General features: G+C 71.9%; 214 protein-coding genes, 2 tRNA genes, 1 pseudogene and 1 riboswitch (2 of these 218 running past the window's edge). Of the genes and pseudogenes, 120 read left to right on the forward strand and 97 right to left on the reverse strand.

The features are described 5' to 3' along the window. A protein-coding gene (locus AB5J73_RS00480; RefSeq protein ID WP_370966935.1) for a VanW family protein crosses the window boundary here: on the forward strand, window positions 1-1,006 show its 3' portion. The gene continues 776 nt to the left of window position 1, outside the view; the window shows 1,006 of its 1,782 coding nt (coding positions 777-1,782); its start codon lies beyond the left edge, outside the window; its stop codon occupies window positions 1,004-1,006. Between the two features lie 51 nt (window positions 1,007-1,057). Next, window positions 1,058-2,257, forward strand: coding sequence for an MFS transporter (locus tag AB5J73_RS00485; RefSeq protein WP_370966937.1), 1,200 nt, complete (start codon window positions 1,058-1,060; stop codon window positions 2,255-2,257). Between the two features lie 30 nt (window positions 2,258-2,287). Here the strand turns inward: AB5J73_RS00485 and AB5J73_RS00490 are convergent, their stop codons facing one another. Further along, on the reverse strand, window positions 2,288-2,545 hold the full coding sequence (locus tag AB5J73_RS00490; RefSeq protein WP_370966939.1) for a hypothetical protein: 258 nt from the start codon (window positions 2,543-2,545) through the stop codon (window positions 2,288-2,290). Between the two features lie 209 nt (window positions 2,546-2,754). Here AB5J73_RS00490 and AB5J73_RS00495 point away from each other — a divergent pair, with 209 nt between their 5' ends. Beyond that, window positions 2,755-4,029 carry a diguanylate cyclase gene (locus tag AB5J73_RS00495; RefSeq protein WP_370966941.1) on the forward strand — a complete coding sequence of 425 codons (1,275 nt, stop codon included), beginning with the start codon at window positions 2,755-2,757 and terminating at the stop codon, window positions 4,027-4,029. Between the two features lie 7 nt (window positions 4,030-4,036). Here AB5J73_RS00495 and AB5J73_RS00500 read toward each other — a convergent pair whose 3' ends face one another. Beyond that, entirely contained in the window at window positions 4,037-5,389 is a 1,353-nt protein-coding gene (locus tag AB5J73_RS00500; RefSeq protein WP_370966943.1) for a TrpB-like pyridoxal phosphate-dependent enzyme, read from the reverse strand. A gap of 65 nt (window positions 5,390-5,454) precedes the next feature. Between AB5J73_RS00500 and AB5J73_RS00505 the strand changes: the two genes are divergently transcribed. The 3 genes from AB5J73_RS00505 (at window position 5,455) to AB5J73_RS00515 (ending at window position 7,502) form a co-directional block, all read left to right on the forward strand. Further along, entirely contained in the window at window positions 5,455-6,312 is an 858-nt protein-coding gene (locus AB5J73_RS00505) for an arginase family protein (RefSeq protein ID WP_370966945.1), read from the forward strand. After that, window positions 6,309-6,971 (forward strand): dienelactone hydrolase family protein, encoded by a 663-nt coding sequence (locus AB5J73_RS00510; RefSeq protein WP_370966947.1) that lies wholly within the window; start codon window positions 6,309-6,311, stop codon window positions 6,969-6,971. The genes AB5J73_RS00505 and AB5J73_RS00510 overlap by 4 nt, the downstream gene beginning before the upstream one ends. Window positions 6,972-7,040: 69 nt before the next feature. Then, complete coding sequence (locus AB5J73_RS00515) at window positions 7,041-7,502, forward strand: phage tail protein (RefSeq protein ID WP_370966949.1); 462 nt, start codon at window positions 7,041-7,043, stop codon at window positions 7,500-7,502. 6 nt (window positions 7,503-7,508) lie between these two features. Here the strand turns inward: AB5J73_RS00515 and AB5J73_RS00520 are convergent, their stop codons facing one another. The 4 genes from AB5J73_RS00520 to AB5J73_RS00535 form a co-directional block, all read right to left on the reverse strand. Beyond that, window positions 7,509-8,036: a hypothetical protein gene (locus AB5J73_RS00520; RefSeq protein ID WP_370966951.1), complete on the reverse strand. Its 528-nt coding sequence runs from the start codon at window positions 8,034-8,036 to the stop codon at window positions 7,509-7,511. Between the two features lie 137 nt (window positions 8,037-8,173). Next, the gene (gene infA / locus AB5J73_RS00525; protein WP_086862560.1) at window positions 8,174-8,395 is read right to left on the reverse strand and encodes a translation initiation factor IF-1; all 222 of its coding nucleotides are present in this window, start codon (window positions 8,393-8,395) and stop codon (window positions 8,174-8,176) included. Next, complete coding sequence (locus AB5J73_RS00530; RefSeq protein WP_370966954.1) at window positions 8,395-9,132, reverse strand: N-acetyltransferase family protein; 738 nt, start codon at window positions 9,130-9,132, stop codon at window positions 8,395-8,397. Before AB5J73_RS00530 ends, infA begins: the two co-directional genes overlap by 1 nt. Window positions 9,133-9,313: 181 nt before the next feature. Beyond that, complete coding sequence (locus AB5J73_RS00535) at window positions 9,314-10,708, reverse strand: hypothetical protein (protein WP_370966956.1); 1,395 nt, start codon at window positions 10,706-10,708, stop codon at window positions 9,314-9,316. Between the two features lie 122 nt (window positions 10,709-10,830). On the opposite strand from AB5J73_RS00535, the gene AB5J73_RS00540 reads away from it, so the two are divergent. The 5 genes and pseudogenes from AB5J73_RS00540 (at window position 10,831) to AB5J73_RS00560 (ending at window position 13,718) form a co-directional block, all read left to right on the forward strand. Continuing rightward, window positions 10,831-11,457 (forward strand): glyoxalase, encoded by a 627-nt coding sequence (locus tag AB5J73_RS00540; RefSeq protein WP_370966958.1) that lies wholly within the window; start codon window positions 10,831-10,833, stop codon window positions 11,455-11,457. A gap of 128 nt (window positions 11,458-11,585) precedes the next feature. Next, window positions 11,586-12,311, forward strand: coding sequence for a class I SAM-dependent methyltransferase (locus tag AB5J73_RS00545; RefSeq protein ID WP_370966960.1), 726 nt, complete (start codon window positions 11,586-11,588; stop codon window positions 12,309-12,311). Window positions 12,312-12,352: 41 nt separating this feature from the next. Next, window positions 12,353-12,601, forward strand: a pseudogene (locus tag AB5J73_RS00550) (hypothetical protein); the annotation flags it as partial. Further along, on the forward strand, window positions 12,597-12,884 hold the full coding sequence (locus AB5J73_RS00555; RefSeq protein WP_370966962.1) for a hypothetical protein: 288 nt from the start codon (window positions 12,597-12,599) through the stop codon (window positions 12,882-12,884). The pseudogene AB5J73_RS00550 and the gene AB5J73_RS00555, both read left to right, overlap by 5 nt. Window positions 12,885-12,923: 39 nt before the next feature. Continuing rightward, window positions 12,924-13,718: an Fpg/Nei family DNA glycosylase gene (locus AB5J73_RS00560; protein ID WP_370966964.1), complete on the forward strand. Its 795-nt coding sequence runs from the start codon at window positions 12,924-12,926 to the stop codon at window positions 13,716-13,718. Here AB5J73_RS00560 and AB5J73_RS00565 read toward each other — a convergent pair. Further along, window positions 13,715-14,197, reverse strand: a complete 483-nt coding sequence (locus AB5J73_RS00565; protein WP_370966966.1) for a DinB family protein — start codon at window positions 14,195-14,197, stop codon at window positions 13,715-13,717. The genes AB5J73_RS00560 and AB5J73_RS00565 overlap by 4 nt on opposite strands. An 85-nt stretch (window positions 14,198-14,282) precedes the next feature. Here AB5J73_RS00565 and AB5J73_RS00570 point away from each other — a divergent pair, with 85 nt between their 5' ends. Next, complete coding sequence (locus AB5J73_RS00570) at window positions 14,283-15,077, forward strand: PIG-L family deacetylase (protein ID WP_370966968.1); 795 nt, start codon at window positions 14,283-14,285, stop codon at window positions 15,075-15,077. Between the two features lie 7 nt (window positions 15,078-15,084). Here the strand turns inward: AB5J73_RS00570 and AB5J73_RS00575 are convergent, their stop codons facing one another. Then, window positions 15,085-15,483: a RidA family protein gene (locus tag AB5J73_RS00575; protein ID WP_370966970.1), complete on the reverse strand. Its 399-nt coding sequence runs from the start codon at window positions 15,481-15,483 to the stop codon at window positions 15,085-15,087. A 46-nt stretch (window positions 15,484-15,529) separates the two neighbouring features. Between AB5J73_RS00575 and mtnA the strand changes: the two genes are divergently transcribed. From mtnA to AB5J73_RS00590, 3 genes are all read left to right on the forward strand, one after another. Further along, window positions 15,530-16,495, forward strand: coding sequence for an S-methyl-5-thioribose-1-phosphate isomerase (gene mtnA, locus AB5J73_RS00580; RefSeq protein WP_370966972.1), 966 nt, complete (start codon window positions 15,530-15,532; stop codon window positions 16,493-16,495). A 63-nt stretch (window positions 16,496-16,558) separates the two neighbouring features. After that, window positions 16,559-17,167: a TetR/AcrR family transcriptional regulator gene (locus AB5J73_RS00585; RefSeq protein WP_370966974.1), complete on the forward strand. Its 609-nt coding sequence runs from the start codon at window positions 16,559-16,561 to the stop codon at window positions 17,165-17,167. A gap of 75 nt (window positions 17,168-17,242) precedes the next feature. Next, on the forward strand, window positions 17,243-18,004 hold the full coding sequence (locus AB5J73_RS00590) for an alpha/beta fold hydrolase (protein ID WP_370966976.1): 762 nt from the start codon (window positions 17,243-17,245) through the stop codon (window positions 18,002-18,004). Window positions 18,005-18,035: 31 nt separating this feature from the next. On the opposite strand, the gene AB5J73_RS00595 is transcribed toward AB5J73_RS00590, so the two are convergent. Together AB5J73_RS00595 and AB5J73_RS00600 are read right to left on the reverse strand one after the other, a co-directional pair. Next, the gene (locus AB5J73_RS00595) at window positions 18,036-18,251 is read right to left on the reverse strand and encodes a ferredoxin (protein ID WP_370966978.1); all 216 of its coding nucleotides are present in this window, start codon (window positions 18,249-18,251) and stop codon (window positions 18,036-18,038) included. A gap of 2 nt (window positions 18,252-18,253) precedes the next feature. Continuing rightward, the gene (locus tag AB5J73_RS00600; RefSeq protein WP_370966980.1) at window positions 18,254-19,444 is read right to left on the reverse strand and encodes a cytochrome P450; all 1,191 of its coding nucleotides are present in this window, start codon (window positions 19,442-19,444) and stop codon (window positions 18,254-18,256) included. A 175-nt stretch (window positions 19,445-19,619) separates the two neighbouring features. Between AB5J73_RS00600 and AB5J73_RS00605 the strand changes: the two genes are divergently transcribed. The 5 genes from AB5J73_RS00605 to AB5J73_RS00625 are packed head-to-tail and all read left to right on the forward strand — an operon-like array spanning window position 19,620 to window position 23,081. After that, window positions 19,620-20,129, forward strand: a complete 510-nt coding sequence (locus AB5J73_RS00605) for a PadR family transcriptional regulator (protein ID WP_370966982.1) — start codon at window positions 19,620-19,622, stop codon at window positions 20,127-20,129. Beyond that, window positions 20,126-21,340: a cytochrome P450 gene (locus AB5J73_RS00610; protein ID WP_370966985.1), complete on the forward strand. Its 1,215-nt coding sequence runs from the start codon at window positions 20,126-20,128 to the stop codon at window positions 21,338-21,340. Before AB5J73_RS00605 ends, AB5J73_RS00610 begins: the two co-directional genes overlap by 4 nt. A 5-nt stretch (window positions 21,341-21,345) precedes the next feature. Next, the gene (locus AB5J73_RS00615) at window positions 21,346-21,543 is read left to right on the forward strand and encodes a ferredoxin (protein ID WP_370966987.1); all 198 of its coding nucleotides are present in this window, start codon (window positions 21,346-21,348) and stop codon (window positions 21,541-21,543) included. A gap of 41 nt (window positions 21,544-21,584) precedes the next feature. After that, complete coding sequence (locus AB5J73_RS00620; RefSeq protein WP_370966989.1) at window positions 21,585-22,148, forward strand: TetR family transcriptional regulator; 564 nt, start codon at window positions 21,585-21,587, stop codon at window positions 22,146-22,148. 30 nt (window positions 22,149-22,178) lie between these two features. Next, window positions 22,179-23,081, forward strand: coding sequence for a phosphotransferase family protein (locus AB5J73_RS00625; protein WP_370966991.1), 903 nt, complete (start codon window positions 22,179-22,181; stop codon window positions 23,079-23,081). On the opposite strand, the gene AB5J73_RS00630 is transcribed toward AB5J73_RS00625, so the two are convergent. Then, window positions 23,058-25,793, reverse strand: coding sequence for an FAD-binding and (Fe-S)-binding domain-containing protein (locus tag AB5J73_RS00630; protein WP_370966993.1), 2,736 nt, complete (start codon window positions 25,791-25,793; stop codon window positions 23,058-23,060). The two genes, AB5J73_RS00625 and AB5J73_RS00630, sit on opposite strands and share 24 nt — an antisense overlap. Before the next feature lie 84 nt (window positions 25,794-25,877). On the opposite strand from AB5J73_RS00630, the gene AB5J73_RS00635 reads away from it, so the two are divergent. The 8 genes from AB5J73_RS00635 (at window position 25,878) to AB5J73_RS00670 (ending at window position 33,442) form a co-directional block, all read left to right on the forward strand. Beyond that, window positions 25,878-27,017, forward strand: a complete 1,140-nt coding sequence (locus AB5J73_RS00635) for a GAF domain-containing protein (protein WP_370966995.1) — start codon at window positions 25,878-25,880, stop codon at window positions 27,015-27,017. Beyond that, a complete protein-coding gene (locus AB5J73_RS00640; RefSeq protein ID WP_370966997.1) occupies window positions 27,014-27,637 on the forward strand; it encodes a response regulator in 624 nt (207 codons plus the stop codon). The genes AB5J73_RS00635 and AB5J73_RS00640 overlap by 4 nt, the downstream gene beginning before the upstream one ends. Before the next feature lie 13 nt (window positions 27,638-27,650). Next, complete coding sequence (locus tag AB5J73_RS00645; RefSeq protein ID WP_370966999.1) at window positions 27,651-28,466, forward strand: PHP domain-containing protein; 816 nt, start codon at window positions 27,651-27,653, stop codon at window positions 28,464-28,466. A gap of 118 nt (window positions 28,467-28,584) precedes the next feature. Further along, window positions 28,585-29,394, forward strand: a complete 810-nt coding sequence (locus AB5J73_RS00650) for an ABC transporter ATP-binding protein (RefSeq protein ID WP_370967001.1) — start codon at window positions 28,585-28,587, stop codon at window positions 29,392-29,394. Beyond that, window positions 29,391-30,164 (forward strand): ABC transporter ATP-binding protein, encoded by a 774-nt coding sequence (locus AB5J73_RS00655; RefSeq protein WP_370967003.1) that lies wholly within the window; start codon window positions 29,391-29,393, stop codon window positions 30,162-30,164. The genes AB5J73_RS00650 and AB5J73_RS00655 overlap by 4 nt, the downstream gene beginning before the upstream one ends. Beyond that, the gene (locus AB5J73_RS00660; RefSeq protein ID WP_370967005.1) at window positions 30,161-31,039 is read left to right on the forward strand and encodes a branched-chain amino acid ABC transporter permease; all 879 of its coding nucleotides are present in this window, start codon (window positions 30,161-30,163) and stop codon (window positions 31,037-31,039) included. The genes AB5J73_RS00655 and AB5J73_RS00660 overlap by 4 nt, the downstream gene beginning before the upstream one ends. A 7-nt stretch (window positions 31,040-31,046) precedes the next feature. Next, window positions 31,047-32,195 carry a branched-chain amino acid ABC transporter permease gene (locus tag AB5J73_RS00665; RefSeq protein ID WP_370972838.1) on the forward strand — a complete coding sequence of 383 codons (1,149 nt, stop codon included), beginning with the start codon at window positions 31,047-31,049 and terminating at the stop codon, window positions 32,193-32,195. Then, window positions 32,192-33,442, forward strand: a complete 1,251-nt coding sequence (locus tag AB5J73_RS00670; RefSeq protein ID WP_370967007.1) for an ABC transporter substrate-binding protein — start codon at window positions 32,192-32,194, stop codon at window positions 33,440-33,442. Before AB5J73_RS00665 ends, AB5J73_RS00670 begins: the two co-directional genes overlap by 4 nt. Here the strand turns inward: AB5J73_RS00670 and AB5J73_RS00675 are convergent. Next, entirely contained in the window at window positions 33,411-34,442 is a 1,032-nt protein-coding gene (locus AB5J73_RS00675) for a Glu/Leu/Phe/Val dehydrogenase dimerization domain-containing protein (protein ID WP_370967009.1), read from the reverse strand. The genes AB5J73_RS00670 and AB5J73_RS00675 overlap by 32 nt on opposite strands. Before the next feature lie 77 nt (window positions 34,443-34,519). Between AB5J73_RS00675 and AB5J73_RS00680 the strand changes: the two genes are divergently transcribed. The 3 genes from AB5J73_RS00680 to AB5J73_RS00690 all read left to right on the forward strand — a co-directional run bounded on the left by AB5J73_RS00680 (window position 34,520) and on the right by AB5J73_RS00690 (window position 35,981). Further along, a complete protein-coding gene (locus tag AB5J73_RS00680; RefSeq protein ID WP_370967011.1) occupies window positions 34,520-34,978 on the forward strand; it encodes an Lrp/AsnC family transcriptional regulator in 459 nt (152 codons plus the stop codon). Window positions 34,979-35,116: 138 nt separating this feature from the next. Further along, window positions 35,117-35,374 (forward strand): hypothetical protein, encoded by a 258-nt coding sequence (locus tag AB5J73_RS00685; RefSeq protein ID WP_370967013.1) that lies wholly within the window; start codon window positions 35,117-35,119, stop codon window positions 35,372-35,374. Between the two features lie 40 nt (window positions 35,375-35,414). Continuing rightward, on the forward strand, window positions 35,415-35,981 hold the full coding sequence (locus AB5J73_RS00690; protein WP_370967015.1) for a GNAT family N-acetyltransferase: 567 nt from the start codon (window positions 35,415-35,417) through the stop codon (window positions 35,979-35,981). 46 nt (window positions 35,982-36,027) lie between these two features. On the opposite strand, the gene AB5J73_RS00695 is transcribed toward AB5J73_RS00690, so the two are convergent. Beyond that, a complete protein-coding gene (locus tag AB5J73_RS00695; RefSeq protein WP_370967017.1) occupies window positions 36,028-38,739 on the reverse strand; it encodes a GH92 family glycosyl hydrolase in 2,712 nt (903 codons plus the stop codon). Between the two features lie 507 nt (window positions 38,740-39,246). Beyond that, window positions 39,247-39,879, reverse strand: coding sequence for a YigZ family protein (locus tag AB5J73_RS00700; RefSeq protein WP_370967019.1), 633 nt, complete (start codon window positions 39,877-39,879; stop codon window positions 39,247-39,249). Window positions 39,880-40,412: 533 nt separating this feature from the next. Here AB5J73_RS00700 and gltB point away from each other — a divergent pair. Then, a complete protein-coding gene (gene gltB / locus AB5J73_RS00705; protein ID WP_370967021.1) occupies window positions 40,413-44,984 on the forward strand; it encodes a glutamate synthase large subunit in 4,572 nt (1,523 codons plus the stop codon). Continuing rightward, the gene (locus AB5J73_RS00710) at window positions 44,977-46,425 is read left to right on the forward strand and encodes a glutamate synthase subunit beta (RefSeq protein ID WP_370967023.1); all 1,449 of its coding nucleotides are present in this window, start codon (window positions 44,977-44,979) and stop codon (window positions 46,423-46,425) included. Before gltB ends, AB5J73_RS00710 begins: the two co-directional genes overlap by 8 nt. A gap of 57 nt (window positions 46,426-46,482) precedes the next feature. Here the strand turns inward: AB5J73_RS00710 and AB5J73_RS00715 are convergent, their stop codons facing one another. Further along, on the reverse strand, window positions 46,483-47,358 hold the full coding sequence (locus tag AB5J73_RS00715; RefSeq protein ID WP_370967025.1) for an SDR family oxidoreductase: 876 nt from the start codon (window positions 47,356-47,358) through the stop codon (window positions 46,483-46,485). 84 nt (window positions 47,359-47,442) lie between these two features. On the opposite strand from AB5J73_RS00715, the gene AB5J73_RS00720 reads away from it, so the two are divergent. Further along, a complete protein-coding gene (locus tag AB5J73_RS00720) occupies window positions 47,443-48,015 on the forward strand; it encodes a TetR/AcrR family transcriptional regulator (protein ID WP_370967027.1) in 573 nt (190 codons plus the stop codon). An 18-nt stretch (window positions 48,016-48,033) separates the two neighbouring features. Here the strand turns inward: AB5J73_RS00720 and AB5J73_RS00725 are convergent, their stop codons facing one another. Then, window positions 48,034-49,020: an ArsR/SmtB family transcription factor gene (locus tag AB5J73_RS00725; RefSeq protein ID WP_370967029.1), complete on the reverse strand. Its 987-nt coding sequence runs from the start codon at window positions 49,018-49,020 to the stop codon at window positions 48,034-48,036. Between the two features lie 259 nt (window positions 49,021-49,279). On the opposite strand from AB5J73_RS00725, the gene AB5J73_RS00730 reads away from it, so the two are divergent. Together AB5J73_RS00730 and AB5J73_RS00735 are read left to right on the forward strand one after the other, a co-directional pair. Continuing rightward, window positions 49,280-49,912, forward strand: a complete 633-nt coding sequence (locus tag AB5J73_RS00730) for an RICIN domain-containing protein (protein WP_370967032.1) — start codon at window positions 49,280-49,282, stop codon at window positions 49,910-49,912. Between the two features lie 99 nt (window positions 49,913-50,011). After that, a complete protein-coding gene (locus AB5J73_RS00735; protein WP_370972840.1) occupies window positions 50,012-50,797 on the forward strand; it encodes a DeoR/GlpR family DNA-binding transcription regulator in 786 nt (261 codons plus the stop codon). On the opposite strand, the gene AB5J73_RS00740 is transcribed toward AB5J73_RS00735, so the two are convergent. Continuing rightward, complete coding sequence (locus tag AB5J73_RS00740; RefSeq protein WP_370972842.1) at window positions 50,794-51,690, reverse strand: ROK family protein; 897 nt, start codon at window positions 51,688-51,690, stop codon at window positions 50,794-50,796. The two genes, AB5J73_RS00735 and AB5J73_RS00740, sit on opposite strands and share 4 nt — an antisense overlap. 195 nt (window positions 51,691-51,885) lie before the next feature. On the opposite strand from AB5J73_RS00740, the gene AB5J73_RS00745 reads away from it, so the two are divergent. After that, window positions 51,886-52,095 carry a CbtB-domain containing protein gene (locus tag AB5J73_RS00745; RefSeq protein WP_286002977.1) on the forward strand — a complete coding sequence of 70 codons (210 nt, stop codon included), beginning with the start codon at window positions 51,886-51,888 and terminating at the stop codon, window positions 52,093-52,095. Window positions 52,096-52,114: 19 nt separating this feature from the next. Further along, window positions 52,115-52,870 (forward strand): CbtA family protein, encoded by a 756-nt coding sequence (locus tag AB5J73_RS00750; protein WP_370967034.1) that lies wholly within the window; start codon window positions 52,115-52,117, stop codon window positions 52,868-52,870. Window positions 52,871-52,874: 4 nt separating this feature from the next. Here AB5J73_RS00750 and AB5J73_RS00755 read toward each other — a convergent pair whose 3' ends face one another. Next, entirely contained in the window at window positions 52,875-54,356 is a 1,482-nt protein-coding gene (locus AB5J73_RS00755) for a cobyric acid synthase (RefSeq protein WP_370967036.1), read from the reverse strand. Next, complete coding sequence (locus AB5J73_RS00760; RefSeq protein WP_370967038.1) at window positions 54,353-55,276, reverse strand: cobalamin biosynthesis protein; 924 nt, start codon at window positions 55,274-55,276, stop codon at window positions 54,353-54,355. The genes AB5J73_RS00755 and AB5J73_RS00760 overlap by 4 nt, the downstream gene beginning before the upstream one ends. Window positions 55,277-55,312: 36 nt before the next feature. Between AB5J73_RS00760 and AB5J73_RS00765 the strand changes: the two genes are divergently transcribed. From AB5J73_RS00765 to AB5J73_RS00780, 4 genes are all read left to right on the forward strand, one after another. Next, window positions 55,313-55,915, forward strand: a complete 603-nt coding sequence (locus AB5J73_RS00765; protein WP_370967040.1) for a bifunctional adenosylcobinamide kinase/adenosylcobinamide-phosphate guanylyltransferase — start codon at window positions 55,313-55,315, stop codon at window positions 55,913-55,915. Window positions 55,916-55,927: 12 nt separating this feature from the next. Beyond that, the gene (cobT, locus tag AB5J73_RS00770) at window positions 55,928-56,941 is read left to right on the forward strand and encodes a nicotinate-nucleotide--dimethylbenzimidazole phosphoribosyltransferase (RefSeq protein ID WP_370967042.1); all 1,014 of its coding nucleotides are present in this window, start codon (window positions 55,928-55,930) and stop codon (window positions 56,939-56,941) included. A 315-nt stretch (window positions 56,942-57,256) separates the two neighbouring features. Beyond that, a complete protein-coding gene (locus tag AB5J73_RS00775; RefSeq protein ID WP_370967044.1) occupies window positions 57,257-57,991 on the forward strand; it encodes an adenosylcobinamide-GDP ribazoletransferase in 735 nt (244 codons plus the stop codon). A gap of 32 nt (window positions 57,992-58,023) precedes the next feature. After that, window positions 58,024-58,713 carry a helix-turn-helix transcriptional regulator gene (locus tag AB5J73_RS00780; protein ID WP_370967046.1) on the forward strand — a complete coding sequence of 230 codons (690 nt, stop codon included), beginning with the start codon at window positions 58,024-58,026 and terminating at the stop codon, window positions 58,711-58,713. Here the strand turns inward: AB5J73_RS00780 and AB5J73_RS00785 are convergent. From AB5J73_RS00785 to AB5J73_RS00805, 5 genes are all read right to left on the reverse strand, one after another. Continuing rightward, a complete protein-coding gene (locus AB5J73_RS00785; RefSeq protein ID WP_370967048.1) occupies window positions 58,697-59,053 on the reverse strand; it encodes a VOC family protein in 357 nt (118 codons plus the stop codon). The two genes, AB5J73_RS00780 and AB5J73_RS00785, sit on opposite strands and share 17 nt — an antisense overlap. A gap of 81 nt (window positions 59,054-59,134) precedes the next feature. Beyond that, window positions 59,135-60,151: an Rv2231c family pyridoxal phosphate-dependent protein CobC gene (gene cobC, locus AB5J73_RS00790; RefSeq protein WP_370967050.1), complete on the reverse strand. Its 1,017-nt coding sequence runs from the start codon at window positions 60,149-60,151 to the stop codon at window positions 59,135-59,137. Continuing rightward, the gene (locus AB5J73_RS00795) at window positions 60,144-61,475 is read right to left on the reverse strand and encodes a cobyrinate a,c-diamide synthase (RefSeq protein ID WP_370967052.1); all 1,332 of its coding nucleotides are present in this window, start codon (window positions 61,473-61,475) and stop codon (window positions 60,144-60,146) included. The genes cobC and AB5J73_RS00795 overlap by 8 nt, the downstream gene beginning before the upstream one ends. After that, the gene (cobO, locus tag AB5J73_RS00800) at window positions 61,469-62,083 is read right to left on the reverse strand and encodes a cob(I)yrinic acid a,c-diamide adenosyltransferase (RefSeq protein ID WP_370967054.1); all 615 of its coding nucleotides are present in this window, start codon (window positions 62,081-62,083) and stop codon (window positions 61,469-61,471) included. The genes AB5J73_RS00795 and cobO overlap by 7 nt, the downstream gene beginning before the upstream one ends. Next, window positions 62,083-64,038, reverse strand: a complete 1,956-nt coding sequence (locus AB5J73_RS00805) for a putative cobaltochelatase (RefSeq protein ID WP_370967056.1) — start codon at window positions 64,036-64,038, stop codon at window positions 62,083-62,085. The genes cobO and AB5J73_RS00805 overlap by 1 nt, the downstream gene beginning before the upstream one ends. A gap of 92 nt (window positions 64,039-64,130) precedes the next feature. On the opposite strand from AB5J73_RS00805, the gene cbiE reads away from it, so the two are divergent. The 7 genes from cbiE to AB5J73_RS00840 all read left to right on the forward strand — a co-directional run bounded on the left by cbiE (window position 64,131) and on the right by AB5J73_RS00840 (window position 73,379). Beyond that, window positions 64,131-65,258 carry a precorrin-6y C5,15-methyltransferase (decarboxylating) subunit CbiE gene (cbiE, locus tag AB5J73_RS00810; protein ID WP_370972844.1) on the forward strand — a complete coding sequence of 376 codons (1,128 nt, stop codon included), beginning with the start codon at window positions 64,131-64,133 and terminating at the stop codon, window positions 65,256-65,258. Between the two features lie 118 nt (window positions 65,259-65,376). Further along, entirely contained in the window at window positions 65,377-66,138 is a 762-nt protein-coding gene (gene cobM / locus AB5J73_RS00815) for a precorrin-4 C(11)-methyltransferase (protein ID WP_370967058.1), read from the forward strand. Further along, the gene (locus AB5J73_RS00820) at window positions 66,135-67,151 is read left to right on the forward strand and encodes a Gfo/Idh/MocA family protein (protein WP_370967060.1); all 1,017 of its coding nucleotides are present in this window, start codon (window positions 66,135-66,137) and stop codon (window positions 67,149-67,151) included. Before cobM ends, AB5J73_RS00820 begins: the two co-directional genes overlap by 4 nt. After that, window positions 67,148-67,867 carry a cobalt-precorrin-6A reductase gene (locus tag AB5J73_RS00825; RefSeq protein ID WP_370967062.1) on the forward strand — a complete coding sequence of 240 codons (720 nt, stop codon included), beginning with the start codon at window positions 67,148-67,150 and terminating at the stop codon, window positions 67,865-67,867. The genes AB5J73_RS00820 and AB5J73_RS00825 overlap by 4 nt, the downstream gene beginning before the upstream one ends. Continuing rightward, a complete protein-coding gene (gene bluB, locus AB5J73_RS00830; protein WP_370967064.1) occupies window positions 67,864-68,523 on the forward strand; it encodes a 5,6-dimethylbenzimidazole synthase in 660 nt (219 codons plus the stop codon). Before AB5J73_RS00825 ends, bluB begins: the two co-directional genes overlap by 4 nt. 18 nt (window positions 68,524-68,541) lie before the next feature. Continuing rightward, window positions 68,542-71,631: an arabinosyltransferase domain-containing protein gene (locus AB5J73_RS00835; RefSeq protein WP_370967066.1), complete on the forward strand. Its 3,090-nt coding sequence runs from the start codon at window positions 68,542-68,544 to the stop codon at window positions 71,629-71,631. Window positions 71,632-71,669: 38 nt separating this feature from the next. Beyond that, entirely contained in the window at window positions 71,670-73,379 is a 1,710-nt protein-coding gene (locus AB5J73_RS00840) for an ATP-dependent endonuclease (protein WP_370967068.1), read from the forward strand. Here the strand turns inward: AB5J73_RS00840 and AB5J73_RS00845 are convergent. The 4 genes from AB5J73_RS00845 to AB5J73_RS00860 are packed head-to-tail and all read right to left on the reverse strand — an operon-like array spanning window position 73,373 to window position 76,875. Beyond that, the gene (locus AB5J73_RS00845) at window positions 73,373-74,863 is read right to left on the reverse strand and encodes a precorrin-2 C(20)-methyltransferase (protein ID WP_370967070.1); all 1,491 of its coding nucleotides are present in this window, start codon (window positions 74,861-74,863) and stop codon (window positions 73,373-73,375) included. The genes AB5J73_RS00840 and AB5J73_RS00845 overlap by 7 nt on opposite strands. Beyond that, complete coding sequence (locus tag AB5J73_RS00850; RefSeq protein ID WP_290058391.1) at window positions 74,860-75,483, reverse strand: precorrin-8X methylmutase; 624 nt, start codon at window positions 75,481-75,483, stop codon at window positions 74,860-74,862. Before AB5J73_RS00850 ends, AB5J73_RS00845 begins: the two co-directional genes overlap by 4 nt. Then, window positions 75,480-76,556, reverse strand: coding sequence for a precorrin-3B synthase (locus AB5J73_RS00855; RefSeq protein ID WP_370967072.1), 1,077 nt, complete (start codon window positions 76,554-76,556; stop codon window positions 75,480-75,482). The genes AB5J73_RS00850 and AB5J73_RS00855 overlap by 4 nt, the downstream gene beginning before the upstream one ends. Before the next feature lie 4 nt (window positions 76,557-76,560). Then, window positions 76,561-76,875, reverse strand: coding sequence for a DUF6191 domain-containing protein (locus tag AB5J73_RS00860; protein ID WP_370967074.1), 315 nt, complete (start codon window positions 76,873-76,875; stop codon window positions 76,561-76,563). Between the two features lie 324 nt (window positions 76,876-77,199). Between AB5J73_RS00860 and AB5J73_RS00865 the strand changes: the two genes are divergently transcribed. From AB5J73_RS00865 to AB5J73_RS00875, 3 genes are read left to right on the forward strand one after another with little or no spacing between them, the layout of a single operon-like run. Next, a complete protein-coding gene (locus AB5J73_RS00865; protein ID WP_370967076.1) occupies window positions 77,200-78,126 on the forward strand; it encodes an ABC transporter ATP-binding protein in 927 nt (308 codons plus the stop codon). Continuing rightward, window positions 78,123-78,974 (forward strand): ABC transporter permease, encoded by an 852-nt coding sequence (locus tag AB5J73_RS00870; RefSeq protein ID WP_370967078.1) that lies wholly within the window; start codon window positions 78,123-78,125, stop codon window positions 78,972-78,974. The genes AB5J73_RS00865 and AB5J73_RS00870 overlap by 4 nt, the downstream gene beginning before the upstream one ends. Window positions 78,975-78,976: 2 nt before the next feature. After that, window positions 78,977-79,210 carry a helix-turn-helix transcriptional regulator gene (locus tag AB5J73_RS00875; RefSeq protein WP_043784651.1) on the forward strand — a complete coding sequence of 78 codons (234 nt, stop codon included), beginning with the start codon at window positions 78,977-78,979 and terminating at the stop codon, window positions 79,208-79,210. A gap of 4 nt (window positions 79,211-79,214) precedes the next feature. Here AB5J73_RS00875 and AB5J73_RS00880 read toward each other — a convergent pair whose 3' ends face one another. Continuing rightward, the gene (locus AB5J73_RS00880) at window positions 79,215-79,697 is read right to left on the reverse strand and encodes a MauE/DoxX family redox-associated membrane protein (RefSeq protein WP_370967080.1); all 483 of its coding nucleotides are present in this window, start codon (window positions 79,695-79,697) and stop codon (window positions 79,215-79,217) included. A gap of 140 nt (window positions 79,698-79,837) precedes the next feature. Between AB5J73_RS00880 and AB5J73_RS00885 the strand changes: the two genes are divergently transcribed. From AB5J73_RS00885 to AB5J73_RS00900, 4 genes are all read left to right on the forward strand, one after another. Beyond that, complete coding sequence (locus AB5J73_RS00885) at window positions 79,838-80,515, forward strand: hypothetical protein (protein ID WP_370967082.1); 678 nt, start codon at window positions 79,838-79,840, stop codon at window positions 80,513-80,515. Then, window positions 80,512-81,027 (forward strand): hypothetical protein, encoded by a 516-nt coding sequence (locus AB5J73_RS00890; protein ID WP_370967084.1) that lies wholly within the window; start codon window positions 80,512-80,514, stop codon window positions 81,025-81,027. Before AB5J73_RS00885 ends, AB5J73_RS00890 begins: the two co-directional genes overlap by 4 nt. Beyond that, complete coding sequence (locus AB5J73_RS00895) at window positions 80,993-81,559, forward strand: hypothetical protein (protein ID WP_370967086.1); 567 nt, start codon at window positions 80,993-80,995, stop codon at window positions 81,557-81,559. The genes AB5J73_RS00890 and AB5J73_RS00895 overlap by 35 nt, the downstream gene beginning before the upstream one ends. A gap of 191 nt (window positions 81,560-81,750) precedes the next feature. Next, the gene (locus tag AB5J73_RS00900) at window positions 81,751-82,314 is read left to right on the forward strand and encodes a hypothetical protein (RefSeq protein ID WP_370967088.1); all 564 of its coding nucleotides are present in this window, start codon (window positions 81,751-81,753) and stop codon (window positions 82,312-82,314) included. Here AB5J73_RS00900 and AB5J73_RS00905 read toward each other — a convergent pair. Together AB5J73_RS00905 and AB5J73_RS00910 are read right to left on the reverse strand one after the other, a co-directional pair. Further along, a complete protein-coding gene (locus AB5J73_RS00905; RefSeq protein ID WP_370967090.1) occupies window positions 82,283-85,561 on the reverse strand; it encodes a S8 family serine peptidase in 3,279 nt (1,092 codons plus the stop codon). The two genes, AB5J73_RS00900 and AB5J73_RS00905, sit on opposite strands and share 32 nt — an antisense overlap. Window positions 85,562-85,720: 159 nt before the next feature. Next, on the reverse strand, window positions 85,721-86,626 hold the full coding sequence (locus AB5J73_RS00910; RefSeq protein WP_370967092.1) for a hypothetical protein: 906 nt from the start codon (window positions 86,624-86,626) through the stop codon (window positions 85,721-85,723). 194 nt (window positions 86,627-86,820) lie between these two features. Between AB5J73_RS00910 and AB5J73_RS00915 the strand changes: the two genes are divergently transcribed. The 10 genes from AB5J73_RS00915 (at window position 86,821) to AB5J73_RS00960 (ending at window position 101,281) form a co-directional block, all read left to right on the forward strand. Further along, entirely contained in the window at window positions 86,821-89,091 is a 2,271-nt protein-coding gene (locus AB5J73_RS00915; RefSeq protein ID WP_370967094.1) for a HAMP domain-containing protein, read from the forward strand. A 1-nt stretch (window position 89,092) separates the two neighbouring features. Then, window positions 89,093-90,271, forward strand: a complete 1,179-nt coding sequence (gene pgsB, locus AB5J73_RS00920) for a poly-gamma-glutamate synthase PgsB (protein WP_370967096.1) — start codon at window positions 89,093-89,095, stop codon at window positions 90,269-90,271. After that, complete coding sequence (locus AB5J73_RS00925) at window positions 90,271-90,753, forward strand: poly-gamma-glutamate biosynthesis protein PgsC/CapC (protein WP_370967098.1); 483 nt, start codon at window positions 90,271-90,273, stop codon at window positions 90,751-90,753. Before pgsB ends, AB5J73_RS00925 begins: the two co-directional genes overlap by 1 nt. Before the next feature lie 7 nt (window positions 90,754-90,760). Then, on the forward strand, window positions 90,761-91,768 hold the full coding sequence (locus AB5J73_RS00930) for an NlpC/P60 family protein (RefSeq protein ID WP_370972846.1): 1,008 nt from the start codon (window positions 90,761-90,763) through the stop codon (window positions 91,766-91,768). Window positions 91,769-91,799: 31 nt separating this feature from the next. Continuing rightward, a riboswitch (cobalamin riboswitch) is annotated at window positions 91,800-91,927 on the forward strand. 29 nt (window positions 91,928-91,956) lie between these two features. Further along, complete coding sequence (gene cobN, locus AB5J73_RS00935) at window positions 91,957-95,520, forward strand: cobaltochelatase subunit CobN (protein ID WP_370967100.1); 3,564 nt, start codon at window positions 91,957-91,959, stop codon at window positions 95,518-95,520. A gap of 81 nt (window positions 95,521-95,601) precedes the next feature. Further along, window positions 95,602-96,009 (forward strand): hypothetical protein, encoded by a 408-nt coding sequence (locus AB5J73_RS00940; RefSeq protein ID WP_370967102.1) that lies wholly within the window; start codon window positions 95,602-95,604, stop codon window positions 96,007-96,009. Between the two features lie 43 nt (window positions 96,010-96,052). Then, window positions 96,053-97,906 carry an ArnT family glycosyltransferase gene (locus AB5J73_RS00945; protein WP_370967104.1) on the forward strand — a complete coding sequence of 618 codons (1,854 nt, stop codon included), beginning with the start codon at window positions 96,053-96,055 and terminating at the stop codon, window positions 97,904-97,906. 35 nt (window positions 97,907-97,941) lie between these two features. Then, window positions 97,942-98,598 carry a response regulator transcription factor gene (locus tag AB5J73_RS00950; RefSeq protein WP_370967106.1) on the forward strand — a complete coding sequence of 219 codons (657 nt, stop codon included), beginning with the start codon at window positions 97,942-97,944 and terminating at the stop codon, window positions 98,596-98,598. Next, the gene (locus AB5J73_RS00955) at window positions 98,595-99,677 is read left to right on the forward strand and encodes a sensor histidine kinase (protein ID WP_370967108.1); all 1,083 of its coding nucleotides are present in this window, start codon (window positions 98,595-98,597) and stop codon (window positions 99,675-99,677) included. Before AB5J73_RS00950 ends, AB5J73_RS00955 begins: the two co-directional genes overlap by 4 nt. A gap of 392 nt (window positions 99,678-100,069) precedes the next feature. Beyond that, complete coding sequence (locus AB5J73_RS00960) at window positions 100,070-101,281, forward strand: chitinase (RefSeq protein WP_370967110.1); 1,212 nt, start codon at window positions 100,070-100,072, stop codon at window positions 101,279-101,281. 7 nt (window positions 101,282-101,288) lie between these two features. Here the strand turns inward: AB5J73_RS00960 and AB5J73_RS00965 are convergent, their stop codons facing one another. Continuing rightward, the gene (locus tag AB5J73_RS00965; RefSeq protein WP_370967112.1) at window positions 101,289-102,380 is read right to left on the reverse strand and encodes a dihydrofolate reductase family protein; all 1,092 of its coding nucleotides are present in this window, start codon (window positions 102,378-102,380) and stop codon (window positions 101,289-101,291) included. A gap of 85 nt (window positions 102,381-102,465) precedes the next feature. Between AB5J73_RS00965 and AB5J73_RS00970 the strand changes: the two genes are divergently transcribed. Beyond that, entirely contained in the window at window positions 102,466-102,714 is a 249-nt protein-coding gene (locus AB5J73_RS00970) for a hypothetical protein (RefSeq protein ID WP_370967114.1), read from the forward strand. Here AB5J73_RS00970 and AB5J73_RS00975 read toward each other — a convergent pair. Genes AB5J73_RS00975 through AB5J73_RS00985 form a run of 3 tightly spaced genes read right to left on the reverse strand, consistent with a single transcriptional unit; the run spans window position 102,683 to window position 105,152 of the window. Beyond that, window positions 102,683-103,078, reverse strand: a complete 396-nt coding sequence (locus tag AB5J73_RS00975) for a hypothetical protein (RefSeq protein ID WP_370967116.1) — start codon at window positions 103,076-103,078, stop codon at window positions 102,683-102,685. The two genes, AB5J73_RS00970 and AB5J73_RS00975, sit on opposite strands and share 32 nt — an antisense overlap. Before the next feature lie 3 nt (window positions 103,079-103,081). Beyond that, window positions 103,082-104,314, reverse strand: coding sequence for an aldehyde dehydrogenase family protein (locus tag AB5J73_RS00980; RefSeq protein WP_370967118.1), 1,233 nt, complete (start codon window positions 104,312-104,314; stop codon window positions 103,082-103,084). 55 nt (window positions 104,315-104,369) lie between these two features. After that, window positions 104,370-105,152 carry a M50 family metallopeptidase gene (locus AB5J73_RS00985; RefSeq protein WP_370967120.1) on the reverse strand — a complete coding sequence of 261 codons (783 nt, stop codon included), beginning with the start codon at window positions 105,150-105,152 and terminating at the stop codon, window positions 104,370-104,372. 120 nt (window positions 105,153-105,272) lie between these two features. On the opposite strand from AB5J73_RS00985, the gene AB5J73_RS00990 reads away from it, so the two are divergent. Beyond that, window positions 105,273-105,785: a hypothetical protein gene (locus AB5J73_RS00990; protein WP_370967122.1), complete on the forward strand. Its 513-nt coding sequence runs from the start codon at window positions 105,273-105,275 to the stop codon at window positions 105,783-105,785. Window positions 105,786-105,809: 24 nt separating this feature from the next. On the opposite strand, the gene AB5J73_RS00995 is transcribed toward AB5J73_RS00990, so the two are convergent. Continuing rightward, the gene (locus AB5J73_RS00995) at window positions 105,810-106,712 is read right to left on the reverse strand and encodes a DNA-3-methyladenine glycosylase (protein WP_370967124.1); all 903 of its coding nucleotides are present in this window, start codon (window positions 106,710-106,712) and stop codon (window positions 105,810-105,812) included. 148 nt (window positions 106,713-106,860) lie between these two features. Here AB5J73_RS00995 and AB5J73_RS01000 point away from each other — a divergent pair, with 148 nt between their 5' ends. The 4 genes from AB5J73_RS01000 (at window position 106,861) to AB5J73_RS01015 (ending at window position 111,407) form a co-directional block, all read left to right on the forward strand. Continuing rightward, the gene (locus tag AB5J73_RS01000; RefSeq protein ID WP_370967126.1) at window positions 106,861-107,619 is read left to right on the forward strand and encodes a class I SAM-dependent methyltransferase; all 759 of its coding nucleotides are present in this window, start codon (window positions 106,861-106,863) and stop codon (window positions 107,617-107,619) included. 266 nt (window positions 107,620-107,885) lie between these two features. Then, window positions 107,886-108,941 carry an IS110 family transposase gene (locus tag AB5J73_RS01005; protein ID WP_370967128.1) on the forward strand — a complete coding sequence of 352 codons (1,056 nt, stop codon included), beginning with the start codon at window positions 107,886-107,888 and terminating at the stop codon, window positions 108,939-108,941. A 14-nt stretch (window positions 108,942-108,955) separates the two neighbouring features. Then, complete coding sequence (locus AB5J73_RS01010) at window positions 108,956-110,278, forward strand: M20 family metallopeptidase (RefSeq protein WP_370967130.1); 1,323 nt, start codon at window positions 108,956-108,958, stop codon at window positions 110,276-110,278. Window positions 110,279-110,369: 91 nt separating this feature from the next. Continuing rightward, a complete protein-coding gene (locus AB5J73_RS01015) occupies window positions 110,370-111,407 on the forward strand; it encodes a S1C family serine protease (RefSeq protein WP_370967132.1) in 1,038 nt (345 codons plus the stop codon). Between the two features lie 112 nt (window positions 111,408-111,519). On the opposite strand, the gene AB5J73_RS01020 is transcribed toward AB5J73_RS01015, so the two are convergent. Together AB5J73_RS01020 and AB5J73_RS01025 are read right to left on the reverse strand one after the other, a co-directional pair. Next, a complete protein-coding gene (locus AB5J73_RS01020) occupies window positions 111,520-111,897 on the reverse strand; it encodes a DUF3224 domain-containing protein (RefSeq protein ID WP_370967134.1) in 378 nt (125 codons plus the stop codon). Between the two features lie 66 nt (window positions 111,898-111,963). Next, window positions 111,964-113,505: a helicase HerA-like domain-containing protein gene (locus AB5J73_RS01025; RefSeq protein ID WP_370967136.1), complete on the reverse strand. Its 1,542-nt coding sequence runs from the start codon at window positions 113,503-113,505 to the stop codon at window positions 111,964-111,966. 102 nt (window positions 113,506-113,607) lie between these two features. Here AB5J73_RS01025 and orn point away from each other — a divergent pair, with 102 nt between their 5' ends. Further along, window positions 113,608-114,216, forward strand: a complete 609-nt coding sequence (orn, locus tag AB5J73_RS01030; RefSeq protein WP_370967138.1) for an oligoribonuclease — start codon at window positions 113,608-113,610, stop codon at window positions 114,214-114,216. A gap of 76 nt (window positions 114,217-114,292) precedes the next feature. Beyond that, a tRNA-His gene (locus AB5J73_RS01035) sits at window positions 114,293-114,368 on the forward strand. Here the strand turns inward: AB5J73_RS01035 and AB5J73_RS01040 are convergent. Then, window positions 114,361-115,671 carry a glycosyltransferase 87 family protein gene (locus tag AB5J73_RS01040; RefSeq protein ID WP_370967140.1) on the reverse strand — a complete coding sequence of 437 codons (1,311 nt, stop codon included), beginning with the start codon at window positions 115,669-115,671 and terminating at the stop codon, window positions 114,361-114,363. The genes AB5J73_RS01035 and AB5J73_RS01040 overlap by 8 nt on opposite strands. Before the next feature lie 215 nt (window positions 115,672-115,886). Between AB5J73_RS01040 and proP the strand changes: the two genes are divergently transcribed. Continuing rightward, window positions 115,887-117,299, forward strand: a complete 1,413-nt coding sequence (proP, locus tag AB5J73_RS01045) for a glycine betaine/L-proline transporter ProP (protein WP_370967142.1) — start codon at window positions 115,887-115,889, stop codon at window positions 117,297-117,299. Here proP and AB5J73_RS01050 read toward each other — a convergent pair. Continuing rightward, on the reverse strand, window positions 117,296-118,480 hold the full coding sequence (locus AB5J73_RS01050) for an Ig-like domain-containing protein (protein WP_370967144.1): 1,185 nt from the start codon (window positions 118,478-118,480) through the stop codon (window positions 117,296-117,298). The two genes, proP and AB5J73_RS01050, sit on opposite strands and share 4 nt — an antisense overlap. 166 nt (window positions 118,481-118,646) lie before the next feature. Here AB5J73_RS01050 and AB5J73_RS01055 point away from each other — a divergent pair. The 4 genes from AB5J73_RS01055 (at window position 118,647) to AB5J73_RS01070 (ending at window position 124,351) form a co-directional block, all read left to right on the forward strand. Further along, window positions 118,647-118,719, forward strand: a tRNA-Lys gene (locus AB5J73_RS01055). 603 nt (window positions 118,720-119,322) lie between these two features. After that, window positions 119,323-119,856 carry a sigma-70 family RNA polymerase sigma factor gene (locus AB5J73_RS01060; protein WP_370967146.1) on the forward strand — a complete coding sequence of 178 codons (534 nt, stop codon included), beginning with the start codon at window positions 119,323-119,325 and terminating at the stop codon, window positions 119,854-119,856. Between the two features lie 14 nt (window positions 119,857-119,870). After that, entirely contained in the window at window positions 119,871-121,172 is a 1,302-nt protein-coding gene (locus AB5J73_RS01065; RefSeq protein ID WP_370967148.1) for an ABC transporter substrate-binding protein, read from the forward strand. 212 nt (window positions 121,173-121,384) lie between these two features. Continuing rightward, window positions 121,385-124,351 carry a tetratricopeptide repeat protein gene (locus AB5J73_RS01070; RefSeq protein WP_370967150.1) on the forward strand — a complete coding sequence of 989 codons (2,967 nt, stop codon included), beginning with the start codon at window positions 121,385-121,387 and terminating at the stop codon, window positions 124,349-124,351. A 9-nt stretch (window positions 124,352-124,360) separates the two neighbouring features. Here AB5J73_RS01070 and AB5J73_RS01075 read toward each other — a convergent pair whose 3' ends face one another. The 10 genes from AB5J73_RS01075 to AB5J73_RS01120 all read right to left on the reverse strand — a co-directional run bounded on the left by AB5J73_RS01075 (window position 124,361) and on the right by AB5J73_RS01120 (window position 136,318). Further along, window positions 124,361-125,713 carry a PepSY-associated TM helix domain-containing protein gene (locus AB5J73_RS01075; protein ID WP_370967152.1) on the reverse strand — a complete coding sequence of 451 codons (1,353 nt, stop codon included), beginning with the start codon at window positions 125,711-125,713 and terminating at the stop codon, window positions 124,361-124,363. 29 nt (window positions 125,714-125,742) lie between these two features. Beyond that, on the reverse strand, window positions 125,743-127,551 hold the full coding sequence (locus AB5J73_RS01080) for a copper resistance protein CopC (RefSeq protein ID WP_370967154.1): 1,809 nt from the start codon (window positions 127,549-127,551) through the stop codon (window positions 125,743-125,745). After that, window positions 127,548-128,294 carry a DUF1775 domain-containing protein gene (locus tag AB5J73_RS01085; protein ID WP_370967156.1) on the reverse strand — a complete coding sequence of 249 codons (747 nt, stop codon included), beginning with the start codon at window positions 128,292-128,294 and terminating at the stop codon, window positions 127,548-127,550. The genes AB5J73_RS01080 and AB5J73_RS01085 overlap by 4 nt, the downstream gene beginning before the upstream one ends. 69 nt (window positions 128,295-128,363) lie before the next feature. Continuing rightward, window positions 128,364-130,682: a YncE family protein gene (locus AB5J73_RS01090; protein ID WP_370967158.1), complete on the reverse strand. Its 2,319-nt coding sequence runs from the start codon at window positions 130,680-130,682 to the stop codon at window positions 128,364-128,366. A gap of 199 nt (window positions 130,683-130,881) precedes the next feature. Continuing rightward, complete coding sequence (locus tag AB5J73_RS01095; RefSeq protein ID WP_370967160.1) at window positions 130,882-131,400, reverse strand: hypothetical protein; 519 nt, start codon at window positions 131,398-131,400, stop codon at window positions 130,882-130,884. 7 nt (window positions 131,401-131,407) lie between these two features. Further along, window positions 131,408-132,373 carry a 2Fe-2S iron-sulfur cluster-binding protein gene (locus tag AB5J73_RS01100; RefSeq protein WP_370967162.1) on the reverse strand — a complete coding sequence of 322 codons (966 nt, stop codon included), beginning with the start codon at window positions 132,371-132,373 and terminating at the stop codon, window positions 131,408-131,410. Window positions 132,374-132,586: 213 nt separating this feature from the next. Then, complete coding sequence (locus tag AB5J73_RS01105; RefSeq protein WP_370972847.1) at window positions 132,587-133,420, reverse strand: helix-turn-helix domain-containing protein; 834 nt, start codon at window positions 133,418-133,420, stop codon at window positions 132,587-132,589. Between the two features lie 129 nt (window positions 133,421-133,549). Continuing rightward, window positions 133,550-134,374, reverse strand: coding sequence for a hypothetical protein (locus AB5J73_RS01110; protein WP_370967164.1), 825 nt, complete (start codon window positions 134,372-134,374; stop codon window positions 133,550-133,552). 459 nt (window positions 134,375-134,833) lie between these two features. After that, window positions 134,834-135,562 (reverse strand): helix-turn-helix domain-containing protein, encoded by a 729-nt coding sequence (locus AB5J73_RS01115; RefSeq protein ID WP_370967166.1) that lies wholly within the window; start codon window positions 135,560-135,562, stop codon window positions 134,834-134,836. A 27-nt stretch (window positions 135,563-135,589) separates the two neighbouring features. After that, window positions 135,590-136,318 (reverse strand): YcnI family protein, encoded by a 729-nt coding sequence (locus AB5J73_RS01120; RefSeq protein ID WP_370967168.1) that lies wholly within the window; start codon window positions 136,316-136,318, stop codon window positions 135,590-135,592. A 480-nt stretch (window positions 136,319-136,798) separates the two neighbouring features. Between AB5J73_RS01120 and AB5J73_RS01125 the strand changes: the two genes are divergently transcribed. From AB5J73_RS01125 to AB5J73_RS01145, 5 genes are all read left to right on the forward strand, one after another. After that, a complete protein-coding gene (locus tag AB5J73_RS01125) occupies window positions 136,799-138,388 on the forward strand; it encodes a phytoene desaturase family protein (protein ID WP_370967170.1) in 1,590 nt (529 codons plus the stop codon). Window positions 138,389-138,391: 3 nt separating this feature from the next. Continuing rightward, entirely contained in the window at window positions 138,392-139,114 is a 723-nt protein-coding gene (locus AB5J73_RS01130; protein WP_370967172.1) for an SDR family NAD(P)-dependent oxidoreductase, read from the forward strand. 90 nt (window positions 139,115-139,204) lie between these two features. Continuing rightward, the gene (locus AB5J73_RS01135; protein ID WP_370967174.1) at window positions 139,205-140,275 is read left to right on the forward strand and encodes a GNAT family N-acetyltransferase; all 1,071 of its coding nucleotides are present in this window, start codon (window positions 139,205-139,207) and stop codon (window positions 140,273-140,275) included. Continuing rightward, window positions 140,272-141,480: an MFS transporter gene (locus tag AB5J73_RS01140; RefSeq protein ID WP_370967176.1), complete on the forward strand. Its 1,209-nt coding sequence runs from the start codon at window positions 140,272-140,274 to the stop codon at window positions 141,478-141,480. The genes AB5J73_RS01135 and AB5J73_RS01140 overlap by 4 nt, the downstream gene beginning before the upstream one ends. A 15-nt stretch (window positions 141,481-141,495) precedes the next feature. Further along, window positions 141,496-141,828, forward strand: a complete 333-nt coding sequence (locus tag AB5J73_RS01145) for a hypothetical protein (RefSeq protein ID WP_370967178.1) — start codon at window positions 141,496-141,498, stop codon at window positions 141,826-141,828. A 137-nt stretch (window positions 141,829-141,965) separates the two neighbouring features. Here the strand turns inward: AB5J73_RS01145 and AB5J73_RS01150 are convergent, their stop codons facing one another. The 3 genes from AB5J73_RS01150 to AB5J73_RS01160 form a co-directional block, all read right to left on the reverse strand. Next, window positions 141,966-143,261, reverse strand: a complete 1,296-nt coding sequence (locus AB5J73_RS01150; RefSeq protein WP_370967180.1) for a TfuA-like protein — start codon at window positions 143,259-143,261, stop codon at window positions 141,966-141,968. Continuing rightward, window positions 143,258-144,463, reverse strand: coding sequence for a YcaO-like family protein (locus tag AB5J73_RS01155; RefSeq protein WP_370967182.1), 1,206 nt, complete (start codon window positions 144,461-144,463; stop codon window positions 143,258-143,260). Before AB5J73_RS01155 ends, AB5J73_RS01150 begins: the two co-directional genes overlap by 4 nt. Before the next feature lie 78 nt (window positions 144,464-144,541). After that, complete coding sequence (locus tag AB5J73_RS01160; protein WP_370967184.1) at window positions 144,542-144,667, reverse strand: hypothetical protein; 126 nt, start codon at window positions 144,665-144,667, stop codon at window positions 144,542-144,544. A gap of 208 nt (window positions 144,668-144,875) precedes the next feature. Here AB5J73_RS01160 and AB5J73_RS01165 point away from each other — a divergent pair, with 208 nt between their 5' ends. Continuing rightward, window positions 144,876-146,303, forward strand: coding sequence for an NAD(P)/FAD-dependent oxidoreductase (locus AB5J73_RS01165; RefSeq protein WP_370967186.1), 1,428 nt, complete (start codon window positions 144,876-144,878; stop codon window positions 146,301-146,303). 23 nt (window positions 146,304-146,326) lie between these two features. Continuing rightward, window positions 146,327-147,553, forward strand: coding sequence for an MFS transporter (locus AB5J73_RS01170; protein ID WP_370967188.1), 1,227 nt, complete (start codon window positions 146,327-146,329; stop codon window positions 147,551-147,553). Window positions 147,554-147,610: 57 nt separating this feature from the next. On the opposite strand, the gene AB5J73_RS01175 is transcribed toward AB5J73_RS01170, so the two are convergent. After that, the gene (locus AB5J73_RS01175) at window positions 147,611-147,739 is read right to left on the reverse strand and encodes a hypothetical protein (RefSeq protein ID WP_370967190.1); all 129 of its coding nucleotides are present in this window, start codon (window positions 147,737-147,739) and stop codon (window positions 147,611-147,613) included. A gap of 179 nt (window positions 147,740-147,918) precedes the next feature. Between AB5J73_RS01175 and AB5J73_RS01180 the strand changes: the two genes are divergently transcribed. After that, window positions 147,919-149,364: an NAD(P)/FAD-dependent oxidoreductase gene (locus tag AB5J73_RS01180; protein ID WP_370967192.1), complete on the forward strand. Its 1,446-nt coding sequence runs from the start codon at window positions 147,919-147,921 to the stop codon at window positions 149,362-149,364. Window positions 149,365-149,386: 22 nt separating this feature from the next. Next, the gene (locus tag AB5J73_RS01185; protein WP_370967194.1) at window positions 149,387-150,619 is read left to right on the forward strand and encodes an MFS transporter; all 1,233 of its coding nucleotides are present in this window, start codon (window positions 149,387-149,389) and stop codon (window positions 150,617-150,619) included. Between the two features lie 69 nt (window positions 150,620-150,688). Here AB5J73_RS01185 and AB5J73_RS01190 read toward each other — a convergent pair whose 3' ends face one another. Next, entirely contained in the window at window positions 150,689-151,480 is a 792-nt protein-coding gene (locus AB5J73_RS01190; RefSeq protein WP_370967196.1) for a class I SAM-dependent methyltransferase, read from the reverse strand. 73 nt (window positions 151,481-151,553) lie between these two features. Between AB5J73_RS01190 and AB5J73_RS01195 the strand changes: the two genes are divergently transcribed. The 5 genes from AB5J73_RS01195 to AB5J73_RS01215 are packed head-to-tail and all read left to right on the forward strand — an operon-like array spanning window position 151,554 to window position 155,829. After that, window positions 151,554-151,892 carry a hypothetical protein gene (locus tag AB5J73_RS01195; RefSeq protein WP_370967198.1) on the forward strand — a complete coding sequence of 113 codons (339 nt, stop codon included), beginning with the start codon at window positions 151,554-151,556 and terminating at the stop codon, window positions 151,890-151,892. Beyond that, a complete protein-coding gene (locus AB5J73_RS01200) occupies window positions 151,889-152,464 on the forward strand; it encodes a hypothetical protein (RefSeq protein ID WP_370967200.1) in 576 nt (191 codons plus the stop codon). The genes AB5J73_RS01195 and AB5J73_RS01200 overlap by 4 nt, the downstream gene beginning before the upstream one ends. A gap of 8 nt (window positions 152,465-152,472) precedes the next feature. After that, on the forward strand, window positions 152,473-153,282 hold the full coding sequence (locus AB5J73_RS01205; protein WP_370967202.1) for an SDR family oxidoreductase: 810 nt from the start codon (window positions 152,473-152,475) through the stop codon (window positions 153,280-153,282). After that, complete coding sequence (locus tag AB5J73_RS01210) at window positions 153,275-154,729, forward strand: aspartate aminotransferase family protein (RefSeq protein WP_370967204.1); 1,455 nt, start codon at window positions 153,275-153,277, stop codon at window positions 154,727-154,729. Before AB5J73_RS01205 ends, AB5J73_RS01210 begins: the two co-directional genes overlap by 8 nt. A gap of 11 nt (window positions 154,730-154,740) precedes the next feature. Continuing rightward, window positions 154,741-155,829, forward strand: a complete 1,089-nt coding sequence (locus AB5J73_RS01215) for an alanine--glyoxylate aminotransferase family protein (RefSeq protein ID WP_370967206.1) — start codon at window positions 154,741-154,743, stop codon at window positions 155,827-155,829. A gap of 151 nt (window positions 155,830-155,980) precedes the next feature. Here AB5J73_RS01215 and AB5J73_RS01220 read toward each other — a convergent pair whose 3' ends face one another. The 13 genes from AB5J73_RS01220 to fabG are packed head-to-tail and all read right to left on the reverse strand — an operon-like array spanning window position 155,981 to window position 166,354. Then, window positions 155,981-156,697, reverse strand: coding sequence for an alpha/beta fold hydrolase (locus tag AB5J73_RS01220; RefSeq protein WP_370967208.1), 717 nt, complete (start codon window positions 156,695-156,697; stop codon window positions 155,981-155,983). Beyond that, window positions 156,694-157,665, reverse strand: a complete 972-nt coding sequence (locus AB5J73_RS01225) for a beta-ketoacyl synthase N-terminal-like domain-containing protein (RefSeq protein WP_370967210.1) — start codon at window positions 157,663-157,665, stop codon at window positions 156,694-156,696. The genes AB5J73_RS01220 and AB5J73_RS01225 overlap by 4 nt, the downstream gene beginning before the upstream one ends. Further along, complete coding sequence (locus AB5J73_RS01230; protein WP_370967212.1) at window positions 157,662-158,879, reverse strand: beta-ketoacyl synthase; 1,218 nt, start codon at window positions 158,877-158,879, stop codon at window positions 157,662-157,664. Before AB5J73_RS01230 ends, AB5J73_RS01225 begins: the two co-directional genes overlap by 4 nt. Further along, window positions 158,876-159,118 carry an acyl carrier protein gene (locus AB5J73_RS01235; RefSeq protein WP_370967214.1) on the reverse strand — a complete coding sequence of 81 codons (243 nt, stop codon included), beginning with the start codon at window positions 159,116-159,118 and terminating at the stop codon, window positions 158,876-158,878. The genes AB5J73_RS01230 and AB5J73_RS01235 overlap by 4 nt, the downstream gene beginning before the upstream one ends. A gap of 37 nt (window positions 159,119-159,155) precedes the next feature. After that, complete coding sequence (locus AB5J73_RS01240; RefSeq protein ID WP_370967216.1) at window positions 159,156-159,569, reverse strand: acyl-CoA thioesterase; 414 nt, start codon at window positions 159,567-159,569, stop codon at window positions 159,156-159,158. After that, window positions 159,563-160,750, reverse strand: coding sequence for an acyl-CoA dehydrogenase family protein (locus AB5J73_RS01245; RefSeq protein ID WP_370967218.1), 1,188 nt, complete (start codon window positions 160,748-160,750; stop codon window positions 159,563-159,565). Before AB5J73_RS01245 ends, AB5J73_RS01240 begins: the two co-directional genes overlap by 7 nt. Next, window positions 160,747-162,294: an amino acid adenylation domain-containing protein gene (locus AB5J73_RS01250; RefSeq protein WP_370967220.1), complete on the reverse strand. Its 1,548-nt coding sequence runs from the start codon at window positions 162,292-162,294 to the stop codon at window positions 160,747-160,749. The genes AB5J73_RS01245 and AB5J73_RS01250 overlap by 4 nt, the downstream gene beginning before the upstream one ends. Continuing rightward, window positions 162,291-163,097, reverse strand: coding sequence for a ketosynthase (locus AB5J73_RS01255; protein WP_370967222.1), 807 nt, complete (start codon window positions 163,095-163,097; stop codon window positions 162,291-162,293). The genes AB5J73_RS01250 and AB5J73_RS01255 overlap by 4 nt, the downstream gene beginning before the upstream one ends. Further along, window positions 163,094-164,284, reverse strand: a complete 1,191-nt coding sequence (locus tag AB5J73_RS01260) for a beta-ketoacyl synthase (protein ID WP_370967224.1) — start codon at window positions 164,282-164,284, stop codon at window positions 163,094-163,096. Before AB5J73_RS01260 ends, AB5J73_RS01255 begins: the two co-directional genes overlap by 4 nt. Window positions 164,285-164,294: 10 nt before the next feature. Then, window positions 164,295-164,510 (reverse strand): hypothetical protein, encoded by a 216-nt coding sequence (locus AB5J73_RS01265; protein ID WP_370967226.1) that lies wholly within the window; start codon window positions 164,508-164,510, stop codon window positions 164,295-164,297. Window positions 164,511-164,539: 29 nt separating this feature from the next. After that, on the reverse strand, window positions 164,540-164,827 hold the full coding sequence (locus AB5J73_RS01270; protein WP_370967228.1) for an acyl carrier protein: 288 nt from the start codon (window positions 164,825-164,827) through the stop codon (window positions 164,540-164,542). Window positions 164,828-164,857: 30 nt separating this feature from the next. Beyond that, window positions 164,858-165,640, reverse strand: a complete 783-nt coding sequence (gene fabI, locus AB5J73_RS01275; protein ID WP_370967230.1) for an enoyl-ACP reductase FabI — start codon at window positions 165,638-165,640, stop codon at window positions 164,858-164,860. A gap of 9 nt (window positions 165,641-165,649) precedes the next feature. Beyond that, on the reverse strand, window positions 165,650-166,354 hold the full coding sequence (gene fabG / locus AB5J73_RS01280; RefSeq protein WP_370967232.1) for a 3-oxoacyl-ACP reductase FabG: 705 nt from the start codon (window positions 166,352-166,354) through the stop codon (window positions 165,650-165,652). 153 nt (window positions 166,355-166,507) lie between these two features. Between fabG and AB5J73_RS01285 the strand changes: the two genes are divergently transcribed. Together AB5J73_RS01285 and AB5J73_RS01290 are read left to right on the forward strand one after the other, a co-directional pair. After that, window positions 166,508-167,020: a MaoC family dehydratase N-terminal domain-containing protein gene (locus AB5J73_RS01285; RefSeq protein WP_370967234.1), complete on the forward strand. Its 513-nt coding sequence runs from the start codon at window positions 166,508-166,510 to the stop codon at window positions 167,018-167,020. After that, window positions 167,017-167,457 carry a MaoC family dehydratase gene (locus AB5J73_RS01290; protein ID WP_370967236.1) on the forward strand — a complete coding sequence of 147 codons (441 nt, stop codon included), beginning with the start codon at window positions 167,017-167,019 and terminating at the stop codon, window positions 167,455-167,457. Before AB5J73_RS01285 ends, AB5J73_RS01290 begins: the two co-directional genes overlap by 4 nt. Here the strand turns inward: AB5J73_RS01290 and AB5J73_RS01295 are convergent. Next, window positions 167,423-167,938: a DUF6630 family protein gene (locus tag AB5J73_RS01295; RefSeq protein ID WP_370967238.1), complete on the reverse strand. Its 516-nt coding sequence runs from the start codon at window positions 167,936-167,938 to the stop codon at window positions 167,423-167,425. The two genes, AB5J73_RS01290 and AB5J73_RS01295, sit on opposite strands and share 35 nt — an antisense overlap. Window positions 167,939-168,218: 280 nt before the next feature. On the opposite strand from AB5J73_RS01295, the gene AB5J73_RS01300 reads away from it, so the two are divergent. Together AB5J73_RS01300 and AB5J73_RS01305 are read left to right on the forward strand one after the other, a co-directional pair. Next, complete coding sequence (locus tag AB5J73_RS01300) at window positions 168,219-169,274, forward strand: glycoside hydrolase family 43 protein (protein ID WP_370967240.1); 1,056 nt, start codon at window positions 168,219-168,221, stop codon at window positions 169,272-169,274. Window positions 169,275-170,021: 747 nt separating this feature from the next. Continuing rightward, on the forward strand, window positions 170,022-172,103 hold the full coding sequence (locus tag AB5J73_RS01305; RefSeq protein ID WP_370967242.1) for a hypothetical protein: 2,082 nt from the start codon (window positions 170,022-170,024) through the stop codon (window positions 172,101-172,103). A 4-nt stretch (window positions 172,104-172,107) separates the two neighbouring features. On the opposite strand, the gene AB5J73_RS01310 is transcribed toward AB5J73_RS01305, so the two are convergent. Next, window positions 172,108-173,706: a hypothetical protein gene (locus tag AB5J73_RS01310; RefSeq protein ID WP_370967244.1), complete on the reverse strand. Its 1,599-nt coding sequence runs from the start codon at window positions 173,704-173,706 to the stop codon at window positions 172,108-172,110. Between the two features lie 272 nt (window positions 173,707-173,978). On the opposite strand from AB5J73_RS01310, the gene AB5J73_RS01315 reads away from it, so the two are divergent. Together AB5J73_RS01315 and AB5J73_RS01320 are read left to right on the forward strand one after the other, a co-directional pair. Beyond that, on the forward strand, window positions 173,979-174,833 hold the full coding sequence (locus tag AB5J73_RS01315) for a helix-turn-helix domain-containing protein (RefSeq protein WP_370967246.1): 855 nt from the start codon (window positions 173,979-173,981) through the stop codon (window positions 174,831-174,833). 156 nt (window positions 174,834-174,989) lie between these two features. After that, a complete protein-coding gene (locus AB5J73_RS01320) occupies window positions 174,990-175,205 on the forward strand; it encodes a DUF397 domain-containing protein (RefSeq protein WP_370967248.1) in 216 nt (71 codons plus the stop codon). A gap of 182 nt (window positions 175,206-175,387) precedes the next feature. On the opposite strand, the gene fahA is transcribed toward AB5J73_RS01320, so the two are convergent. The 4 genes from fahA to AB5J73_RS01340 are packed head-to-tail and all read right to left on the reverse strand — an operon-like array spanning window position 175,388 to window position 178,091. Next, entirely contained in the window at window positions 175,388-176,557 is a 1,170-nt protein-coding gene (gene fahA, locus AB5J73_RS01325; protein ID WP_370967250.1) for a fumarylacetoacetase, read from the reverse strand. Beyond that, window positions 176,554-177,354: a hypothetical protein gene (locus tag AB5J73_RS01330; RefSeq protein WP_370967252.1), complete on the reverse strand. Its 801-nt coding sequence runs from the start codon at window positions 177,352-177,354 to the stop codon at window positions 176,554-176,556. The genes fahA and AB5J73_RS01330 overlap by 4 nt, the downstream gene beginning before the upstream one ends. Beyond that, window positions 177,351-177,521 carry a hypothetical protein gene (locus AB5J73_RS01335; RefSeq protein WP_370967254.1) on the reverse strand — a complete coding sequence of 57 codons (171 nt, stop codon included), beginning with the start codon at window positions 177,519-177,521 and terminating at the stop codon, window positions 177,351-177,353. Before AB5J73_RS01335 ends, AB5J73_RS01330 begins: the two co-directional genes overlap by 4 nt. A 36-nt stretch (window positions 177,522-177,557) precedes the next feature. Continuing rightward, on the reverse strand, window positions 177,558-178,091 hold the full coding sequence (locus AB5J73_RS01340) for a MarR family winged helix-turn-helix transcriptional regulator (RefSeq protein WP_370967256.1): 534 nt from the start codon (window positions 178,089-178,091) through the stop codon (window positions 177,558-177,560). 133 nt (window positions 178,092-178,224) lie between these two features. On the opposite strand from AB5J73_RS01340, the gene AB5J73_RS01345 reads away from it, so the two are divergent. From AB5J73_RS01345 to AB5J73_RS01355, 3 genes are read left to right on the forward strand one after another with little or no spacing between them, the layout of a single operon-like run. Further along, window positions 178,225-178,956, forward strand: coding sequence for an NUDIX domain-containing protein (locus AB5J73_RS01345; protein WP_370967258.1), 732 nt, complete (start codon window positions 178,225-178,227; stop codon window positions 178,954-178,956). After that, on the forward strand, window positions 178,953-180,089 hold the full coding sequence (locus AB5J73_RS01350) for a purine phosphorylase (protein WP_370967260.1): 1,137 nt from the start codon (window positions 178,953-178,955) through the stop codon (window positions 180,087-180,089). The genes AB5J73_RS01345 and AB5J73_RS01350 overlap by 4 nt, the downstream gene beginning before the upstream one ends. Further along, entirely contained in the window at window positions 180,086-182,125 is a 2,040-nt protein-coding gene (locus AB5J73_RS01355; protein ID WP_370967262.1) for a hypothetical protein, read from the forward strand. Before AB5J73_RS01350 ends, AB5J73_RS01355 begins: the two co-directional genes overlap by 4 nt. Before the next feature lie 36 nt (window positions 182,126-182,161). Here AB5J73_RS01355 and AB5J73_RS01360 read toward each other — a convergent pair whose 3' ends face one another. The 5 genes from AB5J73_RS01360 to AB5J73_RS01380 all read right to left on the reverse strand — a co-directional run bounded on the left by AB5J73_RS01360 (window position 182,162) and on the right by AB5J73_RS01380 (window position 186,996). After that, entirely contained in the window at window positions 182,162-183,703 is a 1,542-nt protein-coding gene (locus AB5J73_RS01360; RefSeq protein ID WP_370967264.1) for a hypothetical protein, read from the reverse strand. Window positions 183,704-183,951: 248 nt separating this feature from the next. Next, complete coding sequence (locus tag AB5J73_RS01365; RefSeq protein WP_370967266.1) at window positions 183,952-184,875, reverse strand: ABC transporter substrate-binding protein; 924 nt, start codon at window positions 184,873-184,875, stop codon at window positions 183,952-183,954. An 8-nt stretch (window positions 184,876-184,883) separates the two neighbouring features. Beyond that, window positions 184,884-185,651 (reverse strand): amino acid ABC transporter ATP-binding protein, encoded by a 768-nt coding sequence (locus AB5J73_RS01370; protein ID WP_370967268.1) that lies wholly within the window; start codon window positions 185,649-185,651, stop codon window positions 184,884-184,886. Then, on the reverse strand, window positions 185,648-186,514 hold the full coding sequence (locus tag AB5J73_RS01375; protein ID WP_370967271.1) for an amino acid ABC transporter permease: 867 nt from the start codon (window positions 186,512-186,514) through the stop codon (window positions 185,648-185,650). Before AB5J73_RS01375 ends, AB5J73_RS01370 begins: the two co-directional genes overlap by 4 nt. Further along, the gene (locus AB5J73_RS01380) at window positions 186,511-186,996 is read right to left on the reverse strand and encodes a GNAT family N-acetyltransferase (RefSeq protein WP_370967273.1); all 486 of its coding nucleotides are present in this window, start codon (window positions 186,994-186,996) and stop codon (window positions 186,511-186,513) included. Before AB5J73_RS01380 ends, AB5J73_RS01375 begins: the two co-directional genes overlap by 4 nt. A 142-nt stretch (window positions 186,997-187,138) precedes the next feature. Between AB5J73_RS01380 and AB5J73_RS01385 the strand changes: the two genes are divergently transcribed. Further along, window positions 187,139-188,131, forward strand: coding sequence for an LLM class flavin-dependent oxidoreductase (locus AB5J73_RS01385; protein WP_370967275.1), 993 nt, complete (start codon window positions 187,139-187,141; stop codon window positions 188,129-188,131). Further along, window positions 188,128-189,399, forward strand: coding sequence for an LLM class flavin-dependent oxidoreductase (locus AB5J73_RS01390; protein WP_370967277.1), 1,272 nt, complete (start codon window positions 188,128-188,130; stop codon window positions 189,397-189,399). Before AB5J73_RS01385 ends, AB5J73_RS01390 begins: the two co-directional genes overlap by 4 nt. Here the strand turns inward: AB5J73_RS01390 and AB5J73_RS01395 are convergent, their stop codons facing one another. Continuing rightward, window positions 189,400-190,653, reverse strand: a complete 1,254-nt coding sequence (locus tag AB5J73_RS01395) for a sulfite oxidase (RefSeq protein WP_370967279.1) — start codon at window positions 190,651-190,653, stop codon at window positions 189,400-189,402. Window positions 190,654-190,807: 154 nt separating this feature from the next. Here AB5J73_RS01395 and AB5J73_RS01400 point away from each other — a divergent pair, with 154 nt between their 5' ends. From AB5J73_RS01400 to AB5J73_RS01410, 3 genes are all read left to right on the forward strand, one after another. Then, the gene (locus AB5J73_RS01400) at window positions 190,808-191,296 is read left to right on the forward strand and encodes a beta-class carbonic anhydrase (protein ID WP_370967281.1); all 489 of its coding nucleotides are present in this window, start codon (window positions 190,808-190,810) and stop codon (window positions 191,294-191,296) included. 112 nt (window positions 191,297-191,408) lie between these two features. Beyond that, window positions 191,409-192,605, forward strand: a complete 1,197-nt coding sequence (locus AB5J73_RS01405) for an LLM class flavin-dependent oxidoreductase (RefSeq protein ID WP_370967283.1) — start codon at window positions 191,409-191,411, stop codon at window positions 192,603-192,605. A gap of 11 nt (window positions 192,606-192,616) precedes the next feature. Continuing rightward, window positions 192,617-193,948: an NtaA/DmoA family FMN-dependent monooxygenase gene (locus AB5J73_RS01410; protein WP_370967285.1), complete on the forward strand. Its 1,332-nt coding sequence runs from the start codon at window positions 192,617-192,619 to the stop codon at window positions 193,946-193,948. On the opposite strand, the gene AB5J73_RS01415 is transcribed toward AB5J73_RS01410, so the two are convergent. Beyond that, window positions 193,930-194,082, reverse strand: coding sequence for a hypothetical protein (locus tag AB5J73_RS01415; RefSeq protein ID WP_370967287.1), 153 nt, complete (start codon window positions 194,080-194,082; stop codon window positions 193,930-193,932). The two genes, AB5J73_RS01410 and AB5J73_RS01415, sit on opposite strands and share 19 nt — an antisense overlap. A 249-nt stretch (window positions 194,083-194,331) precedes the next feature. Between AB5J73_RS01415 and AB5J73_RS01420 the strand changes: the two genes are divergently transcribed. After that, entirely contained in the window at window positions 194,332-194,802 is a 471-nt protein-coding gene (locus tag AB5J73_RS01420) for a winged helix-turn-helix domain-containing protein (RefSeq protein WP_370967289.1), read from the forward strand. Here the strand turns inward: AB5J73_RS01420 and AB5J73_RS01425 are convergent. Both AB5J73_RS01425 and AB5J73_RS01430 read right to left on the reverse strand, forming a co-directional pair. Then, a complete protein-coding gene (locus AB5J73_RS01425) occupies window positions 194,789-196,600 on the reverse strand; it encodes a rhamnogalacturonan lyase (RefSeq protein WP_370967291.1) in 1,812 nt (603 codons plus the stop codon). The genes AB5J73_RS01420 and AB5J73_RS01425 overlap by 14 nt on opposite strands. A 28-nt stretch (window positions 196,601-196,628) precedes the next feature. Beyond that, window positions 196,629-198,899, reverse strand: a complete 2,271-nt coding sequence (locus tag AB5J73_RS01430; protein ID WP_370967293.1) for a cellulase family glycosylhydrolase — start codon at window positions 198,897-198,899, stop codon at window positions 196,629-196,631. Window positions 198,900-199,109: 210 nt separating this feature from the next. Here AB5J73_RS01430 and AB5J73_RS01435 point away from each other — a divergent pair, with 210 nt between their 5' ends. Genes AB5J73_RS01435 through AB5J73_RS01445 form a run of 3 tightly spaced genes read left to right on the forward strand, consistent with a single transcriptional unit; the run spans window position 199,110 to window position 205,647 of the window. Beyond that, a complete protein-coding gene (locus AB5J73_RS01435; protein WP_370967295.1) occupies window positions 199,110-201,767 on the forward strand; it encodes a hypothetical protein in 2,658 nt (885 codons plus the stop codon). After that, entirely contained in the window at window positions 201,764-202,786 is a 1,023-nt protein-coding gene (locus AB5J73_RS01440) for a GDSL-type esterase/lipase family protein (protein ID WP_370967297.1), read from the forward strand. The genes AB5J73_RS01435 and AB5J73_RS01440 overlap by 4 nt, the downstream gene beginning before the upstream one ends. After that, on the forward strand, window positions 202,783-205,647 hold the full coding sequence (locus AB5J73_RS01445; protein WP_370967299.1) for a beta-galactosidase: 2,865 nt from the start codon (window positions 202,783-202,785) through the stop codon (window positions 205,645-205,647). The genes AB5J73_RS01440 and AB5J73_RS01445 overlap by 4 nt, the downstream gene beginning before the upstream one ends. On the opposite strand, the gene AB5J73_RS01450 is transcribed toward AB5J73_RS01445, so the two are convergent. Beyond that, complete coding sequence (locus AB5J73_RS01450) at window positions 205,626-206,360, reverse strand: hypothetical protein (protein ID WP_370967301.1); 735 nt, start codon at window positions 206,358-206,360, stop codon at window positions 205,626-205,628. The two genes, AB5J73_RS01445 and AB5J73_RS01450, sit on opposite strands and share 22 nt — an antisense overlap. Before the next feature lie 285 nt (window positions 206,361-206,645). Here AB5J73_RS01450 and AB5J73_RS01455 point away from each other — a divergent pair, with 285 nt between their 5' ends. The 4 genes from AB5J73_RS01455 to AB5J73_RS01470 are packed head-to-tail and all read left to right on the forward strand — an operon-like array spanning window position 206,646 to window position 209,417. Continuing rightward, the gene (locus tag AB5J73_RS01455; protein ID WP_370967303.1) at window positions 206,646-207,014 is read left to right on the forward strand and encodes an STAS domain-containing protein; all 369 of its coding nucleotides are present in this window, start codon (window positions 206,646-206,648) and stop codon (window positions 207,012-207,014) included. Between the two features lie 50 nt (window positions 207,015-207,064). Then, window positions 207,065-207,865 (forward strand): alpha/beta fold hydrolase, encoded by an 801-nt coding sequence (locus AB5J73_RS01460; protein WP_370967305.1) that lies wholly within the window; start codon window positions 207,065-207,067, stop codon window positions 207,863-207,865. After that, window positions 207,865-209,076, forward strand: a complete 1,212-nt coding sequence (locus AB5J73_RS01465) for a PP2C family protein-serine/threonine phosphatase (protein ID WP_370967307.1) — start codon at window positions 207,865-207,867, stop codon at window positions 209,074-209,076. Before AB5J73_RS01460 ends, AB5J73_RS01465 begins: the two co-directional genes overlap by 1 nt. Continuing rightward, window positions 209,073-209,417 carry an STAS domain-containing protein gene (locus AB5J73_RS01470; RefSeq protein WP_370967309.1) on the forward strand — a complete coding sequence of 115 codons (345 nt, stop codon included), beginning with the start codon at window positions 209,073-209,075 and terminating at the stop codon, window positions 209,415-209,417. The genes AB5J73_RS01465 and AB5J73_RS01470 overlap by 4 nt, the downstream gene beginning before the upstream one ends. A 6-nt stretch (window positions 209,418-209,423) precedes the next feature. Here the strand turns inward: AB5J73_RS01470 and AB5J73_RS01475 are convergent, their stop codons facing one another. Both AB5J73_RS01475 and AB5J73_RS01480 read right to left on the reverse strand, forming a co-directional pair. Continuing rightward, entirely contained in the window at window positions 209,424-209,783 is a 360-nt protein-coding gene (locus tag AB5J73_RS01475) for a VOC family protein (RefSeq protein ID WP_370967311.1), read from the reverse strand. A gap of 77 nt (window positions 209,784-209,860) precedes the next feature. Next, window positions 209,861-210,745 (reverse strand): LysR family transcriptional regulator, encoded by an 885-nt coding sequence (locus AB5J73_RS01480; RefSeq protein ID WP_370967313.1) that lies wholly within the window; start codon window positions 210,743-210,745, stop codon window positions 209,861-209,863. 73 nt (window positions 210,746-210,818) lie between these two features. Between AB5J73_RS01480 and dapA the strand changes: the two genes are divergently transcribed. Next, on the forward strand, window positions 210,819-211,649 hold the full coding sequence (dapA, locus tag AB5J73_RS01485; protein ID WP_370967315.1) for a 4-hydroxy-tetrahydrodipicolinate synthase: 831 nt from the start codon (window positions 210,819-210,821) through the stop codon (window positions 211,647-211,649). Here the strand turns inward: dapA and AB5J73_RS01490 are convergent, their stop codons facing one another. After that, the gene (locus AB5J73_RS01490) at window positions 211,650-212,423 is read right to left on the reverse strand and encodes a class I SAM-dependent methyltransferase (protein WP_370967317.1); all 774 of its coding nucleotides are present in this window, start codon (window positions 212,421-212,423) and stop codon (window positions 211,650-211,652) included. It abuts the gene before it with no gap. A 53-nt stretch (window positions 212,424-212,476) separates the two neighbouring features. Between AB5J73_RS01490 and AB5J73_RS01495 the strand changes: the two genes are divergently transcribed. Next, complete coding sequence (locus AB5J73_RS01495; RefSeq protein ID WP_086864105.1) at window positions 212,477-212,749, forward strand: hypothetical protein; 273 nt, start codon at window positions 212,477-212,479, stop codon at window positions 212,747-212,749. A gap of 13 nt (window positions 212,750-212,762) precedes the next feature. After that, window positions 212,763-214,586, forward strand: a complete 1,824-nt coding sequence (glmS, locus tag AB5J73_RS01500; RefSeq protein WP_370967319.1) for a glutamine--fructose-6-phosphate transaminase (isomerizing) — start codon at window positions 212,763-212,765, stop codon at window positions 214,584-214,586. Window positions 214,587-214,589: 3 nt separating this feature from the next. Here the strand turns inward: glmS and AB5J73_RS01505 are convergent, their stop codons facing one another. The 8 genes from AB5J73_RS01505 to AB5J73_RS01540 form a co-directional block, all read right to left on the reverse strand. Continuing rightward, a complete protein-coding gene (locus tag AB5J73_RS01505) occupies window positions 214,590-215,987 on the reverse strand; it encodes a BNR repeat-containing protein (RefSeq protein ID WP_370967321.1) in 1,398 nt (465 codons plus the stop codon). Window positions 215,988-216,074: 87 nt separating this feature from the next. Next, window positions 216,075-217,244, reverse strand: a complete 1,170-nt coding sequence (locus AB5J73_RS01510; protein WP_370967323.1) for an NAD(P)/FAD-dependent oxidoreductase — start codon at window positions 217,242-217,244, stop codon at window positions 216,075-216,077. Beyond that, window positions 217,241-217,441, reverse strand: coding sequence for a ferredoxin (locus AB5J73_RS01515; RefSeq protein ID WP_370967325.1), 201 nt, complete (start codon window positions 217,439-217,441; stop codon window positions 217,241-217,243). The genes AB5J73_RS01510 and AB5J73_RS01515 overlap by 4 nt, the downstream gene beginning before the upstream one ends. Then, complete coding sequence (locus AB5J73_RS01520; protein ID WP_370967327.1) at window positions 217,422-218,087, reverse strand: TetR/AcrR family transcriptional regulator; 666 nt, start codon at window positions 218,085-218,087, stop codon at window positions 217,422-217,424. Before AB5J73_RS01520 ends, AB5J73_RS01515 begins: the two co-directional genes overlap by 20 nt. After that, complete coding sequence (locus AB5J73_RS01525; protein WP_370967329.1) at window positions 218,084-219,286, reverse strand: cytochrome P450; 1,203 nt, start codon at window positions 219,284-219,286, stop codon at window positions 218,084-218,086. The genes AB5J73_RS01520 and AB5J73_RS01525 overlap by 4 nt, the downstream gene beginning before the upstream one ends. A gap of 719 nt (window positions 219,287-220,005) precedes the next feature. Then, window positions 220,006-220,440: a pyridoxamine 5'-phosphate oxidase family protein gene (locus AB5J73_RS01530; RefSeq protein WP_370967331.1), complete on the reverse strand. Its 435-nt coding sequence runs from the start codon at window positions 220,438-220,440 to the stop codon at window positions 220,006-220,008. A 4-nt stretch (window positions 220,441-220,444) separates the two neighbouring features. After that, the gene (locus AB5J73_RS01535) at window positions 220,445-221,563 is read right to left on the reverse strand and encodes a cytochrome P450 (protein ID WP_370967333.1); all 1,119 of its coding nucleotides are present in this window, start codon (window positions 221,561-221,563) and stop codon (window positions 220,445-220,447) included. Further along, on the reverse strand, window positions 221,560-222,102 hold the full coding sequence (locus tag AB5J73_RS01540; RefSeq protein ID WP_370967336.1) for a TetR/AcrR family transcriptional regulator: 543 nt from the start codon (window positions 222,100-222,102) through the stop codon (window positions 221,560-221,562). The genes AB5J73_RS01535 and AB5J73_RS01540 overlap by 4 nt, the downstream gene beginning before the upstream one ends. 89 nt (window positions 222,103-222,191) lie before the next feature. Here AB5J73_RS01540 and AB5J73_RS01545 point away from each other — a divergent pair, with 89 nt between their 5' ends. Both AB5J73_RS01545 and AB5J73_RS01550 read left to right on the forward strand, forming a co-directional pair. Beyond that, the gene (locus AB5J73_RS01545; RefSeq protein WP_370972850.1) at window positions 222,192-223,211 is read left to right on the forward strand and encodes an aldo/keto reductase; all 1,020 of its coding nucleotides are present in this window, start codon (window positions 222,192-222,194) and stop codon (window positions 223,209-223,211) included. After that, entirely contained in the window at window positions 223,211-224,065 is an 855-nt protein-coding gene (locus AB5J73_RS01550) for an LLM class flavin-dependent oxidoreductase (RefSeq protein ID WP_370967338.1), read from the forward strand. Before AB5J73_RS01545 ends, AB5J73_RS01550 begins: the two co-directional genes overlap by 1 nt. Before the next feature lies 1 nt (window position 224,066). On the opposite strand, the gene AB5J73_RS01555 is transcribed toward AB5J73_RS01550, so the two are convergent. Both AB5J73_RS01555 and AB5J73_RS01560 read right to left on the reverse strand, forming a co-directional pair. After that, window positions 224,067-224,885, reverse strand: a complete 819-nt coding sequence (locus tag AB5J73_RS01555) for a carbohydrate ABC transporter permease (RefSeq protein WP_370967340.1) — start codon at window positions 224,883-224,885, stop codon at window positions 224,067-224,069. Beyond that, a protein-coding gene (locus AB5J73_RS01560) for a carbohydrate ABC transporter permease (RefSeq protein ID WP_370967342.1) crosses the window boundary here: on the reverse strand, window positions 224,882-225,448 show its 3' portion. It continues 498 nt past the right edge of the window; the window shows 567 of its 1,065 coding nt (coding positions 499-1,065); its start codon lies off the right edge, out of view; its stop codon occupies window positions 224,882-224,884. The genes AB5J73_RS01555 and AB5J73_RS01560 overlap by 4 nt, the downstream gene beginning before the upstream one ends.

Consider the following 225,448-nt stretch of genomic DNA (forward strand, 5'->3'; position numbering starts at 1 on the left):
GAAGCCGGAGGCGATCGCCGCGGCGATCACGTTCGAGCCGGCCGAGGGCGGCGGGCTGACCCCGAAGATCGACAACGCCAAGATCGTCGAAGCCGCCGGGCCGCAGCTGAAGTCCACCGAGAAGGAGGGCAAGGAGGCGACCATCGTCTTCGAGGGCGGCAAGCCCACGGTCGACCCCTCCACCGACGGCCGGACCATCGACTGGGACCCGAGCCTCAAGCCGCTGCCCGACGTCCTGAAGAAGACCGACGGCCGCGAGGTGCCGGCGATCTACAAGGACGCCCCGGCCAAGGTGACCACCGACCAGGCGAACCAGCTGGGTGTGAAGGAAGTCGTCGGCGAGTTCACCACCGGCGGCTTCGCGGCCGACTCCGGCACGAACATCCGCGTCGTCGCGCAGAAGGTGAACGGCGCGATCGTCAAGCCGGGGGAAACCTTCAGCCTCAACGGGTTCACCGGCCCGCGCGGCAAGGCGCAGGGCTACGTCGAGGCGGGCGTGATCAAGGACGGCGCCCCGGGCCGGGAGGTCGGCGGCGGCATCTCGCAGTTCGCGACGACGCTGTACAACGCGTCCTACTTCGCGGGCATGAAGGACGCCGGGCACAAGGAACACAGCTACTACATCAGCCGCTACCCCGCCGCGCGCGAGGCGACGGTGTTCCAGAACCCCAACGGGTCCAGCGTGATCGACCTCAAGTTCACCAACGACTCGCCGACCGGCATCGCGATCCAGGCGATCTGGTCGCCGTCGTCGATCACGGTGAAGCTGTGGGGCACGAAGCGCTACACCGTCGAGTCGATCCCCGGCGGCCGCTCGAACGCGAGCGACCCGCAGCCCAAGCCGGGCCCGAAGGAGAACTGCCACGCGTCCAACGGCGCGCCCGGGTTCACCACGACCGACACCCGCGTGCTCAAGGACGCCGCGACCGGCCGCGAGGTCAGCCGCTCGACCCGGACGGTCCACTACAACCCGCAGCCGAAAATCACGTGCGGCGAAGGCCAGTGACCTTCTAACGGACGTTCACGCTGGGCGTTCGTGACGGTACCCTGAGTGTCCATGGCGGCACGCGCGGTCGGGTTCCGGGACGTCCTCGGCGTGACCGAGTTCCGGGCGCTGTTCTCCGCCCAGCTGGTCTCGGTCACCGGCGACCAGCTGGCGCGCGTCGCGCTGTCGATCCTGGTGTACGACCGCACGAACTCGCCCGGCTGGGCCGCGCTGACCTACGCGCTGACGTTCCTGCCGGACCTCGTGGGCGGCCCGCTGCTGTCCGGGCTGGCCGACCGGTACCCGCCGCGGACGGTGATGGTCGCGGCGGACGTCCTGCGCGCGGCCGCGGTGGCCGTGATGGCGGTGCCCGGCCTGCCGCTGCCGTCGGTGGCGGCGCTGCTGGTCGGCGTCCAGCTGGCCAACCCGGTGTGGAACGCCGCGCGTGCGGCGCTGCTGCCGCAGGTGCTGCCGGGCGAGACCTTCGTGCCCGGCATGGGTTTGCTGATGATGCTGGTGCAGGCGGGCCAGGTCGCGGGCTTCGCGCTGGGCGGGCTGCTCGTCGCGGCCACCGGCACCGGCGGAGCGCTGCTGGCGGACGCGGCGAGCTTCGCGGTGTCGGCGCTGTTCCTGGTCACCGGCGTCCACCCGCGGCCGCCCCGCGAATCGTCCGGCGTCCGCTGGTGGCGGCACGTCCGCGCGGGCTGGACGGTGGTGACCGGCGACCGGCGGCGGCTCGCGCTGGTGGCGCTGGGGTGCGTGTCGGGGGCCTACATCGCGGGCGAGGCGATCGCCGCGCCCTACGCCGCCGAGCTCGGGGGCGGCGCGGCCGTGGTCGGCCTGCTGCTCGGGGCGTACGCGCTGGGGAACGTGCTCGGGATGGCGGCGCTGTCCCGGATCCCGCCCGCGCGGCGGGCCCGCTTGCTCGGGCCGCTGGCGGTGCTCGCGTGCGCGGCGCTGCTCGGCTGCGCGCTGCGGCCGAACCTGGAAGGCACGCTCACGCTGCTGACGCTGTCCGGGGTGGCCAGTTCGTACAACCTGATCGCGAACACGACGTTCGTCCAGTTCACCCCGGACACCCAGCGCGCGCAGGCGTTCGGCTTCGCGCTGACGGCGCTGCGGGTGTCGCAGGGACTGGGCGTGGTGCTGGCCGGGCTCGCGGCGGAACGCGCGGCCCCGCACGGAGTGGTCGCCGGCGCGGGCGCGATCGGCGTGGTGGCGGCGCTCGGCGCGGCTTCGTTGTGGCGCCGGGCGCAACCGGATCCCCGGTGACCGGCCCGGTCGCCGGTCACCGGGTGCGGATCAGGACCGCGTCCAGTCGGTCGGGCACTGCGGCAGCGGTGACGAGACGCCGGGGCGGGTCCAATCCGTCGGCAGCTCGCGGACGGTCCAGTCGGTGGGCAGTTCGCGGGCGGTCCAGTCGGTCGGCAGCTGCCGCGGGGTCCAGTCGGTCGGGATCGCGCGGGTCCAGTCGGTGGGGAGCTGCCGCGTCCAGTCGGTCGGCCGCTGCGAACGGCGGCGGGACGGGACGAGGTTGGCGGTGGGCAGGAAGTGCGACATGGACTTCTCCTGTTCGTGAGGGATCTTGCACGGTGCGTAACCGGACGGTAGCCTGACCGGCCTAGTGACACACCGCGTTCATTCGATTACAGTGACGATTTCCGCGAAGAGTTCCGTCCTGAGAAGAGGGGCGTTTCGTGGGATTGTCCGGGTCCCAAGGGCGAAAGCCCAGCTCAGAACGTCCACGATCAGGTATCCGTACGTGGGCGATGTGGAAGCTGGCCACTCCGGTGCTCGGCTACGTCCTCGTCGTCGACGCGCTGGCGCTGATCGCGGTCGTCGCGACGGCCGCGCTCGTGCCGATCACCGCCCAGTCGCTGCTCTGGTGTGGACTGATCCTCGCCGGTGAAGTCGTGCACCTCGAAGCGGCACAACGGATCGAGCGCATCCGCGAGCTGGCCGCCGACGGCCGGCCGCACATGCACCTGCAGTCGATCTGGATCTTCGCCGGGCTGCTCCTGCTGCCCCCGCCGTTGGCCACGCTCGTCATCGTCGTCAGTTACGCCCATTCCTGGGTCCGCGTTTACCAACGCCGCGGCGTGATTCACCGGAAAGTGTTTTCCGGCGCCACGGTCATCCTCGCTTGTTTCGCGGCGGGCGCCGTCCTTTCCGCGGGCACCGGGCACGTGGCGCCCTACGTCCCCTATTTGGACGGCTTCGGCGGGATGACGGCGCTGCTGGCGGCCGGCCTCGTCTACTTCGGGCTCAACTACGTGCTGGTGATCCTCGCGATCCTGATGAGCAACCCGGGCAAGCCACCGCGGCGGGCGTTCGGCAACCCGTCCGACGTGCTGATCGTGCTGGCCGCGGTCGGCGTCGGCTGCGGCATCGCGCTGGTCATGACGGTCCGGCCGTGGCTGCTGCCGGTGCTCATGGTGACGCCGGTGGCGCTGCACGTCGGGCTGCTGCTCCCGCAGTTCCAGGCCGCGGCGCGCACCGACTCCAAGACGGCGCTGCTCGCCCCGGAGTTCTGGGTCCAGCTGGCCCGCAACGAACTGGCCCGCGCGGCGGAGCTCTCCTCGACGGCGGGCGTCCTGATGATCGACATCGACCACTTCAAGGCCATCGACGACGGCAACGGCCACCTGGCGGGCGACGAGGTCCTCCGCGCGATCGCGGCGGCGATCCAGGGCTCGGTCCGCGGCGGCGACTACGTGGGCCGCTTCGGCGGCGACGAGTTCGTGGTCCTCCTCCCAGGCACGACGAGCGCGGAGATCGTGGCCATCGCCGACCGCATCCGGACGGCGATCGCGCGCATCGAGGTCGCGGTCCCGGTGGTCCGCCCGGGCAAGCCCGAGGTGATCACCGGCCTGACCGCGTCGATCGGGGCGGCGGTCTACCCGGAAACCGCCACGGACTACACGATCCTGCTGCAGGCGGCGGACGACGCGGTCTTCGAGGCCAAGGCGGCCGGTCGCGACCACGTCGTCCTGGCCACCCCGCGGGCCGAACTCACGCGCCCCGAAATCCCCGACGTGCTCTGACGTCAGTTCACGGCAGCGCGGCCAGCGACGCTTCGAGGGTGGCGGCCGACAGCTCGTTGTCCACCATGTCCCCGGCGAGGTAAGCACCGTACGCGGGCAGGTCCAGGTGCGCGTGCCCGCACAACGCCGTGAGGATGACCTTCTCCTCGCCGGTTTCCTTGCACCGCAACGCTTCCTGGATGCACGCCGCGAGCGCGTGGGTCGGCTCCGGCGCCGGGATGATCCCTTCGGACCGCGCGAACCGCACTCCCGCCGCGAAGCACTCCTGCTGGCCGACGGCGATCGCCTCGATCAGGCCGAGCTCGTAGATGTGCGAGATCAGCGGCGACATCCCGTGGTAGCGCAGGCCGCCCGCGTGGATCGGGTCCGGGATGAAGTCGTGGCCGAGCGTGTGCATCTTGAGCAGCGGCGTGAGCCCGGCCGTGTCGCCGAAGTCGTAGGTGTACTTCCCCCGCGTGAGCGACGGGCACGCGGCCGGCTCGACCGCGCGGATCACCGGGTCCATCCGGCCGGCCAGCTTCTCGCGCAGGAACGGGAAGGCGAGCCCGCCGAAGTTCGAGCCGCCGCCGGTGCAGCCGACGAGCACGTCGGGCGTGTCACCGGCCAGCTCGAACTGCTTCAGCGCCTCTTCGCCGATGATCGTCTGGTGCAGCAGCACGTGGTTGAGGACGCTGCCCAGCGCGTACCGCGTGTTCGGGTCCTGCGCGGCCTGCTCGACGGCCTCGCTGATCGCGATGCCGAGGCTGCCGGTCGAGTCCGGGTGCTCGGCGAGGATGGCCTTCCCCGACTCGGTCAGCTCGGACGGGCTGGGGTGGACGGTCGCGCCGAACGTCTCCATCATCAGCTTGCGGTAGGGCTTCTGGTCGTAGGACGCCCGGACCTGCCAGACCTCGCACTCGAGGCCGTACTGGGCGCAGGCGAACGCGAGCGCGCTCCCCCACTGGCCGGCCCCGGTCTCGGTGGTCAGCCGGGTGACGCCCTCCTGCGCGTTGTAGAACGCCTGCGGCACCGAGGTGTTCGGTTTGTGCGAGCCGACCGGGCTGACACCCTCGTACTTGTAATAGATCCGGGCCGGCGTACCGAGCGCCTTCTCCAGCCGCCGCGCGCGGAACAGCGGCGACGGGCGCCAGAGCCGGTAGACCTCCCGGACCTCCTCCGGGATGTCGACATAGCGATCCGTCGTCACTTCCTGGGCGATGAGCGCCTGCGGGAAGAGCGGCGCCAGGTCGTCCGGCCCGACCGGTTCGCGCGTGCCGGGGTGCAGCGGCGGCGGGGGCGGCTCGGGCAGATCGGGGACGACGTTGTACCACTGCGTCGGGAGATCGGCTTCGTCCAGGATGTACTTGGTGCGTTCGGCCATCGCGCCTCCTAGGTCGGTCTCCCAACTTAGGACGCGACCGGCCGCGGAGCCAGTACGGTGACCCGGTGGGGAACTTGGTCTTGCTCGACGCTCCGTCCAACCTGGGCCTGCGCCCGCCCGCCGAGGGCGCGGTGCCCGGCTGCTACAAGACGCCCGGCGTGCTGCGCGACCTGGGCATCCTGCGCCGCCTGGGCGCGTCGGACGGCGGCGTCGTGACACCCGGGCGGTACGTGGGCACCTGGCAGCCGGGCGACGGCGTCCGCAACTCGGCGGCGATCGCGTCCTACACGCGCGCGCTCGCGACCCGGATCGCGGCGGTGCGCGCCGACGGCGGCTTCCCGGTGGTGCTGGGCGGCGACTGCTCGATCTCGCTGGGCGCGATGCTGGCGCTGCGCCGGTCCGGCCGCTACGGCATCGCGTACCTGGACGGCCACGACGACTTCCGCCACCTGCCCGCGGCCGGCCACGTCGGCGCGGCGGCGGGCGAAGACCTGGCGATCATGACCGGCCGCGGCGCGGCCGACCTCGCCGACATCGACGGGCTCCGGCCCTACGTCCGCGACGAAGACGTCCTGGTGCTCGGCGTGCGATCGGCCGAGTCCGCCCAGTTGCGGGCGGCCGGCATCACCCACGTCACGTCGGAGGCGATCATGTCCGGCGCACCGGTGCCGCCTGCGGTCCCGGACCTGGACGGTTTCTGGGTCCACGTGGACATCGACGTCCTCGACCCGGCGCACGTGTCCGCAGTGGACAGTCCCGATCCCGGCGGCCTCGACCCCGACGCGCTGGTCTCGGTGCTGCGCGAGCTGCTGGCCCGCCCGGGCGCGGCGGGCTTCGAGCTGACGGTGTTCGACCCCGACCTCGACCCGGACGGCCGCCAGGCCGCGCTGGTCGCCGACATCCTGGAAAGGGCGCTGCGATGACCGACCTGCCGATCTGGCACCCGCCGTCCGGCCGCGGCCCGGGCCTGGTGCTGGTCCAGGAGATCTTCGGCCTGGACGACTACCTGCGCTCGGTGGCTTCGGACCTCGCGGCGACCGGGTACGTGGTGGCGGTCCCGGAACTGTTCCGGCGGATCGCCCCGGGCTGGTCGTCGACGCACGACGAGGCGGGCGTCGCGGCGTCGATGCAGGTGGCCGCGTCGTTCGACCCGGAACTGGGCCGCGCGGACGTACTGGCGGCGATGGCCCACCTCCGTTCCCTGCCCACGGTCACCGGCGGCGCCGGCCTGCTGGGCTTCTGCCTGGGCGGTTCACTGGCGTTCGCGGCGGCGGCCGAAGGCGACCCGGACACGGTGGTGTCGTTCTACGGCTCGACGGTGCCGTCGTCGATCGGCGAGCTTTCGCGGGTGACGTGCCCGATCCAGTTCCACTTCGGCGGGAAAGACCCGTACATCCCGCGCTCGGACGTGGCGGTGGTCGAAGCGGCGGTGGCCACCCACCCGGGCGCGGAGATCCACGTGCAGGAGGAGGCCGGCCACGCGTTCCACAACCACGTGGCCCCGATGTTCCACCACCCCGAAGCAGCGGCCCGCGCGTGGGACCTGACGACGGAGTTCCTGCGGCGGACCCTGCCGAGTTAGGAGTACCCGGTGCCGTCGGCTCGCGCGTGGTCTACCTTCGTCACCAGCTGACCTTTGGAGGAGTTCGCCATGCCCCACACCGTGGACTTCGGCACCGTATCGACCACCGGCCTGGAGTCTTCCCCGGTCGCGGCCGCCCTCGCCGGCCTGCGCGCGAACGAGGCCCGCTACTTCAAGAACAAGTACGACCACGTGTTCACGGTTTCCCCCGCGGTCGAGGTCCCGTCGGCCGTCGAGTGGGTGCACCGGATCCTGGCGGAGGAACGCGGCATCGTCATCGCGTCCCCGGCTCTCGAGGCGACCGAGTTCGAGGTCGCGGGGATCCGGATGGCGTACGTGTTCTACGAGAGCGGGCTGTCGGTGAACGTGATGTACACGATCGAGGATTCCGGGAAGCGGGCGGTGGGGTTCAAGCTTTCGGAGGGGATGGAGGTGCCGGCGGAGCTGGCGGGGTTCAAGTTCGCGCGTCAGAAGTCCAAGCTGGCCGGGACCATCCGGGGGTCGTACTTCGTGATCAAGAAGGAGTACTGACGGCCGTCAGCAGCGGCAAAGACCGTTGTCTCCGACGGCGATCCCGCACCCGTCGCAGTAGTCGATTTTGACGGCCGGCGCCGGACGCAGCGCCGGCCGGACCACCGGCTGACGACGCGGCTTGCCGCGGACCGGCTTGATTTCCCTCCGCAGTGCGGAGATCGCCGCGGCCGTGACACCGACGTAGCCCGCCTCCTCGACCGCTTCCCGCCATTGGCGGTTGCTCACGTTCGGGTGAGTCCGCAGCCATCGGGCGGCGAACGTACGCCACGGCTCCTTCGCGGCCGGAGCTCGCCGCCGTTGTCCCGAGCTGCCCCCGGCCGACCGCCCGGCCTGGTTCTTCGCCTTCGACGCCTGACTCACCTCGGCGACCGGCCGGGCCGGGCGAGCCGTCCGCCGGGGACCGGGAACGGTCCACTCCCGCTGCGGCGCCTCACCGAGGACGAATGGATCAGGTACGTCGTCGTCCGGCCCGAAGTTCGGGTGCACATCACGCCGCTGGGAGCCGGCAAGGTACCAATCGTCGATGCTCACTGCGCCCGCCCTTCGCCCGTGGTCTGTTCCGGCTGTTGTCGCGCGAGTGGCCCGACCCGCTACGGACCCGTGGTCAACTGTTATCTCCGCGAGACCGGGTCGTCGCCGAGGCATCGGCCTCGGCGACGCCCCCGGGACTAGTTCCGGTACCGGAACAGGATGCGCCCCCGGTTGAGGTCGTACGGGCTCAGCTCCACCAGCACCCGGTCGAACGGCAGGATCTTGATGTAGTTCTTCCGGATCTTCCCGCTGATGTGCGCGAGCACCTTGTGCCCGTTTTCCAGCTCCACGCGGAAAGTCGCGTCACGGAGGCACTCCAGCACCGTGCCCTCGACTTCGATCCCTCCCTTGCCGCCCATCAGCGCACCACCAGCTCGACGGTGCTGCCCGCTCGACGCGCGCCGGCGCCGTCGGCCAACGCGATCGCCGCCGAGTTGGTCTCGTCGACTTCGAACGAAACGGACTCGATTCCCCGGCGGTACAAGGAATCCAGCACGTGGGTCAGCAACGCCCGCCCGATGCCGTGACGCCGCCGGCCGGCGCGGACCGCGAGCAGCCCGATCCGGGTCTGGCGGCGCAGCGGGCCGAGCCGGGCGAGGCCGACGGGGACGCCGGACTCCGAAGCCACCACGTACTTGGCCAAGTCCCAGGCACCATCGGGCCGCGGCAGCACTTCGGCGGGCATCGAAGACCACGCCACCTCGGCGCGGATCACGTCGTCGAGTGCACGCAGCTGGTCCTGGTCCGTCGCCGGACCGATGGTCACACCGGGCGGAACGGTCCCCGGTGCAGTGGGCACGACGTACTCCCACTCACGCCGCCGGGTCGCGAAACCGGCGCGCTCCCAGTGGGACTTCAACTCGTCGTCGGCTTCGTCGACCACGGTGTACAGCGGACGCGGCAGAGCCGGCAGCATCGCCGAAGCGAGCCGCGCAAAATCGTCGGAGTGCCACGTGTCGATGCTGAGGAACAAACGCCCATCGGGGCGCGGGGACGCTTCCGCCCGGCCGACCACGCGGTCGTCGGACAGTGCGTGCCACTGGTGTTCCGCCACCCGCGTGATCACCAGGGCGGGCTCGGAATGCGGAGAATCCATGAAAACAGCCTTTCGGGAGTGCTTCTTCACAGCGCTCCCGGCGGCCCCTGCGTCAGCCGCCAGACCGTGACAACGAGGGGAGCACCCACTTCGATCCAGCGTTCACGGGTCCCACCTCCTCGGGCAAAATCACGGTTCGACGGCAAGCTACCAACCCCCTCCCGACGCCGTCCAACGGTTTTCACGGGTGCTCGTTCAGCCACCGGGTCGCCGTGCCGATCGGGTCGTGGCCGGCGAAGCCTTCGAGCTTCTTGGCGTGGCGGCGCAGGGACTCCGTGATCTCGGCCTCCGTGCGGCCGTGGCGGTCGGCCGCGATCGCCAGGTGGGCCGCGCTCTCCTTGACCTCCCAGGCGAGGTCGGACATCAGGTTGCCGGCCAGCGCCGCCAGTTCCTGCCACGCCGGGAACGGCCCCTCCGTCGTGTCGGACACCCCGAGGTCGCCCGGGCGGTACCACGCCGCGCCGCACATCGAGCCCCAGTAGACGAGGTCCGCGCCCGCGTTGATCTGCTGTTCGATCTGCGGCAGCGTGTCCGTGGCGAGGAACTGCAGCACTTCCAGGTCCACTTTGATCCCGCTGACGTCGACCACCTCGAGCAGCTTCGGCTTCGGCATCGCGAACGACTTGGACCGCCGCGTGACGGTGTCCATCCCGTCCTTGATCTTGCCCGTGATGTCGTCCTCGCAGCCGCGGATCGTCCGCGCCAGCGTCTTCAGCGCCTCCCCCGCGCTCGCGATCACCTTTTCCGGGGTACCGCCGGCGAACTCGACCGGCTGCTTGTTCGGCTCGTCGCCGGCGTTGAGCAGCGTTTCCAGCGCCGGGAGCGCCGCGCCGACGCCGGCCAGGATCGGCTGCGCCGGCGTCGGGAACACCGCGGCGAGCGCGAACAACGCCGTGATCGTGCCGAGGTCGGCGACGGCCGAGCCGCGCTCCTTCATCGCCGCGTACATCTTTTCCGCGATCGAGTGGACGTCCTCGCGCGCCTTCGCCCAGATCTCCTTCTCCCCGAGCAGCGTCACGCCGGCGAGCAGCGCGACGGCGTACTGGCCGTGGAGGACGGTCGGCAGCGGGGTGCAGAAGTTCTGGTCGAACGCGAAGATCGTGGCGCCGCGCATGTTCTCGCCGCCGATCTTCTCCTGCAGGTAGCCGACGGTGTCCAGGGCGGCGTTGCCGACCGCGCTGACCCGGTCGGCGGCGCTGGTCAGCGACACGGACCAGGCGGCGTCGCGGACCTGGTCGAGGTAGTCGTCGAAGGCCGCCGGGTCGGGGATCGTCCGCCACGGGCGGAACAGCTCGCGGACGGTCGTCTCGAAGTGGCCGTAGACCAGCGAGCCCGCGTTCTCGCCGGCGCCGTACTCGAAGCCGTCGTAGTAGCCGGGCATGCCGCTCCGGAGCACCTGGCCGCCCGACGTCCGCGAAGGGCTGCCGGGCGGGGTGATCTCGGAGCCGTCGCCGCCCGGCCACTGTTCGTAGTTGCCGTTCATGTTGAGCTGCCAGCCGCGTGAGGCCATGAAGAACTTGATCGCCTCGTCGATGATCCGCTCGACCATCTCGTCCAGCTGCTCCGCGAACCCCATCGCCGTCCTCTCCGTGCCGTGCCAGGTCACGACGACCACGCGTGACTGGGCCGAATGGTTTAGCGCGGACCGGTCAGGAATCGAGAAGCGCCGGTGAGCGGTGCGGACCTAGCGTTACCGGCATGACGAACATCGACACCATCACCCTCGAGGTGGCCGACCCCGCGGCCGCCGAGCGCTTCCACACCGCCGCCTTCGGGCCCGCCGTCCCGCTGCGCTTCCGTGCTTCGCAGGAGCCGTCCACCGGCTTCCGCGGCTTCACCCTCTCCCTGGTCGTCGCCCAGCCCGCGGACGTCGACTCCCTGGTCGCCACGGCCGTCGAGGCCGGCGCGACGACGCTCAAGGCACCCGCGAAGTCCATGTGGGGCTACGGCGCGGTCGTCCAGGCCCCGGACGGGACGATCTGGAAGCTCGCGACGTCGGCGAAGAAGAACACCGGCCCGGCCACCCGCGAATTCGGCCAGGTCGTGCTCCTGCTGGGCGTCGCCGACGTGGTGGCGAGCAAGAAGTTCTACACCGACCACGGGTTCACCGTCGGCAAGAGCTTCGGCCGGATGTACGTGGAGTTCGACAGCGGCTCGAGCCCGGTCAAGCTGGCGCTGTACCGGCGCAAGGCCCTGGCGAAGGACGCGGGCGTGTCGCCCGAGGGCACGGGTTCGCACCGCATCGCGGTCGGCGGCGGAGCCGAGGCGTTCACCGACCCGGACGGCTTCGCATGGGAGACGACCGCGGCGGCCGAGCTGTCCTGACGCTTTCCCCGATGGGGCAACGGTTTTCACCCCGTCGAGTTCACCTCGGGCCCTGCACTGGCGACTCCCCCAGCCGGCGGTCGAAGATCATCTTCAGCCCTGATCGTCGACCCCCGAGGTGCGCCCGCATGCCCGAAGCGACGTTCGACCCGATCGCCGAGCTGTACGACCGGTTCGCCGATCTCAGCCACTCCAGGTACCGGGAGTGGCTGGCCGGCGTCCTGCCCGCGGGCGGCGGGCGCGCGGTGGACCTGGGCTGCGGCGCGGGCCGGTTCCTGGACCTGCTCGCGGACCGCTACGACGACGTCCTGGCGGTCGACGCCGCACCCCGCATGATCGAGCTGGCCCGCGCGCGGCACGCGGACCCGGCCATCCGGTACCGCGTCGACGACCTGTGGGAGGTCACGCCGGACCGGGACGGCGCGTTCGACCTCGTGTTCAGCGTCAACACCCTCCACCACCTGGGCCCGGACCCGCAGCGGTACCTGCCGCACGTACGGCGGCTGGTCCGGCCCGGCGGACGGCTCGTGGTCGTCGACTGCGTCCGCCACACCCCGGAGTGGGCGACGAACGCGGTGGCCTACCGGGTCTACCGGGCGTCCCGCACGGTGGCGGGAGCGGTGCGCGCGGGGGTTTCCGGACGGTCCGTGGCAGACGCGATGGCGAGCTACCGGCTGCGGCGGCACCCGCGCTGGCAGAGCCTGGCCGCGGAGGCACCGGCGCTGACGAGGGCGGAGTTCCACCGCGAGTACGCGGCGGCGTTCCCCGGAGCTTCGTTCACGGACACGCTGGACGCGTCGGTGTGCGCGGTGACGGCGCCGGTCCCGGCGGAGGCCGGGCAGCCGGCGGGCTGAGCGGTGGTAATGAGCGGAGCGGGAAACCCGACTACCTGCTCATGCCGTACGTTGCCTTGCCCGGCGAGTGTCGCGCGATCCCGGTCGACCCGGCCCGCTGGGCGGCCCGGCTGCCACCGGGAACGTGGCCGGGGGACTTCGCCCTCAGCGGCGCGGTCTGGCGCGCCGAGGTGTTCGCGCTCGCGGACCGCTGGCGGGCGCGGGACGTCTCGGCCACGCAGTTCACCGCCGGCGTGCTGGCTTGGGGTCACGGCGTCCGCGGCTACGGGCCATACCGGACCGCCCGTGTCCTGGCGCAGCGAGACGCGGCCGGACGCCTGGAAACGGCGCTGGCCGGGCTCCGGGCGGACGTCACCCCGGACTGGGGGCGTCCAGCCGCTGATCTTCGACCGGGTCGTGGCGCGGCGGCTGCCCGAAGAAGCGGGCCCGGCCTCGAAGTACGGCACGGCGTGGTGGACCAGCACCTGGTCGGGCTACCTGCGCCGGGCGGCGGAGCAGGCCCGGCGCCCGGAGTACGGCAACGAACCGGACCACGTCGAGGTGGCCCTGTTCACCGGCGCGTGGACGCCCTGACTTCTGCGAACCCCCGCCCCAGTAGGCAGACTGGACCGCGTGCCGGAACTGCCCGAAGTGGAACTCGCCCGTCAAGTCCTCGCCGGTGCGCTAGGGCGGAAGATCCGCGACGTCGACGACCACGACGACTGGGTCTGCCGCCCGCACGCGCCCGGGGACATCCGCACCGCGCTGCGGGGTGGCAAGCTCACCGAAGCGCACCGGCGCGGCAAGACCCTGTGGTGCGAAACCGAAAGCGGCCGCGGCAAAGCCGGCCCCACGCTCGGCCTGCACCTCGGGATGGCCGGGCAGCTGCGGTTCGGCGACGAGAGCGGGCCGCCGCGGCGGCGGCGCGACCGGGACGAGAAACCCGAATGGTTCCGGTTCGCCATCACCTTCGCCGACGGCGAACAGCTGCGGTTGTTCGACACCCGGCGGCTGAGCCGGGTGCGGCTCGACCCCGATCTCGACGCGCTCGGGCCGGACGCCGGGGAGATCTCGCGCCAGGACTTCCGCGAGCGCGTCGGGCGGGGGCGGGCGCCGCTCAAGGCGCGGCTGCTGGACCAGTCCGTCGTCGCCGGGATCGGGAACCTGCTGGCCGACGAAACCCTCTGGCAAGCCGGGCTGAACCCCGCCCGGCCGGTCAACGACTTGGCCGGTGACGAGCTCACCGACCTCCACAAGGCGCTGCGGAAGGCGTTGCGCGCCGCGATCAAGCACGGTGGCGTGCACACCGGCGAGATCATCGGCCACCGCCGGGCCGGCGACCACTGCCCGCGGTGCGGTGCCGAAATGACGCACGGCACCGTCGGCGGGCGGTCGACCTGGTGGTGCCCCGAAGAACAAGCCGGCTAGCGCGGCCCCAGCCCGGTGCGGCCGTCGAGCAGCTCGCGCACCACGTCGAGGTGACCGGCGTGGCGGGCCGTCTCCTCGATGACGTGCAGCACCACCCCGCGCAGGTCGGTGATCTCCTCGCCCAGCGGGCCGGGGTGGCGCGCTCGCGGGCGCGCGGACAACGGGGTCGCCGCGAGCACCTCGTCGGACCGGCGGCACTGCTCGCGGTAGAAGGCGAAGACGACGTCCGGCCGCCGTGGCGTGGTCAGCGGCCGGTCGTCGTCCGGCCAGGGCAGGGGATCCGCCGCGCCGGTGACGATCTCCTGGAACCAGTGCCGCTCGGCGCACCCGAGGTGCTCGACCATGCCGAGCGGCGTCCAGCCGGACGGCAGGACCGGTCTCCTCAGCTCCTCCGCCCCGAGCCCGTCGAGGATCGCCAATGCGCTTTCGCGCTGCGCCCGCAGGAACATCCGCAGCGTGCTCTTCTCGTCGTCGGCCACGATCGGGGACGCTAGCGGCACCCACCGACGAGAACCGCACGGCGGCGAGCGGTTTTTGTCGGACCCTTTCGGTAGCGTCGCGGACATGGCAACACTGGTCACCTTCCACGCCCACCCGGACGACGAGTGCCTCCGCACCGCGGGCGTCATGCGCAAAGCCGTCGAAGACGGGCACCGGGTCGTGCTCGTCGTCGCCACCAAGGGCGAAGTCGGCGAGGTACCCGACGGCTTCCTCGCCGATGGGGAAAAACTCGAGGACCGGCGGGTCCAGGAGTCCCACGCGGCCGCGGCGATCCTCGGCGTCGAGCGCGTCGAGTTCCTGGGCTACCGCGACTCCGGGATGATGGGCGAGCCGACGAACGACGACCCGGCGTGCTTCTGGCGCGCCGACGTCGAGAAGGCGGCCGAGCAGCTCGCGGCGATCCTGCGCGAGGAGTCGGCCGACGTCCTGACGGTCTACGACGACAACGGCGACTACGGCCACCCGGACCACATCCAGGTCCACCGCGTCGGCATCCGCGCGGCCGAGCTGGCCGGCACGGGCCGGGTCTTCCAGGCGACGTTCAACCGCGAATTCATGCAGCGCGGCTTCGAAGCCGCGGTCGAGCAGGGCCTGATGCCCCCGGAGGCGGCACCGAAACCCCCGGAGAACGTCGAGTTCGGCAAGCCGGAAGCGGAGATCACCGCGGCGGTCGACGTGGCGGAGTACGCGCCGGTGAAGCGGGCGGCGATGCGGGCGCACCCCAGCCAGATCAGCGAGGAGATGTTCATGCTGGCCATGCCGGACGACGCGTTCGCGTTCGCCTTCGGCACGGAGTGGTTCATCCGGTGGGGGCAGGGCCCGGGGATCACGGAAACGGACCTGATGGCGGGTCTCTGAACGGTCGTCAGTCCAGCGCGGCCGTCACGTCCAGCTCCACCAGCTGGCCCGGGTACCCCAGCTGGGCGACTCCCAGCAAGGTGCTCGCCGAGCTGAACGCCTCGCCGATCGGGGACTCCGCCAGCCGCGCCCACACCGCCGACAGCGTCTCGCGGTCCGTCGTCACCACGTAGATCACCGTGCGCACGACGTCGGCCGGTCCGGCGCCGGCGAACTCCAGCGCGGCCGCCGCGTTGGCGATCACCTGGTCGGCCTGGGCGAGCACGCCGCCCTCGACGACCGAGCCGTCCGCGGTGAGCGGGCACTGGCCGGCCAGGTGCACCGTGCGGGTCGCCGAGGTCACCGTCACGTGGTGGTAGCCCGGCGGCGTGTGCAGGCCGGGCGGGTTCTGCCGTTCAATGGTCACAGCCGCATCTTCACCACCGCGGCAACCGGATTTCACGGGAGGGTTCGTGCGCAGGACCATCGACTGGGCGGACGGCGCCATCGTCATCATCGACCAGACGGCGCTGCCCGGCGACTACCGGCTGCTCGAGCTGCGGACGGTCGGTGAGCTCGTCGACGCCATCAAGCGGCTCGCCGTCCGCGGGGCGCCCGCGCTGGGGGCCGCCGGGGCGCTGGGGGTGGCGCTGGCCGCCCGGCTGGGCGGCGACGTCGAGGCGGACGCCGAGCTGATCGCGCACGCGCGCCCGACCGCGGTCAACCTCGCCTGGGGTGTCCGGCGGGCGCTCGCCAAGCTCGGGCAGGGCGCCGACGCCGTCCTCGCCGAGGCGCAGGCCCTGCTCACCGAGGACGAGGAACTCAACAAGACCGCCTCCGCGCACGCCGCCGAGATCGTGCTCGCCGAGTGCCCGGGGCGCCCGTTGCGGCTGCTGAGCCACTGCAACGCGGGGCGCCTCGCGACCGTCGGCTGGGGCAGCGCGCTCGGGGTCGTCTGGCACCTGCACGAACGCGGGCTCGTCGAGGAAGTGCTCGTCGACGAGACGCGCCCGCTGCTGCAGGGCGCCCGCCTGACGGCGTGGGAGCTGGCGCAGGCCGGCGTCCCCCACCGCGTCCAGCCCGACAGCGCGGCCGCGGCCGCCATGGCGCGCGGGATGGTCGACTGCGTGCTCGTCGGCGCCGACCGGATCGCCGCGAACGGCGACGTCGCCAACAAGATCGGCACCTACGGCCTGGCGATCGCCGCGCGGCACCACGGCGTCCCGTTCGTCGTGGTCGCGCCTTCGTCCACTGTGGACGAGCAGCTCGCGGACGGCGCGGGCATCGCGATCGAAGAACGCGATGCCCGCGAACTCACCGAGTACAGCGGAACCCCGGTCACGCCGCCGGGCACCGAGGTGTTCAACCCCGCGTTCGACGTCACCCCGTTCGGCCTGATCACGGCCGTGGTGACCGAACGGGGGCGCCTGGTTCCCTAGGCCGGGTTCCGGCGGGGCGTGGCACACTTCGTCGATCACGATGCCAGCCAGGGAGCACGACGCATGACCGAGCGGCCGACCAGGCGAACGCAGGACCAACGACGCGCCGAGACCGAGCGGCGCGTGCTGGACGCGGCGATGGCGCTCATCGCGCGCAGCGGGTCCCGGGCCGTCACGCTCGCCGAGGTCGGGGAAGCCGCCGGCTACAGCCGCGGCATCGTCTACCACCACTTCGGCAGCCGGGAACGGCTGCTGGAAGCCGTGCTCGACGAGGCGCAGCGGTTCGACGTCCCCGACTACCGGGGAGACGGCCTGGACCACCTGGTGCGGATCGTCGAGGCGTACCTGCGCAACGTCGTGCGGCGGACACCGTCGGCGCGCGCGTTCCTGCAGCTGTGGGGCGAGGCGATCGCGGCCGACCCCGCGCTGGCCCCGCTGTTCGCCCGCCGGGACGCCGACTTCCGGCAGCTGCTGGCGAACGTGGTCCGCCAGGGCGTCGCCGACGGGACCGTCCGGCCCGACGCGAACCCGGCCGCGGCCGCCGTACTGGTCGTCGCCCTGGTCCGCGGGACCGGGCTGCAGCTCATCGCCCAGCCCCCGGTGCGCAACGTCCCCGCGCTCATCCGGGAGGCGACGCGCTCGGTGCGCGCGGCCTTCGCCCGCACGCCGTAGCTTCCGGCCGTGGTCGGCCCGCACTGGCCGCTGCTACACTTACTTGCGTACATGCACGCAAGTTAGGAGTGGAAAATGACCGTTCCCCTGGTACTCGTGCACGGCAATCCGGAGAACTCCGGCGTGTGGGGACCGCTGATCGCGGCGCTCGGCCGGGACGACGCGGTGACGCTGTCCCCGCCCGGCTTCGGGGTTCCAGCGTCAGAGGGCTTCTCCGCCACCGTCGAGGGCTATCGCGATTGGCTCGCCGCGCGGCTGGAGCAGTTCAAGGAGCCCGTCGACCTCGTCGGCCACGACTGGGGCGGCGGGCACGTGGTCCGGATCGCGATGGCCCGCCCGGACCTGATCCGCAGCTGGGCGTCGGACGCACTCGGCCTCTACGCCCCGGACTACGTCTGGCACGCGCGGGCCCAGGTGTGGCAGCAGGAAGGGGCGGGCGAGGCCTCGGTGAAGGAGATCTTCGGCGGCACCTTCGAGCAGCGGCTGGCGGTCGTCACCGCGCTCGGGATGACCGGCCCGGTCGCGGAACGCGTGGCCGCCGGCATGGACGACGAAATGGGGCGGGCGGTGCTCTCGCTCCTGCGGTCGGCCGCCCAGCCGGTGATGGCCGACGCGGGCCGCGGCCTCGCGAAGGCGCGACAGCGGCCCGGCCTGGCCTTGGTCGCCCTCGCCGATGTCGACCAGGCCAGCGGAACGCCCGCGCAGCACCGGGCCGCGGCCGAAGCCGCCGGTGCCGAGATCGCCGAGCTACCCGGCACCGGGCACTGGTGGCCGGTGACCGACCCGCACCCGGTGGCGCGCGCCCTGACCGCGTTCTGGTCCCGCTTGGACGGTTAGCCCGGCGATCGCCGCGGGGTCTGCCCCGGGCCTAGGGCCGCGGGCCGATCTCGCGGCCGCCGTCGGTCACCGTGATCGCCATCGCCGGGCACGAGTCCGCGGCGTCGAGCACCGTTTCGTCGCCGTCGACGGACGACGTCACCGTGTGGGCGACAGCGCCCTCGAGCACGAACACCTCCGGCATCAGGGCGGCGCACATCCCCGACCCGATGCAGGTGTGTTCGTCGATCCGCACTTCCCAGCTCATCGTCACCATCCGATCGGCATCGACCGCGGTCCGCGGACGAGCATCTGCGTCTTCCACACGATATCGCCGGCCAGGTGCAGGCCCGGCAGTTCGGTGACCAACGCGCGCAGCGCCTCCTGCAGTTCGAGCCGCGCGAGGGGCGCGCCGAGGCAGTGGTGGACGCCGTGGCCGAAGCCGAGGTGGTGGTTGTCGCCGCGGTCGAAGCGCAGCTTCTCGGCGTCGTCGAACTGCAGGCCGTCGCGGTTGGCCGCGCCGACCGCGACCAGCACCGGCTCCCCCGCGCGCACGAGCACCCCGCCGACCTCGACGTCTTCGGTGGCGTAGCGGGCGAACCCGGCGCCCGCGCCGAGCGGGACGAACCGCAGCAGTTCCTCGACCGCGGCCGGGATCAGGTCCGGGTCGGCGACCAGCCGGTCCCAGTGCTCGTGCTGGTCCTGCAGCGCGTAGACGAAGTTGGGGATCTGGCTCGCGGTCGTCTCGTGGCCGGCGACGAGGATGCCGACGCACAGGTCGACGAGTTCCAGCTCGGTCAGCCGGTCGCGCACGTCGCGGGCCTCGATCAGCGCGGTCATCAGGTCGTCCTGCGGCGCCGCGCGGTGCTCGGCGATCAGGCCGCGCATGTAGTCGCGCAGCTCCTCGCGGTTGCGCTCGAACTCCTCGGGCGTGAGCCCGCTGGTGGACAGCGCGGCGTCGCTCCAGACGCGGAACTTCGGCCGGTCGGCGACCGGGACCCCGAGCAGCTCGCAGATCACCGCGACCGGGATGGGCAGCGCGTAGGCGTCGACGAGGTCGGCGGGCGCCCCGGCCGCCTTCATGTCCGCGATCAGCTCCGACGCCAGCGAAGCGACCCGCGGCCGGAGGAGCTCGACACGGCGCATGGTGAACGCCTTCGCGACCAGCGTCCGCAGCCGGGTGTGGTCCGGCGGGTCCATCTGCAGGATCCCGCCGTCCCGCTGCACGGGCATGCGCCGCGGCGCGTCCTTCTCCTTCTCCATCGCCCGCGAAAACCGGCGGTCGCCCAGCACGAGCCGGGCGTCGGCGTACCGGGTGGCCAGCCATGCCGGCTCCCCGTAGGTCATCTTCACCCGGACCATGCCCTCGCCTTCCCGGGCGGCCGCGTAGGCCTCGTTGAGGTCGAGGCCCGCCTCCTCGTTGAAGGGGTACGAGAGCGGCTCGGTGTGGGTGACTGTCATGCGGAACCCCCGTGCTCCAGGTTTGTAAGCAGCTGCTTACAACGCTACACACGACCGAGGCTCACGTCGAGCGCCGATCCGGCCACGAGCAGTCACCGCGATAACGGAAAGTTTCCGTCCACCTGTCACCGTGAGCCATTGCCGGGTCACCGAGCCCTAGGTTACGGTGACCTAGGTGTGGATCGAGATCCTCCTGCTGTCGAAGCTGGCCCGCGAACCGATGCACGGCTACGAACTGCGCAAAGCCGTGGAGGCGTCGACCGGGCACACCTTGTCGAACAACTCGCTCTACCCCACGCTTCGGCGCTTCGTCGACGCCGGTGCGGTGAGCCGCAGTGCCGAGGAGCAGGAGGCCAAGCCGCCGCGGCACGTCTACACGATCACCGACGTCGGGCGGGAGCTGCTGCACGACATGCTCGCGGACTTCCCGCCCGAGCTGGCGCTCGGCGAGGAGGAGTTCCTGGCGCGCGTCGGGAACTTCGGGTGGCTGCGCCCGGAAGAGCGGGCGCGGGTGCTCGAAGTCCGGGAACGGGCGCTGACCGCCGAGCGCGGACGGCTCACCGCGCTCGCCGCCGGGCAGGCCGATCCGTGGAGCCGCGCCGCGCTGCGGCACGTGCTCGGGCGGTTCGACGCCGAACTCCGCTGGCTTTCCGATCTGAACCGCGACCCCAGGAGCGACGCATGACCACCACCGAACAGCCGCCCCGGCTCCCCTTCACCCGCGGCAACGCGCTCGAGATCGCCCCGGACTACGAAGCGCTCCGGCGGCAGGCGCCGGTGAGCCGCGTGCTCACCCCCGCCGGCGACCCGGCCTGGCTCATCACCTCGTACGAGGAAGCCAAGGAGGTCTTCCGCGACCGGCGCTTCGGGCGGTCGCACCCGGCCCCGGAGCAGGCGTCGCGGATCTCCTACGCCGCGGTGCAGGACGGGCCGAGCGGGGACTTCGAAAGCGAAGAGCGGGAACACAAGCGGATGCGCCGGATGCTCGCGCCCGCGTTCTCGGCGCCGCGCATGCGCGCCCTCGGCGACCGGATCGCCGAGCTGACCGACCGCTGCCTCGACGATCTGCAGGCCGCGCGGGACGCCGACCCGGGTGCGCCGGTCGACCTGACCGACTTCCTCGCGTTCCCCCTGCCCGTGCTGGTGATCTGCGAGCTGCTCGGCGTCCCCTACGAGGACCGCGAGAAGTTCCGGGGCCTGTCCGAGCGGATCGCCAGGATGGACGGCGGCGAGGACGCGCAGGCCGCGATGACCGAGTTCAAGGCCTACATGACGGAGCTGGCCGAGGCCAAGCGCGCGGACCCGCGGCCCGACGTCATCTCCGACATGGTCGCCGTCCAGGCCGACGACCCGACGTTCACCGACGACGACCTCGCCCGGATGGGGGCCGGGCTGCTGTTCGCCGGCCACGAGACGACGTCGACGCGGATCGCGATGGGCACGCTGTTCCTGCTCACCGACACCGCCCGCCGCGACCGGTTCGCCGCCGACCCCGAAGGTCAGGTGGCGCAGACCGTCGAGGAGATCCTGCGGCTGACCGCCACCAGCGGCACCGGCCTGCTGCGGTACGCGCACGAGGACGTCGAGATCGCGGGCACCCGGATCGCCCGCGGCGACGCCGTCCTCATCTCCAGCGACGCGGCCAACCGCGACGCGGCGGTGTTCGCCGACCCCGACGAGTTCGACCCGGACCGGACGCCGAACGTGCACCTCGCCTTCGGCACCGGCGCGCACGTCTGCATCGGCGCCAACCTGGCCCGCACCGAGCTGCGGACGGTGTTCCCGAAGCTGTTCCGGCGCTTCCCCGGCCTGCGGCTCGCGGTCGGGATCGACGACATCCCGGTCCGCACCAACCGCGTCGCCGGCGGCGTCGACCGCGTCCCCGTGGAGTGGTGAGCCCGGTGAAGATCACCGCCGACACCGGCAGCTGTGTCGCTTCCGGACAGTGCGTGCTGCTCGCGCCGGGGACGTTCGACCAGGACGAGGAGACCGGCACGGTCGTCCTCCTCGCCGAGGAACCGGCGCCGGGCGAGGAGGACGCGGTCCGGCAGGCCGAGCTGACCTGCCCGGCCGCCGCGATCCGGCTCACCGGCGCGTAGGCGGGCGCACGCGCGTCCGGTTTGCCGGTTAACCTGCACCGGTGAGCGAACAGCCCGGCCGGAAGCGGGACGCGGCCGCGACGCGGCTGGCGTTGCTCGACGCCGCCGCGAAGCTGTTCGCCGAACGCGGCTTCGACCGGACGACCGTGCGGGACATCGCCAAGCTGGCCGGGGTCAACCAGTCGCTGCTCTTCCGCTATTTCGGCAGCAAGGAAGCGCTGTTCGAGGCGGTCATCGCGCGCAACGGGCGTGAACAGCTGGCCGCCACGCCGCCCGAGCGGCTCTTCAGCGCTTCCTTGCTCAGCATGCTGGCGCCGGACGGCGCGGGGAACCGGACACTGGAGACGTACCTGCGCTCCTCGGGCAGCGACGGCGTCGCGGCCGCGATCCGGCAGGAGATCGGCGAGGAGTACGCGCGGGTGCTGGCCACGCTGACCGACGCCCCGGACGCCGAGCTGCGCGCCGACCTGGCGCTGGCGTGGCTGATGGGCATCGCGCTGGTCCGCGAGATCTCCGGCAAGGAGCCGCTGGCCAGCGCCGACCCCGAGGAGGTCTGCCGGCTCGTGCTCACCGCGACGCGGACGCTGCTGGAGCGCAGCGAATAACCGCTGGACGCCCGCCCTACCGTCGAGGTCATGGTGCCCTTCCCGCCCGCGGCGACCGAGGCCGAGTTCGCCGCGCTCACCCGCGCCGGCCTGCTGCCCGCGGTCACCGGCCTGCTGGGCCGCGACGACGTCGTGCCGTTCACCGAAGGCTCGCTGCCGGTGTACGCCGTCGGCGACGACCTGGTCCTCAAGCTGTACCCGCCGCTGTACCGCGACGAGATCGTCACCGAACGCACGATGCTCGAGGTGCTGCCCGGCACGGTGCCGGCACCGGCGCTGAAGGACGCGGGCAAGCGCGACGGCTGGGGCTGGCTGCTGATGGAACGCCTGCCGGGCCGGACGCTCAAGGAAGCCTGGCCCGCACTGTCCACTGCGGACAAGCGACGGCTGATGCCGGAGCTGGGTGCGCTGCTGGCCACGCTGCACGCCGTCGACGACCCGCGGCTGGCCGCCCTGGCGCCGGACGACTGGGCCGAGTTCGTCGCGAGGCAGCGGGCGAAGGTCGTCGAGCACCACCGCCGGACCGAAGTGGACGAAGCCTGGGTGACGCAGATCCCGGCGTTCCTCGACGCCGTCGACCTCGGGACGCCGCCGGTCGTGCCGCTGCACACGGAGTTCATGCGCGACCACGTCATGATCGACGACGAGCGCATCACCGGCCTGTTCGACTTCGAACCCGCGATGCGCGGCGCCGCGGAGTACGACTTCGTGGCGGTGGGCCTGTTCGTGACGAGCGGCGACGGCGATCTCCTGCGCCGGTTCCTCGACGGCTACGGGCAGCCGATCGACGAACGCCGTTGCCTGGCGTACGCACTGCTGCACGTCTACAGCAACTTCCGCTGGTACTTCGAGGAACTGCCCGCTCCCCCGGAGCCGACGCTGGACGCGCTGGCGAGGGCCTGGTGGGGCTCAGGGCAACGCGCGGCGCAGTAGTTCCGCCAGGTGCACCGGGCGGCGGCCCGACTCCTGCTCGATCTGCGTCCGGCAGCTGAAGCCGTCCGAAACCACCACCGTGTCCTCCGAAGCCGCGCGGATCGCCGGGAGCATCCGGTCCTCCGCCACCGCCTTCGAGACGTCGTAGTGGCCGCGCTCGAAGCCGAAGTTGCCCGCCAGGCCGCAACAGCCGGAGTCCAGCGTCGTGTTGCGGATGCCCGCGGCCGCCATCGCCGACTCGTCCGCGCCGAAGCCGAGGACCGCGTGCTGGTGGCAGTGCACCTGCGTGATGGTGTCGACGTCCAGTGCCGCGAACGGGATCGGCGCCCGCTCCAGCAACTCCGCGAAGGTGAACGTGCGCGACGCCAGCAAGGAGGCCCGCTCGTCGCCCGGCATCAGCGCGGGCAGGTCGCCGCGGAACAGCGCCGTGCAGCTCGGTTCCAGCCCGGCCACCTCGCAGCCGTCCTCGAGGTACGGCGCGAGCACGCTCAGGGTCCGGTCCAGCACGCGCCGGGCGACACCGAGCTGGCCGGTCGACACCCACGTCAGTCCACAACAGACTCCGCGGTCCGGGAGCACGACGTCGTAGCCCGCCGCGGTGAGCACCTCGTACGCGGCGTCGAGCACCGAAGGCGTCAGGTAGTTGTTGAACGAGTCCGGCCACAGCACCACCCGGCGCTCGCCCGAAGCCCGGCGGCGGAGATCGGCGCGGCTACGCGTGAACGGCGATGGCGCGAACGACGGCAGGTCGCGTTCCCGCGCGATCCCGCCGAGCCGCTTCACCAGGCCGGCCAAGCGGGAGCGCCCGACCGCGTTGGCCAGCCGCGGCGCCCGCGCGCTGAGCCGCAGCCACAGCGGCAGCCAGCCCATCGAATAGTGCGACGCCGGGCGCAGCCGGCGGCGGTAGTGCTGGTGCAGGAACTCCGCCTTGTACGTCGCCATGTCGACGTCGACCGGGCAGTCCGACAGGCATCCCTTGCAGGACAGGCACAAGTCCAGCGCGTCGTGCACTTCGGCCGACCGCCAGCCGTCCGTGATCACTTCGCCGTTGATCATCTCGGCGAGCAGGTGCGCCCGCCCGCGTGTGGAGTGCTGTTCCTCGCGAGTGGCCCGGTAGCTCGGGCACATCACCCCGCCGCCACTGGTGTTGCGGCACTTCCCGACGCCGACGCAGCGCCGCATCGCCTGGCCGAAACTCCCCCGGTCCTCGGGGTAGGCCAGTGCCGTGACGTCCTCGATGGACAGTGGGGCCCGGCGCACGCGCAGGTCCGCGTCGACCGCCCGGGGCGCCACCAGGATGCCGGGGTTCATCCGCCCGGCCGGGTCGAAGATCCCCTTGAACCGCGCGAAAACGGCCATCATCTCCGGGCTGTACATCCGGGACAGCAGTTCGGAGCGCGCCTGGCCGTCGCCGTGCTCACCCGACAGCGAGCCCCCGTGCTTCGCGACGAGGTCCGCGGCCTCCTCCAGGAACCGCCGGAACCCCGCTACGCCGGACGTCGACAGCAGGTCGAAGTCCAGCCGCAGGTGCAGGCAGCCTTCCCCGTAGTGGCCGTAGACGACGCTGCGCCGCCCGTGCGCCCGCATGAGCTCCTTGAACTCGCGCAGGTACGCGCCCAGTCGTTCGGGCGGGACGGCGGCGTCCTCCCAGCCGGGCCACGCCTCCGAGCCGTCGGCGAGCCGCGTCGCCAGCCCGGCGCCCTCCTCGCGGATGCGCCACAGCCCGCGCTGCGCGGCCGGGTCGTCGACGATCGCGAACCCGGTGAGGTCGAGCGACGCGGCCAGCGCGCGGGCCCGCTCGGCCGGCTCGTCGCCGGCCAGCTCCACGAACAGCCACGCGCCGCCCGGCGGCAGGTCGCCGGCCCGGCCCGGCAGCATCGCGACCAGCTCGGCGTCCACGCCCTCGACGGTCAGCGGCGACCACGGCAGGATCGCCGGAACCGCGTCCGCCGCCGCGATGTCGGACGGGAAACCCAGCACCGCCAGCACCTTGCGGTCCGGCAGCCGGGCGAGCGAGACGGTCGCCTCCAGGATCGTCACGCACGTGCCCTCGCTCCCGACGAGCGCCTTGGCGACGTCGAACCCGTTCTCCGGCAACAGGTGCTCGAGCCCGTACCCGGAGACGCGGCGCGGCCACGTCGAAAGTTCCTTGCGCAGCAACGCCAGGTTGTCGCGCACGAGCGCGCGCAGCTCGTCGAAGATCCGGCCCTCGGTCGGCTCGTCCGGCCCGACCCGCAGCCGCGTGCCGTCGTAGAGCAGCACCTCCAGCGAGCGGACGACGTCGACCGTGCGCCCCCACGCGACCGAGTGCGAACCGCACGCGTTGTTGCCGATCATCCCGCCGAGCGTGCAGCGGCTGTGCGTCGACGGGTCCGGCCCGAACCGGAGCCCGTGCGGGGCCGCGACCGCCTGCAGGTCGTCGAGCACCGTGCCGGGCAGCACCCGCGCGAGCCGGGTCTCCGGATCCAGCGAGAGCACCCCGCCGAGGTGGCGGGAGGTGTCGATCACCAGCCCGGGCCCGCACGCGTTCCCGGCGACGCTCGTGCCGCCGCCGCGCGCGATCACCGGCAGGTCCCGGGCGCGGGCCTCGGCGACCGCCGCGACGACGTCGTCGACGGTCTCCGGCAGGACCACGCCGCGCGGCACGTGGCGGTAGTTGGACGCGTCGGTGGTGTAGAGCGCGAGCGTGCCGGCGTCGGTGAGGATCTCCACACCCCCATTCAAGTCGACCGGGCGCCCGCGTACCTCTCCAGCCGGGTATGTCCGAAACCACAGTCCGTGTGCGATCGTGGGCGCGTGACGGCAAAGGAGCACGTCGCCGAGTACAGCGCGGTGCTGGGCGAGCTGCTGCGCGAGCGCGAAAAGCTGCTCGGCACGCTCGACCGCGTCGCCGCGCTGCACGGGACCGCGCGCCTGATCCGCGAGGCGGTCGGGGCGAAGGCCGGGTTCGTCGGCGAGCTCACCGAGCCGGGCCGGGCCGTGATCCGCTGGATGTCCGGCAACCGCACGGACGCGCTGCAGGACCTCGAGGTGCCGACCGGTCAGGGCGTCGGCGGGCGGGTGCTGGCGCTGGGCCGGCCGGTCCGGGTCGCCGACTACGTCAGCGCGCCGACGATCACCCACCACTTCGACGCCCAGGTGCGCGGGGAAGGCCTGGCCGCGCTGCTCGCCGTGCCGATCATCGCGCGCGGCGAGACCGTCGCCATCGCGTACGCGGCCATGCGGGAGCCCGCCGACTTCGGCGACGACGCCGTCCGGCGGCTGGAGGAGGTCGCCTCCCAGGCCGGGACGGCGTTGCACCTGGCCAGGGTGGCCGAGACGGACCGCGCGGCCGCGGTCGCCGGCGAGCGCCTGCGGATGCAGAGCGCGCTGCACGACTCCGTGGGCGCGCTGCTGTTCTCCATCGGGGTCCAGGTGCGCGACCTGACCACGGACGCGCGCGGGAACCCGGCGCTGGAGGCGCGGCTGCGGCGGCTGGAAGGGGACGTCTCGGCGGCCGCCGGGGCGCTGCGGGAATCGCTGCTCGCGTTGTCGGAGTCCAGCCCCGAGCGGGCGCTGCCGGTCGAACTGGCCGAGCACTGCCGCTCGTTCCAGGCGCGCTGCGGCGTTCCGGCGCGGTTCGTGCAGCTCGCGGCGGTGCCGCCGCTCGACGCCGAACGCACGGCGCTGCTGGTGTCCGCCGTCCGCGAAGGGCTGCTCAACGTCGAGAAGCACGCGCGGGCGTCGTCGGTGATCGTCAGCCTCCTGCCCAGCGAAGACGGGGTCCAGGTGGTCGTCGCCGACGACGGCACCGGCTCACCTGCCGTCCCCGGCACCGGCGTCGGCCTGCGGACGCTCGCCGGGCGCGCGCTGCGGCTCGGCGGCCGCGTCAGCCTGGTCCGCGACGAAGACGACGGCTGCACGCTGCGCGCGTGGGTCCCGCTGGTGCGGCCGTGACGCCCGCGACCGTGTTCGTCGTCGACGACCACCCGGTGGTCCGCGACGGCGTGACGCTGCTGCTGCGCTCGGACCCGTGCCTGCAGGTGGCCGGTTCGGCGGAGTCCGGGCGGGCGGCGATCCAGCGGGTCGCGCAGCTGCGGCCCGACCTCATCCTGCTCGACCTGCGGCTGCCGGACATGCTCGCGCCCGAGGTGATCGCGGAGCTGCGGCACGTGCACCCGGCGGCGCGGATCGTGGTGTTCACCGCGCACGGCGACCACCAGGGCGTGCTGGCCGCGCTGGACTCGGGCGCGCACGGCTGCCTGCTCAAGGACGTCGCGGGCACCGACCTCGTGGCGGCGCTGCGGCGGGTGCTGCGCGGTGAACGCGTCGTCGACCCGCGGATCCTGCCCGACGCGGGGCAGCGGTCGGACGCGCTGGCCCGCAGCGGCCTGACCCGCCGGGAGTACGAGGTGCTGCGGCTGGCCGCGCAAGGCCAGACGAACCCGGAGATCGCGGAGTCCACCGGGCTGGCGCGCAACACGGTGAAGACGTACCTGCAGTCGGCGCTGCACAAGCTGGGCGCGCGCAACCGGGTCGAGGCGATCGGCAAGGCGAGCGAAGCCGGGCTGCTGTGAGATCGTCCCCCGGGTGACGATCGACCTGCACGCGCACAGCACGGCGTCCGACGGGACGACGCCGCCGTCGGAGCTGCCCCGGCTGGCCGCCGAAGCCGGGCTGGCGGTGCTGGCCCTCACCGACCACGACACCCTCGCCGGCCTGGCCGAGGCGTCCGCCGCGGCGGACATCGAGCTCGTCCCCGGCGTCGAGATCTCCTGCCGCCTCGACGACGCCGAGGTGCACCTGCTGGGGCTGTTCGTCGATCCCGGGCACGCGGCACTGGGCGCCGAGCTGGAGCTGATCCGCACCGACCGGGACCGGCGCGGGGTGCGGATGGTCGAGCGCTGCCGCGAGCTGGGCGCGCCGATCACCCTGGAACAGGTGCGGGCGATCGCGGGCGGCGCACCGCTCGGCCGCCCGCACATCGCCGCGGCGCTGGCCGCGGCGGGCATCACCGACGCCTTCACCCCGGAGTGGATCGCCGACGGCGGCCGGGCGGACGTGCCCAAGCACGTGCTGGCCACGGCGGCCGCGATCGGCCTGGTCCGGGCAGCGGGCGGGGTCGCGGTGCTGGCCCACCCGCGGTCGGTGAAGCGCCGCGCTTCGGTGTCGGACACCCAGCTGGCCACGCTGGCCGAGGCCGGGCTCGCCGGGATCGAGGTGGACCACCCCGAGCAACCCCCGGAGGTCCGCGCCCAGCTCCGTGCCGTGGCCGCTTCACTCGGCCTGCTCGCGACCGGCTCCAGCGACTTCCACGGCGACCGCAAGCCGGTCCGCCTCGGCGAGTGCACGACTTCCCCGGAGGTGTACGCCGCGCTCCGGGAGTCCGCCGTGTCCGTTTCGTAGCCAGGGGGGTCTCCACGTGGGGGTGTCCGAGGGCCGCGGGTGAACGCAGGATGACCGCCACTGACCGTGACTCAGGTCACACGAGTGGAGGAGGCCTCTTGCGTCCTGGAGTGAGTACGTGCTGACCGTGCGTGGTCTCCGGGTGCGGTACGGCCGGTCGACGGCCGCCCTGCACGGTGTCGACCTCGACGTCTCCGCCGACGGCGTGCTGGCCGTGCTCGGCAGCAACGGCGCCGGGAAGTCCACTTTGCTCAGAGCCGTCTCGGGCACCCTCCGCATGCACCGGGGCGCGATCGACGGCGGCGAAATCCGCTACGCCGGGCACGCGCTCGGCAAGCTCGACCCCGCCCGGATCGTCCAGCTCGGCGTCGTCGGCGTCCCCGAGGGGCGGCAGGTCTTCGCCCGGATGACCGTCGAGGAGAACCTGCGCGCCGGCGGCATCGGGGCGCGCACGGCGGCCGAACGCACCGCCGCCCGCAAGCGGGTCGACGAGCTGTTCCCGGTGCTCACCGAACGCGCCAAGCAGCGCGCCGGGCTGCTGTCCGGCGGCGAGCAGCAGATGCTGGCGATCGGCCGCGCGCTCATGTCCGCGCCGAAGCTGCTGCTGCTCGACGAGCCCTCGCTGGGACTCGCGCCGAAGGTCGTCGAGCAGATCGGCCGCACCATCCGGGAGATCCACGAGCAGGGCACCGCCGTCGTGCTGGTGGAGCAGAACGCCGTGATGGCGCTGAACGTCGCCGACCACGCCGTGGTGCTGGAGGTCGGCCGGGTGGCGCTGGCCGGGACGGCGGCCGAGCTCGCCGCCAGCCAGGACGTCCAGCGGCTCTACCTCGGCGGGCACGCCGAGTCGCAGGAGACCGCCGACGCCGAGGCGGAACGGGCGCGCGAGCAGCTCGCCGGCCGGACCCTGTCGAGGTGGGCCGGATGACGCCGCCGGAACTGCGCGTCGAAGACGTCTCCCTCCGGTTCGGCGGAATCCGCGCGCTCGACGAGGTGAGCTTCACCGTCGCCCCCGGCTCGCTGCACGCGCTGATCGGGCCGAACGGCGCCGGGAAGTCCAGCTGCTTCAACGTGATCAGCGGCCTGTACCGGGCGAACGCCGGCCGGGTGCGGCTCGGCGACACCGACCTCACCGGGCTCGCGCCGCACAAGCTCGCGGGCCTCGGCGTGGGCCGGTCGTTCCAGAACGCCGCGCTCTCCCCCGGCTCGACCGTGCTGGACAACGTCATGCTCGGCAGGCACGCGCTGACCCGCGGCGGGTTCCTCGAGATCGGGCTGCGGCTGCCGTGGACGGTCCGCGCCGAACGGCGGCACGCCGAACGCGCACGGGAGATCTGCGCGTTCCTCGGCCTGGGCCCGGTCGTCGACACCCCGGTCGGCGCGCTGCCCTACGGCGCCGTCAAGCGCGTCGACCTCGCCCGCGCGCTCGCCGTCGAACCCGTGCTGCTCCTGCTCGACGAGCCCGCGGCCGGGATGAACGCGTCCGAAACCGCGGAACTGGCCGGCACCATCAGCGAAGTCCGCGCCGAGCTGGGGATCTCGATCCTGCTCGTCGAGCACGACATGGGCCTGGTGATGGGCATCGCCGACCGGGTCACCGTGCTCGACTTCGGCCGCCGCATCGCCGACGGCACCCCCGCGGAAGTCCAGTCCGACCCGGACGTCATCAAGGCCTACCTGGGCACGGAGGCGGCGTGAACACATTCCTGCAGCTCGTGGTGAACGGCCTCGGCAAGGGCGCGGTGTTCGCGTTGCTGGCGCTGGGGTTCGTCATCATCTTCAAGGCCACCGAGGTGGTCAACTTCGCGCACGGCTCGCTCGTGCTCTTCGGCGGCTACCTCGTCGTGGTGACGCGGGACGCGCTCGGCTGGGTCGGCGCTTCGCTGGTCGGCATCGTTTCGGCCGGGCTGCTCGGCCTGGTCGTGGAACGGCTGCTGCTGTCCCGGTCCCGGCACGCCGACGCGAACAGCCTGGCGCTGCTCACCATCGGCGTCGACGTGATCGTCACCGAGGAGATCGTGCGCCGCCTCGGCGTCACGCTGCCCTTCCTCGGCGACGCCTGGGACGCCAAGCCGTTCCAGCTCGGCGGGATCACGCTCTTCCGCACCCACCTGGTCGCACTCGGCGTGGCCGCGGTGCTGATCACGGCGTTCTGGCTGGCCTTCAAGTACTCGAACTGGGGCGTGGCCATGCGGGCGCAGGCGGAGAACCGGGAAGCCGCCGCGCTGATGGGCATCCGCAGCTCCCGCGTGACGGCGACGGCGTGGCTGGTCGCCGGGGTGCTGGCCGGCGTGGCCGTGCTGTTCATCGCGACGCAGGACTTCTCCGGCGCCGGGCTGTCCCGCGGGACGCACTCGATCGCGCTGGCCGCGTTCCCGGCGGCGATCCTCGGCGGCCTCGACTCGACGGCGGGCGCGGTGGTCGGCGGTTTGGTCGTCGGCCTGGTGGAAGCGCTGTCCGCGCAGTACGTCTCGTTCGACTTCTCCAAGAGCGCGGTGTTCCTGGTGATGCTGGTCGTCCTGGTGGTGCGGCCTTCGGGGCTGTTCGGCACGAGGGAGCGAACGCGTGTCTGACAGCGCCGTGTCCGAAGTGGACGCTCCACCCGAGCCGCAGGCACCGCCGCGGCCCCGCCGGAACCTGGCCAAGCTCGTGCGCACGGCGGCGTGGCTCGCGCTGCTGGTGGTCCTGCTCGCGCTGCCGCTCTACCTCGACGCGGCTTGGCTGAAGGCCGGGCAGTACATGATGATCGGCGGCGTCGGCGCGATCGGGCTGACGCTCGTGGTCGGGCAGGCCGGGCAGCTTTCCCTGGCCCACGCCTTCTTCCTGCTCGCCGGCGGCACGGCCTACACCGTCCTGTCCGGACCGGCCGGCGACGACCGCGTGATCGGATTCGGCCTCGACCCGGGATTGTCGTTGCTCGGCGCGGTGGCCGTCGCGGCCTTGCTGGGCCTGGCCTTCGCCCCGGTCGCCGGGCGGCTGCGCGGGATCTACCTCGGCGTCGCCTCCCTCGCGCTGGTGTTCCTCGGCCTCTACTTCGGGCAGTCGGCCGAAGAGCTCACCGGCGGGACGTCGACCGGGCGCACGCCGGCGCCGTTCTCGCTGTTCGGCTTCCCCTTCACCAACGACGGCCCCGAAATCACCCTCCTCGGCGTGCCGATCCGGCAGGCCGAGCGCACGTGGTACCTGTTCCTGCTGCTGACCGTGCTCGCGTTCGTGATCGCCCGCGGCGCTGTCCACGGCCGGGTCGGGCGGTCGTGGCGGGCGGTGCGCGACAACGAAGCCGCGGCCGCGGTCATGGGCGTCAGCGTCATGCGCGCGAAGGCGGGAGCGTTCGCGGTCTCCTCGGCGTACGGCGGCCTGGCCGGCGCGATGACCGTGCTGTGGTTCGACATCCTCAAGCCGGACGAGAGCGAGTTCGGCACCTACGGCATCAACGTGTCCATCGCCTTCCTGGCGATGGTCATCATCGGCGGGCTCGGCTCGGTGCCCGGCGCGCTGGTCGGCGCGCTGATCGTCAACGGCCTCCCGCAGGTCCTCGCCCTGTACTCCGCCGACCTGGGCTGGTTCTCCGGCACCGGCGACGGCGCGCTGACCCCCGTCCTCGTCAGCTCGTTCGTGTACGGCGCCGCGATCGTCCTCGTCGTGCTCTTCGAGCCCGGCGGGCTCGCCGCGATCGGCCGCCGGCTCACCCAGCGGCGGTTTCGCCGTCAACCCCCGGAGGAGAAATGAAACGCACACACCTGGCGGCGGCGCTGGCGGCCGTCCTCGTCCTCTCGGCGTGCAGCACGAAGGCCGGTGACTCCGGCTCGTCCGGCTCGGACAGCTCCGGCGTCAAGACCGGCAAGGGGGTGACGGCGACCGAGGTGACGCTCGGCGTGATGACCGACAAGTCCGGCGTGTTCAAGAACCTCGGCCTCGGCGTCACGCAGGGCAACGAGCTGTGGGCCAAGGACTTCAACGCCGCCGGCGGCGTCTGCGGCCGGCAGGTGAAGCTCGAAGAGGTCGACCACGGCTACAAGGCCGACACCGCGAAGACGCTGTACCCGCAGATCGAGCCGAAGGTGCTCGGGTTCGTGCAGCTGCTCGGCTCGCCGGTGGTGGCCGCGCTGAAGCAGAACCTGGCCACCGACAAGACCGTCGCCGCGCCCGCGTCGTGGTCGTCCGAGCTGCTCGACAACCCGTACGTGATGATCGTCGGCACCACCTACGACCTGGAGATCATCGACGGCCTGTCGTACCTGCAGGAGCAGGGCCTGATCAAGGACGGCGACGCGATCGGGCACGTCTACATCGACGGCGAGTACGGCAAGAACGGCCTGCGCGGCTCGCAGTTCTACGCCAAGAAGCACAGCCTGACGGTCAAGGAAGTGAAGATCACCTCGACCGACAGCGACCTGACCAACGTCGTCACCGGCCTCAAGGGCGCCGGGGTCAAGGCGATCGTGCTGACCACCACGCCCGCCCAGACCGGGTCCGCGGTCGCGACGAACAAGGCGCTCGGGCTGAACGTGCCGGTGCTGGGCAACAACCCGACGTTCGACCCGGCGCTGCTGAAGAGCCCGGCCGCCGGCGCGCTCGACAAGCTGACGATCGTCGCCAGCAGCGTGCCGTTCTCCGCGGACCTGCCGAAGGCCAAGGACGTCGCGGCCAAGTTCAAGGCCGCGTACAAGGAGACGCCGAACGGCGGTGTCCCCTACGGCTACGCGGTCGGCGAGGTCTGGGGCGCGGTGCTGAAGAAGGCCTGCGACAACAAGGACCTCACCCGCGACGGCATCGCCGCGGCGCTGAAGCAGACGACGTCGGCGAGCACGGACAACCTGGTCGCGGCGCTCGACTTCTCCAAGCCGGGGACGCCGGCGACGCGCCAGGTGTACGCGGCCACCCCGGACGCCTCCGCCGAGGGCGGCGTCAAGTACGTCAAGCCGCTGTTCGAGGCTCCCGAGGCTAAGGAATACGTGGCACCGCACCAGAAGTGAGCCGCCGTTCGGCCAGCGCGGCCGCCTCGTGCGACGGGGTGGTCGCGTTGGCCTCCGCGGCCGTCAGGAGGTCCGTGACGGTCCGCTCGATCGTCCCGACGCGAGCGAGCGCGGCCTCGTGGTCCAAGCCCTCCGCTTCACGGGCGAGCGTGTAGAGGATCCCTCCGGCGCTCGCCACGTAGTCGGGGATCCAGCGGACGCCGCGGGCGGCCAGGGAGTCGGCGACGCTGTCGTCGGTGAGCTGGTTGTTGGCGGGGCCGACGACGAGCGGGGTGTCGAGCCGGGCCACCGTCTCGGGGCTCAGCACCCCGCCGACCGCCGCGGGGATCACCACGTCGGCGGTCAGGGTGAGCGCTTTCTCCGGCTCGGTCCAGGTGAGCCCGCTCTGCTCGGCCTCGGCGCGCTTGGCCGGGTCGATGTCGGAGACGACGACGTCGGCGCCGGCCGCGTGCAGGCTCGCCGCGAGGTGCGCGCCGACCGAGCCGTAGCCACTGATCACCACCCGGCGGCCGGCCAGGTCCGCCGGGCCGGCCGCCCGGAGCGCGGCGAGCACGCCGACGGCGGTCGGGCCGCTGGAGGAACCGGTTCCGCCCGCCGATTCGGGCGTGCAGAACGCGTACGGCGAGGCCTCCCGGAGCACCAGCATGTCGGCCGGGCCGGTGCCCACGTCCGGGCCGGCCCGGTACGCGCCGCCGAACTCGGCGATCAGGTCGGCGTGGTCGAGCAGGACGGCCCGGCGCTCCTCGGGGGCGAGCACGCGCCCGGGCTCCGGCGCGATGACGCTCTTGCCGCCGCCGAACGCGAGCCCGGCGACGGCGCACTTCGCCGTCATGGCCGCCGAGAGGCGCAGGACGTCGCCGACGGCTTCTTCGAGCGTGGCGTAGGGCTTGAAGCGGCAGCCGCCGACGGCGGGGCCGAGCGCGGTCGAATGGATCGCGACCATCGTGGTGATGCCGGATCGACGGCCACGGCGGGCGACGAGGTGCTCATGTGCGGTCATGGCAGCCGAAGTTAGAGTGATCGTCGGCGTCGTGGATTCGACGCCGAACGAAATTCGGCTCCGACCGGGAGGTCACGGTGCTCGACGAACTTGATTCGGCGATCGTGCGGCACCTGCAGGAAGACGCGCGGCAGACCAACCGGGACATCGCCCGCAAGGTCGGCATCGCCCCCTCGACGTGCCTCGAGCGCATCCGGCTGCTGCGTGAGCGCGGCGTCATCCGCGGCTACCACGCCGACATCGACCTGGCGAGCCTCAACCGCGGCGTCCGGGCGCTGGTCACGGCGCAGGTGCGGCCGCTGAGCCGGGCGGTCATCGACTCCTTCCAGCGGTCGATCGCCGAACTGCCGGAAGTGCTCTCGGTGTACGTGACCGCGGGGAGTGACGATTTCCTGATCGAAGTCACCACCCCGGACATCGACGCGCTGCACGCTTTCCTCACCGACCGCCTGGCGCTGCGCCGGGAGATCGTCGGGTTCCGCACGTCGATCGTTTTCCGCCACCTGCGCAAGACGACGCTTGAACCGCTGCCTTAGGGGTATCCGGGGATCACCCGGAAAAAGCGCGACACACCCCCCTACGTGCACCCCTGAAATACCCGGGTTCGCACGCTGAGAGGCGGAAACTGTCGGTGGTGAGGCGTCTAATGGGCACGACGGGAAGGAGGCGCCGCCATGATCACCGAATTGAACCATCGTGAGCGGGCCACGTTGAGAGCCGTGGCCGGGGGCCACGCCGAGATCAGCTGCAGCTGCGAGCCCGACCTGTTCATCGACGGCTTGAGCTGCTGCGACCAGTCCACCGCGCACCGGCTCGCGCGGCTCGGCCTGATCGCACCCGCACACCCCGGCAAGTGCGGCGACCGCGTGCCCGCGCTGCTGACCGAGGCCGGGGCGTCGGTGCTCGGCGAGGGCCTCGCCGTCGCCGCGTAATTTCGTTGCCACGCACTGGGGTCACTGCCAGCATCACCCGATGCACGTATTCCTCGAAACCGAGCGGCTGATCTTCCGCCGGTTCACCGAGAACGACGCGGACGCGCTCTTCGAGCTGTACGACGACGCGGACGTGATGAAGTACCTCAATGGGGGCCTGCCGGCCGACCGCACGGAGATCGCCGAAAAGGATCTCCCCGCGTTCCTCGGTTACTACGAGCGTTTCCCCGGTTACGGGTTCTGGGCGGCGATCGAGAAGCGGACCGGCGATTTCCTGGGGTGGTTCCACTTCCGCCCGCGCCCGCAGGACCCGCCGGACGAGCCGGAGCTGGGGTACCGGCTGCACCGGAAGGCGTGGGGCCGGGGCTACGGCACCGAGGGCTCGGCGGCGCTGCTCGCGAAGGGGTTCACCGACCTGGGGGTCACCCGCGTGACGGCGTCCACCATGAAGGTGAACGAACGCTCGTGGCGCGTGATGGAGAAACTGGGGATGACGTTCGTCCGCTCGTACTTCGAGGAGTTCCCCGAGCACGAGCGGGCCCCGGGCAGCGAACACGGCGAAGTCGAGTACGCCATCACCCGAGAGCAGTGGGCCGCGCGGTCGTGAGTGTGAAACAGGGTTGGAACCCTGTTTCACACTCACGACCGGCCGGTCAGCGGTAGACCTCGAACTCGTAGATCCGGGCCGCGCCGTTGCCGTTGTTGGTCGGTGTGGTGAGGTTCAGCTTCACGTACCGCGCCGATCGGGTCGTGATCGGGTGGTACGTGCGGCTGGCCCGCGAGCCGGACACCGACGCGACCGTCGTCCACGTCGAGCCGTCGGTCGACGTCTGGATCGTGAAGGCGCCGGTGTTCCAGCCGGTCGTCTCACCGCCCAGGCCGGCGTGTTTGACCACGAACGAGGACACGTTCTGCGCCGACCCGAGGTCGATCTGGAGGAACTTCGTCGCGGCGGTGCTGCAGAACTTGCTGTTGTTCGCCAGGCTGCCGTCGACGGCCTTGTCCGCGCTCTCGGCCGAGTTGCACGAGGCCGAGCCCGACGCCGCCTTGCCCTGCGCCAGGTTCGTGCCGAGCTCCGGCGCGGCCGGCGGGGGCGTGAACCCGTCGTTGTACGACGGCGGGACGTCCGCGGTGCTCGTGCCCCAGGCGCTCGGCGACGAGCCCATCGTGTAGTTCAGCGCCGCCGCGCCCGCGATGTCGCCGTAGCGGATCCACGACTTGGTCGTCGCGGTCCCGTTGACGCTCAGGCTCTGCACGTACTGCGCGCCCTGGCCCGCGCCCGAGCCGGTGATCTGGATCGTGCCGCTCGGGCGGACGATCGAGACCGCCGGGAACAGCGGCCCGTGCAGCGCCAGGACGTCCGCGCCCGGCGTCGCCGGGTACATGCCCAGCGCGGCGAAGACGTACCACGCCGAGGTCGCGCCGAGGTCGTCGTTGCCGGGCAGGCCGCCCGCGCCGGTGGTGAACGACTCGTTCATCACGCGCCGCACCGCCGAGCTGGTGCCCTGCGGGTAGGCCGCGTAGTTGTACGCCCACGGCACGCCGTGCTCGGGCTCGTTGCCGATGTAGAAGTACGGCTGGGTGAGACCGCCGTTGAGCTGGGTGAAGTGGTGGTCCAGCCGCTGGACGGCGGTCTTGCGGCCGCCCATCAGGTTGATCAGGCCCTGGTAGTTGTACGGCACCATCCAGGTGTACTGCGACGGGTTGCCCTCGGTGTAGCCGCTGTCGCTCGACGGCACGACCGGCCACGCCCAGTTCCCGTCGCTGCCGCGCGGCTGGACGTAGCCCGAGTCGGCGCCGAACACGTTCTGCCACCACTGGGCGCGCTGCATGTAGGTGGTGTACTTCGCGGTGTCGCCGACGGCCTTCGCGAACTGCGCCACCGCGAAGTCCGACGCCGAGTACTCGAGCGAATCCGACGGGTCTTCGTAGACGTAGTGCCGGCTGAGGTAGCCGCTCTCCCGGCCGCGGATCGCCTGTCCCTGCGCGGTACCGCCGTTGGAGCTCTTGTCCATCAACGTGAGCGCCGCGGCGGTGTCGAAGCCGCGGACCCCGAAGGCGTACATGCTGCCGACGACGATCGGCCCGGGGTCACCGGTCATCACGAAGTGCTCGTTGCTGTTGTGCGACCACTTGGGCAGCAGGCCGCCCTGCTGGCCGTCCAGCACCATCGACTTCGCGATGTCGCTCGCCTCGTTCGGGGCGAGCAACCCGATCAGCGCCGCCCACGACCGGTAGATGTCCCAGCCTGAGTAGTTCTGGTAGACGGTGTGGGACGCCGTGTGGATCGCCTGGTCGAACCCGCGGTACTGGCCGTTGGTGTCGCTGGCGATGTTCGGGTTCTGGAACACGTGGTACAGCGCCGTGTAGAACTTCTGCAGGTCCGCGGCCGCACCGCCGGTCACCTGCACGCGGTTCAGGACGTCGTTCCAGCTCGTGTCGGCCGCACCGCGGACGCCGGCGAAGTCGAAGCCGGGGTTCTCGGCGGCGAGGTTCGCCTGCGCGTTGGCCAGGCTGACGAACGAAATGCCGACCTTCGCCTGCACAACTGCGTTGCTGGAGGTGTCGAAGGTGACGTAGCCGCCGGAGTTCGTGCCGCTGGCGCTCGCGGACCCGGCGCTCACCGTGCCGCCGAGCCAGGTGCCGAACCCGCTGGGCACGCGGTCGAACTGGATCACGTAGAAGATCTGGTACGTCTTGCCGGACCCGCAGAAACCACCGCCGGTCACCGAACCGGTGAGCTGGCTGCCGCTGATGCTGATGGACCCGGTGCGGCTGCCGGTGGCGCTGCGGCCGGTGTTCACGAGCAGCCGCGCGGACGTCGTGTTCGGGTAGGTCAGCTTCATCGAGCCGGACCGCTTGGTCGCCGACAGCTCGACGGTGGTGTTGTAGTTGTCGAGCTTGTTCTTGTAGTAGCCGGGCGCGGCCGATTCGTTCGCCTTGGTGTAGCGCCCCGCGTACCCGGTCCAGCCGGTGCCCGGCGAAGTGCCGATGGCGCCGGTGATCGGCAGCAGGCCGAGGTCTTCGTTGTTGGGGCAGCCGGCGCCGTTGAAGTGGGTGAGGCTGAATTCCTCGATGCCGGTGTCGCTGTACCGGTACCCGGACGGCGACGCGGTCGGGGTGTCCGGGCTGAACTGCACCATCCCGAACGGCACGACGGCGCCCGGGTACGTGCTGCCGCCGGCACCGCCGGGCACGGGGTTCGGCGAGTTGCTGTTGTCCGTGCCGATGAAGGGATTCACGTACTGCGTAAGGGCTGACGTGGCGCCTTCGGCGGGCATTGCGGCGAGCCCCGCGCCGACGAGCGCGACCGCGAGCAGAACCGCGCGCACCCGTCTGCGCATCCTCGGGAGTGGTCCGGACATGGAACCCTTCCTCTCCTTGCCGCACGCTTTCGCCGGGCGACAACGTTGTCGGGCGTCGTGACAACGATGTCAGGTCGGCGGGTGCCGCGCTGACAACGTCGAGGGGATCGAAGTGGTACCGGAACTCGGTGGCAGGACATGGTGCCACGGCGGGACCCTCCCGCGGAAGCACCGAAAGTTCGTTGTGCGCCAAGCGATCCGCGGACCGGACCAGTCAGGGACGGTGGACCACTCGGTGGCCGCCGAATCCGACTGCACCCCCCGGGCCGGACGGGCGCGAGGTCGCGAACGACTCATTCGGGACCACCAACGCCGCCAATGACCCATTCGCGACCCCAGCCCGAGCACGCACCCCGCGACACTCAGGACCACCCGGCGGCCGCCCGGTATGCACCCCCACTCCCAGCCGACCGCACGCAACGTCCCCAGTGACTCATTCGGGACCACCAACGCCGCCAATGACCCATTCGCGACCCCAGCCCGAGCACGAACACGCCCGGCGCCCGCTCAGGAACCCCGGACCACCCAGTGGTCGCCGAGCGCGGTCGTCGTCGCTTCGCCGTTCGTCAGGTCCGCCAGCCAGCTCTCGAAGGCCGGCGCCTCCCCCGGCGCCAGTCCGATCTCGAAGCGGGCCCGCTCGTCGAACCGCGTGGCGTGGAGCAAGTACGGCGACGCGCGCAAGTCGTTCTCGAGGCGGCCCGCGCGGTCGTAGCTCACCGCGACTTCCACCAGCGCGAGACGCCGGTGTTCTAGTACACCAACAACTTCCAGTGCCTCCGAAACGGACTGTCCGTACGCGCGGATCAGTCCGCCCGCTCCCAGCAGCACCCCGCCGAAGTAGCGGGTCACCACCGCGACCGCGTCGGTGACCTCGCGGCGGCGCAGCACTTCCAGCATCGGCGTGCCCGCGGTGCCCGCCGGTTCGCCGTCGTCGCTCGAGCGCTGGGTCCGGCCGTCGGGGCCGAGAACGAAGGCGTGGCAGTGGTGTCGTGCCCCCGGTTCGGCGCGCCGGCGGCCCGCGATGAACTCGCGCGCGGCCTCTTCCGACGTCACCGGGGCGAGCGCGCAGAGGAACCGGGAGCGCTTGATCTCGATCTCGTGGACCCCGGATCGAGCCACGGAGAGATAACGATCAGTCATCGGACGAGTCCGCCATGCCCCCAGCTTCCCACCTCGGCACGGCCTCCCAGCACGTGCCCCAGGCCACTTGGGACGAACGTTTCCGCAGGTCAGAGCACACACAGACCGGCACTCGGGAGCCACAGCCCGACATATGGGACTACCCCCGGGCACGTCAACGTAAGCGTGGCATTTCCCACCCGGGGGCAACGACGTATGTCGATAACAGCGAATTCACACTATCGTCATAAGACCCGGCGAACCCGGGAGTAACACCGCGCGCTCCGGCCGGCCCCCACCACAGTGGCCGGTCTGCGCGCGCACGCAGCACCCGACATGTTCGGCTGCCCAGTGTTGTGCGGCCTCCCAGATGCCCTGCGTCCGGTTTCCGAGCATCGACGCCCGGCCGGCGCCTCGCGGCATCTTGCACTTCGACAACAGCATCTGTTCTCGACTGACCATCGCGGTACCGGACCACTTCGTTAACCGGTTCAGCTAGAACCACACGATGGAGTGAGTACCGGTCGCGCCAACGCCTTGGGAGGCGGCCAGCCGTGACCCACCGTGCCAATTCCCTGCCCCCGTCCGGGGAGCAGTTCAGCAACGCCGAGGCCGAGGGCCTCTACCGGAGCGACTACGAACACGACGCCTGCGGTGTCGCCTTCGTCGCCGACCTGACCGGGCGCCGAGACCACGCCATCGTCGCCAAAGCCCTGGTCGCGTTGCGCAACCTGGAACACCGAGGGGCGCGGGGTGCCGAACCGGACACCGGGGACGGCGCGGGACTGCTCATCCAGGTCCCGGACGAGTTCTACCGCGAAGTCGTCGACTTCGAGCTGCCCGAGCCGGGCACCTACGCCGTCGGCACCGCTTTCCTGCCGCAGGACGAAAAACGCCGCGGCCGGGCCATGACGACCATCGAGCGCATCGCCGCCGAAGAGGACATGCGCGTCCTCGGCTGGCGCGAGCTGCCGGTGCACACCGAGCACTGCGGGCCGACCGCCGCCGAGACCATGCCGCACTTCACGCAGCTGTTCCTCACCGCGCGCCGCCCGAAGCCGGAGCACTCGGACCCGCTGCACATCGAGCGCAGCGCCTTCTGCGTCCGCAAGCGCGCCGAGCACGAACTCGTCGAGGACGACGTGTACTTCCCGTCGCTGTCCTCGCGCACGATCGTCTACAAAGGAATGCTCACCGAGCCGCAGGTCGAGCGCTTCTTCGCCGACCTCACCGACGAGCGCGTCACCAGCGCCATCGGCCTGGTGCACTCCCGCTTCTCCACCAACACCTTCCCGTCGTGGCCGCTGGCGCACCCGTACCGGTACGTCGCGCACAACGGCGAGATCAACACCCTGCGCGGCAACCGCAACTGGATGGACGCCCGCGAGGCGCTGCTCGAGACCGACCTGGTGCCGGGTGACCTCAAGCGGATCTACCCGGTGATCACCCGCGGCGCCAGCGACTCGGCGTCGTTCGACGAGGTGCTGGAGCTGCTCCACCTCGGCGGCCGCTCGCTGCCCCACGCCGTCCTGATGATGATCCCGGAGGCCTGGGAGAACCACCAGGAGATGGACCCGGCCCGGCGCGCGTTCTACGAGTTCCACTCGACGCTGATGGAACCGTGGGACGGCCCGGCGCTCGTCGCCTTCACCGACGGCTCCCAGATCGGCGCGGTCCTCGACCGCAACGGCCTGCGCCCCGGCCGCTACTGGGTCACCGACGACGGCCTCGTCGTGCTGGCCTCCGAGGTCGGCGTGCTCGACATCGACCCGGCGACGATCGTCCGGAAGGGACGCCTCGAACCCGGACGGATGTTCCTCGTGGACACCGCCGAGGGCCGGATCGTCGAAGACGACGAGGTCAAGACCGAGCTGGCCACCGCGCACCCGTACGACGAGTGGGTCGAGGCCGGTCTCCTGCACCTGGAGGACCTGCCCGAGCGCGACCGCGAAGTGCCGCTGCACGCGGCGCTCGTCCGCCGCCAGCAGGCGTTCGGCTACACCGAGGAAGAGCTCGACGCCATCCTCGAGCCGATGGCCCGCACCGGCGCGGAGCCGATCGGCTCGATGGGCAACGACTCGCCGATCGCGACGCTGTCCAGCCGGCCGCGGCTGATCTTCGACTACTTCATCCAGCTCTTCGCCCAGGTGACGAACCCGCCGCTGGACGCCATCCGCGAGGAGCTCGTCACCGCGCTCGGCACGCAGATCGGTGCCGAGCCGAACCTGCTGGTGGGCAACGCGGCGTCCTGCCGCCGGATCGTGCTGCCGTTCCCGGTGCTCGACAACGACCAGCTCGCCAAGCTGGTGCACGTCAACGACGACGGCGACCTGCCGGAGTTCCAGGCCGTCACGGTGCTCGGCCGCTACAACGTCCACGGCGGCGGCGAGGCGCTGCTCAAGCGCCTCGACGAGATCCGCGCCGAGGTGTCGGAGGCGATCGAGGACGGCGCGCGGCTGATCGTGCTGTCCGACCGCGGGGTCGACGAGGACCACGCGCCGATCCCCTCGCTGCTGCTGACCGGCGCGGTGCACCACCACCTCGTCCGCGAGAAGACGCGCACGCAGGTCGGCCTCATCGTCGAGGCCGGCGACGCGCGCGAGGTGCACCACATCGCGCTGCTCATCGGCTACGGCGTCGCCGCGGTGAACCCGTACCTGGCGATGGCGACCGTCGAGGAGCTGGCCCACCAGGGCCAGATCCCGGGCGTCACGCCGAAGGAAGCGACGGCCAACCTGATCAAGGCGCTCGGCAAGGGCGTCCGGAAGACGATGTCCAAGATGGGCGTCTCGACCGTCGCGTCCTACACCGGCGCGCAGATCTTCGAAGCGATCGGGCTCGGCGACGAGGTCATCGACACCTGCTTCACCGGCACGACGTCCCGCCTCGGCGGCGTCGGCTTCGAGACCCTCGCCGACGAGGTCGCGAAGCGGCACAAGTACGCGTTCCCGGCCGACGGCGTCCGGGCGTCGCACCGCGAGCTCGAAACGGGCGCGGACTACCAGTGGCGCCGCGAAGGCGAGCCGCACCTGTTCAACCCGCAGACCGTCTTCAAGCTCCAGCACTCCACGCGGTCCGGGAAGTACGAGATCTTCAAGGAGTACACGAAGTCCGTCGACGACCAGGCCGAGAAGCTGCTGACGCTGCGCGGGCTGTTCGACTTCAAGTACGGCAAGCGCGCGCCGGTGCCGATCGAGGAGGTCGAACCGGTCTCGGAGATCGTCAAGCGGTTCGCCACCGGCGCCATCTCCTACGGCTCGATCTCGATGGAGATGCACCAGACCCTCGCCGTCGCGATGAACCGCCTCGGCGGCAAGTCGAACACCGGTGAGGGCGGCGAGGACGCCGAGCGGCTCTACGACCCGGAACGGCGCAGTGCTGTCAAGCAGGTCGCGTCCGGCCGGTTCGGCGTCACGAGCGAATACCTCGTCAACGCCGACGACATCCAGATCAAGATGGCGCAGGGCGCGAAGCCCGGCGAAGGCGGGCAGCTGCCCGGCGCGAAGGTGTACCCGTGGATCGCGAAGACGCGGTTCTCGACGCCGGGCGTCGGCCTGATCTCACCGCCGCCGCACCACGACATCTACTCGATCGAGGACCTGGCGCAGCTGATCCACGACCTCAAGAACGCCAACCCGAACGCGCGCATCCACGTGAAGCTCGTGTCCGAGGTCGGCGTCGGCACGGTCGCGGCGGGCGTGTCCAAGGCGCACGCGGACGTCGTGCTCATCTCGGGCCACGACGGCGGGACGGGCGCGTCGCCGCTGTCGTCCATCAAGCACGCCGGTGGCCCGTGGGAGCTCGGCCTGGCCGAGACGCAGCAGACGCTGCTGGCCAACCGGCTGCGCGACCGGATCGTGGTGCAGACCGACGGCCAGCTCAAGACCGGCCGCGACGTCATCGTCGCGGCGCTGCTCGGTGCCGAGGAGTTCGGCTTCGCGACCGCGCCGCTGGTGGTGTCGGGCTGCATCATGATGCGCGTCTGCCACCTCGACACCTGTCCCGTCGGGGTCGCGACGCAGAACCCGAAGCTGCGCGAGAAGTTCAGCGGCAAGGCCGAATACGTCGTCAACTTCTTCGAGTTCATCGCCCAGGAAGTGCGCGAGTACCTGGCGGAGCTCGGTTTCCGGTCGATCGCCGAGGCGGTCGGGCACGCCGAGTTCCTCGACAAGCGCAAGGCGATCGAGCACTGGAAGGCCGCCGGGCTGGACCTGTCGCCGATCTTCCACGTGCCCGACACGGCCCCGGCCGGGCTGCGGCTGCAGCAGACGCTGCAGGACCACGGCTTGGAGAAGGCGCTCGACAACACGCTGATCCAGCTCGCCGAGGGCGCGTTGAACTCCGGCGACAAGGTGCGGCTGGAACTGCCCGTCCGCAACGTGAACCGGACCGTCGGCACCATGCTCGGCTCGGAGCTGACCAAGCGGTGGGGCGGCGAAGGCCTGCCCGACGACACCATCGACGTCACCTTCACCGGCACCGCGGGCCAGTCGTTCGGCGCGTTCGTGCCCAAGGGCATCACGCTGCGGCTCTACGGCGACGGCAACGACTACGTCGGCAAGGGCCTCTCCGGCGGCCGGCTGATCGTGCGCCCGCCGAAGGAGGCGCGGATCGCCGCCGAGGACCACATCATCGCCGGCAACGTCATCGCCTACGGCGCCACGAGCGGCGAGATCTTCATCCGCGGCAAGGTCGGCGAGCGGTTCTGCGTGCGCAACTCGGGCGCGCTGGCCGTCGTCGAGGGTGTCGGCGACCACGGCGGCGAGTACATGACCGGCGGCCGGATGGTCGTGCTCGGCCCGATCGGGCGGAACTTCGCGGCCGGCATGTCCGGTGGCATCGCCTACGTGCTCGACCTGCCCGCGCACCGCGTCAACCCGGAGATGGTCGACCTCGACCCGCTCGACTCCGAGGACGCGGACTTCCTGCGCGAGACGCTGGAAAAGCACTACGACGAAACGGAATCCGCCGTGGCGCGGGAACTGCTGGCCGACTGGGACGCGGGCGTCGACCGCTTCGGGAAGGTCATGCCGAAGGACTACAAGCGCGTGCTCGCCGCCCAGGTGCAGGCCGAGCGCGACGGGCGCGACGTGAACGAGGCGATCATGGAGGCCGCACATGGCTGACCCCAAGGGCTTTCTGACCACCACGCGGGAAGAACCGAAGCGCCGTCCCGTCGACCTCCGGCTGCTGGACTGGCGAGAGGTCTACGAGGACTTCGCCACGACGAAGCTGGAGAAGCAGGCCGGCCGCTGCATGGACTGCGGCATCCCGTTCTGCCACCAGGGCTGCCCGCTCGGGAACCTCATCCCCGAGTGGAACACGCTGGTGTGGCGGGACGACTGGCGCCAGGCCATCGACCGGCTGCACGCGACGAACAACTTCCCGGAGTTCACCGGCACGCTGTGCCCGGCACCCTGCGAAACCGCTTGCGTGCTCGGGATCAACGACGACCCGGTGACGATCAAGCGCGTCGAGATCTCCATCGTCGACCGCGCCTTCGCGGAGGGCTGGATCACGCCCGAGGTCCCGGCGGTGCGCACGGGCAAGAAGGTCGCGGTCGTGGGCTCCGGCCCGTCGGGACTCGCCGCGGCGCAGCAGCTGACGCGCGCGGGCCACAGCGTCGTGGTCTACGAGCGGGCCGACAAGATCGGCGGGCTGCTGCGCTACGGCATCCCCGAGTTCAAGATGGAGAAGTCCCGCCTCGACCGCCGGCTCGCGCAGATGGAAGCCGAAGGCACGGAGTTCCGGGCGTCGGTCAACGTCGGCGCCGACCTGCCGATCGCCGACCTGCTGGCCCACGACGCCGTGGTGCTGGCCGGCGGCGCGACCGACTGGCGCGACCTGCCGATCTCCGGCCGCGAGCTCGACGGCATCCACCAGGCCATGGAGTTCCTGCCGCCGGCCAACCGGGTCGCCTCGGGCGAGCTGGAGAAGTCGCCGTTCGACGCTTCGGGCCTGGACGTGGTCGTGATCGGCGGCGGCGACACCGGCGCGGACTGCGTCGGGACGTCGCACCGCCAGGGCGCGCGTTCGGTGACGCAGCTGGAGATCATGCCCAAGCCGCCGGAGTCCCGGTCGGACGCCCACCCGTGGCCGACGTACCCGATGATCTACCGGGTGTCCTCGGCGCACGAAGAGGGCGGCGAGCGGCTGTACGCGGTGAACACGCAGGAGTTCCTGGGCGACGAGTCCGGCCGCGTCCGGGCGCTGAAGCTGGTCGAGGTGCGCAACGAAGGCGGCAAGTTCGTCCCCGTCGAGGGGTCGGAGCGCGAGCTGCCCGCGCAGCTCGTCCTGCTGGCCATGGGTTTCCTCGGCCCGCAGAAGCAGGGGCTGCTCGAAGACCTCGGCGTCGAGCTGGACGGGCGCGGCAACGTGGTCCGCGACAAGGCGTTCAAGACGAGCCTCGACAACGTGTTCGTGGCCGGCGACATGGGCCGCGGCCAGTCCCTGATCGTGTGGGCGATCGCGGAGGGCCGCAGTGCCGCGGCCGGCGTCGACGCCTTCCTGACCGGGCGGGACTTCCTGCCCGCCCCGATCGCGCCGACGGACCGGCCGATCGCGTAGAACCCGGCGCCGGCGGAGGTGTCACTGTCGCCACCTCCGCCGGCGCTGTCCCACTCCTCAGCCGAAGTAGTGGCCCTTCTCGACGTCTTCGAGGAGGCCGGGCCGCGTCGGGCGCCAGCTGAGCAGCTCCTGCGTGCGCGCGCTGGCCGACGGCTGGTCGACGGACAGGATCAGGCCCAGGAAACCCAGTTCCCCAGCCGGGACCGGCGTGGGCACCAGGTCCAGCCGGGCGCCGATCACCGCGGCGAGGTCGCGGATCGCCACGCCCTCGTCGCCCACCGCGTGCAGCACCGCACCGGGTCGGGCCTGCTCCAGCGCCAGCCGGAACAGGTGCGCGGCGTCCAGGACGTGCACCGCGGGCCAGCGCTGCGTCCCGTCGCCGACGTAGGCGGAGACGCCCTTCTCGCGGTCCAGGCCGATCAGCCGGGCGATGAAGCCGTGCCGGTCGCCTTCGCCGTGCACCGACCGCGGCAGCCGGACGACGGACGACCGCACGCCGCGCCCGGCCATGGCCACGACCGCGCGGGCGATTCCGGTGCGGCCCGCGACCGGCCCGGCGCCGTCCGGGTCGTCGTCCTCCAGGGACGGGCGGCCGGGCACGACGGGCGTTCCCGACGCGACCACGAAGGGCTTGCCGGCCAGCACCGCACCCATCGCTTCGACCGCGCGCGCGTCGGTCTCGATCGACTCCTCGATCCGGGTGAAGTCGTGCCCGAAGGCCAGGTGGACGACGCCGTCCGCGCTCTCCGCGGCGGTTTTCAGGGTTTCGAGGTCGGTCAGGCCGCCGCGTAGCACGTCGGCGCCCATCGCCTCGACCGCGGCCGCCGAGGCGGCCGACCTGGCCAGCCCGACCACCTCGTGGCCCGCGCCGAGGAGTTCGGGGACCAGCGCCGAGCCGATCCAGCCCGACGCACCGGTGACGAAAACACGCATGACGACCTCCGCACAGTGATGACACTTGGTGCCATCACCCTAGCACCGTGATGACACCGAGTGCCATCGCCTAAGCTGGGCCGCATGAGCCGCTGGGAGCCGAACACGCGCGAGCGGCTGATGCGCGCCGCGGTGGCGGAGTTCCTCGACCGGGGCTACGAGAGCGTCACCGTCGCCGAGATCACCGAGCGGGCCGGCCTGACCAAGCGCACGTTCTTCCGCCACTTCGCCGACAAGCGCGAGGTGCTGTTCGCGGGCCAGGAAATCCTGAGCCGCCTGTTTTCCGACGCGATCGCTTCGGCGCCCGCGGAAGCGACGCCGATCGAGGCGATCGCGGCGGCGCTGACGGCGACCGGCGAGGTCTTCGGCCCGGAGCGGCGCGAGTGGGCGTGCAAGGTCCAGGCGGTGGTCGCGGGCCACAGCGACCTGCGCGAGCGCGAACTGCTCAAGCGCGCGAAACTGCGGGCCGCGATGGCCGAAGCGTTGCGGGAGCGCGGAGTCGGCGAACCGGCGGCGAGCCTGGCGGCGGAGATCGGCGGTCTCGCCTTCACGACGGGCTTCGTGCGATGGGTGGAGCCGTCGAACGAACGCGGTTTCGGCGAGCTTTCCCGGGAGGCTTTGGCCGAACTGGTGGCGGCGACCGCGTCCCTCGGCTGAGGCAACGGCGAGCGGGCCTCAGCTGTCCAGGAGAGCACTTCCCAGCGGCGTCAGCGAGTGCAGCACCGTGTTGCGCTCCCGGTGCGTGATGATCAGCCCCGCGCGTCGCAGCACCGTCGTGTGCTTGCTGACCGCCGACGGCGTGACCCCCAGCCGGGCCGCCAGTTCCGACGTCGAGCAGCCGACCGCCAGGACCGTCAGCGCCGCCGCGCGGGTCGGGCCCAGCAGGTCCGCCAGCGCGCCGCCCGGGGTCTTCCGGGCGGCGCGGTCGACGCCGGCGGTGTGCGCCGCGTGGCGGACGCACGGGTAGAGCAGCCGGGGAACGCCGCCCGGCAACGGCGGCACGAGCGCCGGGCCCACCGAAAAGTACGTCGGGACCAGCAGCAGGCCGGTGCCTTCCGACGGGAGCGTGCCGGGGAGCCCGTCGTCGGTCTCCAGGACCGGGGCCGTCCAGCGGACCTTGGGGCGCAGGCCGGTCAGCAGCGCGTCGACGCCGCCGTGGAGCAGCACCTGCGTGCGCATGCCGAGATCCGCGTCCACCTGCGCGCACAGCACGTCCCAGCCCGGTGCGAGGGCCAGGTCGTGGTACTCCTGCATGGCCTGGACCAACCGGGGCAGGCCGGCGGTGTCGCCGTCGGCGAACGCGGCCGCCCACGGCGGCAGGTCGTGGTCGGCCGGCGCGGTGCGCAGCGCGGCCTTGAGGCTCACGGAGTCGGCCTTCAGCACCGCCGCGAGCCCCGTCTCGAAGTCGTAGCGGCCGGCCGCGGGTACCAGGAACTCCGGGATCGGCGCGTCCGGGCGGCAGAGCCACATCAGCACCGCCGCCGAATCCGGCAGGCCCTGCCAGACCCGGTAGCGCCACCGGTTGAACGCCGCCGAAGCCGCGTTGCGGCCGCCGTCCCGCCGCTGCAGGACCTGCAGGCTCGCGGCCAGCTCCCCCATGGGGTCGGCCGCGGCGGCGAGGCCGACGCGGACGAGGTCCGGCAACGTCAGTTCGATGCGCACGATCCCCCCGGGTCTTTGCCCCTCCATCGGGTGAAGATCTCGTTCCGTTACACACCTGACCTGCGTTTTTGCCTCTCCGGGAAATCTTCTCGACGGGGACGGACGGGCCCTGAATGATGGCTTCAGAGACCGCTTTCGGGGGTTCGCGGTCTCGACGAGGGGGATTCGCCGGCACGTTCCAGCGCCGGGCCGCGACGGCCTGGCGCCGGTTGCCGCGCGCCTTCGTCGTCAGCACACCGATGATCCGAAAAGGGGAACGATGACGAAGATGAAGCGCCTGATGGTGACGGTCGCCGCGACCGCGGGCCTGTTCGGCCTGGTCGCCGTGCCGCAGGCCGGCGCCGCGCCCGCCGACGGCAAGGGCACCGCGGTCACGTCGCTCGGCCAGCTCAAGCTGCGCCCGGCGAAGGTGGCCGGCGTCCAGCAGAAGAAGTCGACGAACACGATGGCCGCCGCGGCCGTCGACCCGGGCCCGTACATCATCGAGTCCGCGGCCTTCGGCCGCTGCTGGGACGCCGACCTGAACACCATCAACGCCAACGGCACCAAGGTGCAGCTCTGGGACTGCAACGACACCGCCGCCAACCAGGCGTGGTGGCTGACGCAGAACCCGGAGGGCTACTACCGGTTCCAGAACTACCAGAGCGGCCGCTACCTGGACGCCGACGCGAACTCGATCGGCAAGAACGGCACCAAGATCCAGCTCTGGGACTTCCAGGCCGGTGGCAAGAACCAGTGGTGGAGCCTGACCGAGATCCCCGAGGGCTACCTGCGCCAGCAGACCCCGGCCAGCCCGCGCTACCTGACCGCCGAGGGCTCGGTGGGCGCCAACGGCACGAAGCTGCAGCTGTGGGACTTCATCGCGGGCGGCAAGTCGCAGTGGTGGTTCTGATCCGCTAGGCAACGGAACGCGGGCCCCGCTCGGGGCCCGCGTTCCCGCTTCCGCGTAGTACCTTTGCAGATTGGGAAAAGGTGCTGCGGAGGGATGGGCTTGGACCGGCACGAACGGCTCAGCGCACTGCTGGACATGGTGGGGCAGCGGGAAAAGATCGACGTCGAGGCCTCCGCGGAAGAGCTCGACGTCTCCCCCGCGACGATCCGGCGCGACCTGGACCACCTGGCGGGCCGCCAGCTGCTGACCCGCACGCGGGGCGGCGCGGTGGCCAGCAACGTGGCGTACGACCTGCCGCTGCGGCACAAAGCCGCGCGCAACGCCCCCGAAAAGCAGCGCATCAGCGCCGCCGCCGCCCGCCTGGCCGAACGCGGCATGGTGATCGGGCTCAACGGCGGCACCACGAGCACCCAGGTCGCCCGCGCGCTCGCGCTGCGCCCCGAACCGCCGGGCCGGGACGGCTCGCCGGCGCTGACCGTGGTGACCAACGCGCTCAACATCGCCCACGAGCTGGCGGTGCGCCCGCACATCAAGATCGTGGTGACCGGCGGCGTCGCCCGGCAGCACTCCTTCGAGCTGACCGGGCCGCTGGCGAGCCTGTTCCTCGACCAGATCACCCTCGACCTGGTGTTCCTCGGCGTGGACGCGTTCGACGCCGAACGCGGCGCGTACGCCCACCACGAAGGCGAGGCGAGCATCAACCGGCTGATGGCTTCGCGCGCGCGGCACGTGGTGGTGATCGCGGACAGCGGCAAGCTCGGCGGCCACGCGTTCGCCCGCATCTGCGACACGGCGGCGGTCGACCGGCTGATCACGGACTCGGGCGCGGACCCCGGCCACATCTCGGCTTTCGAAGCGGCCGGGGTCGACGTCCTCCTGGCTTAGGCGTCGAGGAGGTCGAACGCGAGCAGGCCGGCGCCGAGGCGGCCGGCTTCGTCGCCGAGCTTCGCGATGCGCAGCTCCGGCATCTGCTGGAACGTCAGGTGCGCCGCCAGCCACTCGCGCACCGGCTCCAGCACGTAGTCGGCCGCCGTGAACAGGCCGCCGCCCAGGACGATCACCTCCGGGCCGAGCAGCGTCAGCAGCGTCCGGATGCCGTGGCCGAGGCCGTCGAGGGCGTCCTGGACCACCGCCACCGCGACCTCGTCGCCGCCGCGGGCCAGCTCCACGACTTCGCGGGCGCCGTCGGCCGGGCGGCCGGTGCGCTCGGTGTAGCGGCGCGCGATCGAGGCCGCCGACGAGATCGCCTCCAGGCAGCCGGTCGCCCCGCAGCCGCACTTGCCCGGGTGGCCGACGTCGATGTGGCCGACCTCGCCCGCCTGGCCGTGCGCGCGGTGGATCCGGCCGTCGAGCAGCAGCGCGGCCGCGATCCCGGTGCCGACCGGGATGAACGCCGCGTTCGTGGCACCCTGCCCGGCGCCGACCCGGAACTCGGCGATGCCGCCCGCGGTGACGTCGTGCCCGAACGCCACCGGCAGCCCGAGCCGCCCTTCCAGCAGCTCCCCGAAGTGGACTTCGCGCCAGTCGAGGTTGGCGGAGAAGTGGCAGATCCGGGTCTCCTCGTCGACGATCCCGGGCACCACGACGCCGACGGCGGCGGGCCGCCCGGTGCCCGCCTGCTCCGTCAGCGCGGCCACGATGTCGACGACCTGCGCCGCCAGCGCCGTCCCGTCCGCGCTCCGCGCCGTCTCCGCCCGCAGGGCCGCCTGCGGCCGCAGCTGCTCGTCGAGCAACGCCGCCTTGATCGTCGTACCGCCCACATCGAGGGCCGCCACCATTCGAGTCACCGCGGCATTGTCACATTGACTCGCCCCGAACGGCGGACCTACGCTCAACCGGCCAGACGAGGAGATTCCGGAACGCGGTGCAAGTCCGCGCGGTCGCGCCACTGTGACCCCCGCCAGGGGGAAGCCAGACCCGGACCCTCGTGACCGACCCCGATGAGGCCGCGAAAGCCCGAGGAGGCCACGCTCATGTCCCACACGGCAGCTCCCGCCGTCCCGCTCCCGATCCGCATCCCGATCCGTGAGATCGTGCCGTGGGCGGTGTTCGTGGTGCTCCTCGCGCTGATCGCGCTGTACTTCGTGAGCGCCGAGCAGGGCGCCACCGCGGTGTTCGCGAACATGTACGTCCACGAGTTCGTGCACGACGGCCGGCACCTGCTGGCCTTCCCCTGCCACTGATCGGCGGGCACGTACTCCCATGATGAAGACCCTGCTGGTCCGCGGCATGCTCGCGGGCCTGATCGCCGGTGTGCTCGCGTTCGGGTTCGCCTACGCCTTCGGTGAGCCGTCGGTGAACACCGCCATCGGCCTCGAAGAGTCCGGCGGCCATTCCCACTCGCACGGCGCGGGCGCCGAGCCCGCCCCCGCCGAAGAGCACGACGAGGAGCTCGTCCCCCGGGACGTCCAGAGCACCGTCGGGCTGCTCACCGGCGTCCTCGTCTACGGCGTGGCGATCGGCGGCCTGCTCTCGCTCGCCTTCGCGTTCGCCCAAGGCAGGCTCGGCAACCTGCGCCCCCGGGTGACGGCGTTGCTGCTCACCGCGGGCGCGTTCGCCGTGGTGTTCCTGGTGCCGTTCCTCAAGTACCCGGCCAACCCGCCCGCGGTGGGCCAGCCGGGCACGATCGGCTCGCGCACCGAGCTGTACTTCGGCTTCGTCGCGGTGTCCCTGCTCGTGGGCATCTTCGCCACGGTGTTCGGCCGCAAGCTGGCCGACCGCTTCGGCGCCTGGAACGGCTTCCTCCTCGCGGCGGCGGGCTACCTCGTCGTGATCGGCGTGGTGGCCTGGCTGATGCCGGCGGTCGACGAGGTGCCGGCGGAGTTCCCGGCGTCGACGCTGTGGAGCTTCCGCACGGCTTCGGTCGGCACGCAGGTGACGCTGTGGCTGGCGCTGGGGCTGGCTTTCGGTGCTTTCGCGGAGAAGGCGTTGACGAAGAAGGCCGCGGTCGCCGCCTGACCGTTCAGGGCGCGCCCGGCGGGACGAACGGAAGCCCGCCGGGGGCGCCCCGCTCCAGCAGGCCGAGCAGGGTCGCCGCGTCCAGGTGCTCCTCGACGGCGTCGGCCAGCTTGTCGAGCATTTCCTCGCGCAGGGCGCCGAATCCGGGCGCGTCCGGCGCCGGGGTCCACGCCACGCCCGCCTGGGCCGCCGCTTCGGTGAGCCACGCCCGGCGGAAGGCGTCGTTTTCGAAGGCGCCGTGCCACATCGTGCCCCAGACCGGTCCCACGCGCACACCGTCCAGAAAGGACTCCAGATCCGCCGGCGCGGTCACCGACCCGTGGTGGATCTCGTAGGCGTGGACCGGGTTCCCGCGCCACTCGCCGGCCGGACGGGCGAGGACCTTCTCCGCGGCGAACGCCACCCGCGCCGGCAGCAGACCCAGGCCGGGAACCGCGCCGGCGCCGGATTCCACGTCGTCCACAATGGACTCGGCGAGCATCTGGTAGCCACCGCAGATGCCCAGCACCGGCCGCCCGGCCGCGGCGCGGGCCGCCACCGCCGCGGCGAGGCCGCGGTCGCGCAGCCAGGCGAGGTCGGTCACCGTGGCGCGCGAACCGGGCAGCACGACGACGTCCGCGGCCACGACCACGTCCGGGTCGGCGGTCAGCGTGACGGTGACGCCGGGTTCGGCGGCGAGCGCGTCGACGTCGGTGGCGTTGGACGCGCGCGGGAACCGGACGACGGCCACGCGCAGGCCACCGCCGTGGGCCTCCCGGCGCCAGCCCGCGGCCGCCAGCGCGTCCTCCGAGTCGATCCACACCCGGTCGAGCCAGGGCAGCACGCCCAGCACGGGCCGTCCGGTGACCTTCTCCAGGCTGTCCAGGCCCGGGCGCAGCAGGCCGACGTCGCCGCGGAACTTGTTGACCACCCAGCCCGCGACGAGCGCCTGGTCCTCGGGTGAGAGCAGCGCGAGGGTGCCGAACATCGCGGCCAGCACGCCACCGCGGTCGATGTCGCCGACGACCAGGACCGGCAGGCCGAACCGCCGCGCGAGCCCCATGTTGACGTAGTCGCCGCCGCGGAGGTTGATCTCCGCCGGGCTGCCGGCGCCTTCGCAGACGACGACGTCGTAGCGGGCGCTGAGGTCCTCGTACGCACCGAAGGCGATCTCCGCGAGCCCGGCCCGGCCGGTGGCGTACTCGCCCGCTTCGAGGGTGCCGAACGGCTTCCCGAGCGCGACGACGTGGCTGCGCCGGTCGCTGCCGGGCTTGAGCAGCACGGGGTTCATGGCGGCTTCGGGCTCGACGCCGGCGGCGCGCGCCTGCACCCACTGGGCCCGGCCGATTTCCGCGCCGTCGCCGCAGACCATGGAGTTGTTGGACATGTTCTGGGCCTTGAACGGCGCCACGCGAACCCCGCGGCGCGCGAGCCACCGGCAGATCCCGGCGGTGACCAGGCTCTTCCCGGCGTCGGACGTCGTCCCGGCGACCAGCAGGCCGCTCACCGGGCCACCCCCGCGGCGACGACCACGGCGGCCAGTCCGACCCACCTCGACAGGCGCACCGCCCGCCGCAGGTCGACCGGCTCCGGATCGCGGCCCTCGCCCAGCCGGGCCCGGCTCTCGACCTCGCCGCCGTAGCTGTTCGTCCCGCCGAGGCGGATGTCCAGCGCGCCCGCGAAGGCCGCCTCGACCTGGCCCGCGTTCGGGCTGGGGTGCCGCGAACCGTCGCGGCGCCACACCCGCCACGACGCCCGCGCCCGATCGCCCGCGCACACCACCGTGAGCGCCGCGCCGAGCCGCGAAGGCAGCAGGTTGACCACGTCGTCGGCCCGCGCCGCGGCCCAGCCGAAGTTGCGGTAGCGCGCGGAGCGGTAGCCGACCATCGCGTCGAGCGTGTTGAGCGCCCGGTAGCCCAGCAGCCCCGGCAGCCCGGCGACCGCACCCCAGAACAGCGGCGCGACCACGGCGTCCGACGTGTTCTCGGCGATCGACTCGGTGGCCGCGCGGGCCAGCTCGGCGGTGTCGAGCGTCGTCGCGTCGCGCGCGCAGAGGTGCGAGAGCCGCTGACGTGCTTCGGGCACTTCGCCCGCTTCGAGCAGTCTGGCCATTTCGGCGCCTTCGGCCGCGAGACCGCGTCCGCCGAGCACGACCCAGGTGGACGCCGCTGTCAGCACGAAGCGCGCGAAGGGGCTTCGCCGTGAAGCGGCCTGAAGCGCGACGCCCAGGCCTACGGCGGCGAAGGTGCACAACCCCGCGTACGCGACTCCGCGCGGCTTCGAGTCCGCCCACAGCCGGTGTTCCAGCCGGGCCGCGGCACTCCCGAACAGGGCGACCGGGTGCCCCTGTCGGGGGTCACCGAACAGAGCGTCGGCGCCGTATCCGGTAACGAGTCCGGCAGCGGTTGTCCCTAGACGGAGTGGCACGTGGCGCACGGTAGCGCGTGCACCACAATGCCGGGTATGACCAAGCTGACCTACCGGCTCGCCGGGTACCTCGAGACCCTGGCACGCGCCCTCCGCCGGTACGGACGCGACGAAGGCAAGGTGCTCGTCCTCGGCGGTGTCCGCTCGGGGAAGTCGCGGCACGCCGAGCGGCTCGTCGCCCGCCACCCGCACCTCGTCTACGTCGCGCCCGGCCTGCCCGCGGGCGACGACGACCCCGAATGGGCCGCGCGGGTGGCCGCGCACCAGGCGCGCCGGCCGGCGCACTGGAAGACCGTGGAGACCACCGACCTCGCCGGCACCCTGCGCACGGCCACCGAGCCGCTGCTCATCGACTGCCTCGGCACCTGGCTGTCCCGCGTGCTGGACGACGTCGGCGCCTGGCGGCAGCAGCCGGGCTGGGAGCACCGGCTCGACGACCGCCTCGAAGAGTTCCTCGCCGCGTGGGCCGCGGCGCGGGTGCCGGTGGTCGCGGTCAGCAACGAGGTCGGCAGCGGTGTGGTGCCCGCAACGTCGTCCGGACGGCTGTTCCGTGATGTGCTGGGCGCACTCAACAACCGGGTGTCCGCCGACGCCGACCGGGTCGTGCTGGTCGTCGCGGGCCGGGCGCTCGACCTGTAGCTGGAGGCGCCCGTGTTCGACGTACCCGTGCCCGACCCCGCCGCCCGCGCCGCCGCGCTGGAGCGGCTCGACGGCCTGGTCAAACCGCTCGGCGCGCTCGGCAAGCTGGAGGAGCTCGCCGCCTGGCTGTCGGCGGCGCACGGCAGCGTGCCACCGCGCCCGCTCGACGACGTCCGCGTGGTGGTCTTCGCGGGCGACCACGGCGTCTCGGCGCTCTCGGCGTACCCGCGCGAGGTCACCGCGGCGATGGTCCGGGTGTTCCTGGCGGGCAAGAGCGGCGTGAACGTGCTGGCGGCGCAGGTCGGCGCGAAGGTGCGGGTGGCCGACCTCGGCGTGGATTGGGACGGTTCGGACGTACCGGCCTCGGTGACGGCCCACAAGATCCGCCGCGGCTCGGGCTCGATCGACGTCGAGGACGCCCTGGCCCCGGGCGAAGCGCGGGCAGCGTTCGAGGCGGGCCGCGCGATCGCCGGCGAAGAAGGCGACGCGGACCTGCTGATCCCGGGCGACATGGGGATCGGCAACACGGCGGTGTGCGCGGCGGTCGTCGCGGCTTCGCTGGGCCTGCCGGCGGCCGAGGTGGTCGGCACGGGCACGGGCGTGGACGCGGCGGGCCTGTCTCGGAAGACTTCGGCGGTAACGGCAGCTTTGTCGCGGGCCGCCGGCCGCGTCGAAGACCCGTTCGACCGCCTGACGACGCTGGGCAGCGCGTGCCTCGCGGCGACGGCGGGCTTCCTGGTCGAAGCGGCCCTCCGGCGCATCCCGGTCCTGCTGGACGGCGTGTTCTCCGGCGCGGCGGCCCTGGTCGCGCGGGACATCGCGCCGGGGGCGGAGCAGTGGTGGCTGGCCGGGCACCGGTCGACGGAACCGTCGCAGGCGTTCGCGCTGAAGGCACTGGGGCTGGAACCGATCCTGGACTTCGGGCTGAGGCTGGGCGAAGGCAGCGGCGCGGTACAGGCGGTGCCGGCGCTGCGAGCGGCGCGGGCGATCCTGGCGGACATGGGCCTGCTGGCGGACCTGGCGTGAAGCCGGCCCGAGGCGCGCCCGGGCCGGGCACACGCCCAGGCCGGGCACCACGCCCGAGCCGGGCTCCGCGCGTGCGGCGGTCGGCGCGGCAGCGAGGTCGCGAATGACTCATTCGGGACGTCCCAGGTCGCGAATGAGTCATTCGCGACCATCGGGCGACCGTCGACCCGGCCCACACGACTCGCTCCGCTCCCGCGAAACGGCTGCGGCACCGGAGGCCAGGCCTCCGCGCCCCAAGGCGGCCTTGGCTGCGTCGCACGCGCCCAAGGCCGCCTTCGGTGCGTCTCACGCACCGAAGGCCACATTGGGGCGCTCATGAGCCGCTGGGTCGACTCCGCGCGGCTGGCCGTCGGCACCCTCACCACCATCCCGGTCCCGGCGCCGCGCGTCATCGACCGCCGCACAGCCGGCGGCGCCATGCTCCTCGCCCCGATCGCCGCCGTTCCCCTGGCCCTCGCCGCCGGGCTCGTCGTCGCCGCCGGCCACGCACTCCACCTCCCCACCCTCGCCACCGCCGCCCTCGCCATCGGCGCCGTCGCGCTCGGCAGCCGCGGCCTCCACCTGGACGGCCTCGCCGACACCGCCGACGGCCTCGGCGCCTCCTACGACCGCGCCAAAGCCCTCGACGTCATGCGCCGCGGCGACGCGGGCCCCACCGGCGTCGCCACCCTCGTCCTCACCCTCCTCGTCCAAGCCGGCGCCCTCACCGACCCGTACTCAGCGTTCGCCGCCGTCCTCATCGGACGGTGCACGCTCTCCATGTCCTGCGCGAAAGGCGTCCCCTCCGCCCGCCCGGAAGGCCTCGGCGCGACCGTCGCGGGCTCGGTCCCCCGCACCGCCGCGATCGCCGTCGGCCTGGCCGCGGCCGCACTCGCCACGCTGCTGCCCGGCCTCACCTGGTGGCGCGGACCGCTCGCCGTGCTCCTCGCCTACGGAGTCACCGCCCTCCTCCTCAAACGGTGCACGACCAGGCTCGGCGGCATCACCGGAGACGTCCTCGGTGCCGGGGTCGAGGTCGCCGTCGCGGCCGCGCTGCTCGCGCTCGCCTGAAACTGTCGTACCCCGCCCCTAAAGTCGGCCGCGTGAACCGCACCGATCGCTTGTACGCGCTCGTCGAAGAGCTCCGCGCCGTGGCACCCAGGCCGCGCAGCGCGCGCTGGCTCGCGGCCAGGTTCGAGGTCAGCGCCCGCACCGTGGAGCGGGACATCGGCGCGCTGCAACAATCCGGCGTCCCGATCTACGCCGAACCCGGCCGCACCGGCGGGTACTGCCTCGACCGGACGCACACGCTGCCGCCGGTCAACCTCACGCCGGGCGAAGCCGTCGCGATGGCGCTCGCGCTGCGCCGGCTGGACGGCACGCCCTTCCGCGCCGAAGCCGGCTCGGCGCTGCGCAAGCTCGTCGCGGCGATGCGGCAGGACGACGCCGTCGCGGCGCAGGACCTCGCTGCCCGCGTCCACCTGCTCGGCGACGGTGGCAGCCCGCCGCCGCTGCCGCAGGTGCTCGACACCCGCCGCGTCCTGCGCATCGGCTACCGCGATCGGGCGGGAGCCGTGACGCGGCGGGACATCGAGCCGCTCGGTTACGTCGGCAAGCCCGGCCACTGGTACCTGGTGGCCTGGTGCCGGCTGCGCGAGGAGATCCGCGCGTTCCGCACCGACCGGATCACCTCGGTCGCCGCGACCGCCGAGGTGCCCCCGCCCCGCCCGTTGCGGCGCGAGGACCTCGACATCCCTTACGGCGTCGTCGAACAGCTCACTTTGGCGGGGTGAAAACGGAAAAATGGTTGCCGGCGGGATCGAGCAGGTGCGCGAAGGTGACGCCGACGGGGTTGACGACCGGGGCCCGCTGCACCCGGCCCCCGGCGGCTTCCGCGCGCTCGCACGCGGCCTGGACGTCCTCGACGAGCACGGTGAAGATCGCGTAGTCCTCGGTTCCCGTGGCGAGCCCGCCGCGCGAACCACCGGTGTCGATGACCCGGTATGCCGGGTCGGGGCTCGCCGACTCGTCCTGGACGGCCTTCCAGCCGAAGACGTCGCCGTAGAACCGTTCGGCGGCCGCCGGGTCGGTGGCGCCGATCTCGAACCAGGCGACGTCGTTGAATCCGGGCATGCTGTTCCTTTCGCTGCCACGCCGGGTGTTTCCCGGCTCCGCCCACTGTGGGCGGTGGCGGCGACAGCCCCCTGTCGGTGTTTAGCGAACTTCTTTCAACGCCGTCAGGAACGCGTCCGTCGTCGCGCGGTCGCGGACGGCCAGCCGCAGGTGGTCCGGGCCGAGGCCGGGGAACGTGTCCCCGCGGCGGACCGCGTAGCCGGCGTCCCGCAGCCGCTCCCGCACTCCCGCGCCGCCCGGGATCCGGACCAGCACGAACGGGCCGCGCGGGTCGCCCAGCACCTCGGCACCCGCCTCGGCCAGCCGCGAAACCAGGTATTCGCGGTCGTCCTCCGCGGCTACCGCCAGCTTCTCGGCTTCTTCCAAAGCGGCCGGCCGGCAGCAGGCCACCGTCGCGACCGCGGCCAAGGTGGACACCGACCACGGCACCTGAACCGCCCGCAGCCGCTCGACGACCTCGGGTTCGGCGAGCACGTACCCCGCCCGCAGCCCGGCCAGGCCCCACGTCTTCGTCAGGCTGCGCAGCACGACGACGCCCGGGTGTCCGGCGGCCAGGCTTTCGCCCTCACCGGGCACCGCGTCGAGAAAGGCCTCGTCCACCACCAGCAGCCGCCCGGGCCGCGCCAGCGCCCGCAACGCGGCCGCGGGGTGCAGCACCGAGGTGGGGTTGGTCGGGTTGCCCACGAACACCAGGTCCGCGCCGGCCGGGACCAGTGCCGGGTCGAGGACGAAACCGTCCTTTTCGGACAGGACGACCCGCTCGACGTCGTGCCCGGCGGCCCGCAGCGCGGCCTCGGGCTCGGTGAACTGCGGGTGCACGACGACCGCCCGGCGCGGCTTCATCGCCGAAGCCAGCAGCGTGAACGCCTCCGCCGCCCCGGCGGTGACCAGGACGTCCGCCACCGCACGCCCGTGCCGCGCGGCCACCGCCGCGGCGGCTTCCCCGGAAGAAGGGTAGGCGGCCAGCGAGTCCAACGCGGACACCAGCTCGGCACGCAGCCAGGCCGGGGGCCGGGGCAGTCGGACGTTCACCGCGAGGTCCACCAGCCCCGGCCCGACCTCGCGGTCGCCGTGGTGGTGGAGGTCGTAGTCAGGCACGGGCCCGCATCCGGGCGGCGAACCGGTGGGCCAGCTCGGGGTACCCGGCCCAGTGGACGTGCAGGTAGGACGCGTGCAGCGTCGGCGACGCGAAGCCGTCCAGCTGCCGGTCCCAGCCCCAGGCCGCCGTAGGGCCGTGCGAAGGCGTCACCTCGGTGCGGTGGAACTCGTGCCCGGTGACGCGCTGCCCGGCCGCGGCCAGGAGGTTGTCCTCCACGGCCACCGCGCGCCGGTAGCCGAGCTTGCCGCGGGCGGTCATCTTCGCGTCCGCGGGCACCGCACCGACCATCGGGAGGCCGTCCAGGGACTGACACAGGTAGAGGAGCCCGGCGCATTCGGCGCTGACCGGCATCCCGTGCTCGATCGCCGAAGCGACCTGCGCGCGCAACGCCGTGTTCGCCGACAGCTCGGCCGCGTGCACCTCGGGGAAGCCGCCGCCGAAGTACAGCCCGGCGCACCCCTCGGGCAGCGCTTCGTCGCGCAGCGGGTCGACGTCCACGACGTCGACCCCGCAGGCGGCGAGCAGCTCGACGTTCTCGGTGTAGCGGAAGGTGAACGCCGCACCACCGGCGGCGGCGACCGTCACCCGCGGACCGTCCACACCGGACGGTTCCCACGGTGGCGCCGAAAGCCGCGGTGCCGCGGAGGCGATCCGGACGATCGCCTCGAGGTCGACGCCCTCGGTGACCCACGCGGCCAGCGCGGGCAGCACGTGCTGCGCTTCCGCGGCCCGTTCGGCCGCTGGGACGAGCCCGAGGTGCCGGCTCGGCGCGTGGATCTCCTCGTTGCGGTACAGCGCGCCCAGCAGCGGGACGCCGGTCGCTTCCAGTGCGGAGGCGATCTCGTCGAGGTGCCGCTGCGAGCCGAGCTTGTTGAGGATGACGCCGGCGAGCCGCACGCGGTTGTCGTAGTGGGCGAACCCGAGCACGGTCGCGGCGACGCTGCGCGAAGCGGCCGAAGCGTCGACGACCAGCACGACCGGCGCGTCGAGCAGCCGGGCGACGTGCGCGGTCGAGGCGTAGCCCTCGGTGCCGAGCGCGCCGTCGAACAGGCCCATCACGCCCTCGATCACGGCGATGTCGGCACCGGCGGAACCGTGCCGCAGCAACGGGATCAGCCGGTCCTCGCCCTGCAGGAAGGGGTCGAGGTTGCGCGCGGGCCGCCCGGTGGCGAGCGCGTGGTAGCCCGGGTCGATGAAGTCCGGCCCGACCTTGTGCCCGGACACGCGGTGCCCGGCCGCGCGCAGTGCCGCCATCAGCCCGGCGGCGATGGTGGTCTTGCCGTGCCCGGAGCCGGGCGCGGCGATCACCACGCGCGCTACCACTCGATCCCCCGCTGGCCCTTCTGGCCGGCATCCATCGGGTGCTTGACCTTGGTCATCTCGGCGACCAGGTCGGCGGCTTCGATCAGCTCCGGCGGCGCGTACCGGCCGGTGATGACGACGTGCTGGTGCCCGGGCCGCGAGACCAGGGTGGACACGACGTCGTCGACCTCGAGCCAGCCCCACTTGAGCAGGTAGGAGAACTCGTCGAGGACGTAGAAGCCGTGCGCCTCGGCGGCGAGCCGGCGCTTGATCTCCGCCCAGCCCTCACGCGCGTTCGCGGCGTGGTCGTCCTCGGTGCCGGACTTGCGCGCCCAGCTCCAGCCCTCGCCCATCTTGTGCCACTCGACCGGGCCGCCTTCGCCGGTGTCGTCGTGCAGCTTGCCCAGCGCCTTGAAGGCGGCTTCCTCGCCGACGCGCCACTTCGCCGACTTGACGAACTGGAACACGCCGATCGACCAGCCCTGGTTCCAGGCCCGCAGCGCCATCCCGAACGCGGCCGTCGACTTGCCCTTCATCTCGCCGGTGTGCACGGCGAGCAGCGGCCGGTTGCGGCGCTGGCGCGTGGTCAGCCCGTCGTTCGGGACGGTTTCCGGTTTGCCCTGCGGCATCAGGCGACCCTTCCGGTCCGGGCGCGGACGGCGCTCGCCAGCGATTCGGCGGCGACGTCGGCCAGGGGAACGTGTTCCGCACCCAGGTGGGCGGCGAGGTCGGCGGCCAGGCCGAGCCGCATCTTGCCGCTCTCGCAGTCCATCACGATCGTCGTGACGCCGGTCAGGAGCCCGGCCGCGGCCTGGGCGCGCGCGACGGCGTCCGGGCCGCTGGTGGCGCGGCCGTCGGTGACGACGACGAGCAGCGGACGGCGGCGGGGGTCGCGGATCTCTTCGACGCGCAGCACCCGAGCGGCCTCCAGAAGCCCTTCCGCCAGCGGGGTCCGGCCGCCGGTGGGCAGGCCTTCGAGGCGGGACGCGGCGGCGTCGACGCTGATCGTCGGCGGCAGCGCGAGTTCGGCTTCGGCGCCGCGGAACGTGACGAGCCCGACCTTGTCGCGACGCTGGTAGGCGTCGAGCAGCAGGGACAGCACCGCCGTCTTGACCTCGCGCATGCGGGCCTTGGCCCCCATCGAACCGGACGCGTCGACGCAGAACAGCACGAGGTTGCCTTCGCGACCTTCCCTGAGCGCGTACCGCAGGTCTTCGGGGCGCAGCTTCAGCGCGGCGCCGTCGCGGCCGCGGGCTTTCTGGTGCGGTGCCGCGGCTTTGACCGTCGCGACCAGGTGCGGCCGCCCGTCGCGGACGCTCGGGGGCTGGACGCCGATGGTGCGCCCGCTGTCGGTGATCGCACGCGACCGCCGTCCGCGTTCGCCCTCGCCCGTGCCCTTGACGCGGAAGACCTTCGCCTTGAACGTTTCCCCGGCGCCGACGGTCTTCTGCTGCCCGCCGTTCTGCTGCTGCTGGGGCTGCTGCCGCTGCGGCGCGTCGCCCGGCGGAACCTCCTGCGGGGCCTCCTCCGGCGTCGAGCCCGAGCCGGGACCGTCGTCCTCGGGACCCGGCTCGGGCGGCTGCGCGTCCTGAAGCGCCTGCTCCAGCTGCTCTTCCGAGATCCCGGGCGCGTCGAACGGGTTGCGGCGGCGGCGGTGCGGCAGCGCGAGCCGCGCGGCGACGCGGACGTCTTCGGTGGTGACCTCGTCGCGGCCGGCCCAGGCCGCGTGCGCGACCGCCGTGCGGGCGGTCACGATGTCCGCGCGCATGCCGTCGACCTCGAAGGACGCGCAGACCTCGGCGATCTGGCGGAGGGCGTCGTCGGGCAGTTTCACCGCCGGCAGAAGCCGTTGCGCCGCCTCGATTTCCGCGGCGAGCCGGGCGTCGTCTTCGGCGTACTGCGCGGCGAAACCGTCGGGGTCGGCTTCGTAGGCCAGGCGGCGCCGGACGACCTCGACGCGCTGCTCGGGGTCGCGGCTGGAGGCGACCTCGACGGTCAGCCCGAACCGGTCCAGCAGCTGCGGGCGCAGCTCGCCCTCTTCCGGGTTCATGGTGCCGATCAGCACGAACCGCGCGGCGTGCGAGACGGAGACGCCCTCGCGTTCGACGGTCGCGCGGCCCATCGCGGCGGCGTCGAGCAGGGTGTCGACGAGGTGGTCGTGCAGCAGGTTGACCTCGTCGACGTAGAGCAGCCCGCGGTGCGCGGCGGCCAGCAGGCCCGGCTGGAAGTCCGTGACGCCTTCGGCGAGCGCGCGTTCGAGGTGCAGCGACCCGATGACGCGGTCTTCGGCCGCGCCGACCGGCAGCTCGACCAGCTTGGCGGGCCGCCGGTGACCGCTCGCGCCGTCGTGCGGGCCGTCCGGGCAGAGCGGGTCGGGCGCGGCGGGATCGCAGGAGAAGCGGCAGCCGTCGACGACGTCGACGCCCGGCAGCAGGCCCGCGAGCGCGCGGACCATGGTCGACTTCGCGGTGCCCTTTTCGCCACGCACCAGCACCCCGCCGACGGCGGGCGAGATCGAGGACAGGACCAGGGCGAGGCGCAGGTCCGGCAACCCGACTACGGCGGTGAACGGGTAGGGCTTCAACAGCACTCCTCCAGGTCGGCGACCGGCCGATCATCGCACAGCGGCCGCCTCGCTTAGGGTGGGAAATCGTGCGCGAAAAATCACGGTTGACGGTGGTGGGGATCGGAGCTGACGGGTGGTCCGGCCTGTCGGAGCAAGCCCAAGCACTCGTCCTCGGCGCCGACGTCGTGCTGGGCGCGCCGAGGCAGCTCGCGTACCTGCCGCCGGAGGTCGGCGGGGTGCCCTGGCCGTCGCCGCTGCTGCCCGCGCTCGACGCGTTCATCGCGGAGCACGAAGGGCAGCGGATCTGCGTCCTGGCCAGCGGGGATCCGTTTTTGTCGGGGGTCGGCACTACCCTGGTGGCACATGGATACGAGGTCGACGCGTTCCCCGCGCTCTCGTCGGTGACACTGGCCCGGGCCCGACTGGGCTGGTCCGCCGAAGAGACCGAGGTGGTGACGATCGTCGGCCGCTCGTCGGCCCGGGTCGCCCGGGTGCTGGCCCCGCGGCGGCGGGTGCTCGTCCTGGGTGCCGACGCACCGGCTCTGCGCTCCCTCCTCACCGTGCGGGGGTATGGCGAGAGCGAGCTGTTCGCGCTGGAGAACCTGGGCGGCCCCGAGGAGCGCATCACCGACGGCTGGGCCGGCGAACCCGGCCCGCTGACGGTGTTCGCGCTGACGTGCGTGGGTCCGGCGCTGCCCCTGATCGGCATCCCGGACGACGTGTACGCCCACGACGGCCAGCTGACGAAGCGCGACCTGCGGGTTTCGGCCCTGTCGAGGCTCGCGCCGAGCCCCGGCGAGCTGCTGTGGGACGTCGGTGCGGGCGCGGGCAGCGTCGGCATCGAGTGGTCGCGGCTGCACGGGCTGAACCGGGCGGTCGCGATCGAGCGGGACGCGGAACGCGCGGAGCGGATCGGCCGCAACGCGGTGGACCTGGGAGTACCGGAGCTGGAGGTGGTGACGGGAGAGGCACCGGAGGTGCTGGGCGCGCTGCCCGCCCCGGACGCGGTGTTCATCGGCGGCGGGGTGACGGTGCCGGGAGTGCTGGCGACCTGCGTGGCCACGGGCGCACGCGTGGTGGCGCACGGGGTGACGATGGAGGCGGAGCAGGTGCTGGCGAGGGCGTACGAGGAGCACGGCGGTGAACTGGTGCGGATCGGGGTCGAGCGAGCGGCCCCGCTGGGCGGCTTCACCGGCTGGACACCGGCCCGGGTCGTGACGCAGTGGAGCAGCCGATGACCGCGCCCCGCCCCAGCGGGCCGAAGGGGACTTTCCTCCCACCGGACGCGACGAAAGCGCCCTTCAGCTCATGTCATGCGCTGAAAGCGCCCTTCAGCACGAGCCAGGAGAGCAGCCGATGACCGTGCACTTCATCGGGGCCGGGCCGGGGGCCGCCGATCTCATCACCGTGCGGGGGCGGGATCTGCTCGCCCGCTGCACCGTCTGCCTCTACCCCGGCAGCATGACCCCGCCCGACCTCCTGCGGTACTGCCCGCCCGAGGCCGAGCTCGTCGACACGGCGAACCTCGCGCTGGAAGCGATCGTCGCGAAGCTCGTCGAAGCCCATCGCGGCGGGCACGAGGTCGCGCGGCTGACGTCCGGCGATCCTTCGCTCTACAGCGCCGTCGCCGAGCAGATGCGCCGGCTCGACGCGGAAAACGTGCCGTACGCGGTCGTCCCCGGCGTACCCGCCTTCGCCGCATCGGCCGCCGTCCTCCAGCGCGAGCTCACCGTGCCCGAAATCGGGCAGAGCCTGGTCATCACGCGGGTCCAGGCGCGCTCCACGAAGATGCCGCCGGGCGAAACGCTCGCCGCCTTCGCCGCCACCGGGGCGACGCTCGCGCTGCACCTCGCGATCAACCACGTCGAGCGGGTGGCCGGGGAACTCGTCCCGCACTACGGCGCCGGCTGTCCGGTCGCCGTCGTCGCGCTCGCGACCCAGTCCGGGGAAACCGTCGTGCGCGGGGTGCTCGGCGACCTCCCCGCCCTCGTCCGGGAAGCCGGGATGACCCGCGCGGCCACGATCTTCGTCGGGCGGGTGCTCGGCGCCACGAACTTCCCCGACAGCTTCCTCTACTCGAGTGCCCGGGACCGGGCGGACCAACCGGAGTCGTTGTGACGGAACTGCGCTGGGGCCTGCTGGCCGCCGGGACGATCGCCGGGCACTTCGCCGCGGGTGTCGACGAAAGCAAGCACGGCACGCTCGCCGCCGTCGGCGCGCGCGATGCCGGGCGGGCGCGGGAGTTCGCCGCGCGGTTCGACATCCCGAAGGCGTACGGCAGCTACGAAGACCTCCTCGCCGACCCGGACGTCGACGCCGTCTACGTTTCGACCCCGCACGCCCTCCACAAGGAGTGGGCGATCGCCGCCGCCGAAGCGGGCAAGCACGTGCTGTGCGAGAAGCCGCTGACCCTCACCGCGGCCGACGCCGAAGAAGTCATCGCCGCCGCCCGGGCGCACGACGTCTTCCTCATGGAAGGGTTCATGTACCGGCTGCACCCGCAGACCCGGCGGCTGGTCGAGCTCATCTCGGCCGGCGCCATCGGCGAGGTCCGCGCGGTCGACACCACGTTCTCCTTCGACAGCAACCCCGAGGAGACCGCCCGGCTCGGCGATCCGGCGCTCGGCGGGGGCGGGATCCTCGACGTCGGCTGCTACTGCACGTCGCTGGCCCGGCTGGTCGCCCAGGCGGCGACCGGCGAAGCCGTGGTGGAACCGGCCGAGGTCAGCGGGATGGCCCGGCTGAACGCGGACGGCGTCGACGAGTACGCGACCGGCCTGCTGCGGCTGCCCGGCGACATCCTCGCGACGATCTCGTGCGGCATCCGGCTGACCCGCGAGGACGGCATCCGCGTGTACGGCTCGCGCGGGCACCTCCACGTCCCGCGCCCCGCGTGGATCCACCCGCTGCGGACGCCGGGCACGTCGCAGATCATCCTGACCCCGGCCGGCGGCGAGCCCGAGGTCATCGAGGTCGAAGCGACCCAAGGCGTTTTCGCACGCGAAGCCGACCACGTCGCCGCGCACGTCGGCGACCGGCAGGCACCCGAGCTCACCTGGGCGGAAACCCTCGCCAACCTGCGGACCCTCGACCGGTGGCGCGAGGCCGTCGGGTACGGACGCCCCCGGTGATCCTCATCCTCGGCGGCACCGGCGAAGCACGGCAACTCGCCGAAGACCTGACAGCGTGCGAAGTCCGCGTTGTCTCTTCGCTCGCTGGACGCGTCGCGCGGCCACGCCTGCCCGCCGGCGAAGTGCGCGTAGGTGGCTTCGGCGGCCCGGAAGGGCTCGCGGCCTGGCTACGCGAGAACGCCGTGCAAGCCGTCGTCGACGCCACGCACCCCTTCGCCGAACGCATCGGCGCCAACGCGGCGAAAGCGGCGGAACTCACCGGCACTCCCCTCCTGCGGCTCGCGCGGCCCGGCTGGCAGCCGGGCCCCGAGGACGTCTGGCACTGGGCGGACGACCTCGCCGACGCCGCGCGCCAGCTCCCCGACCTGGGGAAACGCGTGTTCCTCACCAGCGGCCGCCAGGGGTTGCCCGCCTTCGCGCACCTCGACGACCTGTGGTTCCTGATCCGCTGCGTCGACCCGCCCGAGCCGCCGCTGCCGCGCCACCACGAGCTGATCCTCGCCCGCGGGCCGTACGAGGTGGCCGCCGAGCGCGAGCTGCTCGGCCGCGTGGACGTCCTGGTCACCAAGGACTCCGGCGGCGGGCAGACCAGCGCGAAGCTGACCGCGGCCCGGGAGCTGGGGAAGCCCGTCCTGGTCGTCCGGCGCCCGCCGCGGCCGGCCACCGAGACCGCCGCGACCGTCCCCGAAGCCGTCGAATGGGTACTGCACCGATGATCGAAGAGTTCTACGAAGTCCTGCGCAAGCGGCGGGACGTCCGCGGCGAGTTCACCGGCGCGCCCATCCCCGAAGCGACCCTGACGAGGGTGCTCGAAGCCGCGCACGCGGCGCCCAGCGTCGGGCTCACCCAGCCCTGGGACTTCGTGCTGGTCGACGACCACCCGACGCGCGAGAGGTTCGCGAAGCACGTCCATGAAGAACGCGAGGTGTTCGCCGCGCAGCTCAGCGAGGACCGCGCCGGCACCTTCGCGAACATCAAGATCGAGGGCATCCTCGGATCGAGCCTCGGCATCGTCGTCACGTACGACCCGGCCCGCGGCGCGCCCGACGTCCTCGGCAGGCACGCGATCGCCGACGCCGGCCTCTACTCGGTGTGCCTGGCGATCCAGAACCTCTGGCTCGCCGCCACCGCGGAAGGCCTCGGCGTCGGCTGGGTGAGCTTCTACCGGGAGCCGTTCCTGAGCGAGCTGCTCGGCATCCCGGACGGCGTCCGGCCGGTCGCGTGGCTCTGCGTCGGCCCGGTGAGCCGGCTCGAGACCGTGCCGGACCTGGAGCGCCACGGCTGGCGCAACCGCCGTCCCCTGACGGAGGCGGTCCACCACGGCCGGTTCACACCGCGTGATCCGGGGGCTGCGTCAGCCGCCGGCCGCTGACCCGTTAGCGTTGCGCCGATGCGTCTGATTGCCGTAGCGCTGGGGTTGCTCTCGGCCTTGTGCGCGCTGGCTTTCCCCTTCCTGCCGGTGGTGCAGGACACGGCGGAGGTCGTCTGGCCGACCGGCAGCGACACCCGCTCCGTCAACGCGCCCTTGACCGGGTACTGGGCCCAGGACCTGCGCGCCGAACTGCCGTGCGCGGCGATCCGCTCGGTCGACGCCCGCACGAACGGCCCGGGCCTGCTGTTCGCCACCGTGCCGGACGGCCGCACCGACCCGAAGTCGGGCAACGGCGTCGGCATGCAGCTGCGCGTCGACAACGGCGTGCTGCTCGCCTCCAGCCAGGGCCAGCAGATCGCCCAGCAGCCGCTGCCGGCCGAGAAGTGCGACGTCGAGCTGGACGTCGACGCGACGCAGATGACCCTCGCCGTCGCCGGGACGCCGATCTTCCACGCGGGCGGCGACGTCCGGCCCCGCGTGGTCGGCATCTACTCCTCGATCAACTCGAGCAAGGACCCGATCGCCGGGCTGCACGTCTCGGTCGTGCCGGACACGCGCTACCAGACGTCGCCGACCACGCTGAAGATCGTCGTCGGCGTGGTCGCCATCCTGTCGCTGATCGGCTGCATGATCGCGGTCTGGCGGCGCGACTCCGGCTTCGCGCGCCGCGCCCCGCGCTGGGCGCCGGTCGGCTGGTGGCGGCTGACGCTGCGGGACGCCACGGTGATCGCCGCGCTCGGCGCCTGGGTCTTCATCGGGCCGGTGACCTCGGACGACGGCTACATCCTCACGATGGCCCGGGTCACCGAATCGACCGGCTACCTGACGAACTACCACCGCTGGTTCGGCGTCGCCGAGGCGCCGTTCGGCTGGTTCTACCACGTCTTCGAGCTGATGACGCACGTCAGCACGGTGCCGCCGTGGATCCGGCTGCCGTCGTTCCTGCTCGGCGTGCTCAGCTGGCTGCTGATCAGCCGCGAGGTGATGCCGCGCCTCGGCACCCAGATCCGCACCAGCCGCCCGGCCAGCTGGGCCGCCGCGACGGTGTTCCTGATCTGGTGGATGCCCTACAACAACGGCGTCCGGCCGGAACCGGTGGCCGCGCTCGGCTCGCTGCTGGCCATCTGCGCGGTCGAGCGCACGCTGGTGACGCGGCGGCTGCTGCCGCTGTGCCTCGGCCTGACCGCGGCCGGGTTCACCCTGGCCGCGACGCCGACCGGGCTGATCGCGGTGGCGCCGTTCCTGGTCGCCGCGCGGCCGCTGTTCAAGCTGGTGCGCCAGCGCGCGAACGACAGCGGCTGGCTGCCGGTGCTGGCGCCGGTCGCCGCGGCCGGGCTGCTCGTGCTGGTCGTGGTGTTCGCCGACCAGACGTTCGCGACCGTGCAGGAGGCCACCCGGATCCGCACCCAGGTCGGCCCGAACCTGTCGTGGTTCCAGGAGCTCGCGCGCTACCAGCTGCTGTTCGAAAGCCTGCCGGACGGCTCGGCGCCGCGCCGGTTCCCGGTGCTGCTGGTCGTGCTGTGCACGGCCACCTGCCTGGTGATGCTGCTGCGCCGCGGCCGCATCCAGGGCGCGTCGCTCGGCCCGGCGCGCCGCCTGATCGGCACGACGGCGCTGTTCTTCCTGCTGCTGGCCCTGACGCCGACGAAGTGGACGCACCACTTCGGCGCGTTCGCCGCGGTCGGCGCGTCGATGGCGGCGCTGACCGCGCTCGCGACCAGTTCGACGGTGCTGCGGTCCAAACGCAACCGCGCGGCCTTCCTGGCCGGGCTGCTGGTCGTCGCCGCGCTGGCCGCGACCGGCCCGAACACGTACTGGTTCGTCTCGCGCCTCGGCGTCCAGTGGACGAACGTGGCGCCGTCGATCGGCGGCATCGGCCTGTCCACGATCCTGCTGGTGGCGGCGGCGATCGCCGGGGTGTACGCGTTCGTCGAGAACGTCCGCGCGCACCGGCCGGGCTTGCCGGCCCAGCCCCAGGAAGGCCGGCTGCGCGCGCTGCGGCTCGGGTCGCTGTCGCTGGTGGTGGTCTGCGGCCTGGTGGCGGCGGGCGAGTTCGTCACGATGGCGTGGGCGATCCACAACCAGGCCGGCAGCTACAGCCTGGGCGCGGCGAACGTCGGGCACCTGTTCGGCAAGAGCTGCAACCTCTCCGACCACGTGATGGTCGAGCGCGACGCGGCGACGAGCATCCTGCACACGCAGTCCGAGCAGCGGACCGTCGCGGAGAAGCCGCAGGAGAACTCGCCCCTGCCGAACCCGGAGCAGGACAACGGCCGCGTCCAGACCGGCTTCCACACCCGCCCGGTCGACGACAAGGACCCGCTGGCCGAGCCGCCGCACGGGTTCACCCCGGACAAGGTCCCGATGTGGTCGAGCTTCCTCGACCCGGAGACGCGCGCCGGACGGCTGCGCAGCGACTGGTACGCGCTGACGGAGAAGCCGGCGGACGGCCAGATCGTGGTGGCGACCGCGGGCGCGCCCCGCCGTCCGACGTCGGTCAGCCTCGACTACGGCCACAACACCCCGGACGGCGTGAAGATCGTCCGCAGCCAGTTCATGCTGCCCCCGGGCGCGGGCACCGGCGGCTGGAACGACACCCGCATCAACCTGCGCGACCTCCCCCCGGAGACGGACGCGGTCCGCATCAACATCGTCGACAACGACCTCACGGAGGACGGCTGGATCGCGGCGTCCGCCCCCCGCGTCCCGACGTTCACGACACTGACGGACCGCATCGGCTCGAAGCCGGTCTACGTGGACTGGCCGGCGTCGTTCGTGTACCCGTGCGTCCAGCCGGTGACGTCCCACGACGGCATCTCCCAGGTCCCGGCCTACCGCATCACGGCGGGCGGCTTGGCCGACGAGGCGCAGTGGGCATCCTCGACGAACGGCGGCCCGATCGGGTGGCTGGAGGAGCTGGCCGAGGAGCCGGAGGTCCCGAGCTACCTGATCGGGCAGCCGAGCCAGTCATGGGGCCAGCTGCTGCAGATCGAGCCGTTCACGGAGGGCATCGCCCCGACGGTGGTGCACGGCGAGAAGACGGTGCCGGGCTGGTGGTCACCGGGCCCGGGACCGCGGCAACCGAACGGCAAGGACCCGACACGCTGACGGCGGAAAGGGCCTCCATCCCGTGACAGGATGACGCCATGGTGGTCAAGCTCCGAAGCATGGAACTGCAGTCCGGTGAAGAGGTGGAATTCGCCGACGGCCTCACGGTCATCGTGGGGCCGAACAACGTCGGCAAGAGCGTCCTGCTCCGCGAACTAGGCGGTCAGCTTGGACTTCAGGGATCACAGGAAGCGCACCCACCGAACAAGATCCTCCGGCGCGTCGCTATCGACTCCTCCCCAAGGCGTGAGGACTTCCTGGCCTGGATCCGACGTACCTACCCTGTTCAGAAGGGCGATTCGGTCGGGGCCGAAGATCAGATCAGGACGAACTCAGGCGTGGTTCTGACGCTTGGCCAGATCGAGAACCTATGGAGTCTTCTGCAGCAATTCCCTGGGAGGCTGGGAGCACTGTCCGCGATTCTCGTCCTCCAGCTGGATGCTCAGGGTCGCCTTGGCCAACCACTCGGCGGGCAAGCCTTCAACCCGTTCAAGGAGCCAGCCGTCGGGATGGCCCAATTACTGTTCCAGGATCGGGACTTCGAGCGACAGATGAGCGACCTGCTGCGCCGCGCGTTCGGTGAGCCGCTGGCTGTGAACCGGTACGCAGCATCCGAGATCACGCTGCACGTGGGCGAGGTGACGGCACCCGAGTCGGCGCCACCCGTAAGCCACGAGTACTTGCGGCAGCTCGACGAGCTGCCGCACCTGACCGAACAGGGCGACGGGTTCAGAGCATTCGCCGGGATACTCTTCGCCCTGAAGACCTCCCGCTACCCCATCGTGCTCATTGACGAGCCCGAGGCATTCCTGCACCCGCCGCAGGCATACCTGCTGGGTCAGTTCCTCGCCGAGGAGCACGCCGCCGGGTCTCAGGTAATCGTCGCAACCCACAGCGCCGACATCATCAAGGGCATCACCTCGGTACGAGCGGACTACGACGTCGCGATCACCAGGCTGACCCGTGCGGGCAAAGTCAACCACGTTGCTGGCATCGCGCCGGAAAAGGTACGCAAGCTGTACGACGACCCACTCGTGAAGTACTACCCGATCGTCGATGGCCTGTTCGCCCGGGGCGTGATCGTCTGCGAAGCAGAATCCGACTGCACCTACTATCGCGCGGTCTTGGAGGAGACATCGGCCGGAGCGACGAACATCCACTTCACCCACTGCAACGGCAAAGCCCGCGTCGGCCGAGCCGTCGATGCGTTGCGCTCGGCCAAGGTGCCGGTCGCCGCGCTCCTCGACATCGACTTCCTCCGCGATGACAAGGATTTCTCCGAGGTCGTCCGTGCTCAGGGCGGCGCCCCTGAGAACTTCGCGACCGCTCGCGCGGTCATCGAGAACGCGGTGCAGTCATGGGGCCGGAAGCCCGACCGCACCGCCGCGAAAGCGCTCGTCGATGCTCAATTCGCCAGAAGCAAGGCGACCACCTTGAGCAACCGGGAGATCGCCAAGATCAAGGAGGCCGTCAGCCCGGTGAGCGGCTGGCGTGAGCTCAAGAAGTACGGCGTGCACCACCTCTCAGGTGATGCCGTGACTGCCTTCGCGGACCTCGACAGAGGCTTGCGGGAGCTGGGAATCTTCGTTGTGCCGTGCGGCGAGCTGGAACGCTTCCACCCCGACGTCTCAGGCGACAACAAATCCGAGTGGCTTCGAACGGTGCTCGAGACGGGGAGGTACCGGAACTCGGCAGCCGCGCGAGACTTTGCACTCGCGGCTGCCGAGTTCATCTCCGGTCATCAGTAACTCCGCGGGGTCCAGACGATGCCGTTCTCCGCTCGAGTCCGCGACGAGCCCACGATCAGCAGGCAGCGCATGTCCACTGTGGACGGATCCAGCTCACCCAGGGTCGTGATCCGGATGTCCTCCTCCGGCCCACCCACATCCCGCGCCACGACCACCGGCGTCTCGGAAGAACGGTGGCGGAGCAAGACAGAGCGGGCGTCAGCCAGCTGGGTCGTCCGAGTGCGCGAAGCCGGGTTGTACAGCGCCAGCACCAGATCCGCCGCTCCCGCCGCGTCCAGGCGCTTCTCGATGATCTCCCACGGCTTCAAGCGATCCGACAGCGACAGCACGCAGTAGTCGTGCCCCAGCGGCGCGCCCACCCGGGACGCCGCCGCCTGGGCCGCCGTCACACCCGGGACGATGCGGACCTTCACCCCGGTGCCGTGCCCAGCGGCCACCTGCTCCAGGACCGCCGACGCCATCGCGAAGACTCCCGGGTCGCCCGAAGACACCACCGCCACCCGGGCACCGGCGGCAGCAAGGGAAAGCGCCTCCCGAGCCCGGTCCGCCTCCACCCGGTTGCCCGACGCGTGCCGCTGCTGGCCCGCTTTCTGCGGCACCCGCGCGACATACGGGCCGTAGCCGACGATGTGCTCGACCTCGGCCAGCTCGGAAGCGGCCTCCGGGGTCAGCCACTCCGGACCCGCGGGGCCCAGGCCGACCACCACGACTTCGCCGCCGGACGCGGCCGGAGCCGGCGCGGGAGCGGGCGACTGGCGCGAGGCGTAGGCGGGAGAAGGCAGTAGCGCCAGCGAAAAGTACGGCACCGTCGACGGGTCCACCGAAGCCAGCGGCTCGATCCGTTGCTGCCCCCACGTCGCGCGCTCGACGAATACCGCGTCGTCGAGTTTGCCCGCCTCCGCGAACGCCTCCCGGACCGAGCCGAACGTCCGGCCGAGCTTCAGGACGGCGGCCGCGTCGGTGTCGGCGAGGCGGCGGGCCAGTTCCGGGGCCGGGAGGGTGCCCGGGAGGACCGTCAGGACCTCGTCGCGCTGGACCAGGGGGCGGCCGAGCACCGACGACGCCGCGCTCACCGACGTCACCCCGGGTACGACGATCGCCTCGAACCGGCCGGCGAGCCGTTCGTGCATGTACATGTACGAGCCGTAGAAGAACGGGTCGCCTTCGCAGAGCAGGACGACGTCACGTCCGGCGTCGAGGTGCTCCGCGAGCCGTTTCGCGCTCAGCTCGTAGAAGTCCGCGATCGCGCCCTCGTAGCCACCCGGGTGGTCGGTCGTCTCCGTCGTGACCGGGTAGACGAGCTTCTCCTCGATCTGCCCCTCGCGCAGGTACGGCTCGGCGACCGAGCGCGCGATGCTGCGGCCGTGGCGCGCGCTGTGGTACGCGATCACCGACGCCTCGGAGATCAGCCGGGCGGCCTTGACCGTCATCAGTTCCGGGTCGCCGGGGCCGAGGCCGACGCCGTACAGCTTGCCCAGGCTCATTCTTCGGCGCTCGCCAGTGCGTTGATCGCCGCGACGGCCATCGCGCTGCCGCCGCGCCGGCCGTGCACCACCAGGTACGGGGCCGGGGCGCGCTTCGCGAGCTCCACTTTGGACTCGACGGCGCCGACGAAGCCCACCGGCACGCCGATGATCGCCGCGGGCGCGCCGACGCCTTCGTCGAGGATCTCCAGCAGGCGGAACAGCGCGGTCGGCGCGTTGCCGATGGCCACGACCGAGCCGGGCAGCTTGTCGCGCCACAGTTCCAGGGCCGCCGCCGAGCGGGTGGTGCCCATCCGCTCCGCCAGCCCGGGCACCGAGGGGTCCGACAGCGTGCAGAGCACCTCGTTGGCCGCGGGCAGGCGGCGGCGCGTGACGCCGCTGGCGATCATCTGCGCGTCGCACAGGATCGGCGCGCCCGCTTCCAGCGCGGCCCGCCCCGACTCGACGACGTCGAGGGTGTAGCGCAGGTCGTCGACCAGATCGACCATGCCGCAGGCGTGGATCATCCGGACCGCCAGGCCGGCCACGTCGTCGGGCAGGATCGCCAGGTCCGCCTCCTCGCGGATCGTGGCGAACGAGTGCCGGTAGATCTCGGCACCGTCCCGCAGGTAGTCGATCACAGGATTCCCTTCACCTCGTCGAGCGGCACCCAACGGCCGTCGACCCGATATCCGTCCGCTTCGGCGATCACGTCCACATGGGACTGCGCCGGCTTGCCACAGCGTCGTTCGCAGCCCGAAAAGTGCGCGCGCAGCCCGGGCCGGAACACCGCGTCGGCGCGCACGTCGGCGCGCGACTTCGCGCAGCCGGGACGGCCGATGCAGGCGGTCGTGCCCAGCGCGGCCGCCCCGAAACCGAGTCGCTCGAAGACATCCGCGGGCACGTCCGGCAGCACCACGGACTTCCACGGCGTGACCAGCGCCCTCCCGAACTCCGCCAGGGCCCGTGCCTGCGCGGCCGAAAGCTGCCCGAAGCGCGGCACGACACCCGCCGCGAGACCGCCGTCGTCCCGCGGGACCACCCCGGCCACGGCTTCGGTGCCCGCGACGGGAACCGGAGTCCCCCGCCAAGCCGGGTCGTCGAGTTCGGCGACGCGCCAGGCGGTCCCGCGCACGCGGCCGAACTCCAGCGCGACCTCGAGCAACGCGGCGACAGCGTCGGCGCGGGCCACCCGCCTGCCGGTGTCGCCGCCCGCGAGCAGCAGTGTGCCCTCGTCCGGGCCGGTCGCGCGCCAGCAGACGTCGGCGCCTTCGCCGGCGACGTCGCCGCGGCCGTCGTCGAAGGCGAACAGGAACCGCCCGGGCAGCGTGGCCAGCTCCGGTGCCGCGCACAGCGCGTGGTCGAGCGAAGCGGCCAGGCCCCGGACGTCGGCGAGCCCGCCGCGCAACCCGCTCAACGGCGAAGCGAGGACGTTCCGGACCCGCTCGTGCGACGGCGAAGGCAGCAGGCCGGCGTCGGTCAGCCGCTCCGCGAGCCCGGGCCGGGTGACGCCGCGCAATTGGACGTTGCCGCGCGAGGTGAGGTGGAGGTCGCCGTCGCCGCACGCCTCGGCGGCGTCGGCCAGCGCACGCAGCCGCGCCGCGGAAATCGTGCCGCCGGGCAGCCGCACCCGCGCGAGTGGCCCGTCGGCGGCGTCGTGCGGTGCGAAAACACCAGGGCACGCGTCGGCTCGCACGCGTGCTGGGGTCGGCATGGGGTCACTGTAGCTGGCCGTTTTCCGGCCCCGGCGGGTCCGAACGCGGCCGGATCTTCGCGATCCCGGCGTCCAAGTCCACGTCACGCCACGGAGGCGCCCCTTCGGCGTCCTGCTCGACGAGCATCGACATGGTTTCCCGGTGTTCCAGCTCACGCCGCTTGGTGCCGTAGAGGAACGCGGTCGTCTCCTCGATGTACGTCGCGGACAGCCGCGCCTTGAACCGCGAGCCGTTCTTCCGCGGCCGCAGTTCGATCGCGGCCATGACCAGCAGGACCACGACACCGCCCGGGAGCGCGAGCCCCAGCCAAGTTCCCATGTCCGGCGAACCGGATGACCGCCGGTCAAGTTCCCGGCTCCGGGAGAAATTTTTCACCGGGCGGTGCGGCGCAGGTCAGGGCGCGACGTGTCTTGACGGCGTTCCTGGTCCGGTGAGACCGGCTCCACCAAGGTCGCGAATGACTCATTGGGGACCTCGGAGGTCCCCAATGAGTCATTCGCGACATCACAGCGGCCGCCGGCAGACCGCACGTCATGAACGACTCGTTCATGAGCTTGCCGCACCCAAGTACGAAGCAGAAGTCTGATCGAATGTAGTAGGTGTGCTACATTCGATCGCATCATTCAGATGGGGGTGACGGCGATGAGAGATCCAGGCGACCCGGTGGTCCACGTGCGCGGGCTGCGCATGCGCTACGGCGCGAACGACGTGCTCCACGGTGTCGAGTTCGAGGCCTGCCGCGGGGAAGTCGTCTGCCTGCTCGGGCCCAACGGCGCGGGCAAGACGACGACGATCGAGATCCTCGAAGGCTTCCGGATGCGGTCGGCGGGCGAGGTGAGCGTGCTGGGCAGCGACCCGGCGCACGGCGGTGAGGACTGGCGGGCGCGGCTGGGGGTCGTGCTCCAGTCCTGGCGCGACCACGGGAAGTGGCGCGTCCGCGAACTGCTCGCGCACCTCGGCCGGTACTACGCGCCGTACTCGACGCCCGAAAAGCCGCGGCCGTGGGACGTCGACGAGCTGATCGGCGCGGTCGGGCTGACCGAGCACGCGCACAAGAAGCTCAAGCAGCTCTCCGGCGGCCAGCGGCGGCGGCTCGACGTCGCGATCGGCATCGTCGGGCGGCCCGAGCTGCTGTTCCTCGACGAGCCGACCGCCGGCTTCGACCCCGAGGCGCGCCGCGAATTCCACGACCTGGTGCACCGGCTGTCCGACGAGCTCGACACCACGATCCTGCTCACCACGCACGACCTCGACGAGGCCGAGAAGCTGGCCGACCGGATCCTCATCCTCAACGGCGGCCGGATCATCGCCGACGGGTCGGCCGACGAGCTGAGCCGGCAGATCGCCGGTGAGGCCGAGGTCCGCTGGAGCGTCGGTGACCAGCGCTTCGTGCACTCGACGACCGAAGCGACGAAGTACGTCTACGACCTGTTCAAGCAGCACGGCGAGGCGGTCGCGGACCTCGAGGTCCGGCGGGCGTCGCTGGAAGACACCTACATGACGCTGGTCCACCGCGCCGAAACCGCCGGCGAGACCGAGCTCGGCCTCCAGGAAGCGGGTGCGCGATGAACGCCAAGACCACCGCACTGCGCACCGGCCTGGCGCGCGGCTGGATCGAGTTCAAGCAGACCTGGACCAACCGGGACGACGTCGTCGGCCAGCTGGTCTTCGTCGCGCTCTTCCTCGGCGCGCTGTTCTTCATGCGCAACGCGCACCTGCCCGGCACCGGCTTCTCGCTCGGCGCGGCCACCGTGCCCGGCGTGCTCGGCGCCGGGATCGTGTTCAACGGCTTGAACAGCACGGCGGGCTACCTCGCCATCGACCGCGAGGACGGCACGCTGCTGCGCGCGAAAGCGACGCCGCACGGCATGCTCGGCTACCTGGTCGGGAAGACCACGGCGGTGGCGCTGGCGCAGGTCACCTCGATCCTGCTGGTGCTGGTCCCGTGCCTGTTCCTGTTCGACTCGCTGGCGCCGGACGGCGTCTGGTCGTACGCGCACCTGGTGTGGGTGCTGGCGCTCGGGCTGGTCGCGACCCTGCCGCTCGGGGCCGCGCTGGGGTCGCTCACGAACAGCCCGCGCTCGATCGCGCTGATCACGCTGCCGATCATGGGCCTCGGCGCGATCTCGGGGATTTTCTACCCGGTCACCGCGCTGCCGGACTGGGTGCAGGGCGTCGCGCAGGTGTTCCCGATGTACTGGCTGGGCCTCGGCATGCGCTCGGCGCTGCTGCCGGACACCGCGGTCGTCGTCGAGATCGGCCAGTCGTGGCGGCCGTTGCCGACCCTCGCCGTGCTCGTCGCGTGGTCCGTGATCGGATTGGCACTGGCCCCGGTCCTGCTCCGCCGCATGGCGCGGCGCGAAGCGGGTTCCTCGGTGGCCGAACGGCGGGAGAAGGCCATGCAGCGTGTGGGGTAGTCATGAGTGAGGTCGTCTACAACCGGATCGCGATGCTGCGCGCCGAGCGGTCGATCTCGCGGCGCCAGCTCGCGGAGGCCCTCGGCGTGCACTACCAGACGATCGGCTACCTGGAACGCGGCGAGTACAGCCCGAGCCTCTACCTGGCGTTGCGGATCGCGGAGTTCTTCGAGGTCTCGGTGGAGGTCCTGTTCTCGACCAAACCGTTCCCGCGCCTGGGGGAACGGTCCGCCTGAGGCGTCAGCGGCGGAACAGGTGGGCCGCCATCGCGAGGACGGCGCCCGCCGCCACGCACAGCGGGCCCGCCGCTCCGAGGGCGACGCAGCCGGCGCTGCCCGCGGCGAGCACGACGGCTCTCGCCACCACGGCCCACGACACCGCCTCGGTGCCGAAGCAGCCGCACGGCACGCCCGGCCGTCGCACGCGCAGCACGCCCGCGTACCCGGCGAAGGCGCCGTAGAGCACGGCCTGCGCGAGCACGGCCGGTGCGGCGGCCGCCGGGGCCGCGAGCAGCGCCGCCACCACGCCCGCACCCACCAGCACCTCCGCCCCGGTCGCCAGGAGGGCGACCGGGGCGGTGACCGCCGGGGGCAGCAGGCGCTGCGCCCGCAGCACCGCGCGGTGTTCGCGGTGACGCACCGCGTGCCCGAGTCCGGCCGCGAGCAGAAAAATAGCGCCCGCCGCGGACAAAACGGTCAGCACCAACGGCCAGAAAATGCTCACAGGGCTCCACGGTATTCGCTGACGGAATTGCCGTCCCCATTCGGCGGCAGCCGCACCGCCCGATGGCCGAACAATCGTGACCCGGGCCGAATTCGTCGGTTAGTCTCGCGAGGCGGAATACCCGCCGAAGCGGAGGTCCGATGGCGAACCAGACACTGCGGTTGACGGCGCCGAGCGGTGGGCGGGTGACCGTGGGGCTGTCCGCGCGGGCCCCGGTGTCCCACGTGGTCGCCGGCATCCGCTTCGTGGGCGGCTCGTACGGCACCGGGTTCCAGATCGGGTCGCGCGGCTACCACGACTTCGCCTGCACCCGCGTGACGCCGGCCCGCACCCGCGACCGCCTGCTCGTGCACGGCCGCGAGGTCGTCGTAGCCGAAGCGACCGACGGGCAGTCGTCGGTGGCCACCCTGCTCGGCGACTACCACGAGCTGATGACGGTGTACGCCGGCCCGGCGCCGCACCGCGACCGCGTGCTCGGCCTGTTCGGCTCGCTGCGCATCGAAGACCGGGTCGAAGGCATGGTCGTCACGCCCCGGCCGGCGACGCTGCTCGACCCGGCGGGCGAGCACCTCGTGGTCGTGGTCCGCGACCACGGCTCGCTGTCCATCCCCGCCCCGCGCGAGGCCGCCGCGCTGCTCCCGGCGCACGCCGGCGCGCGCACGAAGCACGGCGAGGTGTGGAAGACGAACACGAGGTCGTTCGTGCTGGGCTGCCCGGCGGGCGTCGCCGAGGTCCACCTCGCGGACACGACGGCGACGACCGACCGCCAGCGGCTCGACTGGCTCGACGAAATCGACGTCGGCTGGCAGCGCCGATGACGACGTCGACCGCGGTCCTGCTGATCACGTGGGCGGCGATCGCCGTACTCTTCTTCGGCCTCGCGGCGGTGCTGCGCGAGGTGCGGCTGCTGCGCGGGATCGTCACCCGGACGTCCGACGGCTTCGTGGCCGCGCCGCCGGACGTGGACCTCGGGCCGCGGTTCGCCGGGCGGGTCGTGGCGGCCGTCGACTCCGGCTGCCCGCTCTGCCTGACCGTGGTCGACCGGCTGGCCGAGCTCGGCGCCGGGACGACGCTGCTGACCCACGAACCGCCCTCGGCGTGGCAGGGCCTGGCCCGTGGCCTGCCGGTGGTCTCGGACGCCGAAGCGTGGCGCTCGGTCTCGCACCTCTCGCCGCCGGTGCTCATGCTCGCCGACGACACCGGCCGCGTCCGGCGGCTGCAGCTCCCGGTCCGCGCCGCCGACGTGGACACCACCCTGGCCGGCTGGACCGGCCCGAAGGCAGGAGGTGAGGTCGGTGGCACTCGAGCCGGCGCGGATTCCGGAGCTTGACCGGGCGGACCCGGACGCCGGGCGCACGCGGGCGGGCGCGAAGCTGCCCGGGGCCGGGACCCGCCGGACGTTCCTGCGGGCGGTGGCGCTCGGCGTGCTGACGATCGGCGCGACCGCGCTCGACTGGTCCGGCCTGGCGCGCCTCCGGCGGGCGAACGCGGAGTCCGGCCCGAACGGCATGCAGGGCTGGGACCGCAACGACTGCCGGGACGCCTACGCCACCGGCTACCCCGAGCTGCCCGACACCAGCGGCAGCTACGTCAACACCTACGCCGCCTGCTTCGGCGGCTACTGGCGCGGCAGCACCTACTGCGAAGCCGGGTGGCACAAGTACGGCACGTGGAACGAGAACGGCGTGCAGGTCGACCACCAGCCGCTGTCCAACACCTGCGGCCAGACGATCGCCAAGAACGCGTGGCGGTGGACCACGCCGGACAAGAAGGTCTACCGCTGCTCGGACGGGTTCTCCACGTTCTGGGGCGAGGGCAGCACCGGGCAGACGTACCTGACGATCTGCCGGGCCGAGCTCTGACGGCGGCACTCCCCCGGCGCCGGTGGCACCCGCTGACCATCGCCGCCGGGCTGGTGGCCGCCGCGCTGGGCGTGGCCGGCGCGGTCGTGCTCGCGCCGCCGGGCTGGCTGCTGCCGAGCGCGTGGCTCGTCCTGTGCGCGGCCGCGGGCTTCGCCACCAGCGGCTCCGTTTGAAGCCGGAACTCGGCCTCCGTGCTGAGCTCGCCGGTCTGGCGGGGCACACCGACACTGGCGTTCTGCGCGGGCCTCGTCTGCGGGGGCGCCCTCACCGCACTGGTGCTCGTGGTGGCGGGCTCGCTGCTGCGCGCGCCCTTGCCCGTGGCCGTCCGCTGGGGCGTGGTGGCGGCGGCGCTCGTGGCCGTGCTGCTGCGCGAGACCGGCGTGTGGTCGTTCCGGCTGCCGGAGAACCGGCGGCTGGTGCCCGACACCGTCTTCCGGCTGGGCCGGCACCTCGGCCCGCTGCAGTTCGGGTTCGAGATGGGCACCGGCGTCCGCACCTACCTGCCCAGCGGGCTGCCGTACGTCGCCGCGGTCGCCGTGGCGCTCAGCGCCCCGCTCCCCGCCGCGCTGGCCGCGGGCGCCGGGTTCGGGCTCGGCCGCGCGCTGATGACCACGGCGAACACGCGCTACGACACCGAAGGCGGCTGGGACGGCGAATGGCTGGCCCACCGCCGGGTCCTCCGGCTGCTGACCACCGCCGCCTTCGCCGTCCCGCTCGCCGTCGTCACCCTGCTGTCGTCGTCCGGTACGCCCTGAGCACGGTCTGCGTGACGCCGTTCCCCTCGGTGTCGCGGGCCGTGATGCGCAGCGAGACGAAGCGGTCCCCCGCCGGGTTGCGCACCACCGCCAGGCCGCCGTCGCCGATCCGGAGCGCGTGGGCGTCCGCCCAGGTCACGCCGTCGTCCGCGGAGGTCTCGACCCGCAGGTCCGCGAGACGGAACGCGCCCGCGCCCGGCTGCCGCTGCGCGGTCAGGGAGAGCAGGAACGGGCGGCCCGCCGGGGCCCGGCTGTCGTCGTCGAGCGCGCCCTGCGCCCGGACCACCATGAGCGGCGGCGGGGCGGCCGGGCCGGTGTCGCGGAACGTCCACGCCACGTCGACGCGGGTGCCGAGCACCGACCACGGCACGCTGCGCGTGGCGACGGACCGCAGGGTGAGCGGGCCCCCGCCGCCGGCGGGGACGGTGAACGCCCCGAACTCCGGGTCGGCCGTGGTGCCCAGCTCGACCCCGTCCCGCGACAGCGTCGCCGTGCCGGACAGGCCCACCGGCGGCGCGCTGTACTGCTCCGGGTCGCTGCCCGAGACCACCGGGATCGCGTAGGTGAGCTGGTCCCCGGTGCGCAGCACGCCCCAGCCGTCGCGCGGCGCGCCGAACGCGGGTCCGATCGGGCCGCTGTTCCAGTCGGCGTGCTGGGCGCCGGGCCGGTAGGTCCGGTACGAGAACTGGTTCTCCGAGTCGGTCAGGTCCGGCGGGTACACCGCGAGGATGTGCTGCCAGCTCACCGCCGGTCCGGGGGTGTAGTACTCCGTCCGCCGGCTCGGCAGCGTGTGCGGCAGGATCTGGTACGCGCCGCTGTCGGCGCCCGGGAAGCCGAACGACGCGTAGTCGACGCGCAGACCGTTCGTCACGCCGCCTTGGGTCCGGTAGCGGGCGTCGACCACGGCGAGGTCCTTGTCCCGCACCCGGAACACCGGGTCGGCGGGCACGCGGCCGCGTTCGAGCAGCGCCAGCTGGTAGACGTACCCGCCGGGATCGGCGCCCGGTTCGCGAGCGGCCAGCGTGGCCCTGAGGTACATCGCGTAGGTGTGGTCGGTGACCGGGCGGCCGGAGCCGGCGGCGAACAGCTCGTTGCCCGGCTGGACGAGCCAGGCGAGCGTGCTGGTGCGGTCGCCGGCCGGGTTCCCCGAGACCAGGCCGAGCTCGCCCGACTGCAGGTGCGCGTCCGGGTGGTCGACGACCGCCCGCACCGGCTTGCCCGCCCGGGCGTCCAGGGTGAACGCGGTGTCGCCGGTGATCGCGACCCCCGGCTTGGACAGCAGGGTCACCGCCTGCCCGGCCACGTCGAAGGCGTTGAGGTCGTAGCTGCCCTTGGGCACCCGGACCACGGCCACGCCGTCGGGCCCGATCGGCCGGACGCCGAACGCTTCCCCGGTCGTCGTGCTGACGAGCTTGGCGATGCCCGCGCCGGGCCCGCCGTTCCGGCCGATCAGCCGGACGCTGACGGTGTAGCTCTCGCGCTCGAGGGTGGCCCCGAACGCGGTCTGCACGGCGATCCCGGGCGCCGTCGCGCTCAGCCTGCCGCTGTGCGGGCCGGTCGCCGCCGCCGTGGGCCGGAGGGTGACGCCGACGTCGGCGGTGCCGTGCCCGGGGACCACCACGGTGGCCGCGGACGGCGTGACGAGCCCGTCGGAGCTGGTGAGCGCGAGGGTGACGGCGGTGTCCCCGTCGTTGCGGTAGGTCACGGTCTTCGTCACCGGCGTGGTGTGCGGCCAGGCGAAGAAGCCGTAGCTCAGGCTCCCGGTGGTGGCCGTGACCCGCTGGGTGACCGCGCGGGCCGCGTCCACCCGGCCCGCGCCCTGCCCGGGGACGTCGCCGGTGGGCTGCGCGGTGCTGGTCAACGTGGGCTTGAGCCGCCCGGCGGTCCAGTCCGGGTGCTCCTGCCGCAGCAGCGCGGCCACGCCCGCGACGTGCGGTGCCGCCATGGACGTGCCGGACAGCCGGGCGTAGTCGGCGTCGACCGGCGCCGCGTCCCCGTCGCGGGTGCCCGCGGCCCGCGCCGAGACGATGCCTTCGCCGGGCGCGGACAGGTCGGGCTTGACCGCGTAGTCGCCGAGGCGGGGACCGCGGTTGGAGAACGGGCTGGTGACGTCGGCCGCCGACACGCTGCCGACGGCGAGCGCCGCGTCCGCCGCCGCGGGCGCGACGACCGGCAGGGGCTCGGGCAGGTCGAGCGTCCGGTCGTTGCCCGCCGGGGCGACGAAGAGGGTGCCGTACAGCGCGGTGAGCGCGTTCACCGCCTGCGACAGCGGGTCCGTGCCGTCGGTCGCGTCGCCGCCGAGGCTGAGGTTGACCACGGGTACCTGCGGCGCGATCCACTCCATCCCGGCGATCACCGCCGACTCCGGGCAGCCGTAGGCGACGCAGACCTTGCCGCTGATCAGCCGCGCGTCCGGCGCCACGCCCCGGTATCGGCCCCCGGAAGCGGCGCCGGTGCCGGCGATGATGCCCGCGACGTGCGTGCCGTGGCCGAGGTCGTCGCTCGCGTCCGGCCGGGTCCCGGTGAAGTCCCGGGCGGCCACGACCTTGCCGGCCAGGTCCGGGTGGTCGGCCTTGACGCCGGTGTCGAGCAGCCCGACGGTGACGCCGCTGCCGGTGTAGCCGGCCTGCCAGGCGGCCGGGGCGCCGATCTGCGGCACGCTGACGTCGAGGGCCGGGGTGGCCAGGCCGTCCAGCCACACCTTGGCGATGCCGGGCCGCAGCGTGCCCGGGGACGCGGTGAGCCAGGTCCAGAACTCCGCGCCGCGCCGCCGGTCCTGGCGGACGGCCGCCCCGCGCACGCTGGGCAGGTCCCGGACGGTCGTGGCGGCCGCCGCGGCCGGCCGGGCCCCGGCGGCGTAGGTCATGATCAGCGGCAGGCCGGGCTCGGGGTCGGCCAGGTGCTGGCGCAGCAGTTCGGAGACGTCGAACAGGCGCGGGTCGAGCCGCCCGGCGGCCAGCAGCGGCAGCGCGTCCGCGGGCACCACGGTGACGTCGCCCGCACGACCGCCGGTGCTCGTCTCGCGCAGGAAGCCGATCTCGCCGCGGCCCGGTCCGGGCTCGACCACGACCGCGGCCGCCGCCCCGCGGGCCCCGGGCAGCACCCGCACCCGGTCGCCGGTGATGAGCGTGACCGACCGGCCGTCCGCGTTCGGTGCCGGAGCCGGCGCGGCCACGGCGGCCGCGGGAACGGGGAACGCCATTCCGGCCGCCAGCGCGATCGCCACCGCTTTTTGTTTCCGACGCACGCGGAGCCTCCCCGAACAGAGATCGGAATTGCCTCCGGGCGCGCTGCGAGCACCCATGACCCCATTCCGGCGATACCGTGGAATGCGAGAGCGACCGGCACCCGCACTTTACGGCGCGGGGGTGTGATGTCAATCACCCGTCGCGGTCGAAAAAAATTATCAGGGTTTGGTGAGATCGGCTTCCGTCAGCGCGCGGACGACGTCGGCGCGCCGTTCCGGCGATTCGCGGACCGTCCGGCTCATCTCCACGTGCAGGAACACCGTGTCGTCCGAGGCGGCCATCTTGCCCTGGACGTTCGTCGTGCCTTCCAGGCCCTTGCACCGCTCTTCCCAGGCGCGGCAGACGGCGAACCCGTCCGCGGTCAGCCGGTCGGCCGCGCGCCGGGCCGCGTCGCCGGCCACCGTGGCGCCCGAGGAGAGCACGATGTCGGTCGAGGGCAGGTTCTGGTCGTGGAAGCCGTGCAGCTGGACCTGCGCCAGCCCGCGTCCCGCGAGCGCGGTGGCGACGACGTGGAACACCGAATCCGCCTCGTGGGCGACGTCCGCCCGGCCGTCGTCCGCCTTGCGGTGCGCGCCCGCCACCAGCAGCACCGCGCCCGGCACCCGCCGGAACAGGTCGACGCCGAACAGCTCCGTGCGCAGGTCGAACGCCGGGTGCGGCACCTCCACCACCAGCGACGGCGGCGCCGACCGGTCGATGACGTACATCCCCCACGCCCGGTCGGTGCCGGATTCGTTCACCGCGATCGTGTACGGCCGCCCGGTCGCCGGGTCGACGCCGTCGCGCACCGAAAAGCCGAGCTTTTCGAAATCCGCGGTGCCGCGGCGGTCCACCACGGCGGCGAACCCGGTGGCGGCCGTACGACGTTCGTCGGATTTCGGTGAGCGGTACTCCTGGTCGGCGGACAGCCCGGCTGTGAACTTCGTTACGAGGGAATCCAAACCGGCCTCCGGCGCGGGTGGTGGTGGCTCGTCGTCACCGAGGACCAGCACCAACGTCAAGGCCAGCCCCAGCGCGACGACCACGCCGACCACGCTGAGCAACGTCCGCGGCCGACTGATCACCACCCGGAGTGTACTGACGCCGTCCGGCCGTCACCCCTAGCCGCCGTTTGTCCCACGATGGGGGGAGTTGTACCGTCACCGCTGACAACTTCGAGACCTTCACGTGACCCGAAAGAGTGGACCTTCCGCTAACGGCCCCTTACCGGCCGGTGACCTTCCGGGATCGCTCGACTGAAAGGCCCTGGGGAGACCAGGTGAACCGGCCAACACCGCACGACGATCGAGCCGCCCGGTTGCGCGCGCAGATCCCGGAAGCGGGCTTCCCGCGCGGCGTGGGCGTCGCCTCCGCGACCACCTTCGCGGTGCTGCTGCTCATCGCCGCCTTCACCGCGCTCTACCTGTCCACCGCGGGCCCGCTTTCCCTGATCCGCGCCGACGACCAGTCCGGCCGGGTCTCCGACGAGGTCACCGCGAGCCAGCAGCGCACCACCGCCGGGCTCGCGCAGAGCGTCGCGACGTCGGCAACGGCCGCCGCCGGTGACCTGCAGGTCGCGGCCGGCTCCGGGGTGTTCGACACCGACGACGACGCCGCGCTCCTGACCCGCCTCGGCGAAACCTACGACGACTGGCGCGGCATCGCCGTCTACGACCTGGCCTCGCAGAAGGTCGTGGCCACGCGCGGCGAGCCGGTGCCGGTGGAGACGCTGCGCGGGGTCGCTGTCGCGAACCTCACCGTCCGCCCGGTCGCCCGCCCCGGCGACACCCCGCTCGTGCTCACCGCGCTCCCGCTCACCGGTACCCGCGCCGGCAAGCTCCTCGTCGTCTCGACGGCGTTGCGCGGCACCGCCGGCGACCTCGACAAGGACACGCAGCAGCAGGTCCGCCTGGTCACCTCGGACGGCGCGGTGCTGCACACGCACGGCACCGACGTCGCCGCGACCGACCGGCCCGCGCAGGACCTGCTCGCCCGCGCGGCGACCGCGGCCGCCGCGGGGCAGGCGGGCGTCCTCACCGGCGACGCCGACCCGGCGGGCAAGCGCGCCGCCGTCGTCTCCTACGCCCCGGTCTCGCCGTCGGGCACCGGCGGCAGCCTCGGCCTGTCCGTCGTCTCGTTCAGCCGCTTCCCGGTCGACGCGGTGCCGGTCCGCTGGCCCGGCCTGATCCCCGCCGCCGCGCTGCTCGCCCTCGCCGTCGCCGGGTTCGTCCTGCTCCGGCGCACGGTCGTCGCCCCGATCCGCCGCCTTCGCACCGACGCACTCGCCGTCGCGGCGGGCGCGCTCGGCAAGCCGGTCCGGCAGTCGCGGATCCGCGAGGTCAACCGGCTGACGACCGCCGTCGAGCGGTACCGCTGCAAGCTCCGCCGTCGCAAGCCCGCGAAGCCGGTCCGCCCGTTCCTGTCCGCCCAGCTCGTCATCGTCCTGGTCGCGCTCGCGCTGCTCGGCTGGTCGGGGGCGGTCGCCGCGACGCTCGGGCGGCAGCACGCCGAGGTCTCGGCGACGACGCTGTCCGAGCACGGCGTCCGCGTCACGCGCTCGGCGGACACGCTGCGGCGCAGCCTCGCCGAGGGCCTGACCGATCTGCAGTCCGTCGCGCGGCTCGGCAAGGGGAAGCAGCCGGACCGGCTGCGCGGCATGCTCGACCAGCTCGCCGGCACCGAAAGCCGGTTCCGGAGCGTCTACGTCGCCGACGAGCAGGGCTCGGTGCTGCTGCAAGCCGGGCGCGAGGCCCTGCGCGACCCCGGGAAGCTGCCCGAGGGCGAAGGGCTGCGCCAGCACAACACCAGCGGCCGCGTCCCGGTCGTCTACGCCTTCACGCCGCTGCCGGACTCGAAGAACGTCCTGGTCGGCGAGTACGACGTGCCGCGGATGGCCGCGCTGCTCGGCCCCGCCGGCGGCCGCGTCCGCGTCGTCGACGAGGGCAAGCGCACCATCGCCGACACCGAGGGCTACCTCGCCTTCGCCGCGCTCTCCGACCCGGCACTGATCAAGAGCGTCGACGCGGCGCTGTCCGGCAAGGACGCCCGCGAGACGACGGCTTCGACGCTCGTCGCGGCGCAGCGCCTGGCCGACAAGGGCAACGCCGCTTCGCTGAAGTGGGTCGTCGTCGCCGAGCAGCCGATCGGTTCGCTCGGTCTCGCGGACAACACCGTGCGCTCGGGTGCGCGGGTCGCCGCCCTGCTGACCGGCGTCGTCGCGCTGATGCTGTTCGCCTGGCACTTCCTGGTGGTCGTGCGGCCGCTGCGGCGGGTCGGCGCGGAAGCCCGGCGGATCGCGGGCGGCGACACCGGAGCCGTCGTCTACCCCCAGCGGCAGGACGAGATCGGCACCATCGCCTCCTGCGTGGAGATCTGCCGGCAGGCGCTGACCGAAGGCAAGGTCCGGCTCGGCGAAGTCCGGCGCCCGGCGGGCGCGGCCACCGACGAAACCGAGCTGATCCAGCGCATCGAGATCGACGAGCCGGCCCGGCCCCGCCGCGACCACGCGAAGAGCGACTACCTGAGCTGGCTGGACGGGGCCGGGGTCTGACGTGACGTTCCTCTACGTCGTGCTGGTCCTGGCGTCGGCGGCGATGCTGACCGCCGGGATCGCCGAACAGCGCCAGCACTACCGGCACCTGCACAGCATCCCGACGCGCGTGCTCGTCAACGGCATCCGCGGCAAGTCGTCCATCACCCGGCTGTGCGCGGGCGCGCTGCGGGGCGGCGGGCTCGTCACGACGGCGAAGACCACCGGTACCGCGGCCCGGTTCATCCACCCGGACGGCAGCGAGGAGCCGGTCTACCGCAAGTTCGGCATCGCCAACGTCGTCGAGCAGATCGGCATCGTCCGCCGCGCCGCCGCCTACCGGCCGGACGCGCTGGTCATCGAGTGCATGGCCGTGATGCCGGACCTGCAGGAGATCAACCAGAGCAAGCTGATCCGCTCCACCATCGGCGTGCTGTGCAACGTCCGCGAGGACCACCTCGCCGAGATGGGGCCGACGCTCGACGACGTCGCGCGGTCGCTGTCCCGGTCGATGCCGGTCGGCGGGATCTGCCTGACCGCGGAGCAGGACCGGCTGCACATCCTCCAGGAGGAGGCCGCCAAGCGGGACTGCGAGCTCATCGCGGTCGACCCCGAATCCGTGTCCGACGAGGAGATGCGCGGCTTCGGCTGGATCACGTTCAAGGAGAACGTCGCGATCGCGCTGGCCGTCGCCGACCTGCTCGGCGTCAACCGGCAGCTGGCGCTGGACGGCATGTGGGCCGCGCCGCCGGACCCGGGCGTGCTGCAGGTGCACCAGTACCGCGCCGGCCGCCGTCACCTCCGCTTCGCCAACGTCTTCGCGGCGAACGACCCCGAATCGACGTTGATGAACATCGACCAGCTCCGCGCGCAAGGCGCGATCTCCGACCCGCTGCACGTGATCATCAACTGCCGGCCGGACCGCGTCGAGCGCAACGGCCAGATGGGCGCGCTGATCCCCCGCATCGCGCCGGAGCGGGTCGTGCTGATCGGCGAACCGACGCGCAGCGCCCGCGCCGCGATCCCCGCCGAGTGGCACGACCGCGTCGTCGACCTCGGTGGTTCGCGCTCGCCGCGGGAGCTGCTGCGCGGGATCGTCGGCGGCGTCGAGCGGCAGGCGTCGCTGATCGCCATCGGCAACATCCACGGCCAGGGAGAACTGCTCATCGAGGAACTCGCGAAACTGGAACCGGTCGCCTGATGCTCACCACGTCCCTCGCCCCCGAGGTCGCCACCGTCGGGCTCGCCATCGGCCTGCTGCTGTCGCTGGTCTGCTACCTGACGACGAACCTGTCCCCCGGCGGGATGATCACGCCCGGCTGGATCGCGCTGACCATGGTGGAGGACTACCGGCGCGCGGCGATCATCGTGCTGATGACGGCGCTGACCTTCGGCGGCACGAAGGCGTTGCAGCGCGTGGTCATCCTCTACGGCAAGCGGCTCTTCGCCGCGGTCGTGCTGCTCGGCGTCGTGCTCCAGACGACGTTGCTGATCTTCCTCCAGGCCGACTTCCCGCTGCTGTTCGTGCACCAGACGCTGGGGTTCGTGGTGCCCGGCCTGGTCGCCTACCAGCTGGTCCGGCAGAAGCCGGTGGCGACGATGCTCGCCACCGGCGGCGTCAGCCTGGCCAGCTACGCCGTGCTGATCAGCGGCGTGCTGGTCGGCCTGGTCCCGACGGTGTGAGGTGACGATGCGCAAGGCGGTCCGGATCGGCGTCCTCGCCGCGGTCATCGGCGTGTCCGGCACGGCGGCGGTCTACGTCGCCACGCAGGACCGGCCGGACATCACGGCCATCTCGGCGTCGCCCGCGCCCTCGGGAGCGGCCGTCACCGGCGGCTACACCTACGACCGGCTGGACCACCCGGCCCGGACGATCGTCCGCGACGCGGCGGGCGCCCAGCTGGCGTCGTTCACCGACGGCTCGCGCACGGTCATGCTGACCGGCCGGTCCCGGACCTTCACCGAGCCGAAGTTCACCACGGCGGGCATCACGTCGACGGCCTGGATCCGGCTCGCGCCGCAGGCCTGGCGGGCGGGTGCGGAGAAGGAGCCGTGGTTCACCGAGTGGCTCCCGAAGGCCGCCGCCGACACCGGCCCGGACGTCCTGGCGATGGCGCTGCAGTACACCGACGGCGCGGCCGACCAGGTCGTGAAGAAGCTGCGCGTGGCCGGGGACGCCAGCTTCGGCCCGGACAGCGCCGAGGGACGGCTCGAGAAGTCGGACTTCTACGACTACCTGGGCATCGGCTGGGACTTCCCGGACGGCGTCCACGAAGCGGCGGAACCGCGGCGCGCCCGGTCCCTCGACTGCTCCGGGTTCGTGCGGATGGTCTACGGCTACCGGGCGGGCTACCCGCTGCTCGGCACGAACACGAAGGGCCCGGGCCTGCCGCGGCGGGCGTGGGCGCTGGCCGAGCTGGGCCCGGGCACCTCGCTGATCCCGGACGAGAAGCGGCAGGTGACGGACTTCAGCCCGCTCCAGCCGGGTGACCTGCTGTTCTTCAACCTGGAGCCGCAGCTCGGGCCGCAGGTCTCGCACACGGGCATCTACCTGGGCATCGACGGCGACGGGCACCACCGCGTGCTGTCCAGCCGCAAGGTGGCGAACGGCCCGACCTTCGGGGACGCGGGCGGGGTGTCGCTGATCGACGGGTCCGGGACCTACGCGAAGGCGTTCCGCACGGCCAAGCGGCTCTGAGCCACGCACGTCACCTTGACGCCGGGTCGGCCGCACCGGAGAGTGAGGCGGAACCCACGCGTCGGCAGGTGGAGGAACCCGGTGAGAGTCCGGGGCGGTCCCGCCACTGTCACCGGAGATCTCCGGGAGCCAGGAACTCCCGCCGGCGCGCCCGTCTACCCGGGGCGCGGACCCCGAGGAGGAACCTCGTGATCCTGCTTCTGTCCACTTCGGACACCGACCTGCTCAGCGCGCGATCGGCCGAGGGCGAGTACCGGCTCGGCAACCCCGCGCGGCTCGACGTCGCCGAGCTGCCGGCGCTCCTCGAAGGCGTGAAGATCGTCGTCGCGCGGATCCTCGGCACCCCGCGGAGCTGGCAGGAGGGCCTGGACACGCTGCGGGCGTCGGGCGCGCACGTCGTCGTGCTGGGCGGGGAGCAGACGCCGGACGCCGAGCTGATGAAGCTCTCGACCGTCCCGGCGGGCATCGCCGCCGAGGCCCACGCGTACCTCGCGCAGGGCGGCCCGGCGAACCTCACCCAGCTGCACCGGTTCCTCTCCGACACGCTCCTGCTCACCGGCGACGGCTTCGAGCCGCCCGCCGAGCAGCCCTCGTGGGGTGTCCTCGAGCGGCCGTCGCGCGCCGAAGGCCCGGTCATCGGGATCCTGTACTACCGGGCGCACCACCTGTCCGGGAACACCGCGTTCGTGCACGCCCTCGCCGACGAGGTCGAAGCCGCCGGCGGGCGCGCGTTGCCGATCTACACCGCTTCGCTGCGTACGCGCGCGCCGGAGATGATGGCCGAGCTGGGGAAGGTGGACGCCCTGCTCGTCACGGTGCTCGCGGCGGGCGGCACGCGGCCGTCCGAGGTGGGCGCGGGCGGGGACGACGAGGCCTGGGACGTCGCCGAGATGGCCGCGCTCGACGTCCCGATCCTCCAGGCGCTCTGCCTGACCAGCGACCGCGAGACGTGGGCGGCGAACGACGACGGGCTCTCCCCGCTCGACGCCGGCAACCAGATGGCCGTCCCGGAGTTCGACGGGCGGCTGATCACGGTCCCGTTCTCGTTCAAGGAACTCGACGAAGACGGCCTCCCCCGGTACGTCCCGGACGCCGAGCGCGCGTCCCGCGTCGCCCGCATCGCGCTGGCGCACGCCCGGTTGCGGCACACGCCGCCTTCGGAGCGGCGCATCGCGCTGATGCTGTCCGCGTACCCGACGAAGCACTCGCGCGTCGGCAACGCGGTCGGGCTGGACACGCCCGCGTCGGCGATCGAGCTGCTGCGGCGGATGCGCGAGCAGGGTTACGACCTGGGACCGGACGCGTTCCCCGGCGTCGACCCGACCGGCACCGACCAGCCGGACGGCGACGCCCTCATCCACGCGCTGATCGCCGCCGGCGGCCAGGACCCGGAGTGGCTGACCGAGGAGCAGCTGTCCGGCAACCCGATCCGGGTGCCGGCCGCGCGCTACCGGGAGTGGTTCGACGCGCTGCCCGCGGAGCTGCGTTCGGGGGTCGAAGAACACTGGGGCCCGGCGCCGGGCGAGCTGTACGTCGACAACGGCGACATCGTGCTGGCGTCGCTGCAGAGCGGCAACGTGATCATCATGATCCAGCCGCCGCGCGGGTTCGGCGAGAACCCCGTCGCGATCTACCACAACCCGGACCTCCCGCCGAGCCACCACTACCTGGCCGCCTACCGCTGGCTGGAGGAGGAGTTCGGCGCGCACGCCGTCGTCCACCTCGGCAAGCACGGGTCGCTGGAGTGGCTGCCGGGCAAGACGGCGGGGCTGTCGGCGTCGTGCGCGCCGGACGCCGTGCTCGGGAACCTGCCGCTGGTGTACCCGTTCCTGATCAACGACCCCGGCGAGGGCGCGCAGGCGAAGCGGCGGGCGCACGCGACGATCGTCGACCACCTGATCCCGCCGATGGCGCGCGCGGAGTCCTACGGCGACATGGCGCGGCTGGAGCAGCTGCTCGACGAGCACGCCAACATCGCCGCGATGGACCCGGCGAAGCTGCCCGCGATCCGCGCCCAGATCTGGACGCTCATCCAGGCCGCGAAGCTGGACCACGACCTCGGCGTCGAGGAACGCCCGCACGACGCGGAGTTCGACGACTTCCTGCTGCACATCGACGGCTGGCTGTGCGAGGTCAAGGACGCGCAGATCCGCGACGGCCTGCACGTCCTGGGCGCGGCACCGGTCGGGGAAGCACGCGTCAACTTGGTGCTGTCGATGCTGCGCGCGTCCCAGATGTGGGGCGGCAAGCAAGGGGCCGTGCCGGGCCTGCGGGCCGCGCTGGGCCTGAAGGAAGACGCGCCGATGTCCGAAGTGGACGCGGTCGAGAAGACGGCGCGGGAACTCGTCCAGACGATGGAAATGCGTGGCTGGGACGCCACCGCGGTCGCTTCGGTGGCGCCGGACGCCCAGGTCGCGCGGGTGCTTTCCTTTGCCGCGGAGGAGATCGTCCCGCGGCTGGCCGGCACGACCGCCGAGCTGGACTCGGTGCTGCACGCGCTGGACGGCGGCTACATCCCGGCCGGGCCGAGCGGGTCGCCGTTGCGCGGGCTGGTGAACGTGCTGCCGACCGGGCGGAACTTCTACACCGTCGACCCGAAGGCGATCCCGAGCCGGCTCGCCTGGGAAACCGGGCAGGCGCTGGCGGATTCGCTGCTCCGCCGGTACCGCGAGGACACCGGCGACTGGCCCCGCTCGGTCGGGCTTTCGGTGTGGGGCACGTCGGCCATGCGGACGTCCGGCGACGACGCCGCGGAAGTCCTGGCGCTGCTGGGGGTCCAGCCGGTGTGGGACGAAGCATCGCGGCGCGTGACGGGCATCGAAGCGATCCCGCTCGCGGAACTCGGCCGCCCCCGGATCGACGTCACCATCCGGATCTCCGGCTTCTTCCGCGACGCCTTCCCGCACGTGATCACGATGCTGGACGACGCGGTGCGACTGGTGGCCGGCTTGGCCGAACCCGCGGACCAGAACTTCGTCCGCGACCACGTTTCGGCGGACCTGGCCGCGCACGGCGATTCCCGGCGGGCGACCACCAGGATCTTCGGCTCGAAGCCGGGCGCGTACGGCGCCGGCCTGTTGCCGCTGATGGACTCCGGGAACTGGCGCGACGACAAGGATCTCGCCGAGGTGTACGCGGTGTGGGGCGGCTTCGCCTACGGCCGCGACCTCGACGGCCGCCCGGCGCGCGAGGACATGGAGAGCTCGTACAAGCGGATCGTCGTGGCGGCGAAGAACACCGACACGCGCGAGCACGACATCGCCGACTCGGACGACTACTTCCAGTACCACGGCGGGATGATCGCGACGGTCCGCGCGCTGACGGGCTCGGCCCCGGCGTCCTACGTCGGTGACAGCACGTCCCCGGACGCGGTCCGCACGCGGACGCTGAGCGAAGAGACGGCCCGGGTGTTCCGGGCCCGCGTGGTGAACCCGCGCTGGCTGGCGGCGATGCGGCGGCACGGCTACAAGGGCGCGTTCGAGCTGGCGGCCACAGTGGACTACCTGTTCGGCTTCGACGCGACGGCGGGCGTCGTCGGCGACTGGATGTACGAGAAGCTGACCGAGTCCTACGTGCTGGACGAGGTGAACCAGGAGTTCCTGCGCCAGGCGAACCCGTGGGCGCTGCGGGGAATCGTGGAGCGGCTGAACGAGGCGGCGGACCGCGGCCTGTGGGAAGAACCGGACCCTTCACTCCTGGAGAAGATGCGCGAGGTGTACCTGTCCCTGGAGGGCGACCTCGAGGCGGAGTGACGGCAAGTGAACTGCAAGCCGCGGCGGCTACGCTTCCCCTTCCCCACCGAGGAAGGACGAAGACTTGAAAAAGTACTCGGCGTGGCCGCCGCGGCACTGGTCGCCGTGCTCTCGTGCGCGTCGCCGGCCTCGGCCGCCGACCACACGAAACACCTCCACACCGGCGACGCTTTCGGTGACGTGACCGGCTGGAGCGGCGAAGGCGTGTTCACCGAGGAAGGCGACCGCGTCCACATCTGCGACACCGACGCCGACGGCCGCGGCGTCATCATCGACGTCTACAAGGGCACTCCGGAGAACGGCTACATCCTCTACAGCATGCACGTCGGCGGCAACGGCAACTGCGACACCAAGAGCGCGGCCGACGGCGGCGTCTACAACCTCCCCGAGACCCGGATCGGTTTCAAGTTCTGCCGGTACTGGAAAGAGGACGACCGGTACCACGCCGGTGAGTGCAAGGACTACGACTTCCTGAACGACAACAGCTGACCGGAAACGCCCGGGAAACGCGGGCCCGAGTTGGGTGGGCGGCATGATCACCGCCGCTCTCCCGAAGACCCGCTCCTGGGCGCTTCCGCTCGTCTGCCTCGGCGCCGCCCTCCTCTACGCTTGGAAGATCGGCGACGGCCAGCTCGGCAACACCTACTACTCGGCCGCCGCGAAGTCGATGACGAGCGGCTTCGCGAACTTCCTCTTCGGCTCCTTCGACCCGTACGGCGTCGTGACGGTCGACAAACCGCCGCTCGCGTTGTGGCCGCAAGCGCTTTCCGTGCTCGTCTTCGGCAACCACGGCTGGGCGCTGCTGCTGCCGCAGGTGCTCGAAGGCGTCGCGGCAGTCTTCCTGCTGCACCGGACCGTCCGGCGGTGGGCCGGGGAGAACGTCGCCCTGCTGGCGGCGGCGATCCTCGCGCTCACGCCGGTGACCGTGATCATCAACCGCGGCAACAACCCCGACACGCTGCTCGTCCTGTTCCTGGTCGCCGCCGCGTACGCGCTCACGCGGGCGCTCGAAGACGGGCGCAAGTGGCTGTTCTGGTGCGCGTTCTTCGTCGGCTGCGGCTTCCTGACCAAGATGCTGCAGGCGTGGATCATCGTGCCCGCCCTGGTCGCGGCGTACCTCGCCGGAACCTCCGGGCCGCTCCGGCGGCGGCTGATGGACGTGCTCGGCGCCGGGATCGTGCTGGTCGTGTCGTCGTTCTGGTGGATCGCCCTGTACGACTGGTGGCCCGGTGCCAAGCCGTACATGGGCGGCAGCGCGGACGGTTCCGCGTGGGACCTCGTCTTCGGCTACAACGGCTTCGGGCGGCTCTCCGGCGACGGCGAGGGCGGCGGCATGATGATCATGCGCGACGGGCAGCAGACCACGTCGTCGTTCGGCGGCGATCCCGGGCCGGGCCGGCTGTTCAACGACCTCGTCGGCGGGCAGATCTCGTGGCTGCTGCCGCTCTGCCTGCTCGTCCTGCTGGTCATCGGCCGCCGGTGGCGGGACGCGGGCTGGCTGCTGTGGGGCGGCTGGCTGCTGGTGACGGCCGCGGTGTTCAGCTTCGCCGGCGGCATCTGGCACCCGTACTACACCACGGCGATGGCCCCCGCCGTCGCCGCCGTTTCCGCGGCCGGGCTCGCGCTGCTGTGGCGCCGGCACCGGCGGACGCTGCTCCCGCTCGCCATCGCGCTGACCGCGGCCTGGGCGTTCGTCCTGACTTCGCGGGACACGACGTTCCACGGCTGGACGCGCTGGGCGGTGCTCGGCACGGCCGTCGCCGCGATCGCGGGCCTGCTCGCCACCCGCAGCCGGCTGACGCTGGCCGCCGGGCTGGTGCCGGTGCTGCTCACCCCGGCCGTCTGGTCGTACGCGGCCGCGCAGAGCACGTCGGCCGGGACCCTGCCCGCCGCCGGTCCCACGACCGGTCCCGTGCCGCCGCCCTCGGCCTCTCCCGGCGGGCCGCAGCCCCGGCTGGTGCTCGCCGGCGGCGACGGCACCACGACGTTGACCGGCGAGCAACGGCGGATCCTCGACTACGCCACCCGGAACGGGACCGAGATCGCACTGGCGGTCAACGCCGAGGCGGGGACGGTCGCGCCGTTCCTCATCGAATCGGACGCGACCGTGATCGGCATGGGCGGCTTCGGCGGCCGCGACGACGCGCCGTCGGTCGCGCAGCTCGGCCGGTGGGTCGCCGAAGGCAAGCTGCGGTTCGTGCTGAGCAGCTCCGGTGCGGGTCAGGCGGGTCCGGTGGGGCCGCCCCGGAGTCCCGCGCAGGAGGCGCGCGGGCGCTGGATCGAGCAGCACTGCGCGGTCGTCGACCCCGCGGCGTACGGCGGCCGGTCCGGCCCGGGCGGCGGACCGGTGCGGCTCGGCGGCGCGGACACCCTCTACCGCTGCTAACGGCGAAGAAACACCGCCGCGGCGATCATCGGGGCATGCGGGTCCTGGTGGTGGAGGACGAGCCGATGCTCGCGGACGCGATCGCGGAGTGGCTGCGCGAAGATTCCCACGCGGTCGACGTCGCCCACGACGGCGGCGCGGCGCTCGAGCGGATCGCCGTGCACGACTACGACGTCGTCGTGCTCGACCGGGACCTGCCGGTCGTGCACGGCGACGACGTCTGCCGCGAGCTGGTGGGCGCGGGGGTCACCACGCGGGTCCTGATGCTGACGGCGGCCGCGGAGGTCACCGACCGCGTCGCCGGGCTGTCCCTGGGCGCCGACGACTACCTGACGAAGCCGTTCGCGTTCCCCGAGCTGGCCGCGCGCATCCAGTCGCTGGGCCGCCGCTGCCGCCCGGCCGCCCCACCGGTGCTGCGCCGCGCCGGCGTCACCCTCGACCCGGCGCGGCACGAGGTGTTCCGCGACGGGCGGTACCTGCCACTGTCCAAAAAGGAGTTCGCCGTGCTCGCCGAGCTGCTGCGCGCCGACGGCGCCGCCGTGTCCGCGGAACACCTGCTGGAGAAGGCGTGGGACGAACACGCGGACCCGTTCACCGGCGCGGTCCGCCTGACGATCCTCAAGCTGCGCCGCAAACTCGGCGATCCCCCGCTGGTGGAGACGGTCACCGGCGTCGGCTACCGCCTCCGGTGAACCTCCGCCTGCGGCTGACCGTCCTGTACGGCGGCCTGTTCCTGCTGGCGGGCGTGGCGCTGCTGGGCGTGACGTACTTCCTGTTCACCCGCCAGGTCGGGCAGCGGGTGGCGATCATTTCGGGCACCCCGCCCCCGGGCGCGCCCCTGCTGCCTTCCCTCGAAGCACTGGACGCCCAGGCCCACCAGCTCCGCGCGGCGGCGGCGACGTCGTTGCTGACGCAGGGCGCGCTCGCCCTCGCGGCGGTGGCGGTACTGGCGGCGGGCCTGGGCTGGCTGGTGGCGGGCCGCGCACTGGCCCCGCTGCGCCAGGTGACGGAGACGGCCCGCCGCATCGCCGCGGCCGCCGACCCGGGCGGCCACGCGCGGATCGCGCTGCGCGGACCGGAGGACGAGGTGAAGGACCTGGCGGACGCGTTCGACGTGATGGTCGAGCGCCTGGACCGCTCGTTCGACGCCCAGCGCAGGTTCGTCGCGAACGCGTCCCACGAGCTGCGCACCCCGCTGACGTTGAACCGCTCGGTGGTCGAGGTGGCGATGCACCGCCGGACGGCGTCGGACGACGTCCGGGAGCTGGGCGGCAAGCTGCTGCGGATCAACGCCCGCCACGAGCGGCTGATCAGCGGGTTGCTGCTGCTGGCGAAGTCGGAGAGCGCCCTGACCGAACGCTGCCCGGTGGACCTGGCGGCCCTGGTCGCGCACGTGACGCCCCCGGAGGTCTCCCAGCACCTGGCGGAGGCGGTGACGATCGGCGACGCGCTGCTGCTGGAGCGGCTGGTGCACAACCTGGTGGAGAACGCGCTCCGCCACAACAACGAGGAGCGCTGGGTCCGGGTGACCACCCGCAAGAGCCGGAACGGGGTGGAACTGGAGGTGGCGAACAGCGGCCCGGTGATCCCGCCCCCGGAGGTACCGGCGCTGTTCGACCCGTTCCACCGCCAGGCCCGGGTGGCCGCGGAAGGCGCGGGACTGGGCCTGTCGATCGTCCGCTCGGTGGCGCACGCCCACGGCGGCGAGGTGGTGGCGAGGGCGCGCGCGGAGGGCGGTCTGGTGGTGGTCGTGACGCTGCCGTCGGGGTGAGGGACGCCGGTTCGTGCCGTGCCCGGGCGCCGGTGGGCTCGCCGATCGCACCCTGCCCGCCACGCCCCCGCCCGCAGCACCCGCCGCCCGCGCGAGATCTCCCGCCACCTCGTGGGTGCCACGCCCGGGCGCCGGTGGGCTCGCCGATCGCACCCTGCCCGCCACGCCCGCCCCGCAGCACCCGCCGCCCGCGTGGGATCTCCTGCCGCCCGGTTCGTGCGTTCGTGGCTCGGCGGTCGCGTCACCCTGGCGGCGTCATTCCTCGGGCAAATTTCGGATATCTCGGCGCGTTTCGCCCACGGCCGACAGCGATCCACCCTTCGTGCCTTGACTTCGTCAATGGTCTAGTCCAATGATCTGTCCACCCTCGATCCCCACCGGGAGGACAGCTCATGCGCAAGAGCAGACTGGCCGCCATCGGGCTCGCCGCCGCCACTTTCGCCGCCACCGCCGTCAGCCTCGTGCTCGGTGCTCCCGCGGCCACTGCGGCGTTGAGCAACAACTGGTACGCCGCGGCGCCTTACCTGATGCCCCAGAGCAACAACCCGCCCGATCCGGTCACCGTGATGAACGCGACCGGGCTCAAGGCGTTCCAGCTCGCGTTCATCCTGGCGCCGAACGGCGGCGGCTGCAGCCCCACCTGGGACGGCACCGACCCGATCGCCACCGACACCACCGTGGCCGCCGCGATTTCGAAGATCCGCGGGGCGGGCGGGGACATCTCCGTCTCCGTCGGCGGGTACGGCGGCACGAAGCTCGGGCAGACCTGCGGCACGGTCGCCGCGACCGCGGCCGCCTACCAGCAGGTCGTCACGAAGTACTCGCTCAAGGCCATCGACTTCGACCTCGAAGAGCCCGAGTACGAAAACACCGCGGCCATCGCGAACGAGCTCGGCGCGGCGAAGACGTTGCAGGCCAACAACCCCGGCCTCTTCGTGTCGGTGACCATGCCGGGCACCGCGGCCGGCACCGGCTGGTTCGGCACGCAGCTGCTCGACCAGGCGAAGTCGATCGGGTTCACGCCCAACAACTTCTCGATCATGCCGTTCGACGGCGGCTTCAACGGCGGCTCCTCGCAGGTGTCGGCCCTCGAAGCGCTGCACGGCCTGTTGATGTCGCACCTGGGCTGGGACAGCGCGACGGCCTACTCGCACGAAGGCTTCTCCGGCATGAACGGCAAATCGGACGCCGCCGAGATGTTCTACACCGCGGACTTCCAGACCGTGTACGACTACGCGACCAGCCACGGCCTCGGCCGCTTCACGTTCTGGTCGGTCAACCGCGACCGCGCCTGCGTCGGGACGACCGACAACGGCGTCTGCAGCAACGTCCCGCAGAACGACTGGGACTTCACGAAGTTCAGCGTCCGCTTCGCCGGGGCGACGCCGCCCCAGACGACGCCGACCCCGCCGGCCACCACGACCCCGACCACTCCGGGCGGCGGCTCGTGCACCGCGGCCGAATGGGACCGGACGAAGGTCTACGTGAAGGACAACGTCGTTTCGCACAACAGCCACAAGTGGACCGCCAAGTGGTGGACGCAGGGCGAGGAGCCCGGTACCACCGGCGAATGGGGTGTCTGGCAGGACAACGGCGCCTGCTAGCCGCGGGTCAGAAGTCGAGGTGGGTGTTCTCGCGCTGGACCTCCGGGGTCAGCGCGGGCACCTCGACGACGTGCCGCCCGGCCTGCCGCAGCAGTTCGGTGCCCCGGGCGTCGACGAAGACCGGCGGCTCGCGCCACGCGAACACGACGCGCGGGATCCCGGCGTCGAGGATCAGCTGCGTGCAGCTGCGCGGGTGCGAGCTCCGGTTGCTGCACGGCTCCAGTGAGCTGTAGATGGTCGCCCCGGCCAGGCGCGGGTCGCCGGCGCACTTGGCGAGGGCGGCTTCTTCGGCGTGGTTCGTCGGATCGCCCTCGCCGGAGTGCCCGGTGGCGATGACCTCGCCCCCGGCGTCGGTGATCACGGCGCCGACCCGGAAGGTGTGGCTGGGCGGGCAGTCGGCGGCGAGCGCGATCGCTTCCTTGAGCCGCCGGACGTCCGGCCCGTCCGGCTCGGCCGCGGCGCGGTACTCGAGGATCGCCATCCCCTGCAGTTCCCGGGCCGCGACCAGGGTGAGCGGCCGCGGGTAGAGCCCGGGCCCGACGAACCGCGGCGCGCCCGGCTGCCCCACGAAGAACGGCGCGATCGCGAGCCGCAGCTCGTCGGCGAGCCCTTCGGTGAGGAAGCGGGTGTGGATGCCGCCGCCGCCTTCGACCAGCAGCTTCCCGATGCCGCGCTGCCCGAGGTCGTCGAGGACGCGGCCGAAGTCGGGCGGGCTCCCGGCGTCCACGACGGTGGCGACGCGCTTCAGGTCGCCGGCCGCCGCGGGCGGTGCGTAGACGATCTTTTCGGTGTCCCCCACGGTGAAGAACTGCGCGTCCGGGTCCAGGCCGCGAGTGGTCACGGTGACCTTGACCGGCTGCTCGGGCTTCCCCCGCTCGACCCGCTGCCGCCGCAGCTCGGGCGACCGGACGAGCAGCCGCGGGTTGTCGGCCCGGACGGTTCCGGCGCCGACGAAGATCGCGTCCGCCTCGGCCCGCAACCGGTCCACGACGGCGAAGTCGTCCTCTGTGGACAGTACGAGCCGCTCGGGCGAGGTGTCGTCGAGGTATCCGTCGAGCGACTGCGCGGCGGACAGCAGGACGTGCGGCCGGGAGATCACCCGGCCCAGTATGCCGTAACGCCTCCGGCCGTCCGGGCGTCCTACGACGTATCCCTGTCGAGCCCATCCCCCGGAGCTGCGGAACATGACGACGCGAGGCTGGTACAAGGAGCGGACGCTCACCACGGTCGACACGGTCGGCCGGGAGGTGTCGGTGACCACCGGACTCACCCGCGACCCCGAAGGCCGCCTGGTCGCGGCGATCGCGATCAGCGACGGCCCGACCGCCATCTACCGCCACGCGGCCGACCAGGACGACCGCACGGAACTCCTGACCAACGTCGCCGAGACGGCCAAGGAGCTCAGGAAGCTGGCGGACGTTCCGCCGCGGTAGGGTCCGCGGCCCGGAACCGGCGGCGCAGCTCCTGCCCCGCCGGTGACTCCGGGTCGAACCCGTCGAGCGTGGTCTGGGCGCCGCCGGCGAAACCGAGCGCGTTGTGGCAGCGGAAGCAGAAGGCGATCTCGAAGAGAACGCCTTCCTCGCCGTGCGCCCTGAGCGCGTACACCGGGTGGTAGCACCGCATCATCCCGGCGTCCGGGAGGTCGGCGACGAGCTTGACGAGCGCTGTCGCGTCCGCACTCGTCGCCGACTCGAGGACGGGCCCGGGCACGGTCGTCCACTGTTCCCACTCGCGGTCACCCTCGACGCGGATCAGGTCGACCCGCCGGACGTCCGCCGGTTCGACCGGCAGGAGCATCGGCTAAGCCGGCAGGACCGCGTACTGGCGGACGTAGAGATCCGTGTACGTCACCGGGCCGCGGGGACCGGGCACCTTGTCCAGGTTGATGCCGGTTTCCGGAACCGCGAGCAGCTTGAAGCCGTCGAGGAGGCGGGTCGGGGCGTTCCAGAACACACCGGTGCCGGTGTAGCCGTCGAAGAACGCGTCGGCGGCCGACTCGTCCTCGGTGGCGATGCCCGCCGCCAGGCCCGACGTCTGCTCGTTGGCGATCCCGACCGCGTCGGCGAGCGCGCCGACCTTGGCCACCGTGACGGTCGCCTCCCGGTCGGAGTCCAGCGCCCACTCGTAGCCGATGGCGTGCTCGTGCGGGGCCAGCGACGGCGTGACGCCCCGCTCGGCCAGCGCCTCGGAAATCGCCGGCCAGACCTCGTCGTGGATGCCCTCGTGGATCAGCAGCAGGTTCAGCCGGTTGCAGACCCCGAGCCGGTCGAGGCTGTGGTAGACCAGGTCACGCGCCTTGGTGACGTCCGCGCCGCGGTCGACGTACAGCACGCCGCCGCCGTCGGCGTGGGCGAGGGTGCGCACGCCGTGGACCGCCGCCTCGGTGGCGAGGGCCCGGGTGCTGTCGCCGCTGCCGCGCAGGATCACCAGCGGCACCAGGTTCGGCAGCCGGACCAGCGCGGACGCCGCCTCCCGCTCCACCCGCGGCACCAGCTGGACGCAGTCGGCGTCGATGCCCGCCTCGGTGAGCGCGGGCGCGATGACGACCTCGCGCAGCCGCTGCGCCGAGCCGAGCGCCGCCGAGCCCGTGCGCAGCACACCGCCGTTGCGCGACTTGACCAGCTGCGACGCCACGTCGACGGTCACGTTCGGCCGCGCCTCGTAGTTCGCCCCGATGACGCCGACCGGCCGCCGCCGCTCGACCAGCCGCAGCCCGCCGTCCAGCGTGGACACCTCGACCGAGCGCTCCTGGTGCGGTGCGCCGGCGAGCAGCCGCAGCTGCTCGGCCATGCCGGTGAGGCGCTCGGGGGTGATGGTGAGCCGGTCGAGCAGACCGGCGCTCATCCCCTCGGCCTTCGCGCGTTCGACGTCGGCCTGGTTCGCCTCGAGGATCTCCTCGCGGTGCGCGAGCAGCCGCTCGGCCATCCCGGTCAGCGCGGCGTCGACGGCCTCGGCGGAAGCGGCGGCGAGCGACGGCGCGGCCAGCTTCGCCGCCCGTGCGCACTCCGCCACGGCCTTGGCGACCTCGTCCATCGTTCGTCTCCCTCCGCGCGGACCAGCGAGAGACCAGTTTGCCGCATGGGCTCGCTCAGGTGGCCACGGGCTCCAGGAGCCACAGCCCGCCGGCGATCAGGCAGCTGACCGTCGCCACGGCGAAGACCAGCACCCACAGCACCGGCGGCACCGCGGTGAGCCGGCCGAGCTGGTCGGCGTCGGAGTCCCGCGCCTGGCCGCGACGGCGTTTCGTCTGCAGCTCGACCACCGGCCGCACGCCACCGAACAGCAGGAACCAGGTCACCAGGTAGCCGAACGGCGCCTGCACCTCGACCGGCGCGACGAACGCGACCAGCGCGAGCACCACGGCACTGGCGACGACGGTGAACACCCCGTAGGCGTTGCGCACCATCACCAGGACACCGAGCAGCAGCAGCGCGATCAGCCCGAGCACGGTGCCGACCAGGTCGTTGCCGAGCAAGCTGGCGAACAGCAGCCCCAGGACCGACGGCGCGAGGTACCCGGCCATCGCGGTGAACGCCATGCCCGGCCCCTCGGGCTTGCCGCGCGAGACGGTGACGCCCGAAGTGTCCGAGTGCAGCTTGATGCCCTGCAGCCGCCGCCCGACGAGCACCGCGGCCAGCGCGTGCCCGGCCTCGTGCACGATCGTGACGACGTTGCGCACCAGCCGCCACGGCGTACCGCCGACGAGCACGACCAGCAGCGCCACACCGCCGGCGACCAGGGTGATCACCGCGGGCGTCTGGGCCTGTTCGAGCAGCGAACCGGCCGGCGAGGTGTCGGCGGCGGCCGTCCGGAGGGCTGACAGGGCGTCACCGGCCGGGCTGCCGAGCGCGAGAGGAACGGGCGAACTCACCCGGATACCTCACCACAGGCGACATCTGGCTACGGTGAGTCCCTGCCGACGGCGGTTTCGCGGGCTCCGGTAGTGGGTCGTGGTGATCTCCTTTCCGCCGGTGGTGATCGAGGGGGAGCAATGGACAGGTTCGAGACGAAGAGCTTCGCGCTGATGCCCGGTCAGCGGGTCGAGGCCGAGGTCGTCAGCCACCAGCCGTGGGGCGTCTTGGTCCAGATCACCGGCCACGAGGACGACGGCCTGTCGGCCTCGATCGACATGATCGAGCTGTTCTCCTCGCACACGAGCAGCCACGAGGAACTGCTCGCGCTCTTCCCGCCGGTCGGTTCGCGGGTCGAGGCGGTGGTCCAGCAGGTCAACCGGTGGCACCCGCCGGTGTCGGTGCGGCTCAGCATCCGCGCCACCGACCTGGCTGCGCTGACCTGGGCCTGCGACTTCTGCGGGGAGCGGACCACGCTGAGTCCCGGCGGGGACGCTCTCGTCCTCGATGCGCGCAGCAACAACGGTCCGGGGAGCTGCAGCATGGTCGTGCACCGGCAGTGCCTGGCTCAGCGGATCCGCCCCGAATCCTCCGGCGAACGGGCGCGGGCGCTCAAGATCGGTGAGCGCGACTGGGGTTCTCCTCTCGCTTGAGGCCGGGTTCGGGCGGTGCTCAGGTCATCGGGACTCCCTCAGCCGGGCCTCGCCTTCGACGCGGAACAGGAACGACACCCAGCTCCGGAACGGGGCCCACGCCTCCGCGATCTCCGCCAGCTCCGGCACTCCCGCCTCCGGCAGGTGGTACGCGTCGCGCATGATCTCGTGGAGGCGGCCCTCGTCCTGCGGGAAGATGTCCGGGTGGCCCGCGCCGCGGATCAGGATCAGCTCGGCGCTGAACCGGCCGATTCCCGGGAGGAGCCGCAGCCGGTCCAACGCCTCGTCCGGGGACATCGCCCGCAACGTCGCCGCGTCCAGTGCTCCCGCGGCCGCCGCCTCGGCGATTCCCCGCAGGCGCTGGACCTTCTGGCCCGACAGGCCCGGCATGAACTCCAGCTCCGCCAGGACCGCCGGTGACGGGAACGACGTCAGCCTGCTGCCGCCGACGTCCACCTCCGCACCGTGGCGTTCCGTCAGGCGCCGGCGCAGCCGGACCGCCTGGGTCATCCAGACCCGGTGGCTGAGCACCGCCCAGCACGCCGCTTCGTACGGCGAGGCGAACAGCACCGGCCGCAGCCCCGGGTGCAGCTGCTGCAGCAGGGACACCACCGGGTCGCGGGCGCCGGCCGCCGTAAAGGCCGTGCCGTCGACGTCCAGCGAGCACATCCGCCGCACCTGGGCCAGGATCGCCGCCGCGTGCTCGGGCGGGCCGTGCACCGCCACCGCCACCGCGCCGGGTGATCTCTGCCGCAGCACCGCTCCCACCGGCGTCCACGCGCCTTCGAGCGGGAAGGCCACGCGGAGCGCGCCCGCCTCCGCCGCCGGCTGCCCGGCCGGGGCGAAGCCGGTCAAGAAGCGGGCCGCCGCGGCCAGGTCGAACTCGCCGTGCACCGTGATCTCGCTGTCCAGCATCGAAGCCGTCATCTGTCCTCCTCGGATCGGGAACCTCGGCTGCGACGCTAGGAAGGACCACCGACAATTCCGGGACTCGAACGCCTGAGCCCGGCATTGTTCACCCGATCGAGTACCTGAGATTTGACATACTGCCGGTATTCGAACCCTGGGAGGGGCCGTGCCGACCAGCCGAACCACCGCCCTCGAGCGGCTGAACGCCCTGCTCGAGAACCCGGCGGAGACCAGCGACGGCTACCTCGACCTGCTGGGCGCCGCGGACCAGGCCGGTCCGCCGACCGGGCTCACCCAGCGCCTGATGCGCACGACCCTGCTCCCGCAGGTCTACGAGCGGTACTGGCGCCCCGCGCTCGGCCGCGCGCTCAAGGGCCCGCTCGGGCCGAGCATGGCCGGCGAGGTCCGCCTCGCCACGAGGCTCCTCGGCCTCGAACCCGGGCACACCGCGCTCGACGTCGCCTGCGGCACCGGCCGTTTCACGCGCGCGTTCGGCGCGGCCGTCGGCGCCGGCGGGCTCGCGATCGGGCTCGACGGCGCCCGCACGATGCTCGCCAAGGCCGTCGCGGAGGCCGGTCCGGACAGCGTCGCCTACCTGCGCGCGGACGCGGTGCGCCCGCCGCTGAAGGAGTCCACAGTGGACGGCGTCTGCTGCTTCGCCGCCCTCCACATGTTCGCCGAACCGGAAGCGGCGCTGGACTCCTTCGCGCGCGTGCTGAAACCCGGCGGCCGGATCGTCCTGCTGACCAGCGCCCGCCGCGGCTGGCAGCCCGCGCGCCTGCTCGACTCGGCCGGCGGCCTCGTGAGCGGGCAGAAGATGTTCGACCGCGGCGAAATCGCGGCGGGCCTGCGCGCCCGCGGCTTCACGGGGATCACCGAGCGGTACGCCGGCGTCACGCAGATCGTGGCGGGCCGGCTGGGCTGACCGCCGCGGATTGTCGGACCCGCCGGTTAGCATCGCCTCAGTGTCAGGGTGGTGTTGCCGCTGTTGCGGTGGTGGGAATCCTGACCATTGGTGACCTGGCTCCTAGCCTCGCTGCCGCCTGCCTGCAGGCTGGCGATCATGGGTTGTGCCGGTCACCGTGGTCAGGACCGACCGGCGTGACTTGACAGGAGCGTGGCAGCGCCCCCACTGAGGTGTGTCCGCCGGCCGGCCCAGCCGTCCCTTCAAGCTGGAAGGAGACCATCCCCATGGTGGTGGTGCTGGGTAACGATGTCCACAAGAACACCCACACAGCGGTCGCGGTGGACGAGGTGGGCCGCAAGCTGGGCGAGCAGACGGTGCGGGCCACCGACGCCGGTCATCGGCAGCTGCTGCGCTGGGCACTGCGGAACTGGCCGGAGGCCGAAGTGGTGTTCGCGGTGGAGGACTGCCGGCACGTCTCGACCCGGCTGGAACGGGCGCTGCTCGCCGCGGGCCAGGCCGTGGTCCGGGTACCGCCCAAGCTGATGGCCGGGGCCCGCTCCTCGGCGCGCACCCGCGGCAAGTCCGACCCGATCGACGCATTGGCCATCGCGCGAGCGGCGCTGCGGGAGCCGGACCTGCCGACCGCCACCCACGATGAGGCCTCACGGGAAGTCAAGCTGCTGGTCGACCACCGCGAGGACATGATCGGCACCCGCACCCGGATGCAGAACCGGCTGCGCTGGCACCTCCACGAACTCGACCCCGAACTCGATCCCGCCGCCCGCAGCCTGGACCGGCGCTGCGAGCTGGACCGGCTCACCACATGGCTGGCCCAGCAGCCGGCATCGATGGTGGTGCGCATCGCCGCCGAACTGGTCACCGACATCCGCGACCTCACCGTGCGCATCAACGCACTCGAACGCGAACTGGCCACCCGCATGACCCAGCAAGCACCGCAGCTGCTCGCCCTGCCCGGCTGCGGCACGCTGACCGCGGCGAAAATCATCGCAGAAACCGCGAACATCACCCGGTTCCGATCCGAAGCCTGCTACGCCATGCACGCAGGAGTCGCCCCCATCCCCGCCTCCTCGGGCAACACAAACCGACACCGGCTGGCCCGCGCCGGCAACCGGCAACTCAACGCCGCGCTGCACCGCATCGCCGTCACCCAGATTCGCCTGGACGGCCCCGGCCGCGACTACATCCACCGACGCCGCAGCAACGGAGACACCACCATGGAAGCACTCCGCGCCCTCAAACGACGCCTCGCCCGTGTCGTGTTCAACCTCCTGCGAACCGACACCACACCCCGCACAGCCGCGCTACCCACAGCAGCTTGACATAGGAGCAACCCATGACCCACGCCGAACCCGTCCCGCCCGACGACAGCTACCTGCGTTCCCTGGTCGAGGCCACGGCCGACGCCGTCGCGGCCGCCGAACCGCTGTCCTCGCCGCACGCCGGCGCGGACGAGGCGACGCGGGCCGAGGTGACCGCCGCGGTCGAGCGCAGCTCACCCGATCTGGTGGCGTTGAGCCAAGATCTGCACGCGCACCCCGAAGAGGGGTTCGCCGAGCACCGGTCGGTGCGGGCGCTCGCGGACCTCCTGAAGCGCCATGGCCACGAAGCGACCGTCGGCGTCGGCGGGCTCGACACCGCGCTGCGCGTCAGCACGCCGGAGCGGGACGGGCCGCACATCGCCGTCCTCGCCGAGTACGACGCGCTGCCCGGGCTCGGTCACGCCTGCGGCCACAACGTCATCTGCACGACCGCCGCGGGCGGGTTCCTCGGCGCCGCCACCGTCGCCGAGCGGCTCGGCGGGCGGGTCAGCCTGATCGGCACGCCGGCCGAGGAAGGCGGGGGCGGCAAGGAGATCCTGGCCCGCGCGGGCGTGTTCGACGACGTCGACGCGGTGATCATGCTGCACCCGTTCAGCCACGACATCGCGCTGCACCCGTTCCTCGGGCGCCGCCAGCTCGAGATGGTCTTCCACGGCGTCGGCGCGCACGCGTCCGCGCAACCCTTCATGGGCCGCAACGCGCTCGACGCCGCGGTCGCCGCCTACCAGGGTGTATCGGCGCTGCGGCAGCAACTCCCGCAGAGCGACCGCGTCCACGGCGTCTTCACCGACGGCGGGGCCCGGCCGAACGTCATCCCGGCGCGGGCCGCGCTGTTGTTCTACCTCCGCTCCCAGAGCCCGGACACCTTGCGCGACCTCGCCGCCCGGATGACGTCGATCGCGGAAGGCGCGGCGGCGATGACCGGCTGCGGCGTCGAGCTGATCTGGGACGCACAGGCCGCGTACCTGCCGATCCGGTTCAACACCGCGCTCGCCGGGCGCTGGTCGGCCAACCAGCTGGGCACCGGCCGCAAGCCGCTGCCGCCGGGCATCGTGCCGGAGTCGCTCACCGGCTCCACGGACTTGGGAAACCTGTCGTACCGCATGCCCGCGCTGCACCCGATGCTCGCCGTCTCGGGTCCGACGGTCGCCTTGCACACCAAGGAGTTCGCGGCCGCGGCCGGATCGTCCACCGGGGACGCCGGGGTCCGCGACGGCGCGCTGGGCCTGGCCCTGACCGCGGCCGACTACCTGGGCGACGCCGAACTGCGGAAGGCGGTGCACGACGAGTTCGAAGCGGCGGGCGGAGCACTGGACGTGCCGGCGTTCTTCGACTGAGAACTGCCTGAGTTTTCTCAGCTGATTCTTCTCAGCAAAGCCTGAGGTATTTCCACAGGCTGCTCACAAGCACGAGCGCGAATCTAGTGCCATGACCGAGAACGAGAGTCGGCCCGGCCCCGCCTCACCCGGTGGGCACCAGCCGCACCAGAGCACCCCGCAGTACGGGCCGTACGCGCAGCAGCAGTACGGCTACCAGCACCAGGCCGCGCCGAACCCTCTGTTCACCCCGCAGCCGCCGCTCCAGCAGCCGGGGCAGGCGCCCACGGCGCTGAAGACCAAGCCGCGCAAGGGCGGCCGCGTCGCGCTGATCGTCAGCGCGACCGCGCTCGGCGCCGCGCTGGTCGGCGGCGTCGGCGGCGCCGCGATCGTCGGGCTCACCACGAACTCGGCGGACGGCGCGACGACGTCGGTGAGCACGCCGGCCGCGAGCGGGCAGACGGTCGCCAACTCGACCTCCGGCGACGTCAGCGGCGTCGCGGCGAAGGTGACGCCGAGCGTCGTCCAGATCAACGTGACCACCGACCAGGGCGAGGCCATCGGCTCCGGCGTCATCCTGACCTCGGACGGCCGGATCCTGACGAACGCGCACGTCGTCGACGGCGCCCAGAACGTCGTGATCACGACGTCCGACGGCAAGAAGTACCAGGCCGGCGTGGTCGGCGCGGACACCAAGGCGGACATCGCGGTGGTCCAGGCCAAGAACGCGAGCGGGCTGACGGCCGCGACCTTGGGCGACTCGAGCAAGCTGGTCGTCGGCCAGTCGGTCGTCGCGATCGGCTCGCCGGGCGGGCTGCAGAACACCGTCACCACCGGCATCGTCAGCGCGCTCAACCGCAACCTGTCGGACATCGGCGAGGGCCAGCAGCAACAGCAGTCGCCCTTCAGCCGCACCTCGAACCAGGCCGAGGACTCGCCCAGCTACACCGCGATCCAGACGGACGCCTCGATCAACCAGGGCAACTCGGGCGGCGCGCTGGTCGACGCCCAGGGCAACGTCATCGGCATCAACTCGGCGCTCTACAGCCCGACGGCGTCGGCCAACGGCTCGGCGGGCAGCGTCGGGATCGGCTTCGCCATCCCGATCAACGACGCCAAGAAGATCGTCGACCAGATCGTGAACAACTAGGACGCGGACGGGCCGTGGTCGGGGCGGTCCGTCCCACCCGCTTCGGGGAGCGGGGACCGCGAAGGCCGTTTCGAGAGTCAATCGGGGGCTCTCGAAACGGCCTTCGTGCTGTTCACAGGTCGTAGGTCAGGACCAGCGCGTGGTTCTGCCCGGCGTCCACCTCGATGTTCGCCGTGCCGGAGATCCCGGCCAGGTCACCGAAGCCCGAGCCGGCGAGGATCTTGAGCGTCAGGCCGGTGTCGTCGGCGGTGTGGTGGAGGACGAAGCCGCCCTTGCGGCCGTCGACCGAGACGTCGAGACGCTCGAAGGCGACGTACGCGCGCGAAGTCGCGTTGGACGCCGTCAGCATCTCGACGGTGCTGGTCCCCTCGACCGCACCGGTGAACGTCTTGGCGATCGCCACCCGGGCGAACTCGGTGCCGCCGGCCTCGTCGGTCGCCTGCGGCTCCCACTTGTCGAGGACGAACGACGCGGTCGCGGTGCTGGTCATGGCTTCCCCTGTCTCGATGGTGGAGCCAGCTTCGCAGCGATACCTGACAGGTTGCGTCAGGTTTTGTCAGCGCCTCCGGTTGCCGAACAGCCCGCGCGTGATCTCCCGGCCCAGCGCGCTCGCCGCGGAACGCATGAACGACTTCACCGCCGGGTTCTTCATCGCCGACTCGATGAACCCCGGATCGTCCTTCTCCGGAGCGGGCGCCGGGGCAGGAGCCGGCGCGGCGGGAGCCTCGGGAGCCGGCTCGGGCGCGGCGGCGACCTTCGCGGCCAGCTTCTCGTACGCCGACTCCCGGTCGATCGTCTCGCCGTACTTCGCGTGCAGGTCCGACGACGCGACGGCCGCGGCGACGGCGTCCGCACCGATCGAGCCCATCTTCGAGCGCGGCGCGCGCAACCGCGTCCACGCCACCGGCGTCGGCGCACCCCGCTCCGACAGCACCGTGACGATCGCTTCGCCGATGCCCAGCGACGTCAACGCCGTGTCCAGCTCGTAGAACTTCGTCTTCGGGTACGTCTTGACCGTCTTGGCCAGCGCCGCCTGGTCGTCCGGCGTGAACGCGCGCAAGGCGTGCTGGATCCGGGCGCCGAGCTGCGAAAGCACGTTGTTCGGGATGTCCGTCGGCAGCTGCGTGCAGAAGAACACGCCGACCCCCTTCGACCGGATCAGCTTCACGGTCTGCTCGATGCGCTCCAGGAACGCCTTCGACGCGTCGTTGAACAACAGGTGCGCCTCGTCGAAGAAGAAGACCAGCTTCGGCTGGTCGAGATCGCCTTCCTCGGGCAGCTCTTCGAACAGCTCGGCCAGCAGCCACATCAGGAACGTCGAGAACAACGCCGGCTTCGCCTGCAGGTTGTCCAGCTCCAGCAGCGTGACGACGCCCTTGCCGTCGCGTTCGCGCATCAGGTCGTGCACGTCCAGCTCGGGCTCGCCGAAGAAGTCTTCCCCGCCCTGCGCCTCAAGGTTCGACAAGGACCGCAGGATCACCCCGGCCGTCGCCGCCGACACCCCGCCGATGCCCTTGAGGTCCTCCTTGCCCTCGTCACTGGTCAGGTGCGTGATCACCGACCGGAGGTCCTTCGTGTCCAGCAACGCCAGGCCGCGCTGGTCCGCCCAGTGGAAGATCAGCCCGAGCGTCGACTCCTGCGTCTCGTTCAGGCCGAGCACCTTCGACAGCAGCACCGGCCCGAAGCTCGTGATCGTCGCCCGGATCGGCGAGCCCTTCCCTCCGGTGCCCAGCGAGAGGAACTGCACCGGGAACGCCGAACCCGCCCAGTCGTCACCCAGCTCCTGCGCGCGCTTCGCGACCTTGTCGTTCGGCTCCCCGGCCGCGGCGAGCCCGGACAAGTCCCCCTTCACGTCCGCGAGCACCACCGGCACCCCCGCCGCCGACAACTGCTCCGAGATCAGCTGCAACGTCTTCGTCTTGCCCGTCCCGGTCGCCCCCGCGACCAGCCCGTGCCGGTTCAGCGTCGCCAGCGGCAGGCGCACCGCGGCCGCGGCGTCCGCCACCCCGTCGATCACCACCGCGCCCAGCTCGAGCGCGGCACCCTCACTCGCGTAACCAGCGGCGATCTCGCTCGCCGGCGACCCCTGCTCCGTCACTCGCAGCTCCCCGATCGTGTGTCCTGCACCACACCGGGAGCGTAACGCGCCGTACGCGCAGGTAACGCCACTCCTATCCCCGTGTCGGGTTAGGGTCACCAGGTGACCGACCGCCTAGTCTGGATCGACTGCGAGATGACGGGGCTCGACCTCGACAAAGAAGCGTTGATCGAAATCGCCGCCCTCGTCACCGACGCGGAACTCAACGTGCTCGGCGACGGAGTCGACATCGTCATCCACGCCGACGAGGAAAAACTCGCCGGGATGCCCGACGTCGTCCGCGAGATGCACGCCCACTCCGGCCTCACCGAAGAGGTCCGCGCCTCCAGCACCACCCTCGAAGAAGCCGAACGGCGCGTCCTCGACTACATCCGCGAGCACGTCCCCGAACCGGGCACCGCACCCCTCGCCGGCAACTCCATCGCCACCGACCGCGGCTTCATCGCCCGCGACATGCCGGCCCTCGACGCCCACTTGCACTACCGCATGGTCGACGTGTCGTCGGTCAAGGAACTCGTCCGCCGCTGGTACCCGCGCATCTACTACGCCAAGCCGGAGAAGGGCCTCGCCCACCGCGCCCTCGCCGACATCAGGGAATCCATCGGCGAACTCGACTACTACCGGCGCGTCGCCTTCGTCCCCCAGCCCGGCCCCACCAGCGACGAAGCCAAAGCCGCAGCCGCTGAAGTGCAAGAACAGCACCAAAGGTAACCCCCTGCGAACCCCGCGAGGGCACCCGCTACGATTACAGCCAACGAGGTGATCGCACGCGGTTCCCTCGCTGATGGTGGGCGTAGCTCAGCTGGTAGAGCACCTGGTTGTGGTCCAGGAGGTCGCGGGTTCGAAACCCGTCGCTCACCCCATTGCCCCAGGCTGGTCGGTTGCTTCGCAACCTTCCCTACGCCTGGGGTTTCGCCTTTTCTTGGGGGTCGAACCCCCATGCCCCCGCCGGGGGCTTACCCCCGGACCCCCGTCGTTGTGGTTGCCTTTCGTTGCGGGGCTCAGCCAGGTGGGAGTTAGGGCTGCCAGGAGCAGTAGGGCCAGGGCCAGGGCTACGTAGAGGGTGTGGGCTGTTGCTTGGGCTTCTGGTGGGTGGTTTTCCGGGAGGACCACCAGGCCTACCAGGGGGATGTTGTTGCGGCCTGTTCCTACTCGCCAGGGGAAGAGGAGTAGGTAGGTCGCGGTGAGGGTTGCGGCCGGCCACCAGGGGCGGGCGTGGTGGGCTGCGCAGGCTGCCATTACCAAGAACGGGATGAACCAGACCCAGTAGTGCGTCCAGGTCCACGGGGTTACCAGGACCATCAGGGCGCCTATCGCGCTCACGGCCAGGAGTTCTTGGCCGTTGCGCTGGGCTCGGACGGCCGTCCAGAACGCTGCTAGGGCGATCAGTGCTGCTGCTGGGATCCAGATCGAGCCTGGGGGGTCGGCGATGTCGAGGATGCGGGCCAGTGCGCCGCGGATCGACTGGTTCTCCGGGGCCGTCGCGTCGCTGTCGCCCGTGATGCGGGACGGGTCCGCCAGGTTGGCCGCCCAGAACGCCGCCGAGTCTTGTGGGAGCGCTATGAAGCCTGCCAGGACTGTGGCGGCGAACGTTGCGACCGCCATCGCTGCTGCTTTGAAGCGGCGGGTGAGCAGGAGGTAGACGACGAAGATCGCCGGGGTCAGCTTGATTGCCGCGGCCAGGCCTACGCCGGCTCCGGTCCACCAGCGGTTGCGGCCCGTCAGGTCGGCCAGGACCAGGAGGAGCAGGAACAGGTTCACCTGGCCCGTCGTGAAGTTCATCAGGACCGGCTGCAGGGGGAGGGCCAGGGCCGTGAGGGCCGCGGTGGCCGCTGCCCGGCCGTGGTCGCGGGCGTACCCGAGGCTGCCCAGGGAGATCCAGATGACCGCCAGCAGCGAGAACAAGTTGGCCAGGAGCGCCAGCAACGGCAGGAGCAGCTTGGGGACGACTGTGAGGGGTACGAAGAGGCCGGCGGCGAACGGCGTGTACTTGAACGTGCCCCCGATCGTCGGCAGGTGGGAGACGCCCTGCTCGTAGAGGGGTAGGCCCGCTCGCACCGCCTTGCCGGTCGCCACGTAGGAGCGGAAGTCTTCGAGGTAGACGCCGGCTGTCGTCCAGACGCCCGCCCAGACCGTGTAGCCCGCGAAGATCACGAGCAGCAGCACGCCGGACAAGATCGTCCACCACAGCGGCGCCGGGAGTCTTCGGCCGGCCGGTGCCACGGGTACCACGACTGCCGCCATCGGATCCCCCTCGGATGCGCGAAGCGGGCAGTGTAGGCAGGTCAGCGCGGTGCAACCGACCTTCACCCGGGCGTGGCAACCCTCACGACCAGGTGGCTCAGCATGCGCGAGCCACTGCCCGGGTGCACCGTGTCCTGGTGGAACGTTCACGGCCGAAGACGCGCAACCGGAAGAAACTGCGGTACGAGGACATCACTGTCGTCGACCGATCCCTGCTCAAGCGCGCGGTGGGGGCCGCCGCGCTCGGCAACGCCATGGAGTGGTTCGACTTCGGCGTCTACGCCTACATCGCCGACACCATCGCCGAGGTGTTCTTCCCGCCCACGGTGTCACCCGGCGTCCGGCTGATCGGCACCTTCGGCGCCTTCACCGCCGCCTTCCTCATGCGCCCGCTCGGCGGGCTCGTCTTCGGGCCGCTCGGCGACCGCATCGGACGGCAGAAGGTCCTCGCCGTCACCATGATCATGATGGCGATCGGCACCCTGTGCATCGGGCTGATCCCGTCCTACTCGTCCATCGGCGTCTGGTCACCGATCCTGCTCGTCCTCGCCCGCATGGTGCAGGGCTTCTCCACCGGCGGCGAGTACGGCGGCGCGACCACGTTCATCGCCGAGTACTCCCCCGACAAGCGCCGCGGCTTCATGGGCTCCTGGCTCGAGTTCGGCACGCTGTCCGGCTACGTGCTCGGCGCGTCCGTCGTCACCGGCATGAAGGCGTGGGTCCCGCACGAGACGCTGCTCGACTGGGGCTGGCGGGTCCCGTTCCTGGTCGCCGGCCCGCTCGGCATCATCGGCCTCTACATGCGCCTCAAGCTCGAGGAGACCCCCGCGTTCCAGAAGCACGCCGAGGAAGCCGAGAAGCGCGGCCGCTCCGGCGAGCCGTTCTGGAAGATGTTCACCGACTACTGGCCCGCGCTGCTCATCTGCGTCGGCCTGGTGCTCGTGTTCAACGTCACCGACTACATGCTGCTGTCGTACATGCCGACGTACCTGTCCGAGCAGCTGCACCTCGACGCCACCCACGGACTGCTGCTGATCATCGTCGTCATGGTCGTGATGATGCTCATCATCCTGGTCGGCGGCCGGATCACCGACCACGTCGGCCGCAAGCCCGTCATGATGGCGGGCTGCATCGGGTTCCTCGTGCTGTCCTGGCCGCTCATGCTGCTGGTGCACGACGGCGGCCTCGTCCTGACGTTCCTCGGGCTGATGGGCCTCGGCCTGCTGCTGCTCTGCTTCGAGGTGTCGATGCCCGCGGCCCTGCCCGCGCTGTTCCCGACGGCGATCCGGTACGGCGCGCTGTCGATCGCGTTCAACATCTCGGTGTCGCTCTTCGGCGGCACGACACCGCTGGTGATGCAGTCGCTGATCTCCGCGACCGGCCACGACTTCTGGCCGGCCTGGTACCTGATGGCGGCGGGCGCGATCGGCGCCGTCGCGGTGTTCTTCAGCCGCGAGACGGCGAACAAGCCGCTCTGGGGTTCGGGGCCCGCGGTGTCGAGCGAGGCCGAGGCGCGGGAGCTGATCCGCACCTCGGCCAAGGACGGCTAGTTGCCGGCGGTCCGCCACTCGTCCCAGGACAGCTGCCAGACGCTCCAGCCGTCGGTCGGCTCCAGTTTCGGGCCCCCGCTGTTCTGCACGGTGACGACGTCGCCCTTCTTGGACGTGTCCATCAGCCACTTCGTGTTCTCGGTCGACAGGTTCAGGCAGCCGTGGCTGACGTTGCTGTGCCCCTGCTGCCGGACCGACCACGGCGCGGAGTGGTAGAAGATGCCGCTGTAGGACAGGCGCACCGCGTACTGGACGAAGGTGCTGTAGCCGCCGGGCGAGTCCTCCGGCACACCGTAGGTGGCGGAGTTCATCGTGTAGCCGTTGTGCTCGCTCATGACGGTGTAGGTCCCGGCCGGCGTGTTGTGCCCGGGCTTGCCCATGGACGTCGGCATGGTCTTGACCACCTGGTCGTTGATCGTGACCGTCATCTGGTGGGTCCCGCCGTCGGCGACGGCGACGAGCTTGTCCCCGACCGTGCCGCTCGCGCTCTTGTCCTCCCGGCCGTAGCTGCCGTTCCCGAGCGGCTTGCCGTAGACGGCGGCGTCGACCTTGATCTTGGTGCCGCTCTTCCAGTAGTCCTTCGGCCGCCAGGTGACCTGCTTGTCACCGGACCAGCGGAACGCCCCCTCGGTGGCCGGCTCCGCGGTGATCTTCAGCGCCTTCTCGGCCGCGGCCTTGTCGGCGACGTTCCCGGTGAAGGTGAAGATCAGCGGCATCCCGACCCCGACGGTCTCCCCCTCGACGAGGTTGACCGAGACCCCGACCTGCCGGGCGGGCTTCGCGGTGCTGAAGCTCGACTCGGACGTGACCGGCTTCCCGTCACCGCCGGTCGCCGACGCGGTCAGCTTGTAGGTCTTGCCGTACCCGAGCGGCTCGGCGGAGTCCCACCCGGAACCATCGGCCCGCACCTTCCCGGCGACGACCTTCCCATCGGCCCCGGTCAGCTTCACCTCGCCGACCTTCCCATCGGCAACGCTCACACTCACCGGCTCCCCGGGCGCGACGTCCTTGGCATCCTTCGCAGGCGTGACCGTGAGCACAGCAGGCTTCGGCGCGGGCTTGGGCGCACTCGAGGACGCCGTCTCCTTCGGCGGTTCACCCGAAGGAGCACTGCTGCACCCGCCCACGGTGAGGCCGATCACCCCAGCGACCACCAGCAGTCGCGCCTTCATACCCCGCATGCCCACCCGCCTGTTTCGCCGTCGATGTCCGACTACAGTGTGCCCGACCAGCCGGGACGCCGTGGCGGCAACGCCCGAACCGGGTTGAGGGGACCCCCCTGAAACGGGGTCCGAACGGGGTGCTAATCTTTTCCACGTCGCCGAGGGAAGCCTCCGGCAGACACCGGCGCCATTAGCTCAATTGGCAGAGCAGCTGGCTCTTAACCAGCGGGTTCGGGGTTCGAGTCCCTGATGGCGCACCCCCACCACCCCAGGTCAGATTCTCTTCGGCCTGGGGTTTTGTGGTATCCGGAAGCTTTCGTCCGGTTGAGTGGTGTCCACTGTGGTCTCCTGCACGCCGGGCGCCCTCGGTCTCGCCTCGGCGTCGTCCTGACGGGCCTACCGCGGGCGGCTCGACGTCGCCCGCGAGCCGGGGCGCCTCGGGAGGCATCTCGGCGCGGTCGAGGATCGGGTACACCGCGGTTCGCCGCCGAGCTCCTCACGGCCCCTGGTGAGGTAGCGGAACACCACTCCCTCGAGTTCGAGCCTCCGCCGCGGGTTGCACGACCGGAGAACTCCCGTCCGGACGCCGGCGATAGAACGACCAAGCCCCGCGCAAATCCGCGGGCTTTCGGTGCGCGCGAAAAAATGGCGGCGACCACGTGCCACAACGACGAAGTTGGTCTGATCGGGTGACATCTGTCGCGACCGCATGATCACGCCGTCTTCCTAGGCATGAGCGTCGACGCCAACGATCGAGAATCGCCTGTGAAAGGCGCGCCCGCCGGGCAGGACTTTCATCCACGGCAATTCTGGACCGTTGGTCGAAGACCCGGTCGGCGGCTCGTCGAAGGCGAGCGCGGGTGACCAGCGACTGGGGAAGTGTCCCTGCCAGCCAAGGAGGACCAGACCTTGCCAAGCTTCTCCGACTCGTCGGTCCGGAGGTCGAGAAGTACGCCCGCGCCCGGACGCGCCGGCTGGATCCCGAAGAAGTCGTCTACGAAACACTGCTGCGGCTCAGGCGCTACCTGAATCGCAATCCCCGCGCCGACCCGGAGGTCTTGGTTCGGGTGGCCCTGACGATCGCGCGCAATTTTCTCATTGACGACTCGCGATCAAGTCGTCGGGAGGTGCCGCTGCCCGCGGAGGACCTGATCAGCATCGAAGCCCTTCGGGAAAGCGACTTCGCGGACGAGCGCGCCGAGATAACCGACGCACTTGACGCACTCCGCGCACTGCCCGATGACCTGCAAGAGGTCGTGACGCTGGCGTGCCTGAACGAACGCTCGTTCCCGGAAGTGGCGCAGATACTGGGAATCAGCGTCCGCACAGTCCAGCGCCGATACCGGAAAGGCCGGGAGAGGCTCCGCCGTGCCCTCGGGACGCACCACAGCTGAGCCGAGGGCGAGCAATGGACAGTACGAGCAAGGGAGCGGGCAACATGGTACTCGGATGGTTCCGCCGACGTGCCGTCGAGATCGACGACGTCGAGCTCGACCGGCGCCTGGCAGATCTTCGTCGCGCGCTCAGCGGCGCGCCGCCGGAGCGGGGTGGCGCCGGGCCCGACCACGGCGCGCGGCGCCGCAGGTGCGGAGGCCAGGACCTGCTCGCCATCAGCGGCGACGGCCTCGACGCGCGGCAGACGGCCGCGATCCCCGTGCCGCTGCAGCTGGTGCGGTCGCGGGCCGGACACCGCGGCGGAGCCGTGCGCCGCTCCGGGGCGCGCAACGGGCAGGCCCGCCGGAAGCAAGCTGCCGCGGTCGTCGTGGCCGTGGTGCTGGCCTTGTCCATGGTCGTCGGCGGCTTTCTCTGGTACCGAGGGGCGGGGCAGCCGGCAGCGACGCCGCCGGTCTCGGTCCGGGTGGGTGTGCTGCCCCTCGTCGACGTCGCGGCGTTCTACCGAGCCGTCGACCAGGGGTACTTCCGCGCGGCCGGCCTGGACGTCCAGGTGGTCACCCTGGCCAGCGGCCCGGAGGCGGTCCGCGGGCTCGAAACGGGCAAGCTCGACGTGGCGTTCAGCAGCTATCCGGGCATGTTCACGGCGCAGGCCACCCACGCGGCCGACTTGAAGATCATTGCCCCGGCCTACATCGCCAAACCCGGTCACCTGATGCTCGTCGGCGCGCCGAACCACTCCTTCACGCGCCCCGACCAGGCCGCCCACAAGCGGATCGGGGTCACCAGCCGGGGGTCGATCTCCGACCTGCTCGCCATCTCGGAACTGCAGCAAGCCGGCGGCGACCCCACCAGCATCAGCTGGGTCACCATGGACATGCGGGCCATGGTCCCGGCGATGCAGCGCGGGGAGATCGACGGCGCCGTCGTCGCCGAACCGTTCGTCACGACGGCAGACGAGGCCGGAGCGGTCCAGTTGCTGGATCTCGGACTCGATCTGAACTTCGAGATCGCCATGTCCGGCTGGGTGGTCCCCGCACGTCTGGCCGCGAACCGGCCGGACTTGGTCGACGCTTTCCGGCGCGCTCTCGGCCAAGGCGTCGGCGACGTCCAGAACCGCGATGTGCGCGAGCAGATGTTCCAGCAGTACCTGGGTGTCGAAGCCAAGACAGCGCGCGAGGTCCGCGTGGGCAGTTTCCCCGCCCACTTGGACCTCGGCGACCTCCAGCGCGTCGCCGACCTGATGCTGGAACAGAAAATGCTGTCCACGCCGCTGGACGTCGCGGACATGCTGCTGCCCGGGCTGCCGGGATCCTGACCGGCCGCAGCGCCGAAAAATCGGGCAGGACGGCCGGAATTGCTGTCCACCGGCCAATTAGAGCCGGAGACCATTCATCCGCTCCGAGGCGCCGCTCGGCGACGTCCGGATTGCCGCCCTGACCAGCCCGTCCATACACTCGAATCCTGGACAAGTGCGTGTGGGGGAAAATGGAGCACTCACGACAGGTCGTCCACCGCACGGTTCTCGCGGTGGACATCGAAGGTTACGGTCACCAGGACAGGACCACACCGAACCGGCTGGTGGTCCGGCAAGGGCTCGATCTCTCGTTGCGTTGCGCCTTCAAGGATGCGGGGGTGCCGTGGTTCGACTGCAAGCACGAGAGCACCGGCGACGGAACTCTCGTGCTCGTGCCGGCGCAGATCCCCAAAGGGCCCTTCGTCGAGGTTCTTTCCACGTCCCTCGCCAGGGAACTTCAGCGGCACAATGAGACGCACCGGGCAGAGGAGCAGATCCGGCTGCGAATGGCACTCCACGCCGGAGAAGTCGCCTACGACGACCAAGGAGCCACCGGCCCCGCAATAAACCAGACATTTCGCCTTATTGAGGCCGCTCAGCTCAAGATCGCCCTGGCCGAATCGCCGGGCGCGCTCGCTTTGATCACATCGACGTGGTTCTTCGACGAAGTCGTCCGCAGCAGTGCGATTGTGGACTCGTCGACGTTCCGGCCAGTGCACGTCGCCGTGAAAGAAACGGTGACCGTCGGCTGGATCAGCCTGCCGGATCACCCGTATCCGCCGAGTACCGAAGAGCTCGCTCCGGTGGCGGCGGAGCAACCGCCACGGCGGCCGGAAGCGGTGCATTTCCCGGCTTCGGCGAGCGGCCGCTCCACGCTCCCCCGTGACCTCCCGGCCTTCACCGGCCGTGGTCGGGAGCTGGCCGAGCTCACCGCGACGGTGTCCACCGCCGCAGGTCAGGGAACCCTGGGGATGGCCGTGCACGTCGTGGACGGCATGCCGGGCATCGGGAAGACGACGTTCGCGGTCCGCGCCGCCTACCAGCTCGCCGACTACTTCCCCGACGGCCAGATCTTCCTCGAACTGCACGGTCACAGTCCCGGGCAAGCACCCGTGGATCCTGGTGACGCGCTGGCGTCGCTGCTGCTTTTCTGGGGTGTCCCCGCGATCGACATCCCCGTCGGCCTGGACGATCGCGCCCGGTTGTGGCGGGAAAAGCTGGCGGGGCGGAAGATCCTGCTGCTGCTCGACGACGCCGTCGGCGACGAGCAGGTCCGGCCGCTGCTGCCCGGCAGTCCCGGCAGCCTCGTGCTGGTCACGAGCCGGCGTCGGATCGAGTCCGTTGCCGACGCCAGCCCGGTCTCGTTGCAGACGCTCCCGCCACAGGACGCGGCCGCGATGTTCGAGCGCTACACCGGTGCGCATCGGCACGACCCCCGGGCCGTGGCCGAGCTGATGGCGATGTGCGGGTACCTGCCGCTGGCCATCACGCTCACGGCCGGCCGGCTGCGGAACCACCCCTGCTGGACGCCCGAGCAGCTGGCCCACGACCTCCGGTCCTCCCGCAACCGGATCACGATGTTCCGCGCGGGCAGCCGGACCGTCGCCGCGGCGTTCGACCTCTCCTACCGGGACTTGAGCCCGGCCGAGAAACGGCTCTTCCGCCGCCTCGGCCTGCACCCCGGCACCCAGATCGAGGCACGCGCGGCCGCGGCGCTCGACGGCGAAGATCCGGAAACGACCTGCGAACGCCTCGACGCGCTGTACCTCAACCACTTGCTGGACGAAGTGGCGCCTGGCCGCTACCGCTTGCACGACCTCACCCGGGCCTACAGCCTGACCCTGAGCGACGAAGACGGCGACGACAAAGCGTTGGAGCGCCTGCTCGACTACTACCTCTACGCGGTCCGGTCGGCGACCCGATTCGTCGCCACCCGCGGCCCGCGCCCGGAGATCGCCGCCAAGGCGCCGATGGGGACGCACGAATTCGAATCGGAAGTCGAGGCGATCGCGTGGCTGAGCGCGGAACGCGCCAACCTCGGTGCCTGCATCACCTACGCCGCGGTCCACGACCACCTGCACCGGGCCGCGGAACTCGCGGTCGCGCTCCACCCCTACCTCGAGCAGCACGGGTACTGGCACCACGCCCACCGCATCGACCAGGCCGTGCTGGCCGCGGAACTGGCGGCGGGCAACCTCACGGACGAAGCAGCCACCCGCGCGGATCTGGGGCGGGTGCAGAGCCTGCTCGGTGACCACCTGGCGGCGGTCGAAGACCTGATCCGCGCACGGGACTTGTACGCCAGATCCGGCGACCGGCTCGGCGAAGCCGCCGTGCTGACCGAAATCGGGTTCGCGCGGATGGAGCTTTCCGAGTACCCGGAAGCCATCGAGTACCTCACCCGCGCGCGTGCCCTCTACGAAAAGCTGGAGAATCCGTTCGGTATCGCGGGCGCACTCGTCAGCCTCGCGAGTGTGCAGTTCCGGCTCGGACGGCACGAGGCCGCCCGAGCCGACGGCAAGCGGGCGCTCGCGCTCTACGTCCAACTCGGCAACCGGCTCGGCGAAGCCTTGAGTTTGCTCTGCATCGGCTGCACCTACGGCGTCTGCGGAGACTACGTGAGCGCGATCGGCATATTCGATCAAGTGCTTTCCCTGTCTCGGGAGCTGGGTGACCGGTACACCGAGGCGCGGGCGCTGAACAACCTCGGCCGGATGCACTTCGAGCGCGGCAACTACGGAATGGCCGATAGCTGCTACAGCAGCGCGCAGATCATCTACAGCCGGTTGGACAGCCGAACCCGTGAAGCGGTGGCCTTGAACAACCTCGGCCGGCTGCACCACGCCGGCGGCAACTTCGGGCTGTCGCTGATGTACCTCAGGCGCGCCCAAGTTCTGTTCGGGGACGACAGGGCGTGGCAGGCCGAGAACCTCAACAATCTCGGCGGCCTGGCCCTGGCCTGGCCGGACGCGGGCGACCCCGGCGAGTTCTACCGTCACGCCCTCGACCGATCGAGGGCCATCGGGATCCGCCTACAGGAAGGACGAGCGCTCGAAGGGCTCGGACGATGTTCGTTGAGGGACGCGGACGTCGCGAACGGCGTCGCTCGGCTGCGGGAGGCGTTGGCTGTGTTCGATGAGCTGAATGCTCCGGAGGCGATGGTGGTGAGAACTGCTCTCGCGAGTTTGGCCGAGGCGTAGCTCCCGCAGCTACGCCGAGCGTCGTTTGAAGCGGCTCAGCAGTGCGTCCACGGCCAGGAACACCAGCAGGCTCGCCCCGACCAATGGCAGCACCCAGGCCAGTGCCGCGATCCCCAGCAGGATCACCATCAGCGGGACGCCCGCCAGCTGGCGCCACACCGGGCGTGGCAACGAGGCCCAGCGGCCCCGGTACGGGTTGTGGATCCACCACATTCGGTAGCCGAGGGCGAGCAGGACGAGGGTCGCCGCCGCCAGGAGGGCCAGGATGATCTGGTTCGCGAGGCCGAACAGGGTGCCGGTGTGGAACTGCGTGCCCAACGTGCCTAGCTTGGCCGCCAGTGAATAGTCGGTCCAGCCGATGCGCTCGGTCACCTCCGCCGTGTACGGGTCGATCGTGATGGCGCCGCGGTGGATCGGCAGGCCTTCCGTGAGTTCCGTGGCGGTGAAGGGTGACTCCGGGCTCGATGGCGGGACCAGTGCCAGCTCGCCGCTCAGGCCCGCGGACTCCGCGGTCGCCAGTGCGCGGTCGATGCCGATCGGCTGGGCTCCGGGTGGGACCGGGACCGGGGCCGCGGCCAGGACCGGGGCTCTCAGGTGGAGCGGGTCGGTCGCCGGGTCCGGGCGGCCGCCCGCGAACTGGGTCATGGTGAGACCGGTCAGGGCGACGAGGACCAGACCCGCGGTGAGCCACAGGCCGGCGGTGCCGTGGATCGCGCGCAGGCGGGTCCAGCCCGTTTTGTCCTTTGTGGACGGCAGGAGGACTTCGCGCAGGGGGCGTTTGCGGCGGGTGCGGGCCAGCCACAGCACCAGGCCGCCCACCGCGACCAGGGGTACCCAGCTCGCGGCGAGCTCGGCGTAGAGCCGGCCCGGTGCGCCCAGCTGCAGGTTGCCGTGCAGCTGGCGCAACCACGTGTTCGCGGGCAGGCGGTTCTCGACCGTGGTCAGCTCGCCGTTGATGAGCGCGGTGTACGGGTCGACGAACACCGTGCGGTCCGCGGGTCCGGCCGGCCCGGGCACCGTCAGCACCACGCGGGTGGTGCGGTCGGCGGCGGGCGGGGTGAGGACCGACTTGAGCGTTGCCTCCGGGTGCGCCGTGAGGGCCGCGCGGACCTGTTCGGCGAGCGGGCGCCGCGTCTCGGCGACCTGGTTCACGTACAGGTCGGAGTGGTAGAGGCTGTCGTGGATCTGGGGGCTGAACACGTAGACGAGCCCGGTCAGGCACAGCACCGCGAGGAACGGCGCGACCACGATGCCCGCCAGGAAGTGCAGCCGGCGGGAGACGAGCTGCAGGACGGTGCTCAGGCGGGGCCGGGGTGACGGCCGGGTGGCCCGGTGCGCGGGGACGGTGGGGGGCGAAGACAAGGCGGCTCCCGGGCGGCTGGTGGGGGCGGTCATCGCACGTCGATGGGTTGCGTGACCGTTCGGGTGCTGCCGTCACCGGCCCGCAGCGTCAGGGCGAGCTCCCACCGGCCGCGCTCGGGCACCGTCGCCCAGCCCGTCCAGTAGCCGGTGCCGGCGTGGTCGAGGGGCACCGGCGTGGTCCGGTTCCCGCGGCCGAGCGCGGTGGTCACGGTGGTGTCGGCGCGGTGCGCGCCGAGCACCGAGACGCGCACGTCGAGCCGGTCCGCGGCCGGGATGACGACCAGGTCCAGCGCGCCGGTCTCGGAGGTCAGCCGCGCCGGTGCGGCCTGCTGCCGGATCGCCGCGGGGGCCTGGCCCGCCGGGCCCGCCGCGTGCGCGCTCTGGCCGGGGTCGAGCGCGACCAGTGTCGCGGTGGCGGCGGTGACCACCACCGCGGCTCCCGCCAGCGCGATCAACGGACGGCCGAACCGCTCCTTCGGCGGACGGCGGGGGACGAGCCACGCGACCACGGCGAGGAGCACCGCCAGCACGAGAGCACCGCCGGGGAGCCAGCCCAGGCGGTGGCCGAGCCACGCCACGGCGACAGCCACCACCACGGCAGCAGCCGCCAGCGCGATCAGCGGACGGCCGAACCGCTCCTTCCCCAGACGCCGGGAAACGAACCACGCGACCACGGCCAGGAGCACCGCCAGCACGAGAGCACCGCCGGGGAGCCAGCCCAGGCGGTGGCCGGACCACGACTGGGCGGTTCCGGCGATGGCGAGCAGGGCCGCGCAGGCCGCCACCGCGTGTGCGAACCGGGACACCGGGTGGCGGTGGCGGGCGACCGGGTACCGCAGCAGCACCAGGCCGCCGGCCGGGACGGCGAGGGCGGTGAGGAGGGCGATGTCCGCCGCGAGCGCCAGAAATGACGGTGCGCCGGACGGCCGGGGGTCCGCGAACGTCCACGTGGCGAGGACCGCGGACGCGCAGCCCAGCACCGCCGCTCCGCGCAGCCTGCGGTCTGCCGCCGTGGTCGCGGGCTCGGTCCTCAGCAGCAGGGCGAGGCCGAGCGCGGCCGGCACGAGCGTGGCCAGGCGGGCGAGCAACGCGCCGCCGGCGTCCGACTCGAACGCGGCCGTCAGGAGCCGGGGGTCGAACGCGTTGCGCCACGGTACCCAGGCCGCGTACGGGCCGGCTGACAGCAGGGCGAGGAGTGTGCTCGCGGTCAGCAGCCACCACGTGGTCTTGACCACCCTGCGGGTGGCCCGGGCCCGCGCGGTGGCGGGCCCGATCGCCGCGGCGAAGAACGCGAGACCGGTCAGGAGCACCATGGCCGCGACCGCGAGCGTGCGGGCCGTCAGGTGGACGGCCGTCACGAGCGGGTCGCGCGTGGTCTCGATCTCGGGGACGCCGTCGGGCTGGATCGGGTACGACACGTCGAAGGTGAAGGAGCCGCTGACGGGCTCCAGGCGGCTCGACGGCACGGTCCACGCCACCGCGTACGTGCCTTCGTGGCGCTCCGCGGGCATGGGTACGGCGATGGTGTCGTCCCGGCCGTCCGGGTGGGACGGCCGGGTGAAGACCACCTGGCCGCCGCCGGGGTCGAGGATGCGCACGGTGGCCAGCGCGGCCGGGACCGGGCGGTCGAAGGCCAGCACGACGGCGTCGGGCGACTTGACCACCTCGGTGTTGCCCGGGGACGTCGTCACGAGCACCGGGTCGCCGGTCGCGCTCGGGGTCGTGGCGAGCAGTGTGCCCCAGCACGCGGCAACCAGGAGCAGCAGCGCGGCGAACCGCCCGGCCCCGCCGCGGGGGCGCGTGGCCGCGACGCGGGGCCGGTCTTTCACCGCCGTCATTCGACGCCCACCTCCGCGCGTTCGGGCGCGGGTTCCGCGGCGGGCCGGCGCAGCCGGCGGCGGTGGGCCCGGTACCCGACCACCGCGATCAGGACGAGCGCGAGGCCGAAAGCGCCCCACAGCACGGCGAACGGCGGCCCGCCGGTGGTCGGCGGGACCTGGTCCACGGGAGCGGCGGCACCGTCGGCGGCGGCCGGAAGCTGCTGCTGCGCACCGGCTTCGGCCGCGGGGGCGACCGGCCCGGTGCCGAAGGTGATCGCGGGAGCGGGCGACGTCGCCTGGTTCCAGTGCGCGACCGTCCCGTTGGCGAAGTTCTGCGTCGCTTCGAACAGCAGCCGCCCGTCGGCGGGCAGCGGGCCCATGGTGACGAGGAACTGCTCGAACTGCTTCGGCGCGACCGCACCGCCTTCGACGACGAGGGCGTCCGCGACCTCGCGGACCACCTTGCCGCCGATCTCGATCGGCGGGTTCAGCGGCCGCGGGCGGACGGTCGCGGTCCAGCCCGGTGCCGGGTCGACCTTGACGTAGGCGACCGGCGGGGTCGGCGGGAAGACCAGTTCGAGCCGGGTGGACTTCGTGTCGGTGCGCTCGTTGGCCACCCGGAAGGCGAAGGTGTGCGTGCCACCGCCGTCGACGCGGTCGGGCACGATGGACACCTGGGCCGCCGCGGGCGGGGCCAGCACCAGCACGCCGAGCGCGGCCGTGAGCAACGCGAACAGGGTGCGGGGAAGGCGGTGCGCCATGGGGATCTCCTCCGACGGTGTGGTCCGGGGCCGGGTGGGGGTCCCGGCCCCGGACCAGTGCCGTGTGTGTCAGCAGGCGGCTGCGGCGATGGGGTTGAGCTGCCGGCAGGTCAACTGCGACCGCCAGCTCCCCTGGTTCTGCTGGACCCATCCGTTGTAGACCAGCGGAACGGCCAGCACGCCCTGGCCGCCGTAGCCCGCCTTCCCGGAGATCGAACCGTCCATCTTGGTCGTCGCCGTCGGGTCGAGCGTCAGCTGGCCCGCCACCTTCGCGTCGTCGATGGCGCCGTCGCCGTTCGGGTCGACGTCGATGATCTGCATGACGTTGGAGAACTTGTTCGACACGTAGGCGTAGTAGCCACCGCCCTTCTTGGCACCGAAGTTGATGCCGTGGCAGCCCGCCGTGCACGGCAGGTCCTTGACGATCTTGTCGGTCCTCGGGTCGATGACCGTGACCGTCTGGGACAGCACGTTCGCCGCGAGCATCGCCTTGCCGTCCGGGCTGACCGGCAGCTGGATCGTCAGGCCGCCGAACGGCGCGCCGCTCTTCGGGCCGTCCTGCGGGCTGTAGTTCGCCCACAGGTCGATCGTCTTGCTGTGCACCTTCTGCCCGTTGTCCGCGCAGGCGGCCTGCGCGAGCGAAACGCACGTGATCGATTCGCCGAGGAAGTCCGCCGTGTAGAACTTCGAGGAGTCCGGGGTCATGCTCGAGGCGATCGGGAACTGGCCCGTCTTCTCGGTCCGGACCGTGCCGGTCGGCATGTCGATCACCGACGCGTTGTTGGTCAGCACGTTCGGCGTCACCACGGTCTTGCCGTCCGAACTGGTCCAGTGGGCGTGCGGGTGCCGGACCTCGCCGGTCGGGCTGACCGTGATCTTCCGGAGCACGTTCGTGCCGCCCGGCGCCAGCTCGACGACCTCGTTGCCGGCGTTGATGCCGATGACGAGCTTGTCGCTTCCCGGCTCCGTCATCACGTGCGCCGGGTTCTGCCCGACCTGGGTCTGGCGGACGAACTCACCCGTCTCCCGGTCGAACACGTCGACCTTGTTGGAGAACCACTCCGTTTGGTAGAGGTACTTGTACTCCTTGTCGGTCCACATGTTGTGCGGGTTGTTCATGTTGATCGACGGGGCGCCGATCTTGCGGTCGACCGTCCAGTTCGCCACGTTGACCTTCGTGGCCGAACCGACCGCCTTCTTGCCGGCCCACTCCTCGACCTCGGTGTCGACCCACACCTCGCCGACGCCCGGCGTCGCGGGGAGCTGGTTGCCCTTCGACAACGTCTTGGGGTACGAGAACTTCTTGTCGAAGTAGGCGTCCAGGTTCGGGATCAGCACCGGGTTGCCCGCGGCGTCGTACTGCAGGATCGGCACCGGCGGCTGGATCGCGTTGAAGCTGTTCTCCGAGTCCGGCTTGAACTGCTGCCAGTTGTTCGGGTTGGTGATGTTGAAGAACGTGTTCACCAGCCGGTTGACGATGTCGGAGTTGGTCGGGACGACGAGGTTGCGCGAGTTCACCATCGACGCCTTGCCGAAGTCGAGGCCGATGGTGAGCGGGTCGTCGACCACCACCGCGCCGAGCATGTACGGCGTCACCATGTCGGTGAACGCGTACAGGCCGGGCTCGGTCAGCTGGATCGACCGCTGGCCGAAGAACGCGCCACCGGGCATGTCGTACGGGAAACCCTCGGCGCCTTCGGGAGCGATCAGGCCCATCGGGTCGCGGGCACCGGTCGACTCCTTGGGGTCGACCACGAAGTTCACCGTCACCGGCGGGCCCTTGACGGCGAACTGGGCGAGGTCGTTCAGCGCGCCCTGCAGGTCCAGGCCGACCGGCAGCGAGCTCAGGTTGAGCGGCTGGTCGGCCCGCATCGTGGTCAGCTGCTGGGCGAACTGCCCGAGCAGGTTTTCCGCTTTGAGGGCCGCCGGGGCCGCCTGCCGGTTGGTGGCCCCGATCGACTTGACCGCCGACAGCGTGCTGTCGAGGTTCAGCGCCTTCCCCAGCTCGCCACCGAGCGAACCGAGCAGCGGGACCTGGCCGAGGAGGTTCTGCGTCAGGTTCCCGACCGCGCCGGCGAGGTCGGAGTTCAGGAGGCTGGACAGCTCACCCCCGGTCGTCAGGCCGCCCAGCGTGCCGAGCCGCGGCAGCTCCGCCACGGCCAGCGACTGGTCTCCGAACAGGTTCAGCCCGGAGTCGAACCACTTGCCGTTGTCGTCCTTCATGTGGAACGTGATCGGCACGGGACCGACCCCGATGGGCTGCTGCGCCGAGGCCGGGACCGCGGCCACCGCGGAGGCGCCGAGGGTGGCGACCGCGAGCGTGACCGTGACCGCCGACTTGGCGCGACGCCGCCTCGTGCGGGCTCCTGGCGGAGCTTCTGGGGACATGGGCTTCCTTCCTGTTTCTGTCCGGCCCGCCGGGAATCGGGCCGTCCGAACGAGAGAAAGTGAATCACGAAGAACGGGGGCAACTCGGATTTCCGCTGTTAACGAGACGTGAAATATTCGGCGTGCAAACACATTTCCACGGTGAGGAATAGAGTCATCAAAAGGGCTCGAAGTGTTTGCTTTTAATACTTCCCCGCGGTCAGCCGAGCAGACCGAGCACGGTGCAGAGCAATGGACCCAGCAATCCGCTCGAATCGCATTCCGGAGCGGGCGGGGGCGGCGGGGGTTCGGTGACCGGTGGCTCGGTCGGCTCCGGCGGCGCGGGCGCCGGCGAGGTTTCCGTCGGGGGCGGCGACGACGGCGGCAGTGGCGGATCCCCCGGCAACGGCGGGTATTCCCCGGTCGGCGCCGGCTGCTCGGGCGTCGCGGGCGGCGCCGCGGGAAAGCTTCCGGTCACCACGGGGCCGCCGGGGATGGTGGGATCCGGCCCCGGCACCGCCGGGGACGACGTCGGGGCCGGCGGCGCGGGAGGCGGGCCGGCCGGCGTGGGCGAGGTGGGCGAGGCATCGATCGGGACGGTCGGGCGCGGGGCGGCGACCTGGGTGACCGGCGGCCGCGGCACGTCGCCGAGGTGGCCCGCCACCGTCCACAGTGCCCAGCCGCAGGACGCGGCGGCTAGGAGAGCCGCCGCCCAGGTGCCGATTTTCGTCGTCGTCACGGGCATGTCAGAGGTCCAGTACCAGCTTCCGGCCGCAGGAGCGGGACACGCAGATCATCATCGTTTCGTTCGCGGCCTGCTCCTCGGTGGTGAGCAGCGAGTCGCGGTGGTCGGGAACCCCGCCGAGCACCGGGGTTTCGCACGTGCCGCACGTGCCTTCGCGGCACGACGACAGCACCGGCACCCCGGCGTCTTCGGCCACTTCGAGGATCGACCGGTCGGCGGGCACCGTCAGCGTCAGCCCCGACCGGGCGAGTTCGACGTCGAACCCGGTCACCGCGCCGGTGACCTCCCTGGGCGAGAACCGTTCCACGTGGAGAGTCAGGTCCGGGCGCCGGGCGCAGACCTCCTCGGTCACCGCCAGCAGCGGCTCGGGCCCGCAGCAGTAGACCGCGGTGCCGGCGAACGCCGTGGCCAGCACCCCCGGCACGTCGAGCAGTCCCCCTTCGTCCCGCGGCCACACCACCACCCGGTCGCCGTACCGCTCCCGCAGCCGCGCGGCGAACGCCATCGATGGGCGCGACCGCCCGCCGTAGACCAGCTGCCAGTCGGCGCCGCTCGCGTCGGCCGCCGCGAGCATCGGGACCACCGGCGTGATGCCGATCCCGCCCGCGATGAACAGGTACCGCTCGGCGTGCTCGAACGGGAAGTGGTTGCGGGGACCGCGGATCCGGACCCGGTCACCCGGGAGCAGCGCGTCGTGCACGAACGCGGATCCCCCGCGCCCGGCGCGCTCGCGCAGCACGGCGACTTCCAGCACCGAGCGGTCGGCGGGGTCGCCGCAGAGGGAGTACTGGCGGACGATGTCCGGCCGCAGCAGCAAATCCACGTGGGCGCCCGGCGCCCACGGCGGCAGCCGGTCGCCGGCGGGGTGGCGGAACACCAGCCGGACGACGCCGTCGGCGATCGTCTCCTTGTGCGCCAGCAGCACTTCTAGGTCGAGGTCGGCCGAAGGAAGGGTGTCGACGGTCATGGCTCTCCCGGTTGTCCGCGTCGGTTCGCAGAACAAGTCAAACCAGCGCCGGAAACAGTGGCATGGCTGGGAAATGAATTCCGCGTATCGCCGTTTTCACGGCACGCGGCGGGGGCGGTGAGGTTTTTCCGGCGACCCCAAGTCGGCTCTGTTGTCAAATACTACTCGTTTCTGTCGGCACCGCAATAAGGGTCATTCCACGGAGAAAGCCGGCTAGCCGAGCGCGAAGCGCACCGACAGCAGGCCGGGGCGCGGTCGCGGCCAGTCCCGCAGCATTTCGTCGTACTGGACGGGCCACTCGCGGACGACGATGTTGAGTCCCCGGCCGAACTGACCGGTCAGCCGCGTCAGGAACTCTTCCGCCTGCCGCGCGTCGAACGCCCCGCGCTGCGCCAGCAGGAACACCATCCCGCGCTGGGAAAGGGCCAGCAGGAGGTTGACGTCACCGAAGTGGTCGCGGAAACCGGTCAGCAGGTTCTGCTTGCCGGCGACCGGGCCCCGGCGCGGATCGACCGGCGTGTGCGGCCGCGTCCAGGCCAGCCAGAGCACCTCCGCGTCCGCGATCCAGTCGGTGCCCGGCCGGGTTTCCCCGGGACGGCCCGACGGCACCGGACCGCGCCGCATCTCCAGCAACCGGCGCTCCTCGACCAGGCCCCAGCGGGTCAGGTACTGCGACACGGTCGTCGAGCTGATCAGGATGCCGAACTCCCGGCGGACCAGCTCGGCGATCGCCTGCCGGGTCCAGAGCCGGTGCGGCAGCCCGCACGCCTCGGGCGGGCCCGCCACGATCGTCCGCACCAGCCACGCCTGCTGCGCGGCCGTCAGCGCGAACTGCTCACCGGGCCGCCGCCCCCGCCGCCGGGGGCGGAAGGCCTCGTCGCCCTTGTGCTGGTAGGCCGCGACCCAGGCGCCCACGGTCTTGCGCGAGACCCCGAACAGGCGGGCGACCTCCGCCCGCGTCACGCCCGCTTCGACGGCCGCGACGGCCCGCCGCCGGAGCTCTTCGAGGGCGTCCGCCGAAAGACTGCGCGCGTCACGGCCGGTCACGGTCAAGTCCCGAATGGTGGCAGCTGTGCTGTTCGTGGGGAACTTCCTCTCGTGAACGGGATGTCACCGCCGCATCCCTCCTGCGGAGAACGCCGTAATCGGGCGGTAACGAACTTCGCGACCCGACTGTCAGCGAGACGCGCGGAAACCCCACCGGCGCACCAGCTGCGCGCTCACCCCGGCCAGCAGCAGGATCGCCACCAGGACCGGCCAGGAGAGCTGGTCGCCCCGCGGAGCGGCCAGCGCCTCCGCCGACCCGGCCGAGCGCCGCGTGTCGATCACCACCGGCGGGCCACCGGCCGCCTGCGGCATCCCCGAACCGGCCGGCACCGGGAAGTCGGCTCCCGGCAGCTGTCCCGGGATCGGCGTGCCGAACACCGCGCCGCCGCCCGCGGTCGCGCCGGGCACGGCCGCGACCGTCCACTGCCGCCCCGCGATCGGCGTGCCGCCGCCCGGCGAAGTACCGATCGTGCCCGGTGGCGCGGGATCCGCGGGCGGGGCCGGGGTGGCGCCCGGCGGGAGACCCGGGACCTCGCCGCGCACGAGGATGCCGCAGAGCGCGCTGAGCGAGCCGCGCACCGTGGCCACCAGCGGGGCCAGCACCGGGGCGAGCACCGGCAGCTCGCCGAGGCGCGTGATCACCGCGTCCGCGATCCGGGTCCCCGGGATCTCGGCCTGGCCGGCGGGGACGGTCCCCACCGGGATGGGCGCCGTGGTCGCCCAGATCGACCGGAACGTCCCCGTCAGCACGCCCAGCGGGTCCAGCCCGGAGAGCGCGGACACCACGGGTTCGGCCACCGACGCGGGCGCCAGCGCCACCTGCGCGCCCGGCTCCCCGGTTACGGTGGCCCCGCAGCCGGCCACCGTCGCCGGGGCCTCGGCCGCGAACGCGGGCGTCGCGGTCAGCAGGACGAGGGTCAGCGTGCCTGCGGCGAGAAACGGTGGGGTTCGCACGTGCCGCCTCCTCTGGCGCCGGACTCTTGGCCCGGTCTCAGGTATTCGCGGTTCGGATGTGCCAGGGTAGGAAAACCCAGACGACGGCATCGTGGCAGGTTCACCACTTTGTTGACCAGCACGGCGAAAACGGGCGGGACGGTTCGTTGCGCCGGTGTTGCCGTTGCCCGACACAGCGCCCCTACCAGGGCTTATGTCGCTCGCGAGCGATCCGGGGCGGCACCGGCGGGCCGGCCGCGGCGGGCAAATACCGGACACCCCGGCGGCGACGGAAACGAGCACGCGCCCGGATCGGCGTCGTTCCCGTGTAACCCTTTCAAAGCAAACGAGGCACTTCTGCGCGGCGATATCACCGGCCGCGATCCGGAAACCGGGAAAACTGTTTACGCCCGGGTAACACGCCGCGGCACAAGAAAACCGCCGACCCGGATTCCGGATCGGCGGTTTCGGAGCAGCGGTTCAGGCCGGCAGCCCGACGTCCCGGCCGGGTCCCGCCCCGTCGTCGAGCAGCGCCGCGTGGGAGGCGGGCCAGCGGTGCGGGACCAGCCGGACGTCCCGGCCGCACTGCATGCGCAGCCGGTGCCGGAACTCGGCGATGCCGGTGAACGGCGTGTCCCTGGCGAGGAAGTGCAGCGTGCCGCGGCCGCTGACGGCGACCAGCGCGTGCAGCCCACCGGTGCCCGCGGGCGCGCGCGGGTGGGTGCAGGTCACCAGCAACGTCCCCGGCGGGCAGCCGGCCGGCCGGGACGATTCGCCGTCGCGGCCCAGGAGTTCCCACCGCAGCAGGTACTTGTCGACCGTCGTCCCGGCGAGCACGACCCCGCAGTCACGCGCGATCAGCTCGGAAACGGCCTTGCGCGTCCACACCAGCCACGGCAACCCGGTCTCGTCGGGCGGCCCGGCCGCCAGGGTCTCGACCACCCGGGCCTGCTGGTCCGCGGACAGCACCAGCCGCTCGCCGGTCCGGCGGCCGCGGGGCCGGGGCCGCAACGTCGATTCGCCGCCGGACTCGTAGGCCCGCACCCAGGTCCCCACCGCCTTCCTGGACACGCCGAACATGCTCGCGACCCGCGTCTGCGACAGCCCCGATCCGACCGCGGCCACGGCCTGCCGCCGCAGCTGCTCCAACGCGTCCGTCGGCAGGCTCCGGGCACCACCGGCGCGCGGGCCCCGCTGCTCCTCCACCATCGCCACACCCCATCCGGTCACGTCGGGCTACAGCTGGACCTTTTCCCGCTCGGGCACCTCGCCGGCGGCGTCGGACCGGCGGCCACCGGCTCGCCCGCGCAGCCACGCCGCGCCCCCGGCCACCAGCGCGACCGCGAGCGCGGCCCCGCCGAGCACCCGCGCGAGAACGTCCACATCGGACACTTTGGCCGCGGCCGCCGGAGCCACCGGGGCCACGGTGACGACGGGCGCCGGGTGCTCCGGCTCGGGCTGCCCCGGCTGCGCGGGATCGGCCCAGCGCACAACCTGTCCGTCCGAATAGGTCTGCAGCGCCTGGAACGCCAGCGGGCCCCCGGCGGGCACTTCCCCGATCCGCACGGGGAACTCCTGGAACGTGCCGGCGGGCACGGTCCCGCCGTCCCACACGATCGACGCCACCGGCTTCCCCGCCATCCCGTCCCCGCCCCCGGCGGCCGGCCGCTCGTGCACGCTGATCTTCCACCCGGGCAGGTTCGCCGGGGTCGCCGAGCCGATGCCCGGCCCGGCCGGGAACAGCACCTCCAGCCGCACGGTCGTCGCGTCGTCGCGTTCGTTGGGCACCCGGAAGGAAATCGTGGCCGGCTCGCCCGGGGCGACGGTGTCCGGAGTGGCCGCCACGTGGGCGTCCGCCACCGGCGGGCAGGCCAGCGTCACGGCGACCCCGGCGAGGGCGGCCACGACGAGGCGCCGCCCCCGGAACGGTTTCGCCCCCCGGATTCGCGGCGAAGGTGCGCGCATGGTTTTCCCTTCGTGGGTTCACCTATCGCGACCGGACCATTCCCGGTACGGCCGGATGGCGGAACGGAGATCATGGTCCGGCCAATGGTGCGGGACCACATGACGGACGGATGACGCTGCCGTTGACAGCTCTTTACCGGAAGCTCCCCGCCGCCGGCCGGGCTCGGTGATCCGCCCTGCGTCGCGGGCGAAACCGTGAGGCGCCCCGAAATAGGTGACACGCCTGCCGCGCGAGCGGGCGTCCCGTGACGCTCGTCCGCCCACCTCAGGCTAGCAGGACCGGCACCGTCGTCACCCGATCGCGTGAATCACCTATTTGCCTGGAGCGCTTCGCCTTGACTTCGGCGGCTCGCCGGTGTCGGCGACGGGCCGCGTCCGCGCAGGCAAGCTCAAAGATGCGGGGCGCGGAACGGGGCCGCGACAATTCGACCGGCAACTGGCTTCGCACGTCCGTCGGCTTCGATTGGGGATTTCGCGACCGTGAGCAACTCCAAGCTGGATGACGAGTCGTACGACGCGGTGGTCGTCGGAGCCGGCCACAACGGCCTGGTGTGCGCGGCCTACCTCGCGCAGGCGGGCCACCGGGTCGCGATCGTCGAGCGCCGGGACACCGTCGGCGGCGCCTGCGTCACCGAAGAACTGTTCCCCGGCTACCGGTTCTCCACGGCCAGCCTGGCGACCGCGTTGTTCCGCCAAGAAATCGTCGACGACCTCAGCCTGGCCAAGCACGGCCTGGAGATCATTCCCCGCGACCTGGCGGTGACGGCGCTGTTCCCGGACGGGCGCACGCTCGCGCTGGGCTCCGACGACGACCTCAACGCCGCCCAGATCGCGCGGTTCTCGACGCGCGACGCGCAGGCCTACGTCGAGTACGGGCAGACGATGCAGCGGCTCGGGAAGTTCGTCGAGCCGTTCCTGACCGGGGCGTCCCGCACCCCGCTGTTCGACGACGTTCCCGCGCTGAAGGCCGCGCTCGCCGCGGCGGCCGAGCTGCCCGACCAGGACCTCCGCCGGCTCACGCTCGCCTTGTTCGGCAGCGCGCGGGACCTGCTCGACGACTTCTTCGAGTCCGACGAGCTCAAGGTCACGCTGAGCACCGACGGGACGGTCGGCTACGACGGGGGCCCGTCCGACCCCGGCACCGCGTACCTCCTGCTCTACCACCAGCTCGGCTCGACCGACTCCGGCCGGCCGTCGTGGGGGCAGGTCAAGGGCGGCATGGGCAGCATCACGCAGGCGCTGGCCGCCGCCTGCCGGGAGTACGGCGGCGACGTCATCACCGGGCAGCCGGTGACGCGGATCCAAGTCGGCCGCGAGGGCGCGCAGGCCGTCGAGCTGGGCGACGGCCGGGTGCTCCGCGCGCGGGCGATCGTCTCGGCGGCCGACCCGCGGACGACCTTCCTGCGGCTCCTGGACGCCGACGCCGTGCCCGCCGCCTACCGGCACGTCGTCGCCGGGCGCGACTACGAGGGCGTCGCCGCGAAGATCCACCTGGCGCTGGACCACCTGCCGTCGGTGCGCGGCCTCGCCGACCCGGACTACCGCGGGACGATGCTGATCGCGCCGACCATGGACCACCTGGACCGGATCCACGCCGAAGCCAAACGGGGCCGCCCGCCGCTCGAACCGCACGTGGAGTGCACGTTCCCGAGTGTGCTCGACCCCGGCCTCGCGCCCCCCGGCAAGTACGTGATGAGCATGTTCGTGCAGTACGTGCCCTACACGCTGAGCGGCACCACCTGGGACGAGATCCGCGACTCCTTCGCCGACCGCACGCTCGGGTTCGTGGAGGGCTACCTGCCGGGGCTCGGCGCCGCCGTCATCGACCGCAAGGTGTTCAGCCCCTACGACCTCGAACGCGAACTCGGCCTGCCCGGCGGAAACCTCTACCACGGCGCGATGTCGCCCCTGGACGTGTTCGCGGGCCGGCCGGTCGCCGGGTTCCCCGACTACCACACGCCCGTGCCCGGTCTCTTCCTCTGCGGCTCGGGCACGCGCCCCGGCGGCGGGGTGTTCGGCGTGCCGGGGAAGAACGCGAGCGACGTGGTGCGGCGCCGGCTGGAAACCTGAGCCGTGGATCTCCGTGGTGGTTCGTACGTCGTCGCCGGCGGGGCCGGAGTCGTCGGGGAAGCCGTGACGCGGGAGCTGCTGCGGCTCGGCGCCACGGTGACCGTGCCGTCCCGGACACCGGACCGCCTGGCGCAGTTGCGTTCCGCGCTGCCCGAGGCCGATCGCGACCGGCTGCGCACCGTGCCCGGTGACGTCGGCGACCCGGCCGGCGTCCTCGAGGTGCGTGACCGGGTCGTCGACGGCGCCGGCCGGGTGGACGGGGTCGTCGCGTCGCTCGGCGGCTGGTGGGAAGGGCCACCGCTCACCGAGGTCGCGTTCCCCGTCTGGCAGCGGCTCATCGACGACAACCTGACCGCGCACTTCCTGGTGGCGCAAGCGTTTCTGCCCGTGCTGCGCGGGACCTACGTCGCCCTCAACGGGATCGCCGCGTTCCGGCCGGTTCCGTTGTCCGGCCCCATCTCGGTCGCCGACGCCGCGCTGACCATGCTGCTGCGGACGTTCGCCGCGGAACTCGCCGACGCCCCCGTGCGCCTCCACGAAGTGGCGATCCTGACCCCGGTCGTGACCCGCCACTGGCCGCCGGAGGAGCCCGCCAAACCGCACTGGCTGACCGGCGAGCAGGTCGCCGCACACGTCGCCGGGGTGCTGCACCCCGAATTCCCGGCCGACGCACCCCTGCAACTGCGCTTTCCCGCCGATTGCGACATCGAGACCGCGGACATTTAGGCAACGCATTCCCGGAGATGCACCGGTAAAGACCGCCGGGCGAAAATGTATCGGAATGCGATTTCCCGGGCTGGAAGGTGTTGGGTGCCCATGAGTGACCCCGTCGTATCGCGCTGGGTGGATTCGGCCGACGCGGTACCCGCCGAACTCTTCGACGGACCGTACTTCTCGATGACGGTCGGCTGGGCGCGCGCGTGGGAAAAGGTGCGCACCGAACAGGTGCGGGCCTTCCGGCACCTGACGCTCGAAGGCGGGCCCGCCGCCGAACTGGTGCCCTATTACCTCGTGGACCACTCGCCGACGTGGCGGGGTTACGAAGACGAAGCGGAAATCCCGCCGGTCTGGACCGGCCCGGTGGTCTATTCGTCCACGCTCTACGGCGAACACGGCGGCGCCGGCGGCAGCTCGCCCGAGTACATCGCCCGCGCGATCGACCTCGGGCTGGAGCAGACCCGGGCCTGGGGCGCCGAGGCACTGGTCTTCGGCAACCTCACGCCGGACGCCGTCGACGCGTGGGGCGCGGTGCGGCCGTTCGACGCCGCGGTGCTGCTGGACAAGAAGTACGAGTCCCCGCTGGGGGACGAAGGGGCGGGCTTCCTCGGCGGGATGCGCGGCAAGGTGCGCCGCGAGCTGCTCCGGCAGTGGCGCCGGGGCGTGGAGAGCGGCCTCCGGCTGCGCGCGCTGACCGGCGACGAGATGCTCCCCCACCTCGAGGACTTCACCGAGCTCGCGGTCGACACCTCGGTGGCGCACGGCGACGAGCTCTACGGGCCGGACATCTTCCACAGCCTGACGTCGGTCCCGGGCGCCGTGCTGCTCGTCGCCGAGCACGAGGGCCGGATGGCCGGGGCGTTCTACTGCTTCCTGTACCGCGGCCGGCTCGCGCTGACCATGGCCGGCCTCGACTACGACAAGCTCGGCGAGCTGAACACCTACGCGTTCCTCATGTACGAATCGGTCCGCTACGCGCTGGCGAACGGCGCCGCGGTCCTCGACCCCGGGCGCTGCAACTTCGAGTACAAGCAGCGCCACGGCTTCCGCGGGACCGAGCTGCGGGCGGTGGTCTACCTGCCCGAGCCGCGGCCGGACCTGGTGGCGGCCCTCGAACGGATGGACGGGCTCATGCACGAGTACATCGCGGGGAAGGTGGCGGCGGCATGACCGGCCCGGACCGCAGGTGGGGGTACACAGCGCACCTCGCGGTCCTCCTCACCACCCTGATCGGCATCAACATCGGCTACATGGCCGTGCTCCCGTTCCTGCCGCAGCTTTCGGCGCGGCTGGGGCTCGATTCGACCGGGCTCGCGGTGTTCGTCGCCGGGTTCGCCGTCGCGAAGATCGTCGCCCAGCCGCTCGGCGGCTGGCTCGCGGACGCGTGGGGCCTGCGGTCGGCCGGCACGCTCGGGCTGGCGCTGGCCGTGGTCGGCATCGCGCTGGTCGTGCAGGCGGAGACGGCGTTCCCGGCGATCCTCGGCCGGCTGCTCTGGGGCGCCGCCGACGGGATCATCAGCCCCGCGCTGTACGGCGCGGTGACGGTGATTTCGGCGGCGTACGGCCGTGATCCGGCGCGCGGCTACGCGAAGCTGGGCACCGCCGCGCTCCTCAGCTTCGCGGCGGGGCCGTTCGTCGTCGGCCTGGTCCACCCGTTCGCCGACTACCCCGCGGTGCTGGCCGCCGCCGCCGGCTTGACGCTGGTGAACGCGGTGGTCGCCTGGCGGGTCCTCCCCCGCCGGGCGGGCGAAGACCCCGCCGCACCGGACACCCCGGCGGCCCCGTCGATCGGGTTGCGGCGGATCCTGCCCGCCGTCGCCCTCTTCGGCCTGATCGACCTGGTCGCGAACGTGCTCTGGGCGGCGATGGAACCCCTCGTCCCGCTCAGCCTGGAACAGGCCGGCGTGGACACCACCGGCCGCTCGGCCTGGGTGCTGACGGCGGGCATGGTGGCGTTCGCCGTCGCCAACCCCTTGCTCGCCCGGCTGCCCGAGCGGTGGCGGCGGCCGGGCCTGGTCGGCCTGGGTTTCGCCGCGCTGGCTGTGTCCTGCTTCCTGCTGGCCGCGGTGGACGTGCTCCCGGTCGGGCTGTTCGCGATCACGGTGTTCATGGCCGCGCAGTCCTACATCTACCTGGTCGCGCGGGAAGGCATCCGCCAGTACTGCGGCGGCACCGGCACGGCGTGGGGCATCTTCGGGATGTTCACCGACGCGGGTTTCGTGGTGGGACCGGTCCTCGCCTTCTTCCTCTTCGACCTCACCGGCGGTGCGGTGTTCCCGATCCTCGGCGTGGCCGCGGTGCTCGCCGCGGCGACCGCGTCCACCGCGATCCGCGCGTGGCGGCCGCGGGTATTGAGCGAACAGCACAGCGAATGAACAGGAGTGAGTGGAATGGTCACCGTTATCGAGACGTGGTTCCTCAAGGAGGAGTTCGCGGACAAGGCGCTGCAGCTGATGCAGGAAATGGACGACATCGTGGGCCCCAACGCACACGGTGACGCGGGCTGGTGCGGGCACGCGCAGTTCTTCCAGCGCGACGAGAAGCCCGCCGAAGTGATCATGATGTACCCGTGGCGCAGCACCGAGCTGCACCGGAGCCTGCGCGAGAACGAAGAGCCGCTGCTGCTCGATTTCGTCAGCACGTACTGCGCCCGGGAGCGGACCGTCGAGTACGTCACCGAACTCGAGGTGGAGGTCGAACACGACGACCACCACCACCACTGAAAGCCACCTCCGGGAACCCCCTTCCGCCGCGGTTGCGGCGAAGGGGGTTTTCCGTTGTGGACGGTCGCGGGCTCGGGCGGCGGGGGCCGGTGCCGCGGGGGCCAGTGTGGCGATGGTGAGTGTGCCGGAGCCTGGGCTCAGGCGGTGGCCTTCATCGCCACCGCGGCGCGGGCGGCGATGAAGAACGGGCGGGCCTGCTCGCGGAACTCCTCCACCGTGCGGAAGCCGCGGTCGAGGGCGTGGATCGACAACTCTCCGGTGGCCCAGAGGGCGGTGAACGCGGCATCGATCAGCCGCTCCGGCAGGTCCTCCGGGTGGTAGGCCGGGTTGCGCCGCTGGGCGTGCTCGTTCAGTTCGAGCACCGCGGCGCACTCGGTGGCCAGCTCGGTCAGGTCCGGTGCCAGCTCGGCCGGGAACTCCTCGTACACCAGCCGGCCGGAGCGCAACCGGAACGTGCGCACGAGGACGCGTTCCAGCAGCTCCGCTTGCGAAAACCGGCGGGCCTCGGCGTCGCTCAGCACCCCGCGGGCGACGAGGTCGTCGTTCGTCAGCGCGCTCAGCCAGGCCGGCGCCGCGTCGGTGTCCCGCAGTCCCGGGTATTCCGGCCGCAGCCTGCCGAACACGTACCTCGTGTGGAGCTCGGGGTAGTCCGGCCGGAACAGCTGCGCGTACGTCAGCACCTGCAGCAACGTCGGGGCGGCGGGGCCGGTCGTGGCGGGGGTGTGCAGGAGGCGCCACTCGCGCATGTCGGTGAGGTCCGGGACGGCCACCGCGTCGGTCAGCGGGTTCGGCGCGGTCCCGGACAGGATCTCCCGGACGGCCTGCTCCGCGTCGATGCGCTTGATGTCGCCCAGCCGGTCCGGGTCGAGCTCGGCGAGGACCGCTCGCATCGGCTCGGCCAGCCCGCCGGCCGCCGCGACCAGGACCGCGTCCGTGCGGGAGCCGAAGTGCACCGACCGCGCGACCTCCACGATGGCTTCGGCGGTCCGCTCGTCGAGCCGGCCGGCCGCCGCCATCCGGTCGGTGACGCTGAGGATGCTCACGAGCGCGTGGGTGAAGGCGCGGTAGCCGACGTCGGCGTCGCCGTGCATGAGCGCGACGTCGGCGTCGGAGAACAGCCGGCCGTCGCGGTACCAGCCGAACACGCTGCCCAGCCCGGCCATGCCGTGCCCGAGGTGCTCGCACGCGCGGAGGGCGCCGATGCTGGCCGCCCCGTAGACCGGGACTCCTCGGGTGTGGAGCTCGATGATCTCCTTGTTCCGCGCGGGTGCGGTGTGCTGGTACAGCCCGTCGACGATGAGGACACTGTCGCCCGGCGCGACGCGGACCCGGTAGAGGTCGCCGTGCGCGACCGGCGGGTGCCAGCAGACGCCGTCCAGTTCCAGCACCGCCGAACCGGTCAGGGAAGGACCGGCGTACACGTGGACGGTCATGGCGCCTCCTCCGCTTCGGGGGCCGGGCGCGGCAGCTCTTCGTTGGCCTCGTGGTGCAGTTCGGGCAGGCCGGGCACCACGACCTTGCAGACCGCGAAGACCTCGCCCGGCGGCGTCAGGTCGACCCGCAGCACCGGACGGCCGGACCTCGCGGTCACCTGGCCCGTCAGCCACTCGACGAGCTCCGCCGACGGCGTGGCCGGGTCGGCGAGCCCCGGTGCGACGTCCGTCCAGGTCCGGTTCGGTTCGACCGCCGGCGGGTCGATCGGGTTGCGGACGCCGCGGTAGCCGACCTTCCCGATGTCCTCGCGCATCCCGCTGATCACCGACATCCGGCTCTGCACCGCCTCCGTCAGCGCCCGCTGCAGCGCGAGCTCCGGGAGGACGTGGCAGCCCGATCCGGCGTACAGGCTCGGCATGTCCGCGCGCCACACGTAGACCGCGAAGGTCGACGTGCCCGGCACCGCCGAGCACTCGACGACTTCGACCCAGAAGTCGTCGGCGCGCATCCGGTCGATGAGGTCCTTGCTCCAGCACTCGGGAAGGCTGTCGAGGTCGACGACGTTGCGCCGGCGGATGGGCGTTTTCGCCATGGCCGCGCAGGAAAACCGTTCCACCACTTCAAGGAGCGCGTGGACGGTGGCTTCGGCGAGGGTGTTCCCGCTCGCGAGCCCGTTGGTGGTGCTGAACAACGTGCGGGGCCGCCAGCGGTCGTCGCTGATCCCGTCCAGCGCGATCGCGTGCAGCGGCACGAACGTCGGCGTCGCGTCGTGCAGGAGGGTCGCCGGCACCCACTGCAACGGGAAGCTGTCCGAGACGAGGGACTGCCGGAGCGGCGTGATCTCGGTCGTCGAGTAGGGCACGCCGAGCTCGCCGGCGGTCGCGACGACGGTGTCCGCGGGCTGGAACTGTTCGCAGATCTGGTATTCGATGGCCTCCATGACCGCCGAAACCTTCGCCAGCAACGGCGTCGCGCCCTTGCCCTGGCTCACGCCCAGGGTGTGTCCCAGCGGCCGGACGGCCATGTAGACCGGCATGCCGATGGTGTCGAGGCCGGTCAGTTCGGCCACCCTGGTGATGCCGTAGTCCCGCAGCCGCGGGCGCACCAGCTCCCACGTCCGTTCGGGGGTCCGGTCCCGGATCGTGCCTTCGAGCAGCACCGGGCCACCGGTGCGTTCTTCCATCGACGGCGCGACGGTCATGGCTCTCGCTCCTCAGGCTGTGCTGGGACGTGGAGGTGCCGCGGGCGAACGCGGCACCGCCACGGACGAACCCTCGAATCAGGCTCCGGTCTTGCCGAACGCGAGCGCCTTCGCGGTGTACTCGTCGAGCTTCAGGTCCTCGACACCGGCGGCCTCGAGGGCGGCGTCGACGGAAACGGCGATGACGTTGGTGATCTCCGGCATTTTTTCCTCCATTTTTTGAGCTGGCATTCTCGACTGCGACGCCCAGAATCGACCTCACCGGTCCGCGGCGCCACTTCCGCAGTGCTCTCCGGCCGCCGGGGCACGCCGGGAGGTGAACCATTCCGGCCGAGGGAGCACTGTGGGACCGAAATGAGCCGAGCGGGCTCGCGCCGGACCGGGGAGCGACATGAACGATGTGACAGGAGCCGTGCGGACATTTGACGTCGTCGTCGTCGGGAACGGCGCACTCGGTCAGTCGCTGGCGCTCGTCCTGGCCCGGCGCGGCGTGCGCGTCGCCCTGCTCGGCGAGCCCCACCGGCCGTTCGCGGCCTCGACCGCCTCCGGCGCGATGCTGGGTTGCTTCGGCGAGGTGACCGAAGCTCTCGTCCGCAGCGACCACGGCCGGGCGAAGCTCGACCTCGACGTCCGAGCGGCGAAGCTCTGGCCGGAATGGGCCGCCGAACTGGCCGATGATCCCGCGGAAAACGTCCGCACCGCCGACGGGACCGTCGTAATCCTCAACGCCATCGGCGTCCCCGGAATCGACGACGCGAACTACGCCGCGATTCGCGGAGAACTGCGGCGCTACGCCGAACCCCACGAGGACGTCGACCCGGCGGAAATCGACTGGCTCGACCCCGACCCGGGCGCGCGCCCGTTGCGCGCCATGTTCATCCCCGGCGAGCACGCCGTGAACTCCGCCGCGCTCCTCGACCAGCTCCAGCGGGCTTTCCGGCGGGCGGGCGGCACGATCATCGCCGAGCAGGCGGCCCGGGTCGAGCACCAGGCCGGCCGGGCGACCGGCGTCGTCCTGGGCTCCGGGACGACGTTGTCCGCGAAGCACGTCGTGCTCGCCGCCGGCGCCCGGTCCCAGGACGTCCTCGAAACCGTGCCGGAAGTCGCCGCGCAGGTTCCCCCGCTCGTGAGCGGCTACGGCCTGTCCGTCCTGCTGCGCCCGCCCGACCGGAGCGGCCCGTCCAGCGTCATCCGGACCCCGAACCGGGCCTTCGCCTGCGGCCTGCACGTCGTCCCGCGCGCCACCGGCGAGGTCTACGTCGGCGCCACCAACATCATCTCCGCGACCCCGGTCGACACCCCGGTGCTCGGCGACGTCCACTTCCTGCTGGACTGCGTCCACCGCCAGGTCCGCCGCGACCTCTACGGCGCCGACATCCTCAAGATCCAGGTCGGCAACCGCCCGGTCGCCCTCGACGGGTTCCCGCTGCTCGGCGAAGCCGGCCTCGACGGCCTGTGGCTGATGACCGGCACCTACCGCGACGGCCTGCACCTGTCCCCGCTGCTGGCGAAGGAAATGGCCGCGCGCATCCTCGGCGAGACCCCCGAGCTGGACCTCGACGGGTTCCGCCCGCTGCGGCAGCCGATCCAGACGGCGACCCGGGAAGAGATCGTGGCGACGACCGCCACGCACGTGCTCGCCACCGGCTACGAGTACGACTGGTTCACCCCGACGTTCTGGCCCCAGTTCCTGGAGAAGAACCTGCCCGGGATCCTGACCGCGGCGGCCGAAGAGATCCACCCGACCTTGACGCCGCCGCCCGAGCTGCTGGACGTCGCGCGGACCGATCCGACGTTGCGCAAGCTGCTGCAGGAGTACTACGCGGCCTGCGCCGCCTGACCACTGACGGGAAGTGAACTGCCGTGCCCCTCGGCGTCTACCGGGCGGTCCTCGCGATCCCGCACGTCCGCGGGTTCTTCTCGGCGGGGCTCGTCGCCCGGCTGCCGACCGGCATGCGGGCCGTGGCGTGCCTCCTGCTGATCTCGGCCACCACCGGTTCGTACACCTTGGCCGGTGCCGTTTCGGGCGTACTCGGTGTCGCGGAGTCGGCAGGCGTGCTGGTGCTCGCCCGGCAGGCCGACCGGCGGGGCCAGCGGCCGGTCGTCCTCGGCTCGCTGGCCGCGCACGTCGTGGCCCTCGTCGCGCTCGTCGCGGCGGTCAGCTGGGCGCTGCCCGCCTGGACGTACTTCGCGGCGGCCGTGGTGGCCGGTCTCGCGACCGCGCCGTACGGGTCGTTCGTCCGCGCCCGCTGGGCGGCGGCCGCCGAGTCGCCCGACGACCTGCGGACGGCCTACGCCATGGAGGCCGTCTTCGACGAGATCTTCTACATCGTCGGACCGCTGCTGGCGGTGGCCCTCGCGACCCGTGTGTGGCCGGGGAGCGCGCTGCTCGCGGCGGCCGTCCTGGTCTCGGCGGGCGGTCTCGCGCTCGCGTCCCAGCGGCGGACCGAGCCCGCGCCCGGCCCGCACGCCGGGTCCGTCACCGACCAGATCGTGCGCGTCCGCGGGATGTGGGTGGTCGGCGCCGTGTGCTTCTTCCTCGGCAGCTACGTCGGCGCACTGGACCCGGCGATGATCGCCTTCGCGGAACAGCACGGCGCTCCGGGCCTGGCCGGTGTGCTCCTGGCGACGCTCACCGTGGCCAGCATGCTCGCCGGGATCGGGTTCGGGGCACGCAAGTGGTCGTGGTCCCAGCCGCGCCTGCTGGTGGCGGTGACGACGCTGCTCTGCGCCTGCACGGTTCCGCCGGTGTTCGCCGACGGCATCGGCGTGATGGCCGGGTGCGCGTTCGTGGCCGGGCTCGGGATCGCGCCGGTGACGGTCACGGCCGCCACCCTGGTCTCGTCCCTGGTCGCCCGGTCGGCCCTCACCACCGGGTTCGCCGTCATGGGCAGCGCGACCGGCCTGGGCATCGCGGCCGGCGCGGCGGTGAGCGGCGCCCTGATCGACAGCCACGGGATCACGTGGGCGTTCTTGTTCACCACGCTGACGACCGGCGCGGGAATCGTCGTGAGCCTGCTGGGCCGGAACCTTCTCGGTGCTCCACCGCGGGAGATCACCGGCGAGCGGCCGGCCCCGGTGGGCCGGTAGCGGCCGGTCGTGGTGGTGCCGCACGGGAGGCGCGGCACCACCACGGAAGACCTCGAATCAGACGCCGGTCTTGCCACCGAACGCGAGCGCCTCGGCGGTGTGCTCGTCGAACTGGAGCTCCAGGACACCGGCGGCCTCGATGGCGGCGTCGGCGGAAGCGGCGATGACCTTGGTGATTTCCTGCATGATTCGCTCCTCAATGGTGATCGGCAAGTCTTGCGATTACGCGATTCAGAGTCGACCCGAACGGCAGGCCGTCGCGCCTTCTGGATTGCTCTGCGGCGAAAAAACGGGAACGGGCACGCCGGGAGGTGAATCTTCGCCGGCGGGCGTGGCAGGGTCGGGTGAACCTTGAGGGGAGTGACATGAATGCAGCGGTAGAGGCCACCCGGACCTTTGATGCCATTGTCGTCGGGAACGGTGCGCTCGGTCAGTCCTTGGCGCTGGTGCTGGCCCGGCGGGGTGTGCGCGTCGCCCTGCTCGGCGAGCCCCACCGGCCGTTCGCCGCCTCGGCCGCCGCCGGCGCCATGCTCGGCTGCTTCGGCGAAGTCACCGAAACCCTGGTCAGCAGCGACCACGGCCGGGCCAAGCTCGACCTCGACGTCCAAGCGGCGAAACTCTGGCCGGAATGGGCCGCCGAACTCGCCGACGACCCCGCGGAAAACGTCCACACCGCCGACGGGACCGTCGTGATCCTCAACGCCATCGGCGTCCCCGGAATCGACGACGCGAACTATTCCGCGATGCGGGCGGAACTGCGGCGCTACGAGGAACCCCACGAGGACGTGGATCCGGGGGAAATCGACTGGCTCGACCCGGATCCCGGCGCGCGGCCGTTGCGGGCCATGTTCATCCCCGGCGAGCACGCGGTCAACGCCGCGGCCCTCCTTTCCCAGCTGCAGCGGGCTTTCCTGCGGGCGGGCGGCACGGTCATCGCCGAGCAGGCGGCCCGGGTGGTGCACTCCGGCGGCCGGGCGACCGGGGTCGTCCTGGACTCGGGAACCGAGCTGTCCGCGGCGCACGTCGTGCTCGCCGCCGGCGCCCGGTCCCAGGACGTCCTCGAAACCGTGCCGGAAATCGCCGCGCAGGTACCGCCGCTCGTGAGCGGCTACGGCCTGTCGGTGCTGCTGCGTCCCCCGGACAAGAGCGGCCCGCGCAGCGTCATCCGGACGCCCAACCGCGCGTTCGCGTGCGGCCTGCACGTGGTCCCGCGCGCCACCGGCGAGGTCTACGTCGGGGCGACGAACATCGTCTCCGCGACCCCGGTCGACACCCCCGTCGTCCGGGACGTCCACTTCCTGCTGGACTGCGTCCACCGCCAGGTCCGCCGCGACCTCTACGGCGCCGACATCCTCAAGGTCCAGGTCGGCAACCGGCCCATCGCGCTCGACGGGTTCCCGTTGCTGGGCGAAGCGGGGCTCGCCGGGCTGTGGCTGATGACCGGGACCTACCGCGACGGCCTGCACCTGTCCCCGCTGCTGGCGAAGGAAATGGCCGCGCGCATCCTCGGCGAAACCGCCGAGCTGGACCTGGACGCGTTCCGCCCGCTGCGGAAGCCGATCCAGACGGCCACCCGCGAAGAGATCGTCGCGACCACGACCACGCACCTGCTGGCCACCGGCTACGAATGCGACTGGTACACCCCGACGTTCTGGCCGCAGCTGATCGAGAAGAACCTGCCGGCGTTGCTGACCGCGGTGGCCGAGGACATCCACCCGACCCGGACGCCGCCGCCCGAACTGCTGGACGAGGCCCGGACCGATCCGACGTTGCGCAAGCTGCTGCAGGAGTACTACGCGGCTTGCGACTGAGTTCCGGCAAGGAGTCGAGACCGTGTCCCTCGGCGTTTACCGTTCCGTCCTCGCGACCCCGCACGCGGCCAAGTTCGCCGCCGCGTGCTTCGTCGCCCGGGTGCCGATGGCCATGCGGGCCATCGCCTGCCTGATGCTGGTCTCCGCGCTCACCGGCTCGTACGCGCTGGCAGGCGCCGTGTCCGGGGTCCTCGGCGGCGCCGAGTCGGTCGGCTACCTGCTGACCGCCCGGCAGGCCGACCGGTGGGGCCAGCGGCCGGTCATCCTCGTGTCGACGGTGGTGCACGTGACGGCGCTCGTCGCACTCGTCGCCACGGTCAGCTGGGGCGCGCCGGGCTGGACGTACTTCACGGCGGCCGTGGTGGCCGGGCTCGCGACCGTGCCCTACGGGTCGTTCGTCCGCGCCCGCTGGGCGGTGGCCGCCGAGTCGCCCGACGCGCTGCAGTCGGCGTACGCGCTGGAGGCGGTGCTCGACGAGCTCATCTACGTCGTCGGGCCGCTGGTGGCCGTGGCGCTGGCGACCCAGCTGTGGCGCGGCGCCGGCGTGTTCGGTGCGGCCGCGCTGGTGACGGCGGGCGGGCTGGCCCTCGCGGCCCAGCGGCGGACCGCGCCACCGCCGAGTCCGCGGGGCACTTCGATCGGCGGCCAGATCATGCGCCAGGGCGGGATGTGGGTGGTCGCCGCCGTGTACTTCGTCGTCGGCACGTACGCCAGCGCGCTGGAGCCCGCGGTGATCGCCTTCGCCAGGGCGCACGGTTCGCCGGGCTTCGCCGGCGTGCTGCTGGCGCTGATCACCGTGGGCAGCGCGCTCGCCGGAGCGGTCTACGGGGCGCGCAAGTGGTCGTGGCCGCGACCGCGCCTGCTGGTGGCGGTGACGACGCTGCTGTGCGCCGGCTCGGTTCCGCTGGTCTTCGCCGACAGCATCCCCGTGATGGCCGGGTGCATCCTCGTCGCGGGCATCGGCCTCTCCCCGGTTCTGGTCACGGCGAGCGCCCTGATCTCGTCCCTGGTCGGGCGGTCGGCCCTCAACACCGCGTTCGCCGCCGCCGGCAGCGCGGCGAGCGTCGGCACGGCGGCCGGCACGGCGGTGAGCGGCGTGCTGATCGACTGGTCCGGCGTCCCCTCGACGTTCCTCTTCGCCACGGCCGTGGCCGGCCTCGGCATCGTCGTCAGCGTCGCCGGCCGGAAGGCACTGGCCGTCCCGGCCCGCGACGCCGAGCAAGAACCCGCGCCGGCCGCCGGCCAGGTGGGCTGAAGGGGACTTTCCTCGCATCTGATGCGAGGAAAGTCCCCTTCAGCGCATCTCATGCGCTGAACGTCCCCTTCAGCCCGCTCGGTGGGCGGTCACGAACCAGGCGCGGGAGCCGAACCACACGCCGTCGCCGGTGTCGTGCGCGGCCAGCACCGCGCGCAGCCGGTCGTGCGCGGCCGGCACCTCGCCGGGGTCCAGCTCCTCGAAGAGGTCGCGGGACATGCCGAGCACGAAGTCGTAGGCCTCCGCCTGCGAGCCGTAGTCGATGGGTTCGCTCAGCTCCGTCACCTCGATTCCGGTGAATCCGGCGGCGGTGAGGATTTCGCGGAAATTCCGGGGGTCGCCGAGCGAAAACGGCGAGCCCCCCAGTGAAGTGGCGCCGTCGGACGGCGGCTTGATCGCGTCGGCCCACTCGGCCCACTCCTGGCGGACGGCGTCCTGCCAGACCAGCTGGACCAGCCGCGCGCCGGGGCGCAGCGCCCGGCCGATGTTGGTGAACGCGGCCACCGGGTCGGCGAAGAACATCGTGCCGAACCGGCTGATGGCGAGATCGAACTGCGCCGGGGAAAACGGGTGCGACTGCGCGTCGGCCTCCTCGAAGGTGGCGTTCGAAACGCCTTCCTCCGCCGCGAGCCGCCGGGCGGTCTCGATCACCGGCGCGGCCACGTCGACGCCGTGCGCGCTGCCCTCCGGTGCCGACCGGGCCGCGTCCCGCGTCGTCGCGCCCGCGCCGCAGCCGATGTCCAGCACGCGGTCACCGGTGCCGACGCCGAACAGTTCTCGCAACCTTTCCTGGTAGCGGCTCAGCTCCTTTTCCAGCCGCAGTGCGTGCGTGCTCTGCCGTTCTTCTCCCGGGTCGCCCATTCCGGCAATCTAGCCGGATTCGACCGCAAGCGCGGAGATGCGCCGTCCTGCCGACGGGAACACGATGATTCGTGTGCAGAAACCGGCAGAGCAGACCCCCGAACCGGACTACGGGCTGGTGCGGCCGGTGTCGCTGCCGACGAACGGGCGCATCCCGGACCGGGTCTCCGGCGCGTCCAGCAGCACCGAATACGACAGCTACTTCCGGCTCGTCCGCGACGGCGAGGATCTGGTCCGGTGGTCCAAGACCTGCCTGGACGTGCAGCGCGGCGTGCTCGCCGACCTCGACTCGACCGAGCTGACCGCCGAGGAGCGCTACGACATCGTCGCCGGGTGCGTGGTCGTCCTCCACGCCACGCTGGAGCGCTGGCACGCCCTGCACCAGACCGGCGAGGAAGAGGCCGCCGCATGAGTTCACCCAGCCGGGCAGTGCCGGGACTCGACACGGCCGTGCGCCGGTGGAAGGTCGGGCACCAGCTCTTCCACCTGCACCTCACCGCGATGAACAGCCTGCTCGAAGACGCCGCGGCCGCGCTCGACTCCGGCCGCTGGACCGAGCTGGCGGCGCTCTTCGACGAGCTGCGGATGCTCTACGACGCCGCGACGGCGACCATGCGCTACGCCGCCGACTTCCCGCGGGAGCTCTACGAGCAGGTCATCCGGCCGTCGATGGCGCCGCCGTTCACCAGCCCCGGCTTTTCCGGGTCGCTGAACACCGACCACGAGCAGATGCTCGACCGCCTGCGTGAGCTGCGGCGGCGCGTCAAGCCCCTCCGCCGCCGCGGCGGGTTGCCGGACGCGGCGCACGAAGCCGCGGGACGGCTGCTGGCGGCGCAGTCGCGCAACCGCCGCAACCACGTCCTGGTGTGCACCCGCTTCGTGCCGGAGGGCACCTCGCTGCTGCAGGCGTACTTCGAGGCCACCAACCCGACGACGGAGGCGGAGCAGATGACCGACCACGACGACCACCACGACGGCGGGTGAGCCGGGCCATGTCGAGCGAATCCCGGGTGGCCTTGGTGACCGGCGGGGCGCGGGGCATCGGCCGGTCGCTGTGCGAACGGCTCGCCGCCGACGGCTTCCGGGTCGCGGTGAACTACCGCACGAACGCCGCGGCCGCCGAGGAACTCGTGGCGGCGCTGCGGGACGCGGGCGGGGACGCGGTCGCGCTGCAGGCCGACGTGTGCGACGCCGGCCAGGCGCAGGAACTGGTGCGGGCGACCGAAGCGCACTTCGGCGCGCCCACGACGGTCCTCGTCAACAACGTCGGCGAGTTCACGCTGAGCCCGGTCGGCGCGACCTCGCCGCAGCGCTGGGACGCGGTGATGGCCAGCAACCTGAACTCGGTCTTCTACACGACGCTGGCGGCGTTGCCCGGCATGCGGAAGGCCCGGTACGGCCGGGTCATCACCCTCGGCCTCAGCCCGACCGTGCTGGTGCGCGGGGCCCCGAACATCGCCGCGTACGCGGTGGCGAAGACCGGGGTGGCCGTGCTGACCCGGTCGCTCGCCACCGAGGAAGCGCGCTACGGCATCACCGTGAACTGCGTCGCGCCGGGGTTGATCGACAACGGGCACCTGCCGCCGGAGCAGGCCGGGTGGATGGCGCAGCGGGTGCCCGCCGGCCGGCTCGGCACCGGGCGCGACATCGCCGAGGCGGTGGCCTACCTGGTGTCCGACCGCGCCGACTACGTCTCGGGCGCGACGCTTTCGGTGGCCGGCGGCTGGGACTGGGACGACCGGCCCACCGACCACGACGGCCAGGTGACCGACCTGTTCGAGGACGAGGCGGCGAATGTCTGAGGCGGTCGGCGACTGGCCGCCGGCGGAGTTCGAGCGGTACGGCCACGACGTGCTGGCGCTGATCCGCGACCACTTCGAGTCGGTCCGGTCGGTGCCGGTCACCGTGCCGCGGTCGAGCAGCGAGCTGATGGCGTCCCTGCGGGCCGAGCTCCCGGAGACGGGCGAGGACTTCGCCGCCGTGCTGGCCGACACCCGGGACCGGGTGCTGCCGCACGTCGTGCACTGGAACCACCCGTCGTTCCACGCGTACTTCGCGAACAGCGCGAGCTTTCCCGGTGTCCTGGCCGAAACGCTGACCGCGGCGATGAACGTGAACGCGATGCTGTGGAAGAGCGGCCCGGCGGCGTCCGCGCTGGAACGGGTGGTGCTCGACTGGGTCGCCGAGCTGGTCGGCTACCCGGCCGACGCCGACAGCGTCCTGGTCAACGGCGCGTCGCTGGCCACCCTGTACGCGCTCGCCGCCGCCAGGGACGCCGCCCTCGGCGACGACGTGCGGGTCAACGGGGTCCCGCCGGGCGCCGTGCTCCGCGTCTACACCTCCGACCAGGCGCACAGCTCCGTCGAGAAGGCGGCGATCACGCTGGGCATCGGTCAGGCGAACGTGGTGCGGCTGCCCGCCGACGAGCACTACCGGCTGCGGCCCGACCTGCTCGACGCGGCGATCCGGCGCGACCGCGCGGCCGGCCGGGTGCCGGTCGCGGTCGTCGCGACCGTCGGCACCACGTCCGTCGGCGCGGCCGACCCGGTGCGGCCGATCGCGCGGGTGTGCGGCGAGCACGGGGTCTGGCTGCACGTCGACGCCGCGTTCGGCGGGTTCTGGCGGCTGGCGCCCTCGCTCGCCGACCGGGTGGAGGACCTGGCGCCCGCGGATTCCCTGGTGGTCAACCCGCACAAGTGCCTGTACGTCCCGATGGAGGCGACGGTCCTGCACTGCCGCCGCCGCGGCGCACTGGCCGGCACGTTCCGGCTCGTGCCCGAATACCTGACTTCGCACCAGGACGACGAAATCGTCGACTACATGGACCTTTCGCCGCAGCTCGGCCGCAGTTTCCGGGCGCTGAAGCTGTGGTGGGTGATCCGGACGTTCGGCCGCGCCGGGCTCGCCGCGCGGCTGGAGGAAAGCGTCCGGCAGGCGCGGTGGCTGCGTGCGCAGGTCGCCGGCCACCCGGACTGGCGGTGCCCGGTCGATTCGCTGTACCCGTTGCTGTGCCTGCGGTACGAGCCGGCGGCGGTGCCCGACCTCGACGCGCTCAACGCCGCGATCGTCGACGAGGTCAACGCGTCCGGCAGCGCGTTCCTGTCCCACGCGGTGCTCCCCGACGGCTACGTCATCCGCGTGTCGATCGGCAACATCCGCACCACCCGCGCCGACGTCGAACGCCTGTGGGACCTGCTGACCGGGGTGGCGGCGCGACTGTCCACAGCGGACTTCCGCCGGGCGGCGTGATGGAGCACCTGATGATCCCCGGCCCGTGCCGCCCGGACCCGGACGACGAGCTGGTCCTCGGCGAGCCCGTCCAGCCGCACTACGGCCCCGGGTGGGTCCCCCAGCTGCGGCAGGTGCTCGACGACCTGACAGCGTTGCTCGGCGCGCGGCGCACGTACCTGCTGCCCGGTTCCGGCTCGGCCGCGCTCGACGCGGCCCTGTTCAACCTGTTCGAGCCGGGCCAGCGGGTGGTGGTCGTCGAATCCGGGTACTTCGGCCGCCGGCTGGTGGCGATGGCCCGGGCCCACGGTCTCGAGGTGCGGATCGCGGCGGTCGAGCCGGGCCGGCCGGTCAACCCGCGGTGGGTCGCCGACCTGGTCCGCGACTGCCACGGCGTCCTGGTGACGCACGTGGAGACGTCGACGGCGGTGCGCCACCCGGTGGCGGAGCTGGCCGCGGTGGCCCACGCCGCGGGCGCGGTGCTCCTGGTCGACGCCATCGCGGCGGCGGGCGGCGAGCGGATCGACATGGCCCGCATGGGGATCGACGCGCTCGTCACCGCTTCGCAGAAGGGCCTCGGCGGCGCGGCGGGCCTCGGCGTGGTGGCTCTGTCCGACGGCGGCCGCGAACGGGTGCTCAGCCGCTCGTGCCGGCCGCCGAGCTGGTACTTCGACCTGCTCACGTGGGACGCCGCCGCGGCGGAGAGCCCCGAGTGGGAACCGACCCCGGTGACCATGCCGACCAGCCTGGTGCGCGTGCTGGCCGCCAGCGTGCACCGGATCCGCGAAACCGGCGCCGACGCGTGGATCTCCCGCCGCGCCGCGCTGGCCACCGAATGCCGCGCCGGCCTCCGGCGGCTCGGCCTCCGGGTGTCGGCCGCCGACGAGTGCGCGGCCAACCTGGTCGTGGTCGTGCGCGATCCCCGCGCGGACGCCATCCGCGCCCACCTCGCCCGCACGGCCGGGATCATGGTCGCCGGCGGGCTGACGCCGTACCCGGAGCAGGAAGCCTTCCGGATCGGCCTCGTGGGCCGCACGGCCACCGCGCCGATGGTCGAGCGGCTGCTGCACGAAATCGGCGAGGCACTGCACCAGCCGGGCCGGCTGCGCCACGCGGCCTGACTCCCCCAATGTGGCGTTCGGTGCGTCAGACGCACCCAATGTGGCGTTCGGTGCGTTGGACGCACCCAATGTGGCGTTCGGTGCGTTGGACGCACCCAACGCCACATTGGGGCGCTCGGAACCGGACACGGACCCTGGCACCGCCGGCTTGTCACTCGCGACCCACCGGGACGCGGAGGAACTCGGCCAGCTCCGCGGCGACCTCCGTGGCCTGCTCCTGGTGGCAGAAGTGCGTGTAGTGCGCGCGCAGGCGGATCCGGGCCGCGGGCATCGCCTCGCCGAGGGCGCGGGCGCCGGCCGGGGGCAGGGAGACGTCGGTGGTGCCGGCGAGGACCAGCGTCCGGGTGTCCACACCGGACAGGTCGAGTTCGCGCGTCGCGCACAGGTACTCGAAAAACGACGGAAACGCGCGCGGGAGCACGTGGTCGACCAGCTTGCGCTGCATGTCCCCCAGCAGGTCCGGCCGGAGGGACCTGGTCCGCAGCTTCAGCCGCAGCCCCGTGCGGACGGCCGAAGCGAGCGCCTCGCGCGTCTCGTGCCGCAGGGCGTCGTCGACCGGGAGGCCGGCCGGTTGGTAGAGCGGGGCCAGCAGGGCGACCCGCTCGAACGCGCGGCCCGTGCTCAGCAGCTCCAGCGTGGCGTTCGCCCCGAACGAGTGGCCGACGACGGCGCTGATCGGGCCCGGGACGGCCGAGAGCGCCCGCTCCAGCCATTGGCCCGGCGTACCACCGGCTCGCCAGGTGTAGTCGTTGCCCGCGTGCCACGGCAGCTCCGGCGCGACCAGCCGGAAGTGCGGCGCGAGGAGCTCCGAGACCGCCGTCCAGTCCTGCCGGCTGCCTTCGAGGCCGTGCACCAGCACCACGGTCATCGGCCCGCCCCCAGGCGCAGGAGCGCGGCCGCCACCGCGCCGCCGGGATCCACCGAAGTCACCAAGGCGAGCCGGCCGGCGGCGGGGTCGGCCGCGGCGTGGCTCAGCACGGCCGCCAGCTGGAAGGTCGCGGACACGGCGTGCGACTCGCCGAGGGTTTCGGTCACCGCGGGCAGCATGACGTCCGGGCGGCACAGGTCGGCGACGACCGTGAACTCCGGGTCGCCGGTCGTGCCGGAGGTGAGGGCGGCCCACACCGGGGTGCCGGGTGCGAGCACCCGCCCCACCGCGCGGCGTACGGCCGTGGCGGAGTCGCCGTCCGCGGCCACGAGCGACGCGACGGCGACGACCTCGGCGAGACCGGGGCCCGTCCGCGCCAGCCGGAGCATCGCGCACCCCTCGACCAGCGGCGCCTTCCCGCCGCACAGCCGGTCGATCCGGGACCTGGCCTCGGAATCCTCCTCGACGCCGCCGGCGATGACGGTGTCCGCCCGGCCCGCGTCGAGCAGGCGGCGGGCGTAGCCGAGGGCGACCAGGCCCGAGGGCCGCCCCGCCGCCAGCGTCGTGTTGGGCCCCTTCAGCGCGTGCCGGATCGCGGTCTGCCCCGCGGCGCTGTTGATGGCCGCGCCGAGGATGGTCGACGGCGGGATGCGGTACGGCTTCTTGCCGGTCAGCGAAACGCGGGTGACGTCGAGGATGCTCTGCACGCTGCCCGTGGTCGTGGCCAGCACCAGCCCGGTGCGCGCCGGGACGTCGTCTTCGGCGGCCAGGCGCGCGCACGTCGCGGCGGCGAGGGCGGCGGACCGCGTCATGCTGAGGGACGCCTGCTTGCCGAGGAGCTCGCGGGCGTCGAAGTCCGGGACCGTCCGGGGACCGTCGCCGGCCGGCGCACCGCTCCGGACGCCGGTGGCGAAGTCCGCTGTGGACACCCCGAACGGCGAGATCGCGGCCCAGTCGGTGACGATCACGGCCGCTCCTCGGGTCGGGCCAGTACGACGATCATGTTGTTCCCGTTGAACGCGAAGCTGTTGTTCTGCACCACGCGCACGTCGGCCGGCACCGACCGGTTGGGCACGCAGTCGATCGCGCACTCCGGGTCCGTCCGGCGGTGGTTGACGGTCGGCGGGATGAAGCCCTCGGTGAGCACCACCGTGCAGGCGACCGCGCTGAGGGCGGCCGCCGCGCCCATCGTGTGCCCCAGCATGGACTTCCAGCCGACCGTCCGGGGCGGCCGGCCGCCGTAGACGGCCCGGATCGCCTGGGCTTCGGTGACGTCGTTGGACTTGGTCCCGGTGCCGTGCGCGGAGATGAGGTCCACGTCCCCGGTGCGCACGCCGGCGTCGCGCAACGCCAGTTCGATGCACGCCTCGACGCCGGCGGAGTCCGGTTGCGTCGGGTGCTCGGCGTCGCAGTTCATCCCGTACCCGAGGACCTCCGCGAAGACGCGCGCGCCCCGGGCGCGGGCGGAGGTCAGGCTCTCCAGCAGCAGCATCCCCGAGCCCTCGCCGTTGAGGATGCCCGCGCGGTCGGCGTCGAAGGGGCGGCAGCGGTCCGGCGCGATGATGCCGAGCCGGTAGAACGACGCGAAGGACTGCCGGCAGACCGCGTCCGTGCCGCCGGCGAGCGCGAAGTCCGCGTCCCCGGCCCGGATCGCGTCGAACCCGGCCCCGATCGCGTAGTTGCCGGCCGCGCAGGCGGTCGTGAACACCGCCGTCTCCACGTCCCACAGCCCGAACTCGCCGGCGACGGCGGCGGCCAGCCGGTCCGCGCCGACCCGCCCGGCCAGCGCCGGGTCCATCGCCGCGAGGCCGCCCTCGACCGACTGGGCGCTGAGCCGGTCGAGGTCCGGGCCTTCGCCGTTGGTCGTGCCGACGCCGATGTGGCCACGGCGCTCCCGCAGGTCCGCGTCGGTCAGCCCGGCGTCCGCCACCGCCATCCGGGCGGCCGCGACGGCGAACTGGCTCGCCCGGCCCAGCCCGGCCGGCCCGGTGATCCAGCGCTCGGGCACGAAATCCGTGACCTCGCAGGCGTTCGCGTGGTCGAACCCCGTCGTGTCGAACGCGGTGACGGGCCCGACCGCGCAGCGCCCCGAGCGCAGGCCCTCGGTGAACTCGCCGATCCCGGTGCCGATGCTGGAGACCACGCCGCGCCCGGTGACGACGACGCGTTCCGGCCCGGTCATCGCGCCGTGGCGACGATCTCGTACACGCGCTCGAGGTTCGTGATCCGCTCCAGCTCGGCCAGATCGATCGTGATGTCCAGCTCGTCCTCGAGGATGGTGATGATCTCGATGGCCTTCACCGAGTCGATCCCGTGGTCTTCGAACCCGTCGGTGTCGGTCAGCGCATCGGGGTCGACCTCCAGCACCCCGCAGACGATCTTCTTGATCCGGCTGTGGTCTTCGAGTGTCAGCTCCGGCATTTCCCCCGGCCTTTCTGGGTGGTGGTTGGTGGGCGGGTCAGCCCCGCAGGGACTGGACCTCGCCGAGCGCTTCGACCAGGCGGCCGGGAAGCGGGATGGTGCCGTGCCCTTCGGTGGAGACCACGGCGTAGACGATGCACCCGGTGCAGGCGATCTCCCCGTTCCGCCGGAAGGCGAAGTCCAGGGTGAAGCTCTTCCCGCCGATCCGGGACGTGCTGACCAGGATTTCGGTGAAGTCGCGGGCCCGCACGCCGGCGCTCCAGTCGAGCTCCGCGTGCACCACGTGCACGTCGAAACCCAGGTCTCGCCATTCGGCGTAGGGCAGGCCCTGGTCGACGAAGAAGACGTCGATCGCCTCGTCGACGTAGCCGAGGTACCACATGTTGAACATGACGCCCTGGCCGTCGATCTCGTAGAACCGCGGCTTGAACGTGAAACTGGGCTTCACCATGAGAACGCGCCTTCCTCGTAGAGGTTGACCCCGAGGGCCGCCTTGCCCACGTACTCCAGGCATTCGTCCGGTTTCGCGGGCATCACGGCGCAGTACTGGACCTCCCGGATCAGCCGCTCCAGGGCCTTCCCCCGGCTCACGGCCGCGGACCCGCACAGCGAAACGGCCTCGCGGATGAGGTCCGGCCCCAGCTCGCCGACGACGTACTTCGCGGCGTGCACCCGGGCGTTGGCCTCGATGCTGCCCCGGTCCGCGTCGATCGACCGGCCCGCGTCGAACACGAGCGCGCGGGCCGCGGCCAGGCGGGCGGACATCCAGCCGAGGTTGCGCTGGACCACCGCCGAGTCCGCGCGGCCGGGCGCCGCGGCCATCGCGTCCACCACGAACCGCACGATGGCCTCGCAGATGCCCAGGTAAGCGCCGGTGTAGCCGGCGATCATCCAGTGCGGCTCGCGGATGATCTTCGGCAGCGACATCCCCTCGATGCCGAGGAACAGGCGCCCGGCCGGCACCACGACGTCGTCGAGCGACATGCCCGCCGTGCTCGTGCCGTACATCGCGCTCATCTCGTAGATCTCGCCGAACTTGACGCCGGCGTCCTCGCGCGCCACGAGGAAGTGCGAGATCTTGCCCGGGTCCGTGCTCCCCTCGGGCCGGGCCGGCACGGCGTAGTAGTCGGCGACGCGCGCCAGCGAAACGAACGCCTTCTTGCCGCTGATGACGTACCCGCTGCCGTCCTCCGTGGGCCGGTAGGTGGTGCGCAGGCCCATCAGCTTCGCGCCGCTGCCCACCTCCGAGGAGGCGGAGGCGAACATCTTGCCGCCGGTGACGATCTCGTCGAAGAACCAGGTGCGGAAGTTCTCGGCCATCGGCGGCAGCGGGGCGTCCGCGGCGTCGCACATGCTCCCGATGACGGCGTTGTGCATGTTGAGGCCCAGCGCCGCGGGCCCGTTGTAGGCGGCGAGGGCGGCCAGGACCTGCCAGTAGTGCTCGAACCCGAGCCCGGCTCCGCCGTACCGCTTCGGCACCACCAGCTTCAGGAACCCGGCCTCGCGCAGGATGTCGTAGGTTTCCCGGATGTCACCGGTCCGCGCGTCGACGTCCGGGGCGAGCGCGGCGAGCTTGGGCCCGATCTCGTGGGCCGCGTCGAGAATGTCTTCGAAGTCTTCGGGAAGGCTCATCGTGATCCCCTCGTCTCGTCCCCGGTGGGGAGTTCGGGCGGCGGCGCCGCGGCGAGCGCCAGCCGGTCGGTCTTTCCGCGGTCGTTGACCGGCAACGCGGCCAGCCGGACGACCCGGTCGGGAAGCATGTAGGCCGGCAAGTGCCCGCCCAGGTGGCGCAGGACGTCGGAGTCCGCGGCGGAACCGGCGGCGTACACCCAGATCTCGCCGCCGGGCTTCTGCACGGCCGCGACCGCGCCGATGCCGGGCAGCTCGGCGGCGACGCTCTCGAGCTCGCCGAGGTCGATGCGGTACCCGCGCCGCTTGACCTGGACGTCGCGCCGGCCGCGCAGCCGGATCCGGCCGTCGGGGGTGCGGGTGCCGAGGTCGCCGGTGGCGTACGCCCGGCGCACGACCCCGTCGCGGAACCGCAGCCGCCGGCTCGGGTCGCGCAGCTCGCCCGCCTCCAGGTAGCCCTGGAACACGGTCGCGCCGGCCACGCAGATCTCGCCGTCGCCGTCGGTGGGCCGGCCGGACTCGTCGAACACGTCCACGACGTCGCCCGGGACGGCACCGCCCACGGTGAGCTCCCGCGCCGCGGTCCAGTCCGGTGGCACCCGGGTGAACGTGCAGACGTTGGTCTCGGTCGGGCCGTAGAGGTTGTAGGCGGGCTTGCCGTCCAAGAGCTTGAGGTACTGCTCCAGCGCGTGCGGCGAGAAGGGCTCGCCCGCGTAGAGCAGGGCGCGCAGCGAAGGCGGGAGGCCGTCGCGGACGCCGCCTCGCTCGAGCAGCTCCTGGTACAGGGACGGCACGGCGTACAGCACGGTCACCGCGTTGTCGGTGAGCCAGCCGGCCACGTCGCGGGGGAAGGCCTTGATGCGCTCGGGCATCAGGACCACGCAGGCACCCGCGGCGGCGGTGCTGAACAGGTCGAAGGTGGACAGGTCGAACGTCAGCGCCGCCTGCGAGCCCACGCGGTCCGTGGGCACCAGGCCGACCTCTTCGGCCGCCCACGTCGCGAAGTGGGCGACGTTTTCGTGCGAGAGCAGGACGCCCTTGGGCCAGCCGGTGCTGCCCGACGTGAACAGGACGTACCCGCCTCCGATGGAGTTCCCGGCCGGCGGGGCGGGTTCGCACCGCAGCCAGCCGAGGCCGTGGCCGAGTTCGCCCGGCTCGTGGTCCTCGCCCGCCCCGGCCACCGCCCGGGCGGCGCCGAGCGCCGACGGCGTGGTGAGCAGCAGCGAGAACCCGGCCTGCTCCCGCATCCGGCGGGTCCGGGCGACCGGGCCGCGGACGTCGAGCGGGGCCACCACGGCGCCCGCCCGCAGGCCGGCGTGGATGCCGAGGACCGCCTCGGCCGACTTGGCTGCGAAGACGCCGATCCGGTCGCCCGGGCGCACTCCCGCCCCTTCGATGCGCCGCGCCAGTTCCCCGACGGCCGCGTCGAGCTCCGCGTAGGTCCACGTGCGATCGCCGTCGGCCAAAGCCGGCCGCGCCGGATGCGCTTTCGCGGCCGCGGCGAGCAGGCCGTCGAGCCTGGCCGGTTTCCGGTTGTCCCCCGTCATGGTTCCTCGACTCCCCCGGTTTCGTCGCCCAGCAGTACATCCAGCCGGCGAGGGCCCCACGCGGTCGCCAGCGGGACGGTCAGGATCCGGTCCCCCGCGGCGTTGCGGTGGTCCACCGCGGCCGCGTACAGCTCGACCAGCCCGGCCAGCGCGCCGAACTCCGGCCGCTGCGTACCGTCGACGACGGAATGCGTCGTCTCGGCCGCCGGATCCGCCCGGCGGAACAGGAAGGCGACGGCCGTGTCGGACTCGGCCAGCGGCAGCGGCGCCAGCTCCCCGGCGACCCGCCGGGCCCGCACGTCGGCGCCGAGGTCGGCGGCCACCAGCAGCACCTGGTCGACTTCGCCGTCGGCCAGCAGCAGGTCCACCAGGTCCAGGGCCTCGCCGCGCAGGTCGTGCCGGGCGGAGAAGCACATCGTCGGCCCGGTGATCCCGAAGTCGCGTGCGACGACCCCGAGGATCGTGGTGGGCACCGATTGGTAGAAGAGCAGCGGGTTCGCGACCTGGCCGGCCGCCAGCAGCTTGCTGCCCAGGTCGGCGGTCGCCGCGTCCCCGAAGGTCGTGGCGAGCACGAGCGCGGTCCGGGCGCCCTCGGTACCGAGCGGCTCGCCGCCGGTGACCCCGGCCAGGCACCGCGCGACCACGGCCCGCACCAGCGGGCTGAAGCTCGACTCCACGAACCCCGGCACCTTGGGCAGCTTCACCGGTTCGCCCGGCGCCCCGTCCGGGCCGGCGCCCGCCGGCGCGAGGAACGCTTCGGCGACGAGCCGGTGCGCGGTGGTCTCCACCGTCGGCGCGCTCATCGCCGCTCCAGCACGATCGCGGTGTTGACCCCGCCGAACGCGGAGTTCAGGCTCACGGCGTAGTCCATCCCCACCTCACGCGGAACGTCGGTCACGTAGTCGAGGTCGCACGCCGGATCCGGCGTGGTGAAGTTCGCCGTCGGCGGGACCGTGCCGTGCCGCAGGGCGAGCAGCGTGATGACGGCTTCGACCGCCCCGGCCCCTTCGAGCGGGTGCCCGGTCGTGCTCTTGGTCGAGCTCACGGCCACCTTGGGCGCCCGGGCACCCAGCACGTCGTGGAGCGCGGCGGTCTCGGCGGTGTCGTTCGACGCCGTCCCGGTGCCGTGGACGTTGACGTAGTCGATCCGGTCGGCGTCGAGCTTCGCCGTGCGCAGGGCCGCCCGGAAGGCGTCGGCGGTCCCCCGCCCCTGCGGGTGCGGGCGGCTGACGTGGAACGCGTCCGACGTGATGCCCCACCCCGCGACCCGCGCCAGCACCTCGGCCCCGCGGGCCCGCGCGCTGCGGCCCGATTCGAGGACGAGGCCGGCGACGCCGTCGCCCAGCAGCAGCCCGGTGCGGTCCTTGGCGAAGGGCCGGACGATCCCGTCCTTGGCGAACGCCCGCGCCGAGTCGAACTTCGCGAACAGCTCCTCCTCGACCAGGTACGCGCCCGCGCACAGCAACGCGTCGACCCGGCCCGCCCGGATCAGCCGGGCGGCGTGGATGACTGCGTCTGCCGAAGCGACGCACGCGTTGACGAACGTCGACCGGTAGGGCCCGAGGCCGAGCCGATCGGCCAGCGCGTGCGAAAGGTGGCTCGGCAGGCTGTCCGCGACCGGCTCTTCGGGCTCGGTGCCGGACCGCCAGAACGCCGTGATGGGGGTGTAGTCCCCCTGGCTCCCGACGATCGCACCGCCGATCTTCGCGGGTTCGAGCCCGGACATGGCGATCGCTGCCGACGAGCAGGCGACGAGGACGTCGCGCTGCCGCGGCGGCGAGAAGGATTCCGCGTGCATGCCCGGATAGCCGGGACCCGCGCCCGTGTAGGTGGCGGCGGTGTCGCACCGGAACCGCCCGGTGTCGAACCGGCGCACCGGCCCGAACCCGTGCCTGCCCTGGAAAACCCCGTCGAGCAGGGCCTGCTCGCCGAACCCGAAGGCGGTGAACACCCCGTACCCGGTGATGACGACGTCGCTGTCGGCGACCATGGCGGCGTCCTCAGCTCTGCCCGCGCGCGGCGGCCAGGTCGTTGACGTAGTCCCGGATCCGCGTCAGCGAGGAGAAGTACTCCGCGCGGACCTCGCGCAGGTCCAGCTCGATCCCGTGCTCGGCACGCAGGCTGTGCTGGAGCCAGGCCAGCGAAAAGGAATCGACGACCAGTTCGGTGTCGTCCGCCAGCTCATCGACGCCGGCCAGCGTCCGGCCGTCGACCAAGATCTTCCTGATATCCCCCGTGGTCACCATCAGGCCACGCGCCTTTCGCTTTCCTGGGTGTCTTGGACGAGCGCGTGCACCTCGTCGACCAGCCCGCCGAACGTGGCCGTGACCATCCGCTCGATCAGCTCGTCGGAAAGGCTGACGTCGTACTCCCGTTCCAGGTGCACCACGATTTCGAGGAGGCCGATCGACTCGACCCCCAGCCCGCCTTCGCCGATCGGCGTGTCCCAGCCGACGGCGCCTTCGATGTCCTCGTCGAGAAACCCCTCGAGCACGGATTTGACGAACGCCGCGATCTCTTCTGTGGTGGACATACCGTCCCTCTCCTTCGGTCCCGGCCCGGCTCAGTGCACGCCACCCACGGCGTGCACACCGCCGTCCACGTGCACGATTTCCCCGGTGGTGCCCGGGAACCAGTCGGACAGCAGTGCCACGCACGCCCGCGCCGCGGGCACCGGGTCCCCGATGTCCCAGCCCAGCGGGGCCTGCTTCGTCCACGACGCGGCGACGTCGTGGAACCCCGGGATGCCGGTGGCCGCGACCGTCTCGAGCGGCCCGGCCGCCACCAGGTTGACGCGGATGCCGTTCGGGCCCAGGTACCGGCACAGGTACCGGGCGCACGACTCGAGCCCCGCCTTCGCCACGCCCATCCAGTCGTAGACCGGCCAGGCCTGCGTGGCGTCGAAGTCCAGTCCCACCACCGAGCCGCCCGTTTCCAGCAGCGGCAGGCAGGCCGTGGTCAGCGACATCAGCGAGTACGTCGACGTGTGCACCGCGGTCGCGACGTCTTCCCACGGCGTCTTGAGGAAGTTGCCGCCCAGCGCCGTCGCCGGGGCGGCCCCGATCGCGTGCACGACGCCGTCCAGGCCGTCCACGTGCTCGCGGAGCTTGCCCTCGAGGGCCCGCAGCTGCTCGGGGTCGGTGACGTCGAGCTCGACGACCGGCGGCGGGTTGTCCCGGCCGGACGGCAGCCGCTTGGCGATGCGTTCGGTCAGCGCCGCCCTGGGGTACGCGGTCAGCACGACCTGCGCGCCCTCCTGCTGCGCGATCTTCGCCACGTGGAAGGCGATCGAGGCGTTCGTGAGAACGCCGGTGACCAGGATCCGCTTTCCCTCGAGAATTCCCATGGTGACTCCCTAAAGGCCCATGCTGAGGCCGCCGTCGACGGGGACGACCGCACCGGTGACGTAGCCGGCGTCCGGGCTCGCGAGGAACCGGACGAGCTTGGCCACCTCTTCCGGAGCCGCGGTCCGCGCCAGCGGGATCTTCGCCAGGGATTCCGCCCGGACCGCGTCGCTCAACGCGGCGGTCATGTCCGTCTCGACGAGACCGGGGGCGACCACGTTCACCGTGATGTTCCACCGCGCGAACTCGCGGGCGAGCGTCCGGGCCAGGCCGACCAGGCCGGCCTTCGACGCACCGTAGTTGGCCTGCCCCGGCTGGCCGGTGAAGGCCACCACCGAGGAGACGAAGACGATCCGGCCCGCCCGCTTGCGGGTCATGCCGCGGAGTGCCTGCTTGCTCACGCGGAAAGCGGCGGTCAAATTGGTGTCGAGCACCGCGAGGAAATCTTCCTCTTTCATCAGCGGAACCAGCTTGTCGCGGGTGATTCCAGCGTTGGAGATCAGGACCTCCACCGGACCCTGTTCCTTTTCGATCACCCGGAACGCGTTCTCAACCTGCGTTTTGCTGGTGACATCGCATTCGACACCGAAAACACCCTCCGGAGGCTTTCCGGAACGGTAGGTGACTGCGACGGAGTCACCGGCGGCGGCCATTTCTCTGGCGATGGCGAGGCCGATTCCCCGGTTTCCGCCGGTTACCAGCACGGATCTCGACATCAGGCCCCCCGCCTTGGTGAATCTCCGGATTTGGGTTCCGCACCCAGAACCCAACGTGGCACAGGCCCATCGACCCGCCAACTTCGAGCTTGCTCTGCGCGACCCCGGCCCTGAAAGGAGCACCTCGACGGCATGTGTTCTTAACTTGCACCAGTGCGCGGGCCACTGACCAGCGGCGATTTCTTCGTCGACCACCCGGCGCGCCACTACGCTGCCGTCATGGCGCTGAACCCCACCGCGATCGGGCGCAGCTACGCGCCCGCGCACCATTTTTCGATCAGCCGGGAAAAGATCCGCGAGTTCGCCGACGCGATCGGCGATCCCGATCCCGCTTACCGCGACCCGGCCGCGGACGTCGTCGCACCGCCGACGTTCCCGGCCATCTTCCTGCAGAGCGCGTTCGAAGCCCTCGCCGCCGATCCCGGGCTCGGCCTCGACCGCACCCGGATGGTCCACGGGGACCAGTCCTTCACCTACCGGCGGCCGCTGGTCGCCGGCGACCGGGTGACCGCCACCGCGTCGATCACCGACATCACCGCCCGCCGCGGCGTCGAACTCCTGTCCGTGCGCTACGACGTCGCCACCACCGAGGGCGAGCCGGTGCTGACGGCCACCGCGCTGCTGGTGTTCCGGCTCGAAGACGACCGAGCGGAGGACGCGGCGTGAACCCCAGGACCCACGAATCGGTGTCGGTCGGCGACGCGCTGCCCGATCGCGAGGTGCGGGTGCGGCGCGCCGACCTCGTGCGCTACGCCGGCGCCTCGGGCGACTTCAACCCGATCCACTGGAACGACCGGGCGGCCACCGAGGCCGGCCTCCCCGGCGTGATCGCGCACGGCATGCTGACGATGGCGCTGACCGGCAGCGTGCTCACCGACTGGGCGGGTGACCCGGGCGCGATCGTCGAGTTCACCACCCGCTTCCTCCGTCCCGTCGTCGTGCCGGACGACGACGGCGGCGCGGCGGTCACCCTGTCGGGCAAGGTCCGCGAGAAGCACGACGACGACACCGTGCGCGTGAACGTGGTCGCCACCTCGGCCGGCGCGACGGTCGGCCGGGCGTCCGCCGTCATCCGGCTGGCGGGCCGAACACCTCGGCCGTGAACCCCGCCGCCGCGGCGGCGGCCACCAGCGGCTGCGCGTGGACGGCCGGCAGGAGCACGAGCGGGTAGCAGTCCGACTCGATGTCCAGGACGGCGAGCGCCGTTCCGGTCCCGCGCAGCCGGCTGCCCGCCGCCTCGAGGAAGTCGTACGTCGGCAGCTCGCTCGCCGCCAGTGCCGGCCACAGCTCGTCCGCCCGCGGCGCGGAGCGCAACGCCCGCAGCCGGGCGGTGATCTCGCCGGGGTCTTCCTTCCAGTCGACCTCGGCGAGCAGGCCGTGGTCGGCGAGGGCGTCCACCAGCGCGATCCACGGGAGCCCGGCGAAGGGTTCGTCGATGCCGCGGTCGTCGAGGCGGCCGGCGTGCTCCCGCAAGTAGGCGCCGGGGTCGTCGAGGGCGCCCGCCGCGCGGGCGGGCACCTCGGGGGTGTCCGGGGCCAGGAGCGTGGCCACGGCCACCAGTGCGTCGCGGGCGGGTGCGGTCATCGGGGGTCCTCCGGGGTCGTCCGGACGCATGATCGCAGCTCGCGGCCGGGCGGGTGGCGGCGGAATTCCCCGCACCCTTCCGGTGCTACCGGCGGCCGGGCCGGCCGCGGCGCCCGGGGGCGTCGCGGAAACGCTTTCCGCCACCGCGTCCGGCTACTGCCGACTCACCGGTTCAGACCAATCTCGGCCGGACTTGATCGAGCAAGCTCTACCGGACGCGCCCGCCCGCGGGTGATCCTGCTGTCGGTTCCAGCTGCCGGATCGCCCGAGGGATGTGGCCATGGTGTTCGCCCGGTTCCGCTGTTTCGCCGTTGTTTCCGCCCTCTTCGCCTCGATGCTCGTCACCGCGCCCGCCGCGCACGCCGGGCAGACCGCCTTGCGCGCGGCCGATCCCAGCGTGCTCCGGGTCGGGTCCACCTACGTCGCCGTCCAGTCGTCCGGCGGCGGGATCGTGGTGCGGCAGGCCGCGTCCCCCGACGGCCTGGCGACGGCGGCCGCCCGGCGGATCTGGTCGGACAGCCGCGGCCTCGGCGAGGTCTGGGCCCCGGAGATCGTCACCGACGGCGGCCGGTTCTACGTCTACTTCACGGCCGGAACCGGTGCGGCGCACCGGATGTACGTGATCAGCTCCACCGCGGCCGACAGCGGCTACACGGCGGAGACCCAGCTCGCGCTGCCCGACGGCAAGTGGGCCATCGACGGCACGCTGTTCACCTTCGGCGGCCAGCGCTGGTTCGTCTGGTCGGGCTGGGCCGGCGACACGAACGTCGAGCAGAACCTGTACCTCGCCCGCATGAGCACCCCGACCACCCCGACCGGCGCGCGGTACGTCATTTCCCAGCCGCGCGAAAGCTGGGAGCGGGTCGTCGGGAACCCGTACATCAACGAAGCACCCGAAGCGATCAAGGACCCCGACGGCCGGCTCCACATCGTCTATTCGGCCAACGGCAGCTGGAGCGACCAGTACTGCCTCGCCGAACTGCGCCTCCGCACCGGCGGCGACCCGACCTACGTGTGGGACTGGTACAAGTCCAACGGCTGCCTGTTCGGCTCGAACCGCACCACGATGATGACCGGCTGGGACCCGACGCTGTCCGTCAACGGCCCCGGCCACAACACCTTCGTCCTGCTGAACGGCGACATCGCGACCAGCCCGCCCGCCGGCCCGAAGTTCCCGCTGATGTTCCACGCGGTCGCGAAGGGCACACCGTATTCGTGGGCCAACAGGTACTGGTACACGGGATCGTTCTGCTGGTGGGGGTCGACGACGTACCGCCGGGCGAACGTCCCGGGAGCGACCACCGACACGGGGTTCAGCCTCAAGTTCTTCGAGTGAGCCGGACGGCGGCATCCCGGTCCGCACCCTCGTCATCACCGGGTGGCCGGAGTCGCCGCCCTGGTAGCAATGTGTGACGGTTGGCGGTATATCCCAGCTCGGGTGAGGCCATCTTGGTGAAGCCCGGTTCAGGCCGGCTCAGCGGGTGTAGCAACGACGGCAGCTGCCGCGACTGCAGTACATGACCGCCATGCCTGCCACTCCATCAGGTGGACCCGCCGACGCCACCGGAATAGGTCAACTGTTCTGTCGAGGGGACGGATAAGGTGTCGCTCGAAGTGCTGAAATCGGTAGCACCCGATCGGCCGAGGTCTGGGCACGGTGGCGAGTTCAGGCCACTCTGCCGTCGATCCGGCCGCCATTCAGCAGTTCGATGCACAGGACCATGCCCAAGCTTATGCACGTGCACTCGATCGTGGAAGGTGGAACCTTCACCAACCACCGCGTGTCGAACCATCGCTCCGACGTGTGCCGCGGGTGAAGCCAGTAGGGGTACTCCCTCACTTGACGGGACACACAGCGTGATCGACGGCGAGAAGTACGCACCACGGCGATTTGTCGCGTACGTCAATCCACAGCCGGAAATCCGCAGAGCAACAAGCCACCGAAGTCACGTCTTTCCTCAGCAGGACGTCGGTTACGCTGCTGTAAATTCGATCAAGGCTGGAGGGCGACTTCCGGAGCAGGGTATGGTGAGAAGCTGCAGATCGTGGCATAGCGTGGAGTCACTCGGCGGGGAGCGAGCGAATGAGCGCTGAGATGGAGCCGGCAGGCACCATGGTACCGATCAACTCTCGCACCATCGGCGGCAAACGACGCCCAGCGAGGCCTTGCCCGCACGACAATGTCCCCAACCAGCTACCACCTCGCCCTCACGGTTTCGTGAACCGGTCGACCGAGCTGTCCGTCATCTCGGACAAGGTCCGGACCACCAGGGACAGTCGCGCCAGGGTCATCGTACTGAGCGGCCTGGGCGGCGTCGGAAAGACAGCCGCCGTCCTGGAGTGGGCTCATCGCCACGTCGAACGCTTCACCGAGGGACAGCTGTACGTCGACCTCGCCGACTACCGGCGCCCTGGAGGTGTCGAGCTGTCGGAAGTACTGGGCTGCTTCCTGAGAGCTCTCGGCGTCCGCGAAGATTACGTACCCTCGTCCTTTCCTGAACGCGCTGCCCTCTTCAGGTCACGCACCCTCGTCCAACGACTCCTTGTGGTTCTGGAAAACGCCGACCAGGCCGCACAGGTCCGGCCGCTGATCCCGGGGTCCGCCGAGAGTGTTGTCTTGGTGACGAGCCGGCGGAGACTGGGCGGACTCATCACCGAAGGTGCCGAATTCGTCGATGTGGCACCGCTTAACGTATCCGACAGCAAGCTCTTGATCAGCCGGATGCTCCCGGAGGCGCACGGTCGAGACCAGGACGCCGTGGGCGATCTCGCCGAGTTGTGCGGCGGCCTCCCTCTCGCGTTGTGCATCGCCGGCGCACAGCTGGCCGTGCACAAGCAGTGGTCCATACCACGACTTGTTCGCTACTTGACCGGCGACCGGCAACGGCTCGACAGGTTGTCCTTCGACGGCGAGGACGGAGTCCGATCGATGTTCGACGCCGCCTATTGCGCGCTACCAGCTGCTGCGCAACGGATGTACCGGTTACTGGGCCTGTTACCCAGCACACGGTTCTCTCTCGAAGTCGCCTCGGCAACAGCCGGCATGACCGTGTCCGACGCGGACGGGGCGCTCGACTCACTCCTGACGGCAAACCTGCTGGAGGAATCGGGCGACGACCACTACCGGTTCCACGATCTGGTCCATATCCACGCACGGACCAGGGCCGAGCAGGACGAACCTGTCAATGCGCGCAATTCGGCCCGACTGAGGATGGTGGAGTGGTATGCGATAGCCGCGGCCGCGGCGGATCGGGCCGTCATGGGCGATGGTCGTTGGCGGGTCGGCAATTACACTCGACACGCATCCGATCCGGAATTCGACAAGCAATCGGCGATGGCTTGGTTCCTGGGCGAGCAAGCGAACCTGCTGGGCGCTGTACACGAGGCTTGGCGACAAGAGAGTTTCACCACGGTGTGGTCGTTGTGCGAGTCGTTGTGGGCGTATTACTACAACATGAAGGTGTACTCGGACTGGATCGAGACGCACCAGCTCGGCACGCAGGCGGCGCACCGCTCCGAGAATGGTCCGGCCGAGGCCCGGATCCGAAACCAACTAGCCCGAGCGTACATCGAACTCCGTGATTTCCAGTCGGCGGACGAACAGCTGACGGCGGCGGTCTCCGTCGCCAAGGACGACATCCGATCCCTTGCGGTTGTGCACGAATCACGCGGGCTGCTCTTCGGCGCCCTGCATCGATACGCGGAGTCGGAAGAAAACCTCCGCCGAGCACGCGAACTGAACGAGCAGCTGGGCAGCGAACGCGGCGTCGTCATCCAAACGTATCAACTGGGGGACATGCTGGTCCGATCAGGACGGACCGCCGATGGACTGCGCACTCTCACCGAAGCGATGGCCGATGCCGAGCGCATCAAAGATGACATGTGCGCCGCCAAAGTCCGGATAGCACTCGGAAGCGCATACGAACATCTGTGTCGCTTCAACGACGCACGCATGGTCCTCAGCCCAGCGATCCGATCCACCCGGAAAAGCAAACTACCGGTCAAGGAAGCGCAAGCGCTGGAGATCCTCGTAAGGATAGCCAAGCAGGAAAACGACCGAGTGTTGTTGTTCGACACTGCCCGCCGGCTGGTCGAACTGTACGAAACAACTGGCAGCCCATTGGTCAACGTCGCGAGGAGTCTGCTCGAGGACGAGTCGTCGTGATCCGTCAGGAGGGCATGGTCGCACCGCCGTGCGAAAACTCTGCGAACTCTCCTGGCCGCGCGCTGTACCTGACGCGTCCCGGCGACTCCAGCGTCTCGCCACTCGTGTACATCTCGTGTAGCACGACAGCCGCGGCGAAGGCATCGACCGCGTCGGTTTCGACGCGCAGGCCGTCGCACCACTGCACTACACACCCGGTCGCGTGACGGTAGGCAGCCACGCCGATGTTCCGCGCTTCGGAGTGGACCAGGCGCCCTGCGTCACCACCCACCGTGGGGTTCAGCACCTCGACCAGCCACTCTTCACCCTCCGATTTGCCACAAGGCTGGGTCCGCACGAGGGCTTCGCTGTTCTCGCGAGTCCGCTGGTCCACTTCGGCATCGTCGGAAACCTGCGAGAGACGTTCCAGCTCGGGAAATTGTTCACGCGCGATGAGGGGGTACCGTTCGAGGCGAACGGTACCCGTCCGGCCGTCCATCGTCACCGAGACCTGCCAGGACGTCACCCGACGACCGGAGTCCGGTTCGGGGTCGCCCACCGCGGTCATCCTCGGCGGCTCGGAGAGGTCTTCGCGGCCGACGAGCTTCCGGACGACACTACGGGTTCGGGCCCAGGATTGGCCCTGCTCCGCGAAGATCGTATCCGCGATCTCCTTGGCTGAGCGTTGTCGCGGCGCTTGTAGGTGATCCTCGATCTGCGCCCGGAGATCACCGTGGACGTCCAGCCGAGTCGCCTCCGCACAGAGGTTCGCCAGCGGGGACCCCGGGACGAGTTCCGGCCGCCCATCGGCGGCCAGCAAGAACCGGCAGCCGATCGCCGCCGCGTACATGGAAAGCGACGAATGATCGCCGAGCACGATGTCGGCAGCGATCAACCCCGCCGCCCAGGGCGTGCGAGGCGGGATCACGACCAGGCCGCTGTCGAGCTCGTTTCGCAGTTCCGACCGAATCTGCGCGACCGAATGGCCTGCCCATATGTTGGGATGCATGATCAACAGCACTCGGTACTCGTCTGCGGGCAGCTGGGCGAGCAGGCGCATCGGCAGGTTCGCCTCGCACCCCACGGTTCCGTGTTTCCCCCACGTCGAGATGACCACCACGAGCTTCTGGTCCGGTCCTACCTCGAAGCGGTCCCGATACTCCGGGCGCCGCCGCCTCGACGCACAGATCTGGTCGTACACCGGGTCACCGATGACTACCGCCCGGTCGACTGCCTCCGGACAGCTCTTCCGCAGACGCTCCAGCTGTTCGGGGTGCGAGCAACCGAAGGCCGCGGGGATGACCGACCCGGACTCGGCCTTGAGCTGGCTGTCGACAGTTCCCGTCGCGAAGTCGGGTGAACCGGTCGACTCGGGAACGAGGCGGTTGTAACCGGCGCCGTGCGGCAGGCAGAAGACCGGTCCTCGGAACTCACCGAGCGCCTGGGTCGCGTGCGCAGCCAAGACCACGTCGAACCGGGTACTCGTCGCTTCCCGCCAGCTCAGCAGCTTGTAGCCCTGCTCCACGATCGAAGGCCCAAGGTCATCCGCGAACTCGGACCCGGGCTCGACGACGAACTTGACGTCGGGCGGGTTCGGATGGAGCACCTCCAAGATCACCCGCATCCGATCGAACTCGGTGTGAGTCCGAACGACCACGACCGCCGAAGAGCTTGACTTCAGCGTGTGCCGATCAGGGCCGCGACCTTGCCGACCACCCACTCGTCTTGCCCCGATCGTGCGATGCCGTCTCGCCAGTTGCTACTGCCGGTAGCAGATGGTAGTACTTAAGACCTAAGTCAGACTGCCACCTGGCAGTTGTACCACCAGCGGAGCGCTCATGAGCGTAAAGCTAACAGGCCGACTCCGCCCTACACCAGTGAGAAGACGGGGTACTCATGCTCGGGGGCCGGAACCCGGTGGCCGAACGACGACGGCTGCTGGCTGAGCTCCGCAGGCTGCGGGGCTCAGCCGGGCTGACCCAGAAGGAGGTGTCGACCCGCCTCGAGTGGTCCCTTTCCAAAGTGATCCGCATCGAGGGCGGCGCGGTCGGCATCTCGATCACCGATCTCGGTGCGCTCTTGCGGCTCTACGGGGTGACCGACCAGGCAGTTGTCGACTCGTTGTCCGCCGCGGCGAGGGCCTCCCGCGAGAAGGCGTGGTGGGACGACTACCGTCCGCACCACAGTCCGGAGCTGATCGACTTCATCGCGGTCGAGGCATCGGCCATCTCGATGTCGGAGTACCAGGCTTTCGTCGTGCCCGGAATCCTCCAGACCACCGAGTACATCCGGGCGCTCGGCGCGGCGTTCCACTCGACCGACGAGGCGATCGAACGTTCCGTCGTCATGCGCACCCAGCGGCGGCGACTTCTCACCGAGGAGCAACCCCTGGTGGCGCGCTTCATCCTCGACGAGGCATCGATCAGCCGGACGGTCGGCTCGGCTGACACCATGCGCGAGCAACTCAGCTTCCTGCTCGAACTGAACGAACTCCCGAACGTGTCCATCCAGGTGACCGCCTTCGATCGTGGCGTGACCGACGGGATGCAGTCGTCCTTCACCCTCTTCGAGCTACCTGACCAGGATCCGGTGGCATACCTGGACCAGCCGGGCTACCTGGTCCTGGCGAGAACGGATCCGAACGAGGTCGCCCGCTACCTCGACGCCTTCGACGTGCTCGCCGGCCCGGCGTACTCCTCGCCCGCAGACGATCTCAACTCGGCAATTGAACGAATACGCGAACGTTGGTGACCGAATAGCGCGGATGCGCCGCCAGTTCATCAGTTCGGCCCAATCAGTGGTTCAGCGAAGCAAATTCCTCCCGTAACGGGAGTAGCATGTGATGCTTCCGAAGCACGTCCATCGGCCGAGACGATCGCTCGGCCGATCTTGGGTCGGGAGGGCCTGATGACCGGACGACGCAACGCCGAGACCGAACAGCCGGGCATTGCCTGGCGCCGCAGTTCCCGGTGCAGCCCCACACACGACCCGAAGTGCGTGGAAGTCGCGCTCGACGGGGAGATCGTCCGCGTCCGCGACTCGAAAACACCACACTCGGGCGAGCTGCATCTCGACCGCAAAATCTGGACCGCACTGGTTCGACATCTCACCACATCGGCGTGAGTTTGCGCGTCGATCGCCGTTGTCCACAAAATGGCAAGTGGACACCGATCTGTCCAGTTTCCCGGGCACCCGGAAGCACATGCGACCGCACGAGCAGAGACGTTTACCGGGGATTGCCGTCGGCCGGTGGTTCAATCACTTCCGCCGGCCGGCGGCCTTAAAACCTCACTGCACCGGATCGTTCACTCCCCCGCCGGGAGGATGCGGCCGCGGACTTCGCCGAACGCGATGCGGCCGCCGCTCGCGCCCGGGGCCGTTGCCGTGATCACCACTTCGTCGCCGTCCTGCAGGAACGTACGCTGCTCGCCCTTCACCGTCAGCGGCTCCGCTCCGCCCCAGCTCAGCTCCAGGAACGCGCCGCGCTGGTGCTTCTCCGGGCCGGAGATCGTGCCCGAGCCGTACAGGTCTCCGGTCCGGGATGACGCGCCGTTCACCGTCAGGTGGGCCAGCATCTGGGCCGGCGACCAGTACATCTCGCGGTACGGCGGGCGGCTGACCTCCTCGCCGTTCCACTCGACGACCAGCTCGACGTCGAGGCCCCACGGGCGGCTTTCCCGCAGGTACGGCAGCGGCTCCGGGTCCTGGCCGGGCAGCGGGACGCGCGCCGCTTCCAGTGCCAGGAGCGGGACCACCCACGCCGAGATGGACGTCGCGAAGCTCTTGCCGAGGTTCGGGCCCAGCGGGACGTACTCCCAGGCCTGGATGTCGCGGGCGGACCAGTCGTTGAGCAGGACCGCGCCGAACACGTGGCGGGCGAAGTCGTCCGGCTTGACCGGGGTGTTCAGCGGGGTGCCCGTGCCGACCACGAAACCCAGCTCCGCTTCGATGTCCAGCCGCGTGCTGGGCCCGAAGACCGGCGCCGGGTCGGCTTTGCGCTGGCCGCTGGGGCGGACGATGTCCGTGCCCGAGACCAGGACCGTGCCGGCGCGGCCGTGGTAGCCGACCGGGAGGTGCTTCCAGTTGGGCAGCAGCGGTTCCGCGTCCGGGCGGAACAGGCGGCCGACGTTCGACGCGTGGTGTTCCGACGCGTAGAAGTCGACGTAGTCCGCGACCTCGATCGGCAGGTGCGGCGTGACGTCGGCGAGCGCGTGCACGGCGTCGTCCGGGACCTCGCCGGCCACGAGCTCGGTCACCTGCGCACGCACCGCCACCCAGCGGTCGTACCCCTGCGCCATGAACGGGTTCAGCGTCGGCGCCGCGAACACGTCGTCGCCGAGCGCGCGGGCCAGGTCGAGCACGGAGTCGCCGACGCGGACGCCGACGCGCGGGGTGCCACCGCCGGTCGAGAACACGCCGTACGGGAGGTTGTCGGTCCCGAACGGGGAATCCGCCGGGATCTCGATCGTGGTCATGCCTCTCCTCGGGGCAGCAGGCCGAGCTCGGCCAGTTCGGTCAGGGGGTCGGTGATGCTGCACGTGCCGAACGACGTGAAGCGCGCGCGGACGCCGGCGGGCAGGTCACGCACGAGCGCGGCGACCGCCGGGCCGTCGCGCTCGGCGAGGAGGGCTTCCGCGCGGTCCGGGTCGGCGGCCGCGAGCAGCAGGTTGAGGAAACCGTGCTGCTCGAAGCCGGTTTCCGGGTCGGTGTTGCGCAGGGCGTGGTGCAGGCCGGCAGTCGCCTTGAACGGGACGCCGGCGTCGACGGCGGCGCGGATCGCCGCGGCCAGCTCGGCTTCGTCGGGATAGAGCTCGGCGCGGACGCCGCCGGTCCGGAACTTCGCCCGGTGGCCGGTGCCCGCGAGCGCCCGCAGCAGCGGCCCGCGCCGGTCGTCGCGCGGGATCTCGACGTACACCGGCGCGGTCGCGGCGGCCACCGCGTCGAGCACCTCGTCCGGGCCGAAGCCGTCCGGCACGGCGATTTCGAGGGCCTGCAGGTCGACGGGCAGCCGGGGCACGGCGGCCAGCACGCCGGGCAGCTGCGCGGGCCCGCCGGGCAGCGTCACCGCGAGCGGCAACGGCGTCTCGCGGGTGCCGAGCACGCCGGCCAGGTCGCCGAGCGCCGGGGCGGCGACCACCAGCGGGCCGACCAGGTCGGTGTACCAGGCCGCCGAGTACCGGTCGTGCGCGGCGACGGCGTCCGGCAGCGGCGCCAGGCCGGGCGGGAACACCGCGGCGTCGTCGCACAACCCGGTGAAGAGCGCGGGGATCATGCCGACGGCCCCCGTGTCCACGCGTAGCCGGGGGCTTCGCTCGCCGGCCCGCCTTCGCCGGGCTGCGGGGCGCGGCTGTGCCCGGCCGGGTGCAGGCTGATCGCCCCTCGGCCGATCCCGGAACCCTCGCGGGCTTCGCCCTCCGGCGTGCGGCGGTAGTACCCCATTGGTCGCCTCCTCGGCCGATTTAGTTCACACGTTTACTAACTGCGGCTGCGCGCGTCGAACCCGGCGCGGCTGGTGATCAGCTTGCCCAGCAGCATCACGAGGATGCGCTGCTCGGTCTCGGTGAGCGCGTCCGTCCAGCCGAACTCGCGCTCGTTGTGCTCCTGGAACACGGAAACCATCTCGTCGCGCCCGGCCTCGGTCAGCGAGAGCCGGACCGAGCGGCCGTCGTGCTCGTCCGGGGTGCGGTCGAGCAGGCCGTCCGCGACCAGCACCTTGGCCAGGTTCGACACGGCCGCCCGGCTCATCCCGGTCAGCCGGGCGGCGCTCTTGGGTTCCAGCGGGCCGGCCAGCCAGACGACGAAGAGCAGCCGGAAGGCCGACCACGACCGCCCGCGCGGCCGGTGCACGGCGGCTTCGAGGTCGTAGGTGACCAGGTCGGAGGCGCGGTTGAGGGTCAGCAGCACCTCGGTGGCCAGCTGGTGCCGGAAGCCGTACTCCTCGGCCAGCCGCCGGTTGGCCAGCGCCACGAAGGACCAGAAGTCCAGCTCGGCGGCGGTCACGTCCTGCACGGGCGAAGCCTAACGCGGGCCCCAACGGTAGTCAAAGTTGAAACTATATTTGCAGCCCGCGACTCGGGCTGCCACGCAGTGTTACGCCAAACGCATCTTTACTGTCTAAATGACAGTAATTACGGTCGAGCGCATGGCAGACGAAGATTGGACTCCGCCGCCCGTGCTGCTCGCCGTCGACCTGGTGATCTTCACACTGCGCGACTCGGCCCTCCACGTGCTCTTGATCGAGCGAGGAGTCGGTCCCTTCCGCGGTTCGCTCGCTCTTCCGGGCGGTTTTCTCGAACACGACCGGGAAGACGTGCTCGCCGCCGCACACCGAGAGCTTCGCGAGGAGGCGGATCTCGACGCGTCGCAGCTGCACCTGGAGCAGCTGGGTGCCTACGGCTCTCCGGACCGCGACCCCCGAGGGCGGGTCGTCTCCGTCGCCTACCTCGCCATCGCGCCAGGTCTTCCGGAGCCGCTCGCGGGCACCGACGCCGCGCGAGCTTCCTGGACACCGGTGACCGAGATCCTCGCCGGACGCGCCGAGCTCGCGTTCGACCACCGGGACATCCTCGACGACGGGTTGGAACGAGCACGCTCGAAACTCGAGTCGTCGGCTCTCGCCACCGCTTTCTGCGCCACCACCTTCACCATCAACGAGCTGCAGCGGGTCTACGAAGCGGTGTGGGGCGTGGAACTCGATCTGCGGAACTTCTACCGGAAGGTCCAGGCGGTGAACGACTTCATCGTGCCCGTCGGCGCCGAACGCCGGGTCGGCCGGGGCCGGCCGGCGCGTCTGTTCAAGGCCGGCGACCGGACCACGCTCTACCCGCCACTCGTCCGGCCCATCGCGGCGACCACGACGAAGGGGAACGCATGACCGACGACCTGGTGGTGGTGCTCACCGCCTTGAACGAAGAGTACAAAGCCGTCCGCGAGCGGCTGACCGGCACCAAAGTGCTCAAGCACAGCCGAGGCACCCGGTTCGAGGTCGGGACGATCCGGGGTACCTCCTACCGGGTCGCGCTCAGCCTCACCGGCAAGGGGACCCAGCCTGCCGCGGTCCTCGCCGAACGCGCGATACAGCACTTCTCACCGGTCGCGCTCATCTTCGCCGGTGTAGCGGGAGCCTTGTGGGACACACCGCTGGGCGACGTCGTGGTCGCGACCCACGTCTACGCCTACCACGGCGCCACCAGCGAGGACGACGGGCTCAAAGCCCGCCCGCGAGCCTGGGAGACCGCGCACGGGGTGATTCAGGTCGCGCAGCACGTGGCGCGGACGGGCCACTGGGCCCGCGCCGTCCCGCCCGGCACCAAGGTCCATTTCGGCGCCATCGCAGCGGGCGAGGTCGTCCACAATTCACGCTCGTCCGCGGAACGGCGCTGGATCCGCGAACACTTCAACGACGCTCTGGCGATCGAGATGGAAGCGGCGGGCGTGGCACAGGCCGGCCACCTGAACGGCGCACCCATCGCGATCGTGCGCGGGATCAGCGATCCCGCCGACGGCAGCAAGACCACCGAGGCAGACCGGAAGTGGCAACCCGCGGCGGCGGCGAACGCGGCCGCGTTCGCCGTTCGGCTCGCCGGCGATCTGATCGAGGAACAGGAGCTCATCGCGATGGACGACAACACCACTCCGGACGACCGCGGCACGGTCCGGAACCGCGCGAACGGTCAGGTCGGGATCCAGGCCCACACCGTCACCGGCAGCACCGTCCAGCAGAACATCGCCCCGCGCGGGGACGGCCCGGCCGACTTCGGCACCGAGCTGGCCGCGCTGCGAGCCGATGTCACGCGGGAGCACTCCCGCGGGCGGCTCGACGACGCCACTTACCAGGCGGCCCGCAGCGAGCTCGACATCGCCGACGAAGCACTCGTGGCCACCACTCGTGAGGGCAAGCAGAAGTTCGTGCTGGCGCTCAAGCGACTCGGCGGACTTCTCGGGGATCTCGCCGGACCCGCCGCGAAGATCGCGGCCCTCATAGTGGCGGCGAAAGGATTGTCGTGACCGATGAAAAATCGAAGACGGAGAACACCGCTACCCGGTCGCAGGTCGGCATCCAGGCCAACGAAGTCCACAACTCGACTGTCTACCAACTGCACCAGGACGCCTCGCCGGAAGAGAAGTACCGAGTCGGCCTTGCCTACCTCCGGGACGGCGTGCCGTCCGAGGCACGCCGGCTCATCCAGGAAGCGAAGGCACGCGGCTACGACAGCGCCGAGGTCGAGTTCCACTGGGTGCTCGCCATGCTCAGCAAGCGCTCCTACCGCGACTTGACCCCCGACGAACGCAAGCAGCTGGCCACCATGCCGGTCACTTGCGCGAGCCTGCCGGTCGACGACTGGACGCAGTCGCTGAACGCCGTGTGCGAATTTCTCGAGTACTTCAGCAAGACCGGCAGCGATCCGGGCCATGCGCTGAAGGAGCTGGCCAAGTTGCCGGCCGAGCACCGCGAGATGATCGTGCGGCACCTCGACCTCGTCCTGACCGGCAGCCTGAGGGACAACTTCTGGGCGGAAACCCGGCAAAACGCCGAGAAAACGCGGTTCGCCGACGGGCGGCACGAATCCGTCTGGGCCTACTTCCAGCCCGACCCCATTCCGCCGCGAGCTCGCAAGCCGGCCCCGAGCACGACCACGGCGGCCGATCGGGCCCGCGCCGCGATCGGAACCCTGCTCGGCGGTTTCGCCACCGCTGACCTGGTCAAGACCATCGTCCTGACGGCGCGTCCGCTGCCGATCTTCGCCTGCCTGCTCGCCACCGCCGCGGCCTACGCCGCGGCCAAGCACAGCCTCGATTGGGGCTACCGACGAGAACGGCTCTCGGCCGAAGAACGCCGGTACCGCAGCAGGCGAGGCGCCGACCCGGGACTGGACTCGATATTCGCCCACGACGTGGACGACTCGTTCAACCGCTACTTCATCAAGTACCGGCCCGAAGACGTGAAACTGAAGAAGTGGCTGAACGACACGAAAGGCGTCCGCGCCGCACTGCGGGACGAGGTCGTCGACCTCTACCGGGACAAGCTGTTCACCGCCGGCCGCGTCAACTGGCTCATCCGCTACCTGACCAGGGACGCGGTCGCCCGCTGGGCCAAGGGAACACTGCACCGATACCGTGAACAGTACCGGGTCACACCGGCGATGAAAGCCCTCTGCGTGGTGTTCGGAATCGCTTTCGCGGCTCTTTCCGCTTATGTCGTTTCCGCAGCCTTGCGGGTGGCGATCTTGCCCAACGCGGCGGCGACCTTCGTGGCCGTGGTCGGCACCTGGGTCGCCGGCGCGGGCTGGTCGCACATCCTCCACGAACGCCGGCGGATCAAGGAGGGCGAGCTGGACCACGACAAGACGATGAGCGACCGGCAGGCCGAGTACGACCGCTGGGTGGGGAAACTGAAAGCGACCCGGCCGAACGAGACCCAAATGGAGAAGTGGCTGACGGCGGACAAGACCATGGTGCTCGACGAGACGCTGAGGCACTACCGGCTCGCCTGGCGCGACGTCCTCACCCACGCGTTCCTGCAAGCCCCCGGCAGCAACTACAAGCGAGCACGTGACCCGTTCGGTCCCTGGCGGTACTCGAAGTACGACATCCGGATCTTCCTGATCACCCAGGAAGGCGTGCGCGAAGTCAGCGTGGAGATGGACTTCGAGCACGCCAAGCGCAATGGCCAGGAGCGCAACAACTACCGGTTCGACGCGGTCTCCTCCGTCCACGTCGCCACCGCTGACGACCTCAGTTCCACACTCGAATTGACCCTCATGAACGGCCCATCGCGGAACATCCGGGTCACCGACCCGGCCGCGGCCGCCGACAAGGTGGTACCGGGCCAAAAGGACGCCCGATCGCTGGCGAGGATGGGTCGCGACGCCGCCGGCTTCTCCCACACGCTGCACATCTTGGAAGGCATCGCGGCGGAAGGGAAGAAATGGATCGAGCGCGACCCGTTCATCAACGACCGGCCGAGCGGCGGGCTCCCGACCGACCCGGAGCCAGAGCCGGACCCGGACCCGGACCCGGACCCGGACCCGGACGAAACCTAGGCCGGGCCGGCGGTGCGCCTGCCAGGTGAGCCTGGCCTACCGGGCCGCGCTCTCCCGGATGTGGGCGGGCAGACCGGCCCACCACGTCGCCGCCGTGCGGATGCGGGGTGGGAGGTCGGGGCGGGTGACCACCTCGCCGAGGAGGGTGCGGCGGTCGCCGATGCCCATGCAGTACACCAGCCGGTCCAGCACCGATGCCGCGCGGGCGCCGGGGTCGCGGCGGGCGTCTTCGGCGTGCCGGGCGAACGCCCGGCGGTAGAAGTCGTCCGGGCTGGCGCCGCCCACGTGGCCCAGCGCGTACGCGGCGGAATCGCGTACCGCGGTCCCGAGCTGCTCGGAGAGCACCATCGCCTCGATGAGCCGCCGCTCCTCCGCGCCGCCGAGGATGCGCAGGGCGTCGAGCAGCCGCTGGACCCAGTCGGGGCGGCCGCGGCGGCGGAGGGTGCCGACCAGCTCGCGGGCCAGCGCCTGCGCCAGCGGCGCCCGGTACGGCGTCGCGTAGAGCAGGAACATCGTGCAGAGCCGCACGTCGAACACCGGGTCGTGCAGCAGCTCGTCGATGAACACCGCGAGCAGCGGGTCGGGAGGCGGCTCCTCGATCGCTTCCAGCGTTTCGGCGGACAGCCGCTCCGCGACCGGCGCCGCCGGCGGGTACAGCGCGGCCATCGCCGCGGCCCACACCCGGCCCGGGACCTTCGCCTGCAGTTCGCGGGGCAGGAGCTGCAGCAAGCTGGCCGCCAGCGGTGTCCGCTCGGCGGCGCCGGCCGCCACCAGCGCGCACAGGATCGGCAGCAGGGACGCCGTCTGCCGGTCGTCGAAGTGCCCGAACCGCAGCTTCTTGACGCTGGTCAGCAGGGCCCCGTAGAAGGTCCGGTCGGTCAGCGGGTCGGTGAGGTGCCGGACGACCGACGAGCTCGCGTCGGGGTGGGCGCTCGCGCTGAACACGGCGAGGGTGCCGATCAGGCTCTGCGCGGAGGTGTCCGCCGCCGCGTCGGCGGCCGCGGCCATCGCCGCCCGCTGGCCGACCGGGTGCACGATGAGCCGGTGGAACGCCTCGGCCCGGCGCATCCACGAAACGCCGTCCGCGATGCACATCTCGGTGAGCAGCCGTTCCGAGAGCCGCTGCCAGGTCGACGCGGGACTCAGGACCAGTTGCGGCCGGCAGGCCAGGAGCTCGGTCAGGCGATCCCATTCCTCGCTGCCGAGGACGGCGTCGGTGACGGCCAGGTCGACCAGCTCGTCGAGCGGCGGCCCCGGGTTCGGCCGCCGGTGCCGGGCCCACGGCGGGACGGCCTGGGTCGGCGGCGTGAGGTACCGCGCGACGGTGTCGTTGACCGCGACGAGGAGCCCGGGCCGCAGGTCGAGCATCCGTTCGTAGCGCCGCACCGCGGCGCCCGGCACCGTCGTGACGCGGTTCTCCCAGCGGGACAGGGTGCTCGTGGACACCGAAGGGGTCACGCCGTCGGCGTCGAAGTCCGCGGCGAAGGCCGCGAGCCGGCGGTACCGCGGCCGGGCGCCGAGCACGCGGTTGGTCCGCAGCAGCCAGCCGACTCGCCGTCCCGCGCTCACCCGTCGCATCGCACGCCCTCCCGCACCCAGGGAACAACGAGCGCTCCCGCGGGGCCAGGGGTGTTGCAGAATTGCCTCGAACGGGCCCGCCGCCTCCGCTGAACGCGCCGGGCCCGTTCGGCCGTGCACCGCTGTCAAGGGGCGTTGCCGAGGAGTTTTTCACTGCGACGACGAGCTTTCCACCCGCCGCTCCTGCCTACCGTCGGCAAGCGCGGCGGGGAAGGAGGCGGCGATGGAAACGCACCGCTGAGCACGGTTCACTTGCGCGGCAGGCCCTGCGGGTTGATCTCCGACGCGGGCAGGGCCTCCGACGTCAGGTTCCACCGCTTCAGGACTTCCGCGTACTTCCCGTCCTGGATCACGGTTTCGAGGGCCTGCTGCAGCGGTTTCACCAGCCCGTTGCCCTTCTTGGTCATCGCGGCGATGTCGGCCGGGATCGTGCCGCCGCCCGAAACGGTCCCGACGACCTTCGTCTTGCCCTCCACCGCCACGTGGTAGGCCGACGTCGGGTTGGGGCCGGCGTACACGTCGATGCGGCCCGACTGCAGCGCCAGGTAGTAGTCCGAAGTCGCCTGGTAGTACTGGAACTTCACGGCGGGCAATCCGGCCGCCTTGTTCTGCTGGTCCCAGCGCAGGAGGATCTGCTCCTGGTTCGTGCCCGCGCTGACCCCGACCGTCAGGCCCGCGATGTCCTTCGGTTCCCGGACTTCGACGGTCTTCTCGCTGCGGACTTCGAAGGCGATCGTGTCCTTGCGGTAGGTGGCGAAGTCGTACTTGTCCTTGCGCTCCTCGGTCACCGTGATGTTCGAGAACCCCGCGTCGAACTGGCGGTTGTCCACGGACAGGAACAGGTTCTCCCACGACGACGCCTGGAGGTCGAGCTTCAGCCCGAGCACGTCGGCGACCAGCTGGGCCAGGTCCGGTTCGACGCCGATGACCGTCTTGTCGTCGTCCGCGCGGAAGGACAGCGGCGGGGTGCCGTTGCCGGTCGTGCCGACGACCAGGGTGCCGCGGTCCCGGATCTCGGCCGGCACGAGCGCGGCGATCGCGTCGACCTTCTCCGCGCGGACGCGGTGCTGGTCGGCGGTGATGTTGACCCCGCCGGAGGGGGCGGGGGTGGCCGCTTCGGGGGTGCCGCACGCGGCGAGCAGCAGCACCGAAGCCAGCACGAGCTTTCTCATGACTCTCCTCAAAGGACTTTGTCGACGAAGGCCCGGGTGCGGGCGTGGCCGGGGCGGTCGAGCACTTCGGCGGGCGGGCCCTGTTCGACCACCCGGCCTTCGTCGAGGAAGACGACGGTGTCGGCGACCTCGCGCGCGAAACCCAGTTCGTGCGTGACGACGACCATCGTGGTCCCCGCCTTCGCCAGGTCCCGGATGACCGCGAGCACCTCGCCGACCAGTTCGGGGTCGAGCGCGGACGTCGGTTCGTCGAACAGCAGCACGGCCGGTTCGAGGGCCAGCGCCCGCGCGATCGCGACGCGCTGCTGCTGCCCGCCGGACAGCCGGCGCGGGTATTCGGCCGCCTTCTCCAAGAGGCCGACCCTGGCGAGCAGCTCCCGCGCCTCGGCCTCGGCTTCGGCACGAGGACGCCGTTGCGCGGAAACCGGGGCCTCGACGACGTTTTCGAGCACGGTCAGGTGCCCGAACAAGTTGAAGTTCTGGAACACGAAGCCGATCTTCGTGCGCTGCTTGAGGATTTCGCGTTCCTTGAGCTCGTGCAGCCGGTCACCCGACCGCCGGTACCCCATCAGTTCGCCGCCGACGCTGATGAAGCCGCGGTCGGCGCGTTCGAGGTGGTTGATCAGCCTCAGCAGCGTCGACTTCCCCGACCCGGACGGACCGAGCAGCACGGTCACTTCCCCCTGGCGCACCTGGAGGTCGACGCCGTCGAGCACGGTCAGCGCGCCGAAGCTCTTGTGCACGCCCCGGACGTCCACCATGAATTCGGCGGTCATGCCCCACGCCCCAGCCGGCGTTCGACGTAGTACTGCCCGATCGAAAGCACCGTGGTCAGCGCGAGGTACCAGGCGGTCGCGACGAGCAGCAGCGGGATCACCCGGCCGCTGCGCGTGTAGATCACCTGGACCTGGTAGAACAGCTCGGGCAGGGCCATCACGTAAACCTGCGAGGTCGCTTTCAGCAGGCCGATGATCTCGTTCGCCGCGGTGGGCACGATCGTGCGCAGCGCCTGCGGCAGCACGATCCGCCGGAACTGCCGACCGGCCGGGATACCCAGCGCCGCCGCGGCTTCGCGCTGCCCCGCGTCCACCGAGAGGAACCCGGCGCGGACGATCTCCGCGGCGTAGGCGCCCTGGTGGAGGGCGAGCCCGAGACCGGCGGCGAGGAACGGCGGGATCAGGCTCATCGTGCCGACCGAGAACAACGACGGCCCGAACGGGACGCCGAAGGAGATCTCGTTGTACAGGATCGCGAGGTTGTACCAGAACAGCAGCTGCAGGATCAGCGGCACGGACCGGAAGATCCACGTGTAGGTCCAGCTGACCGCGCGCAGCAGGGGATTTCGCGAAATGCGCATCAACGCCAGCACAGTGCCGAGCAGGAATCCCGCGACCACGCCGAACAACGTCAGTTCCAGCGTCAGCGCGACCGCTTCCAAGATCGATTTCTGGAAGGCGAAGCGGGCGAACGTCGGCCAGTCGAAGGCCCGGTTGGTGACCAGCGCGTGGCCGGCCATCGCGACGAGCACCGCCACGACGACCGCGGCCACCCACGTCATCGGGTGCCGCGCGGGCACGATCTTCAGTGATTCTTCCGGTGCCGCCGCGGGGGCGGGCCGGGTCCCGATGTCACTGGTCATCCCGCGGCCACCGGTGCGGGAAGCGCTTTCGAGAACGGCAACCGGGTGGTCGGGACCACATCGACGTCGAAGTGCGGCGTGTAGCCGGTGGCCAGGTAGAGCCGCCGTGCCTCGGGCTGGTTCGGCCCGGTCGTCAGGTGGATCCGCGTGTACCCGCGGCGCCCGGCTTCGGCCTCCAGTTCGGCGACGACGCGGCGGGCGAGCCCGCGGCCGCGGTGCGCCCGGTGCGTCCAGATCCGCTTGAGTTCGGCGGTTTCGCCGTCGTAGCGCTGGAACGCCCCGCCGGCGACGGCGTTCCCGGCCGCCACGAGCAACAGCAATCCGCCGTCCGGCGCGGCGAAGCGCTCGGCCGGGTATTCGCGGAGTTCGAAGTGGACGTCGGTGAGCACCCGGTGGTACCGGGCGGAATATTCGCGGGCCAGATCGGCGAGCAGCGGCCGGACCCGCGGATCAGACTGGTCGACCCAGACGGATTCGGGCATGGGGATACCTGTTCCCAGAAATGGAAATGCGTTGACGCCAAGACTTTATGAAGGCGGACCGAGCCCGGTCAACGAGCGGGCCGCGGGTTCCACATCCTGAACGCGAGTGCGGCCGGGCACCGCGGTGGATACCTGTGGTGGCATGACTTCTCGCAGCCTGCACGTCGCGGTGGAGCTCGACGCCACGGCGGATTCGCTGTCACCGCGGGCGCTGGCCGAAACCGTCGCGCGCGCCGAGACCGCCGGGTTCACCTTCGTCACGTTCCCCGATTCGCCGGTGCCGCCGCGCGGCGGGTCGCGGCTCGAGGCGACCACCCGCGCCGCCTACGTCTCGACGCTCACCGACCGGCTCGGGCTCGCGCCGACGGCGAACGTGACGACGGCCGAGCCGTTCCACCTCGCGGCGCAGCTGGCGAGCCTGGACCACGCGTCGCACGGCCGTGCGGCCTGGGTGGTCGCCGCCGACGGGTCCGCCGAGACCCTCGCCACGATCGGCGGGTCCCGGCTGGATCCCGCGGCGCTGCACCGGGAAACCGCCGACGTCGTCGAAGTCGTGCGGCGGCTGTGGGATTCCTGGGACGACGACGCCGTCGTGAAGGACACCGCCACCGGCCGGTACCTCGACCCGGACAAGGTGCACCACGTCGACTTCACCGGCGCGCGGTTCTCCGTCAAGGGCCCGCTCATCACCCCGCGGCCACCGCAGGGACGGCCGGTGGTCGTCGCGGCCGACGACCTGGCCGAGGCCGCGCGCCCGGACGTCGTCCTCGTCGGCGGCACCGGCCTCGACGACGTCCGCACCCGAGCCGCGCGAGCCCGCGCGGCCGGGGCTCCCCTGGTCTTCGCCGAACTGGAGGTCCTCCTCGGGGGCAGTGCGCCGGACGGACCGTGGCCGCGCGGCGATCGGTTGCGCTACACCGGATCCGCGGCCGGGCTGGCCGAACTGCTCGGCTGGCTGGCCACCGGCGTCGACGGCGTGCACCTGCGCCCCGGCGTGCCCGGCACCGGCCTGCCGGTGCTGATCGACGAGGTCCTGCCCGCCCTGCGCGGCGAAGGACTGCTGCTCCCACCGGAACCCGGGGCGACGCTGCGGTCGTCGCTCGGGCTCCGCCGCCCGGAAAGCCTGTTCGCGTGAGCGCCCGGCTGCACCTCGGCGTGTTCTACCCCGGCGTCGGCCCGCAGTTCCTCTGGGACGACCCGTCGAACGCGCCGCACACCGAGATCGACACCGCCGTCGCGGTCGCCCGCACGCTCGAACGCGGCTTGTTCGACGCCTTCTTCCTCGGCGAAGGCCTGCGGGTGCGGGAAAACCGCGGCCGGGTCCACGCCCTCGACATCGCGGGCCGCCCGGACGCGATCACCCAGCTGAGCGCGCTGGCCGCGGCGACGAGCCGGATCGGGCTGGTCGCCACGCAGAACACGACGTACAACTTCCCCGCCGACCTCGCCCGGCGGCTGGCTTCCCTGGACTTCCTGTCCGGCGGCCGGGCCGGCTGGAACATCGTCACCACCGACAACGCCTGGACCGGCGCGAACTTCCGCCGGGGCGGCCGGTTCCCGCACGAACGCCGCTACGAGCGCGCGGAGCAGTTCGTCGAGGCGGCTCTGGCGCTCTGGTCCGGGACGGCCGAGGTCGCGCGCCACACCGACCTCGTCGGGCTGCGGGCCACGCCCACCGTGCCGCCCAGCCCCCAGGGCCGGCCGGTGCTGTTCCAGGCCGGGGATTCCGACGGCGGCCGGGAGCTGGCGGCGAAGTACGCCGACGTCGTCTTCTCCGCCAACACCGCCTACGACCAGGCCCTCGCCTACGCCGAAGACCTGCGGGCCCGGCTCGCCCGGTACGGCCGGCCTGCCGGCGCCGTCCGGATCCTGCCCGGCGCGACCGTCGTGCTCGGCGACACCCCCGCCGACGCGGCCGAGCGCGCCGAGGACGTCCGGCGCCGGCAGATCACCCCCCAGCGCGCGCTCGCGTTCCTCGAGCAGTACTGGGGCCGGGACCTGTCGGACCACGACCCGCACGGCCCGCTCCCGGCCGTCGAACCGGTCGAGGGCGAACTCGGCCCCTCCCGCGGCACCATTTCGATCGAGGACCGGACCGGCAAGCTCGACCGGATCCGGCGCTGGCGCGAGCTGGCCGAGGCGAAGAAGCTGTCCATCCACCAGCTGGTCCTCGAGGTGCAGCCGCGGCAGCACGGGTTCGTGGGCACGCCGGGGCGGGTGGCCGACGAGTGGGCGCACTACGTCCGCACCCGCGCGGCCGACGGCTTCGTCATCAGCCCCCACCTGCTCCCGGCGACCCTCGACGAGATCGTCGACCGGCTCGTGCCCGAGCTGCAGGACCGCGGCGTCTACCGCACCGGGTACGAGGGCACGACGCTGCGGGAGCACCTCGGCCTGACCTGATCAGGCCACCGTCACCGGGTGCCGGACGACGGCGCCGAACAGGTAGCCCTGCGTGTTGTACGGCGCGACGTCGGGCTGCCGCGCCCCGGTGACGTCGGTGGCGCGCGCCCGCAGGGTGTACGGCCCGGCCGCGCGGGGCCGCCACGGGAACTCCCACCGCAGCCAGCCGCGGTCGAGCGCCGGGCTGATCGGCTTCGCGGGCTGCCACGTGACGCCGTCCGTGCTGACCTCGACCCGGCGGATCCGGCCGTGGCCCGACCAGGACCGGCCGCGCAGCACCTGCCGCTGCCCGGCCGCGAGCGTCGCGCCCCACGGGAGCTCGAACGCGCTCTTCACGACCTGTTCGGTGACGAGCGTGCCCTCGGCCGGGTAGTCCGGGCCCAGCAGCCGGTAGAACTGCGTGTTCCACGGCGACACCAGCGGTGTCGCCGAAACCTCGATCCGGCCGAGCCACTTGATCGACGCGATCCCGGCCCACGACGGCACCACGAGCCGCACCGGGAAACCGTGGTCGGGCGGCAGCGGCTGCCCGTTCATCTCGTAGGCCAGCAGGGTGTCCTGCAGTGCCTTGGCCACCGGCAGTGGCCGCCGCACCTTGCCGAGGTTGACCCCCGCCGCGACGTAGTCGGGGTCGAGCCCCTCCGGCAGGACGTCGACGGCGTCGCGGGTCAGCCCGGCGCGCGCGAGCACCGTGGCGAGCCGGACGCCGCGCCAGCGGGCCACCCCGACCGCGCCCAGCTTCCACGCCGTCCCGCTGACGGTCTGGCCCTGCTGGCTGGTGAAGAAGCTGCGGCCGTTGCCGGTGCACTCGACGAACGCGGTGATCGTCTCCGACGGCAGCGCGCGCAGGTCGCGGTAGGTCAGCTCGATCGGGTTCCCGGCCGTGGGCGAGCCGCGCAGGCCCGAGCCGAACAGCTTCAGCCGCCAGGTGGCGGCGTCGAGCACCGGCGTCGAAGTGTGGTCGCGGACGAAGAACCGGTCGACCGGGGTGAGGTAGCCCTGGTCGCGCATCGCTTCCCAGCGGGTCTCGGCGTTGGTGCCGTAGACGTCGAACAGCTCCGGCGGCAACGGTTTCACGATCGGCCCGCCGGCCGCGGCGGCCACCACGGGCGCGGCCGTTCCCGCGGCCAGTGCGAGACCACCGGCCGCCGTCAGCCGCAGCAGGTCACGCCGGTTGAGGCCGGGCAGCCGCGCCCGGCCGTCCCGCCACTGCGCCACGCGGGTCCGGTCGTAAGCCGTCTCGTCGCTCGTCATGCGGGGATTGTCGGGATCCGGCCACCGCCCGGCCAGTACGTCCACGGAGCGGAACTCGTGTCCTCAGTGGACAGTCCAGGTCGTGGGCGCGGTTGCGCGCGGGTGCGGGCGCGCGTCCACTCGGCCCACCACCCCTACGCGGAAGGGACCACCCATGTCGGTCACCGACGAGCTGCTCGCCAACAACGCCGAGTACGCCGCGCGCTTCACCGGGCCGCTGCCGCTGCCGCCCGCCAAGCACGTCGCCGTGCTCGCCTGCATGGACGCCCGCATCAACGTCTACGGCGTGCTCGGCCTGCAAGAAGGCGAAGCGCACGTCATCCGCAACGCCGGCGGGGTCGTCACGGAGGACGAGATCCGCTCGCTCGCCATCAGCCAGCGGCTGCTCGGCACCGAGGAGATCATCCTCATCCACCACACCGACTGCGGCATGCTCACCTTCACCGACGACGACTTCAAGGAGTCCATCCGGCAGGACGTCGGCGTCAAGCCCGCGTGGGCCGCGGAAGCGTTCTCCGACCTCGACGAGGACGTCCGCCAGTCGATCGCGCGGATCAGGAACAGCCCGTTCATCCCCACGAAGGACTCGGTGCGCGGGTTCGTCTTCGACGTCGCCACCGGGAAGCTGAACGAAGTCGGCTGACCCGGCGTTTATTCCCGGCGCACCCGGCTCGTCCCAGCCATTGGCCACTCCGGCCCGCCCCGCGGGAACCGGCGCAGACTGCGGGGACGGGCCGAGAGAAGGGAACGCCGGGATGACAGGACCACGGATCGCCGTCGCGCTGGATGGGGCCGGGTGGCACCCCGCCGCCTGGCGGGAACCCGGGGCGCGGCCCGGCGAGCTGCTCACCGCGGGGTACTGGACGGACGTGGTCCGCGAAGCCGAGGCCGGCAAGCTGGACTTCGTCACCCTCGAAGACTCGCTCGCCCTGCAGACGGTGCACCCCCTCGACCGGCCGGGCGAGCGGGACGACATCGTCCAGGGGCGGCTCGACGCGGTGCTGATCGCCGCCCGCGTCGCGCCGCTGACCTCGCACATCGGGCTGGTGCCGACCGCCGTCGTCACCCACACGGAGCCGTTCCACCTGTCCAAGGCGATCGCCACGCTCGACTACGTCAGCACCGGCCGCGCGGGCGTCCGCGTGCAGGTCGCCGGGCGCGCCGAGGACAACCGGCACTTCGGGCGCCGCGAGTTCGGCGGGTTCCGGCTCGAGGACTCCGCGGAGCCGGGCCGGCCGAGCCCGTTGCGCGACCTGTTCGACGAGGCCGCGGACTACGTCGAGGTGCTGCGCCGGCTGTGGGACAGCTGGGAGGACGACGCCGAGATCCGCGACGTCGCGACCGGCCGGTTCGTCGACCGGCGGAAGCTGCACTACATCGACTTCGAGGGCCGCTGGTTCTCCGTGAAGGGCCCGTCGATCACGCCGCGGCCGCCGCAGGGCCAGCCGCCGGTCACCGCGCTGGCCCACGCCGCCGTCCCCTACCGGCTCGCCGCCCGCTCGGCCGACGTCGTCTACGTGACGCCGTCGGACCGCGCGCGGGCCGCGGCGATCGTCGCCGAAGTGCGCGACGAGCAGGACCTCGCCGGCCGCGGCGCCGAGACGTTGCACGTCTTCGGCGACGTCGTCGTGTTCCTCGGCGAGACCGAGCAGGCCGCCGCGGACCGCAAGGCGCGGCTCGACGAGCTGGCCGGCGCGGAGTACGCGTCCGACGCGCACGTCTTCACCGGGACCCCGGCCGGGCTCGCCGACCTCCTGCTCGACTGGCAGGGCGCCGGGCTGTCCGGCTTCCGGCTGCGGCCGGGTGCGGTGCCGCACGACCTGACCGCCATCACCCGGGGGCTGGTGCCCGAGCTGCGGGGCCGCGGGGCCTTCCGCACCGGGTACGAGGCGAACACCCTGCGCGGGCTGCTGGGCCTCGCGCGCCCGGCCAACCGCTACGCCGCCGTCTGAGGAGGACCGAGATGACCCGCAAGCAGATCCACCTGGCGGCGCACTTCCCCGGCGTCAACAACACGACCGTGTGGAGCGACCCCGAGGCCGGCAGCCACATCGAGTTCAGCTCGTTCGTCAAGCTCGCGCAGACGGCCGAGCGCGCGAAGTTCGACTTCTTCTTCCTGGCCGAGGGCCTGCGGCTGCGCGAGCAGAACGGGGAGATCTACGACCTCGACGTCGTCGGCCGCCCGGACACGTTCACCGTGCTGTCCGCGCTGGCGGCGGTCACCGAGCGGCTCGGGCTGGCCGGCACGATCAACTCGACGTTCAACGAGCCGTTCGAGGTGGCCCGCCAGTTCGCCTCGCTCGACCACCTTTCGGCCGGGCGCGCGGCCTGGAACGTCGTGACGTCGTGGGACGCGTTCACCGGCGAGAACTTCCGCCGCGGCGGCTTCCTCCCGCAGGACCAGCGCTACGAGCGCGCGGAGACGTTCCTGCGCACGGCGTGGGAGCTGTTCGACTCCTGGCGCGGCGACGAGATCGCCGCCGACGCCGGCAGCGGCGTGTTCCTGCGGGACCCGGCGGCGGGCGCGTTCGCCCACCACGACGCCCACTTCGACATCGAAGGCCGGTTCCCGGTGCCGCGCAGCCCCCAGGGCCGCCCGGTGATCATCCAGGCCGGCGATTCCGAGGAGGGCCGCGAGTTCGCCGCGTCGACCGCCGACGCGATCTTCAGCCGCTACGGCACGCTCGAAGCGGGACAGGCGTTCTACTCCGACGTCAAGGGCAGGCTGGCGAAGTACGGCCGGACCCCGGAGCAGCTGGTGATCCTGCCCGCGGCGACGTTCGTCCTCGGCGACACCGACGCCGACGCCCACGAGCGCGCCCACGTCGTCCGGCGGCAGCAGGTCAGCGGGCAGACGGCGATCAAGTTCCTCGAGCAGCTGTGGAACACCGACCTGAGCTCGTACGACCCGGACGGCCCGCTCCCGGAGTCCGACCCGGTCCTCGGCGACCACACGATCGCCCGCGGCCGCGCGAGCGTCCGGATGTACCGCGACCCGCTGGCGACAGCGCGCGAGTGGCGGCAGCTGGCGGAAGCGAAGAGCCTCTCGATCCGCGAGCTGATCATCGAGGTCACGGCCCGCCAGACGTTCATCGGCTCGCCCTCGACGGTCGCCGACGCGATCGACGAGCTGGTGCAGGCCGACGCGAGCGACGGGTTCATCCTGGTCCCTCACGTGACCCCGGGCGGCCTGGACGAGTTCGCCGACAGGGTGGTGCCGCTGCTGCAGGAGCGTGGCTCGTTCCGCACGGAGTACCCGGGCGCGACCCTGCGCGATCACCTCGGACTGGACTGATCGGGACTCCGCGCCCCCGCCTCGGCGATCACCGGCCACCGCTTCCCGGTCCCGGCGGGCGGGTCGGCGCGGCACCCGGCGAGCACCACGACGGCCATCAGCACGAGCGCGGTGGCGCGGATCGTCGAGGTCACGCCCGGACTCTAACCAGTCCGGCCGGCCGCACCCACATGCTGGGAAGCGCGGGCAGAAGGGGACTCTCAGCGCGTCTGGTGAGCTGAAGGGGACGTTCATGGCATCCGATGCGGTGAACGTCCCCTTCAGCACTTCCGTACGGCACCGGGGAGCTGAACCCTCGGCGGCACCGGTCGCCCGGGAGCAAGTCGTTTCACCAGACGGGCGCACTACCCCCGTACCCCGTCGGACCTCGACAATCTGGCCGTATGACGATCCTGCCGGAACGGCGAGCCGCCGATGTGGTGCACCTGGGGATCCGGATCGACCTCGTCAGCCGGGCCGGGGACGCCGCCGTGGTCGCCGCGCGGCTGGCCGAGGCGCTCGGCGGTGTCGCGAGCGTCGACGTGGTCAGCGCCCAGCGGCACCTGCGGGCCGTCCCCGATCCCCTGCTGCGCATCGAAGCCGGCTCGAGGCGGGCGATCCTGCTGGGCCGCCCGCTGGAGCTCACCCGCCTCGAATTCGACCTGCTGCACTACCTTCGCGCCCACCCCGACCGCGTCTTCACCCGCGCCGACCTCAAGACCGCGTTGTGGCCGCGGCAGGACGGCAACGACCGCACCGTCGACGTGCACGTCCGCAAGCTGCGGGCGAAGCTCGAGCCGCACCTCGACCCGATCACCACGGTGCGCGGGGTCGGTTACCGCTTCGAAAGCTCGGCGCCCGTCACGCTGGATTGACGCTCGGGTGCGGCGGCTGGTTGTACGCGGTGTTCTGCCACGCCACGGCTTCCCGGTACTGCCGGTCCTGCATCAGCGACACCCGCGAGATGTTCGTCGGGTCGGTCGTCGAATAGATGCGCAGCGCCCGGTTGTCCGACGTGGCCCAGACGACCTCCTCGCGCCAGTCGCCGAACAGGTCCGCCTGCAACGCCGGGGTGTTCTTCGTGCCGTTGTTGGCGTGCACGCCGGACGCCGTCAGCAGGCGGGTGTCGGCGCTGGTGCCGTACTTGTCGATGTGGGTACCGTCCAGCAGTTCGCGCTGGGCGTCGCCGTCCCACCAGACGACGAAGTTGGCCGACGACGGCTTGCGCCCGATGTTCTGGCCGCTCGTGTTCAGCAGCCCCGGAACGCCGGACGACCAGGACTCGGCACCCGGGCTGCCCGCCCAGATGTCGTCGGACACCCCGCGCCCGTTGTCGCAGCCGCACGCGTTCTGCCACAGGACCTGCCCGGTCTTCGCGTCGGCCATCCAGGCGCCCGGCTTCGACGTGTCTTCGTCCACTTTGAACTCTTCCAGGCCGGGCCGGCCCGGGATCAGGTCGCCGACGTGCATGGCGTCGCCGTGGCCGAGGCCGGTGTTCCACAGTGGACTGCCGTTGTCGTTGACCGCCATGGCGCCGAAGACGATCTCGTCGCGGCCGTCGGCGTCCACGTCGGCGACCGCCAGCTGGTGGTTGCCCTGGCCGGTGTACTGCGAGCCGGCCGAGTTCGAGTCGAACTTCCAGCGCTCGGTCAGCGCGCCGCCGCGGAAGTCCCAGGCCGCGATCACCGTGCGCGTGTAGTAGCCGCGGCTCACGATCAGGCTCGGGCGCGAGCCGTCCAGGTACGCCGTGCCGGCCAGGAAGCGGTCGACGCGGTTGCCGTAGCTGTCGCCCCACGACGAAACCGTGCCGCGCGGCGGGTCGTAGTTCACCGTCGCCGCCGCGGCACCGGTCTGGCCGTTGAACACGGTCAGGAACTCCGGACCGGACAGCACGTACCCGCTCGAGTTGCGGTAGTCCGCGCTCGCGTTGCCGATGACCTGCCCGGTGCCCGACCGCGTGCCGTCCGCCGTCTTCATCGCGACTTCGGCCTTGCCGTCGCCGTCGTAGTCGAAAACCTGGAACTGCGTGTAGTGCGCGCCCGCGCGGATGTTGCGGCCCAGGTCGATCCGCCACAGGCGGGTCCCGTCCAGCCGGTAGCCGTCGACGTAGACGTTGCCGGTGTAGCCGGACTGCGAGTTGTCCTTGGCGTTGCTCGGATCCCACTTCACGACGAACTCGTACTGCCCGTCGCCGTCCAGGTCGCCGACGCTCGCGTCGTTGGCACTGTAGGTGTAGCTCTCCCCCGACGGCGTCGTGCCGCCGGCCGGGACCTGGATCGGCACGTCCCGGGTGCTCGCCGCGGCCACGGCGTCGAGCGTCAGGGACTCCTCCGCGGCGAACGCCGACGCCCGCTCCACGCCGTTGACGACCGCGTGGACCGTGTACTTCGCCCCCGCGGGTGCCCCGGCGTCCAGGTAGCCGGTCGGGCCACCGGCCGGGATCGTGGTCACCCGGGTGCCGTCGCGGTAGACGGCGAACGCCACCCCGGCCGGGTCGGCGGCGAGCAGCCGCCAGCCGACCCGGTTGCCCGCCGCGGTGTGGACGCTGATCACCCCGCGGTTCAGCTCGTCGATCTGCGGCGAGGCGGCCGCCGTCGCCGGGCCCGGCACGAGCCCGGCCGCCAGCACGCCGGCGGCCAGCAGCCGCCCGAGCGCGGAAGTACGCGTGGACATCGCCATTCTCCGTCCGAAGTAGACTCGATCAGCCGATCGTGCAAGTGCTCCCGTTCAAGGCGAAGGACGCCGGCGCGGGGTTGCTCCCGCTGTGGGTGCCGTTGAACCCGATGCCGGTCGAGGCGTTCGGCGCCAGGGTGCCGTTCCAGGCCAGGTTCGTCGCGGTCACCGCGCCGCCGGCGGTCTGGGTGAACGTCGCGCCCCAGCCCGGCAGCGTGACCCGCTGGCCCGAGGTGTAGGTGAACGCCAGCGTCCAGCCGGTGACGGTGCTCGTGCCCGTGTTGGTGATGGTCACCGACGCGGTGAACCCGTTGCCGCCGCCCCAGCCCGGCGCGGAGTAGGCGACCTTGCACGCGCCGGTGCCGCCACCCGCACCCGTCGTCGCCGTCACGGCGCCGGACGCGGCCGAAGTGTTGCCCGCGGCGTCCCTGGCCCGCACCTGGTAGCGGTACGTGCTCGAAGCGGTCAGGCCGCTGTCGGTGAACGTCGTCGACGCGGCCGAGCCGACCACGGCGAAGGTGCCGCCGGACGCGCCGGGCGCGCGGAGGACGTCGTAGCCGGTGACGCCGACGTTGTCGGTCGAGGCCGGCCAGGCCAGCGTGACGCCGGAGGACGTCACCCCCGAGACCGCCGGGGTGCCCGGCGTCGTCGGCGCCTGTGTGTCCGCGGTACCCCCGCCGTAGATCGTGGCTTCCTTCGCCGTCTGCCGGACACCGTTGGTGCCGTTGAGGAAGCGCTCGCCCCACGCGGTCAGGCTCGCGGGGTCGAACCCGTTGGTCATGTCGAGGTAGGCGACGTCGCTGCCGTTGCCGCTCCACGACCAGCCGAGGTAGCCGAGACCGCGGGCCTGCGCCTGGGCCATGATCGTGTCCTCGTCCGGGTTGCCGTCGCTGTGCATGTTGCCGAACTCGCCGACGACCAGCGGCAGCCCGGCGGTGCGGAAGGCGTCGAAGTAGGCGTTGATCTCGGCGGCGGTGTCGTAGACGCCGTACATGTGGATCGAGAACACCGTGTTGTGCTGCGGATCGGCGTTGAGCACCGAAGCCGCGTTGTCGCGCATGATGTTCTGCCAGTCCTGGCCCCACATCGGCGCGTCGGCCATGATCAGGTGCTGCAGCCCGGCGCCGCGGAGCCGGGTGATGGCGCTCGACGTCGCGCTCGCCCAGGTCGCGCTCACCTGCGCGTTGTTGCCGAACGGTTCGTTGCCGAGGTTGACGACGACGTAGTTCTCCTGGCCCTGCAACGCGCTCGCGATGCTGATCCAGTAGTCGGCGGCCTGGTCGAGGCTCGCCGCCGCGCTTTCTTCGCCGTACCCGGTGGTGTCGTGCACTTCCAGGACGCAGATCAGCCGCGACTGCTTGCACAGCGAGATGATGTTCGTGACTTCGGCCGCCGAGGTCGGTCCCCACCGCTTGCCACTGCCGAGGACGACCCGGACGGTGTTGGCCCCGAAGGACTTGATGTTCGCGAAAGCGCTGTTCTGGCCGGTGTACCAGGCGTACGGGTGGTTGACCCCGCGCATCACGAACGCGGACCCGTTCGCCTCGACCACGCGGGTGCCGTCGACGTGCAGCCCGGTGGCGGCGGGCGTGCTCGGGCTCAGCGCCGCGACCAGCGCCGGGTACCACTTGCTCTCCATCTTCGCGATCCCGGTGGTGCCGTTGGGGTGGACGCCGTCGGTGGTGTCCGCCGCGGTGTCGAACCCGGTCCACTGGTCGACGACGGTGATCGGGGACGCGGCCGTGCTGTGCGCCACGGCCCAGCCGGGGATGGCGGCGTTGAGGTCGACCACCCGCTGGGCGCAGGCCGCGCAGTTCGACGGGTTCATCGGGATGATCTTCGCGACGATCAGCTTGGTCGCCGGGTTGCTCGCCCGCAGCTGGCCCAGCAGCGTGGTGAAGGCGTCCAGGATCGTGCTCGCCGCGATGCCGTTCCAGACGTCGTTGGTGCCCAGGTGCATCAGGACGACGTCCGGGTGCGTCGAGGACAGCCAGCCGGGCAGCTGGTTGTCCCGGGCGATCCCGGTCGCGAGGAAGCCGCCGTGGCCTTCGTTCTCGCCGTCGTAGGTGAACCCGCAGCCCTGGGGCGGCAGCGTGCCGACGAAGTCGACGTCGGTGTGCCCGGTCTGCTGGAGGTGCTGCCACAGCAGGGCCCGCCAGCACCCGGGCGACCCCGTGATGGAGTCACCCAGCGCCATGACGCGCGTGGGCGCGGCCGCGCCGGCCGGCGTGGGGGCCACGACGGCGCAGGCGGCCAGCAGCAGGCCGACCAGGGCCGCGCGGAGAAAACGCCACTTCATACCGACCTCCTGGAGTACCGCTCGACAGGACAGTTCGATCTGGGAGCGCTCCCACGCTAGCACGCGGCATCGGGTTTGAGGACCGCCGGTTTTCGGAGAAAGCGCTTACTGAGGTATTGGACTGATCGGGTCGCCGAGGTTGACAACCGCGGACGCCCGTGGCTTGAATCGGCTCGACCACAGCGGTCGCGAGCTGACCGGAGGCCGGCGATGTCCCCGCAGTTCCCGCTCACCCGGCGCGGCTTCCTCGGCGGCGTGTCCGCCCTGGCCGCCACGGCCGTCGCCCGCCCGGCCACCGCGCGGGCCGCCGATCCCGAGGTCCGGCTGCACTGGCTGGACGGCCGTCCGGCGGCTCCGGCGAGTTGCACCTTCGGCGTCCCGTGGCCGCGGGGCACCCTGGCCAGGACCGTCACGCTGGCGCTGCACACCGCGGGCGGCGTCCCGGTTCCCCTGCAGTCCTGGCCGCTCGCGTACTGGCCGGACGGCTCGCTGAAGTGGACCGGCCACGCCGTGACGGCGGACGCGGAAGAGTTCCGGCTCGCTCCGGGAACTCCCGAGCCACCACCGGAACCGGTTGCGGTACGCCGGTCACCGCGCGAAATCGTGCTGGCCAACGGAACGGTCGAGGTGCGGGTCGCGACCGCCGGTCCCGTCGCCGTACCGTCGCTCTCCCGCGCGGGCCGGGTCGTCGCGCAGAACGGCGAGTTCGTGCTCCGCGTCCAGGACCGGCCGGACGACGAAACCCGGGCGCCGCGCCGCGAGGACGGGGCGGGGGTCGTCGAACGCGCCGAAATCGAGCAGGCGGGACCGGTGCGCGCGGTGGTGAAGCTGACCGGCCGCTACCGGCTCGGCCCCCGGGCGCTCCTCCCGTGGACGGCGCGGATCTCGCTCGGCGCCGGTGACGAATCCGTCCGCGTGGTGCACAGCTTCCGGTGGGACGCCGACGAGAACCACGTCTTCGTCCGCGGGCTGGGCCTGCGGTTCTCGGTGCCGCTGACCGGCGAGGCGCACGACCGGCACGTCCGCTTCGGCACGGCCGCGGGCGGGGTGTGGGGCGAACCCGTGCGGGTGCTCACCGGCCTGCGCCGCGACCCCGGCGCGGCGGTCCGGGCGGCCCAGACGGCGGGCACGCCCACCCCGCCGGTCGCGGAATGGGGCCAGCAGGTCCGGGACGGCTACCGGAACCTGGCTCTGTGGAACGACTTCACGCTGTTCCAGGAGTCCGCCCGGCACTTCGCCGTCTGGAAGCGCACCGGCGCCGAGGGGAGCTGGCTGCGGCACGCCGGCCGCGGCGACCGCGCGTCCGGCTTCGGCTACGTCGGCGGGCCCGGTGGTGGCCTCGGCTTCGGCCTGCGCGACTTCTGGCCGCGGGCCCCGCGTTCGCTCGACATCCGCGGCGCGGCCACGGAAGCGGCCTCGGTGACGCTCTGGTCGTACTCCCCGCTGGGGCCCGCGATGGACCTGCGCACCTACGACACCGTCGCGCACGGCCTCGACCTGTCCTACGAAGACGTCCAAGCCGGCTTCGCGACCCCGCAGGGCGTCATGCGGTCCACGGAAATGCGGTTGTGGGCACTGGAAGCCACGCCGTCCCGGGACGCGATCCCCGCGTTTTCGACGGCGTCGGCCGCGCCACCGCAGCTGGTCACCCGGCCCGGGACCTACCACGCGGCCGGGGTGTTCGGCCGCTGGAGCCTGCCCGACCGGAGCACCCCCGCCCGCGCCGCCCTCGAAGACGGGCTCGCGCGGGAAGTCGATTTCTACGCCGACCAGGCCGACGAGCGGGAGTGGTCCGGGTTCTGGCACCACGGCGACGTCATGCACACCTACGACGCCGATCGCCACGAATGGCGCTACGACGTCGGCGGCTACGCCTGGGACAACGCCGAACTCGGCACCGACGCCCTGCTCTGGTACGCCTTCCTGCGCTCGGGCGACCCGCGGACCTTCCGGCTCGCGCACGCGATGACCAGGCATGTGTCCGAAGTGGACACCCACCACAGCGGCCGGTTCGCCGGGCTCGGCTCGCGCCACGCCGTCGTGCACTGGGGCGACGGCGCCAAGGAAGCGCGGGTCGGCGAGTCGTTCACGAAGCGGTTCGCCTACTACCTCACCGCCGACGAACTGCTGGGCGAGCTCATCCGGTCGTCGCTGCAAGCGGACGAGACGCTGCGGGCGGTGGACCCGCTGCGCGAAGTCCTGCCGCCCCAGACCGTCGCGCCGGCCCGGCTGCGGATCGGCCCGGACTGGTACGCGCTGGTGAGCAACTGGCTGGCCGAATGGGAACGCACCGGCGACGTCCGCTGGCGCGACCGGATCGCCACCGGCATGCGCGACATCGCCGCGTTCCCGGCCGGGCTGTTCACCGGCGAAGCGGGTGGCGCGGTCGGCTTCGACCCGGCGACCGGCCACCTGGTGCACCTCGGCAAGGGCGACTTCGACGGCGGCTACAACCTCGCGATGGCCTTCCTCGGCGAGCAGATCCTGTGGGAGGCACTGGATCTGGTCGACGTCCCGGAGTTCCGCCGGACCTACCTGGACTTCGCCCGGTACGCCCAGGCCCCGGCGGCGGAGAAGATCGCCCGCTACGGCCGCGACTTCAACCCGGGGCTGTTCAAGACGATCTACTCGCGCGTCACGGCCTGGGCGGGCGAACAGCTCGGCGACGCGAGCCTGCGCCGGCGCGGCTGGGAGCAGTTCACGAGCGACCCCGCCGGGAAGCCGTGGCCGCCCGCGCAGCGCGTCGGCGGCACCGCGGTGGCGAGCCCGGTGACGGAGATCCCCGGCGGGTTCGCGACCAACGACTTCGCCCAGCGGAACCTGGCGATCATCGCGCTGCTGGCCATCGCCCCGGAGGAGGCACCGTGAAGGTACTGGCCCCCGTGCTGGCCGCCGTGCTGGCCGCCGTGCTCACCTTGGCCGCCGCCCCCGCGGTCGCCGCACCGCGCTGGACCGTCTGCGCCGGCTCGTGCTCCTTCGACGTACCGCCGGGCGACTACGAGGTCGACGCCATCCTGGCCGGTGGGACCGGCCTCGACGTCGAGGCCCGCCGGGTCGCGCTCGCCCCGGGCCCGGCCGGCCGGCGCTCGGTGACCGTCGAGGTGCGCACGCCGGAGGCCATGCCGAGCGGCGAGGAGGGGCCGGGGACGGCCGGGCTGCAGGTCCGGCTCACCGGGACGGCACCGCGGCCGGCGCGGATCGCCGTGACACCCCGGCCGCGGGCCCCACGGGTTTTCGTCCTCAGCGACTCCACCGCCGCCGACTGGGCGAACCCGCCGAAGAACGGCTGGGCCCAGGCCCTGCCCGCGTTCTTCCGGGCCGGACCGAGCGTGCGGAACTACGCCCAGTCCGGCGCCGGCACCGTCGGCTACCTGGCCGATCCCCGCTACTTCGCCCGCGTCCGCCCGATGATCCGGCCCGGCGACACCGCGCTGATCCAGCTGGCGCACAACGACAAGCAGACGACCGAAGCCGACTACCGGGCCAATCTCGCGACCCTCGTCGACGGCGTCCGGCGGCAGGGCGGGGCCGCGGTGCTCGTCACGCCACCCGTGCGGCACCGGTTCGGCGCGGACGGGAAGCTGACCCCGCTCGGCCTGGTGGTCAACAACCTGGGCGTCGACCTGCCCGCCGTCATGCGAGACGTCGCCCGGCAGGAAGGGATCCCGCTGCTCGACCTGACCGCCCGCAGCCAGGTGCTCCTCGAAAGCCTCGGGGAAGCCGGTTCCTGGCCGCTCTACCTGACCCTCGCGCACGACGGCGTCGACGACGCGACCCACCTCAGCCGGTACGGCGCCGAACAGTTCGCCGCGCTCGTCGCGGCGGCCGTCGCCACCGCTCGGCTGCCGCTCGCGCGGTTCCTGCGTCCCGGAAGGCCTTCACGATGAGGCGTCTGCTCGCGCTGCTGCTCGTTCTCGCCACGGCGGCCGGGGTGAGCACCGCGCCCGCCACCGCCACCGCCGCCGCGCCGAAGCACCGGATCACCTTCGACAGGTATTCGATGATGTTCGACGGGCGGCGGGAATTCGTCTGGTCCGGGGAATTCCACCCGTTCCGGCTGCCCAGCCCGGACCTCTGGCGTGACGTGCTGCAGAAGATGAAGGCGACCGGCTACACCGCCGTGTCGATCTACTTCGACTGGAACTACCACTCCCCCGCGCCGGGGGTGTACGACTTCACCGGCGTCCGGGACATGGACAAGGTGCTCGACCTCGCCCGCGAAGCAGGCTTGTACGTGATCGCCCGGCCCGGCCCGTACATCAACGCCGAGGTCACCGGCGGCGGCTTCCCCGGCTGGCTGACCACGCAGGCGGGCACGGCCCGCAGCGACGCGCCCGACTACCTCGCCGCGGCCGACGAGTGGCTGACCGCGATCGACCGCGTGATCGCGCGGCACCAGTACGTCGACGGCCGCGGCTCGGTGATCCTCTACCAGGTCGAGAACGAGCTGGCCGCCACCGGCGAAAGCCAGCGCAACTACGTCGCCCACCTCTACGACAAGGCGCGCGCGGACGGCATCGCCGTCCCGATCTTCCACAACGACAAGGGCCGCAACGGGACCTGGGTGCCACCGGACTCCGGCGTGCCGGGGACCGTGCCCGGCAAGGTCGACCTCTACGCGTGGGACACCTACCCCGGCGGCACCTGCCGCCCCGACGCGACGCCCGGCACCCCGAACACCGCGCCGGACTGGGGGCTGTACGGCCCGGGCGGGGCGAAGGGCGGCGCGAGCGCGTCCCCGAACACCCCCGGCTTCACCGCCGAGTTCGGCGGCGGCTGGTTCGACTACTGGGGCAGCAACGGCACCTACCCGTGCACCGCCGTGCGCCAGGGACCGGGCTACGAGCGCGTCTTCTACGGCACCAACATCGCGAACGGGCTCACCGTCCAGAACTTCTACATGACCTTCGGCGGCACGTCGTGGGGCTGGCTGCCGGCGCCGGTGGTCTACAGCTCCTACGACTACGGCGCGGCCATCGACGAAGCCCGGCAGCTGCGGCCCAAGGCGTTCACGATGAAGGAACTGGGCTACTTCCTGCAGGCCGTGCCGCCGATCACCAAGCAGGACAAGGCGGACGCCGTCACGCCGTCGTCGGCCGCGGTGAAGGTGTACCACAACGTCAACCCGGACACGCTGACGCACTTCTACGTGCCGATGCACAACCCCTCGAAGGACACCACGGACGACGTCTTCACCTTCCCGCTGTCCACCCCGGACGGTTCCTACACCGTGCCGCGGGCCGGCACACTGCGGGTGCGCGGTCAGGACGCCAAGCAGCTGGTGGCGAACTTCGAGCTGGCGGGCCAGCACCTGGTGTACTCGACGTCGGAGATCATGACCACGGCCGGGACCGCCGCCCTGCTGCACGGCCGGCCGGGCGAGGACGGCGAAACGACGCTGCGCTACACCCGGGAGCCGAAGGTCGAGGTGCTGGCGGGCGAGGCCACGTCCACCTGGGACGCGGCGCGCGGCGACCTGCGGCTAAATTATGTCCACAATGGACTTGTGCGCGTCCGGGTGTCCGGTGCCGGCCGGCCACCGGTCACCCTGCTGCTCGCCGACGACGCGACCGCGGACACGTTCTGGCGGCAGGGCCCCGCCCTGGTCCGCGGGCCCGCCTTGCTGCGGACGGCCCGCCTCGACGGCAACGTGCTCGCGCTGACCGGCGACACCGCGCAGGCCGGCGACCTCGAAGTGTGGGGCCCGGGAACGCGGGTCTCGTGGAACGGACGGCCGGTCCCGGCGCGGCGGACGTCGTCGTCGAGCCTGCTGGCGGCGACGCGGCTGCCCGGCCCGGACGCGGTGGCGCTGCCCGCGCTCACCGCTTGGAAGCAGGCGCCGGGCTCACCCGAGTCGGCGGCCGCCTACGACGATTCGGCCTGGACCACCGCGGACAAGCCGGTGCTCACCGCCGACGACTACGGCTTCCACACCGGCGACGTCTGGTACCGCGGGCACTTCGGCGGTCCGGTCCCGGAGTCGCTGAGCCTCGGCTACGGCGGTGGCGGCGCCGGGATGCTGCAGGCGTGGCTGGACGGGCACTACCTCGGCCAGCACGTGCTGGCGAGCGCGCTCGCCGCCCCGCCGACGACCGGCACCGCGAGCTTCGCGGTACCGGCCGACCTGCGCGGCGACGGCGAGCACGTCCTGTCGGTGATGGTGCGGAACAACGGGCACAACGAGGACGGCGGCGTCAACGACGCCCACAAGGAGGGGCGCGGGCTCATTTCGGCGTCGCTCACCGGCGTCGCGTGGAAGATCCGCGGCGGCGTCCCGGATCCGGTGCGGGGCCCGGTGAACAACGGCGGCCTCGACGGCGAGCGGGCCGGCTGGACCCTGCCCGGCCACTCCGACGCGGGGTGGGCGGCGGGGCAGGTCCCCGCCGCCACGGCCGCCCCCGGCACCACGTGGTACCGCACCGCCTTCACCCTCGCCGTGCCGAAGGGGCACGACGCCTCACTGGGCCTGACCATCGGCGACCCGGCGGTCCCGCGGTCGGGTGGCCGCTACCGGGCGCTGATCTTCGTCAACGGGTGGAACCTCGGGCAGTACGTCGCGGACGTCGGCCCGCAGCACACGTTCGTGCTGCCGACCGGCGTCCTCGACCCGCACGGCCGCAACACCCTCGCGCTGGCGGTCACCAGCGACGGCGGCCCGGGCAACGGCCTCGAGAACGTGGCGCTGACCGAGCTGGGCACGGTCCGCGGCGGCGTCCCCGTCCGGTTTCAGGCGCCGGGGCCGGAGTAGATCTCCGACGCCGGGGGCGCCTCGACGGTGCCCGGCTTGTTCCAGTCGCTGAACTCGATGGCGCCGCTCTTGGGGTCCTGCATGCGGAGCAGGTAGTGCGGCGCGTCGGCGGCGACGGTGGCGGTGCCGTCCGCGCTGGTGAAGTTCAGCGCCGCGACGCCGCCGAGCGTAGTGGGCTCGCCGCCGGTGAAGGTCGAGGACGCCAGCTCGCCGACGGTGTTGTCGGTGAACGACTTGTAGTCGAGGAACACCTTGAAGGCGTCGCCGATGCCGGCGCCGATCTTGGCCGTGGACGGCACCCACTTGCCGGTCAGCGTCTTGCCGATCGAAGCCGGGATCCCGGCTTCCTTGACCAGCGAGTCGGTGAAGCGGAAGTAGTACTTGTCGCCGACGCGCAGGACGGGGATCTCGATGCCGTCCTTGACCACGGTGCCGCTCGCGCTGTCCTGGTTGAGCTGCAGGTCGAGGTTGATGTTCCCGCCGTCGGCCATGGTGCCCTTGACCCGCACGGAGGACGCCTGCCTGGCGGCCTCGGTCACGGCGGAACCGACCTTGGCGGCCTCGAGCGCCGGCGGCGCGGTGGACGTGGCCGCGGCGGCCGCCGCGGAGGAGGACCCGGCCGCGGCCGGCGCCGCCGTCCCGGAGGTGCCGGAGCAGGCGGCGAGGACGAGGGTTCCGGCCACGAGGGCAGCGGCGAGGGACAGGCGTCGCATCGGGTATCCGTTCATGAAGGCCGGGCCACCCCCGGACACGATCGAGCTATCGGCCGACGGGGTGATCCGTTACACCCGGTCACCCTCACGAGACGCACATCTCCCCGCCCCAAGCACCCCAATGTGGCGTTGGGTGCGTCCAGCGCACCCAATGTGGCGTTCGGTGCGTCTGACGCACCGAACGCCACATTGGGGCGCAAGCGGCGCCGCCATCCGCAAGTGAGGTTTCCCCGCCGGCCGGTTTGGGTACGCCCCGGCGAAGAGCAGGTAGAGGAGGAACCCCAGGTGAGCACGGACGGCAATCGGCTCCGGCCCCAGGACCTGGTGAACGTGACGCGGGAGCGCATCGGCGACGCGGTGGTCCTGGTGGTGTCCGGCGAGGTCGACCTGCTCAGCGCGTCCGTGCTGAGCGACGCCATCACCGGGGTGCTCGCCGACCCGCCGCGGCTGCTCGTGGTCGACCTGACCGAGGTCTCGTTCCTCGCTTCGATCGGCATCACGGCCCTGCTCGAAGCCCGCCGCGGCGCCGGGGCCGGCACCCGGGTGCGGGTCGTCGCGCCCGAGCGCAGCGTCGTCGCCCGCACCCTGCAGCTGACCGGCCTGCGGGAGACGCTGGCCGTCACGGCCACCCGGGACGCCGCCCTCGCGGGCTGACCAGCCGGTTCGCCGCACGACGCCGGGGGCCCGGGTGGGAGGATGTCCCGGTGAGCGTGCGCCGGCGGAACAACGTGGTCGTCACCGGTCGTGACGACGGCCCCACCCTCCTGCTCGCGCACGGTTTCGGCTGCGACCAGAACCTCTGGCGGCTCGTCGTCCCGCCGCTCGCCGAGCGGTACCGCGTGGTGCTGTTCGACCACACCGGTTCCGGCCGCTCGGACACCTCGGCGTGGACCGCCCAGCGCTACGGCGGTCTCGACGGCTACGCCGATGACGTCCTGGCGCTCTGCCGCGAACTCGACCTGCGGGACGTCGTCCTGGTCGGGCACTCGGTGAGCGCGATGATCGCGGTGCTGGCCGCCAACCGGGAGCCGGACCGGTTCGCGAAGCTGGTGCTGCTCACGCCGTCGCCGTGCTACCTCGACGACGGGGACTACCGGGGCGGGTTCAGCCGCGCGGACATCGACGAACTGCTCGAGGCGCTCGGCTCCAACTACCTGGGCTGGTCGGCGGCGATGGCCCCGGTGATCATGGGCAACCCGGACCGCCCGGAGCTCGGCGAGGAGCTGACGAACAGCTTCTGCCGCACCGACCCCGCGATCGCGCGGGTGTTCGCCAGGGCGACCTTCCTCTCCGACAACCGCGCCGACCTGGCGGACGTTTCCGTGCCGGCGCTGATCGTCCAGTGCGCGCACGACGCCATCGCGCCGCCGGAGGTCGGGCGGTTCACGCACGAGCGGATCGACGGCAGCGTGCTCGTCACGCTGGACGCGACCGGGCACTGCCCGCAGCTCAGCGCGCCGGAGGCCACCGCCGCCGCGATCACGGCGTTCGTGAGCGGGCCGTGATGTGCGAAGCCGGCGACCAGGCCGGCCCGGCGTTCTCGGCGCTGCTGGAGGACAGCGTGGAAGACCTCTACGAGCACGCGCCCTGCGGGTACCTTTCGACGTTGCTCGACGGCACGATCGCGAAGATCAACGCCACGCTGCTCGGCTGGCTCGGCCGGGACCGCGACGACGTCGTCGGGCGGCTCCGGTTCGCCGACCTGCTGACCGTCGGCGGCCGGATCTACCACGAGACGCACTTCGCGCCGCTGCTGCGCATGCAGGGCGAGCTCGGCGGGATCGCGTTCGAGCTGAAGACCGCGGCCGGCGCGCGGCTGCCGGTGCTGGTGACCTCGACGGTCAAGACCGGCAGCGACGGGCAGCCGCAGCTGATCCGCACCACCGTCTTCGACGCGCGGGACCGGCGCGCCTACGAGCAGGAGCTGCTGCGGGCGCGCGAAGCCGCCGAACACGAACGCGACCGGGTGCAGCGGCTGGCGCGGACGCTGCAGCAGACCCTGCTGCCGCCGGCGCTGCCCGAGGTGCCGGGCGTGCAGGTCGCGGCGTACTACCACCCGGCGTCGGCCGACGAGGTCGGCGGCGACTTCTACGACCTGTTCCCGCTCACCGGCGGCACCTGGGGCTTCTTCCTCGGCGACGTCTCCGGGAAGGGGGCCGGCGCGGCGGTGGTGACGTCGCTGACGCGCTACACGCTGCGCGCGGCCGCGGTGTACGACCCGGACCCGGCCACCGTGCTGGCGCACCTCAACACCGTGCTGCACCAGGAGTACCGCGGCGCCGACCCGCGCTACTGCACGGTCGTCCACGGCTGCGTCCGGCCCGGTGACGGCGGCGCCGCGATCACCCTCGGCACCGGCGGCCACCCGCCGCCGCTGCTGCTGCGCGCCGACGGCACCACGGAGTTCCTCGGCGTGCCGGGCGGCCAGCTGGTCGGCGCGTTCCCCCACGCGCGCTTCACCACGGTGGACCTCCGCCTGGCGCCGGGCGACACCCTGCTCCTCTACAGCGACGGGCTGACCGAAGCCCGCACCCACGGCCGCACCCGCTACAGCGGGGAGCAGCTGCGGGCGCACCTCACCGGCCGGGCACCCACGACCGCACCGGCGGTCGTCGCGGCCGTGACCGAACTGCTCGCCAGCTTCGGCGACGGCGTCGACGACGACACCGCGCTGCTCGCGCTGAGCATCCCGCTTCCCGGAGGCGATCCATCGTGACCCAGTTCTCGACGACCACCCGGACCACCGGAACCGGGCCGGTGGTCGCGGTCGAAGGCGAGCTCGACGTGGCCACCGCCCCCCGGCTCCGCGCCGCGATCGGGTCCGCGGCACTGAACCCCGGTCAGCTGCTGGTGATCGACCTGGGCGGCGTGACGTTCTGCGACTCCAGCGGCATCTCCGCCCTCATCGCGGCCCGCAACGTCACCGACGCGGCCGGCGCGGGCATCGCGCTGGCCGCCGTCCCGGCCCGGCTCGCCCGGACGTTCGGCCTGATCGGCCTCGCGGACTTCTTCCCGACCTACCCGAGCGCCGAAGCGGCGATCACCGCGCACGGTTAGCCGCCGTCAGCGCGGGCTGTGGTCGGCGAACTCGACGGTGAACCCGTCGGGGTCCCGCAGCTGGAGCTGCCGCTCGAACCCCCGGTCCCGCGGCGGGCCGAGCACCGGCACCCCGCGGGCGACGAAGTCCGCGTACAGCTCGTCCAAGTCGTCGGCGAGCAGCTCGACCTGGACGAACGCGCGCAGCCGGCTGCTGTCGCGCTCGACGGCCGCACCCAGTTCCAGCAGGCCGAGCGTGCCGGTTCCCAGGCGCAGCAACGCGAACCGGCCGGTGCGGACTTCGGTGGCGAACCCGAGCGATGCGTAGAACGGGAGCGAACGGTCGAGGCTGGTGACCGGCAGGCTCATCCCGGCGAACGTGGTCAAGGCGCACTCCTTCGGCTCGTGCGCCAAGGGGAGTCGCCGAACGGGCGTTCCGACGCCGCACCCGTTCGCCGCCGAGCTTAGCCGAGTTCCGCGAGCACCGCCCGGATCGCCGGGCTCGTGTCCGCGCTTCGCCGCCAGGCCGCGTGCACCTCGCGCTTCGGCGGGCGCCGCAACGGAAGCGAGACCAGGTCTTCCCCGAGCGGGGGCCGGGCGAGGCGCGGGATCAGCGCGATCACTTCGCCGGTGGCCACCAGCGACAGCTGCGTCGCGAAGTCGTCGACCAGGTGGCGGACGTCCGGCTCCTCCGGTGCCGTCGCGAACAGCCGCCGGAACCATTGGTGGCACACGGTTCCCGGTGGGCTGGTCACCCACGCCTGGCCGGTGAGCTCGGGCCCGAGCGGCCCCTCGACGCGGGCCAGCGGGTGGCGCCGGCTCAGCACCACGTCGCCGAGGTCGGTGTGCACGTGCCGCCGGCGCAACGACGGCGGCAGCGGGGCCGGGAGGCCGTCGGCGTCGTGGACGAGGGCGAGGTCCGCCGTCCCCGCGCCGACGCCGCGCAGGGCTTGGTCCGGGTCCTGCTCGGTGATGTCCAGCCGCAGGTCCGGGCAGCGCGCGGACAACCGGCCGAGGACCGGCGCGAGCAGGCCGCGGATGCCGGTCGAGAAGGCCGCGACGCGCAGGGTGCCGCGGGGCGCGCCGTCCGACACCGAGCGGGCCGCCTCGGCGCAGCGCTCCAGCGCCTGGAACACCTCGGGCGCCGAGCCGGCGAGCGCCTGCCCGGCCGGGGTCAGCACGACCCCGCGGCCGGCCGGGGCGAGCACCGGCACGCCCAGCTGCCGTTCCAGCCGCTTGATCTGCTGCGACACCGCCGACGCCGTGAACCCCAGCTCTTCGGCCGCCTTGGCCAGCGTCCCGAGTGCCGCCACCGTGCGCAGCGCCCGCAGCGCACCGACCTCGATCATGAAGCCAGGCTACGCAGTATCGGCAAAAAAGCATCGCTGGACCGCACCAGTCGCGGCGGGCAGGGTCGAAGCCATGACGGACTTCGGCGCCAACCTCGTCGCGATGGTCACCCCGATGGAGCCCGGTGGGGCGATCAGCGAACCCGGCCTCACCCGGCTCGTCGGCCACCTGCTGGCCGCCGGGGCCGACGGCCTGGTCGTCGGCGGGACCACCGGCGAATCCCCGACGCTGAGCGCGGCCGAGTCCGCCGGGCTCGTCCGGAGCGTCGTGGCCCGCACCGGCGGGCGCGCCGCGGTGATCGCCGGCGTCGGCACCTACGACACGGCCGCGAGTATCCGCCGCGCCCGGGAGGCCGAGGCCGCCGGCGCGGCCGGGCTGCTGCTCGTCTGCCCCTACTACTCGAGGCCGACGCAGGCGGGCGTGCGTGCCCACTGCCTCGCGGTCGCCGACGCCACCGAGCTGCCGGTGATGCTCTACGACGTCCCGGCGCGGGCCGGCATCGCCATGACGCCGGAAACCCTGGTCGAGCTCGCCGGCCACCCCCGCATCCGCGCGGTGAAGGACGCCAAGGGCGACCTGTTCGAAGCGATGGCGGTCATGGCCCGCACCTCCCTGGCGTACTACTGCGGCATCGACGAGCTGAACCTCGCCTACCTCGCGTGCGGCGCGGCGGGCGTGGTCAGCGTGGTCGGGAACGTGGTGCCGGACCGCACGGCGGACCTCGTCCGCGCGGTGCGCGCCGGCGACCTGGAGTCGGCCCGCCGGCTCCAGCACGCGCTGAACCCGCTGGTGGACGCCATCATGCGGACCGGCCCCGGCGCGGCGACCGCCAAGGCGGAGCTGGTCAGGCGGGGTGTCCTCCCGCACGCGACGGTGCGGCTCCCGCTGGTCGAGGCCGCCTGATCACCGGACGGGCAGCCGGTACACCGAGACGTGCGACGGCGACTCCGCCGTGAACTCGGCTCCCGCCCAGTCCGCGTGCCGGGACTCCAGCTCGAAGCCCGCCAGCCGCCCCATGAGGTCGAGCTCGGCCGGCCAGACGTAGCGCTGCGGGCACCGGCCGAGCCGCGCCTCGCGCCCCTCGCCGAACGTGAAGTGGTGCGACACCAGGTGCTGGCGCACGGTGTCGTAGGTGTCCACGCCGAGGTACCCGGACTCGGCGCCGAAGACGACGGCGTCCTGGCCCGGCGGGAGCCGCCGGAGCTCCGGCACGCCCAGCTCGATCACGAACCGGCCGCCGGGATCGAGGTGGCGGGCGGCGTTGCGGAAGCACTCGACCTGCTCGTCCTGGGTGAGCAGGTTCCCGATCGTGTTGTAGACCAGGTAGACCAGCGAGTAGCGGCCCGGGGCCGTGGCGGTCGCCATGTCGCCGACGACCACGGGGATCGCCGCCTTCTCGCGCAGCTTGGCGAGCATCGGGCGGGACAGCTCGATGCCGGTGACGGAAATCCCGCGGGCCGCGAGCGGGACGGCCACGCGGCCGGTGCCGATCGCGAACTCCAGGACCCGGCCGCCCCCGGCCAGCGCGGCGAGGCGGGCCACGGCGGGCTCCACGACCTCGGCCGCGAAGACGCCCCGGCCCGGGGTGTCGTAGCGCTCGGCCGTCTCGACGTCCCAGAGGTCTTCTTGGCGCACGCCCTCCACCTTCGCCCCGGCAGCGGGAACCTGTCCAACCATTTGAACTTGCCCGATTTCGGGCAAGAATTTGGGATTCGCGACCCGCGCGGTGCATGATGGCCGACGTGCCGGACACCGAGATCGTCGAACGCGTCGCCGCGTCCACCGGGCTCCCGCCCGGGGTCGCCGCGCGGGTGGTCGACGACGTCCTCGCCTTCTACCGGACGCCCACCGAGGCCTACGTCCGGCGGCGGCACACCGAGCTGCAGGCCGAAGGGCGGAAGAACCCCGAAATCTTCCCGCTCATCGCCGCCGAGCTCCGCGGGCGCCTCGTCGCCGCGCCCGCGTTGTCCGAGCGGCAGCTGCGCCGCATCGTCTACGGCTAGAAGAGGTTCGCCCATGTGCGGAATCGTCGGCTACATCGGCGGCCAGAACGCCGCCCCCATCCTGCTCGAAGGCCTGACGCGGCTGGAGTACCGCGGCTACGACTCGGCCGGGATCGCCGTGCTCGGCGCCAAGGGGGCCGCCCAGGTGCACCGGGTCGTCGGGCGGGTCCGGAACCTCGCCGCGGCGCTGCCCAAGCGACTGACCGGGAAGGTCGGCATCGGGCACACGCGGTGGGCCACCCACGGGCCCGCCTCCGAGGCCAACGCCCACCCGCACGCCTCCGAGGACGGCCGCATCTGCGTCGTCCACAACGGGATCATCGACAACGCCGACGCCCTGCGCGCGCAGCTCGCCGACGCCGGCGTCACCCTCACCTCCGAGACCGACACCGAGGTCCTCGCCCACCTGATCGCCCGCGCGAACGCGGACACCCTCGAAGACGCCGTCGTCGAAGCGGTGTCGCGGATCACCGGCACGTACGCGATCGCCGTCACCGACAGCGAATACCCGGACCGGCTGGTGATCGCGCGCAACGGGTCGCCGCTGATCATCGGCGTCGGCGAGCGCGAGATGTTCGTCGCCAGCGACCTCGCCGCGCTCGTCCGGCACACCTCGCAGGTCGCGCACCTCGACGACGGCGAGTTCGCGACGGTCTTCGCGACCGGCTACCGGACCTTCACCGTCGACGAGAGCGACACCACCAAGCCCGCCACCGAGATCGACATCGCCGCCGAAGACCTCGACCTCGGCGGCTACCCGCACTACATGGCCAAGGAAATCCAGGAGCAGCCCGAATCCGTGGAGCGGATCATCCGCGGCCGGCTCGACGACCGGTTCGGCGTCGCGCGCCTGGACGGGCTCAACCTGACGCCGCGGGAACTGCGCGGGTTCAGCCGGGTGAAGATCCTCGGCTGCGGGTCCGCCTACTACGCCGGCCAGGTCGGCGCGACGATGATCGAGGAGCTGGCGAGGATCCCCGCCGACGCCGAAGCCGCGTCGGAGTTCCGCTACCGCAACCCGATCGTCGAAGCCGACACCCTCTACATCGCGGTCAGCCAGTCCGGCGAGACGATCGACACCGCTTTCGCCGTCGAGGAGATCAAGCGCAAGGGCGGCCGCGTGGTCGGCCTGGTCAACGTCGTCGGCTCGACCATCGCCCGCGCCTGCGACGGCGGCGTGTACCTGCACGCCGGCCCCGAGATCGCGGTCGCGTCGACCAAGGCGCTGACCAACATGGCGATCGGTTTCGCCCTGATCGCGCTCGCCCTCGGTCGCGTCCGCGATCTGTCCAATGCGGACGGACAGCGGATCATCGACGCGCTGCGCGCGATGCCCGGCCAGATCAAGTCCATCCTGGACGACGGGCCGCGCATCGCCGAGCACGCCAAGGAGGTCGCCACCGCGAACAGCCTGTTCTTCGTCGGCCGCGTCCGGGGCTACCCGGTGGCACGGGAAGGCGCGCAGAAGTTCAAGGAGATCTCCTACCGCCACGCCGAGGCGTACCAGACGTCCGAGCTCAAGCACGGCCCGCTCGCCCTGATCGACACCGCCCTCCCGACCGTCGCCATCGTCCCCTCGGACGAGCTGACCGGGCGCAACCTGGCCGCCGTGCAGCAGATCAAGGCCCGCGGCGGGCCCGTGCTGGCCGTGACGCACGAGGACGTCGACTTCGGCGAGCTGGACGTGCCGCGGATCGTCGTCCCCAAGACCGAGCCGGAGCTCGACCCGATCCTGCTCACGATCCCGCTGCAGCTGCTCGCCTACCACGCCGCGCTCAGCCTGGGCTACGACATCGACAAGCCGCGCAACCTGGCCAAGTCGGTCACCGTGGAGTGAAGCTCAGCCCAGCCGGAAGTCGGCCACCCGGATCGGCGACGGCGTCGTCCCCGTCGACGTTTGCTGGTACATGACGGAAAGCACGCCGTCGGTGGCCAGCCGCGAGTCGTCGACGTCGACTTCGCCGAACGCGCGCAAGTCCGGGTTGTACACCGTCTTCCAGTCGGTCCAGCCGCTCGTCTTCGTCGCCGCGACGATCCGGCCGTACGGCATCACCAGGTAGGCGTTGTCGGCGCGGTCGAACACGAGCTTCGTGCGCTGGGTCGATTCCGGCGCCACCGGCACTTCGCGTTTGGTCCAGCCGCCGCCGGCCGCCCGGCTGAGGAAGAACGTGCGGCCGTACTGCTTGCGCTGCGCCGAATAGTCCGTGACGCACTGCGTGAAGCGGCCGGGCACGTAGCTGATGACGACGTGCGGCTGCCCGGCGGCGTCGACGGCCTGGCTCTCCTGGTTCATCAGGCCGTGGTCGGCGCCGAGCGGGTCGACGACCGTGCCCGGCGTGCTCACCGACACCGGGGTCGCGGCAGCCGCACCGGAATCGGTCCGCCAGGTCCGGCCGCGGTCGTCGCTGTAGACGTAGCCGGTGTCGTGGTTGGCCAGGCCACCGGCGTTGCACAGCACGCCGGTGTTGCCTTCGCGCCAGGTGAACGCCGCGTGCAGCCGCCCGCCGGGCCCGTAGGTGAGGCCGTGCAGGTACATGTTGCGGGTCGTGCTGGTCACGCCGTTTCCGGACGTCCACGAGCCGGTCGCCGACGTCCACTTCCCGAGCTTGCGCCAGCTGCCGCCGCTGTACTCGGCGAGCTCGTTGACGCCGTTGCCGGAGCCGCCGGTCCGGTAGCTGAGCTGCAGCGTCCGTTCCGGCGTCACGACGAACTGCGGGTAGGTGATCGCGCCGAGGTCGACGTCGTCCAGCGTGCGCTGCACCGGCCCGAAAGCCGACGCCGTCCAGGCGTGCGAGGCCGGCGACGAGAGCAGGCCCGCCACGGATGCGACGTAGAAGACCTGGTTGCCGTGGGTGTCCATGGCCACGTGCAGGCGGCCGTCCGCCGGCGAGACGCCCATCGAGATCACGTTGTGCGAGTCGTCGACGGTGAGCTTGTGCGGCAGCACGACGGTCTGCCACGCGCCGGTGAACCCGGCGCGCCGGGCGAGCACCGCGCTGCGGTCCGCGGTGTACCAGGCCGCGTACTGGTAGCCCGCGTGGCTGAAGATGCCGCTCTGCTGGAAGGAATCGTTGTTCACCAGCCCGTCGTAGGAGACGAAGTACAGCGCCGCCGGGTCGAGCTGGGTGTCGCCGATCTTCGCCACCGATACCGCGGCCTCGGCCGGCGTGGCGGGCAGCAGCGGCAGCGCCGCGGCCACCAGCACGCCGAGGATGGGGGAAAGCGCTCTCTTCCTCATGGCCGGTCCCTCCCACGCCGTGTTAACGCGAACAAGGATCGACCGTCACGCGAGCTCCGTCAACCGGCGGATGGCGGGTTTCCCGGCTCAGACCCGCCCGGCGAGCGCGGCGCCGTCGATTTCCTCCCGCCGTGCCCGGGCTTGCTTGGGCATGTTCCAGCCGAGCACCCCGACGACGGCCCCGTTCCGGTGGTAGCGGGCGACGAACCGGCCCGCGGCCGGGTCACCGTCCACAATGGATACCTCGGCGTCCGCGGCCGGGGTGCCGTGCACGTGGATCCGGGCGTCGAACTGGTTCGTCCAGAAGTACGGCACCGGCGTGTACGGACGGTCCTCGCCGAGGACGTTGCCGGCGACCGCGATCGCCTGCTCGGTGGCGTTGGTCCGGTTTTCCAGCCGCAGCAGGACGTCGAGCTGCTCGTGGTGCCAGCGGGCGACGTCGCCCGCCGCGTAGATCCCTCCGGCGGCGCGGCACCGGGAGTCGCACACCACGCCGTTGTCGCACAGCACACCGCTGCCCGCCAGCCACTCCGTCGCCGGCGCGGCGCCGAACGCCACCACGACGACGTCGGCGGGCAGCACCTCGCCGGTCCCGAGCCGCACCCCGGCGACCCGCCCGGCCACCTCGGTCAGCCCGGTGACCGCGGCACCGAGCCGCAGCCGGACGCCCCGCCCGGCGTGCAGCGCGCCGAGCACCCCGGCGACGAGCGGGCCGAACTGGTACGCCAGCGGCGCGGCCTGCGGTCCGGCCAGCGTGACCTCGACGTCGAGGCCGCACAGGGTGGCCGCGATTTCGGTGCCGAGGACGCCGTCCCCGACGACCACCACCCGCTTGCCCGGCGTCAAGTCGGTGCGCAGGGCCAGCGCGTCGTCGAGGGTGCGCAGCACGTGGACACCCATCAGGCCGTGCTGACCGGGCAGGGTGCGTGGCCGCAGGCCGGTGGCCAGCACGATCGCGTCCGCGGTCAGCGCCCGCCCGCCCAGCGTGTGGACGGTCCGCTCACCGGCGTCGAGCCGGACCGCCGGGTCGCCCAGCACGAAGTCGGCGGCCAGGCCGGCCAGTGCCTCCGGGGTGCGCAGCCGGGCCCGCTCGGGTTCCCAGGCCCCGGCTAGGACCTGTTTGGACAGTGGCGGCCGGTCGTATGGCAGGTGGGCCTCGGCGCCCAGCACGGTCACGCCGCCCTCGTACCCCTTGCGGCGCAGGGCTTCCACCGTGGCGAGACCCGCGGCGGACGCCCCGACGACGAGGACGTTCACGCGTCCTCGCTGACCGAAATCGCGACGCCGGGGCAGACGCTGGCCGCTTCCCGGACGATCTTGTGGTGCTCCTCGCCGGGGTGCTCTTCGAGCAGGATCACGATCCCGTCGTCTTCGCGCTGGTCGAACACGTCCGGTGCGAGCAGCACGCAAGTTCCGGCGCCGCAGCACTTTTCCTCATCGACGGTGACCTTCATGGCCGTTCCTTTCCCTCGGGTGGTTCGTGACGGGCGCGAGCCACAGGCCGACCAGTGCGTCGGTCAGGCCCGTGGCGGCCTCGCGCCAGGTGGCTCTCGGGGTGGCGCCGCCTTCGGCCAAGGCGCGTTCGCGCTCGGCCATCGTGTGGATCAGCAGCTGCCGGGTCATGGCGTTGCGTTCGGCGCGGACGTCGGGCGGCAGCTCGGGCAGGCACCGGGCCAGCCCCTCGACGGTCCGCGCCAGTGACGGCGACGACAGCGTCTCCGCCGCGATGACCGCCCGCAGCGACGGCTCGGTCATCACCTGCGCGGTGAACCGGGCGAACCAGCTGGGCGGCCCCGCCGTCGCCAGGTACTCGGTCGAGGGGTGCACCAGGCAGCGGACCCAGTCCCGCAGCCCGGCGCGGCCGCCGAGCTCCGCCAGCATGTCCTGGCGGAGCTCCTCGACCCGGGCGGAGTGCCGTCGGGCGATGGCGCGCACCAGATCGGCGCGGGTGCCGAAGTGGTAGCCGACCGCGGTGTTGTTGCCCTGTCCGGCGGCCTCGCTGATCTGCCGGTTGGACACGGCGAGCACGCCGTGCTCGGCGTACAGCCGTTCCGCGACGGTCAGGATCAGCTCCCGCGTCGCCTGCGCCCGGTCGGTCACCAGCGGACGGGCAGTTCCCGCAGGCCGCCGACGGCGAGCCCCTCGACCCGGCGCAGTTCGTCCGCCGGGACGGCGAGCTCGAGCGAAGGCAGCTTGCGCAGCAGCACTTCCAGGACGACCTGCAGCTCGGTGCGGGCCAGCGGCTGCCCGAGGCAGGCGTGCGCACCGGCCCCGAAGGCGAGGTGCGGGTTCGGGCTGCGGCCCAGGTCCATTTCGGCGGCGTTGCCGAACGCGCGCTCGTCCCGGTTGGCGGCGGCCATGCTGCACATCGCGGTGGTGCCGCGCGGCAGCACGGTCCCGCCGACCTCGAAGTCCTCGCCGAGGTAGCGCATCATGCCGACCCCGGCGTTGGCGTCCAGCCGCAGCGATTCTTCGACGGCCGTGCGCACCAGCGACGGGTCGGCGAGCAGCGCCTCCCACCGGCTCCGGTCGGCCAGCAGCATCGCGACCATCTTGGCGATCATGTTCGCGGTCGTCTCGTGCCCGGCGATGAGCAGGCCGATCCCGGTGGCGATGAGCATCGGGTCCGGCCAGCCTTCGGGCAGCAGCGCGCTCAGGATGTCGTCCCCGGGTTCGGCCCGCTTGCCGGCGATGAGCCCGCCCATGTACCGCCCGAACTCCTGCTGGGCGGCGTCGAACTCGGCCTGGGTGTACCGGGTCATGCTGAGCATGACGTCGGACCAGTGCGCGAACCGGTCGCGGTCGGTGTCGGGCACGCCGAGCATGTCGCAGATGACCCAGACCGGCAGCGGGAAGGCGACCCCCGCCTTGAGGTCCCCGGGCGCGCCCTTGGCGACCATCTCGTCGATGAGCTGCTCGGCCATCGCCGCCATCCCGGGCCGCAGCGCGTTCATCCGCTTGGCGGTGAACCACTTCCCGAGCGTGCGCCGCCAGGTGATGTGGGCTTCGCCGTGCTGCGGCAGCACGGTGGCCATCTCGGAGTTGAAGATCCCGCCGGACTCGGTGTCGGCGACCCGCGCGGCGTCGTCGGCCGGGGTCGGGCGGGTGAAGCGGGGGTCGGAGAGGACGGTCTTGACGTCGTCGTAACGGGTGATCAGGGTCGCTTGGTCGCCGCTGGCCAGCGCGACGTGGGCGACGGGGCACTTCTCCCGGAACTCGGCCCACTGGGGCGGGGGTTCGAGCGCGCTCGCGGTGTCGAACGGGAAGCGTGGCAGCGGGTCGGTGTGGGTCGGCGTCATCACGGGCTCCTCGTTGGTGAATGTCCCCTGTTCCCGAGGATGGCCAAGGTTCGACATTAAGTCAAGCAGTTGACTTAAGATCGGGTGGTGGGTGCCGAGGTCGCGAATGACTCATTGGGGACGCTGGAGGACGCGAATGAGTCATTCGCGACCTCCGGACACGGCGCAGTGACCGGCGAGATGCCGCGGCAGCGGCACAGGGCGGGCCCGCAGGCGGGTGGGGCGGGACGGCGGGCCCGCGACGCGGGGCCATCGGCACGAACCTGGCGAGAACGGGGCGGGCGGCGGCGCGGGCCGACGGGACAGCGCGGGCGGGACGGCCGGGGCGGCCCCGCGGCGCGAACCCGGCAGGCCGGGCCGCCGGCGCGAGCCGGCGAGGCAAGCCGGTGCCGAGGTCGCGAATGACTCATACGGGACGCTGGAGGTCGCGAATGACTCATTCGGGACGCCGGAGGTCGCGAATGACTCATTCGGGACGCCGGAGGTCGCGAATGACTCATACGGGACGCTGGAGGTCGCGAATGACTCATTCGCGACCTCCGGACACGGCGCAGTGACCGGCGAGATGCCACGGCAGCGGCACAGGGTGGCCCCGTGACGCGGACCGGCGGGGCGAACCCGCCAGCCGGGCCAGGGCCAGCAGCACCGTAGGCCAGCAGCACCACCCGCCACCCGACGTCATGAACGAGTCGTTCATGACGTCCGGGCCGCCGCTCAGCTCACTCGCGCTCGACCTTGCGCAGCCCGCCCGCCGGCGTCCACCACTCCACCACCAGCAAGGTCGCCGCCGCGTTCAGGTGCGTGTGCACGACCTCCGCGATGTCGGCCCGGAACCCCTCCCCGTCGGCCGTGACCGCCCGGCCCGAGATCTTCGCCTCCCCCGGCCACTGCGCCTCCGCGCCCTCGACCGGGTCGATCGTCGCGCTGTGCACCGCGAACCGCGGGTCCCGCGCCAGGTCCGCGCCCTTGCGCGCGTTCGGCATCGACCCGAAGGTCAGCTCGCCGCCGGCGAAGACCGTCTCGATGCCCGAAATCCGCGGCGAGCCGTCGGCCCGCAGCGTGGCGATCGTCTTGTGCTTGTGCGCGTCGAACAGCGTCCGCACGCGCTCGGCGAACTCCGGCTCCGCCGCTTCGAACTCCCGCCACGCAGTCATGCGGTCATGATGGCAGCCACCGCGCGGGTACGGCCGCGGGTTTGCGGAACACCAGCCCCGACGGCGCGACTTCCCCGGTCAGTGCGATCCCGGGCAGCCGGTCGAGCAGGGTCTCGACGGCGATCCGCGCCTCCAGGCGAGCGAGGTCGGCGCCGAGGCAGAAGTGCGGGCCGTGCGCGAACGCCAGCTGTTTGCGCAGGTCCGGGCGACGCGGGTCGAACACGTCCGGGTGCGAGAACACCGCCGGGTCGCGGTTGGCGGCGGTGAGCGAGACCGTCACGAGATCGCCCCGCGCGATCGACGCTCCGGCGAGCGCGGTGTCGCGGGTCGCGTAGCGGTCGACCACCGCCGCCGCGGGTTCGAGGCGCAGGGATTCCTCGATCGCGGCCGGGATGAGCGTGCGGTCCGCCCGGACCGCGGCCCACTGCGCCGGGTCGCGCAGCAGGTGCAGCAGGAGGTTCGCGATCATGCCCTCGGTCGTCTCGATGCCGCCGAACATCAGCACCGCCGCGTTCGACACGACCTCCGGCAGCGCCAGGTCCCGCGCCGCCTCGGTCAGCAGCGAGCGCCGGCCGACCGTGCCCTCGAGGTGCGCGCGCAGCTCGCCGAACGCTTCCGCACCACGGGATCCCGGCGAGCGACCCGCGGTGATCTCATCCACTGTGGACACGATCGCGTCGTACCAGGCCAGCACCCGCGCCGTGTCCGTGCCGGCCAGGCCCAGCGCGTCGGCCACCACCGCCACGGAGAGGGGACCGGCCAGCGCCCGCCGCAGCTCCGCGCGCCCGTCCGCCGCGAAGCCGTTGACGAGCCGGGCGCATTCGGCGCGGACGAAGCCGGTGAAGCGGTCCGCGATCTCGCGGGGGCGGAAGTGCCGGGCGAACGGCGTCCGGTGCCGGGTGTGCTCGGCCGCCTCCAGCGAGAGCATCGACGGGCCGACGACCAGGGCCGTCGAGAACCGGGGGTCGTCGACGGTGAACGCGGCCGCGTCGCGCATCACCCGCAGCGCCAGGTCGTGCCGCGTGACCAGCCAGCCGGCCAGCTCCGGCAGCCAGGACACCCCCTCGGCCGCGCGCAGCCGGGCCAGCAGCGGGTACGGGTCGGCTGTGAGCTGCCCGATCACGCCCGCAGCCCCGCGATCAGGATGCCGACCAGGCGGCGCGCGTCGTAGTCCGGGTTGTCCTCCGCGCCGATGCACAGGTTGCCGACGCCGCGCATCAGCTCCAGCGGCCGCACCCGCGCGGTCAGCCCGGCGGCCTCGAGCAGCTCGGCGCACACCGGCACCAGGCGGTCCAGGAAGTACGCGTGCAGCGTGTCGAAGCCGTCGCCCTGCAGGACGCCCGCGAGCCCGTGCTTGGTCACGAGGAAGTCGACGAACAGGTCGATCCACTCCGCCAGCGCCGCGTGCGGCGACGCGGCCGAAGCCAGCAGCGTGGGCCCGGCCGCGGCGCAGGCCTCCACCTGGTGCCGGTAGACGGCGATGATCAGGTCGGCCCGGGTCGGGAAGTGGCGGTAGATCGTGCCCATCCCGACGCCCGCCTTCGCCGCGATGTCCCGCACCGGCGCGTCCACCCCGGACGCGACGAAGACCGCGGCCGCCGCGTCCAGCAGCGTCTTCTCGTTGCGCCGGGCGTCGGCACGCTTGGGCTTGGGCTCGCTCACCACACCTCCAGGGTTGCTAACCGGAACCTTGTTCCGTATCGTTAGCGGAGCAACGTTCCGGTTGCTATCTTGCCATGGAGGCCATCGAAATGCAGTACCGCACCCTGGGCCGGACCGGCGTCCAGGTCAGCACGCTCGCACTCGGCGCGATGAACTTCGGCGCCATCGGGCGCACCACCCAGGACGACGCCACCGCCATCGTCGACGCCGCCATCGAGGGCGGGATCAACCTGATCGACACCGCCGACATGTACGGCCAGGGCGAGTCGGAGGTCATGGTCGGCCAGGCCGTCAAGGGCCGCCGCGACGACCTCGTGCTCGCCACGAAGGCGGCCATGCCGATGGGCGAGGAGCGCAACCACCGCGGCAGCTCCCGCCGCTGGCTGGTCAAGGCCCTGGACGACAGCCTGCGCCGCCTCGGCGTCGACCACGTCGACCTCTACCAGGTCCACCGCTGGGACCCCGCCACGAGCGACGAGGAAACGCTTTCCGCGCTGACCGACCTGCAGCGCGCGGGCAAGATCCGCGCCTTCGGCTCGTCGACGTTCCCCGCGTACCGGATCGTGCAGGCCCAGTGGGCCGCGCGCGAGCACCACCTGAGCCGGTACGCCACCGAGCAGCCCAGCTACTCGATCCTGCAGCGCGGCATCGAAGCCCACGTCCTGCCGGTGACGCAGGAGTACGGCCTCGGCGTGCTCGCGTGGAGCCCGCTCGCGTCGGGCTGGCTCTCGGGCGCGGTCCGGGCCGGGCAGGAGATCACGACCAGCCGGTCGCAGGTGCTCCCCCAGCGTTTCGACCTCACCGACCCGGCCAACCAGGCCCGCCTCGACGCCGTCGAAAAGCTCGCCAAGCTGGCCGACCAGGCGGCACTTTCGCTGATTCAGCTGGCGCTCGGGTTCGTCACCGCGCACCCGGGCGTGACCAGCGCGCTCATCGGCCCGCGCACGCTCGGCCACCTGGAGTCGCAGCTCGCCGCCGCCGACACCGTGCTGCCCGCCGACGTCCTCGACGAGATCGACGCGATCGTCGCCCCCGGCGTCGACCTGGCCGCGCACGAGAAGTTCGACACCCCGCCCGCCCTGCTCGACCCGTCCCTCCGGAGGCGCTGATGACCAGCTTCGGCATCATGATCCCGCCCATGAACGTGGGCTACGACGAGATCCGGCGCGTCTGGCGCGAGGCCGACGGGATCCCCGAGATCGAGCACGCCTGGCTGTTCGACCACCTCATGCCGATCGGCGGCGACCCCGACGGCCCGATCTTCGAAGGCTGGACACTGCTTTCGGCACTGGCCGCGCAGACCGAGCGGATCCGGCTCGGCCTGATGGTGACCAGCAACCGCTTCCGGCCGCCGGCGGTGCTGGCGAAGATCGCGACCACAGTGGACGTCGTGTCCGGCGGCCGCCTCGACTTCGGCATCGGCGCCGGCTCCCGGCCGAGCCACCCGCTGGCCCGCCGGGAATACGACGGCCACGGCCTGCCGTACCACACCCAGGACGACGCCGTCGCCGCGCTCGCCGAGGCGTGCACGGTCATCCGTCGCTTGTGGACCGAGGCCGAGCCGTTCGACTTCGACGGCGAGCACGTCAAGCTGAAGGGTGCCTTCGGCAACCCGAAGCCGGTGCAACGGCCGCACCCGCCGATCATGATCGGCGGGCGGGCGAGCGCCACGCTGCGGGTGGTCGCCGAGCACGCCGACCAGTGGAACATCCCGGGCGGCGGCGACATCGAGGACCTGGCCGCCCGCAGCCGGCTGCTTGACCGCTTCTGCGCCGAGATCGGCCGCGACCCGGCGTCGATCACCCGCTCGATCTTCCTGCCCGTCGACTACGACAAGCCCGCCGCCACGCGGGAAAAGATCGAAGAAGCGACCGGCGCCGGGTTCGGCCACGTCGTGCTCGGCTTGGGCAACCCGTACCCGGACGGCGTGGTCCGGTGGGTCGCCGACGAGCTGATCCGCTGAGCTACTTGTCGGCTCCCTCGTAGGTGCCCTGGGTGAACCGGCGCGAGAACACGAAGTAGACGATCGCGACCGGCACCGTCATCAGCAGCGCCGCGGCCAGCTTCAGCGGGAACTGGTTGCCCTGGCCGAGTTCGCCGGAGACCAGGCTCGCGACGCCGGAGGTCAGCGTGTTCAGCGCCGGGTCCTGCCGCGACACGATGTAGTGCGGCAGCTCGTTCCACGATCCTTGGAACGACAAGATGGTCACGGTGATCAACGCCGGTTTCGACATCGGCAGGACCACTGACCAGAAGGTCCGGAACGGACCGGCGCCGTCGATCCGGGCGGCTTCCTCGACGCTCACCGGCACGGTGTCGAAGAACTGCTTCATGATGAACACCCCGGTGCCGTCGACCAGCAGCGGGATGATCATCCCCGCGTAGCTGTCGTACATGCCGAGCTGGTTCAGCACCAGGAACTTCGGGATCAGCAGCACCACGCTCGGCACGGCGATGACCGCCAGGACGGCCCCGAAGACCGCGCGCCGGCCGCGGAACCGCAGCCGGGAAAGGGCGTAGCCGGCGAGGGAGTTGAAGACGACCCGCCCGACGGTGATCGTCACCGAGACGAACACGGAGTTCAGGGCCCAGCGCGGGAAGTCCTGCTCGGCGAGCGTCCGGAAGACACTGGCGGACCACTGCTGCGGCCACGGCAGGAGCGGGTGCGCGGTGGCGTCGGCGTCGGTCTTGAACGCCGTCGCGAGCTGGATGAGGAAGGGGTAGATGTACAGCGCCGCGACCAGCAGCAGCACCGCGTACCCGAGCCAGCGCTTCTTCGTCATCGGCGCTCCCGCAGGGCCCAGCGCTGCACCAGGGTGAACGCCACGATCACGAGGAACAGGAGGAACGCGATCGCCGCGCCCTGGCCCCACTGGTGACCGATGAACGACGACGAGTACGACAGGTAGGCCGGCGTCAGCGTGGTGTTGGCCGGGTTGCCGCGGCTGAGCACGTACACCTGGTCGAAGACCTGCCAGGTGCCGATCAGCCCGAGCGTCAGCACCAGGAACAGCGTCGGGCGCAGCTGCGGCAGGGTGACGCGCCAGAACCGCTGCCACGACGTCGCGCCGTCGATCAGCGCGGCCTCGTCGACCGACGGCGGCAGGTTCTGCAGCGCCGCGTAGAACATCAGCATGAAGCCGCCGGTGGAGGTCCAGACGACGAGCACGATGATCGAGCACATCGCCACGCTCGGGCCGGCCAGCCAGTCCCACCAGGACAGTCCGAGGAAACCGTGGCCCGCCAGCGCGGCCGGCGGGTCCGCGGGGTCGCCGAGCGCGAGGTGGAAGATCCCGCGCGGGTCGGCGAACCAGCTCGGACCGTCCACCCCGAACAGTTTCAGCGC

The sequence above is a fragment of the Amycolatopsis sp. cg9 genome (assembly GCF_041346945.1).
GTDB lineage: Bacteria > Actinomycetota > Actinomycetes > Mycobacteriales > Pseudonocardiaceae > Amycolatopsis.

Excerpts from the sequence above, each read along its gene's own strand:
- AB5J73_RS00485 (WP_370966937.1), top strand. The coding sequence starts at position 1,058 with ATGGCGGCACGCGCGGTCGGGTTCCGGGACGTCCTCGGCGTGACCGAG.
- AB5J73_RS00490 (WP_370966939.1), bottom strand. The coding sequence starts at position 2,545 with ATGTCGCACTTCCTGCCCACCGCCAACCTCGTCCCGTCCCGCCGCCGT.
- AB5J73_RS00495 (WP_370966941.1), top strand. The coding sequence starts at position 2,755 with ATGTGGAAGCTGGCCACTCCGGTGCTCGGCTACGTCCTCGTCGTCGAC.
- AB5J73_RS00500 (WP_370966943.1), bottom strand. The coding sequence starts at position 5,389 with ATGGCCGAACGCACCAAGTACATCCTGGACGAAGCCGATCTCCCGACG.
- AB5J73_RS00510 (WP_370966947.1), top strand. The coding sequence starts at position 6,309 with ATGACCGACCTGCCGATCTGGCACCCGCCGTCCGGCCGCGGCCCGGGC.
- AB5J73_RS00515 (WP_370966949.1), top strand. The coding sequence starts at position 7,041 with ATGCCCCACACCGTGGACTTCGGCACCGTATCGACCACCGGCCTGGAG.
- infA (WP_086862560.1), bottom strand. The coding sequence starts at position 8,395 with ATGGGCGGCAAGGGAGGGATCGAAGTCGAGGGCACGGTGCTGGAGTGC.
- AB5J73_RS00530 (WP_370966954.1), bottom strand. The coding sequence starts at position 9,132 with ATGGATTCTCCGCATTCCGAGCCCGCCCTGGTGATCACGCGGGTGGCG.
- AB5J73_RS00535 (WP_370966956.1), bottom strand. The coding sequence starts at position 10,708 with ATGGGGTTCGCGGAGCAGCTGGACGAGATGGTCGAGCGGATCATCGAC.
- AB5J73_RS00540 (WP_370966958.1), top strand. The coding sequence starts at position 10,831 with ATGACGAACATCGACACCATCACCCTCGAGGTGGCCGACCCCGCGGCC.
- AB5J73_RS00545 (WP_370966960.1), top strand. The coding sequence starts at position 11,586 with ATGCCCGAAGCGACGTTCGACCCGATCGCCGAGCTGTACGACCGGTTC.
- AB5J73_RS00570 (WP_370966968.1), top strand. The coding sequence starts at position 14,283 with ATGGCAACACTGGTCACCTTCCACGCCCACCCGGACGACGAGTGCCTC.
- AB5J73_RS00585 (WP_370966974.1), top strand. The coding sequence starts at position 16,559 with ATGACCGAGCGGCCGACCAGGCGAACGCAGGACCAACGACGCGCCGAG.
- AB5J73_RS00590 (WP_370966976.1), top strand. The coding sequence starts at position 17,243 with ATGACCGTTCCCCTGGTACTCGTGCACGGCAATCCGGAGAACTCCGGC.
- AB5J73_RS00595 (WP_370966978.1), bottom strand. The coding sequence starts at position 18,251 with ATGAGCTGGGAAGTGCGGATCGACGAACACACCTGCATCGGGTCGGGG.
- AB5J73_RS00600 (WP_370966980.1), bottom strand. The coding sequence starts at position 19,444 with ATGACAGTCACCCACACCGAGCCGCTCTCGTACCCCTTCAACGAGGAG.
- AB5J73_RS00610 (WP_370966985.1), top strand. The coding sequence starts at position 20,126 with ATGACCACCACCGAACAGCCGCCCCGGCTCCCCTTCACCCGCGGCAAC.
- AB5J73_RS00625 (WP_370966991.1), top strand. The coding sequence starts at position 22,179 with ATGGTGCCCTTCCCGCCCGCGGCGACCGAGGCCGAGTTCGCCGCGCTC.
- AB5J73_RS00655 (WP_370967003.1), top strand. The coding sequence starts at position 29,391 with ATGACGCCGCCGGAACTGCGCGTCGAAGACGTCTCCCTCCGGTTCGGC.
- AB5J73_RS00670 (WP_370967007.1), top strand. The coding sequence starts at position 32,192 with ATGAAACGCACACACCTGGCGGCGGCGCTGGCGGCCGTCCTCGTCCTC.
- AB5J73_RS00675 (WP_370967009.1), bottom strand. The coding sequence starts at position 34,442 with ATGACCGCACATGAGCACCTCGTCGCCCGCCGTGGCCGTCGATCCGGC.
- AB5J73_RS00685 (WP_370967013.1), top strand. The coding sequence starts at position 35,117 with ATGATCACCGAATTGAACCATCGTGAGCGGGCCACGTTGAGAGCCGTG.
- AB5J73_RS00690 (WP_370967015.1), top strand. The coding sequence starts at position 35,415 with ATGCACGTATTCCTCGAAACCGAGCGGCTGATCTTCCGCCGGTTCACC.
- AB5J73_RS00695 (WP_370967017.1), bottom strand. The coding sequence starts at position 38,739 with ATGTCCGGACCACTCCCGAGGATGCGCAGACGGGTGCGCGCGGTTCTG.
- AB5J73_RS00700 (WP_370967019.1), bottom strand. The coding sequence starts at position 39,879 with ATGACTGATCGTTATCTCTCCGTGGCTCGATCCGGGGTCCACGAGATC.
- AB5J73_RS00710 (WP_370967023.1), top strand. The coding sequence starts at position 44,977 with ATGGCTGACCCCAAGGGCTTTCTGACCACCACGCGGGAAGAACCGAAG.
- AB5J73_RS00715 (WP_370967025.1), bottom strand. The coding sequence starts at position 47,358 with ATGCGTGTTTTCGTCACCGGTGCGTCGGGCTGGATCGGCTCGGCGCTG.
- AB5J73_RS00720 (WP_370967027.1), top strand. The coding sequence starts at position 47,443 with ATGAGCCGCTGGGAGCCGAACACGCGCGAGCGGCTGATGCGCGCCGCG.
- AB5J73_RS00730 (WP_370967032.1), top strand. The coding sequence starts at position 49,280 with ATGACGAAGATGAAGCGCCTGATGGTGACGGTCGCCGCGACCGCGGGC.
- AB5J73_RS00740 (WP_370972842.1), bottom strand. The coding sequence starts at position 51,690 with ATGGTGGCGGCCCTCGATGTGGGCGGTACGACGATCAAGGCGGCGTTG.
- AB5J73_RS00745 (WP_286002977.1), top strand. The coding sequence starts at position 51,886 with ATGTCCCACACGGCAGCTCCCGCCGTCCCGCTCCCGATCCGCATCCCG.
- AB5J73_RS00750 (WP_370967034.1), top strand. The coding sequence starts at position 52,115 with ATGATGAAGACCCTGCTGGTCCGCGGCATGCTCGCGGGCCTGATCGCC.
- AB5J73_RS00765 (WP_370967040.1), top strand. The coding sequence starts at position 55,313 with ATGACCAAGCTGACCTACCGGCTCGCCGGGTACCTCGAGACCCTGGCA.
- AB5J73_RS00775 (WP_370967044.1), top strand. The coding sequence starts at position 57,257 with ATGAGCCGCTGGGTCGACTCCGCGCGGCTGGCCGTCGGCACCCTCACC.
- AB5J73_RS00785 (WP_370967048.1), bottom strand. The coding sequence starts at position 59,053 with ATGCCCGGATTCAACGACGTCGCCTGGTTCGAGATCGGCGCCACCGAC.
- cobO (WP_370967054.1), bottom strand. The coding sequence starts at position 62,083 with ATGCCGCAGGGCAAACCGGAAACCGTCCCGAACGACGGGCTGACCACG.
- cobM (WP_370967058.1), top strand. The coding sequence starts at position 65,377 with ATGACCGTGCACTTCATCGGGGCCGGGCCGGGGGCCGCCGATCTCATC.
- bluB (WP_370967064.1), top strand. The coding sequence starts at position 67,864 with ATGATCGAAGAGTTCTACGAAGTCCTGCGCAAGCGGCGGGACGTCCGC.
- AB5J73_RS00835 (WP_370967066.1), top strand. The coding sequence starts at position 68,542 with ATGCGTCTGATTGCCGTAGCGCTGGGGTTGCTCTCGGCCTTGTGCGCG.
- AB5J73_RS00840 (WP_370967068.1), top strand. The coding sequence starts at position 71,670 with ATGGTGGTCAAGCTCCGAAGCATGGAACTGCAGTCCGGTGAAGAGGTG.
- AB5J73_RS00845 (WP_370967070.1), bottom strand. The coding sequence starts at position 74,863 with ATGAGCCTGGGCAAGCTGTACGGCGTCGGCCTCGGCCCCGGCGACCCG.
- AB5J73_RS00855 (WP_370967072.1), bottom strand. The coding sequence starts at position 76,556 with ATGCCGACCCCAGCACGCGTGCGAGCCGACGCGTGCCCTGGTGTTTTC.
- AB5J73_RS00860 (WP_370967074.1), bottom strand. The coding sequence starts at position 76,875 with ATGGGAACTTGGCTGGGGCTCGCGCTCCCGGGCGGTGTCGTGGTCCTG.
- AB5J73_RS00865 (WP_370967076.1), top strand. The coding sequence starts at position 77,200 with ATGAGAGATCCAGGCGACCCGGTGGTCCACGTGCGCGGGCTGCGCATG.
- AB5J73_RS00870 (WP_370967078.1), top strand. The coding sequence starts at position 78,123 with ATGAACGCCAAGACCACCGCACTGCGCACCGGCCTGGCGCGCGGCTGG.
- AB5J73_RS00875 (WP_043784651.1), top strand. The coding sequence starts at position 78,977 with ATGAGTGAGGTCGTCTACAACCGGATCGCGATGCTGCGCGCCGAGCGG.
- AB5J73_RS00885 (WP_370967082.1), top strand. The coding sequence starts at position 79,838 with ATGGCGAACCAGACACTGCGGTTGACGGCGCCGAGCGGTGGGCGGGTG.
- AB5J73_RS00890 (WP_370967084.1), top strand. The coding sequence starts at position 80,512 with ATGACGACGTCGACCGCGGTCCTGCTGATCACGTGGGCGGCGATCGCC.
- AB5J73_RS00925 (WP_370967098.1), top strand. The coding sequence starts at position 90,271 with ATGCTCACCACGTCCCTCGCCCCCGAGGTCGCCACCGTCGGGCTCGCC.
- AB5J73_RS00930 (WP_370972846.1), top strand. The coding sequence starts at position 90,761 with ATGCGCAAGGCGGTCCGGATCGGCGTCCTCGCCGCGGTCATCGGCGTG.
- AB5J73_RS00945 (WP_370967104.1), top strand. The coding sequence starts at position 96,053 with ATGATCACCGCCGCTCTCCCGAAGACCCGCTCCTGGGCGCTTCCGCTC.
- AB5J73_RS00950 (WP_370967106.1), top strand. The coding sequence starts at position 97,942 with ATGCGGGTCCTGGTGGTGGAGGACGAGCCGATGCTCGCGGACGCGATC.
- AB5J73_RS00960 (WP_370967110.1), top strand. The coding sequence starts at position 100,070 with ATGCGCAAGAGCAGACTGGCCGCCATCGGGCTCGCCGCCGCCACTTTC.
- AB5J73_RS00970 (WP_370967114.1), top strand. The coding sequence starts at position 102,466 with ATGACGACGCGAGGCTGGTACAAGGAGCGGACGCTCACCACGGTCGAC.
- AB5J73_RS00975 (WP_370967116.1), bottom strand. The coding sequence starts at position 103,078 with ATGCTCCTGCCGGTCGAACCGGCGGACGTCCGGCGGGTCGACCTGATC.
- AB5J73_RS00980 (WP_370967118.1), bottom strand. The coding sequence starts at position 104,314 with ATGGACGAGGTCGCCAAGGCCGTGGCGGAGTGCGCACGGGCGGCGAAG.
- AB5J73_RS00990 (WP_370967122.1), top strand. The coding sequence starts at position 105,273 with ATGGACAGGTTCGAGACGAAGAGCTTCGCGCTGATGCCCGGTCAGCGG.
- AB5J73_RS00995 (WP_370967124.1), bottom strand. The coding sequence starts at position 106,712 with ATGACGGCTTCGATGCTGGACAGCGAGATCACGGTGCACGGCGAGTTC.
- AB5J73_RS01005 (WP_370967128.1), top strand. The coding sequence starts at position 107,886 with ATGGTGGTGGTGCTGGGTAACGATGTCCACAAGAACACCCACACAGCG.
- AB5J73_RS01010 (WP_370967130.1), top strand. The coding sequence starts at position 108,956 with ATGACCCACGCCGAACCCGTCCCGCCCGACGACAGCTACCTGCGTTCC.
- AB5J73_RS01015 (WP_370967132.1), top strand. The coding sequence starts at position 110,370 with ATGACCGAGAACGAGAGTCGGCCCGGCCCCGCCTCACCCGGTGGGCAC.
- AB5J73_RS01020 (WP_370967134.1), bottom strand. The coding sequence starts at position 111,897 with ATGACCAGCACCGCGACCGCGTCGTTCGTCCTCGACAAGTGGGAGCCG.
- AB5J73_RS01050 (WP_370967144.1), bottom strand. The coding sequence starts at position 118,480 with ATGCGGGGTATGAAGGCGCGACTGCTGGTGGTCGCTGGGGTGATCGGC.
- AB5J73_RS01065 (WP_370967148.1), top strand. The coding sequence starts at position 119,871 with ATGGACAGTACGAGCAAGGGAGCGGGCAACATGGTACTCGGATGGTTC.
- AB5J73_RS01080 (WP_370967154.1), bottom strand. The coding sequence starts at position 127,551 with ATGACGGCGGTGAAAGACCGGCCCCGCGTCGCGGCCACGCGCCCCCGC.
- AB5J73_RS01085 (WP_370967156.1), bottom strand. The coding sequence starts at position 128,294 with ATGGCGCACCGCCTTCCCCGCACCCTGTTCGCGTTGCTCACGGCCGCG.
- AB5J73_RS01090 (WP_370967158.1), bottom strand. The coding sequence starts at position 130,682 with ATGTCCCCAGAAGCTCCGCCAGGAGCCCGCACGAGGCGGCGTCGCGCC.
- AB5J73_RS01100 (WP_370967162.1), bottom strand. The coding sequence starts at position 132,373 with ATGACCGTCGACACCCTTCCTTCGGCCGACCTCGACCTAGAAGTGCTG.
- AB5J73_RS01115 (WP_370967166.1), bottom strand. The coding sequence starts at position 135,562 with ATGGTGGAGGAGCAGCGGGGCCCGCGCGCCGGTGGTGCCCGGAGCCTG.
- AB5J73_RS01120 (WP_370967168.1), bottom strand. The coding sequence starts at position 136,318 with ATGCGCGCACCTTCGCCGCGAATCCGGGGGGCGAAACCGTTCCGGGGG.
- AB5J73_RS01135 (WP_370967174.1), top strand. The coding sequence starts at position 139,205 with ATGAGTGACCCCGTCGTATCGCGCTGGGTGGATTCGGCCGACGCGGTA.
- AB5J73_RS01140 (WP_370967176.1), top strand. The coding sequence starts at position 140,272 with ATGACCGGCCCGGACCGCAGGTGGGGGTACACAGCGCACCTCGCGGTC.
- AB5J73_RS01145 (WP_370967178.1), top strand. The coding sequence starts at position 141,496 with ATGGTCACCGTTATCGAGACGTGGTTCCTCAAGGAGGAGTTCGCGGAC.
- AB5J73_RS01150 (WP_370967180.1), bottom strand. The coding sequence starts at position 143,261 with ATGACCGTCCACGTGTACGCCGGTCCTTCCCTGACCGGTTCGGCGGTG.
- AB5J73_RS01155 (WP_370967182.1), bottom strand. The coding sequence starts at position 144,463 with ATGACCGTCGCGCCGTCGATGGAAGAACGCACCGGTGGCCCGGTGCTG.
- AB5J73_RS01160 (WP_370967184.1), bottom strand. The coding sequence starts at position 144,667 with ATGCCGGAGATCACCAACGTCATCGCCGTTTCCGTCGACGCCGCCCTC.
- AB5J73_RS01175 (WP_370967190.1), bottom strand. The coding sequence starts at position 147,739 with ATGCAGGAAATCACCAAGGTCATCGCCGCTTCCGCCGACGCCGCCATC.
- AB5J73_RS01180 (WP_370967192.1), top strand. The coding sequence starts at position 147,919 with ATGAATGCAGCGGTAGAGGCCACCCGGACCTTTGATGCCATTGTCGTC.
- AB5J73_RS01190 (WP_370967196.1), bottom strand. The coding sequence starts at position 151,480 with ATGGGCGACCCGGGAGAAGAACGGCAGAGCACGCACGCACTGCGGCTG.
- AB5J73_RS01200 (WP_370967200.1), top strand. The coding sequence starts at position 151,889 with ATGAGTTCACCCAGCCGGGCAGTGCCGGGACTCGACACGGCCGTGCGC.
- AB5J73_RS01205 (WP_370967202.1), top strand. The coding sequence starts at position 152,473 with ATGTCGAGCGAATCCCGGGTGGCCTTGGTGACCGGCGGGGCGCGGGGC.
- AB5J73_RS01210 (WP_370967204.1), top strand. The coding sequence starts at position 153,275 with ATGTCTGAGGCGGTCGGCGACTGGCCGCCGGCGGAGTTCGAGCGGTAC.
- AB5J73_RS01215 (WP_370967206.1), top strand. The coding sequence starts at position 154,741 with ATGATCCCCGGCCCGTGCCGCCCGGACCCGGACGACGAGCTGGTCCTC.
- AB5J73_RS01220 (WP_370967208.1), bottom strand. The coding sequence starts at position 156,697 with ATGACCGTGGTGCTGGTGCACGGCCTCGAAGGCAGCCGGCAGGACTGG.
- AB5J73_RS01230 (WP_370967212.1), bottom strand. The coding sequence starts at position 158,879 with ATGACCGGGCCGGAACGCGTCGTCGTCACCGGGCGCGGCGTGGTCTCC.
- AB5J73_RS01235 (WP_370967214.1), bottom strand. The coding sequence starts at position 159,118 with ATGCCGGAGCTGACACTCGAAGACCACAGCCGGATCAAGAAGATCGTC.
- AB5J73_RS01240 (WP_370967216.1), bottom strand. The coding sequence starts at position 159,569 with ATGGTGAAGCCCAGTTTCACGTTCAAGCCGCGGTTCTACGAGATCGAC.
- AB5J73_RS01245 (WP_370967218.1), bottom strand. The coding sequence starts at position 160,750 with ATGAGCCTTCCCGAAGACTTCGAAGACATTCTCGACGCGGCCCACGAG.
- AB5J73_RS01250 (WP_370967220.1), bottom strand. The coding sequence starts at position 162,294 with ATGACGGGGGACAACCGGAAACCGGCCAGGCTCGACGGCCTGCTCGCC.
- AB5J73_RS01255 (WP_370967222.1), bottom strand. The coding sequence starts at position 163,097 with ATGAGCGCGCCGACGGTGGAGACCACCGCGCACCGGCTCGTCGCCGAA.
- AB5J73_RS01260 (WP_370967224.1), bottom strand. The coding sequence starts at position 164,284 with ATGGTCGCCGACAGCGACGTCGTCATCACCGGGTACGGGGTGTTCACC.
- AB5J73_RS01270 (WP_370967228.1), bottom strand. The coding sequence starts at position 164,827 with ATGTCCACCACAGAAGAGATCGCGGCGTTCGTCAAATCCGTGCTCGAG.
- fabI (WP_370967230.1), bottom strand. The coding sequence starts at position 165,640 with ATGGGAATTCTCGAGGGAAAGCGGATCCTGGTCACCGGCGTTCTCACG.
- fabG (WP_370967232.1), bottom strand. The coding sequence starts at position 166,354 with ATGTCGAGATCCGTGCTGGTAACCGGCGGAAACCGGGGAATCGGCCTC.
- AB5J73_RS01295 (WP_370967238.1), bottom strand. The coding sequence starts at position 167,938 with ATGACCGCACCCGCCCGCGACGCACTGGTGGCCGTGGCCACGCTCCTG.
- AB5J73_RS01300 (WP_370967240.1), top strand. The coding sequence starts at position 168,219 with ATGGTGTTCGCCCGGTTCCGCTGTTTCGCCGTTGTTTCCGCCCTCTTC.
- AB5J73_RS01305 (WP_370967242.1), top strand. The coding sequence starts at position 170,022 with ATGAGCGCTGAGATGGAGCCGGCAGGCACCATGGTACCGATCAACTCT.
- AB5J73_RS01310 (WP_370967244.1), bottom strand. The coding sequence starts at position 173,706 with ATGCGGGTGATCTTGGAGGTGCTCCATCCGAACCCGCCCGACGTCAAG.
- AB5J73_RS01315 (WP_370967246.1), top strand. The coding sequence starts at position 173,979 with ATGCTCGGGGGCCGGAACCCGGTGGCCGAACGACGACGGCTGCTGGCT.
- AB5J73_RS01320 (WP_370967248.1), top strand. The coding sequence starts at position 174,990 with ATGACCGGACGACGCAACGCCGAGACCGAACAGCCGGGCATTGCCTGG.
- fahA (WP_370967250.1), bottom strand. The coding sequence starts at position 176,557 with ATGACCACGATCGAGATCCCGGCGGATTCCCCGTTCGGGACCGACAAC.
- AB5J73_RS01330 (WP_370967252.1), bottom strand. The coding sequence starts at position 177,354 with ATGATCCCCGCGCTCTTCACCGGGTTGTGCGACGACGCCGCGGTGTTC.
- AB5J73_RS01335 (WP_370967254.1), bottom strand. The coding sequence starts at position 177,521 with ATGGGGTACTACCGCCGCACGCCGGAGGGCGAAGCCCGCGAGGGTTCC.
- AB5J73_RS01345 (WP_370967258.1), top strand. The coding sequence starts at position 178,225 with ATGGCAGACGAAGATTGGACTCCGCCGCCCGTGCTGCTCGCCGTCGAC.
- AB5J73_RS01350 (WP_370967260.1), top strand. The coding sequence starts at position 178,953 with ATGACCGACGACCTGGTGGTGGTGCTCACCGCCTTGAACGAAGAGTAC.
- AB5J73_RS01360 (WP_370967264.1), bottom strand. The coding sequence starts at position 183,703 with ATGCGACGGGTGAGCGCGGGACGGCGAGTCGGCTGGCTGCTGCGGACC.
- AB5J73_RS01365 (WP_370967266.1), bottom strand. The coding sequence starts at position 184,875 with ATGAGAAAGCTCGTGCTGGCTTCGGTGCTGCTGCTCGCCGCGTGCGGC.
- AB5J73_RS01370 (WP_370967268.1), bottom strand. The coding sequence starts at position 185,651 with ATGACCGCCGAATTCATGGTGGACGTCCGGGGCGTGCACAAGAGCTTC.
- AB5J73_RS01375 (WP_370967271.1), bottom strand. The coding sequence starts at position 186,514 with ATGACCAGTGACATCGGGACCCGGCCCGCCCCCGCGGCGGCACCGGAA.
- AB5J73_RS01380 (WP_370967273.1), bottom strand. The coding sequence starts at position 186,996 with ATGCCCGAATCCGTCTGGGTCGACCAGTCTGATCCGCGGGTCCGGCCG.
- AB5J73_RS01385 (WP_370967275.1), top strand. The coding sequence starts at position 187,139 with ATGACTTCTCGCAGCCTGCACGTCGCGGTGGAGCTCGACGCCACGGCG.
- AB5J73_RS01395 (WP_370967279.1), bottom strand. The coding sequence starts at position 190,653 with ATGACGAGCGACGAGACGGCTTACGACCGGACCCGCGTGGCGCAGTGG.
- AB5J73_RS01400 (WP_370967281.1), top strand. The coding sequence starts at position 190,808 with ATGTCGGTCACCGACGAGCTGCTCGCCAACAACGCCGAGTACGCCGCG.
- AB5J73_RS01405 (WP_370967283.1), top strand. The coding sequence starts at position 191,409 with ATGACAGGACCACGGATCGCCGTCGCGCTGGATGGGGCCGGGTGGCAC.
- AB5J73_RS01410 (WP_370967285.1), top strand. The coding sequence starts at position 192,617 with ATGACCCGCAAGCAGATCCACCTGGCGGCGCACTTCCCCGGCGTCAAC.
- AB5J73_RS01420 (WP_370967289.1), top strand. The coding sequence starts at position 194,332 with ATGACGATCCTGCCGGAACGGCGAGCCGCCGATGTGGTGCACCTGGGG.
- AB5J73_RS01425 (WP_370967291.1), bottom strand. The coding sequence starts at position 196,600 with ATGTCCACGCGTACTTCCGCGCTCGGGCGGCTGCTGGCCGCCGGCGTG.
- AB5J73_RS01430 (WP_370967293.1), bottom strand. The coding sequence starts at position 198,899 with ATGAAGTGGCGTTTTCTCCGCGCGGCCCTGGTCGGCCTGCTGCTGGCC.
- AB5J73_RS01435 (WP_370967295.1), top strand. The coding sequence starts at position 199,110 with ATGTCCCCGCAGTTCCCGCTCACCCGGCGCGGCTTCCTCGGCGGCGTG.
- AB5J73_RS01445 (WP_370967299.1), top strand. The coding sequence starts at position 202,783 with ATGAGGCGTCTGCTCGCGCTGCTGCTCGTTCTCGCCACGGCGGCCGGG.
- AB5J73_RS01450 (WP_370967301.1), bottom strand. The coding sequence starts at position 206,360 with ATGCGACGCCTGTCCCTCGCCGCTGCCCTCGTGGCCGGAACCCTCGTC.
- AB5J73_RS01465 (WP_370967307.1), top strand. The coding sequence starts at position 207,865 with ATGTGCGAAGCCGGCGACCAGGCCGGCCCGGCGTTCTCGGCGCTGCTG.
- AB5J73_RS01480 (WP_370967313.1), bottom strand. The coding sequence starts at position 210,745 with ATGATCGAGGTCGGTGCGCTGCGGGCGCTGCGCACGGTGGCGGCACTC.
- dapA (WP_370967315.1), top strand. The coding sequence starts at position 210,819 with ATGACGGACTTCGGCGCCAACCTCGTCGCGATGGTCACCCCGATGGAG.
- AB5J73_RS01490 (WP_370967317.1), bottom strand. The coding sequence starts at position 212,423 with ATGGTTGGACAGGTTCCCGCTGCCGGGGCGAAGGTGGAGGGCGTGCGC.
- AB5J73_RS01495 (WP_086864105.1), top strand. The coding sequence starts at position 212,477 with ATGATGGCCGACGTGCCGGACACCGAGATCGTCGAACGCGTCGCCGCG.
- glmS (WP_370967319.1), top strand. The coding sequence starts at position 212,763 with ATGTGCGGAATCGTCGGCTACATCGGCGGCCAGAACGCCGCCCCCATC.
- AB5J73_RS01505 (WP_370967321.1), bottom strand. The coding sequence starts at position 215,987 with ATGAGGAAGAGAGCGCTTTCCCCCATCCTCGGCGTGCTGGTGGCCGCG.
- AB5J73_RS01515 (WP_370967325.1), bottom strand. The coding sequence starts at position 217,441 with ATGAAGGTCACCGTCGATGAGGAAAAGTGCTGCGGCGCCGGAACTTGC.
- AB5J73_RS01525 (WP_370967329.1), bottom strand. The coding sequence starts at position 219,286 with ATGACGCCGACCCACACCGACCCGCTGCCACGCTTCCCGTTCGACACC.
- AB5J73_RS01530 (WP_370967331.1), bottom strand. The coding sequence starts at position 220,440 with ATGACTGCGTGGCGGGAGTTCGAAGCGGCGGAGCCGGAGTTCGCCGAG.
- AB5J73_RS01545 (WP_370972850.1), top strand. The coding sequence starts at position 222,192 with ATGCAGTACCGCACCCTGGGCCGGACCGGCGTCCAGGTCAGCACGCTC.
- AB5J73_RS01550 (WP_370967338.1), top strand. The coding sequence starts at position 223,211 with ATGACCAGCTTCGGCATCATGATCCCGCCCATGAACGTGGGCTACGAC.
- AB5J73_RS01555 (WP_370967340.1), bottom strand. The coding sequence starts at position 224,885 with ATGACGAAGAAGCGCTGGCTCGGGTACGCGGTGCTGCTGCTGGTCGCG.